This is a genomic window from Pseudomonas sp. H3_C08 (assembly GCF_054669455.1).
In genome coordinates, this window is the sequence record NZ_CP162803.1 from 396,009 (window position 1) to 624,509 (window position 228,501).

The 228,501-nt window shown below is 59.5% G+C and carries 213 protein-coding genes, 1 pseudogene and 1 riboswitch (2 of these 215 running past the window's edge); of the genes and pseudogenes, 144 read left to right on the forward strand and 70 right to left on the reverse strand.

What is annotated here, in order from left to right; all coding sequences use genetic code 11:
- The 3 genes from AB4N74_RS01920 to AB4N74_RS01930 form a co-directional block, all read right to left on the reverse strand.
- Positions 1 to 535, reverse strand: partial view of a papain-like cysteine protease family protein gene (locus AB4N74_RS01920; RefSeq protein ID WP_414925670.1) — the 5' portion only. It extends 50 nt beyond the left edge of the window; only the first 535 of its 585 coding nucleotides appear in the window; its start codon is at positions 533 to 535; the stop codon falls past the left edge of the window.
- 262 nt (positions 536 to 797) lie between these two features.
- Complete coding sequence (locus tag AB4N74_RS01925; RefSeq protein WP_093438074.1) at positions 798 to 1,073, reverse strand: hypothetical protein; 276 nt, start codon at positions 1,071 to 1,073, stop codon at positions 798 to 800.
- A 106-nt stretch (positions 1,074 to 1,179) separates the two neighbouring features.
- Positions 1,180 to 1,914 carry a DUF899 domain-containing protein gene (locus tag AB4N74_RS01930; protein ID WP_093438069.1) on the reverse strand — a complete coding sequence of 245 codons (735 nt, stop codon included), beginning with the start codon at positions 1,912 to 1,914 and terminating at the stop codon, positions 1,180 to 1,182.
- A gap of 174 nt (positions 1,915 to 2,088) precedes the next feature.
- Here AB4N74_RS01930 and AB4N74_RS01935 point away from each other — a divergent pair, with 174 nt between their 5' ends.
- Entirely contained in the window at positions 2,089 to 2,481 is a 393-nt protein-coding gene (locus AB4N74_RS01935) for a transcriptional regulator (protein WP_093438066.1), read from the forward strand.
- A 122-nt stretch (positions 2,482 to 2,603) separates the two neighbouring features.
- Here the strand turns inward: AB4N74_RS01935 and AB4N74_RS01940 are convergent, their stop codons facing one another.
- The 3 genes from AB4N74_RS01940 to AB4N74_RS01950 all read right to left on the reverse strand — a co-directional run bounded on the left by AB4N74_RS01940 (position 2,604) and on the right by AB4N74_RS01950 (position 4,662).
- Positions 2,604 to 3,473, reverse strand: a complete 870-nt coding sequence (locus AB4N74_RS01940) for a DUF6279 family lipoprotein (RefSeq protein WP_427118731.1) — start codon at positions 3,471 to 3,473, stop codon at positions 2,604 to 2,606.
- 78 nt (positions 3,474 to 3,551) lie between these two features.
- A complete protein-coding gene (locus AB4N74_RS01945; RefSeq protein WP_093438058.1) occupies positions 3,552 to 4,268 on the reverse strand; it encodes a TorF family putative porin in 717 nt (238 codons plus the stop codon).
- A gap of 205 nt (positions 4,269 to 4,473) precedes the next feature.
- On the reverse strand, positions 4,474 to 4,662 hold the full coding sequence (locus tag AB4N74_RS01950) for a hypothetical protein (protein ID WP_170844885.1): 189 nt from the start codon (positions 4,660 to 4,662) through the stop codon (positions 4,474 to 4,476).
- A gap of 340 nt (positions 4,663 to 5,002) precedes the next feature.
- Between AB4N74_RS01950 and AB4N74_RS01955 the strand changes: the two genes are divergently transcribed.
- The 3 genes from AB4N74_RS01955 to AB4N74_RS01965 all read left to right on the forward strand — a co-directional run bounded on the left by AB4N74_RS01955 (position 5,003) and on the right by AB4N74_RS01965 (position 7,464).
- Complete coding sequence (locus AB4N74_RS01955; protein ID WP_093438054.1) at positions 5,003 to 5,839, forward strand: CvfB family protein; 837 nt, start codon at positions 5,003 to 5,005, stop codon at positions 5,837 to 5,839.
- 46 nt (positions 5,840 to 5,885) lie between these two features.
- Positions 5,886 to 6,290 carry a DUF2177 family protein gene (locus AB4N74_RS01960; RefSeq protein WP_460098054.1) on the forward strand — a complete coding sequence of 135 codons (405 nt, stop codon included), beginning with the start codon at positions 5,886 to 5,888 and terminating at the stop codon, positions 6,288 to 6,290.
- A 241-nt stretch (positions 6,291 to 6,531) separates the two neighbouring features.
- Entirely contained in the window at positions 6,532 to 7,464 is a 933-nt protein-coding gene (locus AB4N74_RS01965; RefSeq protein WP_460098055.1) for a DMT family transporter, read from the forward strand.
- Here the strand turns inward: AB4N74_RS01965 and AB4N74_RS01970 are convergent.
- Positions 7,409 to 8,590, reverse strand: coding sequence for an MFS transporter (locus AB4N74_RS01970; protein ID WP_460098056.1), 1,182 nt, complete (start codon positions 8,588 to 8,590; stop codon positions 7,409 to 7,411). The two genes, AB4N74_RS01965 and AB4N74_RS01970, sit on opposite strands and share 56 nt — an antisense overlap.
- A 104-nt stretch (positions 8,591 to 8,694) precedes the next feature.
- On the opposite strand from AB4N74_RS01970, the gene ptrR reads away from it, so the two are divergent.
- Both ptrR and AB4N74_RS01980 read left to right on the forward strand, forming a co-directional pair.
- On the forward strand, positions 8,695 to 9,588 hold the full coding sequence (ptrR, locus tag AB4N74_RS01975; RefSeq protein WP_460098057.1) for a putrescine utilization regulator PtrR: 894 nt from the start codon (positions 8,695 to 8,697) through the stop codon (positions 9,586 to 9,588).
- Between the two features lie 142 nt (positions 9,589 to 9,730).
- Positions 9,731 to 9,859: a PA1414 family protein gene (locus tag AB4N74_RS01980; protein ID WP_007914492.1), complete on the forward strand. Its 129-nt coding sequence runs from the start codon at positions 9,731 to 9,733 to the stop codon at positions 9,857 to 9,859.
- Between the two features lie 103 nt (positions 9,860 to 9,962).
- Here the strand turns inward: AB4N74_RS01980 and AB4N74_RS01985 are convergent, their stop codons facing one another.
- The 6 genes from AB4N74_RS01985 to speB all read right to left on the reverse strand — a co-directional run bounded on the left by AB4N74_RS01985 (position 9,963) and on the right by speB (position 15,565).
- Positions 9,963 to 10,211, reverse strand: a complete 249-nt coding sequence (locus AB4N74_RS01985; RefSeq protein WP_034153223.1) for a phosphopantetheine-containing protein — start codon at positions 10,209 to 10,211, stop codon at positions 9,963 to 9,965.
- A gap of 43 nt (positions 10,212 to 10,254) precedes the next feature.
- Positions 10,255 to 10,980, reverse strand: coding sequence for an MBL fold metallo-hydrolase (locus tag AB4N74_RS01990; protein ID WP_093438035.1), 726 nt, complete (start codon positions 10,978 to 10,980; stop codon positions 10,255 to 10,257).
- An 86-nt stretch (positions 10,981 to 11,066) separates the two neighbouring features.
- Complete coding sequence (locus tag AB4N74_RS01995) at positions 11,067 to 12,446, reverse strand: sodium:solute symporter family protein (protein WP_093438031.1); 1,380 nt, start codon at positions 12,444 to 12,446, stop codon at positions 11,067 to 11,069.
- A gap of 177 nt (positions 12,447 to 12,623) precedes the next feature.
- On the reverse strand, positions 12,624 to 14,126 hold the full coding sequence (locus AB4N74_RS02000) for a purine-cytosine permease family protein (RefSeq protein WP_460098058.1): 1,503 nt from the start codon (positions 14,124 to 14,126) through the stop codon (positions 12,624 to 12,626).
- Between the two features lie 55 nt (positions 14,127 to 14,181).
- The gene (locus AB4N74_RS02005) at positions 14,182 to 14,604 is read right to left on the reverse strand and encodes a YybH family protein (RefSeq protein ID WP_099758303.1); all 423 of its coding nucleotides are present in this window, start codon (positions 14,602 to 14,604) and stop codon (positions 14,182 to 14,184) included.
- A gap of 10 nt (positions 14,605 to 14,614) precedes the next feature.
- Complete coding sequence (gene speB / locus AB4N74_RS02010; RefSeq protein WP_003222717.1) at positions 14,615 to 15,565, reverse strand: agmatinase; 951 nt, start codon at positions 15,563 to 15,565, stop codon at positions 14,615 to 14,617.
- A gap of 395 nt (positions 15,566 to 15,960) precedes the next feature.
- On the opposite strand from speB, the gene AB4N74_RS02015 reads away from it, so the two are divergent.
- Positions 15,961 to 16,854, forward strand: a complete 894-nt coding sequence (locus AB4N74_RS02015) for a LysR family transcriptional regulator (protein ID WP_007956593.1) — start codon at positions 15,961 to 15,963, stop codon at positions 16,852 to 16,854.
- A 5-nt stretch (positions 16,855 to 16,859) separates the two neighbouring features.
- Positions 16,860 to 17,456, forward strand: coding sequence for a tRNA-uridine aminocarboxypropyltransferase (locus AB4N74_RS02020; protein WP_257357531.1), 597 nt, complete (start codon positions 16,860 to 16,862; stop codon positions 17,454 to 17,456).
- Positions 17,457 to 17,577: 121 nt separating this feature from the next.
- Here the strand turns inward: AB4N74_RS02020 and AB4N74_RS02025 are convergent, their stop codons facing one another.
- The 3 genes from AB4N74_RS02025 to AB4N74_RS02035 all read right to left on the reverse strand — a co-directional run bounded on the left by AB4N74_RS02025 (position 17,578) and on the right by AB4N74_RS02035 (position 22,639).
- Positions 17,578 to 18,939, reverse strand: a complete 1,362-nt coding sequence (locus tag AB4N74_RS02025) for an HlyD family type I secretion periplasmic adaptor subunit (RefSeq protein ID WP_093438017.1) — start codon at positions 18,937 to 18,939, stop codon at positions 17,578 to 17,580.
- Between the two features lie 10 nt (positions 18,940 to 18,949).
- Positions 18,950 to 21,109 carry a type I secretion system permease/ATPase gene (locus tag AB4N74_RS02030; RefSeq protein ID WP_093438012.1) on the reverse strand — a complete coding sequence of 720 codons (2,160 nt, stop codon included), beginning with the start codon at positions 21,107 to 21,109 and terminating at the stop codon, positions 18,950 to 18,952.
- Positions 21,110 to 21,280: 171 nt separating this feature from the next.
- The gene (locus AB4N74_RS02035; protein WP_093438007.1) at positions 21,281 to 22,639 is read right to left on the reverse strand and encodes a TolC family outer membrane protein; all 1,359 of its coding nucleotides are present in this window, start codon (positions 22,637 to 22,639) and stop codon (positions 21,281 to 21,283) included.
- A gap of 532 nt (positions 22,640 to 23,171) precedes the next feature.
- Between AB4N74_RS02035 and AB4N74_RS02040 the strand changes: the two genes are divergently transcribed.
- Complete coding sequence (locus tag AB4N74_RS02040; protein WP_460098059.1) at positions 23,172 to 31,772, forward strand: retention module-containing protein; 8,601 nt, start codon at positions 23,172 to 23,174, stop codon at positions 31,770 to 31,772.
- 204 nt (positions 31,773 to 31,976) lie between these two features.
- On the opposite strand, the gene AB4N74_RS02045 is transcribed toward AB4N74_RS02040, so the two are convergent.
- The 4 genes from AB4N74_RS02045 to AB4N74_RS02060 form a co-directional block, all read right to left on the reverse strand.
- Entirely contained in the window at positions 31,977 to 32,336 is a 360-nt protein-coding gene (locus AB4N74_RS02045) for a DUF6124 family protein (protein ID WP_460098060.1), read from the reverse strand.
- A 578-nt stretch (positions 32,337 to 32,914) separates the two neighbouring features.
- A complete protein-coding gene (locus AB4N74_RS02050) occupies positions 32,915 to 36,532 on the reverse strand; it encodes a hypothetical protein (protein ID WP_460098061.1) in 3,618 nt (1,205 codons plus the stop codon).
- Between the two features lie 122 nt (positions 36,533 to 36,654).
- Positions 36,655 to 37,050, reverse strand: a complete 396-nt coding sequence (locus AB4N74_RS02055; protein WP_460098062.1) for a YbaN family protein — start codon at positions 37,048 to 37,050, stop codon at positions 36,655 to 36,657.
- A gap of 10 nt (positions 37,051 to 37,060) precedes the next feature.
- Positions 37,061 to 37,648, reverse strand: a complete 588-nt coding sequence (locus tag AB4N74_RS02060; protein WP_099758311.1) for a UPF0149 family protein — start codon at positions 37,646 to 37,648, stop codon at positions 37,061 to 37,063.
- 297 nt (positions 37,649 to 37,945) lie between these two features.
- On the opposite strand from AB4N74_RS02060, the gene recQ reads away from it, so the two are divergent.
- The 3 genes from recQ to AB4N74_RS02075 all read left to right on the forward strand — a co-directional run bounded on the left by recQ (position 37,946) and on the right by AB4N74_RS02075 (position 42,707).
- The gene (recQ, locus tag AB4N74_RS02065) at positions 37,946 to 40,075 is read left to right on the forward strand and encodes a DNA helicase RecQ (protein WP_093442610.1); all 2,130 of its coding nucleotides are present in this window, start codon (positions 37,946 to 37,948) and stop codon (positions 40,073 to 40,075) included.
- A gap of 300 nt (positions 40,076 to 40,375) precedes the next feature.
- Complete coding sequence (locus tag AB4N74_RS02070; RefSeq protein ID WP_016984207.1) at positions 40,376 to 40,810, forward strand: MarR family transcriptional regulator; 435 nt, start codon at positions 40,376 to 40,378, stop codon at positions 40,808 to 40,810.
- A 127-nt stretch (positions 40,811 to 40,937) separates the two neighbouring features.
- The gene (locus AB4N74_RS02075; RefSeq protein WP_460098063.1) at positions 40,938 to 42,707 is read left to right on the forward strand and encodes a FimV/HubP family polar landmark protein; all 1,770 of its coding nucleotides are present in this window, start codon (positions 40,938 to 40,940) and stop codon (positions 42,705 to 42,707) included.
- Between the two features lie 121 nt (positions 42,708 to 42,828).
- On the opposite strand, the gene AB4N74_RS02080 is transcribed toward AB4N74_RS02075, so the two are convergent.
- Entirely contained in the window at positions 42,829 to 45,018 is a 2,190-nt protein-coding gene (locus tag AB4N74_RS02080; protein ID WP_093442619.1) for a patatin-like phospholipase family protein, read from the reverse strand.
- Positions 45,019 to 45,089: 71 nt separating this feature from the next.
- Here AB4N74_RS02080 and AB4N74_RS02085 point away from each other — a divergent pair, with 71 nt between their 5' ends.
- Entirely contained in the window at positions 45,090 to 45,377 is a 288-nt protein-coding gene (locus AB4N74_RS02085) for an Rdx family protein (protein ID WP_093442622.1), read from the forward strand.
- Here AB4N74_RS02085 and AB4N74_RS02090 read toward each other — a convergent pair.
- Positions 45,371 to 46,264 carry a DMT family transporter gene (locus AB4N74_RS02090; protein ID WP_093442625.1) on the reverse strand — a complete coding sequence of 298 codons (894 nt, stop codon included), beginning with the start codon at positions 46,262 to 46,264 and terminating at the stop codon, positions 45,371 to 45,373. The two genes, AB4N74_RS02085 and AB4N74_RS02090, sit on opposite strands and share 7 nt — an antisense overlap.
- 176 nt (positions 46,265 to 46,440) lie before the next feature.
- Entirely contained in the window at positions 46,441 to 47,205 is a 765-nt protein-coding gene (locus tag AB4N74_RS02095; RefSeq protein WP_093442629.1) for an AraC family transcriptional regulator, read from the reverse strand.
- Positions 47,206 to 47,340: 135 nt separating this feature from the next.
- Between AB4N74_RS02095 and AB4N74_RS02100 the strand changes: the two genes are divergently transcribed.
- Positions 47,341 to 48,156: a UDP-2,3-diacylglucosamine diphosphatase gene (locus AB4N74_RS02100; RefSeq protein WP_007919701.1), complete on the forward strand. Its 816-nt coding sequence runs from the start codon at positions 47,341 to 47,343 to the stop codon at positions 48,154 to 48,156.
- Between the two features lie 116 nt (positions 48,157 to 48,272).
- Here AB4N74_RS02100 and AB4N74_RS02105 read toward each other — a convergent pair whose 3' ends face one another.
- Both AB4N74_RS02105 and AB4N74_RS02110 read right to left on the reverse strand, forming a co-directional pair.
- On the reverse strand, positions 48,273 to 48,863 hold the full coding sequence (locus AB4N74_RS02105; RefSeq protein WP_116254432.1) for an HD domain-containing protein: 591 nt from the start codon (positions 48,861 to 48,863) through the stop codon (positions 48,273 to 48,275).
- A gap of 14 nt (positions 48,864 to 48,877) precedes the next feature.
- Positions 48,878 to 49,189, reverse strand: coding sequence for an Mpo1-like protein (locus tag AB4N74_RS02110; protein WP_093442638.1), 312 nt, complete (start codon positions 49,187 to 49,189; stop codon positions 48,878 to 48,880).
- A 164-nt stretch (positions 49,190 to 49,353) separates the two neighbouring features.
- Between AB4N74_RS02110 and AB4N74_RS02115 the strand changes: the two genes are divergently transcribed.
- A complete protein-coding gene (locus tag AB4N74_RS02115; protein WP_202894563.1) occupies positions 49,354 to 50,415 on the forward strand; it encodes an AraC family transcriptional regulator in 1,062 nt (353 codons plus the stop codon).
- Here the strand turns inward: AB4N74_RS02115 and AB4N74_RS02120 are convergent.
- Positions 50,372 to 51,826, reverse strand: coding sequence for a TrkH family potassium uptake protein (locus tag AB4N74_RS02120; RefSeq protein WP_427118721.1), 1,455 nt, complete (start codon positions 51,824 to 51,826; stop codon positions 50,372 to 50,374). The two genes, AB4N74_RS02115 and AB4N74_RS02120, sit on opposite strands and share 44 nt — an antisense overlap.
- A gap of 121 nt (positions 51,827 to 51,947) precedes the next feature.
- Between AB4N74_RS02120 and AB4N74_RS02125 the strand changes: the two genes are divergently transcribed.
- Entirely contained in the window at positions 51,948 to 52,514 is a 567-nt protein-coding gene (locus tag AB4N74_RS02125; RefSeq protein ID WP_460090162.1) for a nitroreductase family protein, read from the forward strand.
- A 303-nt stretch (positions 52,515 to 52,817) separates the two neighbouring features.
- Here the strand turns inward: AB4N74_RS02125 and AB4N74_RS02130 are convergent, their stop codons facing one another.
- The 6 genes from AB4N74_RS02130 to AB4N74_RS02155 all read right to left on the reverse strand — a co-directional run bounded on the left by AB4N74_RS02130 (position 52,818) and on the right by AB4N74_RS02155 (position 57,157).
- Complete coding sequence (locus AB4N74_RS02130; protein WP_093439518.1) at positions 52,818 to 54,158, reverse strand: sensor histidine kinase; 1,341 nt, start codon at positions 54,156 to 54,158, stop codon at positions 52,818 to 52,820.
- A 175-nt stretch (positions 54,159 to 54,333) separates the two neighbouring features.
- Entirely contained in the window at positions 54,334 to 54,783 is a 450-nt protein-coding gene (locus AB4N74_RS02135) for a Spy/CpxP family protein refolding chaperone (RefSeq protein ID WP_016987938.1), read from the reverse strand.
- Positions 54,784 to 55,011: 228 nt separating this feature from the next.
- Positions 55,012 to 55,689, reverse strand: coding sequence for a response regulator transcription factor (locus AB4N74_RS02140; protein WP_257357564.1), 678 nt, complete (start codon positions 55,687 to 55,689; stop codon positions 55,012 to 55,014).
- A gap of 7 nt (positions 55,690 to 55,696) precedes the next feature.
- Positions 55,697 to 56,107, reverse strand: a complete 411-nt coding sequence (locus AB4N74_RS02145; protein WP_099758320.1) for a translation initiation factor 2 — start codon at positions 56,105 to 56,107, stop codon at positions 55,697 to 55,699.
- Between the two features lie 149 nt (positions 56,108 to 56,256).
- Positions 56,257 to 56,556 (reverse strand): YciI family protein, encoded by a 300-nt coding sequence (locus AB4N74_RS02150; protein ID WP_007919677.1) that lies wholly within the window; start codon positions 56,554 to 56,556, stop codon positions 56,257 to 56,259.
- A 1-nt stretch (position 56,557) separates the two neighbouring features.
- Positions 56,558 to 57,157, reverse strand: coding sequence for a septation protein A (locus tag AB4N74_RS02155; RefSeq protein ID WP_099758321.1), 600 nt, complete (start codon positions 57,155 to 57,157; stop codon positions 56,558 to 56,560).
- A gap of 87 nt (positions 57,158 to 57,244) precedes the next feature.
- On the opposite strand from AB4N74_RS02155, the gene AB4N74_RS02160 reads away from it, so the two are divergent.
- The 6 genes from AB4N74_RS02160 (at position 57,245) to rluB (ending at position 62,284) form a co-directional block, all read left to right on the forward strand.
- Positions 57,245 to 58,108 (forward strand): PHP domain-containing protein, encoded by an 864-nt coding sequence (locus tag AB4N74_RS02160; RefSeq protein WP_093439532.1) that lies wholly within the window; start codon positions 57,245 to 57,247, stop codon positions 58,106 to 58,108.
- Positions 58,109 to 58,121: 13 nt separating this feature from the next.
- On the forward strand, positions 58,122 to 58,751 hold the full coding sequence (locus tag AB4N74_RS02165; protein ID WP_093440143.1) for an L-threonylcarbamoyladenylate synthase: 630 nt from the start codon (positions 58,122 to 58,124) through the stop codon (positions 58,749 to 58,751).
- Positions 58,752 to 58,874: 123 nt separating this feature from the next.
- Positions 58,875 to 59,573, forward strand: coding sequence for a segregation and condensation protein A (locus AB4N74_RS02170; RefSeq protein WP_172828192.1), 699 nt, complete (start codon positions 58,875 to 58,877; stop codon positions 59,571 to 59,573).
- A gap of 11 nt (positions 59,574 to 59,584) precedes the next feature.
- Entirely contained in the window at positions 59,585 to 60,571 is a 987-nt protein-coding gene (gene scpB, locus AB4N74_RS02175) for an SMC-Scp complex subunit ScpB (protein ID WP_093439535.1), read from the forward strand.
- Between the two features lie 143 nt (positions 60,572 to 60,714).
- Positions 60,715 to 60,906 carry a DUF1289 domain-containing protein gene (locus AB4N74_RS02180; RefSeq protein ID WP_034153249.1) on the forward strand — a complete coding sequence of 64 codons (192 nt, stop codon included), beginning with the start codon at positions 60,715 to 60,717 and terminating at the stop codon, positions 60,904 to 60,906.
- 154 nt (positions 60,907 to 61,060) lie between these two features.
- A complete protein-coding gene (gene rluB / locus AB4N74_RS02185) occupies positions 61,061 to 62,284 on the forward strand; it encodes a 23S rRNA pseudouridine(2605) synthase RluB (protein WP_116254430.1) in 1,224 nt (407 codons plus the stop codon).
- A 218-nt stretch (positions 62,285 to 62,502) separates the two neighbouring features.
- Here the strand turns inward: rluB and AB4N74_RS02190 are convergent, their stop codons facing one another.
- Together AB4N74_RS02190 and AB4N74_RS02195 are read right to left on the reverse strand one after the other, a co-directional pair.
- Complete coding sequence (locus AB4N74_RS02190; RefSeq protein WP_257357576.1) at positions 62,503 to 63,468, reverse strand: M29 family metallopeptidase; 966 nt, start codon at positions 63,466 to 63,468, stop codon at positions 62,503 to 62,505.
- A gap of 71 nt (positions 63,469 to 63,539) precedes the next feature.
- Positions 63,540 to 63,677 carry a hypothetical protein gene (locus AB4N74_RS02195; RefSeq protein WP_003222780.1) on the reverse strand — a complete coding sequence of 46 codons (138 nt, stop codon included), beginning with the start codon at positions 63,675 to 63,677 and terminating at the stop codon, positions 63,540 to 63,542.
- A gap of 893 nt (positions 63,678 to 64,570) precedes the next feature.
- Between AB4N74_RS02195 and AB4N74_RS02200 the strand changes: the two genes are divergently transcribed.
- On the forward strand, positions 64,571 to 65,989 hold the full coding sequence (locus AB4N74_RS02200) for an amino acid permease (RefSeq protein ID WP_186624426.1): 1,419 nt from the start codon (positions 64,571 to 64,573) through the stop codon (positions 65,987 to 65,989).
- 68 nt (positions 65,990 to 66,057) lie between these two features.
- Here the strand turns inward: AB4N74_RS02200 and AB4N74_RS02205 are convergent, their stop codons facing one another.
- The gene (locus tag AB4N74_RS02205; RefSeq protein ID WP_116254429.1) at positions 66,058 to 67,407 is read right to left on the reverse strand and encodes a serine hydroxymethyltransferase; all 1,350 of its coding nucleotides are present in this window, start codon (positions 67,405 to 67,407) and stop codon (positions 66,058 to 66,060) included.
- Positions 67,408 to 67,938: 531 nt separating this feature from the next.
- Here AB4N74_RS02205 and AB4N74_RS02210 point away from each other — a divergent pair.
- Positions 67,939 to 68,544, forward strand: a complete 606-nt coding sequence (locus AB4N74_RS02210) for a helix-turn-helix transcriptional regulator (RefSeq protein WP_116254671.1) — start codon at positions 67,939 to 67,941, stop codon at positions 68,542 to 68,544.
- The gene (locus AB4N74_RS02215; protein WP_093439557.1) at positions 68,528 to 69,403 is read left to right on the forward strand and encodes a queuosine precursor transporter; all 876 of its coding nucleotides are present in this window, start codon (positions 68,528 to 68,530) and stop codon (positions 69,401 to 69,403) included. The genes AB4N74_RS02210 and AB4N74_RS02215 overlap by 17 nt, the downstream gene beginning before the upstream one ends.
- A 54-nt stretch (positions 69,404 to 69,457) precedes the next feature.
- On the opposite strand, the gene queC is transcribed toward AB4N74_RS02215, so the two are convergent.
- Positions 69,458 to 70,156 (reverse strand): 7-cyano-7-deazaguanine synthase QueC, encoded by a 699-nt coding sequence (gene queC / locus AB4N74_RS02220; protein WP_414926743.1) that lies wholly within the window; start codon positions 70,154 to 70,156, stop codon positions 69,458 to 69,460.
- A 156-nt stretch (positions 70,157 to 70,312) separates the two neighbouring features.
- On the opposite strand from queC, the gene arfB reads away from it, so the two are divergent.
- A complete protein-coding gene (arfB, locus tag AB4N74_RS02225; protein ID WP_007920134.1) occupies positions 70,313 to 70,726 on the forward strand; it encodes an alternative ribosome rescue aminoacyl-tRNA hydrolase ArfB in 414 nt (137 codons plus the stop codon).
- Here the strand turns inward: arfB and AB4N74_RS02230 are convergent.
- The 6 genes from AB4N74_RS02230 to phhA all read right to left on the reverse strand — a co-directional run bounded on the left by AB4N74_RS02230 (position 70,723) and on the right by phhA (position 75,139).
- On the reverse strand, positions 70,723 to 71,910 hold the full coding sequence (locus tag AB4N74_RS02230; protein WP_257358486.1) for an MFS transporter: 1,188 nt from the start codon (positions 71,908 to 71,910) through the stop codon (positions 70,723 to 70,725). The two genes, arfB and AB4N74_RS02230, sit on opposite strands and share 4 nt — an antisense overlap.
- 114 nt (positions 71,911 to 72,024) lie before the next feature.
- Complete coding sequence (locus AB4N74_RS02235) at positions 72,025 to 72,207, reverse strand: hypothetical protein (RefSeq protein WP_093440150.1); 183 nt, start codon at positions 72,205 to 72,207, stop codon at positions 72,025 to 72,027.
- A 71-nt stretch (positions 72,208 to 72,278) separates the two neighbouring features.
- Positions 72,279 to 72,410 carry a hypothetical protein gene (locus AB4N74_RS02240; RefSeq protein WP_256573958.1) on the reverse strand — a complete coding sequence of 44 codons (132 nt, stop codon included), beginning with the start codon at positions 72,408 to 72,410 and terminating at the stop codon, positions 72,279 to 72,281.
- Positions 72,411 to 72,681: 271 nt separating this feature from the next.
- Positions 72,682 to 73,875, reverse strand: coding sequence for an amino acid aminotransferase (locus AB4N74_RS02245; protein WP_427118718.1), 1,194 nt, complete (start codon positions 73,873 to 73,875; stop codon positions 72,682 to 72,684).
- A complete protein-coding gene (locus AB4N74_RS02250; RefSeq protein WP_460098064.1) occupies positions 73,875 to 74,231 on the reverse strand; it encodes a 4a-hydroxytetrahydrobiopterin dehydratase in 357 nt (118 codons plus the stop codon). Before AB4N74_RS02250 ends, AB4N74_RS02245 begins: the two co-directional genes overlap by 1 nt.
- A gap of 116 nt (positions 74,232 to 74,347) precedes the next feature.
- Entirely contained in the window at positions 74,348 to 75,139 is a 792-nt protein-coding gene (gene phhA / locus AB4N74_RS02255) for a phenylalanine 4-monooxygenase (protein ID WP_007965510.1), read from the reverse strand.
- Between the two features lie 374 nt (positions 75,140 to 75,513).
- On the opposite strand from phhA, the gene AB4N74_RS02260 reads away from it, so the two are divergent.
- From AB4N74_RS02260 to AB4N74_RS02520, 53 genes are all read left to right on the forward strand, one after another.
- Positions 75,514 to 77,073 carry a sigma-54-dependent transcriptional regulator gene (locus AB4N74_RS02260; RefSeq protein ID WP_099758329.1) on the forward strand — a complete coding sequence of 520 codons (1,560 nt, stop codon included), beginning with the start codon at positions 75,514 to 75,516 and terminating at the stop codon, positions 77,071 to 77,073.
- Between the two features lie 310 nt (positions 77,074 to 77,383).
- Entirely contained in the window at positions 77,384 to 78,124 is a 741-nt protein-coding gene (locus tag AB4N74_RS02265; protein WP_093439577.1) for a flagellar basal body rod protein FlgF, read from the forward strand.
- A 45-nt stretch (positions 78,125 to 78,169) separates the two neighbouring features.
- On the forward strand, positions 78,170 to 78,955 hold the full coding sequence (gene flgG, locus AB4N74_RS02270; protein ID WP_095050156.1) for a flagellar basal-body rod protein FlgG: 786 nt from the start codon (positions 78,170 to 78,172) through the stop codon (positions 78,953 to 78,955).
- A gap of 52 nt (positions 78,956 to 79,007) precedes the next feature.
- Positions 79,008 to 79,703: a flagellar basal body L-ring protein FlgH gene (gene flgH, locus AB4N74_RS02275; RefSeq protein ID WP_038363773.1), complete on the forward strand. Its 696-nt coding sequence runs from the start codon at positions 79,008 to 79,010 to the stop codon at positions 79,701 to 79,703.
- Positions 79,704 to 79,730: 27 nt separating this feature from the next.
- On the forward strand, positions 79,731 to 80,819 hold the full coding sequence (locus tag AB4N74_RS02280; protein WP_176091703.1) for a flagellar basal body P-ring protein FlgI: 1,089 nt from the start codon (positions 79,731 to 79,733) through the stop codon (positions 80,817 to 80,819).
- An 11-nt stretch (positions 80,820 to 80,830) separates the two neighbouring features.
- A complete protein-coding gene (gene flgJ / locus AB4N74_RS02285) occupies positions 80,831 to 82,123 on the forward strand; it encodes a flagellar assembly peptidoglycan hydrolase FlgJ (protein ID WP_460098065.1) in 1,293 nt (430 codons plus the stop codon).
- A gap of 24 nt (positions 82,124 to 82,147) precedes the next feature.
- Positions 82,148 to 84,193: a flagellar hook-associated protein FlgK gene (flgK, locus tag AB4N74_RS02290; protein ID WP_093439590.1), complete on the forward strand. Its 2,046-nt coding sequence runs from the start codon at positions 82,148 to 82,150 to the stop codon at positions 84,191 to 84,193.
- 13 nt (positions 84,194 to 84,206) lie between these two features.
- Positions 84,207 to 85,775, forward strand: a complete 1,569-nt coding sequence (locus AB4N74_RS02295; RefSeq protein WP_099758333.1) for a flagellar hook-associated protein 3 — start codon at positions 84,207 to 84,209, stop codon at positions 85,773 to 85,775.
- A gap of 108 nt (positions 85,776 to 85,883) precedes the next feature.
- Positions 85,884 to 89,477, forward strand: coding sequence for a glycosyltransferase (locus AB4N74_RS02300; RefSeq protein WP_460090175.1), 3,594 nt, complete (start codon positions 85,884 to 85,886; stop codon positions 89,475 to 89,477).
- Positions 89,478 to 90,325: 848 nt separating this feature from the next.
- On the forward strand, positions 90,326 to 91,099 hold the full coding sequence (gene rfbF / locus AB4N74_RS02305) for a glucose-1-phosphate cytidylyltransferase (RefSeq protein ID WP_186624419.1): 774 nt from the start codon (positions 90,326 to 90,328) through the stop codon (positions 91,097 to 91,099).
- Complete coding sequence (gene rfbG, locus AB4N74_RS02310; protein ID WP_095050161.1) at positions 91,081 to 92,163, forward strand: CDP-glucose 4,6-dehydratase; 1,083 nt, start codon at positions 91,081 to 91,083, stop codon at positions 92,161 to 92,163. The genes rfbF and rfbG overlap by 19 nt, the downstream gene beginning before the upstream one ends.
- Entirely contained in the window at positions 92,160 to 92,720 is a 561-nt protein-coding gene (locus AB4N74_RS02315) for a dTDP-4-dehydrorhamnose 3,5-epimerase family protein (protein WP_093439614.1), read from the forward strand. Before rfbG ends, AB4N74_RS02315 begins: the two co-directional genes overlap by 4 nt.
- Positions 92,717 to 93,943 carry a methyltransferase domain-containing protein gene (locus tag AB4N74_RS02320; protein WP_460090177.1) on the forward strand — a complete coding sequence of 409 codons (1,227 nt, stop codon included), beginning with the start codon at positions 92,717 to 92,719 and terminating at the stop codon, positions 93,941 to 93,943. Before AB4N74_RS02315 ends, AB4N74_RS02320 begins: the two co-directional genes overlap by 4 nt.
- Positions 93,940 to 94,791: an NAD-dependent epimerase/dehydratase family protein gene (locus AB4N74_RS02325; RefSeq protein WP_460098066.1), complete on the forward strand. Its 852-nt coding sequence runs from the start codon at positions 93,940 to 93,942 to the stop codon at positions 94,789 to 94,791. Before AB4N74_RS02320 ends, AB4N74_RS02325 begins: the two co-directional genes overlap by 4 nt.
- On the forward strand, positions 94,788 to 95,858 hold the full coding sequence (locus AB4N74_RS02330; protein WP_460098067.1) for a class I SAM-dependent methyltransferase: 1,071 nt from the start codon (positions 94,788 to 94,790) through the stop codon (positions 95,856 to 95,858). Before AB4N74_RS02325 ends, AB4N74_RS02330 begins: the two co-directional genes overlap by 4 nt.
- Positions 95,859 to 95,875: 17 nt before the next feature.
- Entirely contained in the window at positions 95,876 to 96,613 is a 738-nt protein-coding gene (locus tag AB4N74_RS02335; protein ID WP_093439633.1) for a cephalosporin hydroxylase family protein, read from the forward strand.
- Between the two features lie 54 nt (positions 96,614 to 96,667).
- Positions 96,668 to 99,583 carry a TIGR00180 family glycosyltransferase gene (locus tag AB4N74_RS02340; RefSeq protein WP_460098068.1) on the forward strand — a complete coding sequence of 972 codons (2,916 nt, stop codon included), beginning with the start codon at positions 96,668 to 96,670 and terminating at the stop codon, positions 99,581 to 99,583.
- Between the two features lie 23 nt (positions 99,584 to 99,606).
- On the forward strand, positions 99,607 to 100,608 hold the full coding sequence (gene pseB, locus AB4N74_RS02345) for a UDP-N-acetylglucosamine 4,6-dehydratase (inverting) (protein WP_093439643.1): 1,002 nt from the start codon (positions 99,607 to 99,609) through the stop codon (positions 100,606 to 100,608).
- A complete protein-coding gene (gene pseC, locus AB4N74_RS02350) occupies positions 100,605 to 101,762 on the forward strand; it encodes a UDP-4-amino-4,6-dideoxy-N-acetyl-beta-L-altrosamine transaminase (protein ID WP_460098069.1) in 1,158 nt (385 codons plus the stop codon). The genes pseB and pseC overlap by 4 nt, the downstream gene beginning before the upstream one ends.
- Before the next feature lie 31 nt (positions 101,763 to 101,793).
- A complete protein-coding gene (locus AB4N74_RS02355) occupies positions 101,794 to 102,414 on the forward strand; it encodes a pseudaminic acid biosynthesis-associated methylase (RefSeq protein ID WP_093439652.1) in 621 nt (206 codons plus the stop codon).
- Complete coding sequence (gene pseF / locus AB4N74_RS02360; protein WP_257357631.1) at positions 102,411 to 103,106, forward strand: pseudaminic acid cytidylyltransferase; 696 nt, start codon at positions 102,411 to 102,413, stop codon at positions 103,104 to 103,106. The genes AB4N74_RS02355 and pseF overlap by 4 nt, the downstream gene beginning before the upstream one ends.
- On the forward strand, positions 103,103 to 104,608 hold the full coding sequence (gene pseG, locus AB4N74_RS02365) for a UDP-2,4-diacetamido-2,4,6-trideoxy-beta-L-altropyranose hydrolase (RefSeq protein ID WP_460098070.1): 1,506 nt from the start codon (positions 103,103 to 103,105) through the stop codon (positions 104,606 to 104,608). Before pseF ends, pseG begins: the two co-directional genes overlap by 4 nt.
- Positions 104,601 to 105,653 (forward strand): pseudaminic acid synthase, encoded by a 1,053-nt coding sequence (gene pseI, locus AB4N74_RS02370; RefSeq protein ID WP_093439665.1) that lies wholly within the window; start codon positions 104,601 to 104,603, stop codon positions 105,651 to 105,653. Before pseG ends, pseI begins: the two co-directional genes overlap by 8 nt.
- Positions 105,654 to 105,879: 226 nt before the next feature.
- Positions 105,880 to 106,806: a ketoacyl-ACP synthase III gene (locus tag AB4N74_RS02375; RefSeq protein WP_007920064.1), complete on the forward strand. Its 927-nt coding sequence runs from the start codon at positions 105,880 to 105,882 to the stop codon at positions 106,804 to 106,806.
- 87 nt (positions 106,807 to 106,893) lie between these two features.
- On the forward strand, positions 106,894 to 108,183 hold the full coding sequence (locus tag AB4N74_RS02380) for a motility associated factor glycosyltransferase family protein (protein ID WP_460098071.1): 1,290 nt from the start codon (positions 106,894 to 106,896) through the stop codon (positions 108,181 to 108,183).
- Positions 108,180 to 108,446 carry a hypothetical protein gene (locus AB4N74_RS02385; protein ID WP_093439676.1) on the forward strand — a complete coding sequence of 89 codons (267 nt, stop codon included), beginning with the start codon at positions 108,180 to 108,182 and terminating at the stop codon, positions 108,444 to 108,446. Before AB4N74_RS02380 ends, AB4N74_RS02385 begins: the two co-directional genes overlap by 4 nt.
- A 242-nt stretch (positions 108,447 to 108,688) precedes the next feature.
- Positions 108,689 to 109,540 (forward strand): flagellin domain-containing protein, encoded by an 852-nt coding sequence (locus tag AB4N74_RS02390; RefSeq protein ID WP_093439686.1) that lies wholly within the window; start codon positions 108,689 to 108,691, stop codon positions 109,538 to 109,540.
- Between the two features lie 72 nt (positions 109,541 to 109,612).
- The gene (locus AB4N74_RS02395) at positions 109,613 to 109,972 is read left to right on the forward strand and encodes a flagellar protein FlaG (RefSeq protein ID WP_093439690.1); all 360 of its coding nucleotides are present in this window, start codon (positions 109,613 to 109,615) and stop codon (positions 109,970 to 109,972) included.
- An 82-nt stretch (positions 109,973 to 110,054) separates the two neighbouring features.
- Positions 110,055 to 111,506 (forward strand): flagellar filament capping protein FliD, encoded by a 1,452-nt coding sequence (fliD, locus tag AB4N74_RS02400; protein ID WP_093439694.1) that lies wholly within the window; start codon positions 110,055 to 110,057, stop codon positions 111,504 to 111,506.
- Positions 111,507 to 111,635: 129 nt separating this feature from the next.
- Positions 111,636 to 112,034, forward strand: a complete 399-nt coding sequence (fliS, locus tag AB4N74_RS02405; RefSeq protein WP_093439698.1) for a flagellar export chaperone FliS — start codon at positions 111,636 to 111,638, stop codon at positions 112,032 to 112,034.
- Positions 112,035 to 112,045: 11 nt separating this feature from the next.
- Complete coding sequence (locus AB4N74_RS02410) at positions 112,046 to 112,342, forward strand: hypothetical protein (RefSeq protein ID WP_016984299.1); 297 nt, start codon at positions 112,046 to 112,048, stop codon at positions 112,340 to 112,342.
- Positions 112,343 to 112,514: 172 nt separating this feature from the next.
- Positions 112,515 to 113,990: a sigma-54 dependent transcriptional regulator gene (locus AB4N74_RS02415; RefSeq protein ID WP_007920053.1), complete on the forward strand. Its 1,476-nt coding sequence runs from the start codon at positions 112,515 to 112,517 to the stop codon at positions 113,988 to 113,990.
- Between the two features lie 125 nt (positions 113,991 to 114,115).
- Entirely contained in the window at positions 114,116 to 115,309 is a 1,194-nt protein-coding gene (locus AB4N74_RS02420; RefSeq protein ID WP_177413071.1) for a sensor histidine kinase, read from the forward strand.
- A gap of 5 nt (positions 115,310 to 115,314) precedes the next feature.
- The gene (locus AB4N74_RS02425) at positions 115,315 to 116,706 is read left to right on the forward strand and encodes a sigma-54-dependent transcriptional regulator (protein ID WP_460098074.1); all 1,392 of its coding nucleotides are present in this window, start codon (positions 115,315 to 115,317) and stop codon (positions 116,704 to 116,706) included.
- 128 nt (positions 116,707 to 116,834) lie between these two features.
- On the forward strand, positions 116,835 to 117,164 hold the full coding sequence (gene fliE / locus AB4N74_RS02430) for a flagellar hook-basal body complex protein FliE (protein ID WP_007920044.1): 330 nt from the start codon (positions 116,835 to 116,837) through the stop codon (positions 117,162 to 117,164).
- Between the two features lie 15 nt (positions 117,165 to 117,179).
- On the forward strand, positions 117,180 to 118,967 hold the full coding sequence (gene fliF, locus AB4N74_RS02435; protein ID WP_093439711.1) for a flagellar basal-body MS-ring/collar protein FliF: 1,788 nt from the start codon (positions 117,180 to 117,182) through the stop codon (positions 118,965 to 118,967).
- The gene (gene fliG, locus AB4N74_RS02440) at positions 118,960 to 119,979 is read left to right on the forward strand and encodes a flagellar motor switch protein FliG (RefSeq protein WP_016771079.1); all 1,020 of its coding nucleotides are present in this window, start codon (positions 118,960 to 118,962) and stop codon (positions 119,977 to 119,979) included. Before fliF ends, fliG begins: the two co-directional genes overlap by 8 nt.
- Before the next feature lie 4 nt (positions 119,980 to 119,983).
- Positions 119,984 to 120,790, forward strand: coding sequence for a flagellar assembly protein FliH (fliH, locus tag AB4N74_RS02445; protein WP_460098077.1), 807 nt, complete (start codon positions 119,984 to 119,986; stop codon positions 120,788 to 120,790).
- On the forward strand, positions 120,780 to 122,138 hold the full coding sequence (gene fliI / locus AB4N74_RS02450) for a flagellar protein export ATPase FliI (RefSeq protein ID WP_460098079.1): 1,359 nt from the start codon (positions 120,780 to 120,782) through the stop codon (positions 122,136 to 122,138). The genes fliH and fliI overlap by 11 nt, the downstream gene beginning before the upstream one ends.
- Positions 122,139 to 122,144: 6 nt before the next feature.
- Complete coding sequence (gene fliJ / locus AB4N74_RS02455) at positions 122,145 to 122,597, forward strand: flagellar export protein FliJ (protein WP_122608304.1); 453 nt, start codon at positions 122,145 to 122,147, stop codon at positions 122,595 to 122,597.
- A 190-nt stretch (positions 122,598 to 122,787) separates the two neighbouring features.
- Positions 122,788 to 123,093, forward strand: a complete 306-nt coding sequence (locus AB4N74_RS02460; protein ID WP_093439728.1) for an STAS domain-containing protein — start codon at positions 122,788 to 122,790, stop codon at positions 123,091 to 123,093.
- Positions 123,094 to 123,098: 5 nt separating this feature from the next.
- Positions 123,099 to 124,802 (forward strand): ATP-binding SpoIIE family protein phosphatase, encoded by a 1,704-nt coding sequence (locus AB4N74_RS02465; RefSeq protein ID WP_320337440.1) that lies wholly within the window; start codon positions 123,099 to 123,101, stop codon positions 124,800 to 124,802.
- A gap of 31 nt (positions 124,803 to 124,833) precedes the next feature.
- Entirely contained in the window at positions 124,834 to 125,181 is a 348-nt protein-coding gene (locus tag AB4N74_RS02470; RefSeq protein ID WP_093439737.1) for an Hpt domain-containing protein, read from the forward strand.
- A gap of 103 nt (positions 125,182 to 125,284) precedes the next feature.
- Complete coding sequence (locus tag AB4N74_RS02475) at positions 125,285 to 126,655, forward strand: flagellar hook-length control protein FliK (protein ID WP_257357661.1); 1,371 nt, start codon at positions 125,285 to 125,287, stop codon at positions 126,653 to 126,655.
- 767 nt (positions 126,656 to 127,422) lie between these two features.
- Positions 127,423 to 127,926 carry a flagellar basal body-associated protein FliL gene (gene fliL / locus AB4N74_RS02480; RefSeq protein ID WP_007920033.1) on the forward strand — a complete coding sequence of 168 codons (504 nt, stop codon included), beginning with the start codon at positions 127,423 to 127,425 and terminating at the stop codon, positions 127,924 to 127,926.
- A gap of 9 nt (positions 127,927 to 127,935) precedes the next feature.
- Positions 127,936 to 128,904 (forward strand): flagellar motor switch protein FliM, encoded by a 969-nt coding sequence (fliM, locus tag AB4N74_RS02485; protein ID WP_003222890.1) that lies wholly within the window; start codon positions 127,936 to 127,938, stop codon positions 128,902 to 128,904.
- A gap of 55 nt (positions 128,905 to 128,959) precedes the next feature.
- The gene (fliN, locus tag AB4N74_RS02490) at positions 128,960 to 129,409 is read left to right on the forward strand and encodes a flagellar motor switch protein FliN (protein WP_008077656.1); all 450 of its coding nucleotides are present in this window, start codon (positions 128,960 to 128,962) and stop codon (positions 129,407 to 129,409) included.
- Positions 129,410 to 129,862: a flagellar biosynthetic protein FliO gene (fliO, locus tag AB4N74_RS02495; protein ID WP_093439747.1), complete on the forward strand. Its 453-nt coding sequence runs from the start codon at positions 129,410 to 129,412 to the stop codon at positions 129,860 to 129,862.
- Positions 129,862 to 130,620 (forward strand): flagellar type III secretion system pore protein FliP, encoded by a 759-nt coding sequence (fliP, locus tag AB4N74_RS02500; RefSeq protein WP_016984314.1) that lies wholly within the window; start codon positions 129,862 to 129,864, stop codon positions 130,618 to 130,620. Before fliO ends, fliP begins: the two co-directional genes overlap by 1 nt.
- Positions 130,617 to 130,886: a flagellar biosynthesis protein FliQ gene (gene fliQ / locus AB4N74_RS02505; RefSeq protein WP_038363854.1), complete on the forward strand. Its 270-nt coding sequence runs from the start codon at positions 130,617 to 130,619 to the stop codon at positions 130,884 to 130,886. Before fliP ends, fliQ begins: the two co-directional genes overlap by 4 nt.
- Positions 130,887 to 130,889: 3 nt before the next feature.
- Positions 130,890 to 131,675 (forward strand): flagellar biosynthetic protein FliR, encoded by a 786-nt coding sequence (gene fliR / locus AB4N74_RS02510; protein ID WP_093439752.1) that lies wholly within the window; start codon positions 130,890 to 130,892, stop codon positions 131,673 to 131,675.
- 3 nt (positions 131,676 to 131,678) lie between these two features.
- On the forward strand, positions 131,679 to 132,818 hold the full coding sequence (flhB, locus tag AB4N74_RS02515) for a flagellar biosynthesis protein FlhB (protein ID WP_093439755.1): 1,140 nt from the start codon (positions 131,679 to 131,681) through the stop codon (positions 132,816 to 132,818).
- A gap of 140 nt (positions 132,819 to 132,958) precedes the next feature.
- Positions 132,959 to 133,195: a hypothetical protein gene (locus AB4N74_RS02520; protein ID WP_093439760.1), complete on the forward strand. Its 237-nt coding sequence runs from the start codon at positions 132,959 to 132,961 to the stop codon at positions 133,193 to 133,195.
- 192 nt (positions 133,196 to 133,387) lie between these two features.
- On the opposite strand, the gene AB4N74_RS02525 is transcribed toward AB4N74_RS02520, so the two are convergent.
- Entirely contained in the window at positions 133,388 to 133,747 is a 360-nt protein-coding gene (locus AB4N74_RS02525; RefSeq protein WP_460098087.1) for a DUF6124 family protein, read from the reverse strand.
- 542 nt (positions 133,748 to 134,289) lie between these two features.
- Between AB4N74_RS02525 and AB4N74_RS02530 the strand changes: the two are divergent.
- Positions 134,290 to 134,373 (forward strand): annotated as a pseudogene (locus AB4N74_RS02530) (hypothetical protein); the annotation flags it as partial.
- A gap of 34 nt (positions 134,374 to 134,407) precedes the next feature.
- Here AB4N74_RS02530 and AB4N74_RS02535 read toward each other — a convergent pair.
- A complete protein-coding gene (locus tag AB4N74_RS02535) occupies positions 134,408 to 135,520 on the reverse strand; it encodes a hypothetical protein (RefSeq protein WP_460098089.1) in 1,113 nt (370 codons plus the stop codon).
- A 264-nt stretch (positions 135,521 to 135,784) separates the two neighbouring features.
- Here AB4N74_RS02535 and AB4N74_RS02540 point away from each other — a divergent pair, with 264 nt between their 5' ends.
- Positions 135,785 to 136,453: a hypothetical protein gene (locus AB4N74_RS02540; protein WP_460098091.1), complete on the forward strand. Its 669-nt coding sequence runs from the start codon at positions 135,785 to 135,787 to the stop codon at positions 136,451 to 136,453.
- 227 nt (positions 136,454 to 136,680) lie between these two features.
- On the opposite strand, the gene AB4N74_RS02545 is transcribed toward AB4N74_RS02540, so the two are convergent.
- Together AB4N74_RS02545 and AB4N74_RS02550 are read right to left on the reverse strand one after the other, a co-directional pair.
- The gene (locus AB4N74_RS02545) at positions 136,681 to 137,040 is read right to left on the reverse strand and encodes a DUF6124 family protein (RefSeq protein WP_460098093.1); all 360 of its coding nucleotides are present in this window, start codon (positions 137,038 to 137,040) and stop codon (positions 136,681 to 136,683) included.
- A 703-nt stretch (positions 137,041 to 137,743) separates the two neighbouring features.
- Complete coding sequence (locus AB4N74_RS02550; protein ID WP_460098095.1) at positions 137,744 to 138,103, reverse strand: DUF6124 family protein; 360 nt, start codon at positions 138,101 to 138,103, stop codon at positions 137,744 to 137,746.
- Positions 138,104 to 138,691: 588 nt separating this feature from the next.
- On the opposite strand from AB4N74_RS02550, the gene flhA reads away from it, so the two are divergent.
- The 14 genes from flhA to AB4N74_RS02620 all read left to right on the forward strand — a co-directional run bounded on the left by flhA (position 138,692) and on the right by AB4N74_RS02620 (position 153,131).
- Positions 138,692 to 140,821, forward strand: coding sequence for a flagellar biosynthesis protein FlhA (gene flhA, locus AB4N74_RS02555; RefSeq protein WP_093439768.1), 2,130 nt, complete (start codon positions 138,692 to 138,694; stop codon positions 140,819 to 140,821).
- Positions 140,822 to 140,832: 11 nt separating this feature from the next.
- Complete coding sequence (gene flhF, locus AB4N74_RS02560) at positions 140,833 to 142,173, forward strand: flagellar biosynthesis protein FlhF (RefSeq protein WP_016987473.1); 1,341 nt, start codon at positions 140,833 to 140,835, stop codon at positions 142,171 to 142,173.
- A 116-nt stretch (positions 142,174 to 142,289) separates the two neighbouring features.
- Positions 142,290 to 143,120: a flagellar synthesis regulator FleN gene (fleN, locus tag AB4N74_RS02565; RefSeq protein WP_003222917.1), complete on the forward strand. Its 831-nt coding sequence runs from the start codon at positions 142,290 to 142,292 to the stop codon at positions 143,118 to 143,120.
- Positions 143,117 to 143,857: an RNA polymerase sigma factor FliA gene (fliA, locus tag AB4N74_RS02570; RefSeq protein ID WP_093439777.1), complete on the forward strand. Its 741-nt coding sequence runs from the start codon at positions 143,117 to 143,119 to the stop codon at positions 143,855 to 143,857. The genes fleN and fliA overlap by 4 nt, the downstream gene beginning before the upstream one ends.
- 166 nt (positions 143,858 to 144,023) lie before the next feature.
- Entirely contained in the window at positions 144,024 to 144,395 is a 372-nt protein-coding gene (locus tag AB4N74_RS02575) for a chemotaxis response regulator CheY (RefSeq protein ID WP_161986607.1), read from the forward strand.
- 18 nt (positions 144,396 to 144,413) lie between these two features.
- Positions 144,414 to 145,202 carry a protein phosphatase CheZ gene (locus AB4N74_RS02580; protein WP_007920000.1) on the forward strand — a complete coding sequence of 263 codons (789 nt, stop codon included), beginning with the start codon at positions 144,414 to 144,416 and terminating at the stop codon, positions 145,200 to 145,202.
- Positions 145,203 to 145,256: 54 nt separating this feature from the next.
- Positions 145,257 to 147,527, forward strand: coding sequence for a chemotaxis protein CheA (locus AB4N74_RS02585; protein WP_460098099.1), 2,271 nt, complete (start codon positions 145,257 to 145,259; stop codon positions 147,525 to 147,527).
- Between the two features lie 49 nt (positions 147,528 to 147,576).
- Entirely contained in the window at positions 147,577 to 148,725 is a 1,149-nt protein-coding gene (locus AB4N74_RS02590; RefSeq protein WP_093439790.1) for a protein-glutamate methylesterase/protein-glutamine glutaminase, read from the forward strand.
- Entirely contained in the window at positions 148,725 to 149,465 is a 741-nt protein-coding gene (locus tag AB4N74_RS02595) for a flagellar motor protein (RefSeq protein WP_003222929.1), read from the forward strand. The genes AB4N74_RS02590 and AB4N74_RS02595 overlap by 1 nt, the downstream gene beginning before the upstream one ends.
- Before the next feature lie 12 nt (positions 149,466 to 149,477).
- Complete coding sequence (gene motD, locus AB4N74_RS02600) at positions 149,478 to 150,368, forward strand: flagellar motor protein MotD (RefSeq protein WP_093439795.1); 891 nt, start codon at positions 149,478 to 149,480, stop codon at positions 150,366 to 150,368.
- A gap of 43 nt (positions 150,369 to 150,411) precedes the next feature.
- Complete coding sequence (locus tag AB4N74_RS02605) at positions 150,412 to 151,200, forward strand: ParA family protein (protein WP_158959464.1); 789 nt, start codon at positions 150,412 to 150,414, stop codon at positions 151,198 to 151,200.
- Between the two features lie 2 nt (positions 151,201 to 151,202).
- Positions 151,203 to 152,162 carry a CheW domain-containing protein gene (locus AB4N74_RS02610; protein ID WP_099758369.1) on the forward strand — a complete coding sequence of 320 codons (960 nt, stop codon included), beginning with the start codon at positions 151,203 to 151,205 and terminating at the stop codon, positions 152,160 to 152,162.
- 90 nt (positions 152,163 to 152,252) lie between these two features.
- On the forward strand, positions 152,253 to 152,738 hold the full coding sequence (locus AB4N74_RS02615) for a chemotaxis protein CheW (RefSeq protein ID WP_003222936.1): 486 nt from the start codon (positions 152,253 to 152,255) through the stop codon (positions 152,736 to 152,738).
- Positions 152,739 to 153,131, forward strand: a complete 393-nt coding sequence (locus AB4N74_RS02620; RefSeq protein WP_093439804.1) for a DUF2802 domain-containing protein — start codon at positions 152,739 to 152,741, stop codon at positions 153,129 to 153,131.
- 112 nt (positions 153,132 to 153,243) lie between these two features.
- Here the strand turns inward: AB4N74_RS02620 and AB4N74_RS02625 are convergent, their stop codons facing one another.
- A complete protein-coding gene (locus AB4N74_RS02625; protein ID WP_016987484.1) occupies positions 153,244 to 153,573 on the reverse strand; it encodes an EscU/YscU/HrcU family type III secretion system export apparatus switch protein in 330 nt (109 codons plus the stop codon).
- Entirely contained in the window at positions 153,570 to 155,144 is a 1,575-nt protein-coding gene (gene fliK / locus AB4N74_RS02630) for a flagellar hook-length control protein FliK (RefSeq protein ID WP_460098104.1), read from the reverse strand. The genes AB4N74_RS02625 and fliK overlap by 4 nt, the downstream gene beginning before the upstream one ends.
- A gap of 197 nt (positions 155,145 to 155,341) precedes the next feature.
- Here fliK and ccmA point away from each other — a divergent pair, with 197 nt between their 5' ends.
- The 12 genes from ccmA to AB4N74_RS02690 all read left to right on the forward strand — a co-directional run bounded on the left by ccmA (position 155,342) and on the right by AB4N74_RS02690 (position 163,546).
- On the forward strand, positions 155,342 to 155,977 hold the full coding sequence (ccmA, locus tag AB4N74_RS02635) for a cytochrome c biogenesis heme-transporting ATPase CcmA (RefSeq protein WP_099758371.1): 636 nt from the start codon (positions 155,342 to 155,344) through the stop codon (positions 155,975 to 155,977).
- On the forward strand, positions 155,974 to 156,642 hold the full coding sequence (ccmB, locus tag AB4N74_RS02640; protein WP_007919970.1) for a heme exporter protein CcmB: 669 nt from the start codon (positions 155,974 to 155,976) through the stop codon (positions 156,640 to 156,642). The genes ccmA and ccmB overlap by 4 nt, the downstream gene beginning before the upstream one ends.
- 78 nt (positions 156,643 to 156,720) lie before the next feature.
- Positions 156,721 to 157,476, forward strand: a complete 756-nt coding sequence (locus AB4N74_RS02645; RefSeq protein ID WP_016987487.1) for a heme ABC transporter permease — start codon at positions 156,721 to 156,723, stop codon at positions 157,474 to 157,476.
- Positions 157,473 to 157,649 (forward strand): heme exporter protein CcmD, encoded by a 177-nt coding sequence (gene ccmD, locus AB4N74_RS02650; protein WP_003222944.1) that lies wholly within the window; start codon positions 157,473 to 157,475, stop codon positions 157,647 to 157,649. Before AB4N74_RS02645 ends, ccmD begins: the two co-directional genes overlap by 4 nt.
- Positions 157,646 to 158,101 (forward strand): cytochrome c maturation protein CcmE, encoded by a 456-nt coding sequence (gene ccmE / locus AB4N74_RS02655; RefSeq protein ID WP_053118425.1) that lies wholly within the window; start codon positions 157,646 to 157,648, stop codon positions 158,099 to 158,101. The genes ccmD and ccmE overlap by 4 nt, the downstream gene beginning before the upstream one ends.
- Positions 158,102 to 158,104: 3 nt before the next feature.
- Entirely contained in the window at positions 158,105 to 160,093 is a 1,989-nt protein-coding gene (locus AB4N74_RS02660; RefSeq protein ID WP_093439827.1) for a heme lyase CcmF/NrfE family subunit, read from the forward strand.
- Positions 160,090 to 160,626, forward strand: a complete 537-nt coding sequence (locus AB4N74_RS02665) for a DsbE family thiol:disulfide interchange protein (RefSeq protein WP_099758373.1) — start codon at positions 160,090 to 160,092, stop codon at positions 160,624 to 160,626. The genes AB4N74_RS02660 and AB4N74_RS02665 overlap by 4 nt, the downstream gene beginning before the upstream one ends.
- Positions 160,623 to 161,093, forward strand: coding sequence for a cytochrome c-type biogenesis protein (locus AB4N74_RS02670; protein ID WP_099758374.1), 471 nt, complete (start codon positions 160,623 to 160,625; stop codon positions 161,091 to 161,093). Before AB4N74_RS02665 ends, AB4N74_RS02670 begins: the two co-directional genes overlap by 4 nt.
- Positions 161,090 to 162,292 (forward strand): c-type cytochrome biogenesis protein CcmI, encoded by a 1,203-nt coding sequence (gene ccmI, locus AB4N74_RS02675; RefSeq protein WP_460098110.1) that lies wholly within the window; start codon positions 161,090 to 161,092, stop codon positions 162,290 to 162,292. Before AB4N74_RS02670 ends, ccmI begins: the two co-directional genes overlap by 4 nt.
- Positions 162,293 to 162,317: 25 nt before the next feature.
- Entirely contained in the window at positions 162,318 to 162,722 is a 405-nt protein-coding gene (locus AB4N74_RS02680; RefSeq protein WP_065617394.1) for a hypothetical protein, read from the forward strand.
- A gap of 207 nt (positions 162,723 to 162,929) precedes the next feature.
- On the forward strand, positions 162,930 to 163,142 hold the full coding sequence (locus AB4N74_RS02685; RefSeq protein WP_095050205.1) for a type II toxin-antitoxin system HicA family toxin: 213 nt from the start codon (positions 162,930 to 162,932) through the stop codon (positions 163,140 to 163,142).
- Positions 163,142 to 163,546, forward strand: coding sequence for a type II toxin-antitoxin system HicB family antitoxin (locus AB4N74_RS02690; RefSeq protein WP_099758378.1), 405 nt, complete (start codon positions 163,142 to 163,144; stop codon positions 163,544 to 163,546). The genes AB4N74_RS02685 and AB4N74_RS02690 overlap by 1 nt, the downstream gene beginning before the upstream one ends.
- A gap of 69 nt (positions 163,547 to 163,615) precedes the next feature.
- Here AB4N74_RS02690 and AB4N74_RS02695 read toward each other — a convergent pair whose 3' ends face one another.
- Entirely contained in the window at positions 163,616 to 164,803 is a 1,188-nt protein-coding gene (locus tag AB4N74_RS02695; protein WP_460098113.1) for an MFS transporter, read from the reverse strand.
- A gap of 241 nt (positions 164,804 to 165,044) precedes the next feature.
- On the opposite strand from AB4N74_RS02695, the gene AB4N74_RS02700 reads away from it, so the two are divergent.
- Positions 165,045 to 165,656: a DUF5666 domain-containing protein gene (locus AB4N74_RS02700; protein WP_093439861.1), complete on the forward strand. Its 612-nt coding sequence runs from the start codon at positions 165,045 to 165,047 to the stop codon at positions 165,654 to 165,656.
- A gap of 239 nt (positions 165,657 to 165,895) precedes the next feature.
- Here the strand turns inward: AB4N74_RS02700 and AB4N74_RS02705 are convergent, their stop codons facing one another.
- The 8 genes from AB4N74_RS02705 to gcl all read right to left on the reverse strand — a co-directional run bounded on the left by AB4N74_RS02705 (position 165,896) and on the right by gcl (position 175,499).
- On the reverse strand, positions 165,896 to 166,894 hold the full coding sequence (locus AB4N74_RS02705) for a sulfate ABC transporter substrate-binding protein (protein WP_116256522.1): 999 nt from the start codon (positions 166,892 to 166,894) through the stop codon (positions 165,896 to 165,898).
- Between the two features lie 104 nt (positions 166,895 to 166,998).
- A complete protein-coding gene (locus AB4N74_RS02710) occupies positions 166,999 to 167,823 on the reverse strand; it encodes an ion transporter (protein ID WP_093439865.1) in 825 nt (274 codons plus the stop codon).
- A gap of 21 nt (positions 167,824 to 167,844) precedes the next feature.
- A complete protein-coding gene (locus AB4N74_RS02715) occupies positions 167,845 to 168,759 on the reverse strand; it encodes an urea transporter (protein WP_460098116.1) in 915 nt (304 codons plus the stop codon).
- 146 nt (positions 168,760 to 168,905) lie between these two features.
- Positions 168,906 to 170,321: a pyruvate kinase gene (gene pyk / locus AB4N74_RS02720; protein WP_099758384.1), complete on the reverse strand. Its 1,416-nt coding sequence runs from the start codon at positions 170,319 to 170,321 to the stop codon at positions 168,906 to 168,908.
- The gene (locus AB4N74_RS02725; protein ID WP_460098118.1) at positions 170,318 to 171,592 is read right to left on the reverse strand and encodes a glycerate kinase type-2 family protein; all 1,275 of its coding nucleotides are present in this window, start codon (positions 171,590 to 171,592) and stop codon (positions 170,318 to 170,320) included. The genes pyk and AB4N74_RS02725 overlap by 4 nt, the downstream gene beginning before the upstream one ends.
- A gap of 160 nt (positions 171,593 to 171,752) precedes the next feature.
- Positions 171,753 to 172,646 (reverse strand): 2-hydroxy-3-oxopropionate reductase, encoded by an 894-nt coding sequence (locus tag AB4N74_RS02730; RefSeq protein WP_007919937.1) that lies wholly within the window; start codon positions 172,644 to 172,646, stop codon positions 171,753 to 171,755.
- Positions 172,647 to 172,802: 156 nt separating this feature from the next.
- Positions 172,803 to 173,585, reverse strand: a complete 783-nt coding sequence (gene hyi, locus AB4N74_RS02735; protein ID WP_025111893.1) for a hydroxypyruvate isomerase — start codon at positions 173,583 to 173,585, stop codon at positions 172,803 to 172,805.
- Between the two features lie 138 nt (positions 173,586 to 173,723).
- Complete coding sequence (gene gcl / locus AB4N74_RS02740; protein WP_007919935.1) at positions 173,724 to 175,499, reverse strand: glyoxylate carboligase; 1,776 nt, start codon at positions 175,497 to 175,499, stop codon at positions 173,724 to 173,726.
- A 268-nt stretch (positions 175,500 to 175,767) separates the two neighbouring features.
- Here gcl and AB4N74_RS02745 point away from each other — a divergent pair, with 268 nt between their 5' ends.
- A complete protein-coding gene (locus AB4N74_RS02745; protein WP_016987506.1) occupies positions 175,768 to 176,208 on the forward strand; it encodes a GlcG/HbpS family heme-binding protein in 441 nt (146 codons plus the stop codon).
- A gap of 212 nt (positions 176,209 to 176,420) precedes the next feature.
- Complete coding sequence (locus tag AB4N74_RS02750; protein WP_095126519.1) at positions 176,421 to 176,879, forward strand: REP-associated tyrosine transposase; 459 nt, start codon at positions 176,421 to 176,423, stop codon at positions 176,877 to 176,879.
- Between the two features lie 102 nt (positions 176,880 to 176,981).
- Here the strand turns inward: AB4N74_RS02750 and AB4N74_RS02755 are convergent, their stop codons facing one another.
- The gene (locus tag AB4N74_RS02755; protein WP_007919931.1) at positions 176,982 to 177,587 is read right to left on the reverse strand and encodes a TetR/AcrR family transcriptional regulator; all 606 of its coding nucleotides are present in this window, start codon (positions 177,585 to 177,587) and stop codon (positions 176,982 to 176,984) included.
- A gap of 135 nt (positions 177,588 to 177,722) precedes the next feature.
- Here AB4N74_RS02755 and AB4N74_RS02760 point away from each other — a divergent pair, with 135 nt between their 5' ends.
- Entirely contained in the window at positions 177,723 to 178,637 is a 915-nt protein-coding gene (locus AB4N74_RS02760; RefSeq protein WP_099758387.1) for a DUF808 domain-containing protein, read from the forward strand.
- Positions 178,638 to 178,818: 181 nt separating this feature from the next.
- On the opposite strand, the gene AB4N74_RS02765 is transcribed toward AB4N74_RS02760, so the two are convergent.
- Positions 178,819 to 179,607, reverse strand: a complete 789-nt coding sequence (locus AB4N74_RS02765) for an MlaA family lipoprotein (RefSeq protein WP_034151542.1) — start codon at positions 179,605 to 179,607, stop codon at positions 178,819 to 178,821.
- Positions 179,600 to 180,898 (reverse strand): hypothetical protein, encoded by a 1,299-nt coding sequence (locus tag AB4N74_RS02770; RefSeq protein ID WP_064117369.1) that lies wholly within the window; start codon positions 180,896 to 180,898, stop codon positions 179,600 to 179,602. Before AB4N74_RS02770 ends, AB4N74_RS02765 begins: the two co-directional genes overlap by 8 nt.
- 224 nt (positions 180,899 to 181,122) lie before the next feature.
- Between AB4N74_RS02770 and AB4N74_RS02775 the strand changes: the two genes are divergently transcribed.
- Positions 181,123 to 181,491, forward strand: a complete 369-nt coding sequence (locus AB4N74_RS02775) for a hypothetical protein (protein ID WP_093439893.1) — start codon at positions 181,123 to 181,125, stop codon at positions 181,489 to 181,491.
- A gap of 97 nt (positions 181,492 to 181,588) precedes the next feature.
- Here the strand turns inward: AB4N74_RS02775 and AB4N74_RS02780 are convergent, their stop codons facing one another.
- On the reverse strand, positions 181,589 to 183,184 hold the full coding sequence (locus AB4N74_RS02780; RefSeq protein ID WP_460098123.1) for a glycoside hydrolase family 17 protein: 1,596 nt from the start codon (positions 183,182 to 183,184) through the stop codon (positions 181,589 to 181,591).
- A 286-nt stretch (positions 183,185 to 183,470) separates the two neighbouring features.
- On the opposite strand from AB4N74_RS02780, the gene AB4N74_RS02785 reads away from it, so the two are divergent.
- The 3 genes from AB4N74_RS02785 (at position 183,471) to AB4N74_RS02795 (ending at position 186,529) form a co-directional block, all read left to right on the forward strand.
- Positions 183,471 to 184,322, forward strand: a complete 852-nt coding sequence (locus AB4N74_RS02785; protein WP_034151546.1) for a glycine betaine ABC transporter substrate-binding protein — start codon at positions 183,471 to 183,473, stop codon at positions 184,320 to 184,322.
- Positions 184,323 to 184,562: 240 nt separating this feature from the next.
- Positions 184,563 to 184,874, forward strand: a complete 312-nt coding sequence (locus AB4N74_RS02790; RefSeq protein ID WP_093439905.1) for a DUF485 domain-containing protein — start codon at positions 184,563 to 184,565, stop codon at positions 184,872 to 184,874.
- On the forward strand, positions 184,871 to 186,529 hold the full coding sequence (locus AB4N74_RS02795; RefSeq protein WP_093439909.1) for a cation acetate symporter: 1,659 nt from the start codon (positions 184,871 to 184,873) through the stop codon (positions 186,527 to 186,529). Before AB4N74_RS02790 ends, AB4N74_RS02795 begins: the two co-directional genes overlap by 4 nt.
- A 1,132-nt stretch (positions 186,530 to 187,661) precedes the next feature.
- Here AB4N74_RS02795 and gltA read toward each other — a convergent pair.
- Positions 187,662 to 188,951: a citrate synthase gene (gltA, locus tag AB4N74_RS02800; RefSeq protein WP_039763648.1), complete on the reverse strand. Its 1,290-nt coding sequence runs from the start codon at positions 188,949 to 188,951 to the stop codon at positions 187,662 to 187,664.
- A gap of 363 nt (positions 188,952 to 189,314) precedes the next feature.
- On the opposite strand from gltA, the gene sdhC reads away from it, so the two are divergent.
- The 12 genes from sdhC to AB4N74_RS02860 all read left to right on the forward strand — a co-directional run bounded on the left by sdhC (position 189,315) and on the right by AB4N74_RS02860 (position 203,702).
- Entirely contained in the window at positions 189,315 to 189,689 is a 375-nt protein-coding gene (gene sdhC / locus AB4N74_RS02805) for a succinate dehydrogenase, cytochrome b556 subunit (RefSeq protein ID WP_016773673.1), read from the forward strand.
- Positions 189,683 to 190,051, forward strand: coding sequence for a succinate dehydrogenase, hydrophobic membrane anchor protein (gene sdhD, locus AB4N74_RS02810; RefSeq protein ID WP_003222999.1), 369 nt, complete (start codon positions 189,683 to 189,685; stop codon positions 190,049 to 190,051). Before sdhC ends, sdhD begins: the two co-directional genes overlap by 7 nt.
- A 3-nt stretch (positions 190,052 to 190,054) precedes the next feature.
- A complete protein-coding gene (sdhA, locus tag AB4N74_RS02815) occupies positions 190,055 to 191,827 on the forward strand; it encodes a succinate dehydrogenase flavoprotein subunit (RefSeq protein WP_093439913.1) in 1,773 nt (590 codons plus the stop codon).
- Positions 191,828 to 191,838: 11 nt separating this feature from the next.
- Entirely contained in the window at positions 191,839 to 192,543 is a 705-nt protein-coding gene (locus AB4N74_RS02820; protein ID WP_093440161.1) for a succinate dehydrogenase iron-sulfur subunit, read from the forward strand.
- 251 nt (positions 192,544 to 192,794) lie between these two features.
- Positions 192,795 to 195,626, forward strand: coding sequence for a 2-oxoglutarate dehydrogenase E1 component (locus AB4N74_RS02825; protein ID WP_093439917.1), 2,832 nt, complete (start codon positions 192,795 to 192,797; stop codon positions 195,624 to 195,626).
- 42 nt (positions 195,627 to 195,668) lie between these two features.
- On the forward strand, positions 195,669 to 196,889 hold the full coding sequence (gene odhB, locus AB4N74_RS02830) for a 2-oxoglutarate dehydrogenase complex dihydrolipoyllysine-residue succinyltransferase (protein WP_093439922.1): 1,221 nt from the start codon (positions 195,669 to 195,671) through the stop codon (positions 196,887 to 196,889).
- A 94-nt stretch (positions 196,890 to 196,983) separates the two neighbouring features.
- Positions 196,984 to 198,420 (forward strand): dihydrolipoyl dehydrogenase, encoded by a 1,437-nt coding sequence (gene lpdA, locus AB4N74_RS02835; RefSeq protein ID WP_007919881.1) that lies wholly within the window; start codon positions 196,984 to 196,986, stop codon positions 198,418 to 198,420.
- A gap of 182 nt (positions 198,421 to 198,602) precedes the next feature.
- Positions 198,603 to 199,769, forward strand: a complete 1,167-nt coding sequence (gene sucC / locus AB4N74_RS02840) for an ADP-forming succinate--CoA ligase subunit beta (RefSeq protein WP_007919879.1) — start codon at positions 198,603 to 198,605, stop codon at positions 199,767 to 199,769.
- Positions 199,769 to 200,650, forward strand: coding sequence for a succinate--CoA ligase subunit alpha (sucD, locus tag AB4N74_RS02845; protein ID WP_008082972.1), 882 nt, complete (start codon positions 199,769 to 199,771; stop codon positions 200,648 to 200,650). Before sucC ends, sucD begins: the two co-directional genes overlap by 1 nt.
- Before the next feature lie 404 nt (positions 200,651 to 201,054).
- Positions 201,055 to 202,368, forward strand: a complete 1,314-nt coding sequence (gene brnQ / locus AB4N74_RS02850; RefSeq protein WP_093439927.1) for a branched-chain amino acid transport system II carrier protein — start codon at positions 201,055 to 201,057, stop codon at positions 202,366 to 202,368.
- A gap of 195 nt (positions 202,369 to 202,563) precedes the next feature.
- Positions 202,564 to 203,301, forward strand: coding sequence for a DUF599 domain-containing protein (locus AB4N74_RS02855; protein WP_095050220.1), 738 nt, complete (start codon positions 202,564 to 202,566; stop codon positions 203,299 to 203,301).
- Positions 203,301 to 203,702 carry an MAPEG family protein gene (locus tag AB4N74_RS02860; protein WP_093439935.1) on the forward strand — a complete coding sequence of 134 codons (402 nt, stop codon included), beginning with the start codon at positions 203,301 to 203,303 and terminating at the stop codon, positions 203,700 to 203,702. Before AB4N74_RS02855 ends, AB4N74_RS02860 begins: the two co-directional genes overlap by 1 nt.
- Before the next feature lie 78 nt (positions 203,703 to 203,780).
- On the opposite strand, the gene AB4N74_RS02865 is transcribed toward AB4N74_RS02860, so the two are convergent.
- Positions 203,781 to 204,017, reverse strand: a complete 237-nt coding sequence (locus tag AB4N74_RS02865; RefSeq protein ID WP_007919867.1) for a hypothetical protein — start codon at positions 204,015 to 204,017, stop codon at positions 203,781 to 203,783.
- A 158-nt stretch (positions 204,018 to 204,175) separates the two neighbouring features.
- On the opposite strand from AB4N74_RS02865, the gene AB4N74_RS02870 reads away from it, so the two are divergent.
- The 4 genes from AB4N74_RS02870 (at position 204,176) to AB4N74_RS02885 (ending at position 207,885) form a co-directional block, all read left to right on the forward strand.
- The gene (locus AB4N74_RS02870) at positions 204,176 to 204,652 is read left to right on the forward strand and encodes a PaaI family thioesterase (protein ID WP_093439939.1); all 477 of its coding nucleotides are present in this window, start codon (positions 204,176 to 204,178) and stop codon (positions 204,650 to 204,652) included.
- Entirely contained in the window at positions 204,649 to 205,101 is a 453-nt protein-coding gene (locus tag AB4N74_RS02875; RefSeq protein ID WP_093439944.1) for a PaaI family thioesterase, read from the forward strand. Before AB4N74_RS02870 ends, AB4N74_RS02875 begins: the two co-directional genes overlap by 4 nt.
- Positions 205,102 to 205,183: 82 nt before the next feature.
- Positions 205,184 to 207,088: a molecular chaperone HtpG gene (gene htpG / locus AB4N74_RS02880; protein ID WP_026000821.1), complete on the forward strand. Its 1,905-nt coding sequence runs from the start codon at positions 205,184 to 205,186 to the stop codon at positions 207,086 to 207,088.
- A 68-nt stretch (positions 207,089 to 207,156) separates the two neighbouring features.
- Complete coding sequence (locus AB4N74_RS02885) at positions 207,157 to 207,885, forward strand: dienelactone hydrolase family protein (protein WP_460098132.1); 729 nt, start codon at positions 207,157 to 207,159, stop codon at positions 207,883 to 207,885.
- Positions 207,886 to 208,113: 228 nt separating this feature from the next.
- On the opposite strand, the gene AB4N74_RS02890 is transcribed toward AB4N74_RS02885, so the two are convergent.
- A complete protein-coding gene (locus tag AB4N74_RS02890; RefSeq protein WP_460098134.1) occupies positions 208,114 to 208,980 on the reverse strand; it encodes a pirin family protein in 867 nt (288 codons plus the stop codon).
- Between the two features lie 61 nt (positions 208,981 to 209,041).
- Positions 209,042 to 209,458 (reverse strand): OsmC family protein, encoded by a 417-nt coding sequence (locus tag AB4N74_RS02895; RefSeq protein WP_093439968.1) that lies wholly within the window; start codon positions 209,456 to 209,458, stop codon positions 209,042 to 209,044.
- A gap of 128 nt (positions 209,459 to 209,586) precedes the next feature.
- Between AB4N74_RS02895 and AB4N74_RS02900 the strand changes: the two genes are divergently transcribed.
- Both AB4N74_RS02900 and AB4N74_RS02905 read left to right on the forward strand, forming a co-directional pair.
- Positions 209,587 to 210,642 carry an amidohydrolase family protein gene (locus AB4N74_RS02900; protein WP_371748283.1) on the forward strand — a complete coding sequence of 352 codons (1,056 nt, stop codon included), beginning with the start codon at positions 209,587 to 209,589 and terminating at the stop codon, positions 210,640 to 210,642.
- 130 nt (positions 210,643 to 210,772) lie between these two features.
- Entirely contained in the window at positions 210,773 to 212,398 is a 1,626-nt protein-coding gene (locus AB4N74_RS02905; protein WP_460098137.1) for a methyl-accepting chemotaxis protein, read from the forward strand.
- Between the two features lie 266 nt (positions 212,399 to 212,664).
- Here AB4N74_RS02905 and AB4N74_RS02910 read toward each other — a convergent pair whose 3' ends face one another.
- The 3 genes from AB4N74_RS02910 to purM are packed head-to-tail and all read right to left on the reverse strand — an operon-like array spanning position 212,665 to position 215,095.
- Positions 212,665 to 213,378 (reverse strand): DUF3108 domain-containing protein, encoded by a 714-nt coding sequence (locus AB4N74_RS02910; protein WP_460098139.1) that lies wholly within the window; start codon positions 213,376 to 213,378, stop codon positions 212,665 to 212,667.
- A gap of 8 nt (positions 213,379 to 213,386) precedes the next feature.
- Positions 213,387 to 214,037 (reverse strand): phosphoribosylglycinamide formyltransferase, encoded by a 651-nt coding sequence (purN, locus tag AB4N74_RS02915; RefSeq protein ID WP_093439988.1) that lies wholly within the window; start codon positions 214,035 to 214,037, stop codon positions 213,387 to 213,389.
- Positions 214,037 to 215,095, reverse strand: a complete 1,059-nt coding sequence (purM, locus tag AB4N74_RS02920; protein WP_099758397.1) for a phosphoribosylformylglycinamidine cyclo-ligase — start codon at positions 215,093 to 215,095, stop codon at positions 214,037 to 214,039. Before purM ends, purN begins: the two co-directional genes overlap by 1 nt.
- Positions 215,096 to 215,469: 374 nt before the next feature.
- Here purM and AB4N74_RS02925 point away from each other — a divergent pair, with 374 nt between their 5' ends.
- The 5 genes from AB4N74_RS02925 to AB4N74_RS02945 all read left to right on the forward strand — a co-directional run bounded on the left by AB4N74_RS02925 (position 215,470) and on the right by AB4N74_RS02945 (position 220,129).
- The gene (locus AB4N74_RS02925) at positions 215,470 to 216,522 is read left to right on the forward strand and encodes a DUF2066 domain-containing protein (protein WP_460098141.1); all 1,053 of its coding nucleotides are present in this window, start codon (positions 215,470 to 215,472) and stop codon (positions 216,520 to 216,522) included.
- A gap of 34 nt (positions 216,523 to 216,556) precedes the next feature.
- On the forward strand, positions 216,557 to 217,630 hold the full coding sequence (locus AB4N74_RS02930) for an AI-2E family transporter (RefSeq protein WP_116256513.1): 1,074 nt from the start codon (positions 216,557 to 216,559) through the stop codon (positions 217,628 to 217,630).
- Positions 217,631 to 217,836: 206 nt separating this feature from the next.
- Positions 217,837 to 218,541 carry a DnaA regulatory inactivator Hda gene (gene hda / locus AB4N74_RS02935; RefSeq protein WP_007919828.1) on the forward strand — a complete coding sequence of 235 codons (705 nt, stop codon included), beginning with the start codon at positions 217,837 to 217,839 and terminating at the stop codon, positions 218,539 to 218,541.
- A gap of 214 nt (positions 218,542 to 218,755) precedes the next feature.
- A complete protein-coding gene (locus AB4N74_RS02940; protein ID WP_007919826.1) occupies positions 218,756 to 219,373 on the forward strand; it encodes a C40 family peptidase in 618 nt (205 codons plus the stop codon).
- Between the two features lie 219 nt (positions 219,374 to 219,592).
- A complete protein-coding gene (locus AB4N74_RS02945) occupies positions 219,593 to 220,129 on the forward strand; it encodes a C40 family peptidase (RefSeq protein ID WP_093440008.1) in 537 nt (178 codons plus the stop codon).
- A gap of 134 nt (positions 220,130 to 220,263) precedes the next feature.
- Here the strand turns inward: AB4N74_RS02945 and AB4N74_RS02950 are convergent, their stop codons facing one another.
- Positions 220,264 to 221,577, reverse strand: a complete 1,314-nt coding sequence (locus AB4N74_RS02950) for a PQQ-dependent sugar dehydrogenase (RefSeq protein WP_460098144.1) — start codon at positions 221,575 to 221,577, stop codon at positions 220,264 to 220,266.
- A 66-nt stretch (positions 221,578 to 221,643) separates the two neighbouring features.
- Positions 221,644 to 222,228, reverse strand: coding sequence for a hypothetical protein (locus AB4N74_RS02955; protein ID WP_077571724.1), 585 nt, complete (start codon positions 222,226 to 222,228; stop codon positions 221,644 to 221,646).
- Between the two features lie 163 nt (positions 222,229 to 222,391).
- A riboswitch (cobalamin riboswitch) is annotated at positions 222,392 to 222,621 on the forward strand.
- Between the two features lie 81 nt (positions 222,622 to 222,702).
- Here AB4N74_RS02955 and cobO point away from each other — a divergent pair.
- The 6 genes in view from cobO to AB4N74_RS02985 are tightly spaced (each overlapping or abutting the next) and all read left to right on the forward strand, a layout consistent with a single transcriptional unit that may run on beyond the window.
- Entirely contained in the window at positions 222,703 to 223,314 is a 612-nt protein-coding gene (cobO, locus tag AB4N74_RS02960; RefSeq protein ID WP_003223053.1) for a cob(I)yrinic acid a,c-diamide adenosyltransferase, read from the forward strand.
- Positions 223,311 to 224,711 (forward strand): cobyrinate a,c-diamide synthase, encoded by a 1,401-nt coding sequence (locus AB4N74_RS02965; RefSeq protein ID WP_460098146.1) that lies wholly within the window; start codon positions 223,311 to 223,313, stop codon positions 224,709 to 224,711. Before cobO ends, AB4N74_RS02965 begins: the two co-directional genes overlap by 4 nt.
- The gene (gene bluB, locus AB4N74_RS02970) at positions 224,708 to 225,358 is read left to right on the forward strand and encodes a 5,6-dimethylbenzimidazole synthase (protein WP_460098148.1); all 651 of its coding nucleotides are present in this window, start codon (positions 224,708 to 224,710) and stop codon (positions 225,356 to 225,358) included. Before AB4N74_RS02965 ends, bluB begins: the two co-directional genes overlap by 4 nt.
- Positions 225,355 to 226,263: an adenosylcobinamide-phosphate synthase CbiB gene (cbiB, locus tag AB4N74_RS02975; RefSeq protein WP_093440029.1), complete on the forward strand. Its 909-nt coding sequence runs from the start codon at positions 225,355 to 225,357 to the stop codon at positions 226,261 to 226,263. Before bluB ends, cbiB begins: the two co-directional genes overlap by 4 nt.
- On the forward strand, positions 226,256 to 227,248 hold the full coding sequence (cobD, locus tag AB4N74_RS02980; RefSeq protein WP_093440034.1) for a threonine-phosphate decarboxylase CobD: 993 nt from the start codon (positions 226,256 to 226,258) through the stop codon (positions 227,246 to 227,248). The genes cbiB and cobD overlap by 8 nt, the downstream gene beginning before the upstream one ends.
- Positions 227,245 to 228,501: the 5' portion of a cobyric acid synthase gene (locus tag AB4N74_RS02985; RefSeq protein ID WP_460098151.1), read on the forward strand. It continues 195 nt past the right edge of the window; 1,257 of the gene's 1,452 nt are visible here — the first part of the coding sequence; the start codon lies at positions 227,245 to 227,247; its stop codon lies beyond the right edge, outside the window. Before cobD ends, AB4N74_RS02985 begins: the two co-directional genes overlap by 4 nt.

The window sequence follows — 228,501 nt, forward strand, 5'->3', positions numbered from 1 at the left end:
AGGCGCGGGGGAACGCGTTCAGCGCGCGGGTCGAATAGCCGTAGATCGAGTCCGCGACCAACACGTAATCGCCATTGGTGCCGTAGATCGTCAGAAAGTGCGCACCGCCGCCGTACCAGGCGCAGCGCAAGCCGACCGGGCGGCCCATGCTGATCTGGTTCTGAATGGCCGACATCTGCAGCGAGCCCTGATTCATGCCGTTGTAGCTACGGGTGGTTTGCAGCGCCGAATCCAGATAGCCGTAGACGTTGCACGGCCCCGGCTGATTGCAGCAATTGCGGTCCAGTTGGGTGCTGGCCACGCCGCACTGCGTCCAGTTGCCGGTGCCGTAATAGTTGCCGACCGAAGCGGACACGGCGGCCCAGCACCAGTTGGTCTGGGTCTGTTTCTGCATATTGAAGTTGAGGCTGCCAGCGGCGCGGGCGCTGAGCTGTTCAGCGGCTTCGACTTCGGCGAGTTGCGGGTCGAGCAGGTGACCGGCCAGGCACCTTGGCAGTGATTCGCCGGTGAATTGTGTTGCTGCTGTTGTTAACATTTTTCAATCCTCCATGAGTGAAAACAAGCGTCCAGCTTGTGTGGGTGTTGCGGTGTTGCCGAGCGATCGGTGTTCACGGGTTGCCATGTCATATGGCGGGTTCCGATCTCGTTGCTCGATGTAACCGTAGATGTGGATATGCGTTGATGCAAATAAATAAATGCATTAATGCATTTCCATAAGCAAAAGATCGCAGCCTTCGGCCGTTCCTACAGGGATCGATGTAGGAGCTGCCGCAAGCTGCGATCTTTTGATCTGGCTTTTAGCTTTCCGCTTTTTTCTCCGCCGTGCCCAACTCTTTCAACCGCTGATCAATCAACTGACATTTATCCGGCAGATCGGCACTGGCCGTGCCCAGATCCATCTTCTGCAACTCGGCGTTGATCTCCTTGGCCTTGGCCGGATTCTGTTCGGTGAGCTTGGCGACTTCCTTGGCCAGTTGTTCGCGCTTTTCGGTGGCTTCCTCCGGCGTGCAGGCCCAGACGGGCAGGGCGCAGGCCAAGGTGGCGGCGAGGGTGAGCTTGATCAGGGTTTTCATGGGCAGGCCTCAGTTCCGGTTAAGGCGGGTTAACCGGTTGAGCGGCGAAACTGGCGAAAAGTTCAGACTCTATGGGCGCGAGCAAGCTCGCTCCCACAAAAGGCTTTCATTTACCGTGGCAGCAACTGGATTTTGTCGCTAGCTCATAGCGATCGTGATGTCGCACCCACTCCATGATCTCGTCTTCATTCCTGCCCTTGGGCGTGAGGTCGAGGTAGTTATAGGCGCAGACCAGCATGTCGAGACCGCGAGCGTAGGTCGAGTAGGTGTGGAAAATCTCCCCGGCCTCATCGCGATAAAACACACTCAACCCCGGCATTTCCTCCTCAGCACTGTCAGTCTTTTCGTAGTTGTACGTAGCCTTTCCCGCCGCGACATCCTCAGCCCGGGCACAAACGCCGAAGTCATAGTTGAAGTCGCAACCCTCTGACGACACCCAGTCAAACTTCCAGCCCATCCGTTGTTTAAACGCCTGGAATTCGTTGAAGGGCGCATGGGACACAGCTACCACCGCGATGTCGTGATGAGCCAGATGCTGGTTGGCGCCATCAATGTGGTCGCTGAGGAACGAGCAACCCTGGCAACCTTCCTCCCAGTCCTTGGCAAACATGAAGTGGTAAACCACCAATTGGCTGTGTTTGCCAAACAGGTCAGCCAATTTCAACTCGCCGTTCGGACCCTGGAAGTGGTAGTCCTTGTCGACCTTCACCCATGGTAAGGCTCGACGCTCGGCGCTGAGGCGATCGCGTTCCTTGGTGAAAGCTTTCTCATGGGCCAGATGCTGCTTACGGGCGGCGAGCCATTCTTCGCGCGATACCACCGGATGATTCTCAACGTTCATGATGATTTCTCCTGCGGGGTTGAAACCGGCCTTTCAGACTAGTCGTTTAACCCGTAGGGAAATCGACAGACCGCCGGTCGGTCGGCTCGGGAAATGCGGCTGAACGGCTGACAGCCACTCCGGTCACAACCTATGAACGCGCCATAAATCACGCGCACCGGAGGTTGTATCAGGATGACGAAATATAATTGGGATTTGATTGAACGCTTGCTGCATGAAGTGCAGAACAGTGCCGGCCACAGTTTTGCCCCTCGGGCCTACGCCGAAGACTATGCGGCGGCGAAAGCCAGCGCCGGCGAGCCGATCGAGAATCTGGATCATCTGAAAACGCTGGCCTGCGATTATGAACGGTTGCTGCTGTTGCGCGGCTACATCGCACCGCGTCCGGATGAGGAGGGCAGCACGGGAAACAATTTTGTTCTGACGCCTCGCGGTTCCAGCCTGCTGAGCCTGATCGACAGCAGCATTCCTGGCAACGATCACCCGCGTCAGGTGCTGGATGAGCAAGAGGATGCGCTGGCCGAGGCGACCTTTGAGGAAGTGGCTTCTAAAGCCCAGATCGCCTGAGTTTACGCAGATCCCCTGTAGGAGTGAGCCTGCTCGCGATAGCGGTCTTCCAGTGACATCAATGTTGACTGGAATACCGCTATCGCGAGCAGGCTCACTCCTACAATTGGATGTAGGTGTCTTCAGGTTTTTTGCGCGGCCTTGAGGCATTTTAGGTCGTTGAAGTCTTTGCGCACCCCTTCGATCTTCTTCAACAACCGCTGACGCTGTTGCGGCGTACTTTCGGCCATCAAGTCCCCCGCCAGAGAGCGTCCCTGCGCTTCAGTTTCGGCGAAGGCCTTGCGGTAATCGGCTGTCCATAAACTCTCGCGATTGACCAGAAGCGTCTCGATTCTCTGTGGGAATTCGGGACTTTTGCGTTGTGCGACAGCTGCACTGAATTGCTTCTGCCAATGGGCGCGATTGGCGATCCATTGGGTGTACTGATCGCCCAGCGCGGTCGACCACGCCATAACCCGCTGTTCCTGGGTGGCGCTCAAGGGGCCGAGCCAGTCATTCAAGCGTTTAACCATGCGTGCGCCGCGCTCGGCAATTTGCTGATCAAGCGGCGGCTTGAGGTATTCCTGCTGACGCTTGCGCAGATCCTTGGCAAACGCATCATTCATCTCGGCCACTTGCTTGTCATCCAGCCCTTGCAGCAACTCGATCGCCGACGGGGTGATCTCTCGAGCGGTTTCGGCAATCGCCTGCTTGGCTTCCGTAGTGCGCGCCTGTAGCGCGGCATCGGTGACCTGATTGGATTCGACCATGGTCTGCAGGCGATCAAGCCAGTCCAGATAGCCCGGCAATTGCGTGGTGCAATGCCAGCTCAGGTGGTCCTTGAGGCGTTCGTTGAACCAGTCTTTCTGCTCGCCGTTCATGTCCAGATAGTCGCTGAGCGTCCATGGAATGATCACGTCGAGGTTGCGATAGGCCAGACCGACACGGCTGCAAGCGCCGAGGGCGAGGGTGAAGATCAGTAGCGCGGCGATCTGTTTGAACCAGCGAGACATGGGCGAATCCTTGCGTGAGCCTGGCTTCGAGGAACTGATTCCTATGTGAACGCAGAATGAACCCGGCAGTTCAGCCGATCAATAGAACGCGCGCGCAGCCTTGAGGGTGACGAGGCCGTCGCACTCGCTGTTGTGCCCGGAGTAGGCCGAACAATCGCTGCCGCTCAGACTGGAGTCGCTGTAGATCAGATCGAGGTCGACGCCCATGAACGGTCGCGACAATTTCACCGACCAATCGGTAAAACTGCCGACATAACCACCGTCCACGGCCACTGGCGTGTTCAGTTGGTGGGTGGTGTATTTCATGCTGACGCCGATGCCGAATGGCTGGTTGCCGCCAAGATCGGCAAACAACGTGTTGTTCTGTTTATCCGGGTCATTGCTGAAGGCCACGCCGAAACGACTACCGAGCAAGGTCAGGCCACCGAACAGCTCCTGGCTGTCGAGAGTGTCTACCTTGGGATAGCTGTAGTGGATCATGCCGACTTCATAGCCGAGGGTCTGATCGAAAGGTTGTTTAAATCCGACGTAGGAGTCGATCTCGAGGTTCTTTCCCGGCGAGATGCCCATGCTCGGTGCGTACTGGCCGACATAGAGGCCGCTGTCGTGGCTCAGGTCGAGGCCGCCATGGAACGAACCGACGGCTGCCGGTTTGACCAGGCCTTGAGCCATGCTGCGCGTGGGCGTGGTACCGAGTTTGAGATCGAAGTCGCCGAGTTCACGCTGGAAAATCTGCGCGTGCGCGGTCGAGCCGACTATCAGGCTTACGAGCAATAAACAGGAAGATTTGCGCATGCGTCACTCCATGAACAGCGAGCGCAGGAATGCGGGCCTGCTGAAACGCTTGATCTAGACGCGTGCAAGGATACCGGCGAATGATCGGCATTGAAGGCCGTTCGTCGATTCACAAGGAATTTTGTTTAAAAAGGAGGGAGGTTACGCGGTGCCAGTCCAGGCGCTTCAAAGCTCAAAGCGCCTCTGGACGGGTGTAAAACCGGTGTTACTTCTTGCCCAGGCTGATCTGCTTGGACGGGCCGAATGTCTGGCCACTGACGCCTTTGGCAATTTGCTGGATCTCGCCACCAGACTTGAGAAACGCTGCAATCTGATCGTTGATCGATTCGCTGGTTTCAACGGCTGGAGCTGGCTTTGCTTTGCTGGAGGATGCTTTTACACGCATGGCGGCCATTAACCTGTAGAAAAGTAACTCGGCCAGGCATCGTACAGGAATAACTTGACAATTGCTTGGTAAATATCCCCCGGAATAACCAACCGCATTGCTGCATTATTCTCGATCCAATATTCGAAATATCCGGCTAACCTACTGTTTTAAATAACAACATTTATGTGCGCGTGCATTGAAATATTCAGTCATGAGCGTTCGTGCCTGTCTGACGAGCGGCACCTCGGCCCGGCTGCGCCCGAGGAAAATCAAGGTGTTGAACCGGTTTCACAAGCGTGCCGATCTGTCACCCGACGGCCACGATAAAAACGGGTAGAATGCCGCCCACGCAATGAGGGTTCTGGAAATGGCTTTAGTCGGGCGTTACAACAGTTTGCAAGTGGTTAAACACACTAACTTCGGTTTATATCTGGATGGCGGTGCCGATGGCGAGATTCTTTTGCCTAATCGTTATATCCCGAAAGATATTCCGACCGAAGATGAAGATTGGCTCAACGTTTTTGTTTATCTGGACAGCGAAGACAAACTTCTCGCCACCACGGAAAAACCGAAAGTGCAGGTCGGCGAATTTGCCAGTCTGAAAGTCGTTGAAGTCAACAGCATCGGTGTGTTCCTCGATTGGGGGCTGCCGAAGGATCTGTTGCTGCCGTATTCCGAAGAGAAGCGCCAGATGACCGCCGGCGAATACTGCGTGGTGCATGTCTACCTCGACAAGCACACCCGCCGTATCACCGCCACTGCGCGACTGGATCGCTACCTCGACAAGACTCCGGCCAATTACAGTCAGGGTCAGGAAGTTGATCTGCTGGTTGCCGAAGCCACCGACATGGGCTTCAAGGCGATCATCAACAACAAGCACTGGGGTCTGATTCACAAGAATGAGATCTTCAAGTTCATGCGCGCCGGCATGCTTGAGAAGGGCTACATCAAGGAAGTGCGTGCCGACGGCAAGATCGCCCTGAGCCTGCAACCGGTTGGCCAGGAAGCTGCCAGCAGCCTGAACTCGAAGATCCTCGCCAAGTTGCGTGACAACAGCGGCACGTTGCCGGTCAGCGACAAGAGCGATCCAGCGTTGATCAGCAGCCTGTTTGGCGTCAGCAAAGGCAACTTCAAGAAGGCGATCGGCTCGCTGTACAAGGAAGGCAAGATCGTTATTCATGCTGATCGCATTGAACTAACCTGAGCCTTGGGTGGCCCATCTTGCATGGGACACACACGAGATCGGGTCGATGAAAAAAACGCTGATTGCCTACGTCGCCACACTGGTGATGTTTTTATTGCTCGACGGTATCTGGCTCGGCCTGTTGATGGCGCCGACCTATCGCGAACTGCTCGGCCCGCTGATGCTCGAAAAACCGCTGCTGATTCCTGCAGCGGTTTTTTATTGCCTGTATGTTTTTGGCAGCGTGGTGTTTGTGGTGTTGCCGGCGGCGACCTGGCAGTGGGCGGCGAAGCGGGGCGCGTTGTTGGGACTGGTGGCTTATGGCACCTATGACCTGACCAATTGGGCGACGTTGCGCGGCTGGTCGGTGCAGGTGACGCTGATGGATTGGGCGTGGGGGACGTTTGCTACTGCTCTGGCTTGTAGCGTCGGGTTTTTGTTGGCTAAACGGTTTGGCATATCTGATCGGTAATCTGGGTTGGCAATGCCGGCCTCTTCGCGAGCAGGCTCGCTCCCACAGGCGAACGCATTCCAAAGTGGGAGCGAGCTCGTTCGCGAATGACGGCGTAGCCGACAGCCATTCACCACTGGCGCCAATGAAGCACAAAATGTCTTTTCCAGACGGCTTTTTGCGCTCGAGTCATTGATAATCCTCGACACTATTTTCTGACCATTGGATGGCCTGCCATGTTGTGTGTATTCGAGGTGTTGCGGTGAGTGTCGAGCGGCGCAATGCCGACAGTTTTGCCCTGCAAGTGATGATCGGCCTCTGCCTGATCTGGGGCGTGCAACAGGTGATGATCAAGTGGGCCGCAGCGGACATCGCACCGGTTATGCAAGCGGCGGGGCGCTCGGGAATTTCCGCGTTGCTGGTCGGTTTGCTGATCTGCTGGAAAGGCGGCTGGGATCAGGTCGGTACGACCTGGCGCGGTGGCTTACTGGCCGGTGCGCTGTTTGGTCTGGAGTTTTTTTTCATCGCCGAAGGCTTGCAACTGACCACTGCTGCGCACATGTCGGTGTTCCTCTACACCGCACCGATTTTCACCGCGTTGGGTGTGCACTTTCTGCTGGCCAGTGAGCGACTGCGGCCGCTGCAATGGCTTGGCATCCTGCTCGCCTTCATCGGCATCGCGATTGCCTTTGCCGGCGGTGTGTCGTGGGACAACCTCGACCGGCGCATGCTGCTCGGCGATGCCTTTGGCGTATTGGCTGGTGCCTGTTGGGGCGCGACCACGGTGGTAGTGCGCGCTTCGCGTCTGTCGGAAGCACCGGTGACGCTGACCCTGTTCTATCAATTGATCGTCGGCTTCATCGGGCTGCTCTTGATTGCGCTGTTCAGCGGCCAGATCACCCACGTCAGCCTGACCACCGTGGCGGTGGCCAGCGTGTTGTTCCAGGGCCTGGTGGTGTCGTTCTTCAGTTACCTGATCTGGTTCTGGTTGTTGCGCCGGTATCTGGCGGCCAATCTGGCGGTGTTCTCGTTCATGACACCGCTGTTTGGCGTTACCTTCGGGGTGATTTTGCTCGGCGAAGCGTTAAGCCTGAACTTCATCATCGGCGCGGTGCTGGTGCTGCTCGGCATCACTTTTGTCAGCGCCGAGCAGTGGCTGCGTCGGCGTTTGCGCAAAGCGCTGGGCCAGCGCTAGTCGATTGCATCGCCAGACCGCCGGCAATCAACAATCCGCTGCCGGCGGTGACCAGTGCTGGCTGCAAACCGCCGCTGAAATGGCTGCTCAACGCCGCCAGCAACGGGCCGCTGAGTTGGCCGACGGCGAAGCACGCGGTGAGCATGCCGGCATTGCGTTGGGTGGCATGCGGCGCCAGTTCCCGCGAGCGTTGCATGACCAGTTGCATGCAGGCGAGGAACGGTGTGCCACAGAGGATCACGCCCAGTGCGAGGCCCAGGCCACTGCCGAGCAGGCAGGCAAAGACACCGGCCGCTTGCAGCCACAACGTCGCCATCAACCAGTGGCGCGTCGTTTCGGGATCGTGACGCCGTAGACTCACCAGCAACACGCCAAGCGCCGCGGCCAGACCGAAGCACGGCCAGAACAAGTCCGCCTGCCATTGTCCGTGAAATTGCCCAGTGGCCATCTGCGACAGGAAGGTCGCGGGAATGATGTAGCCGACGCCGTACAGCGCATAAATCACGGCCAGCCGCCCGATGCCGCGATTCGATGGATTGCCTGCCGCCACTGCAACCGCAGCCGTTGCGACGGGCTTAGGCAGCAGTCGCCAGACCCCCAGCATCATCACCAACGCAGCCGCTGCGTAAATCAGCCACAACGTCGCGGAAGTCTGGTTGAGCAGATGTGAGACCAGTGCCAACAATCCTGTCAGAAAAATCCCTAAACCCGGTCCGGCGAATACCAGTGCGCCCAAACGTGGACGACCCGCTGCCGCAGCCAACGGTTGGCTTAAAGTCGTGATCATCACCAGCACCCAGGCACTCGCCACCCCGGTGCCGAAGCGCAGCACCAGGTGCGACCAAAAACCATCGGCCCAGAACGATGCCAGGGTCAGCAGCACACACAGCCACAAGCCACCGTGCAGGCGCCGCTGAACCTGTTGCGGGCGATGGGCGAACATCGCGTCCACCGCGCCGAGCAAGTAACCGAGGTAGTTGGCCGCTGCAATCAGACCAGCGGCTGTCAGGTCGATCTGACCTTCGCTGAGCAGGTGCGGCATTTGCGGGGTGAGAGCGAAACGTCCGATGCCCATGGCCATCATCAGGGCCACGAAGCAGGCAGATAAGCGAATAAGCGGCGACATGGTCGGGATTCCTTTGAAGGATCAATGACCGTCAGGCTAGGACTGATTGACTTTCTTTAAAATTGAATAATAGTGAGTAACTTGTTCTGTTCTGGAGAAAGGTTGTGGAATTCAGCCAACTACGGATCTTCCAGGCCGTGGCCGAGGAAGGTTCCATCACCCGCGCTGCGGAACGCCTGCACCGCGTGCCATCGAATCTATCGACCCGACTCAAGCAACTGGAGGAGCAGCTCGGTGTCGAGTTATTCGTCCGTGAGCGTCAGCGTTTGCAACTGTCGCCTGCAGGAAAAGTCCTGCTGGACTACACCGGTAAACTCTTCGCCCTGCGCGATCAGGCCAGTGCGGCGGTGATGGGCGGCAAACCCGCCGGTGACTTCGCTCTGGGCACCATGTACAGCACGGCGGCGATTCATCTGCCGGCGCTGCTGGCGCAGTATCACAAGCGCTATCCAGCGGTGAATCTGCAAGTGCAGTCAGCACCGAGTGGCGAGTTGCTGGAGGGGTTGCTCACCGGGCGCCTTGATGCCGCGTTGGTCGACGGCCCGCTGGAACTCGCCGGGCTCGACGGCGTGCCGTTGTGCGAGGAGCGGTTGGTGTTGATCACTGAAATCGATCATCCGCCGGTGCGCAGCGCGCGGGATGTTGAAGGGCGTTCGGTGTTCACCTTTCGTCGCGGCTGTTCCTACCGCATGCGCCTGGAGGCGTGGTTTTCGCACTATCACGCGACTATGGGCCGGGCGATGGAGATCGAGTCGTATCAAGGCATGCTCGCCTGTGTGATTGCCGGCAGTGGCGTGGCGCTGATGTCGGAGTCGATGCTGGCCAGTCTGCCGGGGCGTGACAGCGTCGCGGTGCATCCATTGGCCCAGCCATTTGTGGGTGCGACAACGTGGCTCATGTGGCGCAAGGGCATGGTCGGCGCCAACCTCAATGCCTGGATCGAGGTGCAGCAGGCTGTCTATCCTGCGGCTCAGATTGAAACCCGAGAAACAGCCTGAACCAATGGCGGCATATTCTGTTCAATTCAGTAACAGATCATTGCGGATTTGGCCGAGCATTACGTAGGACTTCGGACTATTATCAGTGCGAAGCGGCCTCAGAATTCCGGCCGCTCAGCACCACCCTGAAGGGGGCATGACGATGAAAGAGAAAATTCAAAACTGGCTGCACGACTTGGGTGTTGCCCTTGGCTTGATCGAACCGCCTCTGCAACCTGTCCCGATCCGCACCGATGACGAGCAGCGCCGCCGTCAACAACGGCGCCGGTAAGCCCCCGATCCGAGATCAAAGGATTCCGATCAAGAGATCGCAGCCTGCGGCAGCTCCTGCACGGATTAATGCAGGAGCTGCCGCAGGCTGCGATCTTTTGCTTTTAATGACGGCCGATCTCCAGTAAAAACCGGCTCAAGTCATTCGCGGTCTTCGCGGTCTTGAGCATGCGGTCTTCCTCGGCGGTAAACGCCGTCAGACCGAATTCATCTTCCAGATGAAAGATCAAATCTTCTATATCGGCTTTCTCCAGGCCCAGTTGCACAAGGCTGGTGTTGTCGTTGAATTCGCGGGTTTCCAACAGACGCCGGATATATCGGTGCACGGCGGCACGCACGGCAGCTCTTCTCATGGCAGATATTTCTGATTGTTGTTGTGCTTGAGTGAAGCAGGCCTCAGACGTGGCCGCGCAACCACTCGTCAATCATCGAACGCAAATGCTCCCCGGAAAAACTGCCGAAATGTCCGCCATGCACCGTGCGAATCGGCAACGCCTGCAAACGTCGCAGGCTGGCGGCGTAATCCTCAAGATTGGAGTGGTAGGCGTCTTCGATCAGCGGCCCATCGTAAATGATGTCGCCGCTGAACAGCGTTTCAGTCGCCGCCTCATACAGGCTGATGCCGCCCGGCGAATGCCCCGGTGTATGCAGCACCTGCAGCGTGCGATTACCCAGATCGAGCACATCACCGTCCTCGACAAACCCGGTCGCCGGCGCGGCTTTGACCCGGTATTCGGCGTAGCACAACGGGCAATCCGGATGCGCTTCGAACATGTCGTCGCCAACGAAAGCGCGGCTCAAGTCGTTTTCGCCATCCGGCGCGGCCAGAATGTCCGCTTCGGCCGGATGCACCAGCCGTTCAGCAAATTCGTGATGCCCGGCGATATGGTCGAAATGGCAATGACTGGCCACTGCCACCAGTGGCCGCTCGGTAATCCACGGCAACTGTTCGCGCAGGCTGACCAGTCCTGAGCCGCTGTCCAGCAGCAGGTCTTTGTCACGGCCCTGCACATGCCAGAGGTTGCAGCGGTAGAACGGGCGGATATACGGCTCGTGAATCAACCGAATGCCATCGCTCAGGTGCTGCACTTCAAACCACTGATCACGAGAAACGATCTTCATCGGTACTTTTCTCCAAGCGTAAAAAAACGAGTGTGGCAACCGACGCCACACTCGTCGAAGAAAGCATCAAGTCGTTATGTTTCAGCTTAGATCGCGCGGGCCACCGAGACAGGACGGCGCGAGGCGAGGCTGACCACGACAAAACTCACCAGACCCACCGCCAGGCTGTAGTAGATCGGCGTATTGGCATCCAGACCGTCCTTGAACATGAACAGCAGTGCGGTGGCGAAACCCAGGCCCATGCTGGCGATGGCGCCGGCGGTGGTTGCGCGTTTCCAGAATATCGCACCGATCAGCGGAACCAGCATGCCGCCGACCAACAGGTTGTAGGCGAGGGTGAGGGCGCTGATCACGTCATTTACCACCAGCGCAATACCCAGCACCACGACACCGGTCAGCAGGGTGAACAGACGGTTGATGCCAAGGCTCGACTGTTTGCCGCCACGCAGTTTTGGCAGCAGGTCTTCTGTCAGCGTGGTGGCGGCGGCGAGCAGGCCAGCGCTGGCGGTGGACATCATTGCCGCCAGTGCTGCAGCGATCACCAGGCCACGGATGCCGTCCGGCAGCGACAGTTTGACGATGGCGGCAAAGGCGTTGTTGACGTTGTCCAGATCCGGGATCAGCACGTGTGCAGCCATGCCGATCAGCGCGCAGGCCAGGCCGTAGATGATGCAGTAGATACCGGCGATGCTGCCGGCGTATTGCGCGACTTTGGCGGTCTTGACGGTGAACACCCGTTGCCAGATGTCCTGACCGATCAGGATGCCGAAGAAATAGATCATGAAGTAGGTGATGATCGTGTCCCAGCCGATGGTGGTGAAGCTGAAGGCAGTCGCCGGCAGTTTCAGCACCAGTTCGTCCCAACCGCCGACGCGGTACAGGCAGATCGGCAACAGGATGAACATCAGGCCCACGGTCTTGATGATGAACTGGACGATGTCGGTCAGGGTCAGCGACCACATACCGCCGATCGCCGAGTAGATCACCACCACGCCACCGCCGAGCAATACCGACACCCAGAATGGCAGGCCGAACAGCACTTGCAGGACGGTGCCGATCGCCAGGATCGAGGTCACGCCGATCATCAGTGCGTAGGCCAGCATGATCGCCGCGCTCGCCGAGCGGGCCATCGGGTTGTAGCGTTTTTCCAGGACCTGGGTAACGGTGTAGATCTTCAGTTTCAGCAGCGGTTTGGCGAGGAACAGGTTCAGCGCAACGATGCCGCAACCCAGTGCCGCACACAGCCAGAAACCGGAGATGCCGTGCACGTAGCCCAGGCGCACGGTGCCGACGGTCGACGCGCCACCCAGAACAGTCGCGGCCATGGTGCCCATGTACAAGCTTGGGCCGAGGTTACGACCGGCGACGAGAAAGTCCTCGTTGGTCTTGGCCTTGCGCATGCCGAAGTAGCCAAGCAAGAGCATGCCGGCGGCGTAGATGAGGACGACGAATAAATCCAAAGCCATGATGGCGTGTCTCCGATTGTCTTTTTTATGTTGAAACAAATTTGGTTCAGCAAGGCTGCCCACTGTGGGAGCGAGCCTGCTCCGGGCGGCGATCCGACGAAGGCGTCAGCACATTCAACAAAGAAGTGACTGAAAGATTGCTTTCGCGAGCAGGCTCGCTCCCACAGGGGATCTGCGTCAGGCGGCCTGACGCAGTTGAGGTTTTACTGCGGCTTCACGCCGGGCATCCTTCGGGCCGAACACTTCGCGCGGTTCCGGGAACAGGCTCAGCAGCGTCAGGTACACCACCGAAGCCAGGCCCAGGGTCACCGGCAAACTGATGTCGATGCCGCCGGCCATTTCACCCAGCGGACCGACGAACTGCCCCGGCAAATTGACGAAGCACAAACCGACCGCCGCGCTCGGGATCCATGCGCCCAGACCGCGCCAGTTCCAGCCGTGGCTGAACCAGTAGCGTCCGCCCTGTTCGCCACGGGTGAACACTTGCAGGTCATCCGGGCAGTAGAAGCCGCGACGCACCAAGAGGCCGATGATCATGATCACCATCCATGGCGTGGTGCAGGTAATGATCAGCACGGCGAAGGTCGACACGCTCTGCACCAGGTTCGCCGCAAAACGGCCGATGAAGATGAAGGCAATCGACAGCACGCCGATCAGCAGCGTCGCTTTCACTCGCGAGAGCACGCGGGGGAATACGCTGGACATGTCCAGCCCGGTGCCATACAGCGAAGTGGTGCCGGTGGACATGCCGCCGATCACCGCAATCAGGCACACCGGCAGGAAGAACCAGCTCGGCGACACCGCCAGCAAACCACCGACATAGTTGTTCGCCGCGATGTAGTCCGGCGCCTTGATCGCGACGATGGTCGCGGTGGCCAGGCCGAACAGGAACGGGATGAACGTGGCGATCTGCGACAGCACGACCGCTGCCATGATCCGTTGTTTGGAGGTGTCACGCGGGATGTAGCGCGACCAGTCGCCGAGGAACGCGCCGAAGGAAATCGGGTTGCTCATGGCTACCAGCGCGGCGCCGATGAACGCGGCCCAGAAGCCTGGCTGACCGAGGCTCACCGTACCGGCGTAGTTCACATCGAAAGGACCGGCGAAGGCGAAGATGCCCAGCAGGAACAACAGGCTGGCGCTCCACACTGCGATCTTGTTCACCCACAGCAAAAAGCGGAAGCCGTAGATGCACACGGTCAGCACCAGAATCGCGAACAGACCGTAGGCCAGGCCCAGAGTCAGGTCGGTTTCCGGCAGACCGATCAAGCGTTTCGCACCACCGATCAGCGCATCCCCCGAACTCCACACCGAGAGCGAGAAAAACGCGATAGCGGTCAACAGCGACAGGAACGAACCGACGATGCGCCCATGCACGCCGAAATGCGCACCCGACGACACGGCATTGTTGGTGCCGTTGATCGGGCCGAACAGGCCCATCGGTGCGAGGATCAGCGAGCCAAGCAGCACGCCCGACACAATCGCCCAGACGCCGGCCTGAAAAGACAGACCGAACAGCACCGGGAAACTGCCGAGCACGGCGGTGGCAAAGGTATTCGAACCACCGAAGATCATCCGGAACAAGTCCGTCGGGCCTGCGCTGCGTTCGTGGTCCGGGATCTGTTCGACCCCGTGGGTTTCAATTTGCGTAAGGCTTTGGTCGTTGTTGTTGTTATTCATGATCTGCTCCGATCATAAAGGCGCGCTCATCGTGCGTGAGCGTCACCTGTCTTGGCTAAGGGGATGGCAGCCCTTCCGGCATTGCGGACAAATGTTCGTGGCAGGCCAGCCAATGGCCTTGTTGTTCTAGGCTCGACGCTTGTTTCTTGAAAACAATCGTCTCGCGCTCCTGGCTGAAGTGTTGCTCCCCTTGCATGCGCAGCTCGGTGGCCACGTCATGGATGAAAATCGCCACATCACCTTGCAGGCTGACGAAGGCGTTGCTCGACGTGCACGCAAGCACCTCGAAGCCATCCTCGGCGCGCCAGCTGTCCCACAAGGCCTGATAGGCATCGCGCGACAGCAGCGGCTGTTCGAGGGTGTAGAAAACGAAACTCGCATCGGCGCTGAAGGCGCCGAAGTAAGCTTCGCGATCGTTACGGGCAAAGGCGGACACCAGATCGGCGGCCGCTTGCAGAACCTGATCACGTTCGTTCATGACCCGACCCTCAGCGATGGACCACGCCAGGCAGTACGCAGAGCATTTCGTACAGCAGGTTGGCGGCCAGCAGCGAGGTGTTGCCGGTGGTGTCATAAGCGGGCGAGACTTCTACCAGATCGCAACCGATCAGGTCGAGGCCTTGGCAGCCGCGAACGATTTCAATCGCCTGAATGGTCGTCAGACCACCGATTTCCGGGGTGCCGGTGCCCGGTGCCCAGGCCGGATCGATGCCGTCGATGTCGAAGCTCAGATACACCGGACCGCCGCCGACTTTCTCGCGCACCTCGGCCATCAGTGGCGCCAGCGACTTGTGCCAGCACTCTTCGGCTTGAACAACGCGGAAGCCCTGATCGCGGCTCCAGTTGAAGTCATCAGCGGTGTAACCCTGCGCACGCAAACCAATTTGCACCACGCGGTCGCAGTCCAGAAGACCTTCTTCGACAGCGCGACGGAAGGTCGTACCGTGGGCGATTTTCTCGCCGAACATGTGATCGTTGACGTCAGCGTGGGCATCGATGTGCACCAGACCGACCTTGCCGTGCTTCTTATGAATCGCACGCAGGATCGGCAGGGTGATGGTGTGGTCGCCACCCAGGGTCATCGGGATCACGTTGTGCTCGAGGATGTTGTCGTAGGCTTCTTCGATGATGCGCACGGCGTCGAGCAGGTTGAAGGTGTTGATCGCCACGTCACCGATGTCGGCGACCGACAGCGAGTCGAACGGCGCTGCGCCAGTGGCCATGTTGTACGGGCGGATCATCACCGATTCGGTGCGGATGTCGCGTGGCCCGAAGCGGGTGCCGGGGCGCAGCGAAGTACCGATGTCCAGTGGCACGCCAACGAAGGCAGCGTCCAGGCCGGCAGCGGTCGGTACATGGGGGAGTCGGAGCATGGTGGCGATGCCGCCGAAGCGCGGCATTTCGTTGCCGCCCAGTGGTTGGTGAAGAATCTTGTCCACGGGTAAGGCCTCATCGTCTTTGTTTTATTTATGTCGGCGCGCCGTGGAGCAGGGGAGCGGGCGCCGCTGTGGGGCCGATGATGCGAAATGTAGTGAGGGGAAAGAATCGCTACGGGCAAAAACTTAGTTCAGATTTTTCTAAACTAATGGCGGGGCTGGGATTAGACTTTGGCGGGTTCAAGATTGTGATCGGCTGGGGATTGCTGCCCTCACCCCAGCCCTCTCCCAGAGGTAGAGGGGGCCGACCGAGTTGTTGGCGGAATCTGCATCGACCTGAAAAATCGAGTCGAACTCAGGATTTGAAAGCCATGGAGATCAGCTCCCTCTCCCTCGGGGAGAGGGCTGGGGTGAGGGGCTTTTCCCACAGACACGCAGTTGCAAACCCCGGAGTAGACATGGCCAACGCTTTACCCGACCTGAAACTGTTGCGCATCTTCGTCAGCGTCGTCCGTCATCAGGGTTTCGCCAACGCACAACAGGAACTCAACCTGTCGACCTCGGCGATCAGCACCTACATGAGCCAGCTCGAAGCCGCGCTCGGTCTGGTGCTGTGCCATCGCGGCCGCGGTGGGTTCAGTCTGACCAGCAAGGGTGAGCTGTTCCATCAGGAAACCTTGCGCCTGCTCGCCGAGCTCGAAGGTTTCGAGCAATACGCCGCTGCGCTCAAGGGCGAATTGCGTGGCACGCTCAACCTTGGCGTCATCGACTCTACCGTCAGCGACAAGGCCCTGCCGTTCGCCGAAGCCATCGGCGCTTACAGTCAGGAACACCCGGCGGTGCATTTGCATTTGTCGGTGATGAGCCCGTACGAACTGCAACTCGGTGTGCAGGACAACCGTCTCGATCTGGCCATCGGTGCGTTTTCCACGCGCATGAGCGGTCTGGTCTACATGCCGCTGTACCGCGAGCAGCACTGGTTGTATTGCAGTAGCCGCCATCCGTTATTCAACGAGCGGCGGATTCCTGAGCAGGTCATCACCCAGCAACGCATGGTCGGGCGCGGTTACTGGAGCCAGGCCGAGCTGGCCCGGCACGGCTTCAAACACAGCGCCGCCACCGTGGAAAGTATGGAAGCGCAGCTGATTCTGGTGCTGTCCGGCGCCTACATCGGTTATTTGCCGGAGCACTACGCTCAGGCCTGGGCCGACAAGGGTGACCTGCGCGTGTTGCTGCCGGCGACCTTCGGTTATCAGGCACCGTTTTCGATGATCATGCGCCGCGGTCGTAGTCGCGAGCCGCTGATCCAGACCTTCCGTGATTTGCTTAAAGCACAGCTCAATCAGGCTTAAGAACGATGTCCAGACCTCAATGCCCGCGCTGCCTGCGCCCACAAACCCATTGCCTGTGCCCGCTGATCCCGAGCCTCGACAGTCGCACGCGGGTGTTGCTGTTACAGCATCCGAGCGAGGTTAATCACGCGTTGAATACCGCGCGTCTGGCAGCGCTGGGGTTGAGCAATGCCGAGCTGATCGTCGGTGAGGTGTTCGAGGATTTGCCGGCGCTGTTGAACCGCCCGGGGTATCGGGCGCGGTTGTTGTTTCCGGCCGATGACGCGCAGCCGATGCAGGCTTACGGTGAGTCCGAGGAACCGTTGTTGCTGGTGGTGCCGGATGGCACCTGGCGCAAGGCGCGCAAGATGTTGCACCTCAATCCGTTGCTGGCGGCGCTGCCCCGGGTGACGCTGGCCGAGGGCGGGGTGTCGCGGTATCGCTTGCGCAAGGCACCGGGACCGGGAGCGTTGTCGACGATTGAGGCGATTGTGCAGGCGTTGCAAACGCTGGAGGCGCCGGCTTCATTCGAGCCTTTGCTCAAGCCGTTCGAGGCGTTGATCGAGGGGCAGATTGCGGCGATGGGGGAGGAGACCTTCCAGCGTAATCATGGTGATAGATAGGCGTTGATTGTGCCGGCCTCTTCGCGAGCAAGCTCGCTCCCACAGGGGAACGCATTCCAAAATGTGGGAGCGAGCTTGCTCACGAAGGCGCCAGATCAATCACCGCAAATCTCAACAATGACTAGCGCTCACGCATCGCCTCGGTCCGCGCTTTCAACACTGGCTTGAGCAGGTAATCCAGGACACTCTTTTCTCCGGTAATAATGTCCACCGTCGCCACCATCCCCGGAATAATCAGCAACGGTTTCACATCCCCGCCCAAATGGTTTTTATCGGTACGCACCTGAATCAGATAAAAGCTGTTGCCCTTGTCATCGGTAATCGTGTCCGCACCGATCAACTCCAGCTTGGCACTCAGCCCACCGTAAATCGTGTAGTCGTAAGCACTGAACTTGACCATGGCCTTCTGGCCCGGATGCAGGAACGCGACGTCCTGCGGCCGCACTTTGGCCTCGATCAACAGGTTGTCTTCCAACGGTACGATTTCAACCATGTCGCTGCCCGGTTGAACCACGCCGCCGATGGTGTTGACCTTCAATTGTTTGATCACCCCGTGCACCGGTGAAGTCACGGTGGTGCGGCTGACACGGTCGTCGATGGCGATGCTGGTGGCAGTGATTTTCGACAGGTCCGTACGTTTCTCGTTCAGCTCCTTGGCCGCCTCGGAGCGGAAGGTCTGCTCGGATTCGTCGATCTTGCTGCGGATCTCGGCAATCGCCGATTCGGCGCGGGGAATCGCCAGCGTGGTGGCGTTCAGCGAGCCACGGATTTCCACGGCGCTGCGTTTCAAACGCAGGATTTCCACGGGTGACACCGCACCGGTTTTCACCAGCGGTTCAGACATGTTCATCTCTTGCTGCAACAGCGCCAGGCTGGAACTGAACTGGCCCTGTTTGGAACGAAACTCCGCCAGCTCCTGAGTCTTCTGCCGCAGCTGTTCGCTAAGCGTACGCTGTTCGCTGGCCAGTCGGCGCTGGCGCTGGTCGTACAGCGAGCGTTCGTCTTCGGCGACTTGCGGGGCTTTGGCGATCACTTCATCGGAGAGCTTGAACGGCCGGCCCTCGGCCTCCGCCGACAGTCGCTCGACCTGCGCGGTCAACGCATAACGATCGGCCTCGCTCTCACCCTTGTTCGAGCGAAAGCGTGTGTCATCCAGGCGCAGCAACGTGTCGCCCTTGTTCACCATTTGTCCTTCGCGGACGAAAATCTCGGTGACGATCCCGCCTTCAAGGTTCTGGATCACCTGAACCTTGCTCGATGGAATCGCCTTGCCTTCGCCCATGGTCACTTCTTCGAGCACGGCGAATTTGGCCCAGACCACTGCGCTGATCAGCAGCGCTGCCGCCAGCCACACGGTGATTCGCGACCAGCGCGGCGAATCCTGTAACGAGGCACCGGCGGTTTCCGGCATGAATTCGGCTTCGGCGCTTTTGCCGAAACTGTCGAAGTAGCCGCGATCTTTGCTATCTGAGGAAGCAGACATGGGGCAACTCCTAGACCGCCGCCGAGCCGACACGGCCCTTGCGCAGTGCATCGATGACCGCTTCCTTCGGACCGTCGGCGACGACCCGGCCGTTGTCCAGCACCAGCAAGCGGTCCACCAGACTCAGCATTGAAGTGCGGTGGGTGACCAGCAGCAGTGTCTTGCCTTGCACCCAGCCGTGCAGCTTCTGCCGCAGTTGGTCTTCGCTGCTGTTGTCCATGGCACTGGTGGGTTCGTCGAGCAGCATGATCGGCGGGTCGAGCAGCAGCGATCGCGCCAGCAAAACGGCCTGACGTTGACCGCCGGAGAGCAATTGCCCGCGCTCGCCCACCGGCCGGTCGAAACCTTGCGGATGCTGGCGGGCAAGTTCGGTAACGCCGGTCAGTTCGGCGACTTCGAGCATCCGCGCATCGCTGATGTAACGTGCGCCGAGGGTCAGGTTGTCACGCAGGCTGCCGGCCAGCAGCGGCAGATCGTGAGCGACGTAGCCGATCTGCTGACGCAGGTCAGCAACATCGAGTTGGCGCAGGTCGAGGCCGTCGAGCAGCAGTTGGCCTTCCTCGGGTTCATAGAAACCCATGACCAAACGCGCCAAGGTACTTTTGCCCGAGCCGCTGCGGCCGATGATGCCGACCCGTTCACCGGGTTTCAGGCTGAAGCTGACATTGCTCAGTGCCGGCGCATTCTGGCCGTTGTAATGAAAGGTCACGCCGCTGACGTCGAGTGCGCCTTGCAGTTGCGTGCGCTCCAGCGGCCGCTGCTTGCCGTCGCGTTCCTGCGGCAGGGCCATCAGCGCATCGGTGCTTTTCATGGTCAGTTGCGCTTGCTGATAGCGGGTGATCAGCCCGGCAATCTGCCCCAGCGGCGCAAGTACACGGCTGCCGAGCATGTAACTGGCGACCAGCGCACCGACGCTGAGGTTACCGGCGATGATGCTGTAGACCCCGGCGACAATCGTCGCCATCCCCGAGAATTGTTGAATGAACAATGTGCCGTTAGTGGCCAGCGCCGACAGATTGCGCGCGTGGCTGTCGAGGCGGGTGAGGGCGCCGTGGGTGCTCTCCCATTTGTGCTGGCGCTCGCTTTCGGCGCTGCAAGCCTTGAGGGTTTCCAGGCCACCGAGGGTTTCGATCAGCACCGCTTGGCGTTCAGCGCCGAGGCTCAGGCTCTTTTGCACGGTGTCGCGAAGGCGCACCTGAATGATCATCGCGAAGATGATGGTGATCGGAAACGCCAGCAGCGGAATCACCACCAGCCAGCCGCCGAGCAGGCCGATCACCACCAGCATCAGCACGACGAAGGGCAGGTCGATCAGGCTGGTCAGGGTCACCGCTGTGAGGAATTCGCGCAGGCCCTGGAAGTCATGAATGCTCTGGGCGAAACCACCGATGGTCGCCGGCCGGGCCTTCATCGACATGCCGGTGATGCGTTCAAATAAAGTCGCGGAAAGGATCACATCGGTTTTCTTGCCGGCGGTGTCGAGCAGGTGTGCGCGAACTACCCGCAGGACCAGTTCGAACCCGGTGCCGATCAGCAAACCGATCGACAGCACCCACAAGGTCGAGGTGGCCTGATTCGGCACCACGCGGTCGTAGGTCTGCATGACGAACAGCGGCACCATCAGGCCTAAAAGGTTGATCAGGAAACTGGCGAGAATCGCATCGCTGTAGAGCCATTTCGACAGCTTCAGGGTGTCGCGAAACCATGCATGTACCCTTGGCACCAGCGGCGAGCGCAGGTCTTCGAGTTCGTGGCGCGGACGGGCGAACAAGGCCTGGCCGCTGTAGTGCTCGCTGAGCTCTTCGCGGCTGATCCATTGCTCGCCGCCATCGGCTTCGCTGGGCAGGATCAGCGCTTTGCCGTCGTCGCTGAAGCGCCGCAGAACAGCGGTGCGACCGTCGTTGAGCAGCAGCAGAATCGGCAGATTCAGTGGTGAGATGTCTTTCAGTTCACGGCGCAGAATCCGCGCCTGCAACCCGGCACGGGCGGCTGCGCGGGGCAGCAGGTCCAGACTCAGGCGTTGCTTGTTCAGGGGCAACCCGGCACTCAGGCTGGCGCGACTGACCGTCGCGCCATGCAGTTTGCAGAGGATCAACAGACCGTCGAGTAACGGATCATCGAAGCTCAGCCGCGGATCGATCCCGGTGTGGCCGGGTTCCATGCTGGTCATATTGATCGCCTCTGTTGAACGGGCACGGGAATTGATCGTTCCCACGCTCTGCGTGGGAATGCCTCTAGGGACGCTCTGCGTCCAGTGACGCGGAGCGTCACGGGCTGCATTCCCACGCGGAGCGTGGGAACGATCAAAAGATCGCAGCCTTCGGCAGCTCCTACATGGGACTTACTTCAGTTCCGGCAGGCGCGCTTCGTTTTTCACTTCGGTCGCGGCGATCGCATCGGCCGGCAGCACCACCCGTTGTTTGCTCAGCAACTGGCCCATGTTCGCCAGCACGCGGTACATCGAATACTCCTCGGTGTAGCGGATTTCGGTGTAGCGACGGTTGGCGTTGTAAAGCTCGTTCTCACTGTCGAGCAAGTCGAGCAGGGTGCGTTGGCCGAGGCCGAACTGATCCTGATACGCGGCGCGTACGCGTTTGGTGGTTTCCGCGTATTCGCGGGCGGTCGGGGTCTGTTTCTTCGCGTTCTGCATGGCGTTCCAGGCCAGGCGAATGTTCTCGTTGAGTTGACGCAGGGCGTTGTTGCGGATGTCCATCGCCTGGTTGATCTGGTGCGCATCGGAGGCCAGGCGCGCCTTGTCGCTGCCGCCTCGGAACAGGTTGTAGTTCATCACCACACCGACGCGCCATTCGTTGTCGTGGCCTTCATCGCCTTGCACGTTGTTGTTCGCGCCGACGGCCGCTTCCGCGTCGAAGCGTGGATAGAACGGCGACTTGGCGACTTCGTACTGGCTCTCGGCCGATTGCACGTCAGCCTGGGCGGACTTCAGATACGGGTTGTTGTCGACCATGCTCTGCTGGGCTTCACGCAATTCGGTCGGCAGTTCGCCACGGGTTGAGGCCGGGGTTTCCAGCTCATCGGGCATGCGCCCGACGACGCTGTAGAAGTTGGCTTCGGCGTCAGACAGATCGACTTCGGCGGTGTCGAGGTTGTTCTGCGCCAGCGCTTTACGCGCAACCGATTGATCGGAGTCGGCGGTGCTGCCGACACCCCGCTCGGTGCGCAGGCCAATCTGATCGTTGACCCGCAAGTGTGCCTGCAGGTTGTTGCGAGCCAGGGTCACCAGTTCACGACGCTTGAGCACTTCGAGGTAGACCTCGATGGTGCGCAGAGCCAGATCCTGGGCAGTGCCTTGCGCGTAGTACGCGCGCGAATTGGAGACGCCTTTGGTGCGTTCGACTTCGTTGGCGGTGTTGAAACCGTCGAACAGCATCTGCCGCAGGCGCAGCTCGGACTGGGTGTAATTGAGGATTTCGGTGTGGTGATTACCGAAGGCCCGGGTGTTGGTGTTGTCGCTGTAGCCACGGCCATAGGCGGCGTTCAAATCGACGGACGGATAGAAACCGCCCTTGGCGACTTTGACTTGTTCATCAGCCGACAGGCGGGCGTCCACGCGCGAGGCCAGTTCCGGGTGAGTGGCGATGGTGCTTTGAATCGCCTCGGTGAGGTTCATGGCCTGAGCTTGAGAAGTGCAAGCCATGGCCAGCAAAACCGCGCTGCAGAGGGGGGTTAGAACGCGCATGGGTGCATCTCCCTGAGTCCTGATGGTGTGTTACTGTCGCCAAATATTTGACGATATTTTTAGGTGTAGGCGTTTCACTCTTGTAACAACAGAGCTAAGAACATCCTGAAGCGTAGCTAAGAAAAAATTTTCATAAGGCTTATGCCGAAAAAAACTTATGCGCTTTGTAAAAACCGGCACATTGTTCAGCATGAAAGCCTTTGTTTTATGCGCTTTAGGGAGTGCAAAAAGGCTTGAGGAAAGTTCCATTCACTTTGCGACATACGGCGAAGTACTGCTGAAGGGGAGGGACGCGTAGCGGCTGATGGGCGACAGATTTTTGTCACTCGAGTGATTCACCACCGTTACGTAGCGTTAGTAGGCGTATGGCTTTGATCAGGATGCGGAAGTGCTTGATAGCACTGATGTTTCCGGAATAAGCCACCTGCGAAACGAACTGTTGAAGGTGCGAGCGTCGCCTCCAACAACCCGATTGAGCCATGGGCTGCTTCGCTTACCAGTGCCGACGGTGGTCGGCAGCGGAGGATTTCACATGGCAACGCTCATCGGGATAGTCACCAAAGTCATTGGCCAGGTTTTCGCCCAGTCAGCCGACGGCACTAAACGCGCACTGGTTGAGGGGGATCGCCTGTTTGCCGGCGATCAACTGATCACCGGCGCAGAAGGCGCCGTCGCCGTTCATCTGCAAAACGGCCAGGAACTGACCCTGGGCCGTGACAGCAGCCTGACCATGACCGGCCAATTGCTGGCCGATCAAGCGGCGCACGTAAATGCGCCAGAGGCGGTGACCCCGAGCGAAGCGCAACTGACTGACGTTGAGCAAATCCAGAAAGCCATCGCCGCCGGTGATGACCCGAGCAAAAACGCCGAAGCCACTGCCGCCGGCCCGAATGCCCCGGGCGGGGCGCCGGGTGAATTGGGCGGCGGCCACAGTTTTGTCTTGCTGACCGAAGTCGGCGGCCGGGTCGACCCGATCATCGGTTTCCCTACCGCCGGGTTCGGCGGTATTCCCGAATTCCCTGAAGAACGCCACAACGCGGTGATCGACAACGGCGACAACACCCCGGCAGTCGTGGTGCCGCCACCGGTCAACAATCCGGTAACCCTTACCGGCCTGGATGTGGCTGGTGGCGAACTCAATCTCAATGAAGCCAATCTGCCTGACGGCTCGGCGGCCAATCCTGGCGCCCTCACGCAAAGCGGCAGCTTCACTGTGTCGGCGCCGGACGGTCTGACCAGCCTGAGCATTGGCGGCATCAACCTGATCAACGGCGGCGTAGCGGTCGGGTTCCCGCAATCGATCACCACGCAACTGGGCAACACCCTGACCATCACCGGTTACAACCCGGCGACGGGCGTGGTCAGTTACAGCTACACCCTCAACGGCAACGAAAGCCACGCGGCCGGCGATGGCGCGAACAACCTCAGCGAACAGTTCACGGTGATTGCCGGTGACAGTAATGGCGACACCGCGACCGGCACGCTCGACGTCAACATCACCGACGACGTGCCGAAAGCGTTCGATGACAGCAATGGTACGGCTTCAGAGATTCAACTGACGCTGACCGGCAATGTGCTGACCAACGATGTGCAAGGCGCCGACCGCGTACCGACTGGCCCGGTAACCCCAGGCACGTTCACCGGCACTTACGGCACCTTGGTACTCAACGCCAACGGCACCTACACCTACACGCTGAACACCAATGACGCCGACTTCAAAAATCTGCACGGCGGCGGTAATGGCACGGAAACCTTCGCCTACACCATCACCGATTCGGACGGTGATACCAGCACGGCGAATCTCGTTCTGCAGATCCACAACAACGACGATCCAGTAGTCATCAGCGGCCTCGACGTGAATGGCGGTGAACTCACCGTTTACGAGAAAAATCTTACTGACGGCAGCGCACCGGATTCCAGCGCGCTGACCCAAAGCGGCACGTTCACCATCACCGCGCTGGACGGCGTGACGACCCTGACTGTCGGCGGCATCGCCGTCGTCACCAATGGGGTGGCCGCCGGTTTCCCGCAATCGATCACCACGCCACTCGGCAGCACGCTGACCATCACCGGTTTCAACGCCACCACCGGCGTGGTCAGCTACAGCTACACCCTGGTCGACAACGAAGCCCACCCAACCGCCAACGGTGCGAACAATCTGCCTGAGCAGTTCGCCGTTACCGTAGTCGATGACAACGGCACCACCGCCAATGCCACCCTCGATGTGAACATCGTCGATGACCTGCCAAAAGCGGTGGATGACAGCAACGCCGGCACCGCGTCGGAAACCTTGCTGACTCTGACCGGCAACGTCCTGACCAACGATGTGCAAGGCGCCGATCGTGTACCGACCGGGCCGGTAACCCCGGGCACGTTCACCGGGACTTACGGCACCTTGGTACTCAACGCCAACGGCACCTACACCTACACGCTGAACACCAATGACGCCGACTTCAAAAATCTGCACGGCGGCGGTAATGGCACGGAAACCTTCGCCTACACCATCACCGATTCGGACGGTGATACCAGCACGGCGAATCTCGTTCTGCAGATCCACAACAACGACGATCCAGTAGTCATCAGCGGCCTCGACGTGAATGGCGGTGAACTCACCGTTTACGAGAAAAATCTTACTGACGGCAGCGCACCGGATTCCAGCGCGCTGACCCAAAGCGGCACGTTCACCATCACCGCGCTGGACGGCGTGACGACCCTGACTGTCGGCGGCATCGCCGTCGTCACCAATGGGGTGGCCGCCGGTTTCCCGCAATCGATCACCACGCCACTCGGCAGCACGCTGACCATCACCGGTTTCAACGCCACCACCGGCGTGGTCAGCTACAGCTACACCCTGGTCGACAACGAAGCCCACCCAACCGCCAACGGTGCGAACAATCTGCCTGAGCAGTTCGCCGTTACCGTAGTCGATGACAACGGCACCACCGCCAATGCCACCCTCGACGTGAACATCGTCGACGACTTGCCAAAAGCCGTGGATGACAGCAACGCCGGCACCGCCTCGGAAACCTTGCTGACTCTGACTGGCAACGTTTTGACCAACGACGTGCAAGGCGCCGATCGTGTACCGACCGGGCCGGTAACCCCGGGCACGTTCACCGGGACTTACGGCACCTTGGTGCTCAACGCCAACGGCACGTACACCTATACTTTGAACACCAACGATGCCGACTTCAAAAATCTGCACGGCGGCGGTAATGGCACGGAAACCTTCGCCTACACCATCACCGATTCGGACGGTGATACCAGCACGGCGAATCTGGTTTTGCAGATCCATAACAATGACGATCCGGTGGTCATCAGCGGACTCGACGTCAATGGCGGCGAACTCACCGTTTACGAGAAAAATCTCACTGACGGGAGCGCACCGGATTCCACCGCGTTGACCCAAAGCGGCACGTTCACCATCACCGCACTCGATGGCGTCACGACGCTGACTGTCGGTGGCATTGCTGTCGTTACCAATGGCGTAGCGGCAGGTTTCCCACAATCCGTAACCACTCCACTCGGCAGCACGCTGACCATCACCGGTTTCAACGCCACCACCGGCGTGGTCAGCTACAGCTACACCCTGGTCGACAACGAAGCCCACCCAACCGCCAACGGTGCGAACAATCTGCCTGAGCAGTTCGCCGTTACCGTAGTCGATGACAACGGCACCACGGCCAACGCCACCCTCGATGTGAACATCGTCGACGACTTGCCAAAAGCCGTGGATGACAGCAACACCGGAACTGCATCGGAAACCTTGCTGACCCTGACCGGCAATGTTCTGACCAACGACGTGCAAGGCGCCGACCGCGTACCGACTGGGCCGGTAACCCCAGGCACTTTCACCGGGACTTACGGCACCTTGGTACTCAACGCCAACGGCACCTACACCTACACGCTGAACACCAATGACGCCGACTTCAAAAACCTGCACGGCGGTGGCAATGGCACGGAAACCTTCGCCTACACCATCACTGATTCGGATGGTGATACCAGCACTGCCAATCTGGTGCTGAACATCCACAACAACGACGATCAGGTCTACCTCAACGGCCTCGACGTCAACGGCGGCGAACTTACCGTCTACGAGAAAAACCTCAGTGACGGCACCAGCCCCGACACTCCCGCGTTGACCCAGAGCGGCACCTTCACCGTCACCGCCCTCGACGGTCTGCAAACCCTGACCGTGGGCGGCATCAACGTGGTCACCGGCGGCGTGGCCGCAGGCTTCCCGCAATCGATCGTCACGCCGCTCGGAAGCACGTTGACCATCACCGGTTACAACCCGACGACCGGTGTGGTGAGTTACAGCTACACCCTGGTCGACAACGAAACCCATCCGAACGCCAACGGCGCCAACAGCATCACCGAGAACTTCAACGTCGTCGCCACCGACACCGATGGCAGCACGGCCAGCGGCCAGATCAACGTCAACATCGTCGATGATCTGCCCAGCGCTCATCCTGATTCTGCTTCGGTGGCGGAGGGCGGCACGGTCAGCGGTAATGTGTTGGACAATGACATTGGCGGCGCCGACGGCCCGGCGGTGACCGGTGCAGTGGTCGGCGTGCGCGCAGGCGCCGACACCTCGACTTCGGCCATCGGCGGCCTCAACAGCAACATCAACGGCACCTACGGCTACCTGACCCTGGATGCCAATGGCAACGCGGTCTATCACAGCAACCCCAACGCGGTGAACGGCCCGGGCGCGGTGGATGTGTTCACCTATACCGTGCGCGATTCCGACGGTGATGAAAGCACCACCACCATCACCATCGATGTCGCCAACAGCAAGCTGTACGCGACCAGCGACACTGACGTCACCGTTTACGAGAAAGCGCTGGACCTGACCAAGGACGGCGCAGATCTGGCGCCCGGTACGGTTACCGGCAGCGACCCGACCAGCACCGGCGAAACTGCGTCCGGCACCCTGGTCGGCGCGGTCACCGGCGCCGTCGGCGCGATCAGCTACGCGCTGGTTGGCAGTGCCACCGGCAACTACGGGCAGATCGTCCTCAACCCCAACGGGACTTACACCTACACCCTGACCTCACCGGCGAGCACCACGCCGCATGCCGACGACGGCGCCAACACCCTGAGCGAAACCTTTACCTATCAGGCCACCGATTCGCTGGGCAACGTTGTCACCAGCACCATCGTTGTCAGCATCGTCGATGACGTGCCCAAGGCGATGAACGATAGCAACGCCAACAGCGCCTCGGAAACGCAACTGACCCTGACCGGCAATGTGCTGACCAACGATGTGCAAGGCGCCGATGTGGTCGCGACCGGACCGAATGCCGGGCCGATCACCGCCGGCACGTTCACCGGCACTTACGGCACGCTGGTGCTCAACGCCAACGGCACGTACACCTACACGCTGAACCCCAACGATGCCGACTTCAAAAACCTGCACGGCGGCGGCAACGGTACCGAAACCTTCACCTACACCCTGACCGATGCCGACGGCGACACCAGCACCGCCAACCTGGTGCTGAACATCCACAACAACGACGATCCGGTGCTGCTCAACGGCCTCGACGTCAATGGCGGCGAACTCACCGTTTACGAGAAAAACCTCAGCGACGGCACCAGCCCCGACACTCCGGCACTGACCCAGAGCGGCACCTTCACCGTCACGGCGCTCGATGGTCTGCAAACCCTCACCGTCGGCGGCATTGCCGTGGTCACCAACGGTGTCGCCGCAGGCTTCCCGCAATCCGTCGTCTCGCCGCTGGGCAGCACCTTCACCGTCACCGGTTACAACCCAGCCACTGGCGTGGTCAGTTACAGCTACACCCTGGTCGACAACGAAACCCATCCGAACGCCAACGGTGCCAACAGCCTCACCGAGAACTTCAACGTGGTGGCCACCGACACCGATGGCAGCACCGCCAGCGGCCAGATTAACGTCAACATCATCGATGACCTGCCGACCGCCAAACCCGACACCGGCTCGGTGGCGGAGGGTGGTACGGTCAACATCAGCGTGTTGGGCAATGACATCAGCGGCGCCGATGGCGCAGCCTCGGTGGTCGGCGTGCGCGCCGGCAGCAACACCGGCACTTCGGCCATCGGCGGCCTCAACAGCAACATCAACGGCAACTTCGGTTACCTGACCCTCGATGCGGCGGGCAACGCCGTCTATCACAGCAACCCGAATTCGGTGAGCCCACCGGGCGCCACCGACACTTTCACCTACACCATTCGCGACAGCGACGGCGATGAAAGCACCACAACCATCACCGTCAACGTTGCCGACAGCAAGCTGGTGGCCTCGGTCGATCAGGACGTAACGGTCTATGAAAAAGCCCTCGACCTGACCAAGGACGGCCAGGATCTGGCCGCCGGTACGGTCACCGGCAGCGATCCGACCAACACCGGTGAAACCGCGACCGGCACGCTCGTCGGCGCAGTTACCGGCGGTACGGGCGCGATTACCTACACCTTGGTCGGCAGCGCCACCGGCAGCTACGGGCAGATCCAGCTCAACGCCGACGGCACCTACACCTACACGCTGACCTCGGCGCCGAAAACCTCGCCGAGCGCCAACGACGGGGCGAACACCCTGAGCGAAAGTTTCACCTACAAAGCCACCGATGCAGTGGGCAACAGCACCACCAGCACCCTTGTGGTGAACATCGTCGATGACGTACCAAAAGCGGTGGCCTCGGATCGTTCGGTAGCGGCGGTGGAGATCGATTCCAACCTGCTCATCGTGCTCGATATCTCCGGCAGTATGGCCGACGCCTCCGGTGTGCCGGGCCTGTCGCGGCTGGACCTGGCCAAGCAGGCGATCAGTGCCTTGCTTGACAAGTACGATGACCTCGGCGATGTCAAAGTCCAGCTCGTCACCTTCAGCAGCAACGCCACTGACAGAACGTCGGTATGGGTCGATGTGGCGACCGCGAAGACGATTCTCGCCGGTCTGTCGGCGGGTGGCGGCACCAACTACGACGCCGCGGTGGCGGTCATGCAAACCGCGTTCAACACCTCGGGCAAACTCACCGGGGCACAGAACGTCGGGTACTTCTTCTCGGACGGCAAACCCAACGAGGGCGACATCAACGCCGCTGATGAAGCCGCGCTGAAAAACTTCCTCGATGCCAACAACATCAAGAACTACGCGATTGGCCTGGGCAGCGGCGTGAGTAACGCCAACCTTGATCCGTTGGCGTACGACGGCATCACCCACACCAACACCAACGCGGTGGTGGTTACCGATCTCAATCAGCTCAACTCGGTGCTGTCCGGCACCGTAGAAGGCGCGCCGGTCACCGGTTCGTTGCTGGGCGAGGGCGGTACCTTCGGCGCCGATGGCGGCTTCATCAAATCCATTGTCGTTGACGGCACCACTTACACCTACGATCCGAAAGCCCTCAGTGGCCAAGGCTCGTTGACCGCCACCGGTGGCGTCAACCATGGCACCTTTAACACCGTAAACAACACGTTGAGCATCGCCACCAACAACAGCGGCACCTTGGTGATCAACCTCGACACCGGCGACTACAGCTACACCTCGCAGAAAACCACGGCGGTGGTGATTACCGAGAACATCGGCTTCACCCTCAGCGACAACGACGGCGACCTCGCCAGCTCGACGCTGACCGTGAAAGTGATCCCCAACGCGCCACCCGTGGCGGTGGACGATCACGTCATCACCAACGTGTTGTCGAGCAACATCGTGGTGCCGGGCGAGTTGCTGCTGGCCAACGACACCGATCCGAATGGCGATACGCTCAACGCCACACCGACCACCTTCAATACTGGTTGGATAGCGAAGGGCGCGGACTTCACCGGCACCGGTGCGATCACGTTCAACGGCAACAGCAACACTGCCGCCAACCAGACCCTGGCCGATGTGCGCAATGCCTTCGCCGCCAACACCGCAGCGATGACCGCGGTGTTGGTGATCAGCGGCTACCTCGGCGCGGTGACCAACGCCAATGCCAACGATGAAGACCTGATCACGGTCAAACTGAAACAGGGCGAAACGCTGAACCTGGATCACAACCTGGCGGCCGGGCACGTCACCCTGGAGTATTCGCTCAACGGTGGCGCGTTTGTCGCGATTGCCGATGGCGGCACCATCACCGCCAGCGCCGATGGCACCTACCAGATCCACGTCACCAACATCAGCAATACCAGTGGCGGTAACCCGAATGCGGCGGAAAACTACCAACTGACCATGACAGTCAATTACGCCGGGGCCCACGATCTCACCCCGGACTTCCACGGCAGCTACACCGCCAACGACAACCACGGCGGCAGCGACACGGCCAACGTGACCATCAGCTATCAGGACGGCCACACCCTCACCGGCACCTCGGGGGATGACGTGCTGGTAGCCGGCACCGGCGACAACATCCTCAACGCGGGCGACGGCAACGATGTGCTCACCGCCGGTTCCGGCAACAACGAACTGCACGGCGGCGCCGGCAACGACTTGCTCTACAGCGGCCCGGGCAATGATCTGCTCGACGGCGGTACCGGCATCGACACCGCCAGCTACGCCCACGCCACCGCCGGGGTGACGGTCAACCTCGGTCTGCTCGGTGCGCAAAACACCGTCGGCGCGGGGACGGACACCCTGACCGGCATCGAAAACCTCGTTGGCTCGAACTTCAATGACACCCTGACCGGCGACAACAATAACAACGTGATCAACGGTGGCCTGGGTAACGACATCCTCAACGGTGGTGGCGGTGATGACCTGCTGATCGGCGGCATGGGCAATAACACCATGACCGGTGGCGCAGGGGCCGACACCTTCCAGTGGCTCAAGGGCAACAGCGGCCATGACCTGATCACCGACTTCACTCCCGGCACCGACAAGCTTGACCTGTCGCAACTGCTGCAAGGCGAGAACGGCACCACCGCCTCACTGGATGACTACCTGCACTTCACCGTCACCGGCAGTGGCGCCTCGCTACTCACCAGCATCGACGTCAGCGCCATGGCCGGCGCCACGCCGAACCAGACGATTGATCTGGCCGGCGTCAACCTCGCCAGCCATTACGGTGTGACGCCAGGGGCGGGCGGCGTGGTTGCCGGCGGGCATGACACGGCGACGATCATCAGCGGGATGCTGAATGATCATTCGTTGAAGGTGGATACGGTTTGAACTGAGGGCTGAAACGACAAAACCCGCCGCCCCGTTCAACCGGGGCGGCGGGTTTTTTTTGCCTGATGGTATGGCGTTGCTCATTCTGGCCCCTTCGCGAGCAAGCTCGCTCCCACATTGGAGTGCGGTTAACTGTGGGAGCTAGCCTGCTCGCGAAAGCGCCAGGTCTGGCGCCGCATAACTCAGCGGTTGATCACGCCTGCATCAACCCGGCAACTCCAGATTATCCATCACCCGATTCACCGCCAGCTCCCCGAGCATGATCAATTGCGCGATCCCCAACAGCGTCCTGCGCTGCGACGCGGGTATGAGGTGGGCGAAGTCATGGGCGATGGTTCTGGCTGAGGCGAGTGTTTCGCTGGCATAGGCCAGCAGTTCCTCGTTTTTGAAGTCTGCGGTGACGGCGTACATCCTGCGGGCTTTGCGTGGCGGTGGGGTCGAACCGGGTGGGCAGAGGTAGTGATCGAGGGCGCGCTCGGCGGCGTCGTTGAGCTTTTTTGAATCGAGGGATTCGTAGGGGGAGGCGAGGTCGGTTTCGGGTGGGTTGGGTGTTGGTTTGATCATGGTGATACTCCGTGGTTGATTTGGCCGCCACGGCTCATCGCTAAACAAGTAAAGGTGGCGGCTGTACGCAGGTTAGCGATCCGGGTCACAGAAACCCCGGGTAGACCCGAAGGTCTCCCACGCACAGCCACCATGACGCCAAGTGCAGATAGACAAAGCTGCAATTGAGACTGGGGATTGAGCGTCTGTAGGGTATCGGATCGCTAAACCCGATCGCTGATTCGTCAGCGACCAACCCACAATAAAACCCGAGCCCAAGGCGCACAAGCCGGCGGATTCTGGCGTAGCTGTAGGCAATGGCGCAAGAATTTGTAGCCTGAAAGGCGTGTCTTAAGGTGTCTTTTCAACACCTGAGTTTAAAAGGCGATTTGCGCTGACTTCACTGGCCCCTTCGCGAGCAAGCTCACTCCCACATTTGGAATGCGTTTCCCTGTGGGAGCGAGCTTGCTCGCGAAGACGCCGGCACATTCAACGACGATGGAGCCTGACCTGATGGTTTAAGTTTTGATCTGTCCTGGTAAATACTCTGAAGTCTGCTCCGGTTTTACCGCTAACCTTTGGCGCTGCCGAAGCAAGTATCATCTTTGGAGGGTCATGGCGGGCCACGGGTGTGTATTGGTTCCAATCGTGTGCCTGATGTATTGGCCATTAGGATATAAAGAGTAATCGGCGATGAGCACCGTCCATGGCCAAGATGGATCACTCGTTGCTCCTGTGTAATGGAGAGAGCTTATTTCGGAGAAATATTTGGTTTTCAGGATCTGGACCATTTGAGTATTGCTGGTAAGTAGTCGCGTTCCATTGGCGTCAATCCATGCCAGTGCTGATGATGGGACCATTTGGTTGGGGCTGATGAGAACTCTTCTGACGTTGCTGCATTTGACTGTGATTGTTTTTGTTTGACCCAAGGCGTCGCTTACGGTGATGACAGCCTCTCCATTTCCTTCGCTTCGGATGCAACCGTCACCGTCTACGGATGCGATTTGAGGCGCGTTTGTGGTGAATGAGTAAGGGGGCAAGCCGCCGCTCACTGTCCTTGTTTCGGAGGTCCCTGCTGGATCGTTGCCTGTCCTTAGCCAACCTGCTGCGATCATGTCGATCGAGTAATTCAGCTGGTTTAAGTTCAGAGGTGACGTATCCACGATCAGCTCACTGATCACCGTCAAGGTTCGCGCAGGTTCCGATATCTGCCCTTCGCCATAGAGTGCCTGGGCGGTGAAGCTATGCTTTTCCTCTTTCAGGTTTGAAACTGCCCAGTTCCAGGCGCCTTTGGCATCCGCCTGAGGTGTCCCTACTGGCTCGATACCATCGAAGACCTCGACTTTCTGTCCTTTGGCGGCAGCGCCGCTGAGCGTCACGGCTGTTTCCGTAGTCTCTGCGCCTTCTGGGATTTCGATGTCGCTCGGCGAGCCTTTGACTGACGTTAATGTCGGAGCGGTAGCTTGCGTTACTGTCAGCGTTCTGGCTGCTGATACCAAGGTCGGTTGTTCCACATATCTGGCGGTGAAACTGTGCTTGGCGTTACTCAGGTTTGCAACGGGCAGACTCCAGATGCCGGTTACTCCATCGGCAGTCTCTTTACCTTTGATATCCGTACCGTCGAGCACTTCCACGTCTCGCCCGGCTGCGGCAACGCCGCTCAAGATGACGGCCGTTTCCACGGTGAAGCCATTCTCGGGGATCTCGTTGTCGCTCAGCGAGCCTTTGACGGATGATAACGTCGGCGCCCTGAGGGTTTCCACGGTCAGGAGTCGCACATTGGAATAGGTCGATCTGGGGTGATAAAGGGATTTGACGTACAACCGGCGCGCGCCGACTGCAACCTCGATCGTGCATTCCCACAGGCCTGTAGTTTGATCCGCTGTCGCCTTTCCCTTCGACACTGCGCCTGAACCGCTGCCATCGAAAGCCTCTACATCCTGCCCCTTGCTGGCGCTGCCTTTGAGTATCAGCGATGTACTGAAAGTGCTTGTACCCTCCGGCACTTCCTTGTTGCGGTCGTCCAGCACATTGCTCAGCGTCGGCACAATAACCGCCGTGACAGTGAGCGTGTAGGCCGCGGAGGAGGGTTCGGCACCATACTTTCCTATCGCGCTAAAACTGTGTTTCGTCACAGTCAGCCCCGACACGGTGTAGGTCCAGATTCCGGAAACCGGATCGGCCGTGACCTCATCAACGACGGTGGCGCCATTGCGTATTTCAACGTTCTTGCCCTTGGCGCCCGTGCCGCTCAGTACCACGCTGGTTTCAACGGTGGTGCCACCTTCGTCAATGTCCTTGCCGCTCGGCGAGCCCTTGACCGAATCAATCGTCGGCGGATCCAGCGCCACCGGCTCACCGATGACAAACTCCAGCACACTCGAATAACTGGTCGTGTTGCTGGCCGCCCGGAAAATCTCGTAGTGCACCTGCACTTTTTTCCCGCGATTAGGTTCGATGTGCTGCGCCACGAACGCCGCGTTCAACGGGAACTCCACGTCCTTGTCCTTGGACAGTGCATTGAGTTTTTTCGAGTCGGTGACGGGCTCATTGCCTTCAACGATACAGAAATACTTCACGATATCGTTGGCCTCGCTCGGAACAGCCACCGGCCGTGGCGCGGTGATTTTGCTGACACCACCGGGCAGGTCTTTGGGTTCGAGCACGCCATCCTTTTCACCCAGCACGATAGGTTTGACCAGTTCGCGTTGCGCTTCGCCGACGTTGAGTAATGAGGCGTGCAGTGAGGCACGGCGGGTGATGGTGCCGTTTTCATCGGCCAGCCGGTTGTACGACAGATGCAGCGTGCCACCCTCGAGGGTTTTGCCGTGTTTACCCTCGACGGTGATGATGAAACCGTTGGGGTCATTGGCCTCGTCTTCGCTGGGGAAATACCAGTCCAGTTCCGGATCGTAGGTGGTCAGGTCGGGCCGGGTGCCGAACCATTTCAGTTCGATCGCGTTCTCCGGGGTGATCAGTGGATCGTAGGGAATGCAGATGCGGTATTCGGGCGCGTTGGGGTCGAGCGCGCCACTGATCTGGTCGATTGCGATGGGAGCTGGCAGGCGTGTCGGTTCGCCGATGACGCTGTAGGCGCGGGACTTGGATCTGGAGTTGTCGACCACGACGCCGCCGCGGCGTACGTGATAGGAGTACACCACCGTGCGTTTGGCCAAGGCACGCAGGGTGCTGTTCTTGTGCTCGATCGAGACCCGCACTGGCGGCGTGCTTTCAATACGCTGGATCACCAATTCGCTGATCTCTTTACCATCGTCGTCGGTACCGAAGACGCTGAGGTAGATCTCGTCGTTCTTTTTGAAGATGTTCACGTCATCCGCCCAGACCTCCACCATTGGCGGTTCGTCCCCCAGCACCTCCAGATCGACGATGAGACCGTCGGCCTGTTTGAGGATGGGCGCACCCAGCCGCAAGCCCTGGGTGTCGACGACAATACGCACGGCCTCGCACCAGTCTTCGGACTCGTTGTACACGCGGTCGCGGATCTTGTAGCTGACCGACACGCCGTCGGAGTCTCCGGCTGAGAGGATGGTGGCCTTGTCGGCCAGAACCACGATGGGATTACCCTCCGGATCATCGATCTGTTCCTGGGTGACGGGTTCGGACTCCACGGTTTTCCCGGCCCAGGCCAGGATGAGCACGTCACCGACGGCGCAGTTCAGGTAGAGCCAGCCATCGCCGGGCTTGGGTTTGGCGTAGACCAGCACGCCTGCCTCGGCGGTGGCCTTGTCGACACCGTCGCGCACGACATCCGGAGGATCGAAGGCCATGGTCAGTTCGGAGTGGCCATAGTCGGGATTAAGATCCTGCCCACCGGGCAGTTCGAGTTTGACGAAGAGCTTGATCGTCGGTCCTGGCTCGGGCTTCTGCCCGAAACGCGTGATCTGGTAAGACAGCTCCCAGTCGCCGCTGGGCAAGCGTGACGGCTCGATGAACAGAGTGACGTGCTTGTCCACCTCGATGTCTTCGGTGATTGTCTTTTGCGCGACCATGGTGGTGCCCACGTACACCTTGCAGTTATCGCTCTTGCTCATGTTGTTCCAGGCGGGAACCTGGATCTTCAGCCCCTTGTCGGGGTAGTTGAGTCGTGCGGCGGCGAGGTTGATGCCCCAGGAGCCGTCATCCAGCAGCCGGCCGCCGGGGATTTCCGGATCGAGCAAGGCCAGGGCGGAGATTTGTTTGTGCGGTTGGATGAGCATCGCGGGGCACTCCTGCCGTAGGTGGGGCGATGGAGTGATTAGGGGATAAAACCGGGAAATGCGCACCTGTCAGATCTGACAGGTACCTTGATGTTTGCGACCAACGGTCGGCGCGGGATGGCTCATGGTTTGTGCAGTGTCTTCTGCCGCAAAATATAAACCGTCACCAACACCGCGCTCGTCAACATGAACCCCCGCGCCCACGGCAACGGCACCAGGTAGCAGGAAAACAGAATGCTCGCCCACATCAGCCCGATCGCGTAGACCTTGCCCTTGAGTGGTATGCCGTTGCCATCGAGGTAATCGCGGATCCATGGCCCCAGCCGGGGATGCTCGACCAGCCATTGATAGAAACGCGGAGAGCTGCGCGCGAAGCAGGCCGCGGCGAGCAGAAGGAAAGGGGTGGTGGGCAGGACGGGCAGGAAAATCCCGATCACCCCCAATGCTACGCTGAGCCAGCCGATGGCCAGCAGGAAATAGCGCAACATCAGGGGGCTGTTGCCTATGGGGTTGTCCATAGGCCGGATCTTAGTGGTGACGTGGCTTGAGGATCGCCGGTTTTTCGTCGGGCGCCTGGCACAGCAGGTACAGCGCGGTCAGGGCTTCCGGGATCTGCACGATCATGTCGTCCATCAGGTTGGCGTCCTTGGCGATGTCTTCGAATTCCGGCTGTTCGTCGAACAGGCCCGAACCGACCATGATCGGCAGGAGCATTTCGCTGACTTCTTCTTCGGCGGTTTCGAACCAGGCGGCTTCACGCAGGAACACGCCTTCCATGAAACCGATGCACCAGCCGCGCAGTTCGGAATCGTCCGGCTCGTCGCCCAGATCCAGATCGCATGGCAGCTCGAACTCTTCATCCGAGGCCAGTTGACGAGCGATGTGGGCCTTGAGGCCGATCAGGGTGGCTTCGATCTCTTCGCGCTGGGCGTCGCTGCTGTAATGCGGTTCTTCAGCGAACAAGGCGTCGATCCACTCACGCTCCGGTACGTCTTCAGCGCAGATCGACAGCGCGGTCAGGTAGCCGTGAGCGGCCACGTAATCCAGCGCCTCGTCATGCAGCTCGTCGGCGTCGAGGAAAACTTGCAGGCGGGTCAGTTGCTCAGCGAAGGACATTACGGGGCTACCTTGGGGAATAAACAATGCGGGAATTCTAGGCCTTCTTGCGCGCTCAAGCCAGCCGCATGGCAGATTTGCCGCAATTGCCGGGCCACATGCCAAACCTGTGGCAGGTTTATCAGTGTCTTATCAGCGGCACCCTGTGCAGGGGAGGGCTCGGGTATACTGCCGCGTTTTGCGATCCCTGCCCGCATTGCGGTTGTCGTGCAATGCGCTCTTACGTTTTGTTTAAGCAGCTCCGGCTGTTCTGAACCAGCCTGCGCAGGGATGTATCGGTAGATTTTTGGAGTTTTTATGCTCGAACAGGCTCAACGCGTCCTCAAGGACATCTTCGGCTACGACAGTTTCCGTGGCCGTCAGGGTGCAATCATTGAGCGCGTGGCCAGTGGCGGTGATGCGCTGGTGCTGATGCCTACCGGTGGCGGCAAGTCCCTGTGCTTTCAGGTGCCGGCGCTGTTGCGCGATGGCCTGGCGGTGGTGGTGTCGCCGCTGATTGCGCTGATGGACGATCAGGTCGCCACCCTCGAAGAACTCGGTGTGGCCGCCGCCGCGCTGAACTCCACCCTGAGCGCTGAACAGCAGCGTGACCTCGCAGCGCGGATCAAGCGCGGTGAAGTGAAGATGTTGTATCTGGCGCCCGAACGTCTGGTACAGCCGCGCATGCTGTCGTTCCTGCAAGGGCTGAACATCGCGCTGTTCGCCATTGACGAGGCGCACTGCGTATCGCAATGGGGTCACGATTTCCGTCCGGAATACCTGCAACTGGGTCAATTGGCCGAGATGTTCCCCGACGTGCCGCGCATCGCCCTGACGGCCACTGCCGACAAGCGTACCCGCGAAGAGATCGTCACGCGTCTGCACCTGCAAAATGCCGAGCGCTTCCTGTCGAGCTTCGACCGCCCGAACATCTTTTACCGCATTGTGCCCAAAGAGCAGCCGCGCAAGCAGTTGCTGGCGTTCCTCGCCGAACGGCGCAGCGATGCCGGCATCGTTTATTGCCTGTCACGCAAGAAAGTCGAGGAAGTCGCAGCGTTCCTGAGCGAGCAAGGCTTCCCGGCGCTGCCGTATCACGCCGGTCTGCCCAATGATCTGCGTGCCTTCAACCAGAAGCGCTTCCTCAATGAGGAAGGCTTGATCATGGTCGCCACGGTGGCGTTCGGCATGGGCATCGACAAGCCCAACGTGCGCTTCGTCGCCCACCTCGATCTGCCGAAATCCCTTGAGGCGTATTACCAGGAAACCGGGCGGGGCGGCCGTGACGGTCTGCCGGCGGATGCCTGGATGGCCTACGGTCTGCAAGACGTGGTGATGCTCAAGCAGATGCTGCAGAACTCCGAAGGCGACGAGCGGCATAAACGTCTGGAGCAACACAAGCTCGACGCGATGCTGTCGCTGTGTGAAGAAACCCGCTGCCGTCGTCAGACCCTGCTCGCGTATTTCGACGAAGACATGCCCGAGCCGTGTGGCCATTGCGACAACTGTGTCGATGGCGTGCAGACCTGGGACGCCACCGAGCCTGCACGTCAGGCATTGTCGGCGATTTTCCGTACCGGTCAGCGTTATGGCGTCGGTCATCTGGTTGATGTGCTGTTGGGCAAGGACAACGAAAAAATCCGCAGTTTCGGCCATCAGCATCTATCGGTGTGGGGCGTCGGCAAGGCGTTGAGCGAGAGCGAGTGGCGCTCGCTGTTCCGTCAATTGGTGGCGCGCGGTCTGGCGGATGTCGATCACGAAGGTTATGGCGGTCTGCGTCTTAATGACAGTTGCCGGCCATTGCTCAAGGGCGAGGTCACGCTGGAGCTGCGCCGCGATCTCAAACCGCAGGTTACGGCCAAAACCGCCAGCAAGAGCCCAGCCAGCCAACTGGTGCGCGGCGAAGAGCGCGAACAGTGGGAAGCCTTGCGCGCCCTGCGGCGCAAGTTGGCCGAAGAGCATGGCGTGCCGCCGTACGTCATCTTCCCCGATTCCACGTTGTTGGAAATGCTCCGCAGCCAGCCGACCTCGCTGGCGGAAATGGCCCGGGTCAGCGGTGTCGGCGCACGCAAGCTGGAGCGCTACGGCGATGCCTTCCTCGAAGTGCTCGGTGGCGAGGCCGAGGCGCCGAAAGCGGTGGCCGACGTGCGCCACGAACTGATCACCCTGGCCCGCGCCGGCATGACGCCGCTGCAGATCGCCGGGCAGTTGCAGTGCTCGGAAAAGAACGTCTACACCATGCTCGCCGAGGCCATCGGCAAACAGCAGTTGTCGCTCGAGCAGGCGCTGGATTTGCCGGAAGAGCTGATGGGTGAAGTGCAGGACGCGTTCCTCGATGGCGAGGGTGAGTTGCCGTCGGTCGCCGAAGTGGCGGAGCTGTTTGCCGGGCGTGTGCCGGAGGGCGTGCTGTATTGCGTGCGGGCTGCGTTGCAGTCGGAATTTGAGATGTAATTTGGCCGTCGCCCCTCACCCCAGCCCTCTCCCGGAGGGAGAGGGCTGGGGTGAGGTGTCTTGCGCCATACATCGACCTGAATGACCGGGTCGATTATGGATTCAGCGTTGAGCTGTCAGGTCGGCGTAATTCCCAAATATCCCCCGATCAGTCCCCTCTCCCTCTGGGAGAGGGCTAGGGTGAGGGGCTCTCAAGATGTAACGATTCAGTACAGACCGCCACTTGCCTATAACTGCAGCTCATGCTTAGCTGGCTAATAATTAGATTTTCTTTATTTTCAGTCTAACCGTGAGTGTTTTATGCCGTTAACCGATCAACACCGCTTTGGCATGCAACTGGCCCAGATGTCCCGTGGCTGGCGTGCCGAACTGGACCGCCGACTGGCCGGACTGGGACTGTCCCAGGCGCGCTGGCTGGTGCTGCTGCACCTGGCGCGTTTTGAAGAGGCGCCGACCCAACGTGAGCTGGCGCAGAGCGTTGGTGTCGAAGGTCCGACCCTCGCTCGCTTGCTCGACAGTCTGGAAAGCCAGGGCCTGGTGCAACGCCAGTCCGTGATGGAAGACCGCCGGGCGAAAAAAATCGTCCTCTGTGCACCGGCCCTGCCACTGATCGAACAGATCGAAACCATTGCCACACAACTGCGTCATGAATTGTTCGAAGGCGTCGACGAGGCGGATTTGAAGGTGTGCATGCGGGTTCACGGGCACATTCTGGGCAACCTGGAAAAATCTTGAGGCACATCCACGTGCCGTATCTTTGAGAGATCGCGCTGAGCCGACTATAAGAACTACTGGGCAATATCGTGTTCGTACCGGATGTGCGAACGCATAGAAGTCGGTTTTGCTTATTTAAGGGATGCTCATGCTCGCAAGTCGGCACGTGGTACTGCGCGGTGGCGCCAAATGGCTGCTGGCCGCTGGCGTATTCAGCTATTCGGCCTGGTCGATGGCTGTGGGGCTGGGTGATATCACCGTTCATTCAGGTCTCAATCAGCCGCTCAAGGCCGATATCGCGTTGGTCGATGTTGGCGGGCTGACGCCAAACGATCTGACGGTGCGCCTGGCCACGGCGGATGAATTCGCCGAGGCCAGGGTCGAGCGGGTGTTCTTCCTCAACGACCTCAAGTTCATCCCGATCCTGCATGGTAATCGCCAGATGATCCGGGTCACGTCAAGCAAACCAGTCAACGAACCTTTTCTGAATTTCCTTGTGCAGCTCAATCAGCCCAATGGCCGTTTGCTGCGTGAGTACACGGTGTTGATCGACCCTCCGGGTTCGCCGGGTATCGTGCCGGCCACTGATGAACCGGATCCGCGTGCACAATCTTCCGCGTTTCCCAGCGTCGAGCCTGTTGTCGCAGCGCCGCAGGCACCTCAGGCCAAACGCGATGCCGTGCCCGCGCCAACGCCTGCAAATCCGCCGGCCAACGATGCACTCGCCGAGCAACTGGCTGCCAGTGTCTTACTCAATCAGCAATTGCAAAAGAGCGTCGATGAGCTGAACGCCAAACTGCAGACGCAGGATGTGCAGATTGCCGCTGGCAAGAAGCAGATTACTGAGCTGCAAACGCAATTGACCGAACTCAGGAAAGCCCCGCCACCGACCGAAGTCGCTCCGGCACCTGCCCCGGTTGTGGTACCTGTCGAGTCCACAGATGACGGTTTGAACTGGCCATTGTTCGGGGGCCTGTTGCTGTTGCTGGGGGCCTTGGCCGGTCTGTTTGTGCACCGTCGACGGCAACAGTCGCAACAGGCTGATCGACCGCTGCCACAGTTGCCGCAGGGCGATGAACCTGACGTTGCTGAAGTCGAAAGCGCAGAGTCTGTCAGGGCTCACACCTCAACCCAACACCGTGAAGAACCGGCAGCGGGCGATGTGCTGGAGGCGGTAGGAATCTATCTGGCCTACGGCCGCTTGGGCGAAGCTGCTGGGTTATTGCGCGACGCTTTGCACAAGGAGCCGGAGCGCACCGATATCGGTTTGCAGTTGCTCGAAGTCCTGGGACGCCAGGGTGACAGCGCCGCGTATGAACAGCAGGAAAGTCAGTTGTGTGAACAAGGCGTAGATGCCCAGACGTTACAGGACGTTCGTGTTCGACATCCGAAACTGGCGGGTGCCGCACCGTTGGCCGCGGCGGCGCCCGTCATTGCGCTGGCGCCTGCTGTCACGGCCCAACCGGCACCTGAAGATGATTTCGAGTTGAATCTGGGAGAGCTGTCGATGGATTCCAGTTGGGATCTGGAAGACAGCCGCACGGCCACTACTGAGCCAACGGCAGACACCTCGGCGCTGGGCTCCAGCCTGAAAATACTGCCGCAGGATTTTGAACTGCCGGAAGCGGCCGGCGAGGACGCCGAACTTGAGTGGATCCCTGAGCCGGACGCCGAGCCGCTGGATGAAGATTTTCTCAATGAGTTTGCCGATGCCGAGCCGTCTCTGGTGTTGCAACCGTTGGACTTGCACGCAGCTGAGCCGCTACACGATGAAAACTCTGGAAAACTCGAACAAGCGCAGACCTGCATTGATGACGGTGACATCGACAGTGCGATTGCGCTGCTTAACGAGTTACTCAAGGAAGGCGATGAGCCGTTGAAGCAAACGGCGCGAACGTTGTTGGCGGGGATTCGCTAATACCCGATTGATTTGCGGTGGCGCTGATATCGTTTTCGCGAGCAGGCTCGCTCCCACAATTGGAATGCGTTCCCCTGTGGGAGCGAGCCTGCTCGCGAAGACGGATTGTCAGGCGACCTGATCAGAAGGTCTGGCCAAGGTTCAGATAAACCGCCTGCTCATTCGCATCATTCAACCCGTAACTGAAATTCAACGGCCCCAGCGGCGTGTCAAAACCAATGAACACGCTGGCGGCGTTGATGTAGCCACTGTCGAACTCATTGTCGTTGTTCCACGCCCGCCCACGCTCCAGCGAGGCGCCGGCATACAGCGGAAAGTCCAGCGGCAGATACGAGCGCGGCGTCAGCCGGCGGTAGTACACCGCGCGCATCAGGCTGACGTTCTGCCCGGAAATCGCGTCTTCACGGAACCCCGACAATTGCCGCGCGCCGCCGAGCAGGAAGCTCGACGTCACCACATTGGCATCGTCCAGCGTACGCCCGTAGCGCCCGCCGAGAATCAGCGTGTCCGGGCCACGGCTCATGGCTTTGTCGAGTTTGAATTCCCACTGTCGATAACGCGTATCCGAACCCAGCCCCGGTTCGAACTGCATCAGCGTCAGGCTGACGTCCTTGCCTTCGTGAGGGAAGTAGACGTTATCCAGTGAGTCGTACGAATATTTCAGCGCATAGAAGCCTTCGTTGAAGTTTTCACTCGGCAGATCCTGATCACCAATGCGCACATCGGCCTTGCCCCAGGCCTCGCCGACACCGAACCGCACTTCGCCGTTGTTGCCGATCTGGCGACCGAAGTTAAGGCCGAAACCGTAGCGCTCGACGCGGTACTGTGCGATCGGATCGTTGTCGAGCACCGCTTCAACGTTCTGCGCCTCGAACGAGGCGTACGGTGCGACGAAATAGCGCGAACCGACGTCCAGCGGTTGATAGAACTCGGTATACAGCTCTTGTTTATCGCCAATCTGCGCACGGGTCAGCCATTCCGCGCCGAGGCGGTTGATGCCGTTGATGCGGTAACTGGCACCGAGGTTGAAGGCGCTATCGCCACGCATGTCGTCGGACAGATTGAGACCGACCCGCAGGTAATCGGTGCCGCTGCGCTTGCCCCGGGCACTGATCACCAGGGTGTGGTCCTGGCCCTTGTGCACCACGCGGTACTGCACTTGTTCGAAGTAGTCGAGGCCATACAAGGTGCCCATGTCCGAGTGCAATCGCCCCAGGTCCAGCGGCTCGCCGATGTGCTGGCGGATGTAGTAGCGGATCACGTCGTCATCGACTTTCGAGTCGTTTTCGACACGGATCGCGGTAATGATCGGCGTGCGCTGCCCCGGGGAACGGGCGGCAGCAAGTTCGGCGTCTTGGGATTCCTCGGGTTTGAGCACGGCGAGGCGCGCATCGAGGATGCGGGTCGCGCGGTAACCTGCGTCGATCATGTCCTGGGCTTTACCGAAATCGGTGACACCGTATGCGGCCAGCGCAGGCTGGATCAGCACATCGGAGGATTTCAGCGCGGCCAGTTGTTCTTCGGAATTACTGCGGGTCATCAGGGTGATCGACTGGTTCAGCACATCGACCACGGTGGTCAGTTGCTTGCGGTTGCGCAGCGGTGTGCCGATGTCGACGACGATGGCCACGTCAACGCCCATTTCCCGCGCGACATCCAGCGGGATATTGTCGGTCATACCGCCGTCCACCAACAGCCGGCCGTCGAGCTCGACCGGGGCGAACACCGCCGGGATCGACATGCTGGCGCGGATCACCTGAGGCAAGTGGCCTTTGCGGAACACCACTTTTTCGCCATTGGCAATGTCGGTGGCCACAGCGCGGAACGGGATCGGCAGTTTGTCGAAATCCCGGGTATCGCTGGTGTGGGCCAGCAGGCTTTCCAGCAGCAGCGCCAGGTTCTGGCCCTGAATCACACCCAGAGGCAGGCCGAGACTGCCGTCGTCGCGAAAGCTGAGTTTCTGTTTCACCAGAAAGTCGCGGTCATCCTGTTTGCGTCGAAACGGCACGTCCTCCCGCGGCGGGGCGTCGGACAATGCGGCTTGCCAGTCGATGTTCAGCGCGAGTTTTTCCAGCTCATCGATCTTGTAGCCCGAGGCGTACAGGCCGCCGACCACCGCGCCCATGCTGGTGCCGGCAATCGCATCGATTTTGATGCCTTGTTCTTCGAGGGCTTTGAGCACGCCGATGTGCGCCAGACCACGCGCAGCACCGCCGGACAGCACCAGGCCGACTTTCGGTCGCGGCGCGTCACTGGCGTGAACAAACAGTGGAAGCAAACCAAGCAGCAGGCAGAACAGCAAACGGCGCATTGTGAGTCTCGGGGCAAGCGATAAAGCCGGCTATTATAGCGGCGCCCTCTGTCTCAGGAGTTTCAGCGAACATGACTGTCGCAAAAGCAGAAGTTGTCATCACCTATTGCACCCAATGCCAGTGGCTGCTGCGCGCGGCGTGGCTGGCGCAGGAACTGCTCAGCACCTTTGGCGATGACCTCGGCAAAGTCTCCCTGGTGCCCGGCACCGGCGGGGTATTTCACATCACCTGCGACGGCGTGCAGATCTGGGAACGCAAGGCTGATGGCGGTTTTCCCGAGGCTAAGGTGTTGAAGCAGCGGGTTCGTGATCAGATCGATCCTGACCGCGACCTCGGTCACAACGACCGCACTCAGTGAGATGCAGCCTCGGCGGCGACGGTTTTCTTGTCGGCATGGCCGGACATCCGCGCTGACACGACGATGGCAACAATGATCAACGCACCGCCGATCAACATCTTCGACGTCGGGTTTTCATTGAACAGCAGCCAGGCGACGGTGATGCCGTAGACTGGCTCCAGCGCAAACACTACCGCCGCCGTGCGCGCCTTGATCACCGCCAGGCTGGCGACGAACAGGCTGTGCGCGACGCCGGTACAGAACACCCCGAGCAGGGCGATCCACAGCCAGTCGAGTGCGCGTACTTCGCTGAGTAGCGGTGCTGCAACCGGCAGCAGACACAGCGCCACCACGACGTTTTGACACAACGCCGCCTGTACCGCCGGGATGCGCCCGGAGCTGGCGCGGTTGGTCAGCGACAGTAGCGAGAACAGCAGCCCCGAAAGCACTGACCAGAGCAAGCCGATGGTCGCACCGCTGCCGAGATCGAAGGCCGGGGTCACCAGAATCAGGCCGATGCTGACCAACACCACCAGCAGTATTTCATTGGCGCGGATGCGTTCACGGAAGATCAGCCCTTCGAGAATCACCGTGAAGGCCGGGAAACTGGCAAAACCCAACGTCGCGATGGCGACACCGGCGATCTTCACAGACAGAAAGAAACTCACCCAGTGCCCGGCCAGCAACACGCCGCTGAGGGCGAGGCGGCGCCAGTCCACGGCCTGAAGTTTCTGCCAGCCTTGCTGGCTGGCGAAACGGGCGAAAAATGCCAGGGCGAGTACGGCGAAAGCCGCGCGTCCAAAGACGATCACAGCGGGGGACGCGGCAGCGAGTTTGCCGAACACACCCGTCAGGCCAAACATCAAAGCACCGATATGCAGAGCGCCGAGGGCGGTACGCGGAGTCATTGCATTCCTTAATCCAGACACGGTTTCTTGTGATTGATACGCTCTGCGTGGGAATGCCTCTAGGGACGCTCCGCGTCCAGTGACGCGGAGCGTCACGGGCTACATTCCCACGCAGAGCGCGGGAACGATCAATAAGTCCATTGAACCCTGTATCGGCCTAGAAGTCTGTCGGCAGACTATCGTCTTTTGTCGCAGGAATCGCGCCGAAGCTGGCCGGGCGATGCGCTGAACTCACGTAGGATCGCGGCCGAGAAAGCGCTCTGCGAGCTGTAGCCGACGCGACTGGCAACTTCGCCGATCGGCAGTGCGGTGTCGCGGAGCATTTGCACGGCCAGATGCAGGCGTCGGCTGCGGATGTAATCCATCGGCGTCTGCCCGCATTCGGCCATGAACCGCGCATGCAGACGCGCGCTGGACAATCCTGCCACCCGTGCCAGATCGGCGACTTGCAGCGGATACGCGGCGTATTGCTCGATGTGCGCATCCAGTGCGGCATAGGGCAGGCGGCGAATGGCGTGTTCCGCAGGTTGCGCGTGATTCAGACTGGCCAGCAGCAACACCGCGCCTTGCTGGGCAATCAATGGATCGCTGACCGGACTGTTTGCCAGCCAGCTGACCAACTGACTTTGCCCCGAATCCAGCGACAAGCGCGCCGGTTGATCGAGCAGACGATGGCTGGCGTCGGCATGTTCGCCCAGTGAATCCGTCAGCCATTGGCCGTTCGGGATATCCAGTACCAGACAGCGGCTACCATTGGGACTGCCGCAGGCATGATGAGCGCCGGAAGGGATAACTACAAAACTCTGCTGACGCACCTGACTGCCACTGCCCTCGACCTCGAAATCCAGCGCACCGGACAGCCCGAACACCAATTGCGCGTGGTCGTGGCTGTGGGCGATCAAATCGTGGGTGTACTGGCGCAGGGTGAGGATCGGTCGCATGGCAGGTCGTCTCCGAAGTGGTCGTCAGTCTACACCGGCGCGCACCGGATGCGTTGTCACAGGACTGACTCACGCTTGTCATGGTCGATTAACCGGGCGCGCGCACAGTGGCGAAAACATCGCAGAGGGTTGCCCATGACCAGCGCCGAGCTCGCCCGACCCAGTCGTAAACAACGGGTGCGAACCCTGTGGATCTCCGACGTGCACCTGGGCACGCGGGATTGCCAGGCCGAGCACTTGTCGCAATTTCTCAAGGGCTACCATGCCGACAAGATTTACCTGGTTGGCGACATCATTGACGGTTGGAAGCTACGCGGCGGCATGTACTGGCCGCAGGCGCATACCAACGTGATCCGCCGCTTGCTGACCATGAGCAAGCGCGGCACCGAGGTGATTTACGTCACCGGCAACCACGACGAATTCCTGCGTCGTTATTCGAAGCTGATTCTGGGCAATATCCAGTTGGTCGACGAAGCGGTGCATGTCACGGCGGATGGCCGGCATCTGCTGGTGATTCATGGCGATCAGTTCGATGTAATCACCCGTTATCACCGCTGGCTGGCCTTCCTTGGCGACTCCGCCTACGAATTCACTTTGACCCTCAATCGCTGGCTCAACCACTGGCGTGCCCGCTATGGCTACGGCTATTGGTCGCTGTCGGCGTACCTGAAACACAAGGTGAAGACCGCGGTGAGTTTCATCAGCGACTTTGAAGAAGCCATCGCCCATGAATGCGTGAAGCGCGAGTTGCATGGCGTGGTGTGCGGGCACATTCACCATGCCGAGATCCGCAAGGTCGGCGAGGTGGATTACCTCAATTGCGGCGATTGGGTGGAGTCGTGCACGGCGCTGATCGAACACTGGGATGGCACGATCGAGTTGTATCGGCTGGCGGATGCGCAGGCGCGGGAGGCGGAGCTGAAAGCGGCCAAAGTCGCCGAACTCGCCTAATGCTCTGGTGATTGAGAGGGCCTCATCGCGAGCAGGCTCACTCCTACAGGGGTACGCATTTCAACTGTAGGAGTGAGCCTGCTCGCGATGAACCGCGCAGCGGTTCCCGAGGATGATTACGCTGGCGAGTGTTGCTCCATCGCGGCCTTGTAAATCGAGTTCTTCGGCTGCGCAAACAACCGCTCCATCATCGGCTCGAAAAAACTCAACGGCAGCGTGTCATAGTCAGGATCAAACGCCGCCGCATCGTATTTGGCGCAAAATTCGGCCGTTGCCTGAAACTGCGGATGACCGGCGAACTGTTCACGCAGATGCCGATCCATGCCCAGGTGATGAAAAAAGTAATAGCCCTGAAACACCCCGTGCTTCTCGACCATCCACACATTCTCAGCGCTGACGAACGGCTTGAGTATCGCAGCGGCAATGTCCGGATGGTTGTACGAACCCAGGGTGTCGCCGATGTCATGCAGCAAGGCACAAACCACATATTCCTCGTCGCGCCCGTCACGAAAGGCACGGGTGGCGGTTTGCAGCGAGTGGGTCAGGCGATCCACCGGGAAGCCACCGAAATCGCCTTCCAGCAGTTTCAGGTGGGTCATGATCCGTGCGGGCAACTGTTTGGCATAGGCGCTGAAGTCGGCGGCGATGATCGCCCAATCTTCTTGGGTACCGTCCTTCATATGGGTGAAGCGGGCATTGGCATTCATTGGCTGACCCTCATTCAGAACGCCACGCGACCCAGAATCATGTCGCGGTACATGACGAAGTCGCCAAGCAGGCTGTACAGCGGATGCTGGAAAGTCGCCGGCCGGTTCTTTTCAAAGAAGAAGTGCCCGACCCAGGCGAAGCTGTAACCGGCCAGCGGCAAGGCCAATAACAGCAGCCAGGCGCCCTTGGCGATGGTCAGCGCGAGAATAAAAATCACCAGTGTCGTACCGATGAAATGCAGGCGCCGGCAGGTGCTGTTGCTGTGTTCGCTGAGGTAATACGGATAGAACTCAGCGAAGCTGTTGAAATGTTTGATGTTTTCCACGACCGCGTTCTCTGTGGTTATTGTTCTGGCGACGAGTTGTGCTGCGGGTAGCTTATTTGAGTCTAGAGTGATCATTGGCGTGGGCCAGTGACAATCGGCGCCACTTTAGTATCCTTCGCAAATCGGGCCGTAACATGCGGCCCATCATGTAAAAGAAAAACGCCATGAGCGAACGAACGACTTCTGCAAGCTGGGCGATGGGGATTGTCAAAGCATTGGAGATGGACGGCCTGGATTGCCGGGTTCTGTTCAAACAACTGGGGCTCGATTACACGGCTCTGGATGATCCGGATGCGCGCTTCCCGCAAGATTCCATGACCCGTCTCTGGCAACGGGCGGTCGAGTTATCCGGCAACCCGGCGATCGGCCTGAACATGGGCAAGGTGGTGCGACCGGCGTCTTTTCATGTCGCCGGCTACGCGTTGATGTCGAGCAATACCCTCGCCGAAGGCTTTCAACGGCTGGTGCGCTATCAGCGCATCATCGCCGAGAGCGCCGATCTGAGTTTCCGATTGCTTGATGAAGGTTATGCGCTGATTCTGACCGTGCACGGTGACCATCTGCCACCGACCCGGCAAAGCGCCGAAGCCTCGCTGGCCTGTGCGCTGGGCCTGTGCGGCTGGTTGACCGGACGCACGTTGCACCCGGTCAAAGTGCTGGTGCAGGGCGCCGAACCCGAGGACCTGGAACCCTACAAACAAGCCTTCCACGCGCCGCTGATGTTCAACGCGCCGTATGACGCGCTGATCTTCGAACGCGCCGACATGGAAGCGCCGCTGCCGACAGCCAACGAAGCGATGGCGCTGTTGCACGACCGCTTTGCCGGGGAATATCTGGCGCGGTTTTCCGAAAGCCGCGTGACCCACAAGGCGCGACAGGTGCTGTGCCGTTTGCTGCCGCAAGGTGAGCCGAAGCGCGATACTGTGGCGCAGACTCTGCATTTATCGCAGCGTACCTTGCAGCGCCGCTTGCAGGAGGAGGGCACCAGTTTTCAGCAGTTGCTCGATGACACCCGCCGCGAACTGGCCGAGCAGTATCTGGCGCAACCGAGCATGACCTTGCTGGAAATCGCTTATCTGTTGGGATTTGCCGACCCGAGCAACTTCTTTCGCGCGTTCCGGCGCTGGTTCGACACCACGCCCGGCGATTACCGGACGCGGTTGTTGCAGGCGCCGAGCGCGGTCAGTGACGCCAAAAGGCCGGAATACACAGTACAAACACCGTAATGATCTCCAGTCGGCCGAGCAGCATGCCGAACGACAGGATCCACTTGGCCGCGTCCGGCAGGGTGGCGAAGTTACCTGCCGGGCCGATGGTTTCGCCCAGGCCCGGGCCAACGCCGGACACGGTGCTCGCAGCGCCGGTCAACGCGGTCATCCAGTCAACGCCGAGCAGCGACAGGAGCAGGGCGATCACGCAGATGGTGATGGCGAAGAAGAACGAAAAGGTCAGAATCGAACGGACGATCTCTTCGTCGAGACGGTGGCCGTTGTACTTCTGCTTGATCACCGCACGCGGGTGAATCAGTTGATTAAGGTTGGCCTTGAGCAAGATGTAGGCGACCTGGAAACGGAAGATCTTGATCCCGCCCGCCGTCGACCCGGAACAACCACCGACAAAACCCAGATAGAAAAACAGCATCAGTGAGAAGTTACCCCACAGGCTGTAGTCGCCGAGGGCGAAACCGGTGGTGGTGACCACCGACGTCACGTTCAGCGCTACGTGGCGTAGCGCCTCCAGCCAATGCAAATTGGTCGTCCACCAGTACCAGGTGCCGAGCACCAGCCAGGTCGCCAGCAGCATACCGAGCAAACCCTGCACCTGCTGATCCTTGATCAACGCCTTGCGGTTGCCGCGCAACGTCGCCACGTACAGGGTGAACGGCAGGCTGCCGAGAATCATGATGACGACTGCGACCCAGTGCACCGCCGGTTGCGTCCACTTGGCCAGGGATTGATCGGAGGTGGAGAACCCGCCAGTAGAGATCGCCGACATCGCGTGGTTGATTGCGTCGAACGGACTCATCCCGGCCCACCAGAACGCCAGGCTGCCAAGGATGGTGATGCCGACATACGCTGCCACAATCAGGCGCGCCACCATGTGCGAGCGCGGCATGACCTTTTCCGAGCGGTCCGAGGATTCAGTCTGGAACAGGCGCATGCCACCGATACGCAGCAGCGGCAGAATCGCCACCGCCATGCCGATAAAGCCGATGCCGCCGAGCCAGTGCAGCAGCGAGCGCCACATCAGAATGCCCGGTGACATGGTGTCGAGCCCGCTGAGTACGGTCGAGCCGGTCGCGGTGATGCCGGACATGCTTTCGAAAAACGAGTCGGTGTAGCTGATGTGCTGGGTCAGCAGAAACGGCAGCGCAGCAAAAATGCACACCACCAGCCAACTGCTGACCGTCAGCAGGTACATGTCGCGCGGGCGCAGGTGAATGTGTTCCGGTCGGCCGGGAATCACCAGCGCGAGGCCGGCGACGAAGGTGATCATGCTCGCCCAGAGGAACGACGGCAGATCACCGGTGCGCTCGAAAATCACCAGGGTGGCCATAGGCACGACCATGGCCACAGCCAGGGTGATCAGGAAGATGCCGATGATGAAACCAATGATCCGTAAGGTCGGCAACGCCATGAAGTCCGCTCGGGCTGATGTGGGAAAGGCGCCATTCTACCCGTGGGGCAGGGCATGTAAACCGGCATCCTGTTGGCAGATACCGCTAGAATAGCCGCACATATTTTTCAGGAGGTGGCCGATGCAGGCTCTCGACGCGTTGCTCAACCGTGTTTCCGTTCCACGACTGGTCGAACCGGCCCCCACTGCCGAGCAGCGCGAAGCCCTGTTTGGCGCCGCGTTGCGCGCGCCGGATCACGGGCATTTGCAGCCGTATCGCTTCCTGACGGTCGAAGGCGCGGCACGCGAGCAAATGGGCGAGTTGCTGGCGCAAGCTGCGCAAATGCAGGAAGGCGAAGTCACTGAAGCGATGATCGACAAGGCCCGTAATGGTCCGCTGCGTGCGCCGCTGGTGGTTGTGGTGATCGCCAAGTTGCAGGAACACGTCAAGTACCCGAAGGCCGAGCAGTTGCTGGCGGCCGGGTGTGCGGCGCACGGGATTTTGCTGGCGGCGTATGCGCAAGGGATTGGTGCGGTGTGGCGTACGGGTGATCTGGCTTATTCGCAGCACGTGGCCAAAGGTTTGGGCTTGGTTGAAGGTGAAGAAGTGATCGCGTTCTTGTACCTCGGCACGCCGCAGAAAGAACCGCGTGTGGCGGAAAAGGTTGATCTGGCCGAGTTCGTCAGCGCCTGGCCCGCCAACGCCTGAAGATCAAAAGCCCCTCACCCTAGCCCTCTCCCAGAGGGAGAGGGGACTGATTGGGGGATGCTGTAGAGGTACGCCGACCTGAAAGTGCTCGGCTGAATCCAGAGTCGATAACGGCTCCAATGCATTTCGAGTTCGGAGTCGATAACGGTTCCGATGCATTTCGAACCCAGAGTCGGCGACGATTCACGTGCCTTCCTGGCCCATAATCGACTCGGTGTTTCAGGTCGATGTCTGACGCAAGACACCTCGGTCGGCCCCCTCTCCCACCGGGAGAGGGCTGGGGTGAGGGTAGCTTTTAGGCTCTTAAAGTTGCACCACCGCTCCGGGCACCAACGGCAATTCCAGGCTGGCAATAAACCCACCCTGCGGATGATTGGCCAGCGTCAAACTCCCACCATGCCGCTCCGCCGCCCTTCGCGCAATCGCCAGGCCCAAACCGTGTCCGGCCGCCGTCTGTCCCGGCGCCCGGTAAAACGGCTCGCCCAACTGGCTCAAATGTTCAGCCTGCACCCCCGGCCCATGGTCGCGCACGCTCACGATGATTTTTTCACCCTGACGTGAAGCCTGCATTTCAATCGGCTGACCTTCCGGGTTGAAGCGCTGGGCGTTGCGCAGCAGGTTATCGACGGCGCGCTCGATCATGGTCGGCCAGCCTTTCAGATTCAACTGCGGTTCGGCATCCAGACGCACGATCTGCTCGGGCGATCCCAGTTTTGCGTCCTTCTGCAAGAGGCCGAGCAACGCATTCAGATCCACCTCTTCAGCACTGGCGTTGTCGGCATCGACCCGCGCCAATACCAGAATTTCACTGATCAACGCTTCCAGCCGATCACACTCGCGCGTCAGGCGTGGCCAGAGTTTCTCGCGTTCTTCAGGGTTGGCGCGTTCGGCCAGGGCCAGGGCGATACGCAGCCGCGCCAACGGTGAGCGCAATTCGTGGGAAACGTCGCGCAACAGCTGTCGCTGGCTGCCAATCAGGCTTTGCAGGCGCGCGCCCATGCGGTTGAAATCGTTGGCCAGCACGCCGAATTCGTCGCGGCGGTTGGCCAGTTTCGCCAGGCTGTTCTGCTGATAAGTGGTCTGCCCGAGATCATGCACCGCGCCGCGCAAACGGCTGAGCGGGCGGGTGATGGAGAAGGTCACCAACAGACTGAACAGGGTCAGCACCACCAACGCGATGCCCAGCGCACTCAATGGCCAAAGCAGGCTTTCGCGGTGCCAAGAGTCGAGTTCCGGATGCGGGATGCGGTAGATGAACAGGTAGGTGTCACCGGTTTTTTCGCTGGTGAATTCATCGGTCAGACGTCGCCATGGCAGGCGCCGGTCATCATTGTTCTGGCGGGCTTCGAACGCGGCTGCGCGGCGCGGGAAGGTGCCGCGAACCACCGGGTCGCCGGATTCGTTCAGTACCTGAACATCGATGTGATATTGGCGTTTGCGCTGTTCGAGGATGTCCTGGGCAGCTTCCTCGCCCTGGGCTTCGTAGGTTTGTGTCCATTCGCCGGCGAGGGTGTTGAGGCCCGGATGGCGACTGAGGATCCACGCGTCCTGGTTGAGCATGTGCCCGAGCAGAATGGACAGCCCGGCCACCAGAGCGATGGCCAGCCAGAAGCTCGCGAGAATACGCCAGAACAATGAACGCACAGAAAATCCTCAAAGCAATGCAAAACCCATGTGGGAGCGAGCTTGCTCGCGAAAGCGGTGTGTCAGTCAACATTTCTTCGTCTGATACACCGCATTCGCGAGCAAGCTCGCTCCCACAGTTGAACGGGTGAAAACAGACCCGACGGGGTGAGCCGTCGGGCCTGAAGTTAGAGCATTATTGCGCCTTTTGCGCCTGTTGCGCTTTCCACGCCTTGAATTCGGCCCATTCGGCGCGACGCTCGGCCTGTTTTTTCTGGATCTCGTCGAATTTCTTCTGTTGATCCGGTTTCAACACGGCGCGAACATCCGTCTCGGCTTTCTTGTGGTTGGCGGCCATCTCGTCCTTCATGGCTTTCTGGTCAGCCGGCGAGAGTTTTTCCAGATACTTGTCGACCACTTGCTTACGCTCGTGCATCTGCTCGCCCATGATCTTGCGGATCTGTTCGCGCTGTTCGCGGGACAGGTCGAGTTGGCTGTACGGGCCTTTGCCGTGCATGCCGTGCATCTGACCGCCGTGGCGTGGGCCGTCGAGCGGGCCACCCATCGGGCCACCGTCTTGCGGCATGGCCATGGCGACGGTTGGCAGAGCGGCAGCGAACATCAGAGCGATAAGAGTCTTGCGCATGGTGTATCTCCTTGTCTCGTTCCCGGTACGTTCCGGATGAGTTCAGATTACGGAGATCAAGGTCAGCGGCGGTCAGCACTGCGTAAAGCTTCGGTAAAGACACTCGAGCGCTGACCTGACAAACACACTCTGTAGGAGTGAGCCTGCTCGCGATAACGGTGTATCGGGCAAGAACATGTCGACTGACACACTGCTATCGCGAGCAGGTCCATTCCTACAAGGGGAGCCTCAGAGGCTGTAGTAGTAACCGCGGCTGCGCAACGCGACGATGCGTGGGCGGCCGTCGGGATGCGGGCCGATTTTCTTGCGCAGGTTGCTGACGTGCATGTCGAGGCTGCGGTCGTACAGGGTCAGCTTGCGGCCGAGGGCGATCTGCGCCAGTTCCTGTTTGTCCAGCGGTTCGCCGGGTTGCTTGAGCAGGGCTTCGAGCAGACGGCTTTCGGAAACGGTGAGGGTCAGTTCTTTCTCGTCGATGCAGACCACGCCGCGCACCGGACTGAAACTCAGATCGCCCAGCTCAAGCTGCGTCGAGACTGCCGCCGGGTGGCTGCGGCGCAGTACGGCGCGCAGGCGGGCGGTCAGTTCTCGTGGGTCGCAGGGTTTGGCCAGATAATCGTCGGCGCCCAGTTCCAGACCGAGGATGCGATCCAATGGCTCACCCCGGGCCGAAAGCATCAGCACCGGCAGATCGGCGTGGTCGTTGCGCAGTTGCTTGAGCAGTTCCAGACCGCTGCCATCGGGCAGCATCACATCCAGCACCACCGCCGCCGGGGCCGTTTCGGCCAACGCCTTGCGCGCACTCTGGCCATCGTGGCAGGCGCGCACATGGAAGCCTTCCTGGCTCAGCCAGCTACTCAGGAGTTCGCACAACTCCTGGTCATCATCAATCAGTAACAGCTCGCTCATGACTCACTCAATTTAGCCATTGCCGACGTTTTCGGCTTGCTCCACTGGCAAAGATACCGCAGAGCAGCGCCAATAGCGCTACTCCGGCGCCCGTGACGAACCATTGCTGCTGATCAGTCAGCAGACGCGGCAGCGGGCTGGCCTGGGCTTCCTTGAGTTGCAGCTTGAGACGCTGGTTCTCCTGGCGCAACCGGGCGAGCTGGGCGCTTTCACGGGTATTGTCGGCATTTTGCAGTTGTTTGCTCAGTTCTTCCCGTTGCTGCTCGCTGGCCTTGAGGCGCTGCTGCAACTCGGTGATCTGGCTGCCGGCGCTTAACGACAATGGCGTGGAATTGCCGCCTTCGGTGGTTTCCTCACCATGGGCGGGTGCCATGATCGACAACGTGACCAACATCAGACACAACGGACCCTTGCGCATCGCGACACCTGTTTCCAAATGGATATTGGGCAGGTTGTCGGCAGGCAAACGAGAATAATGAGCGATTGAGAGCAGCAAGAACCAGGAAGGTTCATTGCATGAGGCAGTGTCGCGAGTGATGAGGGGTAAATCCCCTCATCACTGGACGTTTAAGGCAGGACTTGCTTGAACGGCTTGACGACCACGTTGGCGTAGACACCCGCGGCGATGTACGGATCAGCATCGGCCCATGCCTGCGCAGCGCTCAGGGAGTCGAATTCGGCGACGATCAGGCTGCCGGTGAAACCCGCTGCGCCCGGATCATTGCTGTCGACGGCCGGGTGCGGGCCGGCCAATACGATGCGGCCTTCGCCCTTGAGCGCTTGCAGGCGTTCCAGATGCGCAGGGCGCGCGGCCAGGCGTGCTTCCAGCGAATTGGCGACGTCGGTGGCAATGATGGCGTAGAGCATGTCAGTCCTCGGTTTTTGGTGTTGTTGGGGTATCGGCATCGTGCAGATGACGCGACAGGTAAATGCCCTGTGCGACCAGGAATACCAAGGTCATGCCCAGGCTGCCGAACACCTTGAAGTCCACCCAGTAGCTCTGGAAGGTGAAGGCGACGAACAGGTTGGCAGCGCCGCAGAACAGGAAAAAGCCGATCCAGGCGATGTTCAGGCGGGTCCAGACCGGATCCGGAAGGCTCAGTGCGTGGCCCATGATGCGTTTGATCAGCAGGCGGTCACCGATGAAGTGGCTGCCGATGAAGGCGACGGCGAACAGCCAGTTGACCACCGGGGCTTTCCACTTGAGGAAGGTCTCGCTGTGGAAGGCCAGCGTCAGGCTGCCGAAAACCAGGCAGGCAATCAGGGTCAGCCATTGGCTCTTTTCCAGCTTGCGCTGTTTGATGAACAACGCGCCGTACACCACCAGGGAACTGATGATCAGCATCGCCGTGGCGCTGTAAATACCGCCTACAGTCACTTCATGGCCAGCGATGTCGACGACCCGTGGATCAAGTTTGTAAACGATGAAGAACAGCAGAAGCGGGATGAAATCGATGAATTGTTTCACAGTGAGAGCCAGAAGCTGGATGTGGCGGCATAATAACAAACATATGGGCGCGCGATAGCGCCAGCTGATTTGAGGTTACAACTCCCCGTGAATGTTGATTTGCATTGCCATAGCACGGCCTCCGATGGCGCCCTCGCGCCTGCGGTTCTGGTTGCGCGTGCGTTCGAGAACGGCGTGCGAGTCCTGGCGTTGACTGACCACGACACCCTCGAAGGCCTCGCCGAAGCGCGCACGGCCGCCAACGAATTGGGCATGCAACTGGTCAACGGCGTCGAATTGTCCTGCACCTGGGGCGGCGCGACGATTCATGTGTTGGGCTACGGTTTTGATGTCAATGCCACACCGTTGGTCGAAGCGATTGCCAGATTGCACGATGGCCGCTGGCTGCGGTCGGAAGAAATAAGCCGCAAGCTCGCCCTCAAGGGCATGCCCGGTGCCCTCGAAGGTGCCCGGCAGGTCCAGCAGGAACTGGGTGACAGTGGCAACGCCCCGGCCCGTCCGCATTTCGCCGACTGGATGGTGCGTGAAGGTTTTGTAAAGGATCGCGCCGAGGCATTCCGCAAATGGCTCGGCGCCGGCAAGCTGGGTGATGTCAAGTTGCACTGGCCGACGCTGGAAGACACCGTTGGCACACTGCGTGCCGCCGGGGCCTGGGTCAGCCTCGCGCATCCGTGGCACTACGATTTCACCCGCAGCAAGCGCCGGAAGCTGATTGCCGACTATATTCAAGCAGGCGGGCATGCGATCGAGGTGGTCAATGGCCATCAGCCTGCGGAACAGGTCGGCAGCCTGGCAATCCTTGCCCGTGAGTTCGGTCTGCTGGTCAGCGCCGGCAGTGACTTCCATGGCCCTGGCGGCTGGTCAGAGATCGGCCAGTACCGGCCGGTTCCCGAGGACCTTCCACCCCTGTGGTGTCGGTTCAAACATGACACAGATATTGCCGCCGTCTGAACAGGTAGAAAATGTGAGTCAATTTTTCCAGATACATCCGGAAAACCCACAAGCGCGCCTGATAAAACAGGCGGTCGAAATCATCCGCAAAGGCGGGGTGGTGGTTTATCCTACGGATTCTTCCTACGCCATCGGCTGCCAGATCGGCGACAAGACCGCCATCGAGCGCGTGCGCCGTTTGCGTCAACTCGATGAAAAGCACAACTTCGCGCTGATCTGCAGCGACCTGTCGCAACTGGGCAACTACGCGAAGATCGACACCGGCACCTTCCGCATTCTCAAGGCGCATCTGCCGGGGCCTTACACCTTTATTCTCAACGCCACCCGCGAAGTGCCGCGTCTGTTGCTGCATCCGAAGAAGCGCACCATCGGTCTGCGTGTGCCCAGCCATCCGATCGCGCTGGCGCTGCTGGCCGAACTCGGCGAGCCGCTGATGAGCGTGACCCTGATCATGCCCGGCGACGAAGACCCGCTCAGCGATCCTTACGAAATGCGCCAACTGCTTGAACACCAAGTGGACTTGATCATCGACGGCGGTTTCGGCGGCATCAAAGCCTCCACCGTGATCGACCTGACCGGCGACGACCCGGAAGTGATCCGCGTTGGTTGCGGCGACCCCGCGCCGTTCATGGTCGAGGCCTGAATGTCCGCAGTGGAAACCGTTGTCGATCCCCAGGCTGGCGCTCAGCAGGAACTGCCGTTTGCCATGGTCTATGGCCAGGCAGTCATGGAGATGCCGCTGGACCTGTACATCCCGCCGGATGCGCTGGAAGTCTTCCTTGAAGCCTTCGAAGGCCCGCTCGACCTGCTGCTGTACCTGATCCGCAAACAGAACATCAACATCCTCGATATCCCGGTGGCGGAAATCACCCGCCAGTACATGGGTTATGTCGAGTTGATGCAGTCGGTGCGTCTGGAGCTGGCCGCCGAGTATCTGGTGATGGCCGCGATGCTCGCCGAGATCAAGTCGCGCATGCTTCTGCCGCGCGCTGAAACCGTCGAAGACGAAGAAGACGACCCGCGTGCCGAACTGATCCGCCGCTTGCAGGAGTACGAGCGTTTCAAGGCGGCCGCCGAAGGCATCGACGGCTTGAGCCGGGTTGGCCGCGATGTGATCGTGCCCAAGCTCGACGCCCCGGAAGCCCGGGCGCGCAAGCTGTTGCCGGATGTGGCGCTGGAAGAGATTTTGATGTGCATGGCCGAAGTGCTGCGCCGTGGCGATATGTTTGAAAGCCACCAGGTCAGCCGCGAAGCACTGTCCACCCGCGAGCGCATGAGCGATGTGCTGGAACGGCTCAAGGGCGGCGGTTTTGTGCCGTTCGTCGAGCTGTTCACCGCCGAAGAAGGGCGGCTGGGTGTGGTGGTGACCTTTATGGCGATCCTTGAACTGGTCAAGGAATCCTTGGTCGAGCTGGTGCAGAATGAGCCGTTCGCCGCGATCCACGTGCGAGCCCGAGCCGAATAACGAGTCGAAACATGAACCTGACTGAACCCCGCGAGCTGGCCCCCCTGCTTGAAGCCTTTCTGTTGGCCTCGGGAAAGCCGCAATCCCTTGAGCGCCTGTTTGAACTGTTTGAAGAAGGCGAACGGCCCGAGCCTGCGGTCTTCAAGAAAGCCCTGACCCTGTTGGGCAAGTCCTGCGAGGGCCGTGCTTTCGAGCTCAAGGAAGTCTCATCGGGCTATCGCTTGCAGATCCGCGAAAAGTTTTCGCCGTGGGTCGGCCGCTTGTGGGAAGAGCGCCCGCAGCGTTACTCCCGCGCCTTGCTCGAAACCATCGCGCTGATTGCCTACCGTCAGCCGATCACCCGTGGCGAGATCGAAGACGTGCGTGGCGTGGCGGTGAACAGCAATATCGTCAAGACCTTGCTGGAGCGCGAGTGGATTCGTGTTGTTGGTTACCGCGATGTGCCGGGCAAACCGGCGATGTTTGCCACCACCAAGATGTTTCTCGATCACTTCAACCTGAAGAACCTCGAAGACCTGCCGCCGCTGGCCGAATTGCGCGAAATGGAAACCGACCCGGTGCTCGATTTCGACGACGCTCCGGTGCCGCAGGGTTTGCAGGAGTTGGCCGACGCCAGCGCCGAGCCGGAAGAGGAGAAGGAAGAGACCAGTTTCCATACCTTGCTGCTGGAGCTGGACAGCATGGAGGAGGGGATCAAGACCGACTTCGACGATTTGCTGCGAGATGCGGCGGATGGTGAGGCGGGCGACAGTGACGCGCCGACGACCGAGCCTGAAACCGAAGTCGCTGAGCCAGCGATTGAAGTTGAACTTGAAGCCGAGCCAGAAGCCGAACCGGAAGAGGACATTCTTGGCGTCGCCGAAGCCCGCGAAAAGCTGTTGGCCGCCGTCGCCGCGCTCGAACAACCCGCGCCAGAACCCGAGCTGAGCGAAGAAGAAGCCGAAGCCCGCGCCTTGGCCGAAGCCATCGAAGCCGAACGCCGCGAGTTCGAAGACTGATCCGATCCCAAGAACACCGCAAACCCCTGTAGGAGTGAGCCTGCTCGCGATTGCGGTGTGTCAGTCGACATCTTCTTGGCAGATACACCGCAATCGCGAGCAGGCTCACTCCTACAGGGGATTTGTGTGTTTCTGGAGTAGGTATGAGTTCAACAAAAGACCCGTGCATCAGCCTCTGCAAATTCACCGACGACATCTGTCTCGGCTGCGGTCGCAGCAAGCGCGAAATCAAGGCCTGGAAGAAACTCGACAAGGACGACAAGCGCAGCGTACTGGCCGAAGCCGCGCTGCGCCTGATCAAACTCGGTGGCGCCGGTCGGCGGAAAAAGAAATAACCTTGGCCTGATCGACTAGTCTCTGATGCGCGATGGCGCACATCCGCGTATGATTCGCGACCCTCCGCCGATCCCTTCGGCCGAGAACCCAGATTTCAATGCTTCAGGCGTCCAATTCAGAGCGCTTGAACAGACCACACCGGGAGGTGCCCAGATGAGCGACATCATTCAGAAAGACGACCAGGAAATCGGCCCAGCAGGCGAAAAGCTGCAGAAAGTCCTCGCCCGTATCGGCGTCGGCTCGCGCCGTGACGTGGAATCCTGGATCAGCCAGGGCCGGATCAAGGTCAATGGCAAAGACGCCACCCTCGGTCTGCGCGTCGACATGCACGACGCCATCACCATTGATGGCAAGGTGATCAAGCGCGAAGAAGCGGCCGAATCGGTCCGCCGCGTGATCATGTACAACAAACCCGATGGCGAGATCTGCACCCGTGACGACCCTGAAGGCCGTCCGACCGTGTTCGACAAGCTGCCGCGTCCGAAAGAAGGTCGCTGGATCAACATCGGTCGTCTCGACATCAACACCACCGGTCTGCTGATGTTCACCACCGACGGTGAGCTGGCCAACCGTCTGATGCACCCGTCCTACGAGATGGACCGTGAGTACGCCGTGCGCGTACGCGGTGAAGTCGACGACGAGATGATCGAGCGCCTGAAGGCCGGCGTCGTGCTGGAAGACGGCCCGGCGAAGTTCACCGACATCAAGCAGGCGCCAGGCGGTGAAGGCTTCAACCACTGGTATCACTGCGTGGTGATGGAAGGCCGTAACCGTGAGGTTCGTCGTCTGTGGGAATCGCAGGGTCTGGTGGTCAGCCGTCTGAAGCGCGTGCGTTTCGGTCCGGTGTTCCTCAACTCCGACCTGCCGATGGGTCGCTGGCGCGAAATGAGCCAGTACGAAGTCGACATCCTCAGTGCTGAAGTCGGCCTGACGCCGGTAGCGATGCCGCAACTGAACGCCAAGAGCAAAGACAAGCTTGAGCGCATGCAGCGCAAATCGTCGCGGCCGATGGCCAAGACCGAGCGCGTTCGTACGCTGCGTCCAGCCGCTGGTGCGCCGACCGGTCCGCGCCCAAGCCGTGAACCGCAGATCGAAGGCGAGCGCCCAGGTCGCAAGCCAGTTGCCGCCCGTGACGGCGAGCGCGCTCCGCGTCCGGCCAACGGTCGCACTGAACGTGGCGAGCGTGGTGCTCCGAGCGGTCGTGGCACGCCTGTGGCGGATCGTCCAGCGGACACCACCAACAAGCGCCCGGCCAAACCTGCGCCGAAGCGTCCGGGGATCAAGCTGGTTGACGGTGACAAGCCGTCGGGCAAGCGTCGTGGCGCACCGGCCGGTTCCGGTCAGCGTCCGGGGTTTGGTCGCAAGAAGCCGGAATAAGGCAGCTGCGAGCTTCTAGCGGCAAGCTTCAGGCTAAAGCAAAAACGCCAACCTCAGGGTTGGCGTTTTTTTTCGTCTGATGAAAGGTATGTAGCGCCTGGCAGGGCCTCTTCGCGAGCAAGCTCGCTCCCACATTGGACCTGTGTCGTACACAAATCCCCTGTGGGAGCGAGCTTGCTCGCGAAAGGGCCGGTAGCTTCAATAAAGAAATCTTGGGGCTAGAACACAAAGCGTCCATCAAACACAGGTTTATCATCCAGCGCCAAAACACCGCCCGAAAAGATCAGGTCGAGGTGATGACTGCCCTTGGCCCCGCCGCCCAATCCCAGATGCAACCCACAATGCCGCTCCTCAAACCCGGCATTACGCGCATACAAATCCTTCACGCCTTCATTGGTGCCAATCCCCAACTCCTCAATCCGCCGGTTCGACGGATTGGCGTCCAGGTACTTGTTGAAATCATGCTCCAGCCCCGGCACCTCCGTGGCGATGCGGCTGATAGTCGAATTCTCGATCCATAGCTCCAACGGCGATTCCAGTACGCCGTATTTGCGCGCAAACGGGATGGTGCTGAGGAACGTGCCCTTGAATTTCACATGGCCATTGATGGCCTCGCTGTGCGTGGCGATTTCGCCGGGAGCCAGGTCGAAGTTGCCGATGCCGTTGATATCGGTCCACTTCTTGATGCTGCTCAGCGGCGTTTCAAACCATGAGCCGTCATCGTCTTTGAAACTCAGCGTGGTCGCCTGGGACATACGCTGGATCAGGTGACTGTTCAGGCCAGCAATGCGCTGCGGTGTGACGCTGAAGGTGTCATAGAAATAATCGCCGTAATCCTTGAACAGCAGCGACTTCTTCCAGTTCTCCGCCATCACCGCTTGCAGCGCGCGGACGAACTCCGGGCCGTCGGGGCGCGGGTTGGGCAAGGTGGAAGAGTCGTAGAAGAAAATATACAGATCGCTGTCGGTGATAGCCGAGGTCAGCGTTGCGGTGCTTTCCAGGTCCAGACGTCGGCTGCTGAACTGGAAACGAGGATGATCGCCTGCCTGTTCGGCGATCGCGCCGGTCAGCGCTTCGTAATCAGCCGTGTGGCCGAGCAATACCTTCGCCGAGTCGAGACCGGCAAGGGCGGGGTGGTGTTCGAGGTAGTAAAGGAAATGCGAGATCGCGCGGGGCTTATCCATGAATCCTCCCTGACTGACCGTGTAGAAAGCGGCAGGCACGACCGGCCGGATCGTGCCTGCCCGGAGATGTCTTACAAAGGCCACATCGCCGTGCCGAACGGAACTACCGCGTCGGCTTGCATCATTTCTACAGCCGCCTCGTGGGTCGGTGCTTCAAACCATTCGTCCAGTTGCAGTTCGGTATCCAAGTCTTTTTCCAGTGCTTGCATGGTCGATCTCCTAGATGACATTCACGGTTGTGACTGGCCGGTCGAGGTGGCCGGCAAGACGTGAAGAACCTAGTTCAGGGTTTTTTGTAATGCAAAAAATTATTCATTTAATTTTTAAATAGACTTTTTATTCTGTTTTTCGGCGGCAGTTTTCTTATTTGAAAACAAAAAACTAAACGGCACGTTTCATTAGCAAGCTAGCTACCGTCAATTTGCAGACGTCTGACAGATATTTCTGAAATGGAAACTTTGCGTTACGCGTCGTAAAGAAATGTTTACAAAAAAGCCGGTAAAACCGAGTGAAACCAACCCGTCATGATCGCTGTAAGGAAAAGCTGCCGAAGCCTGCTCCGCCGCGGGCCGGACAAGGCTCTGGCGCGCTTGTTTCAGCGCCGTTTGCAGGGTGAGATGCGCCTCATGCCTGTCGTGCAGGTGCATAACAAGAAGGAGGCGCAATGAACGCCGTGACTGATCTCCATCTCTCTCCGTGGGACGATTTTTTCCTCGTCCACGCCGATGGCCTGCAAAGGCCTGACTCAATTTTTGCAGCCGCTCGAGTGACTCGAGGCGGACACACGCAATCCCGGCAACCGCCACGCTGATCCAGCGGGGTCTGGCAGCAGGGGGTTAGCGGTGTACAATGCGCCGCGTTTTAACTGTGACCCTCTGCGTAATCGCGCAAATCTCAAGGCTATCCGCCTTGTTCACTCCGTGGCGCCACAAGCGTTTCGGGTTCGATTTCGTCACAGATAAAAACAAACAGGTGACGCATGACCGTTGTAAATAAGCTGAACTCCTGGTGCCTGCGCTGGGGTTTGATCGGGGCTGCCTGAAATCGCAACCTTGCAGCAACGTCTACTGAACACCATCAAACCTTGCGTGAGACCTTTTTCATGAGTGGACAACCCTCGCAATCAGGCGAGCTGAAACGCGGCCTGAAAAATCGCCATATTCAACTGATCGCCCTCGGTGGCGCGATCGGTACCGGATTGTTCCTCGGCTCGGCCGGGGTACTGAAATCCGCCGGCCCGTCGATGATCCTCGGCTACGCCATCTGCGGCTTCATCGCCTTCATGATCATGCGCCAGTTGGGCGAGATGATTGTCGAAGAGCCGGTGGCCGGTTCCTTCAGCCATTTCGCGCACAAGTACTGGGGCGGCTTTGCCGGGTTCCTGTCCGGTTGGAACTGCTGGATCCTGTACATTCTGGTGGGCATGTCGGAGCTGACCGCGGTCGGCAAATACATTCACTATTGGGCGCCGGATATCCCGACCTGGGTTTCTGCAGCGGCTTTCTTCGTGCTGATCAACGCGATCAACCTGGCCAACGTCAAAGTCTTCGGTGAAGCCGAGTTCTGGTTCGCGATCATCAAGGTCGTGGCGATCGTCGGCATGATTGCGCTCGGTAGCTACCTGCTGGTCAGCGGCAACGGCGGCCCGCAAGCCTCGGTCAGCAACCTGTGGTCGCACGGTGGTTTCTTCCCGAACGGTGTGAGCGGTCTGGTGATGGCCATGGCGATCATCATGTTCTCCTTCGGCGGTCTGGAAATGCTCGGTTTCACCGCCGCTGAAGCGGACAAGCCGAAAACCGTGATCCCGAAAGCGATCAATCAGGTGATCTACCGAATCCTGATTTTCTACATCGGTGCACTGGTGATCCTGCTGTCGCTGACGCCATGGGACAGCCTGTTGGAAACCCTTAACGCGTCTGGCGATTCGTACAGCGGCAGCCCGTTCGTGCAAGTGTTCTCGATGCTCGGCAGCAACACCGCCGCGCACATCCTCAACTTCGTGGTCCTGACCGCTGCGTTGTCGGTGTATAACAGCGGCACCTATTGCAACAGCCGTATGCTGCTGGGCATGGCCGAGCAGGGCGATGCGCCGAAAGTGTTGGCGAAAATCGACAAGCGCGGTGTGCCGGTGCGTTCGATTCTGGCTTCGGCGGCAGTGACGCTGGTGGCTGTGCTGCTCAACTACCTGATCCCGCAACACGCGCTGGAACTGCTGATGTCGCTGGTGGTTGCGACGCTGGTGATCAACTGGGCGATGATCAGCTTCTCGCACTTCAAGTTCCGCCAGCACATGAACAAGACCAAACAGACGCCGCTGTTCAAGGCGTTGTGGTATCCGTACGGTAACTACATCTGCCTGGCATTCGTCGCCTTCATCCTCGGCGTGATGCTGTTGATCCCGGGCATTCAGATCTCGGTGTATGCGATTCCGGTGTGGGTCGTGTTCATGTGGGTCTGCTACGTGATCAAGAACAAGCGCGGCGCGCAGCAGGCCGTGCATGCGGCAGGTGCTGCCAAGTAAGCGCTGATGCAGAAAAACAAAACCCGGCCTGAGTGCCGGGTTTTTTTATGGGTGCAAATGTTGGACGGCTATTGATAATCGGCGAGAGGATAGTCCCTGCACAGGGTTTCGACCTCTGAGCGAAACTGCGCGAGGAGCAGGGGTTCCAGTGTGTAATCCTGTTCGCCGAGCGGCGCTACCGTATTCAGAACCCGCACTATCAAATCGACGATCTGGCGGCTGCCGTGGACATCGACCCGGCGTTGCGCCAGAGCGCCCGTGCCGATGCGCAGTCCGCTCGTCACCAGTGTCGAGCGGTGATCGCCGGGAACGCGATGGCGATTGACGATGATCCCGCAGTGACCCAGTGCCGCCTCCGCGATAGCGCCCGTGATGTCGCCACGCAAGCGAACCAGTACCGTATGGTTTTCACTGCAGCCGCCAACCACTTCGTAATCCTGTGCCTGGAAGGCGCGGGCCATTTCATCCGCCGTACTGCGGATCTGCGCCATGCAGACGTCGAATTCTGCCGACATGGCGTAACCCAGCGCGGCAGCCTTCGCTGCGATCATGTTGGCAGCGAGCGCACCCTGCATTCGCGGGTAAACGGCTTCATCCAGCAGGCGACTGAAGGTGGTTCTCAAGCCGGGAATCTTGGTGTTCGCATCAGCACCGCTGAGGATCACGCCACCCCGAGGCCCGGCGAGTTGCTTGTGCGTGCAGGTGACGGTGACATGTGCGGCGTCGATCGGACCTGGATGCCGACCGGTGGCCACAAGCCCGGCGATATGCGAAATGTCGGCGAGCAGGATGGCCCCGGCTTCATCGGCAATTTCGCGAAACCGCGTGAAGTCGACTACGCGTGAATAGGCGGTGGCGCCGCAGAGGATGACGCGTGGGCGATGGGCGAGCGCCAGCAGGCGCACTTTGTCGTAATCAATAAGACCGTCGGATGTCGTGCCGTACTGGATCGCCTTGTAGTAGGCGCCCGAAAACGCCGCGAGGCTGCCATGGGTGAGATGACCACCGTGCTCCACCGCCATACCCAACAGGGTATCGCCAGGCTCCATCAAGGCCGTAAGGACTTGGTATATGGCGTTCGACGCTGAGTGTGGTTGCACGTTGGCGTATTGCGCGCCGAACAGTTGCCGCGCTCGGCGGATGGCCAGCGACTCGACCAGTTCGACGTTCTCGCACCCTGCACTGTGGCGCTTGCCGGACATGCCCTCTGCCGTCACGTTGACCAGCACGGAAGCGCAGGCCGCCAAGGTTCGCGGCTGAACTGCGCAGGAGGAGGAGACCAGTGAAAGCGTGTGCTGTTGACGCGTGATTTCCGCGTCGAGAATGGCCGCCAGTTCGGCATCTTCTGCGCGAAGATCCGTCAGGCCACGACGCAACATGTCAGCCTGGTTCTGGAGCGGTTCAGTAATGACTGCCATTGCTTGATTCCTTCCCTGGTTTTGCGAGATTTGCGCATGTCCTTGCTTGCCGGATCTGTACAGGCGAATCCGTGTTTTGACCGCTGTGCGCGCAAAACTAAACCCTGTACAGGCCCCCGTTTTTTCGTCCTTTCACTCTCGAGAATGGGACGCCGGATTGACGCATCATAAATTTTTCAGTGAGGAACGCCACAGAATTAATCAAAAAAATGAACATTCTTCAAAGAAAATGATTCTTTTTGTAGTCGCGTCGGGTGTAAAACAGGCATTGCCCGGAGCCGATTTTCAGGCCTTGGGTGGAAGTCGAAAGGAACTGACGAGTCATTACCGAGGCTGAAATGACCCCGCACGTTGGCGGAAGCAGCCTGTGAAAGCTGACTTTTTATACCGAACCCAGGGAGGGAGAATGCTATGATCCTGCGCGGCACTGACAGGGATATAACTGCAATTTCCTACCTCACTTGTGTATGTCCGGAATGATCATTCGGGACGTGACATTGATTGCAGTTAAAAATGGATGATAAGCATGTGATGCACAGAAGAGAAAGATCGGAGAATCTGAAGAACAACATCAAATACCTGATAAAGAGTCGCGGGGAGACGCAGTTGTCCTTGTGTCACTCCAGTGGTTTGACGCGTACCACCATCTACAACATCCTTGAAGGCAAAGTGGTCAATGTACAGCAGTCCACTGTACGTAAGATTTCTGATTTTTTCGGCGTGTCTTACGAGGAAATAGAAACGATTGATTTTGAAGAGAAGGAAATAATCGAAAGCAGTATTTCGCCACAGGGGAATATGAATCCGGCGGCGGTTCCGGTGATTAAAGAAAGTCTGCTGCTGCAAAGCCTGGATAAGAGAATTGGTGAGTTGGCGACGATTTATCCATTGACTTACTATTTTGGCGCTTCTTTTAATCTGATTGGTGTGCTGCTGGAAAATGAAATCAGCGGTCTGCATGAACCCGGTGAGCTGTTGATCGTACAGAAAGGAGCATCGACCAGCGACAGGGAAAAACTGGTGTATGACAAAATCACAGCGAAGTTATCTATAAGCCATGAAGGCAGCTTTGATACGGATCGTGTATGCGTGATCGGAGATGTAATCGAGGAACGATTTAATGGATTGCAGTGTTGAAATGGAAAACAGCAAGTACAAATTGCTGGGGTTCGAAAATGGAAAAAGCCTGGCCGTTATCATGGTCATTGCGACAGGCAAGATAATTAAAATAAAACTGAGTGAAGTGTTGAATAGTGAGATTATGGATAATCTGAATAAAATCGAAGTGAAAAACCTCTACAAGAAGTTCTACTCCCAGGGTGGGGCGCTGACGGCATACGAAATCAATGATCGTCATGAAAGTTCGTGGATGATCTACATCATCCTGAACCTGATGCTGTTCACGCTTTATATTTTCACCAGCATTGCGGCGACCAAGCCGATCTACCTGGATTACTTTGACATTGTCGTAACCCCGGGAACCTTTCTTTACCCGCTGACCTTTCTGATCGTTGACTTGTTGAACGAGACCTTTGGTCTGCGGCTGGCGCGCCGGGCAATCCTCTTTGCGTTCATCAGCAATGCGGCGATTATCATTCTACTGGCGATTACCACCCATTTGCCGGGGTTGCCGGGGTGGAAGCTCGATGGACCTTACAATGACGTGATCAGTCAATTGTCTTCTGTTCTGGTAGCGTCTTCGATATCGTTTCTGGTGTCCGAAAACATAAACTCGTATCTGTTGTGCAAGATCAAGGAACTGACCAACTCCAGATTCCTGTTCTTGCGAGTATTCTTGAGTACATTGTTTGCAGTAATCATCGACAGCTTTCTGTTCTGTTACATCGCATTCTATGGAACGATGGAGAACAGTGCGATCTTGAGCATGATCTATGTGCAGATCGCGATCAAAGTGGGTTTTGCTTTCTTTAATATCATGCCCGCTTATGGGGCGCGGTCGCTGTTCAAGAAGTATCTGACGGGAAGCCAGGTTTGATCGAATAGCAGAAGCGCTCGCTTGGACTGTCCCAGGCGAGCGTTTTTTTGTGTCTTATTTTAGTTTGAGTTTCAATTTCAAACTGTTGGTTACCTGCTCTTTGTTCTCCTGGAACTCGTTGAGGCCTTTCGCGCGAAGATTGCACGCGTCACAGTCGCCGCATCCGCTTCCAGCTATACCGTTGTAGCAGGTCAGCGTCTGATGACGAATCAGGTCCAGTTGATTGTGGTAATCAGCCAGTGCCCAGGTTTCGGCTTTGTTCAGCCACATCAGTGGCGTTTCCAGACGTAACTTGTAATCCATGCCCAGTTCAAGCGCGTTGTTCAACGCCTTGACGAACTCATCGCGGCAATCCGGGTAACCCGAGAAGTCGGTTTCGCAAACACCGGTAATGACTGTTCTGGCTTGAACCTGATACGCATAGATAGACGCGAGGGTCAAAAACAGAATGTTTCTTCCCGGTACGAAAGTGCTCGGCAGACTTTCTCCGGAGCTGTTGACGGTCGGCACGGGAATGTTGTCGCGGGTCAGGCTGCTGATCGCCAGTTCATTCAGCAGAGAGACATCCATTACCTTGTGAACGGTCACGCCAAGCTGTTTGCAAAGTTGCTGGGCAACTTCAATTTCCGCGTGGTGACGCTGACCATAATCAAAGGTAATGCAGTGAACTTCATCATAGTGGGTCAGCGCATGGATCAGACAGGTCGTAGAGTCCTGGCCACCACTGAAAACGATAACTGCCTTGTTGCTCATAAGTTTGCTTCCTGCATAAACGGGTAAATTTAAAGGTCGCAATGGTAACTCGAAATGATGCTCGATATAAGTGCGCTGGAAGTTGCGCCCGCAGGCCGCAGGTCGCTTTGCAGCTAATCGCGGTATCCTGTGCACTCTGATTACGGACGCTTTTCCATGCTGGTGATTTCCAACAACGTGCATCTTCCCGATGCCGAGATCGAACTGACCGCCATCCGCGCGCAAGGCGCCGGTGGGCAGAACGTCAACAAGGTTTCCAGTGCGATGCACCTGCGCTTCGACATTCCGGCCTCGTCCTTGCCCGAGTTTTACAAGGAGCGACTACTGGCGTTGCGCGACAGTCGCATCACCAGCGATGGCGTGTTGATCATCAAGGCCCAGCAATACCGCACGCAGGAAGCCAACCGCGCCGATGCGCTTGAGCGTCTGGTCGAGCTGATCCTCAGCGCCACCAAAGTCGAAAAGAAACGCCGCCCCACCAAGCCGACCCTCGGCTCGAAGAAGCGCCGGCTCGAATCGAAAACCAAGCGCGGCAGCATCAAGGCCGGGCGCGGCAAAGTGGACTTCTAGTCTTCGCGGTACTTGGCCGTGTGCTTGTACAGATAGACGCTCAAGGCCAATCCGCTCAATGCAGCGAGAGCGGCGAACAGGAAGATCGAAGCAAAGCCGAAGCCTGCCGCAATCGCCCCGGCCAATGGCCCGGTGATCCCCAGCGACAAATCAATGAACAGTGAATAAGCACCGACCGCTGCGCCACGGCTTGAAGCCGGCACCAGATTCACTGCCTCCACACCCAGCGCCGGGAACACCAGCGAGAAACCAAACCCGCTCAGCGCCGCACCGGCCAGCGCCCAATGCGCGTCCGGTGCCAGCCACAACAGCAGCAGGCCCAGTGTCTCCACCGACAGGCAGGCAATCGCCACGCGAAAGCCGCCGAGGCGGTTGATCAGATTGCCGAACAGCAGGCGCGCACCGATGAAGCTGGCACCGAACAGGCTCAGGCACAGCACCGCGTTGTCCCAATGCTGTGTGGCGTAATACAGGGTGATGAAGGTGGCAATGGTGCCGAAGCCGATCGAGCCCAGCGCCAGGCCGCAACCGTGGGGAAACACTTTACCGAGCACATGCATGAACGGCAGGCGTTCACCCGCCACAATCGGTGCGGCGGTTTTCGGCCAGGCCAACGCCAGACCAAGAATCGCCAGCAAGATGATGCTGACGCCCATGCTCCACAATCCCAACTGGCCGACCAGCCACACGCCGAACGGTGCGCCAACTGCCAGTGCGCCATAACTGGCGATGCCGTTCCAGGAAATCACTTTGGCGGTGTTTGCCGCGCCAACCCGGCCAATGCCCCAGCCGATCGAACCAGAACCGACAAGGCTTTCAGCGCTGCCCAGCACCAGGCGACCGATCAACAGACTGATCAAACTGAGCATCGGCAGGTTCGGTGTCCACGCCGAAATCAACATGAACACACCGCTCAAGCCGCACCCGGCCAGGCCAATCATCACAGCGCGTTTGCTGCCCTGGTTGTCGATGATCTTGCCGGCATACGGACGGCTGAGCAGGGTCGCGAGGTACTGCACGCTGATCACCAGACCGGCAATCACCGCGCCAAAGCCCAGATCGCTGTGCACATAACCCGGCAGCACCGCGAGCGGAATGCCGATGTTCAGATAACCGATAAAGGTGAAGAGGACGATGGAAACGACTTGCAGCGTGACCGCCAAGGGGCGCTGGGGCTCGGGCATAGAGGGCGACATGGGTAACGATCCACGGGAACGGCAGATTAGATAGGCTGCTTATGATACCGGCGTAGAGGCTTCTGGGGCGGGAAAAGTAAAACTATTTGCCGGGAGGCCGCTTCAGGGTTTGGCCGGGGCAACCAGTTGTGTGGTGACCAGCGCCGCGAGGGCATTTTCTTCGCTGCCGAAGCGGGCGAGCAGGGCGGCCTGTTTCTCGGGAGAGAGGCGGTTCCAGATCTCGATCATTTTCTCGGTGGTGCCGATCAGGACGGCAGCTTGGCTTTCGGAGAATTCGTCGGTCATGGCAGGCTCGGGGTTCAGGCAGTGTGGAAAGCGCATGTTAGCGCTTTCCACACGGTCTGTACGACGGGGTCTTACTCTTCGTTGTCGGCCGGGCGGCTCTCAACGGCTTCTTTCTGCTCGGGCTGTTGGGCTCCGGCTTGCTGCGTGGTCGTCTGCTCAGGTACGTGCAGGCTTGGGAAGGGGAGATTAGGAATCTCGTGCATGGTTGCGCTCCTCGCTAAGTCTGTTGATAGATCTGGTAGATCCGCGCTTCTTGAAAGCCTGCGCAGGATACAGCAGGAAAAATGACAATCAGACTTTTAATTCAAATTAATGCGACAGATGGCCGCAGGGGAGGCAAAAACGAAAGGTCACCACAGAACAAATGTAGGAGTGAGCCTGCTCGCGATAGCGGTGTATCAGTCAACTAAAATGCTGGCTGATACACCGCTATCGCGAGCAGGCTCACTCCTACAGGGTATTGCGGTGTTTAGACTATTTGCAGACGCTGGCGATGGCTTCTGCCAGCAAGGCGAGGCGCGTAGCGTCGATGCCGGCGACGTTCGCCCGGCCCGAGTTGACCATGTACACGCTGTGATGCTCACGCAGTTGTTTCACTTGCTCCGGCGACAGTCCGGTGTAAGAGAACATCCCGCGTTGTACGCCAATGTGTGCAAAACGCTCGCGCAGGCCATGCGGCTCCAGCGCTTCAACCAGGCCGCTGCGCAACTGCGCGATACGCAAACGCATGGCTTCCACTTCATCGGCCCAGCGGGCTTTCAGCTCGGGATCAGCGAGGATGGTTGCGACCACCGCAGCACCATGATCTGGCGGTGTCGACCACAAATTGCGGGCGATGTTGGCCAGTTGGCTGCGGATGTCGATGAGCTTGTCGGCGGTTTTCGCGCAGACGATCAGGGCACCGGTGCGGTCGCGGTACAGGCCGAAGTTCTTCGAGCAGGAGCTGGTAATCAGCAACTCTGGCACCTCGGCCGCGAACAACCGGGTCGACCACGCATCCTGCTCCAGACCGTCGCCAAAGCCCTGGTAGGCAAAGTCGATCAGCGGCAGCAGATTGCGGCTGCGCACCACATCGAGCACGCGCTGCCAGTCGTCATGGCTCAAGTCAAAACCGGTCGGGTTGTGGCAGCACGCGTGCAGCAGCACCACATCACCTTTCGGTACTTCGTTGAGCACCGCGAGCATGGCGTCGACGTCGAGGCGGTTGTCACTGCCCACGTATGGGTAGTGACTGACCTTGACCCCGGCCGTGGCGAAAATGGTTTCGTGGATCGGCCAGGTCGGGTTGCTCAGCCACACGCCTTTGCCCGGCAGGCACTGGGCGATGAAGTCGGCAGCCAGGCGCAGGGCGCCTGTGCCGCCCGGCGTCTGGGTGACGCCGGCACGTTGTGCGGCGATCAGCTTCGAGTCGGCACCGAGCACCAACTCATTGATGACTTTGCCGAACAGCGGGTTGCCGTGGCCGCCGATGTAGGTTTTGGTGTCCTGGCTTTCGACCAGCCGCGCTTCGGCGATTTTCACCGCCTCGGGGATTGGCGTCAGGCCCTGAGCGTCCTTGTAGACGCCAACGCCCAGGTCGAATTTGCGCGGGTTGGTGTCCTGCGCATACGCCTCCATCAAACCGAGGATCGGGTCGCCGGGTACCCGGCCGATGGCGTCGAAGTGCATTACTTGCGTCCTTCTGCGGTCTTGGCCACTTCGTCAGTGCGCGCAGCCATGATGAAGTCGTTGCGGTGCAGGCCTTTGATCGAATGGCTCCACCAGGTCACGGTGACTTTGCCCCATTCGGTCAGCAGGCCCGGGTGATGACCTTCTGCCTCGGAGATCTCGCCGACAGCGTTGGTGAACGCCAGGGCGTGCTTGAAATTCTTGAACAGGAAAACTTTCTCCAGCTGCATGATGCTGTCGCGGACTTCGATGTTCCAGTCAGGGATCTGCTTGATCAGGATCGACAGTTCTTCGTCGCTGACTTGTGGCGCATCGGCGCGGCAGGCTTCGCAGTGGGCTTGGTTCAAAGTGGACATGGTGTATTCCTGAATCGAGTGTGTTTTTTTTATTAAAACGTTTGAGCTGTCAATGCCGTCACGCTAAACCAAAGTGGCGGCGACGGACAGGCTCAATTGTCAGCAAAAGTCGCGGTTCACGCGGCTTTCGGTTTCGGCGGAAACTTCGGTGCGTGCAGACCCAGCTGCATGCCTTGGCGAACCATGGCCATGATGTCTTCATGGGCCACGTCGAACAGACGCTTGAGGTTCGGCAGGACAAAGTACAGCGGTTGCAGGATGTCGATGCGATACGGCGTGCGCATGGCTTCGAGCGGATCGAACGCCTGATGCTCAGGTTCGTCCGACAGCGAATAAACGGTTTCTTTTGGCGAAGACAGGATGCCGCCACCGTAAATGCGTTTGCCTTGCGGGGTGTCGACCAGGCCGAACTCGATGGTCATCCAGTACAGGCGCGCCAGATAAACACGTTCTTCCTTGGTGGCCTGCAAACCGAGTTTGCCGTAGGTGTGGGTGAATTCGGCGAACCACGGGTTGGTCAGCAGCGGGCAGTGACCAAAGATCTCGTGGAAAATGTCCGGCTCTTGCAGATAGTCCAGTTCTTCGCGGGTGCGAATGAACGTCGCCACAGGAAATTGCTTGCTGGCCAGCAATTCAAAAAAGGTCTGGAAGGGGATCAGTGCCGGCACGCGGGCGACCTGCCAACCGGTGGTCTCGCCGAGCACCTTGTTGATCTCGCCCAGTTGCGGAATGCGGTCGTGGGGCAGACCGAGTTTTTCGATACCGTCCAGGTATTCCTGGCAGGCACGCCCTTCGATCACTTTCAACTGGCGAGTGATCAGCGTGTTCCACACCGCATGTTCTTCGGCGGGGTAGTCGATAAAACCTTGCGCATCGGGCTCGCGGGCCACGTATTGCGTCTGCTTCATACTGCTCTCCTGCTAGGGGAATTCGTTCTTGTTATGTCCAGCGATGGATTCAGAATTACCTGAGAGCGAGTTGATGTGCAGCAGGTTGAATGGCCTGCGCGTAGGAAATTTCTCTGTAAATCGTAAAATTATCGTTACGCTTTGACGGATATCTCGCATTTGCGGTGATTCACGGGTTTGAAAAGGCCGGTGGCTGTCACATAATCTTGACAACTATCTGCGGGCCTCGACAGAAAAGTCTGGCGCGGTCCCCCTGTAGGAGTGAGCCTGCTCGCGATAGCGGTGCATCAGTCAGCATCAATATCAATTGACCCAAAGCCATCGCGAGCAGGCTCACTCCTACAGGTTTCTCATCGTTTATTCGGACGATTTTTATGCGCATCAAAGTCCACTGCCAGAACCGCATCGGCATCCTGCGCGACATTCTCAACCTGCTGGTTGCCTACGGGATCAACGTCGCGCGCGGTGAGGTCGGCGGTGAGCATGGCAACGCGATCTATCTGCATTGCCCGAACCTGATCAACATCCAGTTCCAGGCGTTGCGCCCGAAATTCGAGGCGATCGCCGGGGTGTTTGGCGTCAAGCGGGTTGGGCTGATGCCCAGCGAGCGTCGGCACATGGAGTTGAATGCGCTGCTCGGCGCGCTGGAGTTTCCGGTGCTGTCGATCGACATGGGCGGCTCGATCGTGGCGGCCAACCGCGCGGCGGCGCAGTTGCTCGGCGTGCGCGTCGATGAAGTGCCGGGGATTCCGCTGTCGCGTTACGCCGAGGATTTCGATTTGCCAGAGCTGGTGCGCGCCAACAAATCGCGAATCAACGGCATGCGGGTCAAGGTCAAGGGCGACATCTTTCTGGCCGACATCGCGCCGCTGCAATCGGAGCACGACGACAGCGAGGCCATGGCCGGTGCGGTGTTGACCTTGCATCGCGCTGACCGCGTTGGCGAGCGTATCTATAACGTGCGCAAGCAGGAGCTGCGTGGTTTCGACAGCATCTTCCAGAGCTCGAAAGTGATGGCCGCCGTGGTGCGCGAAGCACGGCGTATGGCGCCGCTCGACGCTCCGCTATTAATTGAGGGCGAAACCGGTACCGGCAAGGAATTGCTTGCGCGCGCCTGTCACCTCGCCAGTCCGCGTGGGCAGTCGCCGTTGATGGCGCTCAACTGCGCAGGCCTGCCGGAGTCGATGGCCGAGACTGAGTTGTTCGGCTACGGCCCGGGCGCGTTCGAAGGTGCACGCGCCGAAGGCAAGCTCGGGCTGCTGGAATTGACGGCGGGCGGCACGCTGTTTCTTGACGGTGTCGGTGAGATGAGCCCGCGTCTTCAAGTGAAGTTGCTGCGCTTTTTGCAGGACGGTTGCTTTCGCCGGGTCGGCAGTGATGAAGAGGTTTATCTGGATGTGCGGGTCATCTGTGCGACGCAGGTCGACTTGTCGGAGTTGTGCGCGCGCGGCGAGTTTCGCCAGGATTTGTACCACCGCTTGAACGTGCTCTCCCTGCACATCCCGCCGTTGCGCGAATGCCTCGACGGGTTGACGCCGCTGGTCGAGCACTTCCTCGATCAGGCCAGTCGGCAGATCGGTTGCACACTGCCGAAACTGGCGCCGGCGGCGATGGATCGCCTCAGTCATTACCACTGGCCGGGCAACGTGCGGCAACTGGAGAACGTTTTGTTTCAGGCAGTTTCGCTGTGCGATGGCGGCACGGTGAAGGCCGAGCATATTCGCCTGCCGGATTACGGCGTGCGTCAGCCGCTTGGCGATTTCTCGCTGGAAGGTGGCCTGGACGAAATTGTCGGGCGCTTCGAGAAAGCGGTGCTGGAGCGGCTGTATTCCGAGCATCCGAGCAGTCGGCAATTGGGTAAGCGGCTGGGGGTTTCGCACACCACCATTGCCAATAAACTGCGCGAGTATGAAGTCGGTAAAACCGATTCATAGCTCAAGCATGATCGTTCCCACGCTCTGCGTGGGAATGCAGCCCGGGACGCTCCGCGTCCCAAAGCGGACGCAGAGCGTCCATTGAGGTATTCCCACGCGGAGCGTGGGAACGATCATTCGAGGGATTGCCGCCAAGCGGCATAACACCGCCGGTTTTTCGACTTCGATACATTTCAAATTTCCCCTCGCCATCCCCCAAGTCCTTTGTTTGCCGGGCCTTTGTGCGCCAGAAAAAAGTTGGTCTGCAAATTGCTTATGGCTCAGCAGTACAGCGGTGGGCGGCAAACGTCCGGCATGCAGAGGAAAGAGTGTGGACAAGTACCTTTATGTGGCAATGACCGGCGCCAGCCAGAACGCACTGGCGCAGAAGGCTCATGCCAACAACCTGGCGAACATCTCCACCAACGGTTTTCAGCGCGACCTGGAGCAGGCGCGTTCGATGCCGGTGTTCGGTGACAGCTTTCCGGCGCGTGCGTTTGCCATGAGCGAACGGCCCGCCACCGACTTCACTCCGGGCTCGCTGGTGCAGACCGGTCGTGACCTCGACGTTGCGGTCACCGGCAATGGCTGGATCGCCGTGCAGAACCCGAACGGCGGCGAAAGCTACGTGCGCACCGGCAGCCTCAACGTCGACGCCCTCGGCGTATTGCGCGCCGGCAACGGCATGCCGGTGATGGGCAATGGCGGTCCGATCGCCGTGCCGCCCGAGCAGCAGATCGAAGTCGGTGAAGACGGCACCATCAGTATTCGGGCGATGGGCGAAGGCCCGCGCGTCATGGCGGAGGTCGACCGGATCAAGCTGGTCAACCCGGACATCAAGAACATGAACAAGGGCCTCGACGGCTCGATCTACACCAAGGACGGCCAGCCTGCGCCGGCCGATGCCAACGTCAAACTGGTGTCGGGTTTCCTCGAGTCGAGCAACGTTAACGCCGTTGAAGAGATGACCTCGGTGCTGGCCTTGGCCAAGCAGTTCGAGTTGCACGTCAAGATGATGAACACCGCCAAAGACGACGACCAGGCCATGGCTCGGGTCTTGCAGATCAGCTAATTATCAGAACGTCGCGCCGAAAAACAGGCGCACGAGGAGAATCGAATGCTTCCGGCTCTATGGGTTGCCAAAACCGGTCTGTCCGCCCAGGACACCAACCTGACCACCATTTCCAACAACCTGGCGAACGTGTCGACCACGGGTTTCAAGCGTGATCGTGCCGAATTCCAGGACTTGCTCTACCAGATCAAGCGTCAGCCGGGCGCTCAGTCGACTCAGGACAGCGAACTGCCGTCGGGTCTGCAACTGGGTACCGGTGTGCGCATTGTCGGCACCCAGAAAAACTTCACCGCCGGCAGCCTGCAAACCACCGAGCAGCCGCTGGACATGGCCATCGACGGTCGCGGTTTCTTCCAGATCCTGCAGCCGGACGGCACCACGTCCTACACCCGTGACGGTACCTTCCACCTCGATTCCAACGGCCAGATCGTCAACGCCAGCGGTTTCGCTCTGGAACCGGCCATCGTTATCCCGAACGACGCCCAGACCTTCACCGTTGGCCGTGACGGTACTGTGTCGGTGACCATCGCCGGTAACCCGGCAGCGCAAGTGATTGGCAACCTGCAAACCGCCGACTTCATCAACCCGGCCGGTCTGCAAGCAGTGGGTAACAACCTGTTCCTGGAAACCGCCGCTTCCGGCGCGCCGCAAGTCGGCACTCCGGGTCTGGCCGGTTTCGGTACCACCCTGCAGAACACCCTGGAAACCTCCAACGTCAGCACTGTTGAAGAAATGGTCAACATGATCACCACTCAGCGCGCGTATGAGATGAACTCCAAGGTGATCTCCACCGCTGACCAGATGCTCTCGTTCGTAACGCAGAATCTGTAATCAAGTCTATGAGGCGGCCATGAGGTCGCCTGCAACACCGTGAGGTAGGGTCATGAATCGCTTTGTATCTGTTCTGGCATTGAGTGGGGTCGTCTCGCTCGCGGGCTGCGTCGCTCCGACGCCCAAGCCCAATGACCCTTACTACGCCCCGGTGTTGCCGCGCACGCCGTTGCCGGCTGCCGCCAATAATGGCTCGATCTATCAGGCCGGCTTCGAGCAGAACCTGTACAGCGACCGCAAGGCTTTCCGGGTCGGTGACATCATCACCATCACCCTGAACGAGCGCACGCAGGCGAGCAAGAATGCCAATTCGCAGATGGACAAGAACAGTGACAACAAGGTCGGTCTGACCTCGTTGTTCGGCTCCAGCCTGACCACTAACAATCCGATTGGGGGCAACGACCTGAGTCTGAACGCCGGCTATAGCGCCGACCGTTCGACCAAAGGCGACGCCAAGTCCGGACAGAGCAACAGCCTGACCGGTTCGATCACCGTGACCGTCGCTGACGTGCTGCCCAACGGCATCATCGCCGTGCGTGGCGAGAAGTGGCTGACGCTGAACACCGGTGACGAACTGGTGCGCATCGCCGGCCTGGTGCGTGCCGATGACATCGCCACGGACAACACTGTGTCGTCGACCCGGGTCGCCGATGCACGCATCACCTACTCGGGTACCGGCGCGTTTGCCGATACGAGTCAGCCAGGCTGGTTCGACCGTTTCTTCCTCAGCCCGCTGTTCCCTTTCTAGGTGGCTACGTTGAATTTCAAGAGCCTCATGCTGGCTGCGGCGCTGATGTCCGCAGCCTTTGGTGCCCACGCCGAGCGGCTGAAAGATATCGCCAGCATTTCCGGCGTGCGTTCCAACCAGTTGATCGGTTACGGCTTGGTGGTCGGGCTTAACGGCACCGGCGACCAGACGACGCAAACCCCGTTCACCCTGCAGACCTTCAACAACATGCTCTCGCAGTTCGGCATCAAGGTGCCGCCGGGATCGGGCAACGTGCAGTTGAAAAACGTCGCGGCGGTGTCGATCAGTGCCGACTTGCCGGCGTTCGCCAAACCCGGTCAGCAGGTCGATATCACCGTGTCCTCGATCGGTAACTCCAAGAGCTTGCGTGGCGGTACGCTGTTGCTGACCCCGCTCAAGGGTATCGACGGCAACGTCTACGCAGTCGCTCAGGGCAACCTGGTGGTCGGCGGCTTCGACGCCGAAGGCCGTGACGGTTCGAAGATCACCGTCAACGTTCCGTCGGCCGGTCGTATCCCCGGCGGTGCCTCTGTGGAGCGTTCGGTGCCGAGCGGTTTCAACCAAGGCAACAGCCTGACGCTGAACCTCAACCGTTCCGACTTCACCACGGCCAAACGCATCGTCGACAAGATCAACGACATGCTTGGCCCTGGCGTTGCGCAAGCCATCGATGGCGGTTCGATCCGTGTCACTGCGCCGCTCGATCCGAGCCAGCGCGTCGACTACCTGTCGATCCTGGAAAACCTCGAAGTCGACCCGGGGCAGGCGGTGGCGAAAGTCATCATCAACTCGCGTACCGGCACCATCGTCATTGGCCAGAACGTGAAAGTGTCGCCAGCCGCCGTGACCCACGGCAGCCTGACCGTGACCATCACCGAAGACCCGATTGTCAGCCAGCCTGGCCCTCTGTCCAATGGCCAGACCGCTGTCGTGCCGCGCTCGCGGGTGAATGCCGAGCAGGAAGCCAAACCGATGTTCAAATTCGGCCCGGGCACCACCCTCGACGAAATCGTCCGTGCGGTGAACCAGGTCGGCGCGGCGCCGGGTGACTTGATGGCGATCCTCGAAGCCTTGAAGCAGGCCGGCGCGTTGCAAGCCGACCTGATCGTGATCTGAGGCTGACCCTTATGGATATGCGCAAAAGCGGTCTGGTCAGCAGCAGCGATTCGGGTTCCTACTCGGACCTCAATCGCCTGAACCAGCTCAAGGTCGGCGACAAGAACAGCGATGCAAACCTGCGCAAGGTGGCGCAGGAATTCGAATCGCTGTTCCTTGGCGAGATGCTCAAGTCGATGCGCTCGGCGACCAACGCCTTGGGTGAAGACAATCCGCTGAACACGCCGGCGGCCAAGCAGTATCAGGAAATGTACGACCAGCAACTGGCCGTTTCCATGTCTCGCGAGGGGGGTGGTATCGGTCTGGCTGACGTGCTGATGCGCCAGATGTCGAAGAACAAACCGCTGGCGCCGGGCGAGGCTGCTGCCGCGTCCGCGGCGAAGCAGGAAGAAGCCAAGGCGAAAGCTGCTGCCGTGGCTACGCCGATTGCCGCCGGCACCGTTGCCACCAATGGCCCGTTGTCGCGGCTCAATGGCGAGCGACCGCTGTGGGCGTCGCGTTCGGTGAATGCGCCGAACACGCAACTGGCTCATCGCAACGATATGGAACTGATCAATCAGCGTCGCCTGGCTTTGCCACCAAAACTGGCCGATCGTTTGCTCGCCGGGCTGGTGCCGTCAGCCACGCCGGCTGCGGCAACGGCATTGCCGCAGCGTGCGACAACGGCTGCCACCACTGGCGCCGGCCCGCTGTACAACGGCGATTGGCTGGCCCGCGCCGAGGGCGAAAAAGCTTCGGGCGGACAGATGCAGGTCTACGGTCGCGCCATGGCGCAGATTCCACTGGCGCCGGCGAAGAAAGCTTTCAGTTCCGCCGACGAATTCGTCAACACCATGCTGCCGATGGCCAAGGAAGCGGCCGACCGCATCGGCGTCGATCCGCGTTATCTGGTGGCGCAGGCGGCGCTGGAAACCGGTTGGGGCAAGTCGGTCATGCGTGCCCAGGATGGCAGTAGCAGCCACAACCTGTTCGGCATCAAGGCGAGCAGCAACTGGAAGGGCGATTCGGCCCGGGCGATCACCAGCGAGTTTCGCAATGGCGAGATGGTCAAGGAGACGGCCGAGTTCCGTTCCTACGCCTCGTACAAGGACAGCTTCCACGATCTGGTGACTTTGCTGCAGAGCAATAATCGCTATCAAGATGTGCTGAAGTCTGCCGATAACCCAGAACAGTTTGTACGCGAGTTGCAGAAGGCCGGTTACGCCACCGACCCGAACTACGCAAGCAAGATTTCGCAGATTGCCAAGCAGATGAACAGTTTCCAAAACTACGCTGCGGCGGGTGTATCCACCACGCCTTTATAAGGCACAAGGTATAAGGTCTGAACCATGAGTTTGCTCAATATCGGGATGTCGGGACTGTCGGCCAGCCAGTCCTCTTTGGCTACGACAGGCAACAACATTGCCAACGTCGACACCGCCGGTTATTCACGTCAGCAAACCGTGCAGGGCACCAAATCCTCGCAGCAGTTCGGCACCGTGTTCATCGGTACGGGCACGACCCTGGCCGACGTGCGCCGGGTGTATAACTCTTACCTGGAAAGCCAGCTGCACACCGCTACTTCGCTCGACAGCGAATCGGCTGCTTACCTGGCGCAGGCCACACCGCTGGACTCGATGCTGTCGGACACCAACACCGGCCTGACCGGTGTGCTGCAGAAGTTCTTCACCACGATGCAGGGCGTTTCGACGTCGGCGACCGATGACACCTCCCGCCAATCGGTGCTGACCGGTGCGCAGGCGCTGACCAGTCGCTTCAATACCATCGCCAAACAGCTCAACGACCAGAACACCACCATCAACGGCAGCCTTGGCGACATGACGGCCCAGGTGAACAAACTGGCCACTTCGATTGCCAACCTGAACCAGAAAATCGGCGAGATCTCCACCAGTGGCGGTGCGCCGAACGATCTGCTCGACAGCCGTAACGAAGCCGTGCGCCAGCTCTCCGAACTGACGGGTGCACAAATCGTCGAGCGTGGCACCAGTTTCGACGTCTACATCGGCAGCGGCCAGCCGCTGGTGATCGGCAACACCACCAACACGCTGAGCATGGTCGCGAGCAAAGACGACCCGTCGCGCATGGCCATCCAGATGGATCGCGGTTCGAGCACCATCGACATCACCTCGGCGATGAGCGGCGGTGAAATCGGCGGCCTGCTGACTTACCGCAAAGAAGTCCTCGACCCGTCGCTCAACGAGCTGGGCCGCGTGGCGCTGGTGATCGCTGATCAGGTCAACAGTCAGCAAGCCCAGGGCATCGACAAGAACGGTGACTTCGGCGCGGCGATTTTCAACAACATCAACAGTGCCGCGCTGATCAGTTCGCGCAGCATCGCGCAGTCGGGCAACAGCACCGGTTCGGGTAACCTCGATGTCACCATCAAGGACACCGGCAAGCTGACCACCAGCGATTATCAGGTGACGTTCACCAGTGCCACTGACTACACGGTCAAGCGCTCCGACGGCACCGATCTGGGTGCGTTCAGCACGACGACCAATCCACCTCCAGTGATCGACGGTTTCACCCTCGCGCTCAAAGGTGGTGCGTTGAGCGCTGGTGACAGCTTCAAAGTCACGCCGACCCGCAATGCGGCGGCGAGCATCCAGACAGTGCTCACCGATCCGAAGAAAATCGCTGCGGCCGGTCCGTTGACCGGTGTGGCGAGCGCCAACGGTCTGGGCACTTTCACCCAGCCGACGCTCAACAGCAAAATCGATATCTACAACCCGACTGCCCAGGCTGACATGCAAGCGGCGCTGAAGAACTCGACGCCGGTCAAACTGGTGTTTGGTGCGGTCACCGGGGGCAGCCAGTCCTACACCTTTGTGGATGCCAAGGGCGGCCTCATCAGCAGCGGCACTATCGTTCCCGGTCAATCGAACACGCTAGACCTGAAAGTCGGCATCGTCGATGCCAGCGGCAACCCGGTGATGGACACCAGTGTTACGCCGAACGTGCAGAAGACATTCTCCGTACAGACCACCGTTGGCGGCACGCCGAAGTCCGGCGAAACCTTCACCATGAATCTCACCGGTGCGGCGTCTTCGGACAACCGCAACGCGCAATCGCTGGTCGCCCTGCAAACGGCGCAGACCGTCGATACCGGTTCGGCGAGCAAGGGCATCAGCCTGACTGACGCCTACAACAAGCTGGTGACCAACGTCGGTACCAAAACCGCCCAAGGCAAGTCCGACAGCGCCGCGACCTCGGCGATTCTGGATAACGCCAAAGGCGCGCGCGATTCGCTGTCCGGGGTCAACCTGGATGAAGAAACCGGCAACCTGGTCAAATATCAGCAGTACTACACAGCGTCTTCGCAGATCATCAAAGCTGCGCAGGAAACTTTCGCCACGCTGATCAACAGCCTTTAAGGAGTCGTAATTCATGCGCATTTCCACCGCCCAGTATTACGGCACGCAAGCGTCGGACTATCAGCGTAACTTCAACAAGGCCGTCGCCACCGCCAGCGAGGCGAGCAGCCTGCAGCGCATCAATACCGCCGCCGATGATCCGATCGGTGCCGGGCGCTTGCTGCAACTGGGCCAGCAGGCCGCGATGCTCGATCAGTACAAGACCAACGTCGACAGCACCAAAAGTGCATTGACCGTGCAAGAATCCACGCTGGATTCGATCACCACCGCGTTGGCCCGCGCCAAGGAACTCGCCCTGGCCGCCAACAATGGCACGGCCACCGACAAGGACCGCCAGGCTTACGCTTCGGAAATGGGCCAGATCCAGCAACAAGTGCTGGGTCTGATGAACGCCAAGGATGCCAGCGGCAACTACCTGTTCTCTGGTTCGAAGACCGACACCGCGCCGTATTCGCAGAATGCCGACGGCACCTACAGCTACAACGGTGACCAGACCACGATCAATCTGGGCATCGGCGATGGCATGACGATCGGCACCAACACCACCGGTTGGGCTGCTTTCCAGCAGACCATCAATACCGCGCGTACCAACGTCGCCATGACCGCACCGGCAGTGGATGACGGTCGCGTCGTACTGTCCAACGGCACGATCGGTACCGTAGCCACTTACAACTCCAAGTTCACCGCTGGCCAGCCGTATACCGTCAGCTTCCTCAGCAGCACCCAGCTGAAAATCACCGATGCCCTTGGCAACGACGTGACGGCTGAGGCGAGCCAGAACGGTTTGGTCAGCAACAGCAGCGGTGCCAACCAGACGGTCAGCTTCCGTGGCGTCGACATGAAGCTGAACATCAACCTGAAGGCTGGTGATACCAACCCGGACGCGGTCATTGCCGGCCACAGCTTCCAGTTGTCCACCGCGCCTGACTCGTTCACTACTACGCGCAGCCCGGGTAACCCGTCGACCGCCGTGATTACCGGTTCGAGCATCACTGACCAGGCAGCGTACACCGCGGCATTCCCGCAGGGCGGCGCCGTTCTCAAGTTCACCAGCGCCACCGCATTCGATCTGTATGCTGCGCCGGTGACTGCGGACAGCAAACCGGTGTCCTCGGGCACTGTGGCCGGTAGCAACGCCACGGCGGCAGGCGTGACCTTTGCTCTGGGCAGCGCACCGGCCGCGGGTGATCAGTTCTCGATCCGCCCAAATGATCACCAGACCCAGAACGTGCTCGACACCCTCGGTCAGATGATTACTGCTCTGAATACACCGATCGATGGTGATCCGGTGGCCAAGCAGAAATTCCAGGGCGCCATGGAGGCGGGTCTCGGCAACATCGACGCGGCCAACAATCAAATCGGCGCTGCGGTGACCGAGATTGGTGCCCGTGGTCAGGCGCTGGAAATGCAAGCCACCACCAATGACAGTCTGAGCACCGCGAATACCACCACGCAAGGTTCCATTCGCGATTCGGATCCGGCTGAAGTGATGACGCGACTGACCCTGCAGCAGACCATGCTGCAAGCTTCGCAGCTTGCGTTCAGCAAGATCAGCCAGTTGGGTCTGTTCAACAAGATCTGATCCTCAACGGGCGCGTAAGCGCCCGTTTACCCTGCCACTCAGTCATGTTTTTTAGCGGTATCAAGGGCTCGCTTTTCCGAGCGGGCTCGCACCGCCTGTGAGCCCGCCGTGAATTCACTCCCTCTTGTCAGTCTTGTCATTCCCGCCTTCAATCCGCGCTTCTTCGAGCGGACGCTGAACAGCGCTGTCAGCCAGAATTACGCCAATCTTGAAATCATCGTGTGCGATGACAATCGTGGCGACGAGATTGAAGACATCGTTACGCGGGTGACGGAACAGACCGGCTTTGCCGTGCGTTACGTGCGCAACCCACGAACGCTGGGACTGGTCGGTAACCTGAAGGCCTGCCTTGAGCAAGCCCGGGGCGAGTTCATCAAATTCCTGTGTGACGATGACCTGCTGTATTCGGCCTGTATCGAACAGCAAGCCCACGAGCTGCGGCGTGACGAAGTCAGTCTGGTGGTAGCGCAACGGTTGTTGTGGGATGCCAACGACATCATCCTGCCCGCACGTCTGGAAAACAGCTCATTGTCGCCGGCCAGTGGCTTGCTCAAAGGCGACGATGTACTGAGCATCTTTGAAAAATTCCCGGTCAACGTACTGGGTGGATTCAGTAGTGCGCTGTTTCGCCGTAGCGATGTTGTGGAGCTTTTGCCAGCCTTGACCGAGGAGGGTGCCTGCTTCGTTGCGACGCTGGATTTTGCCTTGTACGTCTGTCTGTTGCGGCGCGGCAATCTGGTGGTCTCCAACAACGTACTGAGTGCCGAGCGTCTCTACCCCGAGCGTCTGAGCGCGCAGCAACCGATGAAAGACGCGGCGGAGATCGAGCGCGAGTGGATCTCGCAAATGCTCAAGGTCCGCAGCGGCGAGTCGGCACCGGCGCCGGGCTGGGTGCGTTATGTGCCGTTGACCAAGGCCGATGAGACACCTCGGGTCTGGGAAGAACTGCCGCTGAGCCGTACCCTCGGCACCAAGCAGAGCCGTCAGGAGCTGGGGGTCGGAGTCGACAGCTTCAGTTTTGGCGAACTCTATGCACAATGGCTGGCGGTTCGGGTGTTGACCGAGGCGCAGCGCCAATGGCTGCCGGAAACCCTCGCTGGCTGGCCGTACCGACCGCGCATCGTGCCGATCATCATTGATGCCCAAGGCAGTCGCGATGGCCTGAAGCGCACCCTTGCGGCACTCGCCGCTCAGGATTACCCGCCGGAGCTGGTTCTGCTGCTGTCCACGGCTTGCAGCGAAGCGAAGCTGGACGATCGGGTGTTCCACATGCCGTTGCAGGGTGACGGCCTGGAGCAGATCAACGCTCTGCTGCCGCAACTGGAAGGCGCCGACTGGTTTTATCTGTTGCAGCCAGGTGACTGCCCGGTGGCGCCAGCATTGTTGGTGATGGCCGATCGCATTGCGCACGCAAGCTCATTGACATGCCTGTACAGCGACGAAGGCAGTCTGCGCGATGGTGAGTCGGCCGAGCCTGCGTTCAAGCCGGATTTCAACCTCGACCTTATGCGCAGCTACCCTTACGTCGGACGTGCGCTGGCGTTCCAGCGCGAACGGTTCCTGGCGCTTGGTGGTTTTACCTCGACGTTCGCCGAACTCGCGCCCCACGATGTGCTGTGGCGCATGGTTGAAAGCGATGGCCTGCAAGTGGTCGGGCACATTGCTGAAGTGTTGCTGGAGTCGAAATTCGACCTGTCGCAATGGCTCACTGATCCTGGCGTTGCGCAGCAAAGTCCGCGAATCCTCGAAGCGCATCTGCAACGCCTTGGCATTGCTCACGACATTCGCGACCGTAACGGCGGGCTGCTCAATCGTGTCGACTATCAGCATGCCCGGCGCCCATTGGTGTCGGTGGTCATTGTCACGCAGGACCAGACGGCTGCCTTGCAACGCTGCGTCGAGACATTGCTGGAAAAGACCGACTACACCGAGTACGAATTGCTCTTGGTCGATAACGGCAGCGAAAGCGCTGAAGCGTTGGCTTGGCTGGACGGTATGGCACAACTGGGCAGCGAGCGGATTCGCGTGCTGAGCTACCCGCAAAAGGGTAACGCAGCAGCGGTGCACAACTATGCCGTCAGCCAGGCGCGCGGTGAGTATGTGTTGATGCTCAACGCCTTTGCGGTGATCACCCGGAACGACTGGCTCGACGAACTGCTCAATCATGCGCAACGCCCGGAAGTCGGGGTGGTTGGCGCCAAGCTGTTCAATCCGGACGGCGGCGTACTGCACGCCGGGCTGATTCTTGGCTTGAACGGGCCGGTCGGGTTGCCGTTCTATGGCCAGCCGATGCAGTCGGAAGGGTACATGCATCGCCTGCAGGCGGTGCATGACCTGAGTGCCGTCGGCGGTGATTGCCTGATGATTCGCAAGTCGGTGTTCGAAGCTGCCGGCGGGCTGGACGAGCAGGACCTCAAACAAACGCTCAATGTCGTGGACCTGTGTCTGCGCGTTGGCCGCGACGGTTATCTGGTGGTGTTGAACCCCAATGCGATCCTGGCTGTGGGTGCGCGGCCAAATGCGATGGCGACACCGGAGGAAGAAGCGCTGCACACCGAGGAGCGGGACACGTTTTACCAGCGCTGGTTGCCGCTGGTGGCGCGAGACCCGGCCTACAACGTCAACCTGACGTTGCAGGGCGTGGGCGCCACCAACTTCAGTCTGGAGCCGGGACTGCGCACGGGGTGGAGTGCGTTCTCCAAGGCGCAGCTGCCCAATCTGCTGGTGGTGCCGATCAATGCTTCAGCCATCGGCCATTACCGCATGAGCCAGCCGATGATCGAGCTGGAAGCGGCCAATCGGGCTGAAGGGCGCATTTGCTACGGCTTGCCGTCGATCATCGACATCGAACGTCAGTCGCCTGATGTGATCGTTCTGCAAGGGCGCTACTCGGAGTACGCCATCGATGAAATCCCACCGCTGAAAAAGTACTTCAACGCTCGACGGATCTTCGAACTCGACGACTACGTCATTGATGTTCCCCACCGCAATGCGCACATCCGTAACATGCCGAGCAAGCAGGATATGGAGCGCATGGTGCGGCGTGCGATCGGGCTGTGTGATCGCGCGGTCGTATCCACCGCACCACTGGCTAATGTGCTGTCGGACATGCACCACGACATTCGTGTCGTCCCCAACATGTTGGCCAAGGACTTGTGGGGCCACCTGCGCAGCCAGCGTCGGACCTCGAAGAAACCGCGGGTCGGCTGGGGCGGCGGCACCAGTCACCACGGTGATCTGGCGGTGATCGCCGAGGTCGTTCGTGAACTGGCCAATGAAGTCGACTGGGTGTTTTTCGGCATGTGCCCGGATGATTTGCGTCCCTACATGCATGAGTTCCACGGTGTCATCGGTCTGGACGTGTACCCGGCAAAACTGGCCAGTCTCAACCTCGATCTGGCACTGGCGCCGCTGGAATTCCATATCTTCAACGACTGCAAGAGCAACTTGCGGCTACTGGAATACGGCGCCTGCGGTTACCCGGTGATCTGTACGGATACCGAGGCCTATCGCGGTTATTTGCCGTGCACGCGGATCAAGACCAACAGTACGGATGAATGGCTGCAAGCGATCCGTATGCACTTGGCCGATCCGGATGCCAGTTATCGCATGGGCGATGAATTGCGTGAGGTGGTGTTGCGCGATTACGTGTTGCGCGGCGATAACTTGCGCTACTGGGAATACGGCTGGCTGGCGGATTGATCGAGCCGGGCTTGGCGGCCTTTGGGCCGACCAGGCTCTTGGGGTTTTGGGGGTGTATCCGTTGCTGCGGGGGTTGCTGATTAGGGTTCCGCCCTTACGGCGGGTCACTTTTTACAAACGCCTAAAAAGTAACCAAAAACGCTTGCTCCTGCGTACGGCCCGCTCGCTGGGGCTCGGGGTTCCTTCGCTGCGGGATCGATCCGGGCGCAGCGCCTACGGTTTGCTTCGCTGCACCTCCTCTCGCTGTGTTTGGCTGCGCCAAACGGTCGCTGCGCTCCCACGCCCGGATCAATCCCTCCACTCAGCCTTCCGACGTCGCCCTACAGATCAAGAGCTGCAGCCGAGCTAACGCTCATCCTGTTGAGTGGTGAGGAGCGGGGCGTGGTCGGCTTTGGATTTGTGGTGGGTTTTCCCCTCATCGGAACGCCGCCCGCCCAGCCCTCTCCCGAGGGAGAGGGAGCCGATTTGTGGGCCTTTCAAAACCTGAGCTCGACTCGGTATTTCACGTCGGCGTAGCTCTCCCAAACACCTCGGTCAGTCCCCTCTCCCTCCGGGAGAGGGTTAGGGTGAGGGGCTTTTGATCTGTTTCAGAATCTGAGCTCGACTCGGTCTTTCACGTCGGCGTAGCTCTCCCAAACACCTCGGTCAGTCCCCTCTCCCTTTGGGAGAGGGTTAGGGTGAGGGGGCTTGTGGAGCTGGCGCGTTTCCTGCAAGTCCCCTGTAAATCGCCATAAAACGAGCGCTCGCGGTCACTCCAGCGGCGCCCGGAGCGGCAAAAGGTTTAGCCAGACGGCCCGCAGCGCTCAACAAAGCCATGCGCAGCCCGGTGAAGAACAAGAGGGGAGACGATGAAGGCAGTTATTTTGGCGGGTGGCCTCGGCACGCGCATCAGTGAAGAGTCGCACCTCAAGCCCAAGCCAATGATCGAGATCGGCGGCAAGCCAATTCTCTGGCACATCATGAAGCAGTATTCCGCCCACGGAATTCACGACTTCGTGATCTGCCTCGGCTACAAGGGCTATGCGATCAAGGACTTCTTCGCCAACTACTTCCTGCACACCTCTGACGTCACCTTCAACATGCGTGAAAACCGCATGGACGTGCACCAGAATTACAGCGAGCCGTGGAGCGTCACGCTCATCGACACCGGTGAGGAAACCATGACCGGTGGTCGTCTGCTGCGTGCCGGCCGTTACCTCAAGGATGAAGAGGCGTTCTGCTTCACTTACGGCGACGGCGTTTCCGATATCAACATTGCTCAACTCGTGGATTTCCACAAAGCCCACGGCCGTCTCGCGACCGTCACTGCCGTGCAACCGCCGGGCCGCTACGGCGCGCTTGAGCGTCAGGGTGATCAAGTGCTGGGCTTCACCGAAAAGCCTCGCGGTGACGGTGGCTGGATCAATGGCGGCTTCTTCGTGCTCTCGCCGAAAGTGCTGCCGTACATCGCCGATGACGCCACCACTTGGGAAGCCGAACCGCTGGCGCGTCTGGCCGCGGACGAACAGTTGAAAGCCTTCGAGCACGAAGGCTTCTGGCATCCGATGGACACCCTGCGCGACAAGAACCATCTCGAAGCGCTGTGGCAGAGCGGGGAGGCCCCATGGAAGCAATGGGCCTGAGTGCGGATTTCTGGCGCGGCAAACGCGTCCTCGTCACCGGACACACCGGTTTCAAAGGCAGCTGGCTGACCCTGTGGCTGCAAAGCCTCGGCGCGCAAGTCAGCGGCTTTTCCCTGGATCCGTCGACTGAGCCGAGCTTGTTCGAACTGGCGCGGGTGCATGAGGGCATCAACGATCAGCGCGGTGATCTGCGGGATCTCGGTGCCTTGCTGGAAATCATCGCCGACACCGAGCCTGAGATCGTTCTGCACCTGGCGGCTCAGCCGTTGGTGCGCGAAGGCTATCGCGATCCGCTCGGCACGTACTCCAGTAACGTCATGGGCACGCTGAACCTGCTCGAAGCGATTCGTCAGGTCGGTTGCGTGCGCGCCTGCGTGCTGGTGACCACTGACAAGGTCTACGCCAACAAGGAATGGCTGTGGCCGTACCGCGAAGACGAAGCCCTTGGTGGCCACGATCCTTACAGCAGCAGCAAGGCCTGCTGTGAATTGCTCGCACAGTCGTATGCCGCGTCGTTTTTCCCGGCGGACAAGTACGCCGAGCACGGTCTGGCCCTGGCCACCGCGCGCGCTGGCAACGTCCTGGGCGGCGGCGATTTTGCCCCGGAGCGCCTGATTCCCGACGTGCTCAAAGCGTGGAGCGCCGACGAACCGGTGACCCTGCGTTATCCGCAAGCCGTGCGCCCGTGGCAGCACGCGCTGGAGCCGCTGGCCGGTTACCTGCAACTGGCCGCCGGGCTCTACGAACAAGGCCCGGAATACGCCGGGGCGTGGAACTTCGGCCCGGGTGAAGCGGACATGTGCAGTGTCGGCGAAGTGGTCGAATTGCTCGCCAGCCGCTGGCCGCAGGCGTGCGGTTTGCGCATCGAAAAAAGCGAACTGCACGAGGCCGGCCTGCTGCGTCTGGACAGCAGCCGCGCACGCCAAGTACTTGGCTGGCATCCGCGCTGGACCTTGCAACAATGTCTGGCCCAGACCCTCGACTGGCATCTGGCGTGGCAGAACGGCGATGACATGCGCAACGTCACTCTCGGCCAACTGAACCTGTACCGAGGCGCGTTGTGAGCGAATTCTCCCTGAAGGCATTGCCGCTGGCCGGACTGTTCAGCGTCCAGCACAAACGTTTCGAAGATCAGCGCGGACACTTTGCCCGGCTGTTCTGCGAAGGCAGCCTGAGTGCGTTCGGCAGTGAGTTCCATATCCGTCAGATCAACCATTCCTGCACCCGTGAAAAGGGCAGTGTGCGTGGTCTGCATTATCAGAATGCCAATGCCCCGGAAGCCAAACTGATCACTTGCCTGCGCGGTGAAGTGTGGGACGTGGCGGTGGATCTGCGCCCTGACTCCGAGACTTTTCTGCACTGGCACGCCGAGCATCTGAAGGCTGGCGACGGCCGCAGTCTGTTGATTCCGGCCGGGTTCGCCCATGGGTTCCAGACCCTCACCGAAGACGCCGAACTGCTTTACCTGCACAGCGCCGATTACGCGCCGGAGCACGAGGGCGGGCTGTCGGTGAATGATCCACGGCTGGCGATTGCCTGGCCGTTGCCTGTCAATAATTTGTCAGCGCGTGATTCCAGCCATCCCGCGCTCGATCAACACTTTGCTGGAGTGCGTCTATGAACTGCCGTGGGTGCGCCGCACCGCTGAGCCTGCCGCTGATCGACCTCGGCACCTCGCCACCGTCCAACGCCTATGTGCACGCTGATCGCCTGGAGCAGGCCGAGCAATGGGTGCCGCTGAAGGTCGCCGTGTGCCAGCAATGCTGGCTGGTGCAGACCGAGGATTACACCCGCGCCGATAGCCTGTTCGACGCCGAGTACGCCTATTTCAGTTCGTTCTCCAGCACCTGGCTGGCCCATGCCGAGCGCTATGTCGCCGAGATGGTCGAGCGTTTCGGCCTGACCGCCGACAGCCGTGTGGTTGAAGTCGCCGCCAACGACGGTTACCTGCTGCAATACGTCGCCGCTCGCGGCATTGCCTGCCTGGGCGTTGAACCGACGCGCAGCACTGCACAAGCGGCACGCGAAAAAGGCCTGGAGATCCGCGAACTGTTCTTCGGTTGCGACACTGCTGCGCAACTGAAAAGCGAAGGTTGGGGCGCTGACCTGATGGCGGCCAACAACGTGCTCGCCCATGTGCCGGACATCAACGATTTCCTCGGTGGCTTCGCGACGCTGCTCAAGCCGACCGGCGTCGCCACCTTCGAATTCCCGCAACTGCTGACGCTGATGGCTGGCGCGCAGTTCGACACGCTGTATCACGAACACTATTCCTACCTGTCGCTGACCGCCGTGCAGACCCTGTGCGAGCGCAATGGTCTGGAAGTCTTCGACGTCAGCCAACTGACCACCCACGGCGGTTCGCTGCGGGTGTTCGTCCAGCGCAAGGACGGTGAACGCCGCGTGGTTCAACCAGCGGTGCAACAACAGTTGCAGGCCGAGTTCGAGGCCGGGGTAAAAACCGTCGAGTACTACGCAACCCTCGCGCCTGCCGCTGAACGCATCAAGCATGACTTGCTGCGCTTTCTGTTGCAGGCCAAGGCCGACGGCAAGCGGGTAGTCGGTTACGGCGCGGCGGCCAAGGGCAACACCTTGCTCAACTACGCCGGGGTCAAACCGGACCTGCTCGCCTGGGTGGCTGATGCCAACCCGCACAAGCAGGGTAAATTCCTGCCGGGCAGTCGCATTCCGATCGTTGCGCCCGCGCAGATCGACATCGAAAAACCGGACTACGTGCTGGTGCTGCCGTGGAACCTGCTGCACGAAGTCAGTCAGCAACTGGCGCAAGTGCGTCAGTGGGACGGCCGCTTTGTGATCGCCGTGCCCGAGTTGAAAGTGCTGTGAAGGTACTGGTTACCGGCGCTACCGGTTTTGTCGGCCGCCATCTGGTTGCGGCGTTGCTGGCCCGTGGCTGCGAGATCCGCGCCGTGGCGCGCAACGTAGAAATCGCGAAAGGCATGCCGTGGATCAACGACGTCGAGTTTGTGAGCGCGGATATTCACGCCGCCGATCTCGATGTCGTTGCGTTGACCGTTGGTATCGATGCGCTGGCGCATCTGGCCTGGCCGGGCTTGCCGAACTATCGGGCGCTGTTCCATTTCGAGCACAACCTGATGGCCGATTACCGCTTTATCAAAAGCGCGGTCGAGGCGGGCGTGCAGCAGGTGCTGGTCACCGGCACCTGTTTCGAATACGGCATGCAAAGCGGTCCGCTCAGCGAAAGCTCCGCGCCGCAGCCGAGCAACCCTTACGGTCTGGCCAAGCACACGCTGCACCTGTTTTTGCAAAACCTGCAGCAGGAACTGCCGTTCACGTTGCAGTGGGCGCGCTTGTTCTATCTGCATGGCGAAGGGCAGAACCCCAACAGCCTGTTGGCGGCACTGGACCGGGCGATCGATACCGGTGAGCCGTCGTTCAACATGTCGGCCGGCGAGCAGTTGCGTGATTTTCTGCCGATTGAAAACGCTGCCGGTTACCTCGCCGCGATCCTGCAACGACACGACTTCGACGGCGTGATCAATTGCGCCAGCGGCCAACCGGTGTCGGTGCGTTCATTGGTTGAACAGCGCCTGCGCGAACGTGGCGCGACACTGAATCTGAACCTCGGCCACTACCCGTATCCGACCCACGAGCCCTTGGCGTTCTGGGCGGTGACCGAGCGCTTGCAACAGTTATTGGGAGAGCCGCAATGAGGCACGAGTTGTACCGGGTCACCGACCTGCCGGTGCTGCAGAATCGCACCTTTGCCGATCCCGCGTCGGCGCAGGCCTCGGCCAGTGCCGACATGCTGTTGGTGCAGGACGAGCGCAGCGGTCTGATCTTCAACGCGGCGTTCGACGCCGACAAGCTCAGCTACGACGCCGATTACCAGAACGAGCAGGCGCATTCCGGCCAGTTCCAGAAGCACTTGAGTGACGTCGAAGGCATCATCGCCAAGCACTTCAAGGGCCAGGAGCTGATCGAAGTCGGCTGTGGCAAAGGCTATTTCCTGGAATTGCTCAAGGGCCTCGGCTATTCGATCACCGGCATTGATCCGGCGTACGAAGGCGGGAATGCCGACGTGATCAAGGCACCTTTCACACGGGGCCTGGGTCTGGCAGCGGACGCCATCGTCCTGCGCCATGTGCTGGAGCACATTCAGGATCCGGTCAGTTTCCTCGCGGAAATGGCCAACGCCAATCAGGGCGGACAGATCTACATCGAAGTGCCGTGCTTTGACTGGATCCTCGAGCACAAAGCCTGGTTCGACCTGTTCTACGAACACGTCAATTATTTCCGTCTCGATGACCTGCGCCGGATGTTCGGCACTGTGCACGAGGCCGGTCACCTGTTCGGTGGCCAATACCTGTACATCGTCGCCGACCTGTCGACCTTGCGCCTGACTCCGGATCAACCGGTGCCGCGCCTGAGCCTGCCTGACGGCTTCACCGCCAGCCTCGATCGCGCCGTGCAGATCATTCAGTCCGCCCCCGAGCAGGGTTCGGCGATCTGGGGCGCTTCGTCCAAAGGCGTGATTTATTCGCTGTTCCTGCAACGTGCCGGTGTGGCGGTGGACCGTGTGGTGGATATCAACCCGGCCAAGCAGGGGCGTTATCTGCCGTTGAGCGGCGCGCGGGTGTCCTCGCCGCAAGAGGCCATGGACGCGCTGCCCGAGGGCGCCAACCTGTTTGTGATGAATTCCAATTACCTCGAAGAGATCAAGCGGATGACCGGTGGACGCTACGTCTATCACGCCGTCGACAGCGCTTCGTTTCAGTGACCCTTGAGATTATTAAAATGACCGACAACAGCATCAACCAAGCCTTCGAAGCCGAGTGCCGGGAACAGATTGCCCAGCAGGGTGACGACCAGAAACTGACGGGTCTGGCCCGCGATTTCTTCAACGAATCGGCCAAGCACAAATACAGCTACCACTTCTCGTGGATGGGCCGTCCGATCATCCAGTTGCCACAAGACATGATGGCGATGCAGGAGATCATCTGGCAGGTCAAACCGGATCTGGTCATCGAGTGCGGCATCGCTCACGGCGGTTCGATTATCTACTACGCCTCGTTGCTGGAGCTGCAGGGCCACGGCGAAGTGCTGGGCATCGACCTCGACATTCGCCCGCACAACCGCGAAGCGATCGAAAGCCACCCGATGGCCAAGCGCATCAAGATGATCGAAGGCTCGAGCATCGACGCCGGCATTGCTGCCCAGGTGCAGGCGGCGGCCAAAGGCAAGAAAGTCATTCTGGTTCTGGACTCCAACCACACCCACGATCACGTACTGGAAGAGCTGCGTCTGTACGCACCGCTGGTGTCGGTCGACAGCTACTGCGTGGTCATGGACACCGTGGTTGAAGACATGCCGGCCGATTTCTTCCCGGATCGTCCGTGGGGCCCGGGCGACAACCCGAAAACCGCCGTGTGGAAATACCTGGAAGAGAACCAGGATTTCGAGATCGACCAGCAGTTGCAGAACAAGCTGTTGATCACCGTGGCGCCGGACGGCTATCTGCGTCGCGTCCGTTAATTCGCAACATCACCAAGCGTTGTTTCGGCGAGTCGCCGGTTGTGGAGAGAAGTTATGCAAGGCAAGTACAGTTCTGAACTGGCGCTACCGCTCGAAGAGCTATTGACCGTCGTCCTGATTACTCACAATCGGCCGGCGTTTTTGCGCCGGGCGGTGAAGTATTACAGCAGCTTGCCCTGCAGAATCATGGTGCTCGATTCGACACTCGAACGACCTGAAGGCGACTTTGACGCCGTCGATTACCACCATGTGCCGCAGTTCGCCTACTGGGGCATGCAGGCCAAACTGGCGTATGGCGTGGAGAAACTGACCACGCCATACATGGTGCTGGCGGCCGACGACGATTTCATCCTGCATGATTCGCTGGCAGAGTCCGTCGGTTTCCTGCATGCCAACCCTGACTACGGCATGTGCCACGGCTATTGCCTGATGTACCTGTCATTGGCCCATGGCGTGAACTACTACCGCCGTGACAAGAAAGTCCAGGAAGACTATGCGTCCGAGCGGGCGCAGGATCGCGTCCTCGACTACATGAACCAGTACATCCCGCCGTTCTACGCGGTGACCCGTACTGATCTGATGAAAAACTGGCACTCGGCGTTGCCGCCGGGGACCAATTTCCAGTGGCAGGAAATCGGCCACGTCTACTACCTGCTGGCCAGTGCCAAGGCCCGCATCCTGCCGATTCCGTACGTTGTGCGCGAGATCAACTACGGTGTCTCCGAGCACAATACCGATGTGTATCACTCGCTGACCTACGTTGACGCCAAATCGGTCGCCGAACGAGAGGCGTTTGCCGAGTTTCTCGTCTCGCTGCCTACCTCTATCGAAGGGCTGGATGCAGGGCAGGCCAAGGCTTTTGCCCTGGAGAGTTTCGAGGCAATGGCCGACAGCCTGAAGGCCGGGCGGGCGCTGACTGCCGAGCTGATTATCGAATCGACCTGGAACCAGGAACTGAAGGCGCCGGATCGTCGTTTTGGCCCGCTGCAGTACGTTGAAATGCCGTTCTACAACCAGGCATTCTTTGACCGTCTGGAGCAGTTCGAATTCATGTTGCACACCCTGCCGGCCGGTCGCATGCAACTGGAAGGACTGGAAGGCGTGTGGGCCCGTCAAGCGCACCTGTTGCAGGCGCGCAATAACGACACGGCGGAAAGTGTGGTTGACCGGTTATGGCAGGCCCATGATCTGAATGCGTTCAACCTGACCGTGGTCAAACGTCTGGCGACCCAACTGGACATCGTCGGCGACGAAAACGCTGCGCAAGCCATGCGCGAGTGGATCGCCCGTCTCGAAGCGCTATTGGTCGAAGATCATCAGCCAGTGTTCGGCAAAATGAAGTCCGGTCGCCTGTTGCAGTGGCTGGCGGCTCGCGCGCCGGCGATCGAACAACTCGAGTCGATAGGCCAACATCTGGCGACTGAGGGCGGTGGCCCGCAATTCGGCATTTTCCTGCTCGATCTGGACAACGACATCGACAAGTTGCAGGTGTCGCTCGACAGCCTGCTGGAAGGTCACTGCAAAGCGTTCAGGATTGTCGTGTTCACCACCGGCGAAGCACCGGCGGCGACGACGGCACAAAACACCCTGCACTTTGTTCGTGTCACCCAAAGCAACTTTGTCGACAAGCTCAACCAGAGCGCTCAGCAGTCGCCAAGCGATTGGTTGCTGCTGGGTGAGGCGGGTGACCAGTTCACCGCCAGCGGCCTGTTGCGCGCCAGTCTGGAGCTGATGTCGGCCGAAGGTGTGCGTGCGGTGGCCACCGATGAAATCCAGCGCAAGGACAATGGCGCGCTGGTTGACGTGTTCCGTCCGGGTTTCAACCTGGATCTGCTGCAAAGCGTGCCGGCACTGATGGCGCGCCATTGGTTGATCCGCCGCGAAGTGTTGCTTGAAGCCGGCGGATATCAGGCTGACTTCAGCAAAGCGCTGGAATTCGACCTGCTGTTGCGCATCATCGAGCAGGGTGGCCTCGACGGTCTGGCGCATCTCGACGAGCCGTTGCTGATCACTCAGGCGGCAGAGCTTGAAGAAAACGCCCACGAACGTCAGGCGTTGCTGCGTCATCTGGGCAATCGCGGCTACAAGGCCAAGGTCACGTCGACGGCGCCGGGCACCTGGCAAATCGATTACCGTCACACGGAACAGCCGCTGGTTTCGATCATTGTGCCGGTCATCGATGATCTGCCAGTGCTGCGCCGCTGCCTGGAAGGCGTGCTGCTCAGAACCCGTTACAGTCGTTATGAAGTGTTGCTGGCGGCAAACGCCAATCAGTCGGCAGCGGTCAACGACTGGCTGGGCACGCTGCGCCACGCCAAAGTCAATGTGTTGCGAGCCGATCAGCCGCTGAGCGAAGTCGCGCTGTACAACGCCGCCAGCGAGCAGGCTCAAGGTGAGTATCTGGTGCTGTTGGCCGCAGACAGTGAAGTCGTCAACCCGAACTGGATCGATTCGCTGCTCAACCACGCCCAGCGTCCGGAGGTGGGCATCGTCGGTGCGAAATTGGTCGACCGTGACGGCAAGGTGGCCCAGGCCGGCTTGATTCTTGGCCTGAACGACGGCGTGGGTTCGGCCTTCATCGGCGAAAGTCACGCAGCAGACGGCTACATGCATCGCTTGGCCGTCGAGCAGAATTACTCGGCCGTGTCGAAGGTCTGCCTGATGGTGCGCAAAGAGCTGTTCAACGCGCTTGGCGGGCTGGATGAAGTGACGTTCGTCGAGGGTTATGCCGATGTCGATCTGTGCCTCAAGGCGAGTCAGGCCGGCTACCTCACCGTGTGGACGCCGTTGGTGCAGGTGCTGCATACCGGCGAGTTGCCGCAGGCGCCAGAAGCACTGGCGGCACTGCGTGAAAAATGGAGCGCCGTCTTCGCGCAGGATCCGGCTTACAACGCCAACCTGGCGCTGAGCGGCAAAGGTTTCACCCTGGGTGAAAATGCCTCGGTCAACTGGGCACAGTTGCTCGCTTAAGCGCGCCGGACAGGAATCAGCATATGTTCAACGGTAAATCGATTTTCATCTCCGGCGGCACAGGTTCGTTCGGGCGCAAATTCATCACGCGCCTGCTCGAGCAATACCAGCCCAAGCGCGTGGTGGTGTTTTCCCGTGACGAGTTGAAGCAGTACGAAATGCAGCAGACGTTCAACGCGCCGTGCATGCGTTATTTCATTGGTGACGTGCGCGACGCCGATCGTCTGCGTCAGGCCATGCGCGGCATCGATTACGTGGTGCATGCCGCGGCGTTGAAGCAAGTGCCGGCGGCGGAATACAACCCCACCGAATGCATTCGCACCAACGTCAATGGCGCGGAAAACATCATTGCCGCCGCCATCGACAACGGGGTGAAAAAAGTTGTCGCGCTGTCCACCGACAAAGCCGCCAGCCCGATCAACCTGTACGGCGCGACCAAGTTGCTCTCGGACAAATTGTTCGTCGCTGCCAACAATATTGCCGGCGAGCAGGAAACGCGGTTTGCCGTGGTGCGCTACGGCAACGTGGCCGGTTCCCGTGGTTCGGTGGTGCCGTTCTTCAGCAAACTGATCGCCGATGGCGCACAGGAACTGCCGATCACTGACGAGCGCATGACGCGGTTCTGGATCACCCTCGACCACGGCGTGCAATTCGTCCTCGACAGCTTTGCGCGGATGCACGGCGGTGAAGTGTTTGTGCCGAAGATTCCATCGATCCGCATTGTCGATCTGGCGCGCGGCATGGCTGAACACCTGCCGCACAAGAACGTCGGCATTCGTCCCGGCGAGAAGCTCCATGAATTGATGGTGCCGCTGGACGATGCGCGGATGACCCTGGAGTTTGCGGATCACTACACCATCCAGCCGTCGATTCGCTTTACCAGCGTCGATGTTGATTTTGCCGTCGACAAACTCGGCGAGCAGGGGCGTGCCGTGAGCGAGGATTTCGAGTACCGCTCCGACACCAATCCGCATTTCCTTTCGGTCGGGCAGATCGCTGATCTGCACGCGAAGCTCTCGGCATGATTCCCTACGGTCGGCAGAGCCTCGATCAGGCAGACATCGATGCCGTCGTCCAAGTGCTGCAGTCGGACTGGCTGACCCAAGGGCCGAGCATCGAGCGTTTCGAGCAGGCAATGGCCGAGCGTTGCCAGGCTGACTTCGCCGTCGCGGTGTGCAACGCCACGGCGGCGCTGCACATTGCCTGTCTGGCCGCAGGCCTGGGGCCGGGTGATCGTTTGTGGACAACGCCAAACACCTTTCTTGCCTCGGCCAACTGTGGACGGTATTGCGGTGCCGAGGTTGATTTCGTCGACATTGATCCGCTGACCTGGAACCTTGATGCGTTCGCTCTCGAAGCGAAACTCGATCAGGCTGAGCAGGGCGGCACTTTGCCCAAAGTGCTAGTAGCGGTGGCGTTCTCCGGGCAGAGCTGTGACATGCGCAAGATTGCCGAACTGGCCGAGCGCTACAACTTCACCGTGATCGAAGATGCGTCTCACGCGGTCGGTGCCTCCTACGCCGGGCGGCCGGTCGGCTGCGGTGAGTTCGCAGCGATGACGGTGTTCAGCTTTCATCCGGTGAAAATCATTACCAGCGCCGAGGGCGGCATGGTGCTGACCAATCGGCCGCAACTGGCCGAGCGCCTGCAGCGTTTGCGCAGCCACGGCATGACCCGCGATGCGCAGCAGATGAGCGAACCGAGCCACGGCCCGTGGTACTACCAGCAGATCGAACTGGGTTTCAATTACCGCATCACCGATCTGCAAGCCGCGCTGGGTTTGTCGCAACTGAGCAAACTCGACGACTTCATCGCCCGACGTCGTGAACTCGCGGCGCGATACGATCGCTTGCTGGCGTATCTGCCGGTGACGTTGCCCAGCTCTCAGCCCGAGGCGGAATCGGCTTGGCACCTGTATGTGATTCGGCTGCAGACCGACCGCATCGGCCTCAGTCATCGTCAGGTGTTTGAAGGCTTGCGTGCTGCCGGTGTTGGCGTGAATCTGCACTACATTCCTGTGCACCTGCAGCCGTACTATCGCGACCTGGGTTTCGCCGAGGGCGATTTCCCCGAGGCCGAGCGTTATTACGCCGAGGCGATCAGCCTGCCGCTGTTTCCGCTGTTGAGCGATGCGCAACAGGATTACGTGGTCGAGCAATTGCGTCGGCTGACCGAATAATTGCCGCTGAGGCAATGGATGAGTATCTGCAATGCGTCATTTGAGTGAGCAGGAAAAGTTCTGGCAGGGCGACTTCGGCAACCAGTACGTCGCGCGCAATGTCGGTCAGCCGCTAGTGGCGGCGAACCTGGCGTTGTTTGCCAAAGCGCTGAGCCGGGCTGCAGGTATCGAGAGTCTGGTTGAGCTGGGCACCAATGCCGGCAACAATTTGCAGGCGTTGCATCAACTGTTGCCGCGTTGTGAACTGTTCGGCGTCGAGATCAACGACAGCGCCTGTGCTCAGGCACGGGCGTTGGACATTGCGCAGATCTGGCATGGCTCGCTGTTCGACTTCCCGCGCGAGCGTCGCTACGACCTGACCCTGAGTAAAGGCGTGCTGATTCACTTGGCCCCGGAGCTGTTGCCGACCGCTTATGCGCAGTTGTACGCGTTGAGCCAGCGCTACATCCTGATCGCCGAGTATTACAATCCGGCACCGGTGGAGGTGTCCTATCGTGGCAACAGCGGCAAGCTGTTCAAGCGCGATTTTGCCGGTGAAATGCTCGATCGCTATGCCGATTTGCACTTGCTGGATTATGGTTTCGTCTATCACCGCGATCCGCAGTTTCCTGTGGACGACATCACTTGGTTCCTGTTGGAAAAGCGCCCTTGAGCAACGTCGCAATCATCCCGGCCCGTGGCGGCAGCAAACGCATCCCGCGCAAGAACCTTTTGCCGTTCGACGGCGTGCCGATGATTGTCCGTTCGATCCGCACCGCGCTGGAGTCGGGCTTGTTCGATCAGGTCGTGGTCAGCACCGACGATGCCGAAATTGCCGATGTGGCGCGAGCCCATGGCGCGCAGGTGCCATTTCTGCGCCCGGTAGACCTGGCCGATGATTTCACCGGCACGGCGGCAGTGATCGTGCATGCGCTGGAGCAACTGCCATCCTTCGATTTCGCTTGCTGCATTTACGCTACGGCACCGCTGTTGCAGGTGCGTTATCTACGTGAAGGCCTGGAGTTGCTGGAACGGCATGCAGACAAGTCGTTTGCGTTCTCCGTTTGCGATTTCGGCTTTCCGGTGCAACGGGCATTGACGCTGGACGAGCAGGGCGCCTTGCGCGCGTTGTATCCCGAGTTCCGCAACACCCGCTCGCAGGACCTGCCCAAAGCTTTTCAGGATGCCGGTCAGTTTTATTGGGGCCGTTGTGAGGCGTGGTTGCGCGGCGAGGTGCTCTATTCGCCAGCCAGCCTGCCGGTGATTCTGCCCCGGCATCTGGTCCAGGACATCGATACCGCCGAAGACTGGAAACGCGCCGAATACCTTTACGCCGCGCTCAAGGCTGGTGGAGAACTGCAATGAGAGTGCTGATTCGCGCGGACGCCTCGCCGACCATCGGCAGCGGCCACATCGCCCGCTGCCTGCCGCTGGCGCGAGTGCTGCGCGCGCAGGGCAGTCATGTCGCCTTCGCCTGTCGACGGTTGCCGGGACATCGTCTGGAGGCATTGCGCGCCGAGGGTTTCGAAACGTTTGCGCTGCCTGAGCGCTACGCCAATGAAGATCCACAGCAAGCCATCGAATCGATGCTGCCGTGGCAGGCCGACATTGATGCGCTGGGCTCGCAGCTTGAAGGTCAGGCCGAGTTTGACTGGATCATCGTCGACCACTACGGTCTCGATCATCATTGGCAAACCGCTGCACGGCGCTGGGCGCATCGAATTGCAGCGGTGGATGATCTTGCCACCCGGCGCTACAGCGTCGATTTGTTGCTCAATCAGAATCTTTCCGGCCTCAGTGAAAACTATGCGCCGTTGCTGCCCGAGGGTTGTCGCACGTTGCTCGGGCCGCGTTATGCGCTGTTGCGCGAAGAATTCAACTGCCCTGCCATCGAGATCAAGCCCAAGGCGCGCCGGGTACTGGTGAACTTCGGCGGATTCGATGCCGCAATGCAAACCCACCACGCGATGCTGGCCCTGGCGGATTTCACCGAGCTGCAGGTGGACTTCGTCGCTGGCGCCGATAATCCGGCGTGGGCGCAGATGCAGGCATTGGCCGAGACACGGCCGAACTGGCGTCTGCACAGTTTTGTCAGCGATTTCTACCAGCGCATGAGCGAAGCCGACCTGTTTGTCGGCGCCGGTGGCGGCACCAGTTGGGAGCGCGCGGCGTTGGGCTTGCCGACAATTTGCATTGCCGTGTCGAACAACCAGCAGGCCAACGGCGAAGTCATGGCCGTAACGGGGGCACATGTTTTCATGGGCGCCCGTGAGCAGGTCAGTGTCGAGCAGTTGCGCGACGCCGTCGGCTTCGTCGCCGACAATTATTATTTGCGACAGGGCCTGGCCGAACGCTCGCGGCAACTGGTCGATGGACGCGGAGCGCTGCGCGTTGCTGCCGCTCTGGCCGGCGCAGTGCTGGCCATCCGTCCCGTCACGTTAGAGGATGCACGGCTGTTGTTCGATGGTCGCAATGCCGAACCGGTGCGGCGTTGGTCGCTGGCGAGCGCTGAAATCGACTGGTCGCAGCACGTCAACTGGCTGACCGCCAGTCTGCGTAATCCGCAGCGTTTACTGTTGATCGCCGAAGCCGATGACGGCCCGGTCGGTGTGTTGCGTTACGACCTGCGCGGGTTTGCTGCCGAAGTATCGATCTATCTGCTTGAGGGACGTTTCAGCCTGGGTTGGGGCAAGGCGCTGCTGGCGCGGGGCGAAGCGTTCGTCACCCGCCACTGGCCGCAAGTGACCGGCATTACTGCTCAGGTACTGCCGGGCAATCGTGCCTCGTTGAATGTGTTTCATGACGCCGGGTTCACTCAGAGTGCCTGTACGTTCACCCGTGTTTTGAAGGATCACCCCGATGACTAGTTTCAAGATTGGTAACCGCTTGATCGGTGCCGATGCGCCGCCCTTCATCATCGCCGAGATGAGCGGCAACCATAACCAGTCGCTGGACGTGGCCCTGCAAATCGTCGACGCGGCGGCCAAGGCCGGGGCGCATGCCTTGAAACTGCAAACCTACACCGCCGAAACCATGACCCTGGATTTGTCTGAAGGTGAGTTCTTCATCAAGGATCCGGGCAGTCTGTGGGCGGGTACTTCGCTCTACGATTTGTATGAAAAGGCCCATACGCCGTGGGAATGGCACGCGCCGATTTTTGCTCGTGCCAAGGAACTGGGGATGCTCGCGTTCTCGACACCGTTCGATGACAGCGCCGTGGACTTTCTCGAAAGCCTTGATGTGCCGGCCTACAAGATCGCCAGTTTCGAAAACACTGACTTGCCGTTGATCCGCCGCGTGGCCGCCACCGGCAAACCGCTGATCATCTCCACGGGCATGGCCAGCATCGCTGAACTGGATGAAACCGTGCGCGCCGCGCGTGAAGCCGGCTGCAAGGATCTGGTCTTGCTCAAATGCACCAGCACCTACCCGGCGACACCGCTCAACAGCAACGTGCGCACGATCCCGCATCTGCGGGAACTGTTCGGTTGCGAGGTGGGGCTGTCCGACCACTCGATGGGCGTAGGCGTGTCGGTGGCTGCGGTGGCGCTGGGGGCGACGGTGGTGGAAAAACACTTCACCCTCGACCGTTCAGCAGGTGGCGTCGATGCGAGTTTCTCGCTGGAACCGGCGGAAATGGCCAGCCTGGTGGTGGAAACCGAGCGCGCCTGGCAAGCCATGGGCCAGGTGCATTACGGCGTTACCGAGGCCGAGCGCAAGTCGCTGGTCTATCGCCGCTCGCTGTACGTCACGGCCGACATGGCCGCCGGTGACACCTTTAGCGGGGACAATCTGCGCGCCATTCGCCCCGGTCTCGGCTTGCCGCCCAAGCACGCCGAAGCCGTACTCGGCCGCCGCGCGCGCGCGCCAATCAAGCGCGGCACGCCGCTGGACTGGTCGTTGGTCGAATAACCCGATCTGCACCGATTCGGCAAAATAGCGTGACCTGCGAGTCATAACGCGCATCTTCACTGTATTGTATTGATCGGGGAGATGGCGCCTGGCTCGTTTTTGATTCCAGTGATAGCCCTTTGCGCTCCCCGTGGCTGCCCGTTGTGGCGGCCGTTTTCTGTTTGTCGGCGCCCCTCGAAATCCTTGCGAGCGGTGGTCTTGGGCTGTTTTTTATTGGGAAGCCGTAATGATTGGCATAAAAAGCATTGCGAGCTACGTTCCTGTAGCCGGCGTGGACAATTACGCACAAGGTGCAAAATTCGAGAAGGATGAAGAATTCATCCTTGGCAAGATCGGTTCGGCATTCCTGCCGCGCAAAGACGCTGAACAAGAAACCTCCGACCTGTGCGTGGAAGCGGCCAATGCGCTGTTTGCCAGCAACCCGGATCTGAAACGTGAATCGATCGACGCATTGATCGTCGTCACCCAGAACGGTGACGAAGAAGGCCTGCCACACACCGCCGCCATCGTGCAGGACAAACTCGGTCTGCCGACCAACGTGGCGGCGTTCGACATTTCCCTGGGCTGCTCCGGTTATGTCTACGGCATCTACGCGATCAAGGGCTTCATGGAAGCTGCCGGCCTGAAGAACGGCCTGCTGATTACCGCTGACCCGTATTCGAAAATCGTTGACCCGGAAGACCGCAACACCACCATGCTGTTTGGCGATGCCGCAACCGCTACGTGGATGGGTGAAGATCCGACCTGGGCGCTGGGCAAGGCCAAGTTCGGCACCGACGGCTCCGGCGCACCGCACTTGAAAGTGACCGATGGCGTGTTCTTCATGAACGGTCGTCAGGTCTTCAACTTTGCACTGCTCAAAGTCCCGGCACACTTGCACGAACTGCTCGACGATTCCGGTCTGAAGGCCGATGACATCGATGCCTTCTGCATTCACCAGGGCAGTGCGGCGATTGTCGATGCCGTGGCGCGGCGCTTCGAAGGCGAGCCGGAGAAGTTCATCAAGGACATGGTCGAGACCGGGAATACCGTGTCGTCGAGCATTCCGTTGCTGCTGGAGAAACACGTCATCGATTCCGACTGGCAGCGTATTGCCTTGAGCGGTTTTGGTGTCGGTCTGTCATGGGGCTCGGCGATCATCTATCGCCCTTGAGTCCGAGCAAAAACGGCGGATACAAAAATAGCGTTCAAGGTTAACCTTGAACGCTATTTTTTTGCCTGGAAGGGAGCGCGAGGCGCCATGAGCGAGTTTTTTCAAGCCAATGCCGAGGTGTTGCAACGGCGCTGGCCGGCGCTGTTCGAGCGACTGCTGGCTGAAGACAGTGATTCCATTCAGGCCGAACTGGTAGAAGGGCTAGGCTCGACGCTGAGTATCAACGGCATCCAGCTCACCAGTCGTCACGATCGCCTCCAAGAAGCGCAGATTCAGGCGGCCAGCCTGCCGGACAAGGCGCAACTGCACGTCTATGGCACCGGTCTCGGTGATTTGCCCGGTGTGCTGCTTGAGCGGACGGGGTTGCAACGCTTGTACGTGCACATCCTCAATGGCGCGCTGTTTGCGCTAGTGGTGCAACTGCTCGATCAGCGTCAGTGGCTGGAAGACCCGCGGGTCGAGTTGTTTTACGCTGCCGATCATCCGGACTTGTTCACGCCGTTTTTTGCCCTGCCTGCCGAGATGTTGCTGGCCGATGACTACAACGCGAAGATTCGCGATCGGCTGGTCAATGAAGTCCATCTGAGTTTTAACAATCGCGAATTCGACGCGCAGTCGCCGTTCATTCAACAGCGCTTGCAGGACTGCTTGCCGGTGCTGCTGGGTGATGACGATGTGGCGCAGTTGTTTGGTACCTGCACCGATCGCGAGATCTACGTGATCGCTACCGGGCCGACTCTGGAAGGGCACTTTGAACGATTGGCAGCGCTCCGGACTCAGGCTCAGCGCCCGCTGTTCATCTGTGTCGACACGGCGTATCGGCCGTTGATTGAGCACGGGATCGTTCCGGATCTGGTGGTGACCATTGATCAGCGCATCAGCTTCCGTCATTTGCCGTTCGAGGCGTCTGACGGTATCCCGCTGGTGTATTTGCCCATGAGCGATCCCGAAGTTCTGCGGGCCTGGAAGGGCAAGCGCTATGGCGGTTACTCGGCCAGTCCGGTCTACGCCGGGTTGCGTGAACAGCATCCGCGCGCGCTGCTGCACGTCGGCGGCAGCGTGATCCATCCGGCGGTCGATCTGGCGGTGCAAATGGGCGCGTCTCGCATCACGCTATTTGGCGCCGATTTCGCCTTCCCGATGAACAAGACTCACGCGGGCTGGAGCGATGGCGATCTGGGGCCGGGTGTGAATCAGGCGCGGCACTGGGTGCGCGATGGGCAGGGACAGCGAGTCAGTACCCAGCTCAACTTTCGCGGTTACCTGTGTGTGCTGGAACGTTACATCGCTGCGCATCCGCACGTTGAGTTCTTCAACAGCAGCAGGGCGGGTGCGCTGATCGCCGGGACGCAATTCAATCAGGAGTTTGTGCAATGACGGCGATGAAAAAGTGCATCGGTGAATGCCGTCAGTGTGCCGGTCTGTTTCGGCTGGGGCGGGATGTCGAGGCAGCGCTGGGCATGGTTGATATTTTCGAAGATGCACAGCAGTTGCTGCTCTCGGGGTCTGCGGATGTCCAGCAAATGTGGGTGCAGGTGCTCGCGCAAATGCTCGAATGTCAGGAGCGCCAGGACTGGTTGGGGCTGGCTGATTATATGGAGTACGAATTGATCGAGTTGCTGGAAAGTATTTCGGTCTGAACACGCCGACAGCACTGGCCCGCAGCTTTGCGCGGCAGTCGGTTTTATGACGTCATTTTTTCGCGGCTGACGTACTGCTAAGTCTTTGTTTTCTCGGGGGTGGCAGGGTGATGGCAAATTTTTTTCAAAAAGCCCTCAAGCAACCTGCAAACCCGACGATAACTATTACGAAGGTTCTCTAGGCCATACCCGGCGGTTGCCAGGGCCGGAAGCCGCAGTACCCAACCAACGAGGAATTCGTCATGGCTTTAACAGTAAACACCAACACCACGTCGTTGAACGTTCAGAAAAACCTGAACCGCGCTTCCGACGCTCTGTCGACTTCGATGCAGCGCCTGTCTTCCGGCCTGAAAATCAACAGCGCTAAAGACGACGCCGCTGGCCTGCAGATCTCGAACCGTATGTCCTCGCAGATCCGTGGTAACACCCAAGCCATCCAGAACGCCAACGACGGTATCTCCGTTGCCCAGACCGCTGAAGGCGCTCTGCAAGCTACTACCGACATCCTGCAGCGTATGCGTGAACTGGCTGTTAAAGCACGTAACGGTACCAACGGCACTGCTGACCAGACCGCTACCAACGCTGAATTCGCTCAGATGTCCGACGAGATCACCCGTATCTCGGCTTCGACCAACCTGAACGGCAAAAACCTGCTGGACGGTTCGGCTGGTACTGTGACCCTGCAAGTGGGCGCAAACACCGGTTCGGCTAACCACATCGACCTGGTACTGAGCTCCAAGTTCGACGCAGTAAGCCTGTCGGTAGGTAGCGGTACTCTGTCCCTGACCGGTGCTAACGTAACTGGCGCTTCGCAGAACATCGACAACGCGATCACCGCGATCGACGCTGCAATCGCTGCCATCGGTGCAACTCGTGCCAGCCTGGGTGCTTCGCAAAACCGTCTGACCAGCACCATCCAGAACTTGCAGAACATCACCGAGAACACCACTGCTGCACAAGGTCGCGTACAAGATACCGACTTCGCCGCAGAGACTGCTAACCTGACCAAGCAGCAAACCCTGCAACAGGCTTCGACCTCTGTTCTGGCTCAAGCCAACCAACTGCCTTCCGCTGTACTGAAGCTGCTTCAGTAATTTCGGAATGAGTTTGAGCGGGGGAGTGCGCTGGTCGCGCTCTCTCGCTTTTTTCGTTAGGAGGTGATGGGCATGGACATGAGCGTAAAGCTTAACGTGTCTTATCCGGCTCCCAAGCCAGCGACACCTGTTGCTGACAAGCCGTCAGAGACGCCAAAAGTTGCCAAGGTCGAAGCGCCGGTCGCTGACAGGAAAAGTCAGGGCACGGATGACGCCAAGCTGAAACTGGCAGTGCAGGAGATCGAGAAGTTCGTCCAATCGATCAAGCGCAATCTGGAGTTCTCGATCGATGAGCATTCCGGGAAGGTCATCGTCAAGGTGATCGCAAGCGAGACGGGTGAGGTCGTACGACAGATTCCCTCCGCAGAAGCCCTCAAGCTGGCAGACAGCCTCGCCAATGCGAGTCACGTATTGTTTGACGCCAAAGTCTGATAGCTGGCATGAATTATGTTTGTCCGTTCTCAAGATGCGTGTAACGGTCAAAAGAATGGCAACAATCTGAAGGGAGATGCACATGGCAAGTCCAATTCTACCGGGTTCCGGACTGGGTTCCGGCCTGGACATCGGCGCGATCGTGACCGCGCTGGTAAACGCCGACAAGTCTGCCAAGCAGACCCAGATCGACACGCAGACGAAAACCAACTCGCTGAAGATTTCCGGTGTTGGTTCGCTGAAAAGTGCGCTGGCCGCGTTCCAGAAGTCGATGACTGACCTGAACAGTGCGTCGAGCCCTGCGTTCGCCGGTTTCACCGCGACGTCGGACACCCCGGCTGTGCTCGGTGCAACGTCGGACAAGACTGCCGTGCCTGGTACCTACAGTGTTGTCGTGAAGAACCTGGCCACCGGCTCGAAAGTAGCCAGCGCCGCCTTTGCCGGCGGTGCCACCAGTGCCATTCCGAGTGGTACTCTGAAAATCACTCAGAATGGCACTGATTACCCTGTCACGATTCCGGCCAATGCCACCTTGCAGTCGACGCGAGACGCGATCAACACCGCGCAGTCGGCCAATGGTATCTCTGCCAACATCGTGACTGACAGCACAGGTGCCTCGCGCCTGGTGCTCAGTTCGAACAAGACCGGCGCGGGCATGGACCTCAAGGTCAGCGGTATCGCGGGTCTGGAAATCGATGGGACTCAGCCAATGGGCAGTTCGCCTGCGGCGGGTGCATCGGGTGCGGTCGAAGATGTGGCCAAGGATGCAATCCTGACCATCGACGGGCTGACTGTCACCAGCAAGTCCAATACGGTGACCGGTGCAATCAGCGGCATGACGCTGAATCTTGTTACCGCCAGTCCTGTGGACGCGAGTGGTAAGCAAACCGCTGCGACCGTCTCGGTAGCGACCAACACAACAGGCATCCAGACGTCTCTGCAGTCGTTCATCGATTCCTACAACACCCTGAAGAAAACCGTTGACACGCTGTCCAAGGCTACGGCGGACGAGGATGGCAATCTGACGGTGTCTGCGGCGTTCACTGGTGATGCATTGCCGCGTTCGCTGATGGCGGATGTGCGTGCTCAACTGACCGCTCCAGGGGCGGGCGGGCCAGGGCAATTGACCGTGCTGTCGCAGATGGGTGTTCTGACTGACAGCAAAACCGGTTTGCTGACGCTCGACACCGCGGTGTTCAAAACGCGCATGGAAACCCCGGGCATGGCCGGTCAGGTTCAGCAGTTGTTCAGCGGTACCGACGCCAAAAACGGCTTGTTGTCGCGCATGAATACCGCGCTTGATCCGTATTCGAAAACGGGCGGTCTGCTTGATCAGCGCAGTACCAACCTGACGAGTCGAACCACTGCTCTGCAAAAGCAGCAGACAGCCCTGGATCTTCGCGTCACCAGCCTGACGGCAACGCTGACGGCCAAGTACAACGCCATGGACTTGCTGGTAGGGCAGATGAAGGCTACGGCGAGCAACATTACGTCGTTCTTCAGCTCGCTGAACGCTCAGCAGTCCGCGAAGTAAAAGGCGGGCACGACAAAAACCCGGCTACGCTTCATCGGCGTGCGCCGGGTTTTTGTCTTTTGATCTAAAGTTCTGTGATTCGTTGGCGATACACTGGTTATACGAGTCATTGTGGCAATGAGGTAGAACATGAATCCGATGTTAGCCCTTCGGCAGTATCAGAAAGTCGGCGCACACGCTCAGACATCCGAAGCGAGCCCGCACCGTCTGGTGCAAATGTTGATGGAAGGTGGTCTGGCCCGTATCGCTCAGGCCAAAGGCGCCATCGAGCGCAAGGACATTCCTGGCAAATGCACTTCGATCAGCAAGGCGATTGGCATTGTCAGCGGTCTGCGTGAAGGTCTTGATCTGGAGAACAGCGCAGATACTCTGGCTGATCTGGACGGGCTGTATATCTACATGATGAAGCGCCTCGCCGAGGCGAACATCAGCAGCGACCTGCGCATTCTTGATGAGGTTGCCGGCTTGCTGAGCACGGTCAAGGAAGGCTGGGATGCTATTGCCCCTGTGCCTGCTCCGCAGTTTTAAAGGAGATCGTCATGAGTCTTGTATTGCAGCGAATCGCCGATACCCGAGAAGCGTTGGTTACTGCCCTCGCTGAACGCAATTGGGAAGCCATTGGTGAACTGGATCTGGCTTGCCGTTCCTGCATGGAAGACGTCATGGCTGAGGCTGCGCTGGACGAGGTCGCGTTGCGCGACAACCTTGAGGAGTTGCTCCACGTCTACAAGGAGCTTCTCGAGGTGGCCATGGGTGAGCGGCAGGCGATAGCCAACGAGATGTCGCAGATCACCCAAGCGCAAAAGGCGGCAAAGGTTTACCATCTGTTTGGTTAATTAACCCCCAGTTAATCCAGACATGTGCGCCATAAATTTGACTGTGCACGGTTTTTTGACTTAACTAGTGGCTGTTTTCAGATTTCAGGCGTCTACAGGCACATGGTGTCCTGCAAGCGTCTCGCTTGCCCCTTATTTTGGGCATTGAGTTGACTAGGGAAGTTGCTATTGCATGTGGCGTGAAACCAAAATTCTGCTGATCGATGACGATAGCGTCCGCCGCCGCGACCTGGCGGTGATTCTAAATTTTCTTGGCGAAGAAAATTTACCCTGCGGCAGCCATGACTGGCAGCAGGCAGTCGGCTCTTTGTCGTCTAGTCGTGAGGTCATTTGCGTACTGATCGGGACGGTTAATGCTCCTGGTGCGCTTTTGGGCTTGCTAAAGACACTCTCAACCTGGGATGAGTTCCTTCCGGTTTTGTTGATGGGCGATAATTCTTCCGTTGACTTGCCTGAAGACCAGCGTCGCCGCGTGCTTTCGACCCTCGAAATGCCTCCCAGCTACAGCAAATTGCTCGACTCCCTGCACCGTGCCCAGGTCTATCGCGAGATGTACGACCAGGCACGCGAGCGCGGTCGTCATCGCGAACCCAATCTGTTCCGCAGCCTTGTCGGCACCAGCCGTGCGATTCAGCACGTGCGCCAGATGATGCAGCAAGTCGCCGACACCGATGCCAGCGTACTGATCCTCGGTGAGTCCGGCACTGGCAAGGAAGTGGTTGCGCGCAACCTGCATTACCATTCCAAGCGCCGCGACGCACCATTCGTGCCGGTCAACTGCGGGGCGATCCCGGCAGAGCTGCTCGAAAGCGAATTGTTCGGTCACGAGAAGGGCGCCTTTACCGGCGCGATCACCAGCCGTGCCGGCCGCTTCGAATTGGCCAATGGCGGGACCCTGTTCCTCGACGAAATCGGCGACATGCCGCTGCCGATGCAGGTCAAGCTGCTGCGCGTCCTGCAGGAGCGCACCTTCGAGCGCGTGGGCAGCAACAAGACCCAGAGCGTCGATGTGCGCATCATCGCCGCGACCCACAAGAATCTCGAAAGCATGATCGAGATCGGCACCTTCCGCGAAGACCTTTACTATCGCCTGAACGTGTTCCCGATCGAGATGGCGCCGCTGCGTGAGCGCGTCGAAGACATTCCGTTGCTGATGAACGAACTGATCTCGCGCATGGAACACGAGAAGCGCGGTTCGATCCGCTTCAACTCGGCAGCGATCATGTCGCTGTGCCGTCACGGCTGGCCGGGCAACGTCCGCGAGCTGGCCAACCTGGTGGAGCGCATGGCGATCATGCATCCGTACGGGGTGATCGGCGTGGTCGAGCTGCCGAAGAAATTCCGCTACGTCGACGACGAAGACGAGCAAATGGTCGACAGCCTGCGCAGCGATCTCGAAGAGCGCGTGGCGATCAACGGTCATACGCCGGACTTCACCGCCAACGCCATGCTGCCGCCGGAAGGCCTGGACCTGAAAGACTACCTCGGTGGTCTGGAGCAAGGCCTGATTCAGCAGGCGCTGGACGATGCCAATGGCATTGTGGCGCGTGCGGCTGAACGCCTGCGTATCCGTCGCACCACCCTGGTGGAGAAGATGCGCAAGTACGGCATGAGCCGGCGCGATGGAGATGAACAGGCGGAGGATTGACGCCTGTTTTTCAACTGCTTCATTTATAAGCAGTTTTTTTTAGGCACGGGTATTGCTACAGCCCTCGCAACGTTCCGTTTAACTGACGGTCAGCCAAGCGAGAAAGCACAATGCCCCACGCCCAGATGTCTACTGCCTCCAGTCCCGAGGGGCAGCCGTCCTCCGTAGAGCAGGCAAGCCGACAGGGCCTGGAGCAGGCATTCGAGCTGTTCAGCCAGATGTCCAGCCAACTGACGGACTCCTACAGCATGCTTGAAGCACGGGTGACCGAGCTCAAGGGGGAGCTCGCAGTCGTCAGTGCCCAGCGCATGCAGGAGCTGGCGGAAAAAGAACGCTTGGCCAACCGCCTGCAAAATCTCCTTGATCTGTTGCCCGGTGGCGTCATCGTCATCGACGGTCACGGCATGGTGCGCGAATCTAATCCTGCCGCTATCGAACTGCTCGGCTTGCCGCTTGAGGGCGAGCTGTGGCGCCATGTGATTGCGCGTTGCTTTGCCCCGCGTGAAGACGACGGTCATGAAGTTTCCTTGAAAAATGGTCGACGCCTGTCGATCGCCACCCGTTCGCTGGATGCCGAGCCGGGGCAACTGGTGCTGCTCAATGACCTGACAGAAACCCGTCATCTGCAAGATCAACTGGCACGCCACGAGCGCTTGTCCTCGCTGGGGCGCATGGTCGCCTCGCTGGCCCATCAGATCCGCACGCCGCTATCCGCTGCTTTGCTCTACGCCAGTCATTTGACTGAGCAGCAATTGCCGGTCGCTACCCAGCAGCGTTTCGCCGGGCGCCTGAAAGAGCGCCTGCACGAGCTGGAGCACCAGGTGCGCGACATGCTGGTCTTCGCTCGCGGCGAGTTGCCACTGACCGATCGCCTGACCCCGAATAGCTTGATGCAGGCGCTGCAGGCGGCAGCGCTGACGCATGTCCAGGATCTGCCCATCCGCTGGCAGTGCGACAGTCATGCCGGTGAGCTGCTGTGCAACCGCGACACGCTGGTCGGAGCGCTGCTGAACCTGATCGAAAACGCCATTCAGGCCAGTGTCGGCGACGTCCGCCTGAAAGTGCATTGCTACACCCGTGACAACAACCTGCATCTGAGTATCAGCGACAGTGGCAGCGGCATCGAGCCTGCGGTTCTGGCGCGGCTTGGCGAGCCATTTTTTACCACCAAGGTCACCGGCACCGGCCTCGGCCTGACCGTGGTCAAGGCTGTGGCCCGTGCGCATCAGGGAGAATTGCTGCTGCGTTCGCGGGTCGGGCGCGGCACGTGCGCGCAGGTGATCCTGCCGCTGTTTTCCGCTGTACACGGAGCTGAGTAAAAGACATGAGCATCAAGGTTTTGCTGGTCGAGGATGACCGCTCATTGCGCGAGGCGCTGGCCGATACGTTGTTGCTGGCCGGGCACGATTACCACGCGGTCGGCTGCGCTGAAGACGCGCTGACGGCGGTGGCGCGTGAGGCGTTCAATCTGGTGGTCAGCGACGTCAACATGCCGGGCATGGACGGTCACCAGTTGCTCTCGCTGTTGCGGGCCCGCCAACCGCAATTGCCGGTGTTGCTGATGACGGCGCACGGCGCGGTCGAGCGTGCGGTCGATGCGATGCGCCAGGGCGCGGCCGACTATCTGGTCAAGCCGTTTGAACCCAAGGCCTTGCTGGATCTGGTGGCACGGCATGCGCTAGGCAGTATTGGCACAAGCGACGGCGACGGTCCGGTGGCCGTCGAGCCGGCCAGTGCGCAGTTGCTGGAACTGGCAGCGCGGGTGGCGCGCAGCGATTCGACAGTGCTGATCTCCGGCGAATCCGGCACCGGTAAAGAAGTGTTGGCGCGCTACATTCACCAGCAATCCCATCGCGCCAGCCAGCCGTTCATTGCGATCAACTGTGCGGCGATCCCGGACAACATGCTCGAAGCTACGTTGTTCGGCCACGAGAAGGGTTCGTTCACTGGCGCCATTGCCGCACAGGCCGGCAAGTTCGAGCAGGCCGACGGTGGCACGCTGTTGCTCGACGAAATCTCCGAAATGCCCCTCGGCCTGCAAGCCAAACTCCTGCGCGTGTTGCAGGAGCGCGAGGTCGAGCGCGTCGGGGCGCGTAAACCGATTGCCCTGGATATTCGCGTGGTCGCTACCACCAACCGCGATCTGGCGGGCGAAGTGGCGGCGGGGCGTTTCCGTGAGGATCTTTTTTACCGTTTGTCGGTTTTCCCCTTGGCCTGGCGTCCACTTCGCGAGCGCACTGCCGATATCCTGCCGCTGGCCGAAAGGTTGCTGGCCAAACACGTCAATAAAATGAAGCACGCGGCGGCGAAACTCTCACCTGAAGCGCAAGCTTGCCTGACCGCTTACCCGTGGCCGGGCAATGTGCGTGAGCTGGATAACGCCATTCAGCGTGCGCTGATCTTGCAGCAGGGCGGTTTGATTCAGCCGCAGGATTTCTGTCTGGCCGGTCCCGTGACGTACACCGCGATGCCCGTCGTCGCGCCGGTGTCAGCGGTGCTTCGCGAGGTGGAAATCGAAGCGGATTCGGCCGGTGCATTGGGCGATGACCTGCGGCGCCGGGAGTTTCAGATGATCATCGACACCCTGCGCGCCGAGCGCGGCCGACGTAAAGAGGCGGCGGAAAAGCTCGGTATCAGCCCGCGCACCCTGCGCTACAAGCTGGCGCAAATGCGCGATGCCGGGATGGACGTCGAAGGTTATCTGTTCGCCACCTGACGTCTGGCGCAACGATTTGAAAACGCTTTTCTGAAAGGGGTGCCCATGAGCTGGCACCCTTGTTGCTAATACCTGTGTACCCGCCGAGTGAGTGTCAAAAAATTGCGGGCCGCCCAAGAGAGTAGACCATGAGCCAAGGTATTGAATTTAATCGGTTGATGACAGACATGAAGGCCATGAAGCTGGATGCCATGTCTGCGCCGAAATCGACGACCGCTGTCCCTGAGTTGGGAGGCAGCAGCTTTTCCGACATGCTCGGTCAGGCGATCAACAAGGTCAGCGATACCCAGACCGCGTCGACTCAGTTGGCCAACGCATTCGAAGTGGGCAAGAGCGGCGTCGATCTGACGGACGTGATGATCGCTTCGCAAAAAGCCAGCGTGTCGTTCCAGGCTCTGACCCAGGTGCGCAACAAGCTGGTTCAGGCTTATCAAGACATCATGCAGATGCCGGTTTAAGGACGAGATTGAGTCATGGCAGAAGCAGTCGCCGATAACGTTCCGGCCAAGGCCACCCCGATAGACGGCAAACCGCCGCTGTTCGGCCTGTCCTTCCTGGAAAACCTCTCCGAGATGACCATGCTGCGTCAGGTGGGCCTGTTGGTCGGCCTGGCTGCGAGCGTGGCGATTGGCTTTGCCGTGGTGCTGTGGTCGCAGCAGCCGGATTACCGTCCGTTGTACGGCAGCCTTGCCGGCATGGACGCCAAGCAGGTCATGGACACCCTGGCCTCTGCTGACATTCCTTACACCGTCGAACCGAACTCCGGCGCCTTGCTGGTCAAGGCCGATGACCTGTCCCGTGCGCGGATGAAACTCGCCGCTGCTGGTGTCACTCCCAGCGACGGCAACATCGGTTTTGAAATCCTCGACAAGGAACAGGGGCTGGGCACCAGTCAGTTCATGGAAGCGACGCGCTACCGTCGTGGCCTCGAAGGTGAACTGGCGCGGACCATCTCCAGCTTGAACAACGTCAAGGGTGCCCGCGTGCACCTGGCGATTCCGAAGAGTTCGGTGTTCGTGCGTGATGAACGCAAGCCAAGTGCTTCGATTCTGGTCGAGTTGTATTCCGGTCGTTCGCTGGAGCCGGGTCAGGTGGTGGCGATCATCAACCTGGTGGCCACCTCCGTTCCTGAATTGAGCAAGTCGCAGATCACCGTCGTCGACCAGAAGGGCAACCTGCTCTCTGATCAGGCGGAGAACTCCGAAATGACCATGGCCGGCAAGCAGTTCGATTACAGCCGCCGCATGGAAAGCATGCTCACCCAGCGCGTGCACAACATTCTGCAGCCGGTATTGGGCAATGATCGCTACAAGGCTGAGGTCTCGGCCGACATCGATTTCAATGCCGTCGAGTCGACTGCCGAGCAGTTCAACCCGGATCAACCGGCGTTGCGCAGCGAGCAGTCGGTCAACGAACAACGCACCGCCAGCAATGGCCCGCAAGGTGTGCCGGGTGCTCTGAGCAACCAGCCGCCGTCGCCAGCCTCGGCGCCGCAAACCACCGGTGGCGCCGCAGCGCCGGCCGCTATGGTGCAGCCAGGCCAGCCGTTGGTTGACGCTAACGGTCAGCAGATCATGGACCCGGCCACCGGCCAGCCGATGCTCGCGCCATACCCGGCAGACAAGCGTCAACAATCGACCAAGAACTTTGAGCTCGACCGTTCCATCAGCCACACCAAACAGCAGCAGGGTCGCCTGAATCGCCTGTCGGTGTCGGTGGTTGTCGACGATCAGGTCAAGGTCAACGCGGCCAACGGCGAAACCACACGCGCGCCGTGGAGCGCCGACGAATTGGCGCGTTTCACCCGTCTGGTCCAGGACGCCGTCGGTTTCGACGCCAGTCGTGGCGACAGCGTCAGCGTGATCAACATGCCGTTCTCCGCCGAGCGCGGCGAAGTGATTGCCGATATTCCGTTCTACTCCCAGCCATGGTTCTGGGACATCGTCAAACAAGTGCTGGGTGTGTTGTTCATCCTGGTGCTGGTGTTTGGTGTGCTGCGTCCGGTGCTCAACAACATTACCGGCGGCGGCAAAGGCAAGGAGCTGGCCGGTCTGGGCAGCGACGTGGAACTCGGTGGGATGGGCGGCCTGGACGGCGACCTTGCCAACGACCGCGTAAGCCTCGGTGGTCCGCAGAGCATTCTGTTGCCGAGCCCAAGTGAGGGTTATGACGCGCAGTTGAATGCAATCAAGAGTCTGGTGGCCGAGGATCCGGGTCGCGTGGCTCAGGTCGTGAAAGAGTGGATTAACGCAGATGAGTGATAACCGAGCCGCTACCGTCAAACTGACCAAGGTCGACAAAGCCGCGATTCTGCTGCTGTCCCTGGGTTCGACCGACGCCGCACAAGTGCTGCGCCACATGGGCCCGAAAGAGGTTCAGCGTGTCGGCGTGGCCATGGCCCAGATGGGCAACGTCCATCGCGAGCAGGTCGAGCAGGTCATGAGCGAGTTCGTCGATATCGTCGGCGACCAGACCAGCCTCGGCGTCGGTTCCGACGACTACGTGCGCAAAATGCTCACCCAGGCCCTGGGTGAAGACAAGGCCAACGGCCTGATCGACCGCATCCTGCTCGGTGGCAACACCAGTGGCCTCGACAGCCTGAAATGGATGGAGCCGCGCGCCGTTGCCGACGTGATCCGTTACGAACACCCGCAGATTCAGGCAATCGTGGTCGCGTACCTCGACCCGGATCAGGCCGGTGAAGTGCTCGGCAACTTCGACCACAAGGTGCGTCTGGACATCATCCTGCGCGTCTCGTCGTTGAACACCGTACAGCCAGCAGCACTGAAAGAGCTGAACCAGATTCTCGAGAAGCAGTTCTCCGGCAACTCGAATGCCTCGCGCACCACCCTGGGTGGCATCAAGCGTGCGGCCGACATCATGAACTTCCTCGACAGCTCGATCGAAGGCCAGCTCATGGACTCGATCCGCGAAGTCGACGAAGACCTGTCCGGTCAGATCGAAGACCTCATGTTCGTGTTCAACAACCTCGCCGATGTCGACGACCGTGGCATTCAGGCGTTGCTGCGCGAAGTGTCCTCGGACGTGCTGGTGCTGGCCCTCAAGGGTTCGGACGAAGGCGTCAAAGAGAAGATCTTCAAGAACATGTCCAAACGTGCTGCCGAACTGTTGCGCGACGACCTCGAGGCCAAAGGCCCGGTGCGCGTCAGCGATGTCGAAACCGCGCAGAAAGAAATCCTCACCATTGCCCGTCGTATGGCCGAAGCCGGCGAGATCGTACTCGGTGGCAAAGGCGGCGAGGAAATGATCTAAGCCCATGGACAAGCACGACGACGATGTGACGGATCTGATCCGTGCCCGCGATGTCCGTGGTTTCGAATCCTGGGCCATGCCCAGCTTCGATCCGCCGAAACCGGAACCCGAGCCAGAGCCGGAACCCGAACCGCCGGAAATGGAAGAGGTGCCGCTGGAAGAAGTCCAGCCACTGACCCTGGAAGAACTCGAAAGCATCCGTCAGGAGGCTTACAACGAGGGCTTCGGCATCGGCGAAAAAGAAGGTTTTCACAGCGCCACGCTCAAGGTTCGTCAGGAAGCTGAAGTGGCGCTGGCGGCAAAACTTGCCAGCCTTGAGCAGTTGATGGCGAACCTGTTCGAGCCCATCGCCGAGCAAGATACGCAGATCGAAAAGTCGCTGGTCGACCTCGTGCAGCACATCACAAAACAGGTGATCAAGCGCGAACTGGCCATTGATTCCAGCCAGATCGAACACGTCATGCGCGATGCGCTCAAGCTGTTGCCGCTGGGCGTCGACAATGTGCGCCTGTACGTCAATCCGCAGGACTTCGAGCAGGCCAAGGCCTTGCGCGAACGTCATGAGGAAACCTGGCGCATCGTCGAAGACGAAGCGCTGTTGCCGGGTGGCTGCCGGGTTGAAACCGAGCACAGCCGCATCGATGCCAGCATCGAAACCCGCGTCGCTCAGGTCATGGCCAAACTGTTCGATCAGTTGCACGAGCAGGCGTTGCACCCGGCTGAAGCGGATCTGACTCTGGACATTCCCGAAGACGTAAAACCGGCGGCCTCACCTGACGAGCCGCTCGCGGACGAACCCGATGCGCCTTGAACGCACCAGTTTCGCCAAGCGCCTGAGTAATTACGCTGAGGCCACCGAGATTGCCGGCGCGCCGATTCTTGAAGGTCGCCTGCTGCGCATGGTCGGCCTCACCCTCGAAGCCGAAGGCCTGCGCGCCGCCATGGGCACGCGCTGCCTGGTAATCAATGACGACAGCTATCACCCGTCCCAGGTCGAAGCGGAAGTCATGGGGTTTTCCGGCAGCAAAGTATTCCTGATGCCGGTCGGCAGCGTTGCCGGCATCGCCCCGGGCGCCCGTGTGGTACCACTGGCTGATACCGGTCGCTTGCCGATGGGCATGAGCATGCTCGGGCGCGTCCTCGACGGCGCCGGTCGTGCGCTGGACGGCAAGGGCGGGATGAAGGCCGAAGACTGGGTGCCAATGGACGGCCCGACGATCAACCCGCTCAACCGTGACCCGATCAGCGTACCGCTGGATGTCGGTATCCGTTGCATCAACGGTTTGCTGACGGTCGGTCGCGGCCAGCGTCTGGGTCTGTTCGCCGGTACCGGTGTCGGTAAATCGGTGTTGCTGGGCATGATGACCCGCTTCACCGAGGCCGACATCATCGTCGTTGGCCTGATCGGTGAGCGGGGTCGAGAAGTTAAGGAATTCATCGAGCACATCCTCGGTGAAGAAGGTCTCAAGCGTTCCGTGGTCGTCGCATCCCCTGCGGACGATGCGCCGCTGATGCGCCTGCGCGCCGCCATGTATTGCACGCGAATTGCCGAGTATTTCCGCGACAAGGGCAAGAACGTCCTGCTGCTGATGGATTCGCTGACCCGTTTCGCCCAGGCGCAGCGGGAAATCGCCTTGGCCATCGGCGAACCGCCGGCAACCAAGGGGTATCCGCCGTCAGTGTTCGCCAAATTGCCGAAACTGGTTGAGCGTGCCGGTAATGCGGAGAAGGGCGGTGGTTCGATTACCGCGTTCTATACGGTATTGTCCGAAGGCGATGACCAGCAGGATCCGATTGCCGACTCGGCTCGAGGCGTACTTGATGGTCACATCGTGCTGTCCCGGCGTCTGGCCGAGGAAGGGCACTATCCGGCCATCGATATTGAAGCGTCGATCAGCCGGGTAATGCCGGCGGTGGTTTCGCCGGAACACATGCAGCGCGCGCAGTACTTCAAACAGTTGTGGTCGCGTTATCAGCAGAGCCGCGATCTGATCAGCGTCGGCGCCTACGTTGCCGGCGGCGACCGTGAGACCGATCTGGCGATTTCCCTGCAACCGCAGCTGGTCCGGTACCAGCGTCAGGGCCTCAACGACAAAATCAACATGGGCGAAAGCCAGGCCTATCTCGAAACCCTGTTCGCCCCTGCGGCCGGCGGCTAACCGGTCATGGCCACTGTCAGTCGAGCCGCGCGTCTGGCGCCGGTGGTGGACATGGCCGAGCAGGCCGAGAAAACTGCCGTGCAACGGCTGGGCTATTTTCAGGGCCAGGTCAAAGTCGCTGAAAGCAAACTGGCTGACCTCAATGCCTTCCGGCTGGATTACTCGCAGCAATGGATCGTGCGCGGCAGCACCGGCGTAAGCGGGCAATGGCTGCTCGGTTTTCAGGGCTTTCTGGCGCAGCTCGACACCGCCGTCGACCAGCAGCGCCAAAGTCTGGTCTGGCACCAGAACAAGCTCGAAAAGGCCCGTGAGGAATGGCAGCAGGCGTTCGCCAAGGTCGAAGGCTTGCGCAAACTGGTGCAGCGTTATCGCGAAGAGGCGCAACGCCTCGAAGACAAGCGCGAGCAGAAGTTGCTTGATGAACTGTCACAGCGTTTGCCGCGACAGAATCCCTTCTAAATTGCACCGCGAAACCCTGTGGGAGCGAGCTTGCTCGCGAATGCATTCGGTCAGCTGACTCAATTGTTGACTGGCACGACGCCTTCGCGAGCAGGCTCGCTCCCACATTTGATCCGGTGTTGCACCTTGCCCATGGGTCTACCAAGTGCTAAACCTTGTACAGGTTCGTCAATGACAAGGAAGCCAGTCAATGTCAGTCGTTACAGAAGTCTCTCCGGATGGTCAAAAGCTGACGATTTCCGTCAAGGGTCGCTTTGATTTTGGTCGCCATCAGGAATTTCGCGATTCCTATGAGCGGCTCGACACCAAGCCTGAATCCATTGTGGTCGACCTGAAAGAAGCCACCTACCTCGACAGCTCCGCACTGGGCATGCTGCTCCTGCTGCGCGATCACGCCGGCGGCGATAACTCGGACGTGCGAGTCGTCAACAGCAGCTCAGATGTGAAGAAGATCCTCGCCATCTCCAATTTCGACAAACTCTTCGACATCACTTGACGACCATGCAGGCGCAGGAGCCGCTGACCATACTGATCGCCGAAGACAGCGCCGCCGATCGCCTGTTGCTGTCGACCATCGTCCGTCGTCAGGGCCATAACGTCTTGACGGCGGCCAACGGTGCCGAAGCGGTCGATCTGTTTCGCCGGCAGCAACCCGATCTGGTGCTGATGGACGCGATGATGCCGGTCATGGACGGCTTCGAAGCCGCGCGGCAGATCAAGGCGCTGGCGGGTGAAACCCTGGTGCCGATCATCTTCCTCACCTCGCTGACTGAAAGCGAAGCGCTGGCCCGTTGTCTGGAGGCTGGTGGCGACGACTTTCTGGCGAAGCCCTACAACCAAGTGATCCTCGCCGCCAAAATCAAGGCAATGGATCGCTTGCGCCGCTTGCAGGCAACCGTGCTGCAACAGCGCGACCTGATCGCCAAACACCATGATTACCTGCTCAACGAACAGCGTGTGGCCAAAGCCGTTTTCGACAAAGTGGCGCATTCCGGTTGCCTGAGTGCGCCGAACATCCGCTACCTGCAATCGCCCTATGCCTTGTTCAACGGTGACCTGCTGCTGGCGGCCTACACGCCGGCAGGGGACATGCATGTGCTGTTAGGCGATTTCACTGGCCATGGCCTGCCGGCAGCCGTCGGGGCGATGCCCCTGGCCGAGGTGTTCTATGGCATGACCGCCAAGGGCTACGGCCTGGCGGAAACCCTGCGCGAGATGAATGCCAAGCTCAAGCGCATCCTGCCGGTGGACATGTTCTGTTGTGCCACGTTGCTGTGCCTGAGTTTTCAGCGGCGTTCGGTCGAAGTGTGGAACGGTGGCATGCCTGACGGTTATCTGCATCGGATTGCCACTGGCGAGCGTGTGCCGCTGGCAGCGCGGCACTTGCCGTTGGGGGTGCTGAGTGCACAGGTGTTCGATGATCGTACGGAAGTGCATCCGATGGCCGCCGGTGATCGGGTGTTTCTGTTGTCTGACGGGGTGATCGACACCAGTGACGCCAGTGATCAACTGTTCGGCGTCGAGCGTTTGCAGCAGGTGTTCGCCGCCAATCGCGAGCCGGATCGCTTGTTCGAGGATATCGAGCAGGCGCTGCGGGATTTTCGTGGCGAGGCGCGCGACGATGTCAGCATGGTCGAGGTCAGCCTGCTGGAGCCGGCGCAGGTCAAACCGTCGGCGCCGGTGTATTCCGACAGCGGCCAGTCGTGCCCGCTCGACTGGTCGGTGAGCTTCGAGTTTCGTGGCGCCACGCTCAAGCGCTTCAATCCGTTGCCGTACCTGTTGCAGTTGCTGCTTGAGGTGCATGGGTTGCGGGCGCAGAGTGGTGCTTTGTACAGCGTGCTGGCCGAGTTGTATTCCAATGCGCTGGAACATGGCGTGCTGGGTCTGGACTCCAGCCTCAAGCGCGATGCGGCGGGTTTTGCTCGCTATTATCAGCAGCGCAACGATCGGCTGGAGGCGCTGCAGGATGGCTTTGTCCGTGTGCATCTGCAGGTGCAGCCACAAGGCGAGGGCGGCCGCCTGGTGATTCGCGTTGAGGACAGCGGCAAGGGTTTTGATGTGGCGCGAGTCATGGAAAGGCCGCTGGACGGTATCCGTTTGTCGGGGCGCGGCGTCAGTCTGGTCCGGCAATTGGGGCATAACGCCAGTTGGTCGGACGAAGGTCGTAGTGCCTGCGTGGAGTTTTCCTGGGAGGTTGAGGCATAATTCGCGCAATTCTTGATCAAGGAGTGAACAAGTGACTGACACACATATTGATCGCGAGGCGCTGAGCGTACTGCGCGATGTCATGGAGGATGGTTATCCAGAGCTGCTGGATACCTTTCTGACGGATTCCGAAAGTCGCTTGGTTGATCTGCGAAAAGCGGTGGATGCCAAGGCCTTGTCGGAAGTTGCCCACAGCTTCAAGGGCAGCGCCAGCAACATGGGGGCTGTCCGTTTGGCGGCGCTCTGCCAGGAGCTGGAGTCGGAAGCCAAAAATAAGAGCCCGGCGGAAATAGTCAAGCTGGTCGCTCAGATCAGTGGCGAATTTGCTGAAGTTCGCCCGGTTTATGAAAGCGAAAAACATCCTGCTCACACGCACTGATCCCGCCGTCCGGCGCTTTTTACGAGCGCCGGGCAAAACTGGCCCGGAACTTGCGTTATCTCTGCAACTGTACCTACGATCCCAGTGCAGCGGAGACCGTTTCATGCCTGCGACCCCCAACATCCTTCTTCAGAATGCCGCTCAGGCCAAGGCGCAAGCTGCCTCGGCCAAAACGTCGGCTATGGCCGTAGACACCGGGGATAAAGCCTCAAGCTTCGCTAAAGTGTTCGCCGATCAGGGGTCGAGCAAGCCTGTCGCCACCGCTGACAATTCGCCGAAGTCGGCGCGCGACAAGGTCGCTGACAACAGCGGCAAAAAGGACATCGGCAAAGATCAGTCTGCCGCTGCACAGCCGGCGGTTGCCGATAGCGGCAACGACTTGCCTGCCGACAAAACCGCAGCGACCGATGACAGCAGCGCCAGCAGCGACGACAACACAGACACCGCCCAGACGCCAGTGGTAGACGCGGCGCCGGTTGATCCGACGCTTGATCCGGCATTGGCAACCGCTGTGCAGCCGGTAGTCACGGCGCCAGTTGTACAGACTCCGGCGGTCGTCGCGAGTGCCCAGCCTGAAGCCGAAACACCTGCGCTTGCCGCTCTGCCGGGGACGGTCAAAGATCCGGCACCGGCCACCGACAGCGATTTCGACCCTTCGGCCGACCCGCTCGACTCGATGCCGGCCGTGCGCATGGCGATGGAGCAAGGCGGGCACATTTCCGCCGCCAGCCAGGCGCAACCGAAAGCGTCGCCGGCTCAGGCTCAGGCCGACGGTGAATTGACTTCCGCGCAAACCTTCGCCGCCGGCATGGCCAGTATGCTCGACGTGCAAGCCGACAAGGACAGCACCAGCCAGGGTGGTGACAAAGCGTTCAGCGGCTTGATCGACGATGGCCTCAAAGATCTCAAGACTGCGACCAGCGATACCCGCGTCGATGACTTCGCCAACCGTCTGGCGGCACTGACGCAGGCGGCCACGCCGAAGACAGCGAACGCGGTACCGGTGAATCAGCCGATCGCCATGCACCAGAGCGGCTGGACTGAAGAAGTGGTCAATCGCGTCATGTATCTGTCGAGTGCCAATCTGAAGGCGGCGGACATTCAGTTGCAGCCGGCTGAACTGGGGCGATTGGATATTCGCGTCAACATGGTTCCGGACCAGCAGACCCAAGTGACCTTTATGAGCGCGCATCCAAGCGTGCGAGAAGCGCTGGACGGCCAGATGCATCGCCTGCGCGAAATGTTCAACCAGCAGGGCATGGGTCAGGTCGACGTCAATGTCTCCGACCAGAACCGTGGCTGGCAGGGGCAACAAGGTCAGGAACAGGCGCAGCAGGGCCAGAGTGGTCGCACCAGCGCGGCCGGCGGTCGCCTCGATTCGGCGGATGACGAATTGGCGCCTGCAACCATTGCTGAAGCCGCCGCTCAAACCACCAGCGTGATTGGCAGCAGCGCGGTCGACTATTACGCCTGATCAAAATCAAGAGCCCCTCATCGGAACGCCGCCCGCCTAGCCCTCTCCCGGAGGGAGAGGGGACTGATTGGGGGATGCTCTTGAAGCACGCCGACCGGATACTGCTGCTGTGAATCCATAATCGACTTGGTCTTTCAGGTCGAAGTTTGACGTCCGACATCTCGGTCGGCCCCCTGAAAACCCTCACCCTAGCCCTCTCCCAGAGGGAGAGGGGACTGATTGGGGGATGCTCTTGAAGTACGCCGACCGGATACTCCTGTTGTGAATCCATAATCGACTTGGTCTTGCAGGTCGATGTTTGACGTCTTACACCTCGGTCGGCCCCCTGAAAACCCTCACCCTAGCCCTCTCCCGGAGGGAGAGGGGACTGATTGGGGGATGCTTGCGAGGTACGCCGACCGGATACTCCTGTTGTGAATCCGTAATCGACTTGGTCTTTCAGGTCGGTGTTTGAGTCTTGCACTTCGGTCGGCCACCTGAAAACCCTCACCCTAGCCCTCTCCCAGAGGGAGAGGGGACTGATTGGGGGATGCTCTTGAAGTACGCCGACCTGATACTTCTGCTGTGAATCTCTAATCGACTGGGTCTTTCACGTCGATGTTTAACGCAAGACACCTCGGTCGGCCCCCTCTCCCTCCGGGAGAGGGCTGGGGTGAGGGTGCCTTTGACTTTAGCGTTGTCTGCGCTACGGCCGACACTTCTGGCATAACACTTGCTCTTGCCTTGCCGTGCGACTGTGAAAACCCGATTAGTGACGGATTATTGGCATGGCGAAGAGCGAAACAGCAGCAGTGAAAGACCCCGCAACCAAAGGCAAACTCAAGCTGATCATTGTGATCGTGCTGGCGTTGCTGCTGGCCATTGGCGCGTCCGTGGGGGCGACCTGGTTCTTCATGCACAGCGCTCAGAGCAAGCCTGCCGAAGCCGCTGATGCAGCGCCTGTCGGCAAGCAGCCGGCGATTTTCGAGCCGATGGCGCCGGCCTTTGTCGCCAACTACAACCAGAACGGCCGTCAGCGCTACATGCAGGTGAGCATCACCATGCTGGCGCGTAATCAGGCCGATCTGGAAGCGCTCAAAGTGCACATGCCGGTGATCCGCAACAACCTGGTGATGCTCTTCTCCGGTCAGGATTTCGCCACCTTGGCGACCCCGGTCGGCCAGGAGATGTTGCGCCAGAAGGCCACCGCCAGCGTCCAGGAAGTGGCGCAGAAAGAGCTGGGCAAAGTGGTGATCGAACAGTTGCTTTTCACTAATTTCGTACTGCAGTAGGAACACGACATGGCCGTGCAGGATCTGCTGTCCCAGGATGAAATCGACGCGCTGTTGCATGGCGTCGACGATGGTCTGGTACAGACCGATAACGCTGCCGAACCCGGCAGTGTCAAAAGCTACGACCTGACCAGTCAGGACCGCATCGTCCGTGGACGCATGCCGACTCTGGAAATGATCAACGAGCGTTTTGCCCGCTATACCCGCATCAGCATGTTCAACATGCTGCGCCGCTCGGCGGACGTTGCCGTCGGTGGCGTGCAGGTGATGAAGTTCGGCGAATACGTGCACTCGCTGTACGTGCCGACCAGCCTCAACCTGGTCAAGATCAAACCGTTACGCGGCACCGCGCTGTTCATCCTTGACGCCAAACTGGTGTTCAAACTGGTGGACAACTTCTTCGGCGGCGACGGCCGTCACGCCAAGATCGAAGGGCGTGAATTCACCCCGACCGAACTGCGTGTGGTGCGCATGGTGCTGGAACAGGCTTTCGTCGATTTGAAAGAAGCCTGGCAGGCGATCATGGAAGTCAATTTCGAGTACATCAACTCGGAAGTGAACCCGGCCATGGCCAACATCGTCGGCCCGAGCGAAGCGATCGTGGTCTCCACGTTCCACATCGAACTCGATGGCGGCGGTGGCGACCTGCACGTGACCATGCCGTACTCGATGATCGAGCCGGTGCGCGAAATGCTCGACGCCGGTTTCCAGTCCGACCTCGACGATCAGGACGAGCGCTGGGTCAACGCGCTGCGTCAGGACGTCCTCGATGTCGACGTACCCATCGGCGCCACCGTGGCGCGCCGCCAGTTGAAACTGCGCGACATCCTGCACATGCAGCCGGGTGACGTGATCCCGGTCGAAATGCCGGAAGACATGATCATGCGCGCCAACGGCGTGCCGGCCTTCAAGGTCAAGATGGGCTCGCACAAAGGCAACCTCGCGTTGCAAGTGATCGAGCCGATCGAGCGTCGCTGAAACGGCGCTCCTATCCCAAGCATTTAACTGAATTTTTGCCCGCCGAGGACAAATGATGAACGACGATATGAACGCCCAGGACGACCAGGCACTGGCTGACGAATGGGCTGCGGCCCTGGAAGAAACCGGTGATGGTCAAGCTGACATCGACGCGCTGCTGGCGGCTGACGCATCCAGCGGCTCGCGCCTGCCGATGGAAGAGTTCGGCAGCGTGCCGAAGAACAACGACCCGGTGACCCTCGACGGCCCGAACCTGGACGTGATCCTCGACATCCCGGTGTCGATTTCGATGGAAGTCGGCAGCACCGACATCAACATCCGCAACCTGCTGCAACTCAACCAGGGTTCGGTAATCGAGCTTGATCGTCTGGCCGGTGAGCCGCTCGACGTGCTGGTTAACGGCACGCTGATTGCGCACGGTGAAGTGGTGGTGGTCAACGAGAAGTTCGGCATCCGTCTGACTGACGTGATCAGCCCAAGCGAACGCATCAAGAAGCTGCGCTGAGTGAAACGGTTTCTCTGGGCTTTGCTGGCATTGCCATTGAGCGTGCTGGCCGCCGAGCCTTCAACGGCGACCACAGTGCCAGCCGCCACCGCGCCGATGGTCAACAGCGGCGTGGCTGGGCAACTGACGCAACTGGTGTTCGGCCTGTTGCTGGTGCTGGGGTTGATCTTCTTCCTCGCCTGGCTGTTGCGCCGGGTGCAGCAGGCAGGTCCGGCAGGCAAGGGCCAGGTGATCGAGCTGATCGGTTCGCGCGCGCTCGGCCCGCGTGACCGTTTGCTGCTGGTGCAGGTCGGCAACGAGCAGATTCTGCTCGGCCTCAGCCCCGGCACCATCACCGCGCTGCACGTGCTCAAAGAGCCGGTCGAGGTGCCGAATACCAGCGAGAAAGCGACCCCGGAATTTGCCCAGCATCTGCTGAAGATTCTCGGCAAGGATCAGAAGGATAAGAAGTAATGGGTGCGTTACGCATCGTCTTGACGCTGGCCCTGATGCTGGCCGCGCCGCTGGCGTTCGCCGCCGATCCGTTGTCGATCCCGGCGATCACGCTAGGCACCAACGCCGATGGCGCGCAGGAGTATTCGGTCAGTCTGCAGATCCTCTTGATCATGACCGCCCTGAGCTTCATTCCGGCGGCCGTGATTCTGATGACCAGTTTCACCCGGATCATCATCGTCTTCTCGATCCTGCGTCAGGCCCTCGGCCTGCAACAGACGCCGTCGAACCAGATCCTCACCGGCATGGCGCTGTTCCTCACCATGTTCATCATGGCCCCGGTGTTCGACCGGGTGAACAAGGACGCGCTGCAACCGTATCTGGCGGAAACCCTTACCGCCCAGCAAGCGGTCGAAAAAGCTCAGGTGCCGATCAAGGACTTCATGCTCGCCCAGACCCGCACCAGCGATCTGGAGCTGTTCATGCGCCTGTCCAAGCGCACCGACATCGCCACGCCGGATCAGGCGCCGCTGACCATTCTGGTGCCGGCGTTCGTCACCTCCGAGCTTAAAACCGCGTTCCAGATCGGCTTCATGATCTTCATTCCGTTCCTGATCATCGACCTGGTCGTGGCCAGTGTGCTGATGGCGATGGGTATGATGATGCTCTCGCCGCTGATCATCTCGCTGCCGTTCAAAATCATGCTGTTCGTGCTGGTCGATGGCTGGGCGCTGATCATCGGCACCCTGGCCAGCAGTTTCGGAGGTGTCTCGCCATGACGCCGGAAGTTGCGGTCGATATCTTTCGTGAAGCGTTGTGGCTGACCACCCTGATGGTCGCGATTCTGGTAGTGCCGAGCCTGTTGGTCGGCTTGCTGGTGGCGATGTTCCAGGCCGCGACCCAGATCAACGAACAGACCCTGAGCTTCCTCCCGCGTCTGCTGGTGATGCTGGTCACGTTGATCATCGGTGGTCCGTGGATCGTGCAGACCTTCATGGAATACATCATTCAGTTGTACAAAAACATCCCGATGGTCATCGGCTAAGCCATGCAATCGCTGCTTCAGCTGACCGACACCCAGATCAGTACCTGGGTGGCGTCGTTCATGTTGCCGCTGTTTCGCGTCGCCTCGATGCTGATGGTCATGCCGGTGTTCGGCACGACGCTGGTGTCGCGCCGGGTGCGCCTGTATTTCGCCGTGGCCATCACCGTGTGTATTGCGCCGAGCCTGCCGCCGATGCCGGCGGTCAGCCCGCTGGATCTCAGCGGCTTGCTGCTGATAGCCGAGCAGATTCTGGTCGGTGCGGTGCTGGGGTTTTCCCTGCAACTGTTTTTCCAGGCCTTTGCCGTCGCCGGGCAGATTGTCGCGATTCAGATGGGCATGGGCTTCGCCTCGATGGTCGACCCGGCCAACGGCGTCTCGGTGGCGGTGATCGGGCAGTTCTTCACCATGCTCGTGACCCTGTTGTTCCTGTCGATGAATGGCCATCTGGTGGTCTTCGAGGTCCTCACCGAAAGCTTCACCACGCTACCGGTCGGCAGCGGTCTGATGACCGCGCATTACTGGGAACTGGCCGGCAAACTCGGCTGGGTGCTGGGCGCCGCATTGTTGCTGGTGTTGCCGGCGGTGACGGCGTTGCTGGTGGTCAACATCGCGTTTGGCGTGATGACCCGCGCCGCGCCGCAACTGAACATTTTCTCCATCGGTTTTCCGCTGACCCTGGTGCTCGGTCTGTTTATCGTCTGGGTCGGTCTGGCGGACATTCTCAATCAGTACCAGCCGCTGGCCACCGAGGCCTTGCAGTTGTTACGCGAACTGGCACGGGCGCGCTGAGTCATGGCAGAGAGCGAAAGCGGTCAGGACAAAACAGAAGACCCCACGGAGAAACGTAAAAAGGACTCCCGTGAAAAGGGTGAGATTGCCCGCTCCAAAGAACTCAACACCCTGGCCGTGACCATGGCCGGTGCCGGTGCGCTGCTGGTGTTCGGCGGCATGCTGGCCGAAGACCTGATGGAACTGATGCGCCTGAACTTCACGCTGTCGCGCGAAGTGATCATGGATCAGGGTTCCATGGGCGCGTTTCTGTTGCAGTCGGGCCAGATGGCGCTGCTGGCGATCCAGCCGATCATGATCACTCTGTTGCTCGCCGCGTTGATCGGGCCGATTTCCCTCGGTGGCTGGCTGTTCGCAGCGGGCTCCATGGCGCCCAAGTTCAGCCGGATGAACCCGGCGGCAGGCCTGAAGCGGATGTTCTCGTTCAAGGCTGTGGTCGAACTGCTCAAGGCCCTGGCCAAGTTCCTCATCACTTTGGGCGTGGCATTGGCGGTGTTGTCGGCGGACGTCGATGACTTTTTGCGAATCGCCCATGAACCGCTGGAGATGGCGATCATCCACAGCGTCACGCTGGTTGGCTGGAGCACATTGTGGCTGGCCTGCGGCCTGATCATCATCGCCGCCGTCGACGTGCCGGTGCAGCTCTGGGAAGCGCACAAGAAACTGCTGATGACCAAGCAGGAAGTGCGCGACGAGCACAAGGATCAAGAGGGGCGCCCGGAGGTCAAACAGCGCATCCGCCAGACCCAGCGCGAAATGTCTCAACGGCGCATGATGGCGGCGATTCCCGACGCCGACGTGGTCATCACCAACCCGACCCACTACGCCGTCGCGCTCAAGTACGACTCGGAGAAGGGCGGGGCACCGGTGCTGCTGGCCAAGGGCAGCGACTTCCTCGCCCTGAAAATCCGCGAAATCGCCGTAGCCAACAACGTCATGCTCCTCGAATCGCCGGGGCTGGCGCGTTCGATCTACTACTCCACCGAACTCGAGCAGGAAATTCCTGGTGGTCTGTATCTCGCGGTTGCGCAGGTCCTGGCCTACGTCTACCAGATCCGCCAGTACCGCGCCGGCAAGGGCAAGCGCCCGGATCCGCTCAAGGACGACTTGCCGATTCCGCCGGATCTGCGTCGCGACTCATGACGTTGCTGTGCAGCCTTTGGTCTGAGACCTCCCTTTACTGTCAACTCTGACAGGTGCGCTTCCCGTGATTTTGCAGTTTGATGCAAGGTGGCGCCGCGAACCTGGCGCGGTCAGGCGAGCGAGTGCAAGGGAGCAAGGCAATGAAAGGTATTTTCAGCAGCTACGATGAAAAAACCGGGAGAGGCACCATCACGCCGAAGCAATCGGGACGATCCCTTTCCTTTGCCGAAGCCACGGGTTTTTTTCTCACCGCCAAAGAATACCGATTCAGCATTCCATTGCCCGATGCCCGGCAGGCGAACGTCAAAGTGGGCGGCGAGGTCGAGTTCGAATTGCCCAAGAGCAAGAATGGAAAAGTGAAAATCCTCCGGTATTGAGCGATCGATCGCAAAGCCGCTGAAACGAAAAAACCGCCGCCCCGATTCAACGGGGCGGCGGTTTTTTATGATCGTTCCCACGCGCAGCAAAGGAATGCAGCCCGGGACGCTCCGCGTCCCTTCCAGAGCCGAACGCGGAGCGTCCGTTGAGGCATTCCCACGCAGGAGCGTGGGAACGATCATCGCGTGTCGCTACTGCGGCAACTCCAGATTATCCATCACCCGATTCACCGCCAGCTCGCCGAGCATGATCAGTTGCGCGATCCCCAACAGCGTCCTGCGCTGCGACGCGGGTATGAGGTGGGCGAAGTCATGGGCGATGGTTCTGGCTGAGGCGAGTGTTTCGCTGGCATCGGCCAGCAGTTCCTCGTTTTTGAAGTCGGCGGTAACGGCGTACATCCGGCGGGTCTTACGCGGTGGGGGCGTGGAGCCGGGTGGGCAGAGATAGTGATCGAGGGCGCGTTCGGCGGCGTCGTTGAGCTTTTTTGAATCGAGGGGTTCGTAGGGGGAGGCGAGATCGATTTCGGGTGGGTTGGGTGTTGGTTTGATCATGGTGAAGCTCCTTTGAAGTGGAGCCGCTACAACCTGTCGCTAAACAGGAGGGTGGCGGCTGTACGCAGGTTAGCGAACCGGTCAAAGGCACCCGGCAGACCCGAAGGTCTCCCGCATACAGCCACCATGACGAAATCGCGAAAATACAGATCCGCAACGAAGCCTGGAACGCCGATGCACCTTTGACTTGAATTCGAGTCGCTAAACCCGATCGCTGATTCGTCAGCGACCGACCCACAATAGAACCCGCCCCCAAGGTGCACAAGCCGGCGGATTCTGGCTTGGCTGTAGGCAAAGGCGCAAGGATTTGTAGCCTCGAAGGCGTGTCTGGAGGTGTCTTTTAAACACCTGAGTTTAAAAGGCAATTTTCACTGACTTCACTGGCCCCTTCGCGAGCAAGCTCGCTCCCACATTTGGAATGCGTTTCCCTGTGGGAGCGAGCCTGCTCGCGAAAGGGCCATCCGTCTCAGCAGAAAAAGCCTCGATCAAGCCCCGCTGTTTAAATCACTGGTTAGATAAAACCGTCCTCTTTTCTTACTTGCCAGTTCTGCGCCGGCAAGGGCAAGCGTCCGGATCCGCTCAAGGACGACCTGCCGATTCCGCCGGATCTTCGCCGCGATTCTTGACTGCCCAGTGTCAGGATCAGGCATCCGGCAGTATTCAAACCCAGAATTGAAAGTGGTCCAGGTAAGACCAGTCCCTTGAGACGATTTGAATTGAAGTGATTTTCCTGCCGGAGGGTGCAGGAAAATCAACCCACTTATGGCCGTTGGAAGCGTCTGCAGGAAGGTTTCTCGATCCCACATTTCCAGAGTTGTCGGAAAAGCTGATTTCCGCAGCTCTGAGTTGATAGGTGTATGCGAATCTGACTCGAGAGTAGGCTGATTTGAGACTAAGCGTGATCAGTTGTTGCCCTGTCGGAAGCTCATTGCCGGCGTTTGTCACGATAGCTGGGCCGGTGAGCATCCCTGCTATGGGACCACCGTAAGTTTGAATGCCGGTTGTACCCGCTCCGGAAGTGAGTGTGATGGTCATGCTCGGGATACTGATGCTCTGGCCAACGGTAATGCTGCTGTGGGGTTGGCCATCAAAATTCTCAAAGAGTATCGGCTCAGGAATCGCCTCGCCTACCCGCACCCTCAACACCTTCGAAAACATCAACCGCTCACCACTTCCCGATTTGTACACGGTGTAATTGATCAGGGCATCGGCGCCGCGATTGTTTGTTCGCCAGTCAGAAGGAAGTGTAAAGACTGGCGTGACACCTGCCTGAACGGGTCGCGTATCACTTTCCCATAGCGTGTTGGCGGTAGCGCGCAAACGTACCGTATAGCCAGTCGTCATGCCTGCGTAGTTGACGCTAACAGTTTCCTGATCACTCGACAGGGTCGGTGCCAGGAGATCGAATGACTGAGGGAGAATGTGCAGCAGCAAATAGCGCGAAGGAATCAAGGTCGTGCCCGGGGCCGTACGTACCGTGTAAAAGACCTTCACCGTATGGCCAATGCTATCGATCACCTCCAGGCGCGGAATGCGGATGTCGATGGTGCCAGGGGTTCCCACGGTGATCACCTCCGAGTGGTAGGTGTGCCGAGGGTTTTCCCAAGTGATGCGGACCGTATGGCCGCGGGCCATGCCGGTGTAGTGCGGAACTTGAGCGGTGACGTGTTGGGCGAAATAGACATGATCGAAGTCAAGTTGATCCCCTGCGGAGCCGTGTGCCTCAAGTACTTTTGGCGCCACTGGATCGGTGACTGCTGAAATTGAGTTCATGGGGTGTCTCCTGCGTTCGAGTGATTGCCTGGAAAGGCTCCATTTGATGCAGGAAGTAAGAATTCTCGCCACTGTCAGATCTGACAGGTGATCGAGTATTTCCGATGAGCGGTGGCTTTGCAGATGTCCTCTTTTGGTTGGCTCCGTCGTTGAGAGACCGTTGGTCTGGAAGTGCCATCCACCTGTCAACTCTTACAGTAGACGGACGGTTGTCCATGACATCGATATAGGGGCGCAAGTTTACCGAATCAGGAGAGCATGATCATGGCAGAGCGCATTTACCGAAAACTCGAGGGCATGGGCCTGGAATATGTGTCAGGGCGACTGGAACAGAACCCGAAAGAGCGGGCCATCTGCTACACCGTCACTTTCGACATGGATCTGGATTTCACCCATTTCAAACAGATGGCCAATGCTTATATCCCGGATTATCTCGACAACCCGATCAACGCGATCAGGCCTGAACTGGACGGCCTGGCTAACCACTATTCCTACAACTACCTGTTCGGTGCAGCGGGAAACATCCGCGACAATCAGGCGTTGTTCGAACTCTTCACCTCGCCTAGTTATTACAACGATCAATGGGCGACCGGCCCTCATCGGCAGGTGCGTTATGGCAAACCGGAGTTTGTGCAGGTCGGGCGAAAATTCCGCGTGACTGCACGCAGAGACTTCAGATCGCTGGATGACACGGGTCAGATCGAAATCGGAGATTTGCCGGCCATCCAGTTTCATTGGGCGCTCAATCTGCTGCAAACCGATCTGATGATCCCTGGAGTCATTGCGCCAGTGACCAAGGTCGTGCTGATGTACATGGATGAGGACTTCGTTGAGGTCGAAGGTGAGCAAATTTTGCGGGGTACGCGGTACATCAACGGCAAGCAACTGAGCTTCGGCAATATTGCGCCCAAGCAGATACTGACTGCGCAGTAACCGGCATTAAAAAACGCCGTCCCGATTGCGCGGTGCGGCGTTTTTTATGGCTGAAACATGCGTTGGTTGTAAGGTCGCCTTCGCGAGCAATCACAACGTCTCATTGATCGTTCCCACGCTCTGCGTGGGAATGCAGCCCGGACGCTCCGCGTCCCTTCCAGAGCCGAACGCGGAGCGTCCGTTGAGGCATTCCCACGCAGGAGCGTGGGAACGATCATCGCGTGTCGCTACTGCGGCAACTCCAGATTATCCATCACCCGATTCACCGCCAGCTCGCCGAGCATGATCAGTTGCGCGATCCCCAACAGCTTCCTGCGCTGCGACGCGGGTATGAGGTGGGCGAAGTCATGGGCGATGGTTCTGGCTGAGGCGAGTGTTTCGCTGGCATCGGCCAGCAGTTCCTCGTTTTTGAAGTCGGCGGTAACGGCGTACATCCGGCGGGTTTTACGCGGTGGTGGCGTGGAGCCGGGTGGGCAGAGGTAGTGATCGAGCGCGCGTTCAGCGGCGTCGTTGAGTTTTTTTGAATCGAGGGATTCGTAGGGGGAGGCGGGATCGGTTTCGGGTGGGTTGGGTGTTGGTTTGATCATGGTGAAGCTCCTGAGGTTATGGAACCACTCTTTCCCTGTCGCTAAACAAGTGAAGGTGGCAGCTGTACGCAGGTTAGCGAACCGGTCACAGGCACCCCGGTAGACCCAAAGGTCTCCCGCATACAGCCGCCATAACGTAATTGCGGGCGAAGAGTCCCACAACGAAGCCACGAACGCTGATACACTGAGATGGTCCGGGTCGCTAAACCCGATCGCTGATTCGTCAACGACCGACCCACAATAGAACCCGCCCCCAAAGCGCACAAGCCGGCGGATTCTGGCGTAGCTGTAGGCAATGGCGCAAGAATTTGTAGCCTGGAAGGCGTGTCCTGAAGTGTCTTTTAAACACCAGAGTTTAAGAAGCGCATTGCGCTGACTTCACTGGCCCCTTCGCGAGCAAGCTCGCTCCCACATTTGGAATGCGTTTCCCTGTGGGAGCGAGCTTGCTCGCGAAAGGGCCATCCCGGTCAGCAGAAAAATCTCGATCAAACCCCGCTCACTGGTTAAATAAATCCGTCCCCAAATTACTTGGTATTGAGCAATTGATCGCAAAGCCGCTGAACGGGGCGGCGGTTTTTTATGATCGTTCCCACGCTCTGCGTGGGAATGCAGCCGGGACGCTCCGCGTCCCTTCCAGAGCCGAACGCGGAGCGTCCGTTGAGGCATTCCCACGCAGGAGCGTGGGAACGATCATCGCGTGTCGCTACTGCGGCAACTCCAGATTATCCATAACCCGATTCACCGCCAGCTCTCCCAGCATGATCAGTTGCGCAATCCCCAGCAGCGTCCTGCGCTGCGACGCGGGTATCAGGTGGGCGAAGTCATGGGCGATGGTTCTGGCGGAGGCGAGGGTTTCGCTGGCATCGGCGAGCAGTTCCTCGTTTTTGAAGTCTGCGGTGACGGCGTACATCCGGCGGGTTTTACGGGGCGGCGGGGTGGAGCCGGGTGGGCAGAGGTAATGATCGAGCGCGTGTTCGGCGGCGTCGTTGAGCTTTTTTGAATCGAGGGATTCGTAGGGGGAAGCGAGGTCTGTTTCGGGTGGGTTGGGTGTTGGTTTGATCATGGTGAAGCTCCTAGAGTCATTGGAGCTGCCAGCGTTCGCTGCGAGACGAATGAGGGTGGCAGCTATACGCGGGTCGCAGACCGGGACTCTAGAGCCGGCAGACCCGAAGGTCTCCCACGTACAGCCGCCATAAAAAGCGGGTGTTGTGCGTCCAGAGATCGACGGGCTGCGAGACCCGATCGCTGATTCGTCAGCGACCGGACCACAATAGAACCCGACCCCAAGGCGCACAAGCCGGCGGATTCTGGCTTGGCTGTAGGCAATGGCGCAAGGATTTGTAGCCTTGAGACCGTGTCTGGAGGTGTCTTTTAAACAGCTTCGTTTAAATGAAGAAATTTGCGCCGAACATGAGGGCCCCTTCGCGAGCAGGCTCGCTCCCACATTTGGATTGCATTTCAATCTGACATTTGGAATGCGGTTCCCTGTGGGAGCGAGCCTGCTCGCGAAAGGGCCGGCCCAATCAGCAAAAATTCCTTGATCAAACCCCTCTATTTCATTCCCCGGCAAAAGTTGGAAAGCTTCTTGCAGTACCCGCCGTGAGCCCGCTCTGGGCGTCAAAAGTTTGCTTTAAAGGAACGGGGAAAACCGGTGGATCGCTCTCAGTTATTCAACACTGCTCGCACAAACGTTGCCGACCTCAGTCGAGGCAATCTGGGCGTGCCGTTGTTGTTGCTGGTCATGCTGGCGATGATGATGTTGCCGGTGCCGCCGTTCCTGCTCGACGTGTTCTTCACCTTCAACATTGCCCTGTCGATCGTCGTCCTGCTGGTCTGCGTGTATGCGCTGCGACCGCTGGATTTCGCCGTGTTCCCGACGATTCTGCTGGTCGCGACGCTGTTGCGGCTGGCGTTGAACGTGGCCTCGACGCGGGTGGTGATGCTCCACGGTCAGGACGGCCACGCCGCTGCCGGTAAGGTGATTCAGGCCTTCGGTGAGGTGGTGATCGGCGGTAACTACGTGGTCGGTATCGTGGTCTTCGCGATCTTGATGATCATCAACTTCGTCGTGGTGACCAAGGGTGCCGGACGGATTTCCGAGGTGAGCGCGCGCTTTACTCTCGATGCGATGCCCGGCAAACAAATGGCGATCGACGCCGACCTCAACGCCGGTCTGATCGACCAGAACCAGGCCAAGATGCGCCGTCAGGAAGTCGCCCAAGAGGCCGAGTTCTACGGTTCGATGGACGGTGCCAGCAAATTCGTCCGTGGTGACGCCATTGCCGGCCTGCTGATTCTGTTCATCAACCTCATCGGCGGTATGGCCGTCGGTATCTTCCAGCACAACATGAGCTTCGGCGATGCCGGCAAGGTTTACGCCTTGCTGACCATCGGTGACGGTTTGGTGGCGCAATTGCCATCACTGTTGTTATCAACAGCGGCGGCGATCATGGTGACCCGTGCTTCCGGTTCGGAAGACATGGGCAAACAGATCAATCGCCAGATGTTCGCCTCGCCCAAAGCGCTGGCGGTGGCCGCCGGTCTGATGGCGGTCATGGGCCTGGTGCCGGGCATGCCGCATTTCTCGTTCCTGAGCATGGCTGCGCTGGCCGCTGGCGGCGCGTACCTGTTCTGGAAAAAGCAGAACGTCGCTAAAGTCGTGGCGTTGGAAGAGGTCAAGCGCCAGCAGGATTTGCTGCCGTCGCCGGCCCGCGCCATGGAAACCAAAGAGCTGGGCTGGGACGACGTGACGCCGATCGACATGATCGGCCTGGAAGTCGGCTATCGCCTGATTCCGCTGGTGGATCGTAACCAGGGCGGGCAATTGCTGGCGCGGATCAAGGGCGTGCGCAAGAAGCTCTCGCAGGATCTGGGCTTCCTCATGCCGACCGTGCACATCCGCGACAACCTCGATCTGGCGCCGAGCGCCTATCGCCTGACCCTGATGGGCGTGATTCTCGCCGAAGCCGAGATCTATCCGGATCGCGAACTGGCGATCAACCCGGGCCAGGTGTACGGCACGCTCAACGGTATCAACGCCAAAGATCCGGCTTTCGGCCTCGAGGCGGTGTGGATCGAAATCAGCCAGCGCGCCCAGGCACAATCGCTCGGTTACACCGTGGTCGACGCCAGCACCGTGGTCGCGACCCACTTGAACCAGATTCTGTACAAGCACTCCAGTGAGCTGATCGGCCACGAAGAAGTGCAGCAACTTATGCAATTGCTGGCCAAAAGCTCGCCGAAACTGGCAGAAGAGCTGGTGCCGGGCGTGGTCACGTTGTCGCAGCTGCTCAAAGTGCTGCAAGCGCTGCTTGCCGAACATGTGCCGGTGCGCGATATCCGCAGCATCGCCGAAGCCATCGCCAACAACGCCGCGAAGAGTCAAGATACCGCCGCGCTGGTGGCTGCTGTGCGGGTCGGCGTATCGCGCGCCATCGTCCAAAGCATTGTAGGCACTGAGTCCGAGCTGCCTGTGATCACCTTGGAACCAAGGTTGGAACAAATATTGCTCAATAGTCTGCAGAAGGCAGGACAAGGCTCGGAAGAGGGTGTTCTGCTGGAGCCAAGCATGGCCGAGAAGCTGCAGCGTTCGCTCATCGAAGCGGCGCAGCGTCAGGAAATGCAAGGTCAGCCGGTGATCCTCTTGGTAGCCGGCCCGATCCGCGCGATGCTCTCGCGCTTTGGCCGCCTCGCAGTCCCTGGATTGCATGTGCTGGCCTACCAGGAAATACCGGACAACAAGCAAGTGACCATCGTTGCGACAGTAGGGCCCAACGGCTGAGGTAGTGGTTTATGCAAGTTAAGCGTTTCTTTGCCGCCGATATGCGTCAGGCCATGAAGCTGGTTCGTGATGAGCTGGGCGCTGATGCCGCCATCATTGGCAACCGCCGCATTGCCGGCGGCGTCGAGCTGACGGCGGCACTGGATTACAAATTGTCGGCGCTGGCGCCACGGGTTCCGAACATGGAACTCGAGGACGAGCTGCGCAAGACCCAGTCGCGCATCGTCACCGCCCAGGCCGAGTTGAGCCTGCGTGGCGAAGCCGACGGCAACAGCAATCGCCAGATCTTTGCCGGGTTGCCGTTGACGGCCGGCCTGCCGCTGACCGCCGCTGAACCGCTGAGCGAGCCGACTTACGCCGCTCCTGCGCGTCCGGCCCCGGCACCTGCGCAGTCCTCCGGCGGTGTCGATCCGCGTGCACTGGATTCGATGCGCTTTGAATTGAACAGCCTGCGCGAGCTGATGGAAGTTCAGCTCGGCACCCTGGCCTGGAATCAGCTGCAAGGCAGCCGTCCGGCGCAAGCCAACCTGTATCGCCGTCTGCAACGTATCGGCCTGTCCGGCCCGTTGTCGCGCGATCTGCTGGCGATGATCACTGATATCGAAGAACCGCGTCAGGCCTGGCGCATGCTGCTCGCGCATCTGGCCCGGATGATTGCCGTACCGGAAGTCGAGCCACTGGAAGAGGGCGGTATCATTGCCATGGTCGGTCCTGCCGGCATGGGCAAGACCACTACACTCGCCAAGCTGGCCGCGCGTTATGTGCTGAAATACGGCGCGCAGAATGTCGCGCTGGTGAGCATGGACAGTTTCCGTATCGGCGCTCAGGAGCAACTGAAGACGCTGGGCCGCATTCTCAATGTGCCAGTGACCCACGTCGATCCGGGCCAATCGCTGGTGCAAGCGCTGGATCCACTGCTGCGCAAACGCGTGGTATTGATCGATACTGCCGGCCTGCAAGCCAGCGATCCGGCCCTGCGCATGCAGCTGGAAAGTCTGGCCGGGCGTGGCATTCGTTCAAAAAATTATCTGGTCTTGGCAACCACCAGCCAGAAACAGGTTCTAACCGCCGCTTATCACAGTTACAAGCGTTGCGGGCTTGCCGGCTGCATCCTGACTAAACTGGATGAAACGGCCAGCCTTGGCGAAGTGTTGAGCCTGGCGATCAGTCATGAATTGCCGGTCGCGTACCTGACCGATGGCCCACGGATTCCGGATGATTTGCATCTGCCGCGCCGTCATCAACTGGTCAGCCGCGCCGTCAGCGTGCAAATGCAGGAAGAACCCAGCGAAGAAGCCATGGCTGACATGTTCGCTGATATCTATCACAGCCCGACCAAGCAGGTAGGCTGAGGTATTCATGAACAGTTTTTGTACCTACATCGATGGTCTGCCATGCATTGTTCCGGTTGTGAACGCGCAGCCAGTAATGTGGCCTCCGTCTATGCAAGACAAGGTAAAGAAATAACATGGGCAGCATGCATCCCGTACAGGTGATCGCGGTGACCGGCGGCAAAGGTGGCGTCGGCAAGACTAACGTGTCAGTGAACTTGTCGCTGGCGCTGGCAGAGCTTGGCCGTCGGGTCATGCTGCTGGACGCCGACCTGGGTCTGGCGAACGTTGACGTATTGTTGGGGCTGACCCCTAAACGCACGCTGGCCGACGTCATCGAAGGCCGGTGCGAGCTGCGCGACGTGCTGTTGCAAGGCCCTGGTGGCATTCGCATCGTGCCGGCGGCGTCCGGCACCCAGAGCATGGTGCACCTGAGCCCGGCGCAACATGCCGGCCTGATTCAGGCGTTCAGCGACATCGGTGACAATCTCGATGTACTGGTGATCGATACCGCTGCGGGTATTGGTGACTCGGTAGTCAGTTTTGTTCGCGCCGCGCAAGAAGTGTTGCTGGTGGTCTGCGATGAGCCGACCTCGATCACTGACGCCTACGCGCTGATCAAACTGCTCAACCGCGATTACGGCATGAACCGCTTCCGCGTCCTCGCCAACATGGCGCAGAGCCCGCAGGAAGGGCGCAACCTGTTCGCCAAGTTGACCAAGGTCACGGATCGCTTCCTTGACGTGGCCCTACAATACGTCGGCGCCGTGCCTTACGACGAAAGCGTGCGTAAAGCGGTGCAGAAGCAGCGCGCGGTGTACGAAGCCTTTCCGCGTTCCAAGTGCGCGCTGGCGTTCAAGGCGATCGCGCAGAAGGTCGACACCTGGCCGCTGCCCGCCAACCCGCGTGGCCACCTTGAGTTTTTCGTCGAGCGCCTCGTGCAGCAAACGGCAGGGCCCGTGCTATGACCGCAAGCGGTATGAACTACTACAAGAAGTCGGCACGTGACGCGCAGTACGAGCTGATCGAGCGTTACGCGCCACTGGTCAAACGCATTGCCTACCACTTGCTGGCGCGCTTGCCGGCGAGTGTGCAGGTCGAAGACCTGATCCAGGCCGGGATGATCGGCCTGCTTGAAGTCTCGACCAAATACGACGCCAGCAAAGGCGCCAGTTTCGAAACGTACGCGGGCATACGAATCCGCGGCGCGATGCTCGACGAAGTGCGCAAAGGGGACTGGGCGCCACGCTCGGTTCACCGCAATACCCGTATGGTCAGCGACGCGATTCGCTCAATTGAAGCTAAAACCGGCCGTGATGCTAAAGATCACGAGGTTGCGGCCGAACTCCAATTGAGTCTCGACGATTACTACGGGATTTTGAATGACACCTTGGGCAGTCGCCTGTTCAGTTTCGACGACCTGTTGCAGGACGGCGAACACGAAGGGCTGCACGAGGATGGCGCGAGTGCTCATATGGAGCCGTCACGCGATCTGGAAGATGAACGTTTCCAGGCTGCGTTGGCGGACGCGATTGCCAATTTGCCGGAGCGTGAGCGACTGGTGTTGGCGCTGTACTACGACGAAGAGCTGAACCTCAAGGAGATCGGTGAAGTCCTTGGCGTCAGTGAATCGCGGGTCAGCCAGTTACACAGCCAGTGCGCGGCCCGTTTGCGGGGGCGTTTGGGGGAGTGGCGAGCGCGCTGAAGGCAGTGTGGGGACACTGCGAACGAGGCTGGTGCGGTGATGAACGGCACCGGTCTTGCTCTGTTGTGCTCCAGACAGTCTTCGAGTGCTGCGCCGATTGATTGAAGTGGCGCGTCCAGGTGCTGGGCGCGTTTAAGACTGCTTGGAGGTCGAATTGAACAAAGACATGAAAATCCTCATCGTTGATGACTTCTCAACGATGCGGCGGATCATCAAGAACCTGCTGCGTGATCTTGGGTTCACCAACACCGTCGAGGCTGACGATGGCGTGACTGCCATTCCAGTGCTCAACAGCGGAAGCATCGACTTTCTGGTAACGGACTGGAACATGCCGGGCATGACCGGTATCGACCTGCTGCGTCACGTGCGTGCCGATGAAAAACTCAAGCACCTGCCAGTGCTGATGGTGACTGCAGAAGCCAAGCGCGAGCAGATCATTGAAGCCGCTCAGGCTGGTGTAAACGGCTACGTAGTCAAACCTTTCACGGCTCAGGCGTTGAAAGACAAAATCGAGAAGATTTTCGAACGCATCGGCTGATGAACGCGCGGGGGAGCTATGGAGCATAACGAATCTTCACAGGGCGATTTCGAGTCGACCCTGAAAAAACACGCGGTCGAACTGGTCGAAAGCCTTGAAAAAGGCAGGTTCGGCGACGCTGTGCAACTGATCCATGAGCTCAATCAGACCCGTGACCGTGGCCTGTACCAGGAAGTCGGCAAGCTCACACGTGAACTGCACAGTGCGATCGTCAACTTCCAGATCGATCCGAACATGCCGCAGGCCGAGGAAGTGTCGCAAATCACCGACGCCACCGAACGTCTGGGCTATGTGGTCAAGCTGACAGAAGCCGCGGCCAACCGCACCATGGATCTGGTGGAAAGCGCCACGCCGGTGGTCAACAGTCTGGCTGATGAAGCGCAGACCTTGAGCGCCGATTGGGGTCGCTTCATGCGTCGCGAGGTCGGGGCTGAAGAGTTCCGCGAGCTGGCGCGCCGGGTCGACGGTTTTCTGTCACGCAGCAGCACGGACAACCGTGCGGTGTCGAGCAATCTCAACGACATCCTGCTGGCCCAGGATTACCAGGACCTGACCGGTCAGGTGATCAAGCGTGTGACCCAACTGGTCACCGAAGTCGAAAGCAATTTGCTCAAACTCGTGCTCATGGCCAGTCAGGTCGACCGCTTTGCGGGCATCGAACATGACCGCGCCGCGATGCTTGCAGAAAAAGATCCACAAAAACATCTCTCGCAGGGTGAAGGTCCGCAGATTCATGCCGATAAACGAGAAGACGTTGTGTCCGGTCAGGACGATGTGGACGATTTGTTATCCAGCCTCGGATTCTAGAGTTGTGGAATTTTAGGTTTTTTGGGTTTTTAGACCTGTAGGAGCACCCCATTAATGAGCTTCGGCGCCGATGAAGAGATCCTTCAGGATTTCCTGGTTGAGGCCGGCGAGATTCTTGAGCAACTGTCCGAACAACTGGTCGAGCTGGAAAGCCGTCCGGATGACGCAGATCTGCTCAACGCAATTTTTCGCGGTTTCCACACTGTAAAAGGGGGCGCCGGCTTCCTTCAGCTCAACGAGCTGGTGGAGTGCTGTCACATCGCCGAAAACGTGTTCGACATCCTGCGCAAGGGTGAGCGTCGCGTTGATGCAGAACTGATGGACGTTGTCCTCGAAGCACTGGACGCGGTGAACAGCATGTTCACTGAGGTTCGTGAGCGTGCTCCGATCACCGCTGCCACCCCGGAACTGCTGGCCGCCCTGGCGCGTCTGGCGGAACCGCAATCGGCGGATGCCGCCCCGGCATCGCCGGTGGCCGAGATGATCGAAGAACTGGTTGTCGAAGGCGACGCGTCGGGCGACATCACCGATAACGAATTTGAACAACTGCTGGACTCGCTGAACGCCGTCAAGGCTGAAGCTGAAGCCCCGGCTGCTGCTGCCCCTGCGCAAACGGCCGCTGAAGCCGCGAGCGATGAAATCACCGATGCCGAGTTCGAGTCTTTGCTCGATCAGTTGCACGGCAAGGGCCAGTTCGCGGTGGACGCGGTTGCGCCAGTTGCAGCAGCTCCTGCGGCACCGGCCAAGGGCGACAGCTCCGACATCACCGACGACGAATTCGAAGCCTTGCTCGATCAGTTGCATGGCAAGGGCAACTTTGCCGTGGATGCGCTGGAGTCGGCGATTGCTTCGGCACCTGCGCCGGCTGCTCCAGCGGCCGCCGCTGCCGGCAGCGATCTGATCAGCGATCACGAGTTCGAATCGCTGCTCGACGAACTGCACGGCAAAGGCAAGTTCTCCGAAGTCGGCACCGCTGCTGCTGGCAGTGCTTCGACCGTCGCCACGCCGGCTGCCAAGGCACCGGCCGCTGCTGCAGCGCCCAAGCCTGCCGCCAAGCCTGAGCCGAAAGCCGAAGCGCCGAAACCGGCTGCCGCTGCTGCACCGGCTCCGGCCCGTGCTGCCGCCGCACCGCCGCCAGAAAAACCGGCGAGCGAAGCGGAAACCACGGTACGGGTTGATACCGCGCGTCTCGACGAAATCATGAACATGGTCGGCGAGCTGGTGCTGGTGCGTAACCGTCTGGTGCGCCTGGGCCTCAACAGCGGCGACGAAGCCATGTCCAAGGCCGTGTCGAACCTCGACGTGGTGACGGCTGACTTGCAGACCGCGGTGATGAAGACGCGGATGCAGCCGATCAAGAAGGTCTTCGGGCGCTTCCCGCGTCTGGTTCGTGACCTCGCGCGTCAGCTCAAGAAAGAGATCAACCTGGAACTGGTGGGCGAAGAAACCGACCTCGACAAAAACCTTGTCGAGGCCCTGGCCGACCCGCTGGTCCACTTGGTGCGCAACGCGGTCGACCACGGCATCGAGTCGCCGGAAGAGCGCGAGGCATCGGGCAAGGCCCGTGGCGGTCGTGTTGTTCTGGCCGCCGAGCAGGAAGGCGACCACATCCTGTTGTCGATTTCCGATGACGGCAAAGGCATGGACCCGAACGTCCTGCGCGCCATTGCGGTAAAACGCGGCGTGATGGACAAGGACGCGGCCGATCGCCTGAGCGATACCGAGTGCTACAACCTGATTTTCGCCCCGGGTTTCTCGACCAAGACCGAGATCTCCGACGTGTCCGGCCGCGGTGTCGGCATGGACGTGGTGAAGACCAAGATTTCCCAGCTCAACGGTTCGATCAACATTTACTCGACCAAGGGCCAGGGCTCGAAGATCGTCATCAAGGTGCCGCTGACCCTCGCGATCATGCCAACCCTGATGGTCATGCTCGGCAATCAGGCGTTTGCGTTCCCGCTGGTCAACGTCAACGAAATCTTCCACCTCGACCTGTCGACCACCAACGTCGTCGACGGTCAGGAAGTGGTGATCGTGCGGGACAAGGCGCTGCCGTTGTTCTACCTCAAGCGTTGGCTGGTCAGCTCCGCCGCTCACGAAGAGCAGCGTGAAGGGCACGTGGTGATCCTTTCGGTGGGCACCCAGCGGATCGGCTTCGTCGTCGATCAACTGGTCGGTCAGGAAGAAGTGGTCATCAAGCCATTGGGCAAAATGCTCCAGGGCACTCCGGGCATGTCCGGCGCCACCATTACCGGTGACGGCCGCATCGCGCTGATTCTCGATGTTCCAAGCATGCTCAAGCGTTACGCCGCACGGCGTATTTGAATCCGGGGCGGCGGGACGACAACGTCCCGCTGCACCTAATGGAGTGTTTATGGCAGTCAAAGTCCTGGTGGTGGACGATTCGGGTTTTTTCCGCCGCCGCGTCTCGGAAATTCTTTCAGCGGATCCGAGCATTCAGGTGGTCGGCACCGCTACCAACGGTAAAGAGGCGATTGATCAGGCCCTGGCACTCAAGCCGGACGTGATCACCATGGACTACGAGATGCCGATGATGGACGGCATCACGGCGGTGCGGCACATCATGCAGCGCTGCCCGACCCCGGTGTTGATGTTCTCCTCGCTGACGCACGAAGGCGCCCGGGTCACCCTGGATGCGCTGGACGCCGGCGCGGTGGATTTCCTGCCGAAGAATTTCGAAGATATCTCGCGCAATCCGGAGAAGGTCAAGCAACTGCTGTGCGAGAAGGTGCATAGCATCTCGCGCAGTAATCGTCGTTTCAGTGCCTACAGCGCGCCTGCGCCGGTTGCTGCACCAGCGCCGACGCCTGCTCCGGCAGCATCGAGCTTCAGCAGCCACAGCAGCAGTCACAGCACCAGCGCGCCGGCTCGTCCGGCTCCAGCGCCGGCACCGACTCGCGCCCCGGCCGCCAGCGCTTCGTCGCCAGCGCCGAAACGCAAGGCCTACAAACTGGTTGCCATCGGGACCTCGACTGGCGGCCCGGTTGCGCTGCAACGCGTGCTGACTCAGTTGCCGGCGAATTTCCCGGCGCCGATCGTGCTGATCCAGCACATGCCGGCAGCGTTCACCAAGGCCTTCGCCGAACGTCTCGACAAGCTCTGCCGCATCAGCGTCAAGGAAGCCGAGGATGGCGACATCCTGCGTCCGGGCCTGGCGTTGCTCGCTCCGGGTGGCAAGCAAATGATGATCGATGGCCGTGGCGCGGTGAAAATCCTCCCGGGCGACGAGCGTCTGAACTACAAGCCGTGTGTGGACATCACCTTCGGTTCGGCGGCGAAATCCTACGGCGACAAAGTTCTGGCGGTGGTGTTGACCGGCATGGGCGCCGACGGCCGTGAAGGCGCGCGTCTGCTCAAGCAGGGCGGCAGCGCGGTGTGGGCACAGGATGAGGCAAGCTGCGTGATCTACGGCATGCCGATGGCCATCGTTAAAGCCGACCTCGCCGACGCGGTGTACAGCCTCGACGACATCGGCAAGCACATTGTCGAGGCGTGTCTCTGATGGATGTTTTAAGCCTTATCGGGATCATCATGGCGTTCGTCGCCATCATCGGTGGTAACTACCTTGAAGGTGGTCACCTCGGTGCGCTGGCCAACGGCCCGGCGGCATTGATCGTACTGGGCGGCACCATCGGTGCCGCACTGCTGCAATCGCCGATGAGCGCGTTCAAACGCGCCATGCAGATCCTTGCCTGGATTCTGTTTCCGCCACGGGTCGATCTGGCCGGTGGCATCGATCGCGTCGTCAACTGGAGCCTCACCGCGCGCAAGGAAGGCCTGCTGGGCCTGGAAGGCGTGGCCGATGCCGAACCTGACAACTACTCGCGCAAAGGCCTGCAACTGCTGGTCGATGGCGCCGAGCCGGAAGCGATCCGCAGCATCCTCGAAGTGGACTTCTACACCCAGGAAGCCCGCGACATCGAAGCGGCGAAAGTCTTTGAAAGCATGGGCGGCTACGCGCCAACCATCGGCATCATCGGTGCGGTGATGGGCCTGATCCACGTGATGGGCAACTTGGCTGATCCAACACAACTGGGCAGCGGCATCGCCGTGGCGTTCGTCGCAACCATTTACGGCGTGGCCAGTGCCAACCTGGTGTTGTTGCCAGTGGCGGCCAAGCTGAAGTCAATCGCGTTGCGGCAGTCGCGTTATCGCGAAATGTTGCTGGAAGGGATCTTGTCGATCGCCGAAGGTGAAAACCCTCGCTCCATTGAGTTGAAGCTGCAAGGCTTCATGGATTAAGGGAATAACCTCATGGCACGTCGTCGCCACCAGGAAGAGCATGTAAACCACGAACGCTGGCTGGTTTCCTACGCTGACTTCATCACGCTGCTGTTTGCGTTCTTCGTGGTCATGTACTCGATTTCGTCGATCAACGAAGGCAAGTACAAAGTCATTTCCGAAGCGCTGATCGGCGTCTTCACCGACTCCGACCGCTCGCTAAAACCGATCCCGATTGGCGATGAACGACCGAAGACCGTGACCCCGGCCAAGCCGCTGGTCAAGGACGCCGAGCAGGTTGACGCCGGTATTGCCGGTGCCAGCGATCCGCTGAAAAGCATCGCCGATGACATCAGCGCCGCGTTCGGCGATTTGATCAGCTCGAATCAGATGACCGTGCGCGGCAACGAGTTGTGGGTCGAGATCGAACTCAACTCCAGCCTGTTGTTCGGCAGCGGCGACGCCATGCCGAGTGACATCGCCTTCAACATCATCGACAAGGTTGCAGCGATTCTGAAACCGTTCGATAACCCGATCCATGTCGAGGGTTTCACTGACGATCAACCGATCCGCACCGCGCAGTACCCGACCAACTGGGAGCTGTCCTCGGCGCGTTCGGCGAGCATCGTGCGCATGCTGGCAATGCAGGGTGTCAACCCTGGTCGCCTGGCATCAGTGGGTTACGGTGAGTTCCAGCCGGTGGCCAACAACGCCACCGCTGAAGGCCGCGCGAAGAACCGTCGCGTCGTGCTGGTGGTGTCGCGAAACCTCGATGTACGCCGCAGCCTGACCGGCACTGGAACCGCCCATGCGCAACCGGATGCTGCGTTGAAGCGTGCTGGCACACAAACTGCACCGACCCCGGTCAAGACGCCGGGACGCGAGAGTGCCGTCAATTCTCCGTCACCCGCATTAACACGCTGAGCTATGTCTCGGTCGAGCATATCGGCCGGGAGGAACGAACCGAATGAGAGTCTGGGCAGTCGCCAATCAAAAGGGTGGTGTCGGTAAAACCACATCTTCCATCGCTTTAGCCGGATTGCTGGCGGAGGCGGGCAAGCGCGTGGTTGTGGTCGATCTCGACCCGCACGGCTCGATGACCAGCTATTTCGGCTATGACCCCGACAGCCTGGAACACAGCAATTACGACCTGTTTCTGCACAAGGGCAACGTGCCGCAAGGCCTGCCGGGGCAGTTGCTGTTGTCGACCAGCGACGAACGCATTTCCCTGCTGCCATCGAGCACTGCACTCGCCACCCTGGAGCGTCAGTCGCCAGGGCAGAGTGGTCTCGGTCTGGTGATCGCCAAGAGTCTGGCGCAACTGTGGCAGGATTTTGATTACGCGGTGATCGACAGCCCGCCGTTGCTCGGCGTGCTGATGGTCAACGCCCTCGCGGCGAGCCAGCAACTGGTGATTCCGGTGCAGACCGAACATCTGGCCGTCAAAGGTCTGGAGCGCATGGTCAACACCTTGGCGATGATCAACCGCTCGCGCAAACAGGCGCTGCCGTTCAGCATCGTGCCGACCCTGTTCGACCGCCGTACCCAGGCCTCGATGCATACCTTGCGCGTGCTGCGCGACAAATTCCCCGACGAGATCTGGCAGGGTTACATTCCGGTCGATACCCGTCTGCGCGACGCCAGCCGGGCCGGTGTCACGCCTTCGCAATTCGACGGCAAGAGCCGTGGCGTGCTGGCGTATCGCGCACTGCTCAAGCATCTGTTGGCGCAACAACTTGTTCCGCAGGTGGCGTGAGCATGAATCGCCCGGTCAAACTCACATCGCGTCCGCAATTGGCGTTGCAGTCTTATCTGGATAATTTGCTGCTGGAAATTCCTGAGGAGCTGCCGCCGGTCATTGAGGCGCAGCCTGAAGTCGTCGAAAGCACCGAAATGCTGGACGAATTCCAGGCCGCAGTGCTGGAAGAGCAGGCGCGTGACGCACAGAAAGCGACCAGGCCTGCTGCGCCGGTTGTCGCGCCTGCCGCCGCACCGGTCGCCAAGGCACCGGTTGCATTGATTGAAGAAGCCGAGCCGGTTCGCGCACCGGTCTCGACACTGGCACCGCTGCTGCAAACCCAATTGCTGAAAACCGCGCCGGAACCGGCAGTGGTCGAACCGGCCCCAGCTCCGGTTGCACCCGCGCCCGTCGAACAGACGCTGGTCCCGCCGCTGGTGGAGGTACATCTGCCGCCGAGCAATACGCCGCCACCGGTGGAAACCGATGGTCGCCCGGCCTGGGCCTCGGAAGCGTTCGAATGCCTGCTGTTCGACGTTGCCGGCCTGACGCTGGCCGTGCCGCTGGTGTGCCTCGGCTCGATCTACTCGCTGGCCGGCCACGAGCTGACGCCGCTGTTCGGTCAGCCGGAATGGTTCCTCGGCATCCTGCCGAGCCAGGCCGGTAATTTGAAAGTGTTGGACACCGCGCGCTGGGTCATGCCGGATCGCTACCGCGATGACTTCCGTCAGGGCCTGCAGTACGTGATTTCGGTACAAGGTTACGAGTGGGGGCTGGCGGTGCATCAGGTCAGCCGCTCGTTGCGTCTGGACCCGAATGAAATCAAATGGAGAAGTCACCGGGGTCAGCGGCCATGGCTCGCCGGCACCGTGATTGAGCACATGTGTGCATTGCTTGACGTTTCCGCACTGGCCGAGTTGATCGCCAGCGGTGGGGCAAAGCACCTCGGCGGCCACAAGCCGCTACATAAACCGACATAGCAGCCGACATAACAATCAGGCGACGGCATTGTTGAATGCCGCCACACAGAACACACACCGCTCAGAGCGGTTTTTTCGAGGGGTCAGGGTATGAGTAGTCAGGCGACGAATGCAAAAGGTTCTGAAGATCCGATCCTGCAATGGGTGACCTTCAAACTGGACAACGAGACTTACGGCATCAACGTGATGCGCGTTCAGGAAGTGCTGCGCTACACCGAGATCGCTCCGGTGCCGGGCGCGCCAAGCTACGTGCTGGGTATCATCAACCTGCGCGGTAACGTGGTCACCGTGATCGACACCCGTCAGCGCTTCGGCCTGAACAGCGGCGAGATCAGCGACAACACCCGTATCGTCATCATCGAAGCCGACAAGCAAGTCGTCGGCATCATGGTCGACAGCGTGGCCGAAGTGGTTTACCTGCGTCAGTCGGAAATCGAGACGGCGCCGAACGTCGGCAACGAAGAGTCGGCCAAGTTCATCCAGGGCGTGTGCAACAAGAACAACGAGTTGCTGATCCTGGTCGAGCTGGACAAGATGATGAGCGAAGAAGAATGGTCGGAACTGGAGAGCATCTGATTGATTCTCGAGGTCGCGGTCATTGTCCTGTTCCTCTTCTGGGCAGGCACACTGGCAATGTTTGTGTCGTACATCAAGGCGCAGCGAGTGATCGCTGCGCAACAGGCTCAGGGCGATGCGTTGCGTGATCAGCGCATCAAGGACCTGGCCAAGCGTGTCGACGACTACCAGAACGGCAACGTGCGCATGGGCGACGCCCTGCACGAGTTGCGCGCGGTGGTGAATCCGTTGCCGGACAAGATTGTCGCGCTTGAACAACGCGACCCGTCGAGCCTGTCATTCGCCCAAGCGGCGAAACTGGTGGGCATGGGCGCAAGCGTCGATGAACTGACTCAGTCCTGCGGGTTGACCCAGGCTGAGGCGGAGTTGATGCGCAAACTTCACAAAAACTGATTTTTGCGCTCAAGCTGATTGCCTATTCGCGAGCAAGCTCGCTCCCACATTAGATCGGTGTACGCCGAACCAATGTGGGAGCGAGCTTGCTCGCGAAGGCGTCTTCGAAGTCTCAGTAATCATCCCCGCGATCGGTGACGTCTTTCTCGACCATCGGCGCATTCGGGTCCTGCCCCTCGGGGAATTTGCCCTTCAGATTCCACGCAAACGCGATGATCTCGGCGATGGTGCGGTACAACTCTTCGGGAATGCTGTCGCCCAGCTCCATTCGCGCCAACAACCGCACCAGTTCAGCGTTCTCGTAAATCGGCACTTCACAGTCGCGAGCAATGCGCAGGATTTCTTCGGCCAGTTCGTCATCACCTTTGGCGGTGAGGGTTGGCGCGTGGTTGCCGTCGTATTTGAGGGCGATGGCCTGGCGTGGGGCAGTGGAATCGTTCATGCGGTTTCGTCGACCCAGCGATGTTCAAGACGGGTTTGGTTGCCTTGCGGCGGGGTGCCATGGTGGCAGTCGATGTCGCCGACGTTCAGCCCGCGATCGAGCAGGCGCTGGCGCAGGGCAAACAGGTTGTTTTCGATGAGTTCGGCGGTGTACGGCCGTTCGGCCCACAGTTGGCTGGACAGGCTGCCGGCGATCAACTGCGCCTGAATTTGCATCGGCCCGAGCGGTTCCATGTCGAACGCCAGATCGACGCGCCACAGTTGTTGCTTGGGCTCGCGCTCATCGCGGCGCTCGTTCGCTTGCGGTTCTCGCTCCGGTGCTTCTTCACGCTGAAACTTGACCTGCAACGGCACGATGTCCTGCAGATTGCGCATGGGAATTTCCAGCTGCCAGGTGCTGAGCAGGCGCCCATCGTCGGTGACGCCGGTCTGCTCCAGGCTCGACAGCTGATGGCTTTGCAGGCGCGAAACAGCGGCAGCAGCGAGGCGCAACAACTGTTCCAGATCGCCTTCGCCGTCCAGGCTTTGCAGCAAACGCTCGGGCAGTGGGAAGCTGCTTGGCACCGGTTTCGCGCTGACCTGACCGAGCATGCCGAGCGCATTACGCACGAAACTCGGCAGCGCTTGCGCCAGGGTGTTGGCAGCGATGATCGCGTTGAAACTGGTGCTGCTCGGCAGGCCCGGGGTCAGTTGTGCGATCAGCTTGAGCAGATCGGCTTTCATGTCGGGTGCCAGCGTCGGGTTCTGCCCGGTCAGCAGCTTGCCTTCGAGGAACACGCCGCTGTTGGCCAGGGCAAGGGCCGCGCCTTTGGCGGTGCTCAGTTGTTGCACGTCCGGGAGGCTGGCAAGGAGCTTGTCGACCACCGCGCGTAGATCCGCAGAGGTTTGGTCGGTGGCGGGTGGCAGGTTTTGCAGCGCGTTCAACAACCCGCTCAGCGACGCCTGACGACTTTGCTGGCCGAGCAGTTGCTGACTTACGGCCAGTTGTTCCTGACGGCTGCTCATTGGCAGGAATTTCAGGGTTTGTGCGTCTTCGACCAACGCCGACAGCAAAGTGCCGATGCGCAGCGGCTGCGGGCTGTCGATGGTCAGTGTGCTGCCGCTCTGCGCGGTGTTGAGCAAACTGACCAAGGAGCGGAACACCGCTGCCTGCCCCGGCGTCTGCGGCAGCGCCTGCGAGGTCAGCACCTTGCCTTGCAGCAGGGTGCCGACCGGCAATTGTGCGGTGTCGATGCGGGTGAGGGCGGCGACGCTGCTGGCAATGGCTTGTTGCACAGTAATCGCCAGATTGCCCGCCGAGGGCTGAGTGATCGCCAGACTGGTGCCTTGGGGTAGCGGCAGATTGCTGGTCGCTTGCACGGTGGTCTGGCGTCCGCCGTCGACGGTCACCTTGAGCAATAGCTGAAAAGTCTGATCCGCCTGCTTGAGCGATAACACCTCGGCCTTGGCGCTTTGCCCGGCGCCGATCAGGCCTTCGACCGGGGTCAGCAGCTTGAGCAGCTCACCGACCTGCGGGCGAACGGTCGCCGGGGTGGTGGGCGGGAGCGGGAGGATGTTTATTTCGCCTGTCATACGCGGACACAACCTGAGGAAAATGCACTCTTGAGAGTAAGGCACGACATGTATAATGCCGCCCGTCTTGCGCTTCGAATAAAAAACATAGCAATTGTTTGACCCAGCTCTCTAGATCGAGCCGTCAATGCATCTATGCTGCATCTCTTTAACGGCCGCGCCAGAGCCGACTTGAACCGTATAAGGCCCGCGATCCCTTGACCAGTCCTGTCCTGCAAACCGTTGCCCTCGCGTGTGAACGTGATCTGCGGCTGCTCTTCGAAAATCTCGAATTGAGACTCGCCAGTGGCGATATGGTGCAGATCAGCGGTCCCAACGGCAGCGGCAAGACCAGCCTGTTGCGTCTGCTTTCAGGGCTGATGCAGCCGACCGCCGGGCACGTCCTGCTCAATGGCCAGCCGCTGACCGAACAACGCAGCGAACTCGCACGCAATCTGCTGTGGATCGGCCACGCCGCCGGGATCAAGGATTTGCTGACCCCTGAAGAAAACCTCTCCTGGCTCTGCGCCCTGCATCATCCCGCCGAACGCGACGCCATCTGGCAAGCCTTGGCAGCCGTAGGATTGCGCGGTTTCGAAGATGTTCCCTGCCACAGTCTGTCCGCCGGTCAGCAACGCCGCGTGGCGTTGGCTCGTTTGTATCTGGACAGCCCGCCGCTGTGGATTCTCGATGAGCCGTTTACCGCACTGGACAAGCAGGGCGTGGCGCAGCTCGAAGAGCATCTGGCCGGGCACTGCGAACGCGGTGGTCTGGTGGTGTTGACCACGCACCATACGCTGAGCCGGATGCCGGCCGGTTATCGCGACATCGATCTGGGGAACTGGGCAGTATGAGTGTGTTCGGCCTGCTGGTTGCCCGTGAATCCCGACTGCTGTTTCGCCGCCCGGCGGAGCTGGCCAATCCGCTGATTTTCTTCGCCATCGTCATCGCGTTGTTCCCGCTGGCCGTCGGCCCGGAAACTCAAGTGTTGCAAAACCTGTCCCCCGGGTTAGTCTGGGTGGCGGCGCTGTTGTCGGTCCTGCTCTCGCTGGACGGGCTGTTCCGCAGTGATTTCGAAGACGGCTCGCTGGAACAGTGGGTCCTTTCGTCGCACCCGTTGCCACTTCTGGTCTTGGCCAAGGTGCTGGCACACTGGCTTTTCTCCGGTCTGGCGCTGGTTCTGCTCTCACCGCTGCTGGCGTTGATGCTCGGTTTGCCTGCCGCCTGTCTGCCGGTTTTGCTGCTTTCGTTGTTGCTGGGAACACCAGTGCTGAGCTTGCTCGGCGCGGTGGGCGCGGCACTGACGGTCGGTTTGAAGCGTGGCGGCCTGTTGCTGGCGCTGCTGATTCTGCCGTTGTACATCCCGGTGTTGATCCTCGGCAGTGGCGCTTTGCAGGCAGCCCTCCAAGGCATGCCGGCGACCGGGTATCTGCTGTGGCTGGGTAGCCTGACCGCTCTGGCGATCACCCTGACACCGTTTGCAATAGCTGCTGGCCTGAAGATCAGCGTCGGCGAATAATGAGGTCTGGTTAAAATTTAACCAGCAAAGACCCTGAGACTGCTCACACCGATGAGCGGCACCCGTGATGGAAACAGTATGAACTGGACCTGGTTTCACAAGCTCGGCTCGCCCAAGTGGTTCTACGGCATCAGCAGCAAGTTCTTGCCATGGCTGAGCATTGCAGCGTTGCTGTTGATTGGCGTCGGCGTCGTTTGGGGCCTGGCCTTCGCGCCGCCGGATTATCAGCAAGGCAACAGCTTTCGCATCATCTACATTCACGTACCTGCTGCGATGCTCGCTCAGTCGATCTACGTGATGCTGGCGGTGTGCGGCGTGGTCGGGCTGGTGTGGAAGATGAAACTGGCCGACGTCGCCCTGCAATGCGCCGCACCGATCGGCGCGTGGATGACCGCCGTGGCGCTGGTCACCGGGGCGATCTGGGGCAAACCGACCTGGGGTTCGTGGTGGGTCTGGGACGCGCGCCTGACCTCGATGCTGATTCTGCTGTTCCTGTATTTCGGTGTGATCGCGCTGGGCAATGCCATCAGCAACCGCGACAGCGCCGCCAAGGCCTGCGCGGTGCTGGCCATCGTCGGCGTGATCAACATCCCGATCATCAAATACTCGGTGGAGTGGTGGAACACCCTGCACCAGGGCGCAACCTTCACCCTCACCGAAAAACCGGCGATGCCCGCGGAAATGTGGCTGCCACTGCTGCTGACGGTGCTGGGTTTCTACTGCTTCTTCGGCGCCGTGCTGTTGCTGCGCATGCGTCTTGAAGTGCTCAAGCGTGAGGCCCGTGCCAGTTGGGTGAAAGAAGAAGTGCAGCACAGTCTGGAGGCCGCTCGATGAGTTTTGCTTCATTCGGCGACTTCCTCGCCATGGGCCATCATGGCCTGTATGTCTGGTCGGCCTACGGCATCTGTCTGGCGGTGCTGATCCTCAACGTGGTGGCGCCGATCGCGGCCCGCAAGCGTTATCTGCAACAAGAGGCGCGTCGTCTGCGCCGGGAGAACGGCAAGTGAATCCGCTGCGCAAGAAACGTCTGATCATCATTCTGGCCATTCTGGTCGGGGTCGGCGCTGCCGTCGGCCTGGCGCTCAGCGCCCTGCAGCAGAACATCAATCTGTTCTACACGCCGACCCAGATTGCCAACGGCGAAGCACCGCAAGACACGCGCATCCGCGCTGGCGGCATGGTCGAGAAGGGTTCGCTGCAACGCTCGCCGGATTCGCTCGACGTCAAATTCGTCGTCACCGACTTCAACAAATCCGTGACCATCACCTATCGCGGCATCCTCCCGGATCTGTTCCGCGAAGGGCAGGGCATCGTCGCCCTCGGCAAGATCAACGCCGACGGCGTGGTGGTGGCCGATGAAGTGCTGGCCAAGCACGACGAGAAGTACATGCCGCCGGAAGTGACCAAAGCCTTGAAAGACAGTGGTCAATCGGCACCAACGCCTGCGAAGGAGGGTTGATCGATGACCTCGGCAATTTTTATTCCTGAGCTCGGCCATCTGGCGATGATTCTGGCCCTGTGTTTTGCGCTGGTGCAGGCCGTGGTGCCATTGGTCGGTGCCTGGCGCGGCGACCGTTTCTGGATGAGCCTGGCCCAGCCAGCCGCGTGGGGGCAGTTTGCCTTTCTGCTGTTCGCGTTCGGCATTCTGACCTACGCGTTCATGACCGATGACTTCTCCGTCGCCTACGTGGCAAACAACTCCAATACCGCGTTGCCGTGGTATTACAAATTCAGCGCCGTGTGGGGCGCCCACGAAGGTTCGTTGCTGTTGTGGGCGTTGATCCTCGGCGGCTGGACCTTCGCGGTGTCGGTGTTCTCGCGGCAGTTGCCGCAAGTCATGCTCGCTCGTGTGCTGGCGGTGATGGGCATGATCAGCACCGGTTTCTTGCTGTTTCTGATCCTCACGTCCAACCCGTTCAAACGCATCCTGCCGCAAATGCCCAGCAATGGCGCCGACTTGAATCCGTTGTTGCAAGACATCGGCCTGATCGTTCACCCGCCAATGTTGTACATGGGCTACGTCGGCTTTTCGGTAGCGTTCGCCTTCGCCATCGCCGCGTTGATGGGCGGTCGCCTTGATGCGGCGTGGGCGCGTTGGTCGCGTCCGTGGACCATCGTCGCCTGGGCCTTCCTCGGCATCGGCATCACCCTCGGTTCGTGGTGGGCGTATTACGAACTCGGCTGGGGCGGCTGGTGGTTCTGGGACCCGGTGGAAAACGCATCCTTCATGCCTTGGCTGGTTGGCACCGCGCTGATTCACTCGCTGGCGGTCACGGAAAAACGTGGCGTGTTCAAGAGCTGGACGGTGTTGCTGGCGATTGCCGCGTTCTCGCTGAGCCTGCTTGGCACGTTCCTCGTGCGTTCCGGCGTGCTGACCTCGGTGCATGCGTTTGCCTCTGACCCGGAGCGCGGCGTGTTCATCCTGATCTTCCTGCTGTTTGTGGTCGGCGGCTCGCTGACGCTGTTCGCCCTGCGCGCACCAGTGGTGAAGAGTCAGGTCGGGTTCAACCTGTGGTCGCGGGAAACCCTGCTGCTGGGCAACAACCTGGTGCTGGTCGTCGCCGCGTCGATGATCCTGCTCGGCACGCTGTACCCGCTGATTCTCGATGCCCTGAGCGGCGCCAAGATGTCGGTTGGCCCGCCGTACTTCAACGCGCTGTTCATCCCATTGATGGGATTGCTGATGGTGGTAATGGCGATCGGCGTGATCGTGCGCTGGAAAGACACGCCGGTGAAATGGCTGGCCGGCATGCTGACCCCGGTATTGCTCGGCAGCGTCGCGCTGGCCGTGGTGGCTGGTGTCGCTTACGGCGATTTCAACTGGGCAGTGATCGCGACCTTCCTGCTCGCCGCGTGGGTGTTGCTCGCCGGTGCGCGCGACATTGTCGACAAGACTCGCCACAAAGGTTTGATCAAAGGCCTGCCGACGCTGACTCGCAGCTATTGGGGCATGCAGATCGCGCACCTGGGCATCGCCGTGTGCGCGCTGGGCGTGGTGTTGTCGAGCCAGAACAGTGCCGAGCGCGATCTGCGTCTGGCGCCGGGCGAGTCGATGGACCTGGCCGGTTATCACTTCATCTTTGAAGGCGCCAAGCACTTCGAAGGGCCGAACTTCACCTCTGACAAAGGCACCATTCGGGTGATCCGCGACGGCAAGGAAGTCAGCGTGCTGCACCCGGAAAAACGCCTGTATACCGTGCAGAGTTCGATGATGACCGAAGCCGGGATCGACGCTGGTTTCACTCGCGACCTCTACGTTGCCCTCGGCGAGCCGCTGGACAACGGTGCATGGGCGGTGCGCGTGCACGTCAAGCCGTTTGTGCGCTGGATCTGGTTCGGCGGTTTGCTCACAGGTTTGGGTGGTTTGCTGGCGGCGCTGGATCGACGTTATCGGGTCAAGGTGAAAGCCAAGGTGCGTGAAGCACTGGGCATGACGGGAGCGGCTGCATGAGACGTTGGTTGATGCTGGTGCCACTGGCGATTTTCCTGCTGGTGGCGGTATTTCTTTATCGCGGTCTGTACCTTGATCCGGCGGAGCTGCCGTCGGCGATGATCAACAAGCCGTTCCCGGAGTTTTCGTTGCCGGCGGTGCAGGGCGACAAGACCCTGACCAAGGCTGACATTCTCGGCAAACCGGCGCTGGTCAATGTCTGGGGCACCTGGTGCATTTCCTGCCGGGTCGAGCATCCGGTGCTGAACAAACTCGCCGAGCGCGGTGTGGTGATCTACGGCATCAACTACAAGGACACCAACGCTGATGCCTTGAAGTGGCTGGCCGAGTTCCACAATCCGTATGCGCTGGATATCCGTGATGATGAAGGCTCGCTGGGTCTGAACCTCGGCGTGTACGGCGCACCGGAAACCTTCTTCATCGACGCCAAGGGCATCATCCGCGATAAATACGTTGGCGTGATCGACGAGCAGGTCTGGCGGGAAAAACTCGCCGCCAAGTATCAGGCGCTGGTCGATGAGGCCAAGCCATGAAGCGCTTTCTGGCTGCCGTGGTTTTTGGCTTGAGTCTGGCCGGCGTCGCCCATGCCGCGATCGATACATACGAGTTCGCCAAAGAAGCTGATCGCGAGCGTTTCCGCGAACTGACCAAGGAACTGCGCTGCCCCAAGTGCCAGAACCAGGACATCGCCGACTCCAACGCGCCGATTGCCGCGGACTTGCGCAAAGAGATTTTCCGCATGCTCGGCGAGGGCAAGGACAACCAGCAGATCATCGACTTCATGGTCGATCGCTACGGTGATTTCGTCCGCTACAAACCGGCATTGAATGCCAAGACCGCACTGCTGTGGTTCGGCCCGGCCGGTCTGCTGCTCGGTGGTTTCGTGGTGATCGCGGTCATCGTCCGCCGTCGTCGCGGACAACGCGCCGACACCCCGCAATCGCTGTCCTCCGAAGAGCGTCAGCGCCTCGATCAACTGTTGGATAAAAACCAAGAATGATTGATTTCTGGCTTGCCGCAGGGCTGTTGCTTCTGGTCGCCCTGAGTTTTCTGCTGATCCCGGTGCTGCGTGAGCGTCGCGCCCAGCGTGAAGAGGATCGTACTGCCCTGAACGTCGCGCTGTATCAGGAGCGCGTCGCCGAATTGCAGTCGCAACAGGCTGAAGGTGTACTCGACGTGGCACAAATGGACAGCGGCCGTGCCGAGGCGGCGCGTGAGTTGCTGGCGGATACCGAAGGCGTTGCCGCACCGCGTGTGTCGAAGCTGGGTAAACCGTTGCCGTTGTTGGCGGCTGTATTGGTGCCGGTGTTGGGCCTGGGTCTGTATCTGCATTTCGGCGCTGCCGACAAAGTCGAACTGACCCGCGAATTCGCCCAGGCGCCGCAGTCGATGGAAGAGATGACCCAGCGTCTGGAACGTGCCGTCGCGGCGCAGCCGGACTCCGCTGAAGGCCTGTATTTCCTCGGTCGTACCTACATGGCGCAAGAGCGTCCGGCGGACGCGGCGAAGATGTTCGAACGCGCTGCCAACCTTGCCGGGCGCCAGCCGGAACTGCTCGGCCAGTGGGCGCAGGCGCAGTATTTTGCGGATGGCAAGAAATGGTCGGCGAAGATTCAGGCGCTGACCGACGAAGCGCTGAAGGCTGATCCGAAAGAAGTCACCAGCCTTGGTCTGCTCGGTATCGCCGCTTTCGAAGGCGAGCGTTATCAGGAAGCCATCGACTACTGGACCCGCTTGCTGGCGCAATTGCCGCCGGAAGACAATTCCCGCGCGGCGCTGCAAGGCGGGATCAAACGTGCCGCCGAACGTCTGGAAGCCAGCGGCGGCAAAGTCGCTCAGGCACCGCAAGCCGCGAAAGCTGCGCTGTTGAAAGTCAGCGTCGATCTTTCTAGCGAACTCCGAAGCAAAGTGCAACCGGGCGACAGTGTGTTCATCTTTGCCCGCGCGACTTCCGGCCCGCCGGCACCACTGGCCGCCAAGCGTCTAACCGTGGCCGATCTACCGGTGACCGTCGAACTGGGCGATGCCGACGCAATGATGCCGCAGTTGAAACTGTCGAACTTCCCTGAAGTCCAACTGGTTGCGCGCATCTCCCGCGCCGGCCAACCGACTGCCGGCGAGTGGGTCGGTCGCAGCGGCCCTCTGGCCAGCAGCACCACTGCGCTACAAAAACTGACCATCGACAGCCCGGACCAATAGCCGGACACAACAGGAAAGCACCGCCATGCACACCATCGCCCGAATCACAGTCCTCACACTGGCCCTGGGCTTGAGTGCATGTGCGGTGCAACGCCCGGAACCGACCACCAGCCTGCCGCCGATCCCGCCTTCGCAACCGAGTCCGACCCCGTCGACCTCGCCGACCCCAGGCAAAAGCATCCCGGCAAAACCGGCCAAACCCGTCCCGCGCACCTCGGCCAGCTTCGCACCGCCACCGGGCGGCAACAGCCACTGGGACCAGAAACTCGGCGTCTACGTCCTCGACGACCAGACCAACACTTTCTACCGCCAGCGCACCTACTACCGCTGGAACAACGGCTGGAGCCGCTCCGTCAGCCCCAATGGCCCGTGGGAAGACACCAACATCCACGGCGTGCCCCCGGGGTTGGGCAAGCAGTTTGGGCAGTAAATGAAAACGGCGATCTTTGGATCGCCGTTTTGCTGTGTGCCTGTTGGGTTCGCACAGAAATTGCTCAAGGAAGTGCTGCGTAAAGCTCAGGATCTAGCGTTTCAATCACACTATGTAAAACAACCGGACGTCGCTCTGTGGATTTTCGTGCTTGAGTAAAGGTAACTCTAGGGTTACTTTTAATGGGCCGGGGCAAGGAGGCGATTGGTGCAAAGCAGGTTATTGATCAAGGAGCTGGAGGAGGCGGGTTGGACGCTGGACCGGATTACCGGCAGTCATCACATTTTCAGGCACCGTTACAACCCTTACACGATTCCCGTTCCTCATCCGAAAAAGGATTTGCCGTTGGGGACAGTCAAAAGCATCAGGAGACGTGCCGGGTTGTACAACCCGCCAGCCAGTTTCGAAGGAGATCCATAATGCAATATCCAATCTGTATCGAGTGGGGAGACGAGAACACTGCCATCGGTATTCAGATCCCCGATATTCCCGGCGCCGTTACAGCGGGGGATAGCTTTGAAGATGCCTACAACGCGGCGGTTGAAGTCGCCCACATCATGCTGCAGGAGATTGCGGCGGACGGGGAGTCGATTCCTATGCCGACTTCGGCATCCGCTCATCGCAGTAATCCGGACTTTGCCGACATGGGTTGGGGCATGCTCGAGCTGGATATTTCGCCTTATCTCGGCAAGACCGAAAAGGTCAACGTGACGTTGCCTGGCTATGTAATTCAGCGCATCGATCGTTATGTGCGCGAACACAACGTCAAAAGCCGTTCCTCCTTTCTGGCGGATGCGGCGATGGAGAAACTGGTTCGTTACTAAGCTTCATCGCTCCCTCAGGCTAAATGAATAACCCGTGGGAGCGAGCCTGCTCGCGAAGCTTTTGCGACCTTACGCCGTTGCCAATGAACTGCGCTGCGAAGCACTCAAAAACCGCAACAACGCCAACAGCGGGAACGCACTTCCCACAATCACGATCCACAACCAGCCGCCATGCTCGTACACCGCACTGGCCACCGACGAGCCGAAGGCGCCGCCGATAAAGATGCTGGTCATGTACAGCGCGTTCAGACGACCGCGGCTTTTGGCGTCCAGCGAGTAGACCGCGCGCTGGCCGAGGACCATGTTCATCTGCACGCAGAAGTCGAGCACCACGCCGGTCACGGCCAGGCCGATGACGCTGTAGGCCGGATGAATGAACGCCGGCAGGAAGCTCAGGCTGGCAAATATCATCGCCAGCAGCGAAGCGATGCGGGTGTGGCCAGCGTCGGCCAAGCGTCCGCTGATCGGCGCGGCGATGGCACCGATGGCGCCGACCAGGGCGAAGATCGCGATTTCGCTTTGCGACAAGCCATGGTTGCGCGCCAGTTCCAGCGGCACGGAGGTCCAGAACAGGCTGAAGGTGGCGAACATGCAGCCCTGATAAAACGCCCGCTGACGCAATACCGGTTGTTGGCGCAGCAGGGTCCACAGCGAACCGATCAACTGGCCATACGTGGCGCTATGATCGGGCTGGCGCTTGGGCACGGTCAACGCCAGTACCACGCTGATTGCCGCCATCAATGCGGCGGCAATCATGAACATCGCCCGCCAACCCAAATGGTCGGCGACTACGCTCGACACCGGTCGTGCCAGCAGGATACCCAGCAACAAGCCGCCCATGATCCCGCCGACCACCCGGCCACGGGATTCTTCCGGTGCCAGATGCGCGGCCAACGGAATCAAAATCTGCACCGACACCGAACTGAAGCCCACCAGCAACGAGATCAGCAGGAACACGTTCGGCTGATCGGTAAACGCCGCCGCCAACAGACTGGCAATCGCCACCACGGTGGTGGTGATCATCAAACGGCGGTTTTCCAGCAGATCGCCCAGCGGCACCAGAAAGAACAGGCCCAGCGCATAGCCAATCTGCGTCAGCGAGACGATGAAACTGGCCATGGTGTCGGAGAGGCCGATGTCCGGCGCGATCAGGCCGATGATCGGCTGCGCGTAGTAAATGTTGGCAACGATGGCGCCGCAGCAAAAGGCGAACAGCAGCACCATGCCTCGGGTCATTGCGTGAGTGGTGGTGGTCATAAGGTTTCTCGATCCAGCGAAAGAATGCGCTAAGGCTATGGGGCAAACCGGATGGGCAGAAGACGCCTTCGGTTGATATCAGTTATTCCGTTGCGCAATGTCGGGGTGCTAGCAGCGTGTGATCCATCGGCGGACCTTGCGTCCGACCGTTGCGGGTCGATGATACATTCACTTACATCCTGTTCGATAGCGTGCTTATGTTTGCATTGGCTTGTTCAACATTCATGACCGGAGGATTGCAATGAAGCTTCGTCTTATCGCAACGATTGTCCTGACTAGCCTGCTCGGCGCGATGAGCGCACAGGCCGCCGACGCACCGGGGATGCGCCTCGGTGTGCGCGGCGAGATCACCGGGGTCAGCGCCGACAGCCTCAAAGTCCACGTCAACAGCGGTGAGAACGTGGTGATCCAGTTGACTGGTGACACCAAAGTTCGCGCGGTCACCCTGGCCAATATCGAGGACATCAAACCCGGCAGTTACATTGGTTCGGCGGCGATGCCTCAAGAGGATGGCACGCTCAAGGCACTGGAGGTGCATGTGTTTCCGCCGGAACTGGCGGGCAGCGGCGACGGCCATCGGCCGTTTGATCTGGCCAAGGGCAGCAGCATGACCAATGGCAGCGTCGGCGACCTGGTGGTGAGCAACGGGCGGGTGCTGACGGTTAACTACAAGGGCGGGCAGCAGAAGATTCTGGTGCCGGAGGATGTGCCGATCGTCAATCTGGTGCCCGGGGATCGGACTTTGCTGAAGGTGGGGGTGAAGATTGTTACGTTCGTCACGCAGGGTGCGGATGGCACGCTGACGGCGCAATCTATTTCTGCGGGGAAGGATGGGGTGACGCCGCCGATGTAGAAGCCCCTCACCCTAGCCCTCTCCCGGAGGGAGAGGGGACCGATTGGGGGATGTTGAAGGAATACGCCGACCTGAAACTGCGATGCCGAATCCATAATCGATAAGGTTTCTCAGGTCGATGTAACTCGCCAGACACCTCGGTCGGCCCCCTCTCCCACCGGGAGAGGGCTGGGGTGAGGGTAAAGCGTCCACAAAAAAGGCGACCTCTGAGAGTCGCCTTTTTCATCACGGCTTAAACCTTACTGCCCACTATAAATCTGATCGAAAACCCCACCATCATTGAAGTGCGTCTTCTGCACCGTACGCCAGTCACCAAAGGTCTTCTCTACCGAAAGGAAATCAACTTTCGGGAAGCGATCGGTGTACTTCGCCAGCACCGCCGGATCACGTGGACGCAGGTAGTTTGCCGCCGCAATCTCCTGGCCTTCCGGCGACCACAGGTACTTCAGGTACTCATCCGCCGCCGCACGCGAGCCTTTCTTGTCGACCACTTTATCGACCACAGAAACCGGCGGCTCAGCCTCTGCCGAAACACTCGGGTAGATCACTTCAAACTGATCACGACCAAACTCGCGGGCAATCATCTCCGCTTCGTTTTCGAAGGTCACCAGCACGTCACCGATCTGGTTGGTCATGAACGTGGTGGTCGCCGCACGGCCACCGGTGTCCAGCACTGGCGCCTGCTTAAACAGTTTGCCGACGAAGTCTTTGGCCTTGCTCTCGTCGCCACCGTTCTTCAGCACATAACCCCAGGCCGACAGGTAGGTGTAGCGGCCGTTACCCGAGGTTTTCGGGTTTGGCACGATCACTTGCACGCCGTCCTTGAGCAGATCCGGCCAGTCTTTCAGCGCTTTCGGGTTGCCTTTGCGGACGATGAACACCGTGGCCGAGGTGAACGGTGCGCTGTTGTTCGGCAGACGCGTGACCCAGTTTTCCGGGACCAGTTTGCCGTTGTCGGCGAGGGCGTTGATGTCGGTGGCCATGTTCATGGTGATGACGTCAGCCGGCAGGCCGTCGATCACCGAACGCGCTTGCTTGCTCGAGCCGCCGAAGGACATCTGCACGGTGATGTTTTCGTTGTGCTCGGCTTGCCAGTGTTTCTGGAACGCAGTGTTGTAGTCCTTGTAGAAATCGCGCATCACGTCGTAGGAAACGTTGAGCAGCGTCGGGGCTGCCTGAGCGATGTTGGCCAAGGCCAGGCCGGCGGCGAGAAGTGAGGCGCCAAAGAGTTTTTTCACTGCGCATTCCTTGTTTTATCGGTGTAGAAGCAGGGGGTGATGTTCAATTGCCACTGACTATAACGGCGCGCGCATAGTCGTTTAAAGATTAAAAAGCTCTTTGCTTATTCCAGTTTCTTGAACAGCGCATTGCCGCATCGCGAGCAAAACGCGGCGCCATGTTCATGGCTGTTTTTCTTGCACACCGGGCAATCGTGTTGCAGCTGTTCGCCGCGCATGGCGTTGGCCAGTTCGGCGGTGAAAATCCCGGTCGGCACGGCGATGATCGAGTAACCGGTGATCATTACCAGCGACGAAATCACCTGACCCAGCGGGGTCTTCGGCACGATGTCGCCGAAGCCCACGGTGGTCAGCGTGACGATCGCCCAATAGATGCCTTTGGGAATGCTGGTGAAGCCATGCTCGGGGCCCTCGATCACGTACATCAGGGTGCCGAACACCGTCACCAGGGTGCAGACGCTGACCAGAAACACCACGATCTTCTGCTTGCTGCCGCGTAGCGCCGACATCAGATAATTGGCTTGCTTGAGGTACGGGCTGAGCTTGAGCACGCGGAAAATCCGCAGCATGCGGATGATCCGGATAATCAGCAGGTACTGCGCATCGCTGTAATACAGGGCGAGGATGCCCGGGACGATGGCCAGCAGATCCACCAGGCCATAAAAGCTGAAGGCGTAGCGCAACGGCTTGGGCGAGCAGTACAGACGCAGGATGTACTCGCCGAGAAAGATGATCGTGAAGCCCCACTCGATGTAGGCCAGCACGTCGGCATAGTTCTGGTGAATGCTGTCGATACTATCGAGCATCACGATCACCAGACTGGCGAGGATGATCAACAGCAGGGTGCCGTCGAAGCGACGCCCGGCGAGGGTGTCGCTCTGGAAAATCATGACGTAAAGCCGTTCGCGCCAACTGTTGCTGCTGTCCATGGATAACGCCTGAATCGAAGATCAGCGCAGCCTAGGTTGATTCTCCCCGTGAGCGCAAGGCGCACGCTCGACGGTGGCTTTGCCGAGCATCTGAATCCCGGCGCGGATCAGCCAGCCGGCGAGGATAAACGGCGCGGTCAATGTGGCGAGGCCGACGGCGGCAAACAGCGGTGTAACCAGCAGCGCTAACACGATGCCGACTAGCGGCAGCCACGGTTGTTGGCGTTGCGCGGAAAAGGCGAGGGCGGCGAGTACGGCGTTGTAGCTGCCGAGGCCTAACAGTGCAGCACTGGTTTCGTGGTGCAGCAGACTGGAGCCGAGGCCGATCGCCGACGCCAGCAGCGCCCAGCAGAATGCACGGCGATCAGCGATCAGCAAGCCGATGGCGATCAACGCGCCGGCCAGTGGATGACCAAGGAACATCACCTGGCCCAAACCACGCAGTTCGGCGGCGAGCAGGTTCAGCGGGTTCATCTCGATGTGCGTTATGGGCGCCGACGGTTCGGCGAACAACAGCAGGATCCAGCTCAGCGCCACGAACGGCGAGGTGTAGGCCGGAATCGAGCGGCTGCGGTACACATGTTTGAGCCATTGCTGCGTGGCCATCGCGCTCAGTCCGCCGGCTGCGAGAATCAGCGGCGGCAGCAGCGGCGACCATGGGAAATACAGGCTCAGCAGCAGGCCGAGCAGCACACCGTTGTAGCTGAACAGTCCAGCCTGGCGATCAGCCTTGGCGTAGTTGCGCCGTTGCGCGGTGAGCAAACCGGCGACGGCACCGAGCAGCGCTCCGGCGAACAGCACCGGTGCTGTCAGCAGGATCGCCAACAGGCACAGCAAGCCGCACAGCGGATGGCGCTGAAGGAATATCTGACTGAAACCGTTGAGCAAAGCCTCGGCCCAGTCGGGGCAGTGGGTGTTGAAGTGATTGGCAGGCATGGCAGTTCTGAAAGTCAGTGAAACCGGGTTGCCTTCTTCGCCAGCAGGCTGGCTCCCACATTGAATCTTTGTTCAGTCATTGAGTTTGTGATGCACACAAATCAACTGTGGGAGCGAGCCTGCTCGCGAAGAGGCCGGTACAGGCGCTAAATCAACGTTTCGATCCGCAGCGAGTTGGTCGACCCTGGCTGACCGAACGGCACACCCGCAGTGATCAGCAGTGTGTCGCCGCGCTCGGCCATACCCTGCGCCTGGGCGATTTCCAGCGCGGTGGAGCAAACCTCATCGACCTGACGCAGGCGATCGTTGACCACCGAATGAATGCCCCACGCCACGCTCAAACGCCGTGCGGTCTGCAGGTTCGGCGTCAGGTTGAGGATCGGCGCTTTCGGCCGTTCCCGCGCTGCACGCAAACTCGACGCACCGGACTCGCTGTAGTTGACCAGCACCGCCACCGGCAGCACGTTGCTGATACGACGAATCGCGCAGCTGATCGCATCGGAAACGGTCGCTTCAGCTTTCGGCCGGCTGACGTCGAGTTGGGTCTGATAATCCGGACCGTTTTCCACCTGGCGAATGATCTTGCTCATCATCTGCACCGCTTCCAGCGGGTATTCACCGGACGCGGTTTCCGCCGACAGCATCACCGCATCGGCGCCTTCGGCCACGGCGTTGGCAACGTCAGTCACTTCGGCGCGGGTCGGGGCAGGGGAGAAGCGCATCGACTCAAGCATCTGCGTCGCCACCACCACCGGTTTGCCGAGTTCGCGGCAGGTGGTGATGATGTTCTTCTGAATCTGCGGCACGCTTTCGGCAGGTACTTCAACGCCGAGGTCGCCACGCGCCACCATGATCGCGTCGCTCAGTTCAGCGATTTCGCGCAGTTGCTCAACGGCCGAAGGCTTCTCGATTTTCGCCATCAAAAAGGCTTTGTCGCCGATCAGCGCGCGGGCTTCGACGATGTCCTGCGGGCGTTGCACAAACGACAGCGCGACCCAGTCCACACCCAGTTCCAGACCGAAGCTCAAGTCACGACGATCCTTGGCAGTCAGTGGGCTGAGGTCGAGCACTGCTTGCGGCACGTTGACGCCTTTGCGATCCGACAACTCGCCGCCGTTGAGCACGGTGGTGTCGATCGCGTCAGCGTATTTGGTGACCACACGCAGACGCAGTTTGCCGTCGTCGAGCAGTAGATCCATGCCGGCTTCCAGCGCGGCAATGATCTCCGGATGCGGCAGATTCACTCGACGCTCATCGCCCGGTGTCGCGTCCAGATCCAGGCGGAACGCCTGACCGCGATGTAACTGCACCTTGCCGTCGGCGAACTTGCCGACGCGCAGTTTCGGTCCCTGCAAGTCCATCAGAATGCCCAGCGGGTAGTTGAGCTGGCGCTCGACTTCGCGGATCCACTGATAGCGCTTGGCGTGGTCGGCGTGATCACCGTGGCTGAAGTTCAGGCGGAAGATGTTGACCCCGGCTTCGACCAGTTCACGGATGTCTTCGATGCCATCGACAGCAGGCCCGAGGGTGGCGAGGATTTTGACCTTTTTATCAGGCGTCATGATTTGCAGCTCTCAAGGATCAGGATGGCGCGGAAGTCGTTGACGTTGGTGCGGGTCGGCTCGGTGACGATCAGCGCATCGAGCGCCGCGAAATAGCCGTAGCCGTTGTTGTTATCCAGCTCGTCGCTGGCGCTCAAACCGAGGGCGGCGGCGCGGGCGTAGCTGTCCGGGGTCATGATTGCGCCGGCGTTGTCTTCCGAGCCGTCGATGCCGTCGGTGTCACCGGCCAAGGCGTAAACCCCGGGCTGGCCTTTGAGGCTGTCGGTGAGGCTAAGGAGGAACTCGGCGTTGCGCCCGCCACGGCCATTGCCGCGCACGGTTACGGTGGTTTCGCCGCCGGAGAGAATCACGCACGGTGCCGCCAATGGCTGCCCGTGATGGATGACCTGGCGGGCGATACCGGCGTGGACCTTTGCCACTTCGCGCGATTCGCCTTCGAGGTCGCCGAGGATCAGCGTGCTGAAACCGGCCTGACGGCATTTCACCGCCGCAGCGTCCAGCGATTGCTGAGGACGAGCGATCAACTGGAAGTGGCTGCGCGCGAGGCTTGGATCACCGGGTTTGACGGTTTCCGACTCAGGGCTTTGCAGCCAGGTGCGTACCGAAACCGGAATCTCGATGCCGTAGCGTTTGATGATCGCCAGCGCTTCGGCGGAGGTGCTTGGATCGGCCACGGTCGGGCCGGAAGCGATGACCGTGGCGAGGTCGCCCGGTACATCGGAAATCGCGTAGGTATAAACAGTCGCGGGCCAGCAGGCCTTGCCCAGACGCCCGCCCTTGATCGCCGAGAGGTGCTTGCGCACGCAGTTCATCTCGCCGATGGTTGCGCCGGATTTGAGCAGGGCTTTGTTGATCGACTGCTTGTCAGCGAGGGTGATGCCTGCGGCCGGTAGCGCCAGCAGGGCAGAGCCACCACCGGAGAGCAGGAAGATCACGCGGTCGTCTTCGCTCAGGTTGCTGACCAGTTCGAGCACGCGTTTGGCCACGGCCAGACCGGCAGCGTCCGGCACCGGATGCGCGGCTTCGACCACTTCGATTTTTTCGCACGGGGCGCCGTGACCGTAACGGGTCACCACCAGGCCAGACACGTCACCTTCCCAGCAGCGCTCGACCACTTGTGCCATGGCAGCAGCGGCTTTGCCGGCACCGATGACGATCACCCGACCGCTGCGATCAGCAGGCAGATGGGCTTCGAGGACCTGGTTCGGATGGGCCGCGTCGATGGCTGTGGCAAACAGCTCGCGCAGCAGTTGTTGCGGATCGACCGACATGGCGGGCTCCCGGAATTCTTGTTATTCGAAAGGGCGGTAGAGATCCCTGTGGGAGCGAGCTTGCTCGCGAAAGCGGTGGATCAGTCAATATCCATGTCGACTGACACGCCCTCTTCGCGAGCAAGCTCGCTCCCACAGGTTTAAGCGGTGGGGCAGTGGCTTATTTGTTGTCGCGAATCGAGAAGTTGGCCATGTGCTCCAGACCCTTGATCAGCGCCGAGTGGTCCCAGTTGCTGCCACCGATGGCCGCGCAGGTGCTGAACACTTGCTGGGCGTTGGCGGTGTTCGGCAGGTTGATGTTCAGCTCCTTGGCGCCTTGCAGGGCCAGGTTCAGATCCTTCTGGTGCAGGCTGATGCGGAAGCCTGGATCGAAAGTGCCTTTGATCATGCGCTCGCCGTGCACTTCAAGAATCTTCGAGGAGGCGAAACCGCCCATCAGTGCTTCACGCACCTTGGCTGGATCGGCACCGTTTTTCGAAGCGAACAGCAGGGCTTCAGCGACGGCCTGAATGTTCAGGGCGACGATGATCTGGTTGGCGACTTTGGCGGTCTGACCGTCGCCATTGCCACCGACCAGAGTGATGTTCTTGCCCATGGCCTGGAACAGCGGCAGAGCGCGTTCGAAGGCATCGGCGTCGCCACCGATCATGATGCTCAGAGTCGCGGCTTTGGCGCCGACTTCACCACCGGACACCGGTGCGTCGAGGTACTGCGCGCCTTTCTCGTTGATCTTGGCGGCGAACGCCTTGGTCGCGGTCGGCGAGATCGAGCTCATGTCGATAACGATTTTGCCTTTGCTCAGGCCGGCGGCAACGCCGTCGGCGCGGAACAGTACGTCGTCGACCTGCGGGGTATCCGGGACCATGACGATGATGAATTCAGCCTCCTGCGCCACTTCGCGCGGGTTGGCCAGGGCGACGGCGCCAGCGGCGACCAGGTCGGCCGGGGCGGCGTCGTGGTGCGCGGACAGGAACAGGCTGTGACCGGCTTTCTGCAGGTTCGAAGCCATTGGGTGGCCCATGATGCCGGTGCCGATAAATCCGATTTTAGCCATGAGAAAATCCTCTTGTTTTTGTCTTGCTCAAGCAAATAGGGGGAAGCTGTTGCCTTTATGTAGGAGTGAGCCTGCTCGCGATTCAGGCGCTGAGGTACATCAGGTGTACCGAGGTGAATTCATCGCGAGCAGGCTCACTCCTACAGGGGATCTGCGTCAGATTGCGTTATGGGTTTTCAGCCAGCCGAGGCCTGCTTCGGTGGTGGTCAGCGGCTTGTATTCACAGCCCACCCACCCCTGATAACCGATGCGATCGAGGTGTTCGAACAGGAAGCGGTAGTTGATTTCACCGGTGCCTGGTTCGTTGCGCCCCGGGTTGTCCGCGAGCTGCACATGGTTGATCTCGCCCAGGTGCGATTGCAGGGTGCGGGCCAGATCGCCTTCCATGATTTGCATGTGATAGATGTCGTATTGCAGGAACAGATTGGCGCTGCCGACCTGCTCGCGAATCGACAGGGCTTGCGCTGTGTTGTTCAGGTAGAAACCCGGAATGTCGCGGGTGTTGATCGCTTCCATCACCAGTTTGATGCCCGCTGCCTGCAGCTTGTCGGCGGCGTATTTCAGGTTGGCGACGAAGGTCTTTTCCACGGTGGCATCGTCAACGCCTTGCGGACGAATACCGGCCAGGCAGTTGACCTGGGTGTTGCCCAGCACTTGCGCGTAGGCAATCGCCAGATCGACCCCGGCGCGGAACTCTTCAACCCGATCCGGCAGGCACGCGATACCGCGCTCGCCCTTGGCCCAGTCACCGGCCGGCAGGTTGAACAGCACTTGGGTCAGACCGTTGGCGTCGAGCTTGGCCTTGATTTCGGCAGAGCTGAAGTCGTACGGGAACAGGTACTCGACACCGCTGAAACCAGCCTTGGCGGCGGCGTCGAAACGGGCAAGGAAATCCTGTTCGGTGAACAGCATGGACAGGTTGGCTGCGAAACGCGGCATGGTGGTCTCCCGTTCTAGATTCTCGTTCCCACGCTCTGCGTGGGAATGCCTCAATGGACGCTCTGCGTCCGCTTTGGGACGCAGAGCGTCCCGGGCTGCGTTCCCACGCAGAGCGTGGGAACGATCAGCGGTCAGCAGTTAATCAAGCAGCGAAATCGCCGTTGGCGCATCGTTGCCGACCAGCGCCAGGTCTTCGAATTCGTTGACGGCGTTGATCTCGGTGCCCATGGAGATGTTGGTCACACGCTCCAAAATGATCTCGACGATCACCGGCACCTTGAACTCTTCGATCATCTGTTCGGCCTTGCGCAGGGCAGGGGCGATTTCCGAGGGTTCGAATACACGCAGCGCTTTACAGCCGAGGCCTTCAGCCACTGCGACGTGGTCAACACCGTAACCGTTGAGTTCCGGCGCGTTCAGGTTATCGAAGGACAGCTGCACGCAGTAGTCCATTTCGAACCCGCGCTGGGCCTGACGGATCAGACCCAGGTACGAGTTGTTCACCACGACGTGGATGTACGGCAGTTTGAACTGAGCGCCGACCGCCAGTTCTTCGATCATGAACTGGAAGTCATAGTCCCCCGACAGGGCCACGACTTTCCGGCTCGGATCGGCCTTCACCACGCCCAGCGCTGCCGGAATGGTCCAGCCCAACGGGCCGGCCTGGCCGCAGTTGATCCAGTGACGCGGCTTGTAGACGTGCAGGAACTGCGCGCCGGCAATCTGCGACAGACCAATGGTGCTGACGTAGCAGGTGTCCTTGCCGAACACCTGGTTCATTTCTTCGTAAACGCGCTGCGGCTTGACCGGCACGTTGTCGAAGTGAGTCTTGCGGTGCAGGCTGGCTTTGCGCTGCTGGCAGTCTTGCAGCCAGGCACTGCGGTTTTTCAGCTTGCCGGCGGCTTGCCATTCACGCGCTACTTCGATGAACACGGTCAGTGCTGCAGCGGCGTCGGAAACGATGCCCAGATCCGGCGTGAACACACGACCGATCTGCGTGCCTTCGATGTCGACGTGAATGAACTTGCGACCTTCGGTGTAAACGTCAACCGAACCGGTGTGACGGTTGGCCCAACGGTTACCGATACCCAACACCACGTCGGATTTCAGCATGGTCGCGTTGCCGTAACGGTGCGAAGTCTGCAGGCCAACCATGCCCACCATCAGCGGGTGATCGTCCGGGATAGTGCCCCAGCCCATCAGGGTCGGGATCACCGGGATGCCGGTCAGCTCAGCGAATTCAACCAGCAGATCGCTGGCGTCGGCGTTGATGATGCCGCCGCCGGCCACCAGCAATGGACGCTCAGCCTGATCCAGCAAAGCCAAAGCCTTCTCGACCTGAACGCGGGTCGCAGTCGGTTTGGCCAGCGGTAGCGGCTGGTAGGCGTCGATGTCGAATTCGATCTCGGCCATCTGCACGTCGAACGGCAGGTCGATCAGCACGGGGCCAGGACGGCCGGAGCGCATTTCAAAGAACGCTTTCTGGAACGCGTAAGGCACCTGGCCCGGTTCCAGAACAGTGGTCGCCCACTTGGTGACTGGCTTGACGATGCTGGTGATGTCGACAGCCTGGAAATCTTCCTTGTGCATACGGGCGCGGGGTGCCTGGCCGGTAATGCAGAGGATTGGAATCGAGTCGGCCGAGGCGCTGTAGAGCCCGGTGACCATGTCGGTACCGGCAGGGCCGGAAGTACCGATGCACACGCCGATGTTGCCGGCCTTGGTGCGGGTGTAGCCCTCGGCCATGTGCGAGGCGCCTTCAACGTGGCGAGCAAGGACGTGATCGATGCCACCGACCTTCTGCAAGGCGGAGTACAGCGGGTTGATGGCAGCGCCCGGGATGCCAAAAGCGGTATCAACCCCTTCACGGCGCATCACCAGAACGGCGGCTTCGATTGCTCTCATTTTGCTCATGGTTTTGTGCCTCTTTACGTTTTGTAATTGTATACAAGTGGCTTTGCGCAGAGTGTATTCACGGCGGACGGCGCAGGTCAATCCATTTTCTCAAGCGCCTGTTTCATTCGTCGGAAGCCTGTCGGACTGTGGCTTTTCGTCGCATGTGGCGCTTTTCGAGAATTATTGTATACAAAAAAATAACTCATTGTGTTCTATTTGTTGCATCGGCCTGCGGCAGAAAACCGCAGGCCCACGACTTTCCCTATAACAAAATGAGGACGGCACCATGAGCGCTTTAACCTTGAAAGTCGCAGTCAACCTGGTCAACGAAGCCATCAACGCAGGGCGCGGCATCAATGCCGCGCCGCTGACCATCGCGGTACTCGATACCGGCGGCCACCTGATCACCCTGCAACGCGAAGACGGCGCCAGCCTGCTACGCCCGAACATCGCCATCGGCAAAGCCTGGGGCGCCATCGCGCTGGGCAAAGGCTCACGCCTGCTGGCACTCGACGCCCAACAACGCCCAGCCTTTATTGCCGCACTCAACAGCATGGGCCAGGGCAGCGTCGTGCCGGCACCGGGCGGTGTGTTGATTCGGGATCAGGCGGGGAATGTGCTGGGCGCGATCGGGATTAGCGGGGATTTGTCGGATATTGATGAGCAGGTGGCGATCAGGGCGGTGGAGGCGTTGGAGTTGAGGGCGGATGCGGGGGTGGCTGCCTGAATCTGCGTTGATTGAATAACCGCTATCGCGAGCAGGCTCACTCCTACAGGGATTTGTGTTCAGACACAAAATGTTTGAACACCCCAGATCCCTTGTAGGAGTGAGCCTGCTCGCGATTGCTATCTACCAGACACATCCTGCCAACAGTTGACCGCTCCATTTGTCTTTCCCGGTACTAGCCTTTTCATGACCTGATCACAGAGGGCAAAGGAATGCCGGATCTACCTGCTGCACATAAATTGCGAGTCGGACGCTATACCGAAGTCAGTCGAATCTATCTGTTAACCAGCACCACTTATCAACGAAAGCCGATTTTCACGAATTTTGCCTTGGGAAAACTGGTCGCTGATCAATTTCGACACGCGCAAGATTCGGGGCTGGTGAGCTCATTAGCCTGGGTAGTCATGCCAGATCATTTCCATTGGCTGATTGAATTGCGACGAGGTTCATTGAGTGAGGTGATGCAAAAAACCAAATCGCTGAGCACCAAGGCTGTCAGGCACGCTTCCGGTGGAAACAGCGTTCTCTGGCAGAGAGGGTTTCATGACCGCGCGCTGAGGCGGGAAGAAGACTTGGTGAGGATGGCGCGTTATGTCGTGGCCAACCCATTGCGGGCCGGGCTGGTGGAGAAGCTTGGCGACTATCCGCTGTGGGATGCCATTTGGGTTTGAGCTGAAACCGAGTCGCCTCGATCGCGAGCAGGCTCACTCCTACAGGGGAACGCATTCCAAATGTGGGAGCGAGCTTGCTCGCGAAGCAGTCGCCGCGGTCTATCAGTCCGGCTCACACCCCTTCAACACCAACCGGATAATCGTCTGCGCCGCCGCTTCATAATCTGCCTCGTCCAGCTTGTCCTTGCCGGTCACCGCAGAAATCTGCCAGTCGAAGTCGGCGTAGGTCTGGGTCGCGGCCCAGATGCTGAACATCAGGTGATTAGGGTCGATCGGGGCAATTTGCCCGCGGTCGATCCAGCTCTGGATGCAATCGATGTTGTGCTTGGCCTGGCCGTTGAGTTGCTCGACCAGGTCGGCGCTCAGGTGTGGGGCGCCGTGCATGATTTCGCTGGCGAATACTTTCGAGGCGAAGGGCAGGTCGCGGGAGATGCGGATTTTCGAGCGGATGTAGCCGCTCAGCACTTCGCTCGGTACGCCGTCCGGATTGAACGGGGTCGAGGCCTGCAAAATCGGCACGATGATGCTTTCCAGAACCTCGCGGTAGAGGTTCTCCTTGGACTTGAAGTAGTAGTAGACATTGGGCTTGGGCAATCCCGCCTTGGCGGCGATGTCGCTGGTTTTGGTCGCAGCGAAGCCCTTGTCGGCAAACTCCTCACTGGCGGCACGCAGGATCAGTTCTTTGTTGCGCTCGCGGATTGTGCTCATAAACCCGGTGGTTCCTTGCCTGTTCTGGCGGTTGCGCATGGTAGCACCGGCCTCGCGCAGCGCTCAAGAATGCCCCGTGTGGTCTGTGGTCGCGTTATGCTTCGCACCATTCATACATAAAAGGAAACAGGATTCATGGCAGGAAGCAGTTTGCTGGTGCTGGTCGACGATATTGCCACTGTGCTGGATGACGTGGCGTTGATGAGCAAAATGGCCGCCAAGAAGACCGCCGGCGTACTCGGCGATGATCTGGCGCTCAACGCCCAGCAGGTCTCCGGCGTGCGTGCCGAACGGGAAATCCCCGTGGTCTGGGCCGTGGCCAAGGGTTCTTTCGTCAACAAACTGATTCTGGTGCCATCGGCGCTGGCGATCAGTGCGTTCGTGCCGTGGCTGGTGACGCCATTGTTGATGGTCGGCGGTGCGTATCTGTGCTTTGAGGGTTTTGAGAAGCTTGCGCACAAGTTTCTGCACAGCAAGGCTGAAGACGAGGTCGAACATGCGCAACTGACTGAAGCAGTTGCTGATCCGGCGACCGATCTGGTGGCGTACGAGAAGGACAAGATCAAAGGCGCGATCCGCACTGACTTTATCCTCTCCGCAGAAATCATCGCGATCACCCTGGGCACCGTGGCTACTGCTTCGCTGACTCAGCAAGTGATCGTCATGTCCGGTATTGCGATTGTGATGACGGTGGGCGTGTATGGACTGGTGGCGGGCATCGTCAAACTCGACGACCTCGGCTTGTGGCTGACGCAAAAGCCTGGGCAGTTGGCGAAGAAAATCGGCAGCGCCATTCTCAGTGCCGCGCCGTACATGATGAAAACCCTGTCGGTGGTCGGCACGGCGGCGATGTTCCTGGTCGGCGGCGGCATCCTCACCCATGGCGTGCCGGTCGTGCATGACTGGATTGAAGGCGTTGGCGCCGCGGCGGGGAGTGCCGGGTTTGCGGTGCCGATGTTGCTCAATGGTGTGGCGGGGATTATTGCCGGTGCGGTGGTGTTGGCGGTGGTTTCCGTTGTCGGCAAAATCTGGAAAGCCCTGAAAAACTGACATTCAACACAAAACCCTTTGTAGGAGTGAGCCTGCTCGCGATAGCGGTGTGTCAGCACTGCAAATGGTGGCTGGTACACCGCTATCGCGAGCAGGCTCACTCCTACAGTTGATTTGTGTTGTGCCAATAAAAAGGGCCATTCAATTTTCATTGAATGGCCCTTTTTTGTGCCTGCCGTTTTTACTCGGCGATCTGCAACTTACGCGCTTCGGTATACACGTAACGCACCTTCTCGTACTCGAACGGCGAGTTCATCTGGCCGTAGCGGAAGCTGGTCTGGTAGCGCTTGTCGACCGCGCGCAGGGCCCAGATTTCCGGGTGGTTGGAGCTGACTTCCGAGACGTTGAGGAAGTTGATCGCTGATTCGGCGGTGTAATCCACAGCAAGACCGGCGGTGTCGCGGATGTTCGACGGGCCGAGGATTGGCAACACGAAGTAGGCGCCGCCCGGTACACCGTAGAAGCCCAGGGTCTGGCCGAAGTCTTCGCTCTGGCGCGGCAGGCCCATGGCGGTCGCTGGGTCCCAAAGGCCGGCAATGCCGATGGTGGTGTTGAGCAGCAGGCGCGCGGTGGTTTCCATCGAGCGCTGACCTTTGAACTGCAACAGGCTGTTGACCAGGTTCGGCACGTCACCGAGGTTGTTGAAGAAGTTGCTTACCCCGGTACGCACAAAACTCGGCGTGATGTAGCGATAGCCATCGACCACCGGCAGGAACACCCATTGGTCGAAGCGGTAGTTGAAGTGGTAAACCCGACGGTTCCACGACTCCAGCGGGTCGTAGACGTTCAGCGCGTTGAGCGTCGAACGCTCGAACTCGCGCTGATCCAGCCCCGGGTTGAACTTGAGTTTGGACAGCGGCTCTTTGAAGCCGTCGCTGTCGACGACGACCGGCGCGTTGGCTTTACTGTTGTCGGCCTGGGCCACGCCTGCGCAGAGGAGCGCTGCCATCAGCAGGAGATATTTAGCCACGGAAGAACTCCAGCATGGCGTCGCTGTTGACGCGGTAGTTAAGGTTGCCGCAATGGCCGCCCAGTGGATAAACGGTCAGACGATCACCGAACGTTTTACGCAGGAAACCGAGATCGCCCGGGCCGAGGATCACGTCGTCGGCGTTGTGCATCACGGCGATTTTCGGGCTGTCGTGCAGGTAATCCTTGAGCGCATACAGGCTGACCTGGTCGATCAGCTGCAGCAGGCTGCCGCCGTCAGTGCGCGCACGCCACATCGGAATCACCTGATCGGTCAGATAGCAGTCGAAGTCGCACTGCAGCGCGCGCTTGAGGAATGGCGTGAGGCTGGTGCCTTCGGTGATCGGGAACTTCGGCGGGGTGATCAGGCCGCGACGGTTGATCAGATCCGAGGTGAAGGCAATGTCGGCCGCCGAGAAGCGGAACGAGGTGCCGATCAGCATCGCCATCTGTTCGTTGGTCAGGTGCTGCTTGGACTGCTGGAAGTCGTAGAGCAGTGCATCGTTGAGGTCGATGTAGCCTTTCTGCTGGAAGTAGCGGGTCAACTTCGACAGCACCAGTTCATAGAACGTGGTGCTGTTGTTGATGCCTTTCACCTCGGTTTGCACCAACTTGTCGAGGTTGGTCACCGAGGTGTAGAGGTTGACCGGCGGATTGAGCAGCAGGACTTTCTTGAAGTTGAAGCTGCGGCGCGTCTCGTCCAGATGCGCGACGAAGGCGGCATCAAGGGCGCCGAGGCTGTAACCGGTCAGGTAGTACTCGGTCACCGGCAGTTTCGGGTTCTGCGCGCGCACGGCCTGCATCACCCGATACATGTCTTCGGCGTCTTCCTTGGTCACGCCCGGGGTCGCGAAGCGCGAGGCGGCGCTGATGAAGTCGAAACTGGTCGGCGACGACAATTGCACGACGTGGTAGCCGGCCTTGTAGTAGAGCTTTTTCAGGTATTCGTTGAGGGTGCTGTCATAACGCGCGCCGGTGCCGGCGATCAGGAAGATCAGCGGTGCCGGTTTGTCCTGGGTGGCGATGCGATAGGTGAGTTTTTTCACCGCCCAGAAGTTGTCCGGCAGGATGAACTCTCGCTCCGGGCGCAACGTCAGGCTGCGGTCCGACTGATTGATGTCGTCGTCCAGCGGCAATTCCGGGCGCAAGTCCGGCGGCGTCGTGGCGATGGTCGCCTCGAACGGGTTGGTCAGGGGGTAGCCATAACTGGCGGCATCGATATCCACCGCCAGTGCGGACGCACTCAAAATAAGGCCGCTGAACAGCGCGGCGAAGCGCAAGGAACGGAGCATGACTAGATCCCTTAGAGGAAGGTGCCGAATGAAGTTCGCAGGCTATGACCACCGGGGTTGCGCCAAAGTGCCATGCTGCGGCACCAAACAGGCAGAATTCGGAGTAATAGTAGCTGGACGATACACTTTGCACGCCCTGAATGAACAGTTAACAGTTGTTAGTTCTTGCACACGGCTGGCGGCAGATTAAGCTGGCCGCCGATTTCCGAAGATTGGAGTGTTTCATGTCCCGCCGTTTGCCCGTGATTTTGCTGCTCATTCTGTTGCCGTTGTGGCTGGCCGCCAGTTATGGCGCGCGTTATGGCTTTATGGAAGACGGAAAGTGGGTGGGCATCTGCGTGGATGAGGCCAGTCGCTGGGAATGTCAGGTGCGGTCGAACCTTGGGTTGATGATTCACTTCAAGGTGATGGGCTGGACGGCGTTGGGTGCGGCATTGATCGGTTTTGTCTTGCCGGGGCGGGCAGGGTGGTGGCTGGCGGTGCTGGCGCTGGTGTTTGGGGCGCCGGCGCTGGCGTTGTACAACACCACGTTGGCGGTGTTTGCGCTGGTGATTGCCGGGTTGCGTCTGGTCCGGGAGTCCCGCAGCGCCTGACAGTCAGTCTTCGCGAGCAAGCTCGCTCCCACATTTGGAATGCATTCTCCTGTGGGAGCGAGCTTGCTCGCGAAGAGGTCTTTAGCCTCGCTGAAAATCAGACCTTGCGAACACGCAGGCAGCGCCACAACGCAGCCACCATCAAGCCACTCACCAACGCCCAACCCCACGCCTGCTGATTCTGCAAACCTTCCTGATACAACTGCGGCGCAATCCCCGCGCCGACAATAAACGTCAGCAGGGCAATTTCCCTACGCGGCACGCTCACCGGCCGGCACAGATAAACCAGCGCCGGCAGCACGAACGCCATGCTCGCAAAGCTGCGATAACGCGGATCGAAGACCATCTCCAGCATCATTACTGCTGCGGCAAAACCTGCCGCTGCGACCAGCCAGCCCGCGCGGCGCTCCAATAGATTGAACGCCCGCTCACGCCAGCCAGTACGGGTGCTCAACGTCAACGCAGCGTGCGCCAGAACCAACAGATTCAACACCGTCAGCAAGCCGACCCACAACCACTCACTGGCAAACCGCGTGGTTACCCGTGCGAGATCACCCCAGGCGCCAATCGAGCAAGCGGCGAGGGCGCCCAGCAGCGGCAACACCAACGCCGAGCGCGTAGTGCGGACGCGACCGCCAAGGATCAGCGTGCCAAGAAAAATCAAACCACCGACCGCCAGCCATTCCTTCCAATAGGGGACGTTGGTCACCGGCCCGGCCAGCACGCCCTTGTCGTGACGGTCGGCATCGAACAAGCCCCAATAGCCACCGACTGCGCCTTCACTGCCGCGCTTCCACGGCTGGTCGAAGGCTTCGATCAGGTTGTAATGCCAGCCTTCCTTCTCGGCCATCGCGACAAAACCACGAATGAATTTGGCCTCATTGACCCGACTCGGCAGGGCGGTTTCGCGCTGACGGCCTTCGCTCGGCCAGCCGGTTTCGCCGATCATCACGTCTTTCGGTGCGAATTTATTACCGAACACCTGGCGCACATCCGCCACATGCTGCAGGGCGACATCGATGTTCGACGGATCATCTTCCCAGTACGGCAGCAAATGAATTGTCAGAAAGTCCACCGCTGGCGCGACTTCAGGATGCTTGAGCCAGAACTCCCAGACATCGGCGTACGTGACCGGTTGCTTGACCTGACTTTTGACCTTGTTGATCAATCGGGCCAGTTGCGCGCCGGTGACTTCCTTGCGCAGCAGCGCCTCGTTGCCGACGATCACTGCACTGACCACATCCGCGTTGGCGTTGGCCGATTTGATCAGCAGGTCGACTTCCTTTTCGGTGTCCACCGGGTTGCTGTTGACCCACGCGCCGATCATCAATTTCAAGCCGTGTTTGCGCGCCAGATCCGGCAGCGCTTCCAGGCCCGTCATCGAGTAAGTGCGTATGCACTCAAAGCGTGTCGCCAGCAATGCGAGGTCGGCGTCCATGCGCTCCGGGCGCAGTTTGAACGGCACGTCGAACGGCGATTGGTCTTTATCGAACGGGGTGTAGGAGGCGCACTGCAATTTATGCGTCGGGGTCGCGGCGTCGGGCAGGATCACCGCTTGGCCGAGGCCGTACCAGAAGCCGCCGAGGGCAAACAGCCCCAGCAGGCAGGCGAAGAGATAAGGCAGAAAAGGGAAGCGGGAAGTCGCGGACATGGTCAGGCCGAGTGGCTGCAAAGCGACGCATGTTACCTGCATTTATAGAGGGGTTGGTGGCCCGCATGATTTTGACATGCAAAGTTCGGGCGGATTATTTGGCGTCATTTATATAGCCGCGATTAATGGCCTTCTGATGTCGTTTCTCGTTGCCTTGAGGTCGCTGACAGAGCAGGTCGCTGCGGGCGTCAGGTTGATGATCGAAAGCGTCAGTACTCCGCTGACGACGAACGAGTTTGCGGTCAGGCGTGATGGGGGCGCCGTGCACCATAACAATACGTTGACGCCGCCCGTCATCCGTCGGGCGCAGCATTTCGGGGAAGTAACGATGAAGATGCGACGACTTTTAGGCGCAAGTGCTGCTCTGGTGCTTGCGATGAGTTCCACTTTCGCCAGCGCAGAAAAACAGACCCTGAACATCGGTTACGTTGACGGCTGGTCCGACAGCGTTGCGACCACCCACGTAGCGGCCGAAGTGATCAAGCAGAAACTCGGCTACGACGTGAAACTGCAAGCCGTTGCCACCGGGATCATGTGGCAGGGTGTTGCCACCGGCAAACTCGACGCCATGCTCTCGGCCTGGCTGCCCGTGACCCACGGCGAATACTGGACGAAAAACAAGGATCTGGTCGTCGATTACGGCCCGAACTTCAAGGATGCGAAAATCGGCTTGATCGTGCCGGAGTATGTAAAAGCCAAGTCGATCGAAGACCTGAAAACCGATGACACCTTCAAGAATCGCATTGTCGGCATCGATGCCGGGTCAGGCGTAATGCTCAAGACTGATCAGGCGATCAAGGATTACGGCCTCGACAAATACAGCCTCAAAGCCAGTTCCGGCGCCGGCATGATTGCCGAGCTGACCCGTGCCGAGAAGAAAAACGAATCCATCGCCGTCACGGGTTGGGTGCCGCACTGGATGTTCGCCAAGTGGAAACTGCGCTTCCTCGACGACCCGAAAGGCGTGTATGGCGCAGCTGAAACCGTGAACAGCATCGGCAGCAAAGAGCTGGCAACCAAGGCGCCGGAAGTGGCCAAGTTCCTGAAGAACTTCCAGTGGGCGTCGAAAGACGAAATCGGCGAAGTCATGCTGGCGATTCAGGACGGTGCCAAACCTGAAGCCGCGGCCAAGGATTGGGTGGCCAAACACCCGGATCGCGTGGCTGACTGGACCAAATAACCGCCACACCGCCTAACCCTGTGGGAGCGAGCCTGCTCGCGAATGCGATCTGTCAGTTGATGCAAATATCGACTGATCCGACGCCTTCGCGAGCAAGCTCGCTCCCACAGTTGTTTTGTGTGTACCGGAAATTGGCAAAAGTGTCATGGCGTTCTACTACTAAGGTCGTCTGTTACTGCGCTCGCAGCCGCATACATTAGCTATGTTCCAACAATAATCTGTGCTGCGAGGATAAAAACAATGAACGACAGCATTTACCTCTCGATTCAAAACAGTCCCCGATTCAAGGAGCTGGTTCAGAAAAGGGAACGATTCGCCTGGATTCTCTCGGCAATCATGCTCGGGCTGTACTCCGCATTCATTCTGTTGATCGCTTACGGGCCGCAAGTGCTCGGGGCGAAACTCAGTCCTGAATCTTCGATTACCTGGGGCATTCCGATCGGTGTCGGTCTGATTGTCTCGGCCTTCGTCCTGACCGGTATCTATGTGCGCCGCGCCAATGGCGAGTTTGACGACCTGAACAATGCGATTCTCAAGGAGGCTCAGCAATGATCCGGCGTCTACTGGCTCTTCTGAGCATCTCGGCGTTCGCGCCTGCGGTCTGGGCCGCTGACGCCCTGACCGGCGAAGTTCACAAACAACCGCTCAATGTCGCGGCGATTGCCATGTTCGTGGTGTTCGTCGGTGCGACCCTGTGCATCACTTACTGGGCGTCCAAGCGTAACAAGTCGGCTGCCGACTACTACGCGGCGGGCGGCAAAATCACCGGTTTCCAGAACGGTCTGGCGATTGCCGGTGACTACATGTCCGCGGCGTCCTTCCTGGGGATTTCCGCGCTGGTGTTCACCTCCGGCTACGATGGCCTGATCTACTCGATCGGCTTCCTGGTGGGCTGGCCGATCATTCTGTTCCTGATCGCCGAGCGTCTGCGTAACCTGGGGAAATACACCTTTGCCGACGTGGCGTCCTACCGCCTCGGGCAAACCCAGATCCGCACGCTATCGGCCTGCGGCTCGCTGGTGGTGGTGGCGTTCTACCTGATCGCGCAAATGGTTGGTGCCGGCAAGCTGATCCAGCTGCTGTTCGGTCTCGACTACTACGTGGCGGTGATTTTGGTCGGTATCCTGATGTGCATGTACGTGCTGTTCGGCGGCATGCTGGCGACCACCTGGGTGCAGATCATCAAGGCGGTGCTGCTGCTGTCCGGTGCCTCGTTCATGGCGCTGATGGTGATGAAGCACGTCAACTTCGACTTCAACATGCTGTTCTCCGAGGCGATCAAGGTTCACCCGAAAGGTGAGGCGATCATGAGCCCGGGCGGTTTGGTGAAAGATCCGGTATCGGCGTTCTCCCTCGGCCTGGCACTGATGTTCGGTACCGCTGGCCTGCCGCACATTCTGATGCGTTTCTTCACCGTGAGTGACGCCAAAGAAGCGCGTAAGAGCGTGCTCTACGCCACTGGCTTCATTGGTTACTTCTACATCCTGACGTTCATCATCGGCTTCGGCGCGATCCTGCTGGTCAGCACCAACCCGGCCTTCAAAGATGCGGCGGGCGCTCTGCTCGGCGGCAATAACATGGCGGCGGTGCACCTGGCTGACGCGGTGGGCGGCAGTATTTTCCTGGGCTTTATCTCGGCTGTAGCGTTTGCGACCATTCTGGCGGTAGTGGCGGGTCTGACCCTGGCCGGTGCTTCGGCGGTCTCTCACGATCTGTATGCCAGCGTGATCAAGAAGGGCAAGGCTAACGACAAGGATGAGATTCGCGTTTCGAAGATCACCACGGTTGCGCTGGGTATTCTGGCTATTGGCTTGGGTATCTTGTTCGAAAGCCAGAACATTGCGTTCATGGTGGGCTTGGCGTTCTCGATCGCTGCCAGCTGTAACTTCCCGGTGCTGTTGCTTTCGATGTACTGGAAGAAGCTGACCACTCGGGGCGCGATGATTGGTGGCTGGTTGGGTCTGGTGAGTGCGGTGGGCTTGATGATCCTTGGCCCGACCATCTGGGTGCAGATTCTGCATCATGAGAAGGCAATCTTCCCTTACGAGTATCCGGCGTTGTTTTCGATGATCATTGCTTTTGTCGGGATCTGGTTCTTCTCGATTACTGACAAGTCGACGGCTGCGGATAACGAGCGGGCGCTGTTCTTCCCGCAGTTTGTGCGTTCGCAGACTGGGTTGGGGGCGAGTGGGGCGGTTTCGCATTGATGGTTTGATGGTTTTGTAATGTTGTGCTGAATGCCCCGGTTGAGATATCGGGGCATTTTTATTGGGCGGTTATCGGCTAGAGCTGTGTACATATCCGTTGCTGCGGTAACGGCGGCTTAGGGTTTCGCCCTTACGGCGACTCACTTTTTTTACAAACGCCTAAAAAAAGTAAGCAAAAAAACGCTTGCTCCTACGTGCGGCCCGCTCGCCGGGGCTCGGGGTTCCTTCGCTGCGGGATCGATCCGGGCGCAGCGCCTACGGTTTGCTTCGCTGCACCTCCTCTCGCTGTGTTTGGCTGCGCCAAACGGTCGCTACGCTCCCACGCCCGGATCAATCCCTCCACTCAGCCTTCCGACGTCGCCTTACAGATCAAGAGCTGCAGCCGAGCTAACGCTCATCCTGTTGAGTGGTGAAGAGCACAGCGCGGTCGGCTGTGGTTTTGTGTTGGATTCGCCCCTCACCCCCAGCCCTCTCCCGAGGGAGAGGGAGCCAATTTGTGGGCTTTTCAGAATCTAAGTTCGACGCGGTATCGCACGTCGGCAAAGCTTTCCCAAACACCTCAATCAGTCACCTCTCCCTCCGGTAGTGGAAGGAAATGGGGCTGATTTGTTTGCTTTTTAGAGCCTGAGTTCAACGGGGTATCGCAAGTCGGCGTAGCTCTCTCAAATACCTCAGTTAGTCCCCTCTCTCTCGGGGAGGGTGATGGGCCGATTCGTTTGCTTTTCAGAGCCTGAGTTCAACGCGGTATTGCACGTCGGCGTACCTCTCCCAAACACCTCGGTCAGTCCCCTCTCCCTCCGGGAGAGGGCTAGGGTGAGGGGCTCTTGATCTGGCTTGTGATCTTGCTTTGGCTTTGGCTTTGGTTTTTGATCTTTTGCCCCACCGTAGCGAGGGAACACTGAGCCTCAGCGAAGTGCCGTACGCCGGGGCAAGGCCTTTTGGTTCCTTTTTGGCGTTTGAAAAAGGGACTCGCTGTAAGAGCGAAACCGCCAGCGGCAACACCCGCAGCAACGGATATGCCCCCAATCCCAATCCCAATCCCAAAGCCCCAAATCCCAGACAAACAAAAACGGCCCCTATATAAATAGAGGCCGTTCCCGATACAACTTAAGACGTTATCGCAAGACAAATCTTATTTGCGGTCTTCCAGCTTGGTAATGTCACGCGACTCGTAGCCGGTGTACAACTGGCGCGGACGGCCAATCTTGTACGGGCTGGAGAGCATTTCTTTCCAGTGGGAGATCCAGCCAACAGTACGTGCCAGCGCGAAAATCACGGTGAACATGCTGGTCGGAATGCCGATCGCCTTGAGGATGATCCCCGAGTAGAAGTCGACGTTCGGGTACAGCGAGCGTTCGATGAAGTACGGGTCGGTCAGCGCGATCTCTTCCAGGCGCATGGCCAGTTCGAGTTGCGGATCGTTGTTGATGCCCAGTTCCTTCAGCACTTCGTCGCAGGTCTGTTTCATCACAGTCGCGCGAGGGTCGCGGTTCTTGTAAACGCGGTGACCGAAGCCCATCAGTTTGAACGAATCGTTCTTATCCTTGGCCTTGGCGATGAACTTGTCGATGTTCGAAACATCGCCAATCTCGTCAAGCATGGTCAATACGGCTTCGTTCGCACCGCCGTGGGCAGGGCCCCACAGTGCGGCGATACCGGCGGCGATACAAGCGAACGGGTTGGCACCCGAAGAACCTGCCAGACGCACGGTGGAGGTCGAAGCGTTCTGCTCGTGGTCGGCGTGGAGGATGAAGATCCGGTCCATGGCCTTGGCGAGCACCGGGCTGATCGGTTTGATCTCGCACGGGGTGTTGAACATCATGTGCAGGAAGTTTTCCGCGTACGTCAGGTCGTTGCGCGGGTACATCATGGGCTGGCCCATGGAGTACTTGTAAACCATCGCTGCCAGGGTCGGCATCTTGGCAACCAGACGGATCGCGGAAATTTCGCGATGCTGCGGGTTATTGATGTCCAGGGAGTCGTGGTAGAAGGCCGAGAGGGCGCCGACTACACCGCACATGACGGCCATCGGGTGGGCGTCGCGACGGAAACCGTTGAAGAAGGTTTTCAACTGCTCGTGAACCATCGTGTGGTTTTTCACGGTGCTGACGAACTGGGCCTTCTGTTCTGCGGTCGGCAGTTCGCCGTTGAGCAGCAGGTAGCAGGTTTCCAGGTAGTCCGACTTTTCAGCCAGTTGTTCGATCGGGTAGCCGCGGTGCAACAGAATGCCGTTGTCGCCGTCGATATAGGTGATCTTCGACTCGCACGAGGCGGTCGACATGAAGCCTGGGTCGAAAGTGAAGCGGCCCGTGGCCGTCAGGCCCCGAACATCGATTACATCGGGACCAACGGTGCCGGTTAAAATGGGCAGCTCGACGGGGGCTGCGCCCTCGATGATCAACTGCGCTTTTTTGTCAGCCATGTGGCCTCCTATTTATGCTTGAACCATCAGACAGACCCCCCACGCAGGGCCCGCACCACTATAGTGAGATAAATTCGAATGTCAATTTGCCTAAAGTCTTGCTCCAGAAGGCTTTAAGCGCACTTTTTCCTCGAAATTGACTGCCATTTACGCCTTTTATACGACTTGTGCAATCAGCTATTTGGGGTAGGTGATTGCGTTGTCATTAGTAGCCTAACTGTCTATACTCGGCCACCGACCGCCAAGGGCTTTTGGGCTTGCTTTCATTGGGGGTCGCATCCCTGGGTGGTGGTTACCTGACCAGTGCACTCCCCAACAACTTTGCCCTGATTGTTAGGGGCTCTTCAGTGTGAAAAAAAAGCCGTGAAAAGCCAACGACCTGTAAACCTAGACCTAAGGACCATCAAACTCCCAGTCACTGCTTACACGTCCATTCTTCACCGTATCTCCGGTGTCATCCTCTTCGTGTGCCTTGCCATCATGCTTTATGCATTGGACAAGTCGCTCAGCTCCGAGGAAGGCTTCGGTCAGGTGAAAGCGTGTCTGACCAGTCCGCTAGCCAAGCTAGTGATTTGGGGCATCCTGTCCGCTCTGCTGTATCACCTGGTAGCCGGTGTGCGCCATTTGATCATGGACATGGGCATCGGTGAGACGCTGGAAGGCGGCAAGCTGGGCTCGAAAATCGTTATCGCCGTTTCCGTGGTGGTAATCGTTCTGGCAGGAGTTTGGATATGGTAACTAACGTCACGAACCTGTCGCGTTCGGGCCTCTATGACTGGATGGCGCAACGTGTGTCTGCGGTCGTTCTCGCGGCTTACTTCATCTTTCTGATCGGATACGTCGTGGCCCACCCTGGCCTCGAGTATGCCCAGTGGCATGAACTGTTCGCCCACAACGGGATGCGTATTTTCAGCCTCCTGGCCCTTGTTGCTCTCGGCGCTCACGCCTGGGTCGGCATGTGGACCATCGCGACTGACTACCTGACGCCGATGGCGTTCGGCAAGTCCGCAACGGCGATACGTTTCCTTTTCCAGGCAGTATGCGGCGTTGCGATGTTCGCTTACTTCGTCTGGGGTGTGCAGATTCTCTGGGGTATCTGAGTCATGGCTAACATTCCAACGATTTCTTTCGACGCCATCATTATTGGTGGTGGCGGTGCCGGCATGCGCGCTGCGCTGCAACTGGCACAGGGCGGTCACAAGACTGCCGTGATCACCAAGGTTTTCCCGACCCGTTCGCACACTGTATCCGCTCAGGGCGGCATCACGTGCGCGATCGCGTCTGCTGACCCGAACGATGACTGGCGCTGGCACATGTACGATACCGTCAAGGGCTCCGACTACATCGGTGACCAGGACGCTATCGAATACATGTGTCAGGAAGGCCCGGCCGCGGTTTTCGAGCTGGACCACATGGGTCTGCCGTTCTCGCGTACCGAGCAAGGCCGTATCTACCAGCGTCCGTTCGGTGGTCAGTCCAAGGACTACGGTAAAGGCGGCCAGGCTGCGCGTACTTGCGCAGCTTCCGACCGTACCGGTCACGCCCTGCTGCACACCCTTTATCAGGGCAACCTGAAAGCCGGTACCACGTTCCTGAACGAGTACTACGCTGTCGACCTGGTGAAAAACCAGGAAGGCGATTTCGTCGGTGTGATCGCGATCTGCATCGAAACTGGCGAAACTTCCTACATCCGCGCCAAAGCCACCGTATTGGCTACCGGCGGTGCAGGTCGTATCTACGCTTCCACCACCAACGCCCTGATCAACACCGGTGACGGCGTCGGCATGGCTCTGCGTGCTGGCGTACCGGTACAAGACATCGAAATGTGGCAGTTCCACCCGACCGGCATCGCCGGTGCCGGTGTACTGGTTACAGAAGGTTGCCGTGGTGAAGGTGGTTACCTGATCAACAAGCACGGCGAGCGTTTCATGGAGCGTTATGCTCCGAACGCCAAAGACCTTGCCGGTCGTGACGTGGTTGCTCGCTCGATGGTTAAAGAAATCATCGCTGGCAACGGTTGCGGTCCGAATGGCGACCACGTGATGCTCAAGCTCGACCACCTGGGCGAGGAAGTGCTGCACAGCCGTCTGCCAGGCATCTGCGAACTGTCGAAGACTTTCGCCCACGTTGACCCGGTTGTTGCGCCGGTTCCGGTTGTTCCGACTTGCCACTATATGATGGGCGGCGTTGCCACCAACATCCATGGTCAGGCGATCACCCAGAACGCCGATGGCGTGGATCAGATCATTCCTGGTCTGTTCGCGGTAGGTGAAGTGGCTTGCGTATCGGTTCACGGTGCCAACCGTCTGGGCGGCAACTCGCTGCTCGACCTGGTGGTATTCGGCCGCGCTGCCGGCCTGCACCTGGAAAAAGCCCTGACCGACGGCATCGAATACGACGACGCTACCGAAGCCGACATCGAAGCTGCCCTGTCGCGCCTGAACGCACTGAACAACCGTACTGACGGCGAAGACGTCGCTACCCTGCGTCGCGAGCTGCAGAGCTGCATGCAGAACTACTTCGGTGTATTCCGTACTGGCGAATACATGCAGAAGGGTATTGCTCAGCTGGCCGATCTGCGCAAGCGTATCGCCAACGTGAAGATCAACGATAAGTCGCAGGCGTTCAACACTGCACGTATCGAAGCGCTGGAACTGCAAAACCTGCTGGAAGTGGCTGAAGCTACCGCCATCGCGGCCGAAGTACGTAAAGAGTCCCGCGGTGCTCACGCCCGTGAAGACTTTGAAGATCGTGATGACGAAAACTGGCTGTGCCACACCCTGTACTTCCCGGGTGACAAGCGCGTCACCAAGCGTGCCGTGAACTTCTCGCCGAAGACTGTTCCGACTTTCGAACCTAAAGTCCGGACTTATTAAGGGTGACCGCCATGTTGAATGTCAGTGTTTATCGCTACAACCCTGATCAGGACGCTGCGCCGTTCATGCAGGAATTCCAGGTCGATACCGGTGGTAAAGACCTGATGGTGCTGGACGTGCTGGCTCTGATCAAAGAGCAGGACGAGGGTTTCTCCTATCGTCGCTCTTGCCGTGAAGGCGTCTGCGGCTCCGACGGCATGAACATCAACGGTAAAAACGGTCTGGCGTGCATCACGCCGCTGTCCGCCGTTGTAAAAGGTAACAAGCTGATCGTTCGTCCGCTGCCAGGTTTGCCGGTTATCCGTGACCTGGTCGTCGATATGAGCATCTTCTACAAGCAATACGAGAAGGTGAAGCCTTACCTGCAGAACGACACGCCGGCTCCGGCCATCGAGCGTCTGCAGTCGCCAGAAGAGCGTGAAAAACTCGACGGTCTGTACGAGTGCATCCTGTGCGCTTGCTGCTCGACCTCTTGCCCGTCCTTCTGGTGGAACCCGGACAAGTTCCTGGGTCCAGCTGCGCTGCTGCAAGCCTATCGCTTCCTGGCAGACAGCCGTGACACCAAGACATCCGAGCGTCTGGCTTCGCTCGATGACCCGTTCAGCGTCTTCCGCTGCCGGGGCATCATGAACTGCGTCAACGTATGTCCGAAAGGCCTGAACCCGACTAAGGCCATCGGTCACATCCGTAACATGCTGCTTTCGAGCGGCGTGTGATTCAGCTGCTGTAACCGCTGCACCGTAGAGGCTGTGGCGCGGGCTTCAACCCGCGTCATGGCTATAACCAGAGCAGTAGCCACAAGCTGCCGCTCTTATTTTGAAGAAATGAGACAAGCAGGGGCATCCGGGCTGGTACCCGGACTATCAGTGTGATCCTAAGTGGCTTGTTTTAGTCGCTGCATTCGGACTTCTGCAAGTTTGCTCGGTGTCGACATCGATGGTGTTCCCCTAACCGAGGGTGACCAAGCATGCAAGAAAGCGTGATGCAGCGCATGTGGAACAGCGCCTACCTTTCAGGTGGAAACGCTGCCTATGTGGAAGAGCTTTATGAGCTCTACCTGCACGACCCTAACGCTGTGCCAGAAGAGTGGCGCACCTACTTTCAGAAGTTGCCTGCCGACGGCAACTCTGCCACTGATGTTTCGCACTCCACGATTCGCGATCATTTCGTGCTGCTGGCAAAGAACCAGCGCCGCGCCCAACCGGTTTCCGCCGGCAGCGTGAGCAGTGAGCACGAGAAGAAGCAAGTTGAAGTGTTGCGATTGATCCAGGCCTACCGTATGCGTGGCCACCAGGCAGCCCAGCTTGACCCGCTGGGGCTGTGGCAGCGTCCTGCACCTGCAGACCTGTCGATCAATCATTACGGCTTGACCAATGCCGATCTTGATACGACCTTCCGTGCCGGCGACCTGTTCATCGGCAAAGAGGAAGCGAGCCTACGCGAAATTCACGAAGCGTTGCAGCAGACATATTGCCGCACCATCGGCGCTGAATTTACGCACATCACCGATTCCGAGCAGCGCCAGTGGTTCCAGCAGCGTCTGGAAAGCGTGCGTGGTCGTCCGACGTACTCCGCCGACATCAAGAGCCACCTGCTTGAGCGCGTAACCGCCGGTGAAGGCCTGGAAAAATACCTGGGCACCAAATACCCGGGCACCAAGCGTTTCGGTCTGGAAGGCGGCGAAAGCCTGATTCCGATGCTCGACGAACTGATCCAGCGTTCCGGTTCCTACGGCACCAAGGAAGTCGTCATCGGCATGGCCCACCGTGGCCGTCTGAACGTGCTGGTCAACACCTTCGGCAAGAACCCGCGCGAGCTGTTCGACGAGTTCGAAGGCAAGAAGAAGGTCGAGCTGGGTTCCGGTGACGTTAAGTATCACCAGGGCTTCTCGTCCAACGTGATGACCGCCGGCGGTGAAGTTCACCTGGCCATGGCGTTCAACCCGTCCCACCTGGAAATCGTTTCCCCGGTGGTCGAAGGTTCGGTGCGCGCCCGTCAGGATCGTCGTAATGACGCCACTGGCGAGAAGGTTCTGCCGATCTCCATCCACGGTGACGCTGCATTCGCAGGTCAGGGCGTGGTCATGGAAACCTTCCAGATGTCGCAGACCCGCGGTTTCAAGACCGGCGGTACCGTGCACATCGTGATCAACAACCAGGTCGGTTTCACCATCAGCAACCCGCTGGACTCGCGCTCCACCGAGTACGCCACCGACGTCGCGAAGATGATCCAGGCGCCGATCCTCCATGTGAATGGTGATGATCCGGAAGCCGTATTGTTCGTGACCCAGCTGGCCATCGACTACCGCATGCAGTTCAAGCGTGACGTGGTGATCGACCTGGTCTGCTACCGTCGTCGCGGCCACAACGAAGCTGACGAGCCTAGCGGCACCCAGCCTCTGATGTATCAGCAGATCACCAAACAGCGCACCACCCGTGAGCTGTACGCTGATCGTCTGACCCAGGGCGGTGTGCTGGACGCAGAGCGTGTTCAGGCGAAAGTCGATGAATACCGCAACGCGCTGGACAACGGCCTGCACGTAGTGAAATCGCTGGTCAAAGAGCCGAACAAAGAGCTGTTCGTGGACTGGCGTCCTTATCTGGGCCATGCCTGGACTGCGCGTCACGACACTCGCTTTGATCTGAAGACCCTGCAAGAACTGTCCGCCAAGCTGCTGGAAATTCCGGAAGGCTTCGTGGTTCAGCGTCAGGTCTCGAAGATCTACGAAGACCGTCAGAAGATGCAAGCCGGCGGCCTGCCGATCAACTGGGGTTACGCCGAAACCATGGCGTACGCGACCCTGGCGTTCGAAGGTCACCCGATCCGTATGACCGGTCAGGACATCGGCCGCGGTACGTTCTCGCACCGTCACGCTGTGCTGCACAACCAGAAAGACGCGGGTACCTACATTCCGCTGCAGCACCTGTACGACGGTCAGCCACGCTTTGACCTGTACGACTCGTTCCTGTCGGAAGAAGCGGTACTGGCGTTCGAATACGGTTACTCGACCACCACGCCGGATGCGCTGGTGATCTGGGAAGCCCAGTTCGGCGACTTCGCCAACGGTGCACAGGTTGTAATCGACCAGTTCATCACCAGCGGCGAGCACAAGTGGGGCCGTCTCTGCGGTCTGACCATGTTGCTGCCACACGGTTACGAAGGTCAGGGCCCTGAGCACAGCTCGGCACGTCTTGAGCGTTACCTGCAATTGTGCGCCGAGCACAACATTCAGGTTGCCGTACCGACTACGCCAGCACAGATCTACCACTTGCTGCGTCGTCAGGTGATTCGTCCGCTGCGCAAGCCGTTGATCGTGCTGACGCCGAAGTCGCTGCTGCGCCACAAGCTGGCCATCTCGACCCTGGAAGATCTGGCCGAAGGTTCGTTCCAGACCGTGATCCCGGAAATCGATGCTCTGGACCCGAAAAAGGTCGAGCGCGTTGTTCTGTGTAGCGGCAAGGTCTACTACGACCTGCTGGAAAAACGCCGTGCCGAAGGCCGTGAAGATATCGCCATCGTGCGTATCGAGCAGCTGTATCCATTCCCTGAGGACGACTTGAAAGAAGTCCTGGCTCCATACACCAACGTCAAAAATGCCGTTTGGTGTCAGGAAGAGCCGATGAACCAGGGCGCCTGGTACTGCAGCCAGCACCACTTGCGTCGCAGCATCGGGAACCTCGACAAGTCTCTCGTACTTGAGTACGCGGGCCGTGAGGCTTCTGCTGCCCCAGCTTGTGGTTACGCATCGATGCACGCCGAGCAGCAGGAAAAACTCCTGCAAGACGCGTTTACCATTTAACGCCTTCGCGCACCTGAAACCGAATTTAAGGAACCACAGATAATGGCTATCGAGATCAAAGCCCCCACTTTCCCGGAATCGGTTGCCGATGGCACCGTTGCCACCTGGCACAAACAACCGGGCGACGCTGTCAAGCGCGACGACCTGATCGTCGACATCGAAACCGACAAAGTCGTACTGGAAGTTCTGGCTACCGCTGATGGCGTGCTGGGCGCAATCGTCAAGAACGAAGGCGACACCGTTCTGTCCGACGAAGTGCTGGGCTCCATCGAAGCGGGCGGCGCTGCTGCCGCTGCCCCAGCCGCTGCTACTCCGGCCGCTGCTGCCGCTGCACCGGCTGCCGCCGAAGGCGAAGACGATCCTGTTGCTGCACCGGCTGCTCGCAAGCTGGCTGAAGAAAACGGCATCAACATCGCTTCCGTTGCCGGCACCGGCAAGGGCGGTCGTGTGACCAAGGAAGACGTGGTTGCTGCTGTTGCTGCCAAGAAAGCTGCTCCGGCTGCCGCACCTGCCAAGGCTGCTGCTCCTTCGGCTGCTGCTCCTGTGTTCGCCGCTGGCGACCGCATCGAGAAGCGCGTACCGATGACCCGCGTTCGTGCCACCGTGGCCAAGCGTCTGGTTGAAGCACAGTCGAACATGGCGATGCTGACCACTTTCAACGAAGTCGACATGACTGAAGTCATGGCCCTGCGTTCGAAGTACAAGGATCTGTTCGAGAAGTCCCACAACGGCGTACGCCTGGGCTTCATGTCGTTCTTCGTGAAAGCGGCCACCGAAGCGCTGAAACGCTTCCCGGCTGTCAACGCGTCGATCGACGGCGGCGACATCGTTTACCACGGCTACGCGGACATCGGCGTTGCCGTTTCCAGCGATCGCGGTCTGGTGGTTCCGGTTCTGCGTAACGCCGAACTGATGAGCCTGGCTGAAATCGAAGGCGGCATCGCCACCTTCGGCAAGAAAGCCCGTGACGGCAAACTGTCGATGGACGAGATGACCGGTGGTACCTTCACCATCACCAACGGTGGTACCTTCGGTTCGATGATGTCGACCCCGATCGTCAACCCGCCGCAGGCAGCGATTCTGGGCATGCACAACATCATCCAGCGTCCTATGGCCATCAACGGTCAGGTCGTTATCCGTCCGATGATGTACCTGGCACTGTCCTACGATCACCGTCTGATCGATGGCAAAGAAGCTGTGACCTTCCTGGTGACCATCAAGAACCTGCTGGAAGATCCGGCTCGTCTGTTGCTGGATATCTGATAGAAGCAGTCGCGGGCTGTGGGGGTATCGCCGGAAACGGCGGTACAGCCTGCAGCGCGCGGCTTGAAGCTTTTCGCTAAAGAGGATTTTTTGAATGTCGCAGAAATTTGACGTAGTAGTGATCGGTGCTGGCCCTGGTGGCTACGTGGCTGCCATCAAGGCGGCGCAGCTGGGTCTGACCACTGCCTGCATCGAGAAGTACACCGACGCAGAAGGCAAGCAAGCCCTGGGCGGCACCTGCCTGAACGTGGGCTGCATTCCTTCCAAGGCGCTGCTCGACAGTTCCTGGAAATACAAGGAAGCGAAAGAAAGCTTCAACGTTCACGGTATCTCGACCGGCGAGGTCAAAATGGACGTCGCTGCGATGGTTGGCCGCAAGGCTGGCATCGTCAAGAACCTGACCGGCGGCGTTGCCACCCTGTTCAAGGCCAACGGCGTTACTTCGATCCAGGGCCACGGCAAACTGCTGGCTGGCAAGAAAGTCGAAGTCACCAAGCCAGACGGCTCGGTTGAAGTCATCGAAGCTGAAAACGTCATTCTGGCTCCAGGCTCGCGTCCGATCGACATTCCACCGGCTCCGGTTGATCAGAAAGTCATCGTTGATTCGACTGGCGCTCTGGAATTCCAGTCCGTACCTAAGCGTCTGGGCGTGATCGGCGCTGGCGTGATCGGTCTGGAACTGGGTTCGGTCTGGTCGCGTCTGGGCTCCGAAGTCGTTGTTCTGGAAGCACTGGACACCTTCCTGATGGCAGCGGACACCGCTGTTTCCAAGGAAGCGCTGAAAACCCTGACCAAACAAGGTCTGGACATCAAACTGGGCGCTCGCGTAACCGGCTCGAAAGTGAACGGCGACGAAGTCGTTGTGAACTACACCGATGCCAACGGCGAACAGACCATCACTTTCGACAAGCTGATCGTAGCCGTTGGTCGCCGTCCGGTGACCACTGATCTGCTGGCTGCCGACAGTGGCGTGACCCTCGACGAGCGCGGTTTCGTGCACGTTGACGATCACTGCGCGACCACCGTACCGGGCGTTTTCGCCATCGGTGACGTGGTTCGCGGCATGATGCTGGCTCACAAAGCTTCGGAAGAAGGCATCATGGTTGTCGAGCGCATCAAGGGCCACAAAGCCCAGATGAACTATGACCTGATCCCTTCGGTTATTTATACTCACCCGGAAATCGCGTGGGTTGGCAAAACCGAGCAGGCCTTGAAAGCTGAAGGCGTTGAAGTTAACGTCGGCACCTTCCCGTTCGCCGCTTCCGGCCGTGCCATGGCCGCCAACGATACCGGTGGTTTCGTCAAGGTCATCGCTGATGCCAAGACTGACCGCGTATTGGGCGTGCACGTGATTGGCCCGAGCGCTGCGGAACTGGTTCAGCAGGGCGCGATCGGTATGGAATTCGGCACCAGCGCTGAAGACCTGGGCATGATGGTTTTCTCCCATCCGACCCTGTCTGAAGCCTTGCACGAAGCTGCTCTGGCTGTGAATGGCGGTGCCATCCACATTGCCAACCGCAAGAAGCGTTAAGACACAATAAGAAACCACGGCGGTAACGGCCCGTCGTGAGCCTTGCGAGCAAGTCTCACCGCGGAATGTCCGCTGGACGCAGTCTTGCGTAGCTCAGCTACGCAAGCAGCAGTCACAGGTGGCGCGGCACTCAAACGAGCGCAGCGCCGAATGCGCAGTACCTAACGAAGACGGTAAAAAGCATGAATCTTCACGAGTATCAGGGTAAGCAGCTGTTCGCTGAATACGGCCTGCCAGTTTCCACTGGTTACGCAGTAGACACCCCGGAAGCAGCAGCAGAAGCTTGCGACAAAATCGGCGGCAGCGAGTGGGTTGTCAAAGCCCAGGTCCACGCCGGTGGTCGCGGTAAAGCGGGCGGCGTCAAGCTGGTTCGCAGCAAAGAAGACGCCAAAGCCTTCGCACAGCAGTGGCTGGGCAAGCGTCTGGTGACTTACCAGACTGATGCCAATGGCCAGCCAGTCACCAAGATCCTGGTTGAATCGTGCACTGATATCGCTAAAGAGCTGTACCTGGGCGCTGTCGTTGACCGTTCGAGCCGTCGCATCGTGTTCATGGCTTCCACCGAAGGTGGCGTGGACATCGAGAAAATCGCTCACGACACTCCAGAAAAAATTCTCAAGGCCACTATCGATCCACTGGTTGGCGCTCAGCCATTCCAGGGTCGCGAGCTGGCATTCCAGTTGGGTCTGGAAGGCAAGCAGGTTGCTCAGTTCGCCAAGATCTTCGTAGGTCTGGCCAAACTGTTCAAGGATCACGACCTGGCTCTGCTGGAAGTGAACCCGCTGGTGATCAAGGCTGACGGCGATCTGCACTGCCTGGACGCCAAGATCAACATCGACGCCAACGCCATGTACCGTCAGCCTAAGCTGAAGACTTTCCACGATCCGTCGCAAGACGATCCGCGCGAAGCGCACGCTGCCAAGTTCGAACTGAACTACGTAGCACTGGAAGGCAACATCGGTTGCATGGTCAACGGTGCTGGCCTGGCCATGGGTACCATGGACATCGTCAACCTGCATGGCGGCAAGCCAGCCAACTTCCTCGACGTAGGTGGTGGCGCTACCAAAGAACGCGTAACTGAAGCGTTCAAGATCATTCTGTCCGACACCAACGTCGCTGCAGTACTGGTCAACATCTTCGGCGGCATCGTTCGCTGCGACATGATTGCCGAAGGCATCATCGGCGCTGTGAAAGAAGTCGGCGTGAAAATCCCGGTTGTTGTTCGCCTTGAAGGCAACAACGCTGAGCTGGGCGCTAAAGTACTGGCAGAAAGCGGTTTGAACATCATCGCTGCTACCAGCCTGACCGACGCTGCTCAACAAGTTGTCAAAGCTGCGGAGGGCAAATAATGAGCGTCCTGATCAATAAAGACACCAAAGTTATCTGCCAGGGTATTACCGGTTCGCAAGGTAGTTTCCACACCCAGCAAGCCATCGAATACGGCACCAAAATGGTGGGTGGCGTTACTCCTGGTAAAGGCGGCACCGAACACCTGGGTCTGCCAGTGTTCAACACCGTTAAAGACGCAGTAGAAGCCACTGGCGCTACCGCCAGCGTGATCTACGTTCCGGCTCCTTTCTGCAAAGACTCGATCCTGGAAGCGGCATTCGGCGGCATCAAGCTGATCGTCTGCATCACCGAAGGCATTCCTACCCTGGACATGCTGGACGCTAAAGTTAAGTGCGACGAGCTGGGCGTAGTCCTGATCGGCCCTAACTGCCCAGGCGTGATCACCCCAGGCGAATGCAAGATCGGCATCATGCCAGGTCACATTCACTTGCCAGGCAAGGTCGGTATCGTTTCGCGTTCCGGCACCCTGACCTACGAAGCTGTTAAGCAGACTACTGACGCCGGTTTCGGTCAGTCGACTTGCGTCGGCATCGGTGGTGACCCGATCCCGGGTTCGAACTTCATCGACATCCTGAAGCTGTTCCAGGAAGACCCGAAGACCGAAGCGATCGTCATGATCGGTGAGATCGGTGGTTCGGCTGAAGAAGAAGCGGCTGCCTACATCAAGGCACACGTGACCAAGCCGGTTGTTTCCTACATCGCTGGTGTGACTGCTCCTCCGGGCAAGCGCATGGGCCATGCTGGCGCAATCATCTCTGGCGGCAAAGGCACTGCAGACGAGAAATTCGCTGCACTGCAAGACGCAGGCGTGAAAACCGTGCGTTCGCTGGCAGACATCGGCAAGGCCCTGGCCGAGCTGACTGGTTGGGCTGTCAAGTAAGCCTCGCGCTTAACTGACGCTTTACCAAACAAAGGCCACCTTCGGGTGGCCTTTGTCGTTTCTGGCACCTGCGTCATCAGTGATATCGCTTTCGCGAGCAAGCTCGCTCCCACATTTGTACGCATTCCCAAGTGGGAGCGAGCTTGCTCGCGAAGGCGATTTATAGACATCTACCCAATTACATGCAAAAACGCGACACGGAAACGTCGCGTATCGGATAGTTCGCCCTCTAACAGTGCGTTCGCACGACAAATTCGTTAGGCTAGCAGCCATTTTTGCGTCTGCCGCCCACAAGGCATGCAACGCGCTTTAAGGGTCAGTCCCATACGGATCGACAGCATTTCCCTAATTACACAGGGCAATCCCCCTCTAAATTCCGATTTCAGTAGTGTGGTATTACCTTAATGAAAGTTTTGAAAGGTCAGGACATCCTGGCACTTGGCTTTATGACATTTGCCCTGTTCGTTGGGGCTGGCAACATCATCTTCCCGCCGATCGTGGGCTTGCAGGCCGGACCTCACGTCTGGATGGCCGCGCTGGGCTTCCTGATCACTGCGGTGGGTCTGCCGGTGATCACCGTCGTTGCACTGGCCAAGGTCGGTGGGGCGATGGATACGCTGAGCAGCCCGATCGGCAAGATTGCCGGCGGCATTCTGGCGGCGGCGTGCTACCTGGCGGTCGGCCCGTTGTTCGCCACCCCGCGTACCGCAACCGTATCGTTTGAAGTCGGTCTGGCGCCGCTCACTGGCGAAAGCCCGTTGGCACTGTTCCTCTACAGCTCGGTGTACTTCCTGCTGGTGTTCTTCATCTCGCTTTACCCTGGGCGGTTGCTGGACACGGTTGGCCGTTTCCTCGCGCCGCTGAAGATCATCGCACTGGCGGTGCTCGGTATCGCCGCATTCGCCTTGCCGGCGGGTGACATCGGCCAAGGTACGCCCGAATACGTGGCTGCACCGTTCTCCCAAGGGTTCATCAATGGTTACCTGACCATGGATACCCTGGGGGCGCTGGTGTTCGGCATCGTCATCGTTAACGCGATCCGCTCCCGTGGCGTCGAGTCGCCCGCGCTGATCACCCGTTACGCGATCATCGCCGGGCTGATTGCCGGTGTCGGTCTGGCGCTGGTGTATGTCAGCCTGTTCCGCCTCGGTTCCGGCAGCCACGAAGTGGCGGTGGGCGCGACCAACGGCGCCGCGGTATTGCACGCCTATGTGCAACACACCTTCGGTTCGCTGGGCAGCGGTTTCCTCGCGGTGCTGATCTCGCTGGCGTGCCTGGTGACAGCGGTCGGCCTGACCTGTGCTTGCGCTGAGTACTTCAGCCGTGTGCTGCCACTGTCCTACAAGACCCTGGTGATCATTCTGGCGGCGTTCTCGCTGCTGGTGTCCAACCTGGGCCTGACCAAGCTGATTGCGTTCTCGATTCCGGTGCTGACCGCAATCTATCCGCCGTGCATCGTGCTGGTGGCGCTGAGCTTCTGCAAAGACTTCTGGCATGAGCACGGCCGGATTCTTGGTCCGGTGATGTTGGTATCGTTCGTGTTCGGCACCATCGACGCGCTGAAAGGCGCCGGTCTGGCCGACTGGATGCCATCGCAGTTGTCCCACCTGCCGCTGAGCGAGCAGGGTTTGGCATGGCTGGTGCCCTGTGTGATGACCCTGGTGGTCGCAGTGGTTTGCGATCGTATGCTGGGCAAGCGCAGCGAAGCGGTTGCCTGATGTTGTCTGACCCGCCAAAAGCGGGTCTTCAACGCTTAAACAGAAATGCCCCGTATCAATCGATACGGGGCATTTTTTATGCGCCTCAGGCAGTGTCTTTTTCCCTAGGCTAACGTCGAAGGGTTGCCGAAGTCCTAATGTGGGAGCGAGCAGCCTCGCTCCCACAGGTAGCATCCATACTCCACAGGGAATTGCATGTCGTTCATCCAAGCCAACCTGATCCACCTGCTCGCCGCCGTCTGGTTTGTCATCTGCTGGGGCGGTTACACCCGTTATGCCGGCTGGAAAGCCCGCGACACAGCATGTCTGGCCAGTGTGCTGCACCTGTACCGCGAGGACTGGATGCGCCGTATGTTGCTGCGCGACAACCGCATCGCCGACGCCAGCGTGATTGGCAATCTTGAACGCAACGCCTCGTTCTTCGCCTCAAGCACATTGATTATTCTCGCCGGCATTCTCACCGTGCTTGGCGCGTCAGAGCGGGCGGTTTCGTTGCTGGCGGACATCCCGATGGTGCAACAGGCGTCGCAGGGCATGTCGGAGATCAAGTTGCTGTGTCTGGCGATGGTGTTCGTTTACGCCTTTTTCACCTTTAGCTGGTGTATGCGCCAGTACAACTTTGCCGCCGTTCTGGTGGGGTCGGCGCCGATGATTGGCGAGCGGCAGGTGTCGGAGCAGGAGCGTAAAGCCTTCGCCTTACGGGCGGCGCGAGTGATTTCGATGGCTGCCAACCAGTTCAACTTCGGCTTGCGTTCCTACTACTTCGGCATGAGCATGCTGGCCTGGTTTGTCAGTCCATGGCTGTTCATGCTGATGAGTGCCGGCGTCGTGGTGGTTCTGTATCGCCGGGAGTTTCATTCCGACGTTCTCGATGTCATGGTCTATACCCCTACAGAAGCCCCCCTTCCCGAAACAAACAGAGAGGTCGCTTGATGAGTATTCCGTTCTGGTGTGTGTTTATCAGTGCGCTGTTGATCTATATCGCGCGTATGCCGGTAGGCAAAGCGATGAAAGAGCAGGGTGGTTACAACAATCACCTGCCGCGTCAGCAACAGGCGCAACTGACCGGTTACGGCGCGAGGGCGCTGGCGGCGCATCAGAACAGCATCGAAGCGTTCATGTTGTTCGCAGTCGGTGTGTTGATGGCGCACACCACGCAAACGGCAGGATGGTTGATCGACACATTAGCGATAGTCTTCGTGATCGCGCGACTCTTCTACTTGTGGTTCTACCTGGCCGATCTTCCCAAGCTGCGCAGTCTGGCCTGGATAGTTGGCGTATTGTGTTCGCTGTTGCTAATGATTAGTCCGACTTTTAGAACTGTCTTGCTCTAAGGCGGCTCTGGCGTTAATTCCCAGACAAAAGAAAACCCGCACTTGGCGGGTTTTCTTTTTTCTGCAGCAAAAAGCGAATTATTGCTTCTTGGCAGCTTCTTCTTGTGCAGCAGCGTTCGATTCAGCCTGAGCTTTGGCAGCTTCGGCGTTTTCTTTCGCAGCGTCGTTCACTTTATCCTGAGCTTTGTTCATGTCCTGCTGAGCTTGTTCAGCATGTTGGTTGGCATCTTGAGCTTTGTCCTCGGATTTTTTATCGCAGGCAGCGAGACCGAGGGAAGCGGTCAACATCAAGGCAATAGCAAAAGTCTTACGCATGGGGTGTTTCTCCTTATGGAAAATAACTACTGGCCTTAAGAACTCGGCGCTACAGGTTAAGTTCCTCATTTCTTTCAGATATATAAGTTTGTTTTTACACGGAACTTTTGCTGTTTTGCACACTACTGGCAAAAGGCTCTAACGAGAGTAATTATCATATGGCCGAAAATCCCGTTTTTGAGCGTGCGACGCGATTTCTCTCCGCGCTGCGCCACTGTCAGGTACTCGGTTTGCAGGTGCACAGCGCCTCGGCCGAAGGGCTTACGGTGATCTTGCCGTACAGCGAAAAAATCGTCGGCAATCCCCGAACCGGAGTCATTCACGGCGGGGCGATTACTTCATTGATGGACACCGCCTGCGGGATGTCGACCCTGTGCGTGTTGCCTGAGTTCGAGGTGTGTCCGACCCTCGATCTGCGCATCGATTACATGCACGCCGCCGAGCCGAACAAGGATGTGTATGGCTTTGCCCAGTGCTACCGAGTGACCACCGATGTGATATTCGCCCGAGGCTTCGCCTATCAGGATGATCCCGAACAGCCCATCGCCCATGTGGTTGGCACCTTCATGCGCATGGGCAAGGGCCTTAAAGGCACCAAAGGTTTCGGCGGCGCGATCAAGGGAGAAAATCAATGATCGACGACCTCAAGAAACAATTGCAGCAGGCCCATGCAGAGGGTGATTACGCGCCGTTGCTGGAGCTGATCCCATACGCTGGGCTGATCGGTATCGAGTGTTCGCGAGTCGGCGATGAACTGTTGTTCAAGCTGCCGGCGAACAAGGACAACATTGGTAACCCTTTATTGCCGGCGATCCACGGCGGGGTGATTGCCGGATTCATGGAGCTGGCCGCCGCCCTGCATCTGTTGATTTTCACCGGTGCGCCTGGCGTGCCGAAGATTATCGACTTCTCCCTCGATTACCTGCGCGCCGGGCAGTTCCGTGATACCTGGGCCAAATGTCAGGTCTGCCGTCAGGGCCGGCGCGTCGCCAACGTTGCGATCACAGCCTGGCAAAGCACTGAAAGCGAACCGATTGCCACCGCGCGTGCGCACTTCAAAATCGAGGAGCCCTTGAAATCCTGAACAGCGCCCCAAACTCACAAGACAACCCGCCGCCGACCATTTCGGGTCGCGGCCACTGCCATCTGATTGGAGTTTGATGACCATGAGTGTGGAAACTCAAAAGGAAACCCTGGGCTTCCAGACCGAGGTAAAGCAGCTGCTGCACCTCATGATCCATTCGCTGTATTCCAACAAGGAAATTTTCCTTCGCGAATTGATCTCGAACGCCTCTGACGCTGTCGACAAGCTGCGCTTCGAAGCCCTGGCCAAGCCAGAATTGCTCGAAGGTGGCGCTGATCTGAAAATCCGTGTGAGCTTCGACAAGGACGCCAAGACCGTAACCCTCGAAGACAACGGTATCGGCATGAACCGTGACGATGTGATCACCCACCTGGGGACCATCGCCAAATCCGGCACTGCCGATTTCATGAAGAACCTCTCGGGCGATCAGAAGAAAGATTCGCACCTGATCGGCCAGTTCGGTGTGGGCTTTTACTCTGCCTTCATCGTTGCTGACCAGGTTGATGTGTACTCCCGTCGCGCCGGCACCCCGGCCAGCGAAGGCGTGCACTGGTCGTCGAAAGGTGAAGGCGAGTTCGAAGTCGCCACCATCGAAAAACCAGAACGTGGTACCCGCATCGTCCTGCACCTGAAAGCCGCTGAAGACGAGTTCGCCGATGGCTGGCGTCTGCGTAACATCATCAAGAAGTACTCCGACCACATCGCTTTGCCGATCGAGTTGCCGAAAGAAGCGGCAGCAGCAGAAGGCGAAGAAGCACCAGCCGTTGAATGGGAAACCGTCAACCGCGCCAGTGCTCTGTGGACCCGTCCGCGCACTGAAGTGAAGGATGAGGAATACCAGGAGTTCTACAAGCACATCGCTCACGACTTTGAAAACCCGTTGGCCTGGAGCCACAACAAAGTCGAAGGCAAGCTCGAATACAGCTCGCTGCTGTACGTGCCGGCCCGTGCACCGTTCGACCTGTACCAGCGTGAAGCGCCGAAAGGCCTGAAGCTCTACGTGCAACGCGTGTTCGTCATGGATCAGGCCGAGTCGTTCCTGCCGCTGTACCTGCGCTTCATCAAAGGCGTGGTCGATTCCAACGACCTGTCGCTGAACGTGTCGCGCGAAATCTTGCAGAAAGATCCGATCATCGATTCGATGAAGACCGCGCTGACCAAGCGTGTGCTCGACATGCTGGAAAAACTGGCGAAAAACGAGCCTGAGCAATACAAAGGCTTCTGGAAGAACTTCGGTCAGGTCATGAAAGAAGGCCCGGCTGAAGACTTCGCCAACAAAGAGAAAATTGCCGGTCTGCTGCGTTTTGCATCGACCAACGGCGACGACGGCGAGCAGATCGTCGGTCTGGCCGACTACCTGGCCCGTGCCAAGGAAGGTCAGGACAAAATCTACTACCTCACCGGCGAAACCTACGCGCAGGTCAAGAACAGCCCGCACCTGGAGGTCTTTCGCAAGAAAGGCATCGAAGTGCTGCTGCTGACTGACCGCATCGACGAGTGGCTGATGAGCTACCTCAGCGAATTTGACGGCAAGACTTTTGTCGACGTGGCGCGCGGTGACCTCGATCTGGGCAATCTGGACTCGGAAGAGGACAAGAAAGCTGCAGAAGAAGTCGCCAAGTCGAAAGAAGGTCTGGTTGAGCGTCTGAAAACCGCGCTGGGCGATTCCGTGGCTGAAGTCCGCGTATCGCATCGTCTGACCGACTCGCCGGCCATTCTGGCCATCGGCGAGCAGGATCTGGGTCTGCAAATGCGCCAGATCCTCGAAGCCAGCGGGCAAAAAGTGCCGGATTCGAAGCCAATCTTCGAATTCAACCCAAGCCACCCGCTGATCGAGAAACTCGATGGCGAGCAGAGCGAAGAGCGGTTCGGCGACCTGTCGCACATCCTCTTCGATCAGGCAGCCCTGGCTGCCGGCGACAGCTTGAAAGATCCGGCCGCTTATGTGCGCCGCCTGAACAAGCTGCTGGTTGAACTGTCGGTTTAACCAAGTCGTAGAAAAACCCGCTTCGGCGGGTTTTTTCATTCTGGTGTTTAGCAAATCAGGAGTCAGAAATGAGCGAAGTCACTGTACGTTCCGTGGTCTACCAGATCGACGGCCAGCCTTATGAAGGTCGTCTGGCGTTCGACGCCGAGCACAAAGGCGCGCGGCCGGGTTTGTTGATGGCGCCGAACTGGATGGGCGTCAGCGCCGGTGCCGAAGAGATCGCCAAATCGGTGGCGGCCAAGGGCTACGTGGTGTTGATCGCTGACGTTTACGGTCAGGCTGTGCGTCCGCTGAATGCTGATCAGGCCGGCGCGGCGATGATGCCGCTGAAGGATGATCGCGCGCTGCTGCGCAAGCGTATGCAAGCGGCGTTCGAGCAGTTGCAGAAGCAGGGCGAAGCGGCGGTTGATACGTCGAAACTGGCGGTGTTCGGTTTCTGCTTCGGCGGTTGCTGTGCGCTGGATCTGGCGCGCACCGGTGCGCCGGTGAAGGCTGCGGTGTCGTTCCACGGCACGCTGGATTCACCGAATCCGGCCGACGCGCAGAACATTAAAGGTTCGGTGCTGGTGCTGCACGGTGCTGCAGACCCGTTGGTGCCGAAAGAGCAATTGCCGGCGTTTGAGGATGAAATGAACGCGGCGAAAGTCGATTGGCAACTGCTGAGCTATGGCGGTGCGGTGCACTCGTTTACTGATCCGCATGCGAATGTGCCGGGCAAGATGATGTACGACGCGAAGACCGCGAAGCGCGCGTTCAAGTCGATGCATGATTTGCTGGATGAAGTGTTCAAGGGCTGAAGCCTGAAAAGCAAAAGCCCCTCATCGGAACGCCGCCCGCCTAACCCTCTCCCAGAGGGAGAGGGGACTGATTGGGGATGCTGAAGTACTGCGCCGACCTGAAAGTGTCTTGGTGAATCCATAATCGCCAAGATTTTTCAGGTCGGCGTATGACGTAAGACACCTCGGTCGGCCCCCTCTCCCTACGGGCGGTCCGACGTTTCGGGAGGGCTGGGGTGAGGGTGCTTTTCAGCGCGGCAACTCGATCCGCTCAACTTCCCCCGGCACCGTCGGCCAGTCCCCGGTCACCCATTTGCGCCGCGCCTCATCAATCGCCGCCGGATCGCTCGCGACAAAATTCCAGTTGATCCGCCGAGGCCCATCCAACGGCGCGCCGCCAAAAACCACCGCGTGCACATCACTTTCGGCAAACAGACTTATCTCTTCCCCGGCCGGCAATACCGCCAGCGCATGCGGTTCAAGCGCTTCACCGTTCAGTTGCGCATCCCCACTCAACACATAAACCGCCCGCTCTTGATGCTCGGTCGGAATCAGCAAAGTGGTCGCCGTTTGCATCTGCACTTCCGCATACAACGTAGGAGAAAGCACCGGCACCGGCGATTCCAGGCAAAAGCCTGAGCCGGCAATCATGCGGATCTGTACACCCAGGTTGTCGCTGACCGGCAAGGTCGCCGCCGGGTGATGGCTGTAATGCCCGGGACCTTGCTCGTGCTCCTTGGGCGAGGCCAGCCAGATTTGCAAACCGTGCATCGTGAAGCTCTGCTCCCACAACGGCTCAGGCGTGCGTTCAACGTGAGCAATCGCGCTGCCAGCGGTCATCCAGCTGACATCGCCAGCGCCGACCACCTGATCGGAGCCAAGGCTGTCCTTGTGCTGGATCTGACCTTCGAACAGATACGTAAGCGTCGACAGACCGATGTGCGGGTGCTGTCGGATGTTCATGCCTTTGCCCGTCGGATAAACCGTCTGGAGCATGTGATCAAAAAACACGAATGGCCCGACACTGCGGCATTTGGCTGACGGCAGCGGACGCAGAATCGGCTGGCCTTCGACGTCTTCGGCGCGCGGGCGGATGATCAGAGGTTGCGTGTCCATGGTGCATTCCAGGCTGAGCGGGTGATGCCAGAAGCATAACCCGCCGCTGGCATCAGGAGGGTTACTGGCTATCGAAGCCTTGCGGGGCGTGGGTTTCGATCGTCACGTCGCTGGTGGTCATCAGTTTGTGAATCGGGCAGCGATCGGCGACGCGCAGCAGTTCCTCACGCTGGGCATCGGTGAGTACACCTTTGAGGGTGAGGGTGACGTGCAGCACGTATTTGCCTTTTTGTTCTTCGCTGTTATCGCGTTTGACGTCGACCCCGACGCCGGTCAGCGGAATGTCTTTCTTCTTCGCGTACATCTTCAGGGTCAGCGCTTTGCAGGCGCCGAGGGCGGCATCGAAGTAGTCGTGCGGCTCAGGCGCCGTGCCTTCGCCGCCGGCGGATTTCGGCACGTCGGCAAACAGTTCGTGGTCATCAATCTGTACGGTGTGACGAAAACCTTCAGCGGAGACGGTATTGACGGTAACGGTCATGGGAACCTCACTGGCAGTAGGAAAAGTCGTTCGATCAAAAAAGACCTTGCAGTTATAGAGCATTCCCACCGGTACGCGTTCCACTTTCCTGCGGGATGAACCCTTGTCGTCAGGGCGGGGTCTAGGCTATGCCTACTTCCCGGAGATTACTTGTGTCCCTGTATCGTCTGAGTCTTGCCTGTCTTCTTCTGGTTGCCGGCAGCGCCAGCGCCCGCGATTACACCTACAGCGATGCGCACCTGCATTACGTGGATTTTTTCCAGGAAAGCGCGGGCATGGCGAAATTGCTGACAGCCATGCAGGACAATTCCATCGAGCATGTGATGATTTCCGGTATTCCGGTGGCGAAGAAATGGCACGAAGACGAACCCAAGCGTCCGCGCTATTACGCGGGTGACGACGCTGACGCCTACTGGTACAGCGCAACCGATGTGATCGTTGCTGATGCCGTGCAACAACTCAGTGCCGAGCAGCGCCCGTACTTTCATCCGTTCCTGTCCGGCTTCAACCCCAACGACAAGAACTCCGCCGCACATATCCAGCGCATGCTCGACCTTTACCCAGGGCTTTGGCAGGGCATCGGCGAAGTGTTTACCCGGCATGACGATCTCACGGCGCTGACCTCCGGCGACACGCCGCGGGCCAACAATGAAGCGATGACCAAGATCTATCATCTGGCCGCCGAGAACGATCTGCCGGTGATGCTGCATTCCAACATCACTTCCAAGCGTGAGAAAAATCCGCTGTACCTGAAGGAAATCGAAGAGCCGCTGCGTAATCACCCGCATACACGATTTATCTGGGCGCACGCCGGCACCAGTGCCGAAATTCATCGGCATCAGACACAACTGAAGTTCTTGCTGCCCACGCTGACGCGCATGCTTGAGGCGTATCCCAACCTGTTTATCGACTTGTCCTGGAGCATGCTCACGCCGTACCTGCTGGACGAACAGGGCACGCCGCGCGTGGAGTGGCTGGCGCTGGTCAGGAAATATCCGGAACGTTTCATGCTCGGCTCTGACGTGGTCGGGCGTTTCAATAAGCTCGGTGAAGAAATGCGAAGTTTCAAACCGTTCCTTGATGCGCTGCCGGAAGACGTTGCGCAAAAAGTCGCTCGGGATAACTTCCTGGCAATCTTGCCGCGAACGGTGCTCAAGTCCGGCAAAAGCACGCTGAATCGTTAATGCCAACGGTTCGAAGGATCAAGGCCTTTTGATATCGCCTTTTCGTCTTACGCAAATTTTCGCCGGGCCGATACCTTCTAAAGCAACCAGCTGCAGGGTTGATGCAGCGCTTTTGGAAGGAACCAGAGCAATGAGTATCCGTAGTCTCAATATTGCCCCGCGCGCCGGCCTCGGTTTTGGCTTGTTGGCGCTGATGGTGTTTGTTCTTGGCGCGTTCGCTTTGCTGCAAATGTCGAACATGCGCGCGCAGTCCGACGAGGTCGATAACAATTGGTTGCCGAGCGTGATGGCGGTCGGCGAGATGAGTCAGGACATGCTGCGCCTGCGAGCGTTGACCATGCGTCTGTTGCTCAATCGTGATCCGCAGGCGCTCGAACAGAACGTTGCCAAACTCAATGAATTGCGCGGTGTGCTCAGTGAAGCCCAGCAGCGATATGACGTGCTGATCGTGTTGCCCGAGGAGCGCAAGCTGTTCGATCGCTTCAAGGTTGCCGAGTACCAGTATCTGGAGTTTCAGGCACAGGTCATGCAGTTGTCGGCGCAGAATCGGGTCGCGGAGGCTGCGACCATTCTCAATGGTCAGATGAGTCCTTTGGCCGACGAAATCGCAGTGCTTTTGCGCGAACTGGTTGAGCTGAATAAACACAATGCCAATCTCGCCACTGAAGCTGCGCGGTTGGTGTTTATGAATTCGCGGGTGTGGGTCGGGGTGATGATTGGCGTGACCACGCTGATCACCATCGGCCTGGCCCTGTTGCTGACCCGCAGCATCGTGTTGCCGCTGGCGCAGTCGTTGGGCGTGGCCGAGGTGGTGGCGGGTGGCGATCTGACCGGCGACATCAACATCAGCGGCAAGGACGAGCCGGCGCGGCTGTTGCAGGCGCTCAAGAGCATGCAGTACAACTTGCGCGAGACGATTCGGCAAATCTCGGAGTCCTCCAGCCAATTGGCCTCGGCGTCAGAGGAGCTGAGTTGCGTCACGGAAGACGCTACGCGCGGTTTGCACCAGCAGAGCCTGGAAATTGAACAGGCGGCCACGGCGGTTAATCAGATGACAGCTGCAGTGGAGGAGGTTGCCAGCAATGCCGTGGCAACGTCAGAAGCGTCGCGGGAATCCGATCGTATTGCCCAGCATGGTCGTGAACAGGTGCATCAAACGGTGTTGTCCATCGAATCGCTTGCCGATGATGTGACGGCCAATGCCAGCCAAGTAGAAGATCTGGCGCAGAAGGTCTATAGCATCAGCAAAGTGCTGGACGTGATCCGTTCGATTGCCGAGCAGACCAATTTGCTGGCGCTGAACGCTGCGATTGAGGCGGCGCGGGCCGGTGATGCCGGGCGTGGGTTTGCTGTGGTGGCGGACGAGGTGCGGGCCTTGGCGCATCGCACCCAGCAGTCGACGCAAGAGATTGAGCAGATGATTGGCGGGATTCAGCAGGGTACCGATTCGGCGGTCAGTTCAATGCAGCAAAGCAATGTGCGTGCGCGTTCGACGTTGGAGCTGGCCAAGGCTGCCGGGACTGCACTTGAAGAGATCGCCTCGGCATTCACGCTGATCAACGAGCGCAATCTGGTGATCGCCAGTGCTTCGGAGGAGCAAGCGGCGGTGGCGCGGGAAGTGGATCGCAATCTGATGAATATTCGTGATCTGGCGATGCAGACATCGGCTGGGGCCAATCAAACGAGCGCTGCGAGTCAGGAGCTGTCGCGGTTGGCGGTGGATTTGAACAGCATGGTGGCGAAGTTTTCGGTCTGATTGTGTGGTGAACCTGAGGCTGCCCTCACCCTAGCCCTCTCCCAGAGGGAGAGGGGACTGACCGTGGGACATTAGAGAATTACGCCGACCTGATCTAATCCATAATCGACTCGGTCTTTCAGGTCGATGTAGCTGGTCAGACATCTCGGTCGGCTCCCTCTCCCTCGGGAGAGGGCTGGGGTGAGGGGCAAGGGTGGCGCAAGTCCCCAATCCAGCAGGCGAAAAAAAGCCCCGCATTTCGCGAGGCTCTTTGCTGTAACGGCAGATCAGCTGCCTTTAACGGCTTTGCCGTTGACGTTGCCGTCCTGGAGCATGATGTTGTACTCCTTGCCGTCGGTTTCAACCTGTTGCAGGCGAACCAGCAGGTAATCCCAATCCTTGGCGAACCAGAGGACCGTGGTGCGCTTGCTTTGTGTCGGGTCGCGCACACGCTCGACCTTGATCGCATCGATCTTGCCAGCCTTGGTCTCGACTTTCTCCGAGCCCAGCACGCGGAAGTCATAGGTATCGACTTCACCGTCATCGACCACTTGATAGCTCATGGTCTTCTTGCCGGCAGCTACGTCATGTTGCAGTGCCAACTGGTAAGTGGACTTGTCGACCATGCCGCGATTCAGTGGAATCTTCACCGCGTCGCCACGGTCGGTACCGGTGACCATTTTGCTGTTCCAGTCGAAATCCAGATCAGCCTTTTTCGCTTTTCCCAGACCGCCACGTTCAAAGTGGTAGGACTGCGGTAGCAGGGTGTCCTTGTCCAGGGTCAGGGTGCTTTCTTCGGTCAGGCTGGCAATCATCATCGAAGCCTTGAAGCTGAGCTTCCAGACGCCGTTGGCTTCCTTGACCAGACTGCGCTCGGCGGTGCCGCTCATGGGCAGCTGCTTCCAGTCGGCGGTGTAGCTGGCGGAGAACGGTTGAAGGTCCGCTGCCTGCGCGAAGGGCAGGGCGAGCAGAGCGCAAGCGAAGAGCAGGGCGCGACGCATAAAATCTCCTAGTTTCGAATCAAGTGGCCGCTGGCCGCGAGTAACTGCCCGTCCAGTAAAGCACCGTGTTCACCGAGTGCCAGTCTGCCTTCTGCAAACCAGCGCACTGCCATCGGATAAATCAGGTGTTCCTGAACGTGGACTCGCTGCGCCAGACTCTGCGGCGTGTCGTGCAACTCTACCGGTAATACTGCCTGTACGACCAGTGGTCCGCCATCGAGTTCCTCGGTGACGAAGTGCACGGAGCAGCCGTGCTCAGTGTCACCGGCCTCCAGCGCGCGCTGATGAGTGTGTAACCCTTTGTATTTGGGCAGCAGCGACGGGTGGATGTTGAGCAGGCGACCCTGATAGTGGCGAACGAAATCAGCGCTGAGAATGCGCATGAAGCCGGCCAGCACCACAAGTTTCGGTTTGAATTCGTCGATCAGTTCGATCAGGGCAGCATCGAAGGCCTCGCGACCTTCGAATGCCTTGTGATCCAGCGCGCGGGTGGCGATACCCGCAGCACTGGCGCGTTGCAGGCCGTAGGCATCGGCGCGATTGGAAATCACTGCAGCGATGCGGACCGGGCTGTCGCCGGTCCGCGTGCTGTCGATCAGAGCCTGCAAGTTACTGCCGGTGCCGGACAACAGCACCACGACATCACAGGTTGCGGACATTAATGAGCCTTAAGGTTCTGCAGATCAACCTGGGCAGCGCCTTCGGCAGCAGCAGCGATCTGACCGATGACCCAAGGCTGTTCGCCGGCGTCACGCAGGGTTTTCAGGGCTACTTCAACGTGCTCTTGAGCCACGCAGATGACCATGCCAACGCCGCAGTTCAGTACGCGGTGCATCTCGGTTTCGTCAACGTTGCCTTTTTCCTGCAGCCAGTCGAACACGGCAGGGCGAGTCCAGCTAGCCACGTCAACCACCGCCTGAGCGCCTTTTGGCAGTACGCGCGGGATGTTGTCGAGCAGGCCGCCACCGGTGATGTGGGCCATGGCTTTGACGGCGCCGGTGTCTTTGATCAGCTTGAGCAGCGGCTTCACGTAGATGCGGGTCGGGGCCATCAGCAGGTCGGTCAGCGGTTTGCCGTCGAGCTGGATGTTTTCGATGTCGGCACCGGAGACTTCGATGATCTTGCGGATCAGCGAGTAGCCGTTGGAGTGCGGGCCGGACGATGGCAGAGCGATCAGCGCATCACCAGTGGCGACTTTCGAGCCGTCGATGATTTCCGATTTTTCCACGACGCCGACGCAGAAGCCGGCCAGGTCGTAGTCTTCGCCTTCGTACATGCCTGGCATTTCAGCGGTTTCGCCGCCAACCAGCGAGCAACCCGACAGTTCGCAGCCAGCGCCGATGCCGGTTACCACCTGGGCAGCGGTGTCGACATTCAATTTGCCGGTGGCGTAGTAGTCGAGGAAGAACAGTGGCTCAGCGCCGCAAACGACGAGGTCGTTGACGCACATGGCAACCAGGTCGATACCGATGCTGTCGTGCTTGTTCAGGTTCAGCGCCAGACGCAGCTTGGTGCCGACGCCGTCGGTGCCGGAAACCAGAACTGGCTGCTTGTAGCCGGCCGGGATTTCGCAGAGGGCGCCGAAACCGCCCAGGCCGCCCATGACTTCCGGGCGCGCAGTGCGCTTGGCGACGCTCTTGATGCGTTCGACCAATGCTTCACCGGCGTCGATGTCTACACCGGCGTCCTTGTAGCTCAGGGAGGGTTGCTTGCTCATGATCCAGGCCTTTAGGGGAGGGGATTCAGGGGTAACGACCGAGTTCAGCGGGAACGTCGAAATCGAGGGTGGCGATGGCCTCACGCGAGTTTCGAGGTGCCCGGCTGTTGCCGGTCTGCGAAGGCGCGCGATTTTATCAGGCTTGAGGGGCAGCGGCCATCCTCGCACCGACGGGCAGGGCCATATCAGCGGAAATTTTTTGCAATTGAGCCGTATGAACGCCTGTATAAGGTGTGGCGATTAACCGTCTATCGTTATCACTGTGCAAAAACTTACCGCTACCGTGTGAATGTTTTGCGATGGCAGATTGTCACAGCCTTGCTTAACCGGTTCACGCGGCCTGTTCCAGCCGCTCCTGTCGACGGGAATTTTCCATGCGTTTGTGTAAATTGTTGTTTGTGGGTTGTTTGTCTCTGCTCAGCCTGGCGAGTCACGCCGAAAATCTCAAAGGCCTTTATCAAGTGCGTGAGCCGGTCAACGGCCAGGCGCCGGAAGAACGTGATCGCGCCACGCAGGCGGCGCTCGACACGTTGGTGCTGCGTTTGACGGGCGATCCGAAAGCTGCGCAAAACCCGGGGCTGGCGGCGATTCGCAAGGATCCGCAGCAAATTATCAGTCAGTTCGGTTTCGATGCCGGGCCGCCGGAGGTGCTTAAGGTCGATTTCGATCCGGCGACCACCGAGCAGGCGCTGCGTCGGGCCGGCCTGTCGTTGTGGGGCGCCAGTCGGCCGTCGATTCTGAGCTGGTGGCTGAATGATTCGGCTGAAGGTTCGAGTCTGGTCGGTGATGGTCAGGCCGCTGCCGCGCCGTTGCGTACCGCCGCTCAGCATCGCGGCTTGCCATTGCGTTTGCCGTTGGCGGACTTGAGCGAGCAACTGGTTGCCACGGCGCCAGCGCTGGAAGGCACCGATCCGGCACCGTTGCGCGGCGCCTCCGAGCGCTACAACGCTGACGCCTTGCTGGCGGTGCATGCCCGCGAAGAAGGCGGGCAATGGCAGGCCAAGTGGCACTTGTGGCTGGGCGACCAGAAAGAGGCGGGCAGTGTGCAGGGTGCCGATCAGGCCGCTGTCGCTGATGCGGTGATGCTGGCGGTGGCTGAACGTCTGGCGCCACGATTTGTGGCCAAGCCCGGCGCTTCGGGTCAGCAGACCCTGGAAGTCCAAGGCATGAATCTTGAACATTACGCGGCGCTGTTGCGGTTACTCGAGCCGTTTGGCGTGCGTCTGCAAAGTGTTGATGGTGATCGCATCGTTTATCGGGTCAATGGCAGCGCCGATCAAATGCGCGCGCAGTTGTCGCTGGCCAAGTTGCAGGAGTTGCCAGCCGAAGCCCCGGTGGCCGCGCCACAGCCAGTGGCTGGTGGCGCAACACCTGTCGCGGCGCCAGCCCCGACCCCGGCAGCACCGTCGTTGCGGTTTCGCTGGTAAGTCTTTCCTTATATAGAAGCAACAGGAGTGGTACATGGCCGATACGCGGCGTTGGTTCTGGCTCGGTGGGGTAGTCCTGCTTTGCGTGTTTGTGTGGTTGCTGCACCCGATCCTCACGCCGTTTCTGGTGGCGCTGCTACTGGCTTATCTGTTCGATCCGTTGGTGGATCGACTGGAAAAACTCGGGCTGTCGCGAACCTGGGGCGTGATCGCGGTGTTTGCGTTGTTCACGCTGATCGTCACCGCACTGATGCTGGTGCTGGTGCCGATGCTCGCCAAGCAGTTGCTGCGTCTGTACGAACTGGCACCGCAGATGCTCGACTGGTTGCAGCACACAGCTGTGCCGTGGGCGCAGTCGAAGCTGGGGTTGTCGGACGGTTTCTGGAAGTTCGATAAGGTCAAGGCCGCGATCAGCGAGCACATGGGTCAGACCACCGACATTGTCGGCGTGGTGCTGAGTCAGGCAACGGCCTCCAGTCTGGCGCTGATCGGCTGGCTGGCCAATCTGGTGCTGATCCCGGTGGTGAGTTTCTACCTGCTGCGCGACTGGGACGTGATGATGGCCAAGATCCGCAGCCTGTTGCCGCGTGATCGTGAAGAGCGTGTAGTCGCGCTGGCTGGCGAATGTCATGAGGTGCTGGGCGCGTTCGTTCGTGGTCAGTTGCTGGTGATGCTGGCGCTGGGTGTGATTTATGCGGCAGGCCTGATGATTGTCGGTCTGGAACTGGGGCTGTTGATCGGCCTGATCGCGGGGCTGGCGGCGATCGTGCCGTACATGGGCTTCGTGATCGGCATTGGCGCAGCGCTGATTGCCGGGTTGTTCCAGTTCGGTGGTGATCTGTACCCGATGGTCGGGATCGTCGCGGTGTTCATGGTTGGTCAGGCGCTTGAGGGCATGGTGTTGACCCCGTTGCTGGTGGGTGATCGTATTGGTCTGCACCCGGTGGCGGTGATCTTCGCGATTCTGGCTGGCGGCGAGCTGTTCGGTTTCACCGGTGTGCTGTTGGCCTTGCCGGTGGCGGCGGTGATCATGGTGCTGGTGCGTCATGTGCACGACTTGTACAAGGATTCCGAGATCTATAGCGGTGTGGACGAGCCGGAGTTGTAACGGTGCAGGGCGGCCCGGCGATTAGCCGGGTTGGCCCGTGTCCTGCAGGCGTTGGCGCCAAAGAATCTGTCATAAAACCAGCGTGTTAACGCAAACCTTTGATTTTGCTTGGACTCTGTCGCATTGTGCGCTCAGCTTCACGGGTATAAACTTCGCAAACTTTACACAGAGGCCACTAACGGTTCCTTGAGAACTGTTCAGTCAGCATGAAACCGATTCAGCTGCCCCTAGGTGTGCGTCTGCGTGACGACGCCACCTTCATCAACTACTACCCAGGCGCCAATGCCGCTGCACTCGGCTATGTCGAGCGTCTATGCGAAGCCGACGCCGGCTGGACAGAAAGCCTGATCTACCTGTGGGGCAAACACGGCGTAGGGCGGACGCATCTGTTGCAGGCCGCGTGCTTGCGCTTCGAGCAGATGGGTGAACCGGCTGTGTATTTGCCGCTGGCCGAGTTGATGGACCGCGGCGTTGAAATCCTCGACAACCTCGAACAGTACGAACTGGTTTGCCTGGACGACTTGCAAGTGATTGCCGGCAAGGCTGACTGGGAAGAGGCGATGTTTCATCTGTTCAACCGTCTGCGTGACAGCGGTCGGCGTTTGCTGATTGCCGCCTCGACTTCTCCGCGTGAATTGCCGGTCAAACTGGCTGACTTGAAATCCCGCCTGACCCTGGCGCTGATTTTCCAGATGCGTCCGCTCTCCGATGAAGACAAATTGCGCGCCTTGCAATTGCGCGCGTCGCGTCGAGGTCTGCACCTGACTGACGAAGTCGGGCATTTTATTTTGACTCGCGGCACTCGCAGCATGAGTGCGCTGTTTGACTTGCTTGAACAGCTCGATCAGGCCTCGTTGCAGGCGCAGCGCAAGCTGACCATTCCCTTCCTGAAAGAAACGCTAGGCTGGTAACGGCGCGGCTTTCAGCGTGTTTCGGCATATTTCAGGCGCCAGAAAATCCGCTTTCCTGCGAGGTGCGCAGGCCGCGTATCGGTTCAAATGGGCTTAAGCGCTTAGATGTAAACGAGAAACCGGGAAGTCACAAAAAGATCGATTGAATTTGCAAATGAGGCTGATAGCGGGCATAGTCTCGGCTTCTTTACAACTATCAGCCACGGTCGTGCCCATGCTAAAGCGCTTCGCACCCCTCGTGCCTCTCGCACTCGTCACCCTGTTGTACGGTTGCGCTGCTCATTCTCCAGTTCAAGAGCAGCCTCAACAGGTTAAAAATTCTGCCACGGCTCAGTCTTCCGTTATTTACCAGGAAGAGCTGGACACCGAAAAAGAGCTCAACGAATTCAATGGCAAGAAGCCTTATCAGCTTCCTGTTCTGGCCGACAGCATCCTTGAACGCGGCATGTCCCTGATCGGTACCCGTTACCGTTTCGGTGGTACCTCTGAAGCCGGTTTCGATTGCAGCGGTTTCATCGGCTATCTGTTCCGCGAAGAAGCTGGCATGAACCTGCCGCGCTCGACCCGCGAAATGATCAACGTCGATGCGCCGCTGGTCTCGCGCAGCAACCTTGAGCCGGGCGATCTGCTGTTCTTCGCCACCAACGGTCGTCGCGGTCGTGTCAGTCACGCCGGGATCTACCTCGGTGACAACCAGTTCATCCACTCCAGCAGTCGTCGCAGCGGCGGTGTTCGCATCGACAGCCTGGGTGACAGCTACTGGAGCAAGACCTTCATCGAAGCGAAACGCGCTCTGGCCAACGCTCCGACTGTAGTCACTGCTCGCAAGTAATCCCCTGTTGTCGCTGCGTTCGCGGCGACAATCAGGCTTCCGGTAACGGAGTAGACGTAGACTTTACAAGGTGAAGTTAAAGTCTTACTTGAAGTTTGCCGCGTAGCCGCTAGAATCCTGTATCTATATTGATGGCAAACCGCCTGCGTGCTCACGCAGGCGGTTTTGTTTTCTGTCCATCGGCAGAAAAAGCCGCAGCCAGATCAGGATGTTCTGCTTATGACGATGTCGGCCCGCCTCACGTTGATGTTCTTCGCAGCGCTGCTCAGCGCCTGCGCCAGTCGTACGCCGCCACCTGCGCCGGTGGTTCGCGCTCCGGTCGTATTCGGTCCTTCGCAAGCTTTCTCGCCGGCTGCTGAAGACGTGTTGTTTCGCGCGCTCGGCCTGGTGGGTACGCCGTATCGCTGGGGCGGCAACACGCCGGATTCGGGATTTGATTGCAGCGGGTTGATCGGTTTTGTCTATCGTGATGCGGCGGGGATTTCGCTGCCGCGCTCCACGCGCGAGATGATCGTCATGCAGGCGCCGAATGTCGGCAAGGAAGGCTTGCAGACCGGCGACCTGATCTTCTTCGCCACCAATGGCGGCTCGCAGGTCAGTCATGCAGGGATTTACGTCGGGGAAGGGCGCTTCGTGCATGCGCCGGCCACGGGCGGCACGGTGAAGCTGGACAGCCTGTCGAAGGCGTACTGGCAGAAAGCTTATCTGAGTGCCAAGCGGGTATTGCAGCCGGAGCATCTGGCGCATAACCCGTAATTCAAGTTGCCTAAAAGCTAATGTGTAGGTGTGAGCCTGCTCGCGATGACGGTGTCACATTCAACATCAATGTTGAATGATCGACCGCTATCGCGAGCAGGCTCACTCCTACAGTTGTTTGTGCATGGCGAAAATTATTTGCTGGCCGACACTCGCCACACCTTATTGCCAACATCATCCGCCACCAGCAAACCACCTTGCTGATCGATCACCACGCCTACCGGCCGACCCAAAGCATTCTCGTCCTTGTCGAGGAACCCGGTCAGCACATCCATCTGTTTGCCGCTCGGCTTGCCGCCGGTAAACGGCACGAAAATCACTTTGTAGCCACTGTGCGGTTTGCGATTCCATGAGCCGTGCTGACCAATAAACGCGCCTTCCTTGAACTGCGCCGGCAGCGTGTTGCCCTCGGCGAAGCTCAGGCCCAGTGAGGCGGTGTGCGGCCCGACCGCGTAATCCGGGGCGATGGCTTTGGCCACCAGGTCCGGGTTCTGCGGCGTAACACGCACATCGACATGCTGACCGTAATAACTGAAAGGCCAGCCATAAAACCCACCGTCTTTCACGGAAGTGATGTAGTCCGGCACCAGATCACTGCCGATCTCGTCGCGCTCATTCACCGCTGTCCACAGTGCGCCGCTGGTGGGCTCCCACGCCAGGCCATTGGGGTTGCGGATGCCTGAGGCAAAAATGCGGTGATTGCCGGTCGCCCGATCAACTTCCCAGATCGCCGCGCGACCTTCTTCCTTGTCCAGGCCGTTTTCGCCGACGTTGCTGTTCGAACCTACGGTGACGTACAGCTTGCTGCCGTCCTTGCTGGCAATGACGTTTTTGGTCCAGTGGTGATTCAGTGTCCCGCCCGGCAGATCGGCTACCTTGATTGGCTGCGATTTGATCTCGGTCGCGCCGGGTTCGTAGTTGAAGCGCAGCAGGCGATCGGTATCGGCGACGTACAGATCGTTGCCGACCAGGGTCATGCCGAACGGCGAGTTGAGGTTCTGCAGAAACACCGTGCGGGTCTCGGCGACGCCATCATGATCGGCGTCACGCAGCAAGGTGATGCGGTTCGGACTCGGCACGCCAGCGCCGGCCTTGCCCATGACCTTCTTCATTACCCAGCCACGAATGCCACTGCTGTCATCAGGCTTTGGCGGGGCATTGGTTTCCGCCACGAGCACATCGCCGTTGGGCAGCACATAGAGCCAGCGCGGATGATCGAGGCCTTCGGCAAATGCCGCGACCTGGGTGCCGGCCGCCGCAGTCGGTTTGCCGCCCTCGGGCCAGCCGATCGCCGGGGCGATGTTCACCGTTGGGATCAGGGTCTTGTTCGGTTCGGGCAGCTTGGGTGACGGACCGGTGCCGTCGGTGACTTGCAGGCTGGAGGATTCACCGCAGGCGGCGAGCCCTCCGGCGAAGGCGATGACAAAAACGAGCTGGGGCTTGCGCATTGCTGATCTTCCCTATGAATGCATTCCTAATCATAGAGGAGGGCGCAAGCCCGATGGTTCAACTGCTCAGCCGCGGGCTTCCTTGAACAGCACGGCGATGCCCGGGTGATAGTTGCCGGCTTCGCTGCGCAATTTGCGGTAGGCGTAGGGGAAATACCAGGCGACCGCGCAGGTGTGTTCCTTTTGCAGGTCGTCGACCATGTCTTGTAGTTCTTCGGGGCTGGCGCTGTGCTGGGCTTTTTGTGGCGCGACAAACAGGCAGCCGAGCTTAAGATCGCTGGCGTAGCTGATGCGTTTGGCGTCGTTGGTGATGTCCAGCAGGGCTTGAGTCAGATTCAGGTTGGTAACCTTTGGCCAGCGCTGAGTGGCCTGGATAAAGGCGCGGTCTTCGGCACCGGCGAGAAACAGATCGGCGCGGGCATTGCGCTCGCCTTCTTCGTTCTGCTTGCGCGTGGCAGTGTCGTTCAAAGTGACCAGCTCAGCCATCCAGGCTGCGGCCGAGAGCAATCCGAGATTGGCTTTCTCGTCATGCCAGTAAGGGGTGTCGCTGTCGCCGCGCACGGCGTTGTAGCGGTCGATACAGTCAAACCAGCGTTCAAGCACCGGGCGCAGGAATTCCAGGCGCGGGTTGCTGATGATCATGCCTTGCATCGTCATCATCCTTTATTGTTGTAGTGGGCTTTTCGAGAAAAGCATGGCTCTTTGATATCATTTGTATCAGTGTGGCACAAGATTGGCGGCAGATAAGTGATCGGCGGCAGTTATTCGCCCGATGGCCCCCTCTTTAATTGACGCTCCACCCCCAACCCTCTAACCTTCGCGGCTTGTTTCAGGTGCTCTGTGACCTGCGTCGACAGAGTGAAACAGGGAAGCCGGTGAGGGTTGTCTTCGCACGAAGAACCACCACGATCCCGGCGCTGCCCCCGCAACGGTAAATGAGTGAAAACTGCGCCTTGAGCCACTGCCTCGAAAGAAGCGGGAAGGCGCGCAGTCAGGCATGCGCCGCTCATGAGCCCGGAGACCGGCCTGATCCATCCAGCGGCATCACGGTGGGCGATGCCAGGCTTTTTGCCGTCTATTCTTGTGCCTGCCCGCCGTTATCCAGCCTCAACGGAGAGCTCCCCCATGACTGATTCCCCCGAGCGCGACGAACGCCATCTGGCGCGTATGCAGCGCAAAAAAGCCGTGATCGACGAACGCATCGCCAACTCGCCTGACGAGTGTGGCCTGGTGCTGGTGCTGACCGGCAACGGCAAAGGCAAAAGCAGCTCGGCGTTCGGCATGCTCGCCCGTGCCATGGGCCACGGCATGCAGTGCGGCGTGGTGCAGTTCATCAAGGGCCGTAACAGCACCGGTGAGGAGTTGTTCTTCCGGCGCTTCCCCGAGCAAGTGCGCTTCCACGTGATGGGCGAAGGTTTCACTTGGGAAACCCAGGATCGTCAGCGTGACATCGCCGCCGCCGAAGCCGCGTGGGCGGTCTCCCGCGAATTGCTGCGTGATCCGTCGATCGGTCTGGTGGTGCTCGACGAATTGAACATCGCCCTCAAGCACGGCTACCTCGATCTCGATCAGGTGCTCAGCGATCTGCAGGCGCGTCCGCCGATGCAGCATGTGATCGTCACCGGTCGCGCGGCCAAGCCGGAAATGATCGAGATGGGCGACACGGTCACCGAAATGGGCATGCTCAAACATGCCTTCCAGGCCGGCATCAAAGCGCAGAAAGGCGTCGAACTTTGAATCAACCACGTCACTGCCCGGCGGTACTCATCGCCGCGCCGGCCTCCGGTCAGGGCAAGACCACCGTCACCGCCGCGCTCGCCCGTTTGCATCGCAATCAGGGGCGCAAGGTGCGCGTGTTCAAATGCGGGCCGGACTTTCTCGATCCGATGATTCTCGAGCGCGCCAGCGGTGCGCCGGTGTATCAACTGGACATGTGGATGGTCGGCGAGCAGGAAAGTCGTCGTCTGTTGTGGGAAGCCGCCAATGAGGCGGATCTGATTCTGATTGAAGGCGTGATGGGCCTGTTCGACGGCACGCCGTCCAGTGCCGATCTGGCGCGGCACTTCGGCGTGCCGGTGCTCGGGGTGATTGATGGGACGGCGATGGCGCAGACCTTTGGTGCGCTGGCGCTCGGCTTGGCCAAGTATCAGCCAGATCTGCCGTTTGCCGGTGTGTTGGCCAACCGCGTTGGCACCTTGCGCCATGCGCAATTGCTCGAAGGCAGCCTCACCGAAGGTCTGCGCTGGTACGGCGCGTTGTCCCGAGAAACTGGCATCGAATTGCCGAGCCGCCATCTCGGTCTGGTCCAGGCCAGTGAATTGAATGATCTGGATGTGCGTCTCGACGCCGCCGCCGACGCATTGGCCAGCAGTTGCGAGGTAGCGCTGCCACCGGCGGTGGAGTTTGCCGCACCGGACGTGATCGCTGTCGAGCCGTTGCTGAAGAATGTGCGGATTGCCGTCGCCCGTGATGAAGCGTTTGCTTTCACCTACGGCGCGAGTCTCGATCTGTTGCGGGCGATGGGCGCCGAGTTGAGTTTCTTCTCGCCGATCCGCGACTCGCAATTGCCTGAAGCGGATAGCCTGTATTTGCCCGGTGGGTATCCGGAACTGCACCACGTTGCGTTGTCGCAGAACACCGCGATGTGTGAGGCGATTCGCGCGCATCACGCGGCGGGTAAGCCGTTGCTCGCCGAGTGTGGTGGGATGCTGTACCTGCTCGATTCGTTGACTGACGTTGAAGGCACCCGCGCTGAATTGGTCGGGCTGCTTAAGGGCGATGCGGTGATGCAGAAGCGTTTGGCGGCGTTGGCGTTGCAAGCGGTGGATCTGCCGGAAGGTTCGTTGCGCGGGCACACATATCATCATTCGTTGACGACTACCGAACTGGCGCCGATTGCGCGGGGTTTGAGTCCGAATGGTGGGCGCGGTGCCGAGGCGGTTTATCGGGAAGGGCGGATGACGGCTTCTTATGTGCACTTCTATTTCCCGTCGAATCCGGCGGCTGTCGCTGCACTGTTTGCGCCTGATTCCGAAGGCGCCTTCGCGAGCAGGCTCGCTCCCACAATTGAAACGGTGGTGACTGAAGCAATGCAATCCCCTGTGGGAGCGAGCTTGCTCGCGAAAGGGCCATGACCGACAACACATTCTCCGAAGCCGAGCGCGAAGCGGTTTATAGAGCCATTGCCGAACGCCGCGACATGCGCCACTTCACCGGCGGCAGCGTCGAACCGGAGCTGTTGCGCCGACTACTGGAAGCCGCCCACCAGGCCCCAAGCGTCGGCCTGATGCAGCCCTGGCGTTTCATCCGCATCAGCGACCGCAGCCTGCGCGGGCAGATCCAGAATCTGGTGGAAGAAGAACGCATCCGCACAGCCGAAGCCCTCGGCGAGCGCAGTGACGAGTTCATGACGCTCAAGGTCGAAGGCATCAATGATTGCGCCGAAGTGCTGGTCGCCGCGTTGATGGATGATCGCGAAAAGCACATTTTTGGTCGCCGTACATTGCCGGAAATGGACATGGCCTCGCTGTCCTGCGCGATCCAGAATCTGTGGCTGGCCTCGCGCGCCGAAGGCCTGGGCATGGGCTGGGTCTCGCTGTTCGAGCCGCAAGCGTTGGCGGATCTGCTGAAGCTGCCCGAGGGTGCCAAGCCACTGGCGGTTTTATGCCTGGGGCCGGTCAAGGAATTCTATCCGGCGCCGATGCTGGTACTCGAAGGGTGGGCGCAGGCGCGGCCGCTCAATGAGTTGCTGTACGAAAATTATTGGGGAGTGAGTCAATGAGTGTGGCGTTGTTGAGTGTCGCCGCAGTGGCGCTGGATGCGCTGTTGGGTGAACCGAAACGCTGGCATCCGCTGGTGGCGTTCGGCAATTTCGCCGGGCGCATCGAGCAACGCTTCAACGCTGGTGGCCGGGGTTGGCGCAGCCATGGGGTCACTGCGTGGGTGATCGCGGTGCTGCCGCTGACCTTGCTCGCCACGGCGTTTTCCTGGGCGCCATACGTGGGCTGGGTCGTCGAGATTCTCGCGCTGTATTGCGCCCTCGGCATGCGCAGCCTCGGTGAACATGTCGCGCCGGTCGCCGCCGCGTTGCGCGCGGATGATCTGGACGAGGCGCGCAAGCGTGTCGGCTATCTGGTCAGCCGCCAGACCGATGAACTCGACAGCACCGCCGTCGCCCGCGCCGCCACCGAGTCGGTGCTGGAAAACGGCAGCGATGCGGTGTTTGCCGCGCTGTTCTGGTTTGTCGTGGCGGGTGCGCCGGGCGTGGTCCTCTATCGCTTGAGCAACACGCTCGATGCGATGTGGGGCTATCGCAACGAACGCTTTGAGCGTTTCGGTTGGGCAGCAGCAAAAATCGACGACGTGTTGAACTACATTCCTGCGCGTCTGGTGGCATTGACCTACGCGCTGCTGGGTAAAACCCGACTCGCGCTGAAGTGCTGGCGCGCGCAGGCGCCGAAGTGGGACAGCCCCAACGCTGGCCCGGTGATGGCTGCCGGGGCCGGTGCCTTGGGCGTGGAGCTGGGCGGCCCGGCGATCTATCACGGCGAACTTCACGACCGTCCGCAACTCGGCGAAGGCGCTCCAGCGGATGCCGATTCCATCGACCGTGGCTGGCAATTGGTCCAGCGCGGGGTATGGTTATGGCTGCTGATTCTCTGCGTGGGAGCTGAATTCTATGCTTGAGCACGGTGGCCGGCTGCGCAAGGCTGCACACGATTACGGCATTGCCGAGGCGGACTGGCTCGACCTGTCCAGCGGCCTCGCGCCGTGGCCATTTCCGATCCCGGAAATCCCGCTGCGCGCCTGGGCGCGCTTGCCGGAAACCGATGACGGTCTGGAGCAAGCCGCGTGCGATTACTACGGTGCCGCGCAAGTGCTGCCGGTGGCCGGTTCGCAGATGGCCATCCAGTTGCTGCCGCGTTTGCGCCGGGCCGGCAAGGTCGGCGTGTTGTCGCCGTGTTATGCCGAACACGCCGAAGCGTGGCGGCGCAGTGGTTACATCGTGCGCGAAGTGCTGGAGCAGGAAGTCGAATTCTTTCTCGACAGCCTCGACGTGCTGGTGGTGGTCAACCCGAACAATCCGACCGGCTTGAGCCTGACCCCGGCACGATTGCTCGACTGGCACGCGCGGCTCGCCCGGCGTGGTGGCTGGCTGGTGGTCGATGAAGCCTTCATGGACAACACACCGCAGTTGAGCCTGGCCCCGCATGCCCATCAAGTCGGGCTGATTGTGTTGCGCTCGTTCGGCAAGTTTTTCGGTCTGGCCGGGGTGCGTCTGGGCTTTGTCCTGGCCGAACGCAAGTTGCTCAAACTGCTCGCTGAACAGGTTGGGCCATGGGCGGTGAGCGGGCCAACCCGAGTGCTTGGCCAGGTGTGCCTGCAAGACACCGAAGGTCACACCCGCCAACGCATTCGCAGCGATGAGGCCAGCGAACGATTGGCAACGCTGCTTGAGCGCTACGGCTTCAAGCCCCAGGGCGGTTGCGCGCTGTTCCAGTGGCTGATCACCGAGCATGCCGAAACGCTGCACGCATTCATGGCCCGTCGCGGCATCCTCCTGCGCATTTTCACCCACAACAGCAGTCTGCGTTTTGGTCTGCCCGCCGATGCGACTGAAGAGACGCGCCTCGAACAGGCTTTGATAGCCTTCACCAAGGACCACCCATGACCACCCTGATGGTGCAAGGCACCACTTCCGACGCCGGCAAAAGCACACTGGTGACGGCGTTGTGCCGCTGGGCAACTCGTCAGGGCGTTGCGGTCGTACCATTCAAGCCGCAGAACATGGCGCTCAACAGTGCCGTGACCGCTGATGGCGGTGAGATTGGCCGCGCGCAAGCGGTGCAGGCGCAAGCTGCTCATCTCGAACCGCACACTGACATGAACCCGGTGCTGCTCAAGCCGAACAGCGACACTGGCGCGCAAGTGATCATCCATGGTCGTGCCGTCACCACGATGAACGCGGTTGCCTACCACGACTACAAAGCCATCGCGATGCAAGCCGTGCTGGCCTCGCATGAACGACTCCGTGCCGCGTATCCGCTGGTGATGGTCGAAGGCGCGGGCTCACCGGCGGAGATCAATCTGCGTGCCGGTGATATCGCCAACATGGGTTTTGCCGAAGCGGTGGATTGCCCGGTGTTGCTGATTGCCGACATCAATCGCGGCGGGGTTTTTGCCCATCTGGTCGGCACCCTCGAACTGCTGTCGCCGAGCGAGCAGGCACGGATCAAAGGTTTCATCATCAACCGTTTTCGCGGCGACATCGCTTTGCTGCAACCGGGCCTTGACTGGCTGGAACAGCGCACCGGCAAACCGGTGGTCGGCGTGTTGCCCTACGTGATGGATCTGCATCTGGAGGCCGAGGACGGCATCGATCAGCGCCAGACCGACAAGGCCGAACAAGTGCTGAAAGTGGTGGTGCCGGTGCTGCCGCGCATCAGCAATCACACTGACTTCGATCCGTTGCGCTTGCATCCGCAGGTTGATCTGCAATTCGTCGGCCCGGGGCAGGCGATCCCTGCTGCCGATCTGATCATCCTGCCGGGCTCGAAAAGCGTGCGCAGCGATCTGGCCTATTTGCGTGCCAATGGCTGGGATACCGCGATCAATCGGCATCTGCGTTACGGCGGCAAAGTGCTGGGGATTTGCGGTGGTCTGCAGATGCTCGGTCAGCAAGTGCATGATCCGCTTGGCCTCGAAGGTGCGCCGGGTACGAGTGCCGGTTTGGGTTTGCTGGCGTTCGACACCACGCTTGAAGCCGAGAAGCAGTTGCGCAATGTGCGTGGGCGGCTGGCGCTGGAAAATGCCGAAGTCAGTGGCTATGAAATTCATGCGGGCGTGACCACGGGAGCGGCGCTGGAGAACGCAGCGGTGCATCTTGAAGACGGCCGTTGCGACGGTGCGCAGAGCGCTGACGGG

Excerpts from the sequence above, each read along its gene's own strand:
- fliN (WP_008077656.1), top strand. The coding sequence starts at position 128,960 with ATGAACGACGATATGAACGCCCAGGACGACCAGGCACTGGCTGACGAA.
- bluB (WP_460098148.1), top strand. The coding sequence starts at position 224,708 with ATGACCGACAACACATTCTCCGAAGCCGAGCGCGAAGCGGTTTATAGA.
- AB4N74_RS02605 (WP_158959464.1), top strand. The coding sequence starts at position 150,412 with ATGAGAGTCTGGGCAGTCGCCAATCAAAAGGGTGGTGTCGGTAAAACC.
- fliJ (WP_122608304.1), top strand. The coding sequence starts at position 122,145 with ATGGCCACTGTCAGTCGAGCCGCGCGTCTGGCGCCGGTGGTGGACATG.
- fliA (WP_093439777.1), top strand. The coding sequence starts at position 143,117 with ATGACCGCAAGCGGTATGAACTACTACAAGAAGTCGGCACGTGACGCG.
- AB4N74_RS02125 (WP_460090162.1), top strand. The coding sequence starts at position 51,948 with ATGCAGGCTCTCGACGCGTTGCTCAACCGTGTTTCCGTTCCACGACTG.
- AB4N74_RS02180 (WP_034153249.1), top strand. The coding sequence starts at position 60,715 with ATGAGTTCAACAAAAGACCCGTGCATCAGCCTCTGCAAATTCACCGAC.
- AB4N74_RS02045 (WP_460098060.1), bottom strand. The coding sequence starts at position 32,336 with ATGATCAAACCAACACCCAACCCACCCGAAACCGACCTCGCCTCCCCC.
- AB4N74_RS02745 (WP_016987506.1), top strand. The coding sequence starts at position 175,768 with ATGAGCGCTTTAACCTTGAAAGTCGCAGTCAACCTGGTCAACGAAGCC.
- fleN (WP_003222917.1), top strand. The coding sequence starts at position 142,290 with ATGGGCAGCATGCATCCCGTACAGGTGATCGCGGTGACCGGCGGCAAA.
- arfB (WP_007920134.1), top strand. The coding sequence starts at position 70,313 with ATGCTGGTGATTTCCAACAACGTGCATCTTCCCGATGCCGAGATCGAA.
- AB4N74_RS02395 (WP_093439690.1), top strand. The coding sequence starts at position 109,613 with ATGGACATGAGCGTAAAGCTTAACGTGTCTTATCCGGCTCCCAAGCCA.
- AB4N74_RS02895 (WP_093439968.1), bottom strand. The coding sequence starts at position 209,458 with ATGACCGTTACCGTCAATACCGTCTCCGCTGAAGGTTTTCGTCACACC.
- AB4N74_RS02955 (WP_077571724.1), bottom strand. The coding sequence starts at position 222,228 with ATGCAAGGCATGATCATCAGCAACCCGCGCCTGGAATTCCTGCGCCCG.
- rfbG (WP_095050161.1), top strand. The coding sequence starts at position 91,081 with ATGGAAGCAATGGGCCTGAGTGCGGATTTCTGGCGCGGCAAACGCGTC.
- AB4N74_RS01955 (WP_093438054.1), top strand. The coding sequence starts at position 5,003 with ATGGCTTTAGTCGGGCGTTACAACAGTTTGCAAGTGGTTAAACACACT.
- AB4N74_RS01925 (WP_093438074.1), bottom strand. The coding sequence starts at position 1,073 with ATGAAAACCCTGATCAAGCTCACCCTCGCCGCCACCTTGGCCTGCGCC.
- AB4N74_RS02710 (WP_093439865.1), bottom strand. The coding sequence starts at position 167,823 with ATGGACAGCAGCAACAGTTGGCGCGAACGGCTTTACGTCATGATTTTC.
- AB4N74_RS02385 (WP_093439676.1), top strand. The coding sequence starts at position 108,180 with ATGACGGCGATGAAAAAGTGCATCGGTGAATGCCGTCAGTGTGCCGGT.
- AB4N74_RS02230 (WP_257358486.1), bottom strand. The coding sequence starts at position 71,910 with ATGCCCGAGCCCCAGCGCCCCTTGGCGGTCACGCTGCAAGTCGTTTCC.
- AB4N74_RS02250 (WP_460098064.1), bottom strand. The coding sequence starts at position 74,231 with ATGTCCACTTTGAACCAAGCCCACTGCGAAGCCTGCCGCGCCGATGCG.
- ccmB (WP_007919970.1), top strand. The coding sequence starts at position 155,974 with ATGAGTGTGTTCGGCCTGCTGGTTGCCCGTGAATCCCGACTGCTGTTT.
- sdhD (WP_003222999.1), top strand. The coding sequence starts at position 189,683 with ATGGTAACTAACGTCACGAACCTGTCGCGTTCGGGCCTCTATGACTGG.
- rluB (WP_116254430.1), top strand. The coding sequence starts at position 61,061 with ATGAGCGACATCATTCAGAAAGACGACCAGGAAATCGGCCCAGCAGGC.
- AB4N74_RS02820 (WP_093440161.1), top strand. The coding sequence starts at position 191,839 with ATGTTGAATGTCAGTGTTTATCGCTACAACCCTGATCAGGACGCTGCG.
- AB4N74_RS02625 (WP_016987484.1), bottom strand. The coding sequence starts at position 153,573 with ATGAACGATTCCACTGCCCCACGCCAGGCCATCGCCCTCAAATACGAC.
- AB4N74_RS02540 (WP_460098091.1), top strand. The coding sequence starts at position 135,785 with ATGGCAGAGCGCATTTACCGAAAACTCGAGGGCATGGGCCTGGAATAT.
- sucD (WP_008082972.1), top strand. The coding sequence starts at position 199,769 with ATGAGCGTCCTGATCAATAAAGACACCAAAGTTATCTGCCAGGGTATT.
- AB4N74_RS02145 (WP_099758320.1), bottom strand. The coding sequence starts at position 56,107 with ATGCGCAAGGGTCCGTTGTGTCTGATGTTGGTCACGTTGTCGATCATG.
- AB4N74_RS01935 (WP_093438066.1), top strand. The coding sequence starts at position 2,089 with ATGACGAAATATAATTGGGATTTGATTGAACGCTTGCTGCATGAAGTG.
- AB4N74_RS02215 (WP_093439557.1), top strand. The coding sequence starts at position 68,528 with ATGGATTGCAGTGTTGAAATGGAAAACAGCAAGTACAAATTGCTGGGG.
- AB4N74_RS02905 (WP_460098137.1), top strand. The coding sequence starts at position 210,773 with ATGAGTATCCGTAGTCTCAATATTGCCCCGCGCGCCGGCCTCGGTTTT.
- AB4N74_RS02050 (WP_460098061.1), bottom strand. The coding sequence starts at position 36,532 with ATGCTCATCCAACCGCACAAACAAATCTCCGCCCTGGCCTTGCTCGAT.
- AB4N74_RS02890 (WP_460098134.1), bottom strand. The coding sequence starts at position 208,980 with ATGGACACGCAACCTCTGATCATCCGCCCGCGCGCCGAAGACGTCGAA.
- AB4N74_RS02870 (WP_093439939.1), top strand. The coding sequence starts at position 204,176 with ATGGCCGAAAATCCCGTTTTTGAGCGTGCGACGCGATTTCTCTCCGCG.
- AB4N74_RS02790 (WP_093439905.1), top strand. The coding sequence starts at position 184,563 with ATGAACGACAGCATTTACCTCTCGATTCAAAACAGTCCCCGATTCAAG.
- ccmI (WP_460098110.1), top strand. The coding sequence starts at position 161,090 with ATGATTGATTTCTGGCTTGCCGCAGGGCTGTTGCTTCTGGTCGCCCTG.
- AB4N74_RS02780 (WP_460098123.1), bottom strand. The coding sequence starts at position 183,184 with ATGCAGGTAACATGCGTCGCTTTGCAGCCACTCGGCCTGACCATGTCC.
- AB4N74_RS02730 (WP_007919937.1), bottom strand. The coding sequence starts at position 172,646 with ATGGCTAAAATCGGATTTATCGGCACCGGCATCATGGGCCACCCAATG.
- AB4N74_RS02950 (WP_460098144.1), bottom strand. The coding sequence starts at position 221,577 with ATGCGCAAGCCCCAGCTCGTTTTTGTCATCGCCTTCGCCGGAGGGCTC.
- flgH (WP_038363773.1), top strand. The coding sequence starts at position 79,008 with ATGAATCGCTTTGTATCTGTTCTGGCATTGAGTGGGGTCGTCTCGCTC.
- AB4N74_RS02875 (WP_093439944.1), top strand. The coding sequence starts at position 204,649 with ATGATCGACGACCTCAAGAAACAATTGCAGCAGGCCCATGCAGAGGGT.
- AB4N74_RS02580 (WP_007920000.1), top strand. The coding sequence starts at position 144,414 with ATGGAGCATAACGAATCTTCACAGGGCGATTTCGAGTCGACCCTGAAA.
- cobO (WP_003223053.1), top strand. The coding sequence starts at position 222,703 with ATGACTGATTCCCCCGAGCGCGACGAACGCCATCTGGCGCGTATGCAG.
- AB4N74_RS02040 (WP_460098059.1), top strand. The coding sequence starts at position 23,172 with ATGGCAACGCTCATCGGGATAGTCACCAAAGTCATTGGCCAGGTTTTC.
- fliE (WP_007920044.1), top strand. The coding sequence starts at position 116,835 with ATGAGCCAAGGTATTGAATTTAATCGGTTGATGACAGACATGAAGGCC.
- gcl (WP_007919935.1), bottom strand. The coding sequence starts at position 175,499 with ATGAGCAAAATGAGAGCAATCGAAGCCGCCGTTCTGGTGATGCGCCGT.
- AB4N74_RS02120 (WP_427118721.1), bottom strand. The coding sequence starts at position 51,826 with ATGGCGTTGCCGACCTTACGGATCATTGGTTTCATCATCGGCATCTTC.
- AB4N74_RS02020 (WP_257357531.1), top strand. The coding sequence starts at position 16,860 with ATGTCCAGACCTCAATGCCCGCGCTGCCTGCGCCCACAAACCCATTGC.
- AB4N74_RS02760 (WP_099758387.1), top strand. The coding sequence starts at position 177,723 with ATGGCAGGAAGCAGTTTGCTGGTGCTGGTCGACGATATTGCCACTGTG.
- gltA (WP_039763648.1), bottom strand. The coding sequence starts at position 188,951 with ATGGCTGACAAAAAAGCGCAGTTGATCATCGAGGGCGCAGCCCCCGTC.
- AB4N74_RS02670 (WP_099758374.1), top strand. The coding sequence starts at position 160,623 with ATGAAGCGCTTTCTGGCTGCCGTGGTTTTTGGCTTGAGTCTGGCCGGC.
- fliG (WP_016771079.1), top strand. The coding sequence starts at position 118,960 with ATGAGTGATAACCGAGCCGCTACCGTCAAACTGACCAAGGTCGACAAA.
- AB4N74_RS02595 (WP_003222929.1), top strand. The coding sequence starts at position 148,725 with ATGGATGTTTTAAGCCTTATCGGGATCATCATGGCGTTCGTCGCCATC.
- AB4N74_RS02095 (WP_093442629.1), bottom strand. The coding sequence starts at position 47,205 with ATGCGACCGATCCTCACCCTGCGCCAGTACACCCACGATTTGATCGCC.
- fliM (WP_003222890.1), top strand. The coding sequence starts at position 127,936 with ATGGCCGTGCAGGATCTGCTGTCCCAGGATGAAATCGACGCGCTGTTG.
- sucC (WP_007919879.1), top strand. The coding sequence starts at position 198,603 with ATGAATCTTCACGAGTATCAGGGTAAGCAGCTGTTCGCTGAATACGGC.
- AB4N74_RS02885 (WP_460098132.1), top strand. The coding sequence starts at position 207,157 with ATGAGCGAAGTCACTGTACGTTCCGTGGTCTACCAGATCGACGGCCAG.
- AB4N74_RS01940 (WP_427118731.1), bottom strand. The coding sequence starts at position 3,473 with ATGTCTCGCTGGTTCAAACAGATCGCCGCGCTACTGATCTTCACCCTC.
- fliP (WP_016984314.1), top strand. The coding sequence starts at position 129,862 with ATGGGTGCGTTACGCATCGTCTTGACGCTGGCCCTGATGCTGGCCGCG.
- pseI (WP_093439665.1), top strand. The coding sequence starts at position 104,601 with ATGACTAGTTTCAAGATTGGTAACCGCTTGATCGGTGCCGATGCGCCG.
- AB4N74_RS02355 (WP_093439652.1), top strand. The coding sequence starts at position 101,794 with ATGCGTCATTTGAGTGAGCAGGAAAAGTTCTGGCAGGGCGACTTCGGC.
- hyi (WP_025111893.1), bottom strand. The coding sequence starts at position 173,585 with ATGCCGCGTTTCGCAGCCAACCTGTCCATGCTGTTCACCGAACAGGAT.
- AB4N74_RS02330 (WP_460098067.1), top strand. The coding sequence starts at position 94,788 with ATGAGGCACGAGTTGTACCGGGTCACCGACCTGCCGGTGCTGCAGAAT.
- lpdA (WP_007919881.1), top strand. The coding sequence starts at position 196,984 with ATGTCGCAGAAATTTGACGTAGTAGTGATCGGTGCTGGCCCTGGTGGC.
- AB4N74_RS02075 (WP_460098063.1), top strand. The coding sequence starts at position 40,938 with ATGCTCGCAAGTCGGCACGTGGTACTGCGCGGTGGCGCCAAATGGCTG.
- AB4N74_RS02695 (WP_460098113.1), bottom strand. The coding sequence starts at position 164,803 with ATGACCACCACCACTCACGCAATGACCCGAGGCATGGTGCTGCTGTTC.
- AB4N74_RS02725 (WP_460098118.1), bottom strand. The coding sequence starts at position 171,592 with ATGTCGGTCGATCCGCAACAACTGCTGCGCGAGCTGTTTGCCACAGCC.
- AB4N74_RS02465 (WP_320337440.1), top strand. The coding sequence starts at position 123,099 with ATGCAGGCGCAGGAGCCGCTGACCATACTGATCGCCGAAGACAGCGCC.
- AB4N74_RS02590 (WP_093439790.1), top strand. The coding sequence starts at position 147,577 with ATGGCAGTCAAAGTCCTGGTGGTGGACGATTCGGGTTTTTTCCGCCGC.
- AB4N74_RS01990 (WP_093438035.1), bottom strand. The coding sequence starts at position 10,980 with ATGAAGATCGTTTCTCGTGATCAGTGGTTTGAAGTGCAGCACCTGAGC.
- AB4N74_RS02925 (WP_460098141.1), top strand. The coding sequence starts at position 215,470 with ATGCGTTTGTGTAAATTGTTGTTTGTGGGTTGTTTGTCTCTGCTCAGC.
- AB4N74_RS02060 (WP_099758311.1), bottom strand. The coding sequence starts at position 37,648 with ATGTCCTTCGCTGAGCAACTGACCCGCCTGCAAGTTTTCCTCGACGCC.
- AB4N74_RS02520 (WP_093439760.1), top strand. The coding sequence starts at position 132,959 with ATGAAAGGTATTTTCAGCAGCTACGATGAAAAAACCGGGAGAGGCACC.
- fliH (WP_460098077.1), top strand. The coding sequence starts at position 119,984 with ATGGACAAGCACGACGACGATGTGACGGATCTGATCCGTGCCCGCGAT.
- AB4N74_RS02210 (WP_116254671.1), top strand. The coding sequence starts at position 67,939 with ATGCACAGAAGAGAAAGATCGGAGAATCTGAAGAACAACATCAAATAC.
- flgG (WP_095050156.1), top strand. The coding sequence starts at position 78,170 with ATGCTTCCGGCTCTATGGGTTGCCAAAACCGGTCTGTCCGCCCAGGAC.
- AB4N74_RS02910 (WP_460098139.1), bottom strand. The coding sequence starts at position 213,378 with ATGCGTCGCGCCCTGCTCTTCGCTTGCGCTCTGCTCGCCCTGCCCTTC.
- AB4N74_RS02100 (WP_007919701.1), top strand. The coding sequence starts at position 47,341 with ATGACCAGCGCCGAGCTCGCCCGACCCAGTCGTAAACAACGGGTGCGA.
- fliK (WP_460098104.1), bottom strand. The coding sequence starts at position 155,144 with ATGACAGGCGAAATAAACATCCTCCCGCTCCCGCCCACCACCCCGGCG.
- AB4N74_RS02755 (WP_007919931.1), bottom strand. The coding sequence starts at position 177,587 with ATGAGCACAATCCGCGAGCGCAACAAAGAACTGATCCTGCGTGCCGCC.
- AB4N74_RS02135 (WP_016987938.1), bottom strand. The coding sequence starts at position 54,783 with ATGCGCAAGACTCTTATCGCTCTGATGTTCGCTGCCGCTCTGCCAACC.
- rfbF (WP_186624419.1), top strand. The coding sequence starts at position 90,326 with ATGAAGGCAGTTATTTTGGCGGGTGGCCTCGGCACGCGCATCAGTGAA.
- AB4N74_RS02940 (WP_007919826.1), top strand. The coding sequence starts at position 218,756 with ATGCTAAAGCGCTTCGCACCCCTCGTGCCTCTCGCACTCGTCACCCTG.
- hda (WP_007919828.1), top strand. The coding sequence starts at position 217,837 with ATGAAACCGATTCAGCTGCCCCTAGGTGTGCGTCTGCGTGACGACGCC.
- purM (WP_099758397.1), bottom strand. The coding sequence starts at position 215,095 with ATGAGCAAGCAACCCTCCCTGAGCTACAAGGACGCCGGTGTAGACATC.
- AB4N74_RS02900 (WP_371748283.1), top strand. The coding sequence starts at position 209,587 with ATGCCTACTTCCCGGAGATTACTTGTGTCCCTGTATCGTCTGAGTCTT.
- AB4N74_RS02460 (WP_093439728.1), top strand. The coding sequence starts at position 122,788 with ATGTCAGTCGTTACAGAAGTCTCTCCGGATGGTCAAAAGCTGACGATT.
- flgK (WP_093439590.1), top strand. The coding sequence starts at position 82,148 with ATGAGTTTGCTCAATATCGGGATGTCGGGACTGTCGGCCAGCCAGTCC.
- sdhA (WP_093439913.1), top strand. The coding sequence starts at position 190,055 with ATGGCTAACATTCCAACGATTTCTTTCGACGCCATCATTATTGGTGGT.
- AB4N74_RS02750 (WP_095126519.1), top strand. The coding sequence starts at position 176,421 with ATGCCGGATCTACCTGCTGCACATAAATTGCGAGTCGGACGCTATACC.
- AB4N74_RS02535 (WP_460098089.1), bottom strand. The coding sequence starts at position 135,520 with ATGAACTCAATTTCAGCAGTCACCGATCCAGTGGCGCCAAAAGTACTT.
- AB4N74_RS02055 (WP_460098062.1), bottom strand. The coding sequence starts at position 37,050 with ATGGACAACCCCATAGGCAACAGCCCCCTGATGTTGCGCTATTTCCTG.
- AB4N74_RS02770 (WP_064117369.1), bottom strand. The coding sequence starts at position 180,898 with ATGCTCCGTTCCTTGCGCTTCGCCGCGCTGTTCAGCGGCCTTATTTTG.
- AB4N74_RS02320 (WP_460090177.1), top strand. The coding sequence starts at position 92,717 with ATGAACTGCCGTGGGTGCGCCGCACCGCTGAGCCTGCCGCTGATCGAC.
- AB4N74_RS02700 (WP_093439861.1), top strand. The coding sequence starts at position 165,045 with ATGAAGCTTCGTCTTATCGCAACGATTGTCCTGACTAGCCTGCTCGGC.
- AB4N74_RS02070 (WP_016984207.1), top strand. The coding sequence starts at position 40,376 with ATGCCGTTAACCGATCAACACCGCTTTGGCATGCAACTGGCCCAGATG.
- fliQ (WP_038363854.1), top strand. The coding sequence starts at position 130,617 with ATGACGCCGGAAGTTGCGGTCGATATCTTTCGTGAAGCGTTGTGGCTG.
- AB4N74_RS02390 (WP_093439686.1), top strand. The coding sequence starts at position 108,689 with ATGGCTTTAACAGTAAACACCAACACCACGTCGTTGAACGTTCAGAAA.
- AB4N74_RS02610 (WP_099758369.1), top strand. The coding sequence starts at position 151,203 with ATGAATCGCCCGGTCAAACTCACATCGCGTCCGCAATTGGCGTTGCAG.
- AB4N74_RS02545 (WP_460098093.1), bottom strand. The coding sequence starts at position 137,040 with ATGATCAAACCAACACCCAACCCACCCGAAACCGATCCCGCCTCCCCC.
- AB4N74_RS01985 (WP_034153223.1), bottom strand. The coding sequence starts at position 10,211 with ATGAGAAGAGCTGCCGTGCGTGCCGCCGTGCACCGATATATCCGGCGT.
- AB4N74_RS02585 (WP_460098099.1), top strand. The coding sequence starts at position 145,257 with ATGAGCTTCGGCGCCGATGAAGAGATCCTTCAGGATTTCCTGGTTGAG.
- AB4N74_RS02335 (WP_093439633.1), top strand. The coding sequence starts at position 95,876 with ATGACCGACAACAGCATCAACCAAGCCTTCGAAGCCGAGTGCCGGGAA.
- fliF (WP_093439711.1), top strand. The coding sequence starts at position 117,180 with ATGGCAGAAGCAGTCGCCGATAACGTTCCGGCCAAGGCCACCCCGATA.
- AB4N74_RS02665 (WP_099758373.1), top strand. The coding sequence starts at position 160,090 with ATGAGACGTTGGTTGATGCTGGTGCCACTGGCGATTTTCCTGCTGGTG.
- AB4N74_RS01930 (WP_093438069.1), bottom strand. The coding sequence starts at position 1,914 with ATGAACGTTGAGAATCATCCGGTGGTATCGCGCGAAGAATGGCTCGCC.
- AB4N74_RS02260 (WP_099758329.1), top strand. The coding sequence starts at position 75,514 with ATGCGCATCAAAGTCCACTGCCAGAACCGCATCGGCATCCTGCGCGAC.
- AB4N74_RS02660 (WP_093439827.1), top strand. The coding sequence starts at position 158,105 with ATGACCTCGGCAATTTTTATTCCTGAGCTCGGCCATCTGGCGATGATT.
- AB4N74_RS02080 (WP_093442619.1), bottom strand. The coding sequence starts at position 45,018 with ATGCGCCGTTTGCTGTTCTGCCTGCTGCTTGGTTTGCTTCCACTGTTT.
- AB4N74_RS02015 (WP_007956593.1), top strand. The coding sequence starts at position 15,961 with ATGGCCAACGCTTTACCCGACCTGAAACTGTTGCGCATCTTCGTCAGC.
- flgJ (WP_460098065.1), top strand. The coding sequence starts at position 80,831 with ATGGATATGCGCAAAAGCGGTCTGGTCAGCAGCAGCGATTCGGGTTCC.
- AB4N74_RS02715 (WP_460098116.1), bottom strand. The coding sequence starts at position 168,759 with ATGCCTGCCAATCACTTCAACACCCACTGCCCCGACTGGGCCGAGGCT.
- AB4N74_RS02795 (WP_093439909.1), top strand. The coding sequence starts at position 184,871 with ATGATCCGGCGTCTACTGGCTCTTCTGAGCATCTCGGCGTTCGCGCCT.
- AB4N74_RS02030 (WP_093438012.1), bottom strand. The coding sequence starts at position 21,109 with ATGACCAGCATGGAACCCGGCCACACCGGGATCGATCCGCGGCTGAGC.
- AB4N74_RS02195 (WP_003222780.1), bottom strand. The coding sequence starts at position 63,677 with ATGCAAGCACTGGAAAAAGACTTGGATACCGAACTGCAACTGGACGAA.
- ccmD (WP_003222944.1), top strand. The coding sequence starts at position 157,473 with ATGAGTTTTGCTTCATTCGGCGACTTCCTCGCCATGGGCCATCATGGC.
- AB4N74_RS02140 (WP_257357564.1), bottom strand. The coding sequence starts at position 55,689 with ATGAGCGAGCTGTTACTGATTGATGATGACCAGGAGTTGTGCGAACTC.
- AB4N74_RS02645 (WP_016987487.1), top strand. The coding sequence starts at position 156,721 with ATGAACTGGACCTGGTTTCACAAGCTCGGCTCGCCCAAGTGGTTCTAC.
- AB4N74_RS02680 (WP_065617394.1), top strand. The coding sequence starts at position 162,318 with ATGCACACCATCGCCCGAATCACAGTCCTCACACTGGCCCTGGGCTTG.
- phhA (WP_007965510.1), bottom strand. The coding sequence starts at position 75,139 with ATGAAGCAGACGCAATACGTGGCCCGCGAGCCCGATGCGCAAGGTTTT.
- recQ (WP_093442610.1), top strand. The coding sequence starts at position 37,946 with ATGCTCGAACAGGCTCAACGCGTCCTCAAGGACATCTTCGGCTACGAC.
- brnQ (WP_093439927.1), top strand. The coding sequence starts at position 201,055 with ATGAAAGTTTTGAAAGGTCAGGACATCCTGGCACTTGGCTTTATGACA.
- AB4N74_RS02295 (WP_099758333.1), top strand. The coding sequence starts at position 84,207 with ATGCGCATTTCCACCGCCCAGTATTACGGCACGCAAGCGTCGGACTAT.
- AB4N74_RS02425 (WP_460098074.1), top strand. The coding sequence starts at position 115,315 with ATGAGCATCAAGGTTTTGCTGGTCGAGGATGACCGCTCATTGCGCGAG.
- odhB (WP_093439922.1), top strand. The coding sequence starts at position 195,669 with ATGGCTATCGAGATCAAAGCCCCCACTTTCCCGGAATCGGTTGCCGAT.
- AB4N74_RS02025 (WP_093438017.1), bottom strand. The coding sequence starts at position 18,939 with ATGTCTGCTTCCTCAGATAGCAAAGATCGCGGCTACTTCGACAGTTTC.
- AB4N74_RS02420 (WP_177413071.1), top strand. The coding sequence starts at position 114,116 with ATGTCTACTGCCTCCAGTCCCGAGGGGCAGCCGTCCTCCGTAGAGCAG.
- AB4N74_RS02190 (WP_257357576.1), bottom strand. The coding sequence starts at position 63,468 with ATGGATAAGCCCCGCGCGATCTCGCATTTCCTTTACTACCTCGAACAC.
- AB4N74_RS02340 (WP_460098068.1), top strand. The coding sequence starts at position 96,668 with ATGCAAGGCAAGTACAGTTCTGAACTGGCGCTACCGCTCGAAGAGCTA.
- fliR (WP_093439752.1), top strand. The coding sequence starts at position 130,890 with ATGCAATCGCTGCTTCAGCTGACCGACACCCAGATCAGTACCTGGGTG.
- AB4N74_RS02115 (WP_202894563.1), top strand. The coding sequence starts at position 49,354 with ATGAGCGAACGAACGACTTCTGCAAGCTGGGCGATGGGGATTGTCAAA.
- cobD (WP_093440034.1), top strand. The coding sequence starts at position 226,256 with ATGCTTGAGCACGGTGGCCGGCTGCGCAAGGCTGCACACGATTACGGC.
- AB4N74_RS02280 (WP_176091703.1), top strand. The coding sequence starts at position 79,731 with ATGCTGGCTGCGGCGCTGATGTCCGCAGCCTTTGGTGCCCACGCCGAG.
- fliD (WP_093439694.1), top strand. The coding sequence starts at position 110,055 with ATGGCAAGTCCAATTCTACCGGGTTCCGGACTGGGTTCCGGCCTGGAC.
- AB4N74_RS02410 (WP_016984299.1), top strand. The coding sequence starts at position 112,046 with ATGAGTCTTGTATTGCAGCGAATCGCCGATACCCGAGAAGCGTTGGTT.
- htpG (WP_026000821.1), top strand. The coding sequence starts at position 205,184 with ATGAGTGTGGAAACTCAAAAGGAAACCCTGGGCTTCCAGACCGAGGTA.
- AB4N74_RS02240 (WP_256573958.1), bottom strand. The coding sequence starts at position 72,410 with ATGCACGAGATTCCTAATCTCCCCTTCCCAAGCCTGCACGTACCTGAG.
- AB4N74_RS02235 (WP_093440150.1), bottom strand. The coding sequence starts at position 72,207 with ATGACCGACGAATTCTCCGAAAGCCAAGCTGCCGTCCTGATCGGCACC.
- AB4N74_RS02380 (WP_460098071.1), top strand. The coding sequence starts at position 106,894 with ATGAGCGAGTTTTTTCAAGCCAATGCCGAGGTGTTGCAACGGCGCTGG.
- AB4N74_RS02375 (WP_007920064.1), top strand. The coding sequence starts at position 105,880 with ATGATTGGCATAAAAAGCATTGCGAGCTACGTTCCTGTAGCCGGCGTG.
- AB4N74_RS02775 (WP_093439893.1), top strand. The coding sequence starts at position 181,123 with ATGTCCCGCCGTTTGCCCGTGATTTTGCTGCTCATTCTGTTGCCGTTG.
- AB4N74_RS01950 (WP_170844885.1), bottom strand. The coding sequence starts at position 4,662 with ATGGCCGCCATGCGTGTAAAAGCATCCTCCAGCAAAGCAAAGCCAGCT.
- flhF (WP_016987473.1), top strand. The coding sequence starts at position 140,833 with ATGCAAGTTAAGCGTTTCTTTGCCGCCGATATGCGTCAGGCCATGAAG.
- AB4N74_RS02855 (WP_095050220.1), top strand. The coding sequence starts at position 202,564 with ATGTCGTTCATCCAAGCCAACCTGATCCACCTGCTCGCCGCCGTCTGG.
- AB4N74_RS02825 (WP_093439917.1), top strand. The coding sequence starts at position 192,795 with ATGCAAGAAAGCGTGATGCAGCGCATGTGGAACAGCGCCTACCTTTCA.
- fliS (WP_093439698.1), top strand. The coding sequence starts at position 111,636 with ATGAATCCGATGTTAGCCCTTCGGCAGTATCAGAAAGTCGGCGCACAC.
- flhB (WP_093439755.1), top strand. The coding sequence starts at position 131,679 with ATGGCAGAGAGCGAAAGCGGTCAGGACAAAACAGAAGACCCCACGGAG.
- cbiB (WP_093440029.1), top strand. The coding sequence starts at position 225,355 with ATGAGTGTGGCGTTGTTGAGTGTCGCCGCAGTGGCGCTGGATGCGCTG.
- AB4N74_RS02090 (WP_093442625.1), bottom strand. The coding sequence starts at position 46,264 with ATGACTCCGCGTACCGCCCTCGGCGCTCTGCATATCGGTGCTTTGATG.
- AB4N74_RS01945 (WP_093438058.1), bottom strand. The coding sequence starts at position 4,268 with ATGCGCAAATCTTCCTGTTTATTGCTCGTAAGCCTGATAGTCGGCTCG.
- AB4N74_RS02475 (WP_257357661.1), top strand. The coding sequence starts at position 125,285 with ATGCCTGCGACCCCCAACATCCTTCTTCAGAATGCCGCTCAGGCCAAG.
- AB4N74_RS02865 (WP_007919867.1), bottom strand. The coding sequence starts at position 204,017 with ATGCGTAAGACTTTTGCTATTGCCTTGATGTTGACCGCTTCCCTCGGT.
- pyk (WP_099758384.1), bottom strand. The coding sequence starts at position 170,321 with ATGACGCCTGATAAAAAGGTCAAAATCCTCGCCACCCTCGGGCCTGCT.
- AB4N74_RS02690 (WP_099758378.1), top strand. The coding sequence starts at position 163,142 with ATGCAATATCCAATCTGTATCGAGTGGGGAGACGAGAACACTGCCATC.
- queC (WP_414926743.1), bottom strand. The coding sequence starts at position 70,156 with ATGAGCAACAAGGCAGTTATCGTTTTCAGTGGTGGCCAGGACTCTACG.
- AB4N74_RS02945 (WP_093440008.1), top strand. The coding sequence starts at position 219,593 with ATGACGATGTCGGCCCGCCTCACGTTGATGTTCTTCGCAGCGCTGCTC.
- purN (WP_093439988.1), bottom strand. The coding sequence starts at position 214,037 with ATGTCCGCAACCTGTGATGTCGTGGTGCTGTTGTCCGGCACCGGCAGT.
- AB4N74_RS02415 (WP_007920053.1), top strand. The coding sequence starts at position 112,515 with ATGTGGCGTGAAACCAAAATTCTGCTGATCGATGACGATAGCGTCCGC.
- AB4N74_RS02525 (WP_460098087.1), bottom strand. The coding sequence starts at position 133,747 with ATGATCAAACCAACACCCAACCCACCCGAAATCGATCTCGCCTCCCCC.
- scpB (WP_093439535.1), top strand. The coding sequence starts at position 59,585 with ATGAACCTGACTGAACCCCGCGAGCTGGCCCCCCTGCTTGAAGCCTTT.
- AB4N74_RS02930 (WP_116256513.1), top strand. The coding sequence starts at position 216,557 with ATGGCCGATACGCGGCGTTGGTTCTGGCTCGGTGGGGTAGTCCTGCTT.
- AB4N74_RS02200 (WP_186624426.1), top strand. The coding sequence starts at position 64,571 with ATGAGTGGACAACCCTCGCAATCAGGCGAGCTGAAACGCGGCCTGAAA.
- AB4N74_RS02205 (WP_116254429.1), bottom strand. The coding sequence starts at position 67,407 with ATGGCAGTCATTACTGAACCGCTCCAGAACCAGGCTGACATGTTGCGT.
- AB4N74_RS02575 (WP_161986607.1), top strand. The coding sequence starts at position 144,024 with ATGAAAATCCTCATCGTTGATGACTTCTCAACGATGCGGCGGATCATC.
- AB4N74_RS02000 (WP_460098058.1), bottom strand. The coding sequence starts at position 14,126 with ATGAATAACAACAACAACGACCAAAGCCTTACGCAAATTGAAACCCAC.
- AB4N74_RS01995 (WP_093438031.1), bottom strand. The coding sequence starts at position 12,446 with ATGGCTTTGGATTTATTCGTCGTCCTCATCTACGCCGCCGGCATGCTC.
- AB4N74_RS01970 (WP_460098056.1), bottom strand. The coding sequence starts at position 8,590 with ATGTCGCCGCTTATTCGCTTATCTGCCTGCTTCGTGGCCCTGATGATG.
- fliL (WP_007920033.1), top strand. The coding sequence starts at position 127,423 with ATGGCGAAGAGCGAAACAGCAGCAGTGAAAGACCCCGCAACCAAAGGC.
- AB4N74_RS02005 (WP_099758303.1), bottom strand. The coding sequence starts at position 14,604 with ATGAACGAACGTGATCAGGTTCTGCAAGCGGCCGCCGATCTGGTGTCC.
- AB4N74_RS02150 (WP_007919677.1), bottom strand. The coding sequence starts at position 56,556 with ATGCTCTACGCCATCATTGCCACCGACGTCGCCAATTCGCTGGAAGCA.
- fliI (WP_460098079.1), top strand. The coding sequence starts at position 120,780 with ATGCGCCTTGAACGCACCAGTTTCGCCAAGCGCCTGAGTAATTACGCT.
- AB4N74_RS01980 (WP_007914492.1), top strand. The coding sequence starts at position 9,731 with ATGAAAGAGAAAATTCAAAACTGGCTGCACGACTTGGGTGTTGCCCTT.
- AB4N74_RS02035 (WP_093438007.1), bottom strand. The coding sequence starts at position 22,639 with ATGCGCGTTCTAACCCCCCTCTGCAGCGCGGTTTTGCTGGCCATGGCT.
- AB4N74_RS02105 (WP_116254432.1), bottom strand. The coding sequence starts at position 48,863 with ATGAATGCCAATGCCCGCTTCACCCATATGAAGGACGGTACCCAAGAA.
- pseC (WP_460098069.1), top strand. The coding sequence starts at position 100,605 with ATGATTCCCTACGGTCGGCAGAGCCTCGATCAGGCAGACATCGATGCC.
- AB4N74_RS02245 (WP_427118718.1), bottom strand. The coding sequence starts at position 73,875 with ATGCACTTCGACGCCATCGGCCGGGTACCCGGCGACCCGATCCTCGGT.
- AB4N74_RS02550 (WP_460098095.1), bottom strand. The coding sequence starts at position 138,103 with ATGATCAAACCAACACCCAACCCACCCGAAACAGACCTCGCTTCCCCC.
- AB4N74_RS02860 (WP_093439935.1), top strand. The coding sequence starts at position 203,301 with ATGAGTATTCCGTTCTGGTGTGTGTTTATCAGTGCGCTGTTGATCTAT.
- pseG (WP_460098070.1), top strand. The coding sequence starts at position 103,103 with ATGAGAGTGCTGATTCGCGCGGACGCCTCGCCGACCATCGGCAGCGGC.
- motD (WP_093439795.1), top strand. The coding sequence starts at position 149,478 with ATGGCACGTCGTCGCCACCAGGAAGAGCATGTAAACCACGAACGCTGG.
- AB4N74_RS02085 (WP_093442622.1), top strand. The coding sequence starts at position 45,090 with ATGACTGTCGCAAAAGCAGAAGTTGTCATCACCTATTGCACCCAATGC.
- AB4N74_RS01960 (WP_460098054.1), top strand. The coding sequence starts at position 5,886 with ATGAAAAAAACGCTGATTGCCTACGTCGCCACACTGGTGATGTTTTTA.
- AB4N74_RS02785 (WP_034151546.1), top strand. The coding sequence starts at position 183,471 with ATGAAGATGCGACGACTTTTAGGCGCAAGTGCTGCTCTGGTGCTTGCG.
- pseB (WP_093439643.1), top strand. The coding sequence starts at position 99,607 with ATGTTCAACGGTAAATCGATTTTCATCTCCGGCGGCACAGGTTCGTTC.
- AB4N74_RS02615 (WP_003222936.1), top strand. The coding sequence starts at position 152,253 with ATGAGTAGTCAGGCGACGAATGCAAAAGGTTCTGAAGATCCGATCCTG.